At 66.0% G+C, this 230,686-nt stretch carries 217 protein-coding genes, 4 tRNA genes, 1 other RNA gene and 4 pseudogenes (2 of these 226 running past the window's edge); 123 read left to right on the top strand and 103 right to left on the bottom strand.

Features of this window, described 5'->3' with window-relative positions; translation table 11 throughout:
• On the top strand, positions 1-32 hold the end of the coding sequence (locus JOF56_RS04615) for a YlbL family protein (RefSeq protein WP_307854919.1). Its footprint begins 1,069 nt before the window's first position; only the last 32 of its 1,101 coding nucleotides appear in the window; the start codon falls outside the window, past its left edge; its stop codon occupies positions 30-32.
• A gap of 494 nt (positions 33-526) precedes the next feature.
• On the opposite strand, the gene JOF56_RS04610 is transcribed toward JOF56_RS04615, so the two are convergent.
• Positions 527-1,039, bottom strand: a complete 513-nt coding sequence (locus JOF56_RS04610; protein WP_209648001.1) for a PPA1309 family protein — start codon at positions 1,037-1,039, stop codon at positions 527-529.
• Between the two features lie 123 nt (positions 1,040-1,162).
• Between JOF56_RS04610 and JOF56_RS04605 the strand changes: the two genes are divergently transcribed.
• On the top strand, positions 1,163-4,183 hold the full coding sequence (locus JOF56_RS04605; protein ID WP_209634826.1) for a UPF0182 family protein: 3,021 nt from the start codon (positions 1,163-1,165) through the stop codon (positions 4,181-4,183).
• 154 nt (positions 4,184-4,337) lie between these two features.
• Positions 4,338-4,411 (top strand) — tRNA-Met (locus tag JOF56_RS04600).
• Positions 4,412-4,548: 137 nt separating this feature from the next.
• On the opposite strand, the gene JOF56_RS04595 is transcribed toward JOF56_RS04600, so the two are convergent.
• Complete coding sequence (locus tag JOF56_RS04595) at positions 4,549-5,490, bottom strand: GlxA family transcriptional regulator (RefSeq protein ID WP_209634823.1); 942 nt, start codon at positions 5,488-5,490, stop codon at positions 4,549-4,551.
• Between the two features lie 118 nt (positions 5,491-5,608).
• On the opposite strand from JOF56_RS04595, the gene JOF56_RS04590 reads away from it, so the two are divergent.
• The 8 genes from JOF56_RS04590 (at position 5,609) to JOF56_RS04555 (ending at position 12,419) form a co-directional block, all read left to right on the top strand.
• Positions 5,609-5,682 (top strand) — tRNA-Met (locus JOF56_RS04590).
• Between the two features lie 768 nt (positions 5,683-6,450).
• The gene (locus JOF56_RS04585) at positions 6,451-7,545 is read left to right on the top strand and encodes a hypothetical protein (RefSeq protein WP_209634820.1); all 1,095 of its coding nucleotides are present in this window, start codon (positions 6,451-6,453) and stop codon (positions 7,543-7,545) included.
• A 103-nt stretch (positions 7,546-7,648) separates the two neighbouring features.
• Entirely contained in the window at positions 7,649-8,149 is a 501-nt protein-coding gene (locus JOF56_RS04580) for a PadR family transcriptional regulator (RefSeq protein ID WP_209634817.1), read from the top strand.
• Between the two features lie 75 nt (positions 8,150-8,224).
• Positions 8,225-9,322 carry a peptide chain release factor 2 gene (gene prfB / locus JOF56_RS04575; RefSeq protein ID WP_209634815.1) on the top strand — a complete coding sequence of 366 codons (1,098 nt, stop codon included), beginning with the start codon at positions 8,225-8,227 and terminating at the stop codon, positions 9,320-9,322.
• 59 nt (positions 9,323-9,381) lie between these two features.
• The gene (gene ftsE, locus JOF56_RS04570) at positions 9,382-10,071 is read left to right on the top strand and encodes a cell division ATP-binding protein FtsE (RefSeq protein WP_209634812.1); all 690 of its coding nucleotides are present in this window, start codon (positions 9,382-9,384) and stop codon (positions 10,069-10,071) included.
• A 41-nt stretch (positions 10,072-10,112) separates the two neighbouring features.
• Positions 10,113-11,015: a permease-like cell division protein FtsX gene (ftsX, locus tag JOF56_RS04565; RefSeq protein ID WP_209634809.1), complete on the top strand. Its 903-nt coding sequence runs from the start codon at positions 10,113-10,115 to the stop codon at positions 11,013-11,015.
• Between the two features lie 31 nt (positions 11,016-11,046).
• Positions 11,047-11,529 (top strand): SsrA-binding protein SmpB, encoded by a 483-nt coding sequence (gene smpB / locus JOF56_RS04560; protein ID WP_209634806.1) that lies wholly within the window; start codon positions 11,047-11,049, stop codon positions 11,527-11,529.
• Entirely contained in the window at positions 11,526-12,419 is an 894-nt protein-coding gene (locus tag JOF56_RS04555) for an amidohydrolase family protein (RefSeq protein WP_307854918.1), read from the top strand. The genes smpB and JOF56_RS04555 overlap by 4 nt, the downstream gene beginning before the upstream one ends.
• On the opposite strand, the gene JOF56_RS04550 is transcribed toward JOF56_RS04555, so the two are convergent.
• The 3 genes from JOF56_RS04550 to JOF56_RS04540 form a co-directional block, all read right to left on the bottom strand.
• The gene (locus JOF56_RS04550; RefSeq protein ID WP_307854917.1) at positions 12,387-13,658 is read right to left on the bottom strand and encodes an acyltransferase family protein; all 1,272 of its coding nucleotides are present in this window, start codon (positions 13,656-13,658) and stop codon (positions 12,387-12,389) included. The genes JOF56_RS04555 and JOF56_RS04550 overlap by 33 nt on opposite strands.
• 109 nt (positions 13,659-13,767) lie before the next feature.
• Positions 13,768-14,412, bottom strand: a complete 645-nt coding sequence (locus tag JOF56_RS04545; protein WP_209634801.1) for a response regulator transcription factor — start codon at positions 14,410-14,412, stop codon at positions 13,768-13,770.
• Positions 14,400-15,686 carry a sensor histidine kinase gene (locus JOF56_RS04540; protein WP_209634798.1) on the bottom strand — a complete coding sequence of 429 codons (1,287 nt, stop codon included), beginning with the start codon at positions 15,684-15,686 and terminating at the stop codon, positions 14,400-14,402. The genes JOF56_RS04545 and JOF56_RS04540 overlap by 13 nt, the downstream gene beginning before the upstream one ends.
• Before the next feature lie 152 nt (positions 15,687-15,838).
• Between JOF56_RS04540 and ssrA the strand changes: the two genes are divergently transcribed.
• Positions 15,839-16,215: a transfer-messenger RNA gene (ssrA, locus tag JOF56_RS04535) on the top strand.
• Between the two features lie 362 nt (positions 16,216-16,577).
• Here the strand turns inward: ssrA and JOF56_RS04530 are convergent.
• From JOF56_RS04530 to JOF56_RS04520, 3 genes are read right to left on the bottom strand one after another with little or no spacing between them, the layout of a single operon-like run.
• Positions 16,578-17,621, bottom strand: a complete 1,044-nt coding sequence (locus JOF56_RS04530) for a hypothetical protein (RefSeq protein ID WP_209634796.1) — start codon at positions 17,619-17,621, stop codon at positions 16,578-16,580.
• A 3-nt stretch (positions 17,622-17,624) separates the two neighbouring features.
• The gene (locus tag JOF56_RS04525; protein ID WP_209634793.1) at positions 17,625-18,083 is read right to left on the bottom strand and encodes a hypothetical protein; all 459 of its coding nucleotides are present in this window, start codon (positions 18,081-18,083) and stop codon (positions 17,625-17,627) included.
• Positions 18,080-18,547, bottom strand: coding sequence for a hypothetical protein (locus JOF56_RS04520; RefSeq protein ID WP_209634790.1), 468 nt, complete (start codon positions 18,545-18,547; stop codon positions 18,080-18,082). The genes JOF56_RS04525 and JOF56_RS04520 overlap by 4 nt, the downstream gene beginning before the upstream one ends.
• Before the next feature lie 179 nt (positions 18,548-18,726).
• Here JOF56_RS04520 and JOF56_RS04515 point away from each other — a divergent pair, with 179 nt between their 5' ends.
• From JOF56_RS04515 to JOF56_RS04480, 8 genes are all read left to right on the top strand, one after another.
• On the top strand, positions 18,727-19,188 hold the full coding sequence (locus JOF56_RS04515) for a DUF4188 domain-containing protein (RefSeq protein ID WP_209634788.1): 462 nt from the start codon (positions 18,727-18,729) through the stop codon (positions 19,186-19,188).
• Between the two features lie 13 nt (positions 19,189-19,201).
• Positions 19,202-19,924, top strand: a complete 723-nt coding sequence (locus JOF56_RS04510; protein ID WP_209634785.1) for a maleylpyruvate isomerase family mycothiol-dependent enzyme — start codon at positions 19,202-19,204, stop codon at positions 19,922-19,924.
• Positions 19,925-20,020: 96 nt separating this feature from the next.
• Complete coding sequence (locus JOF56_RS04505) at positions 20,021-20,884, top strand: hypothetical protein (RefSeq protein ID WP_209634782.1); 864 nt, start codon at positions 20,021-20,023, stop codon at positions 20,882-20,884.
• A gap of 15 nt (positions 20,885-20,899) precedes the next feature.
• Complete coding sequence (locus JOF56_RS04500; RefSeq protein WP_209634779.1) at positions 20,900-22,681, top strand: carboxyl transferase domain-containing protein; 1,782 nt, start codon at positions 20,900-20,902, stop codon at positions 22,679-22,681.
• 36 nt (positions 22,682-22,717) lie between these two features.
• Complete coding sequence (locus tag JOF56_RS04495; RefSeq protein WP_209634777.1) at positions 22,718-23,644, top strand: SPFH domain-containing protein; 927 nt, start codon at positions 22,718-22,720, stop codon at positions 23,642-23,644.
• Between the two features lie 7 nt (positions 23,645-23,651).
• Positions 23,652-23,852: a type II toxin-antitoxin system antitoxin gene (locus tag JOF56_RS04490; RefSeq protein WP_209634774.1), complete on the top strand. Its 201-nt coding sequence runs from the start codon at positions 23,652-23,654 to the stop codon at positions 23,850-23,852.
• 199 nt (positions 23,853-24,051) lie between these two features.
• A complete protein-coding gene (locus JOF56_RS04485; protein WP_209634771.1) occupies positions 24,052-24,420 on the top strand; it encodes a hypothetical protein in 369 nt (122 codons plus the stop codon).
• A gap of 13 nt (positions 24,421-24,433) precedes the next feature.
• Positions 24,434-24,664: a hypothetical protein gene (locus tag JOF56_RS04480; protein WP_209634769.1), complete on the top strand. Its 231-nt coding sequence runs from the start codon at positions 24,434-24,436 to the stop codon at positions 24,662-24,664.
• Here the strand turns inward: JOF56_RS04480 and hrpB are convergent.
• Complete coding sequence (gene hrpB / locus JOF56_RS04475; RefSeq protein WP_209634766.1) at positions 24,630-26,954, bottom strand: ATP-dependent helicase HrpB; 2,325 nt, start codon at positions 26,952-26,954, stop codon at positions 24,630-24,632. The genes JOF56_RS04480 and hrpB overlap by 35 nt on opposite strands.
• A gap of 117 nt (positions 26,955-27,071) precedes the next feature.
• Between hrpB and JOF56_RS04470 the strand changes: the two genes are divergently transcribed.
• Both JOF56_RS04470 and JOF56_RS04465 read left to right on the top strand, forming a co-directional pair.
• Positions 27,072-27,545 carry a MauE/DoxX family redox-associated membrane protein gene (locus tag JOF56_RS04470; RefSeq protein ID WP_209647999.1) on the top strand — a complete coding sequence of 158 codons (474 nt, stop codon included), beginning with the start codon at positions 27,072-27,074 and terminating at the stop codon, positions 27,543-27,545.
• Between the two features lie 5 nt (positions 27,546-27,550).
• Positions 27,551-28,354, top strand: coding sequence for a DsbA family protein (locus JOF56_RS04465; RefSeq protein WP_209634763.1), 804 nt, complete (start codon positions 27,551-27,553; stop codon positions 28,352-28,354).
• Here JOF56_RS04465 and JOF56_RS04460 read toward each other — a convergent pair.
• Positions 28,340-29,647, bottom strand: coding sequence for a phenylacetate--CoA ligase family protein (locus JOF56_RS04460; RefSeq protein ID WP_307854916.1), 1,308 nt, complete (start codon positions 29,645-29,647; stop codon positions 28,340-28,342). The two genes, JOF56_RS04465 and JOF56_RS04460, sit on opposite strands and share 15 nt — an antisense overlap.
• Before the next feature lie 98 nt (positions 29,648-29,745).
• Between JOF56_RS04460 and JOF56_RS04455 the strand changes: the two genes are divergently transcribed.
• The 3 genes from JOF56_RS04455 (at position 29,746) to JOF56_RS04445 (ending at position 31,443) form a co-directional block, all read left to right on the top strand.
• Positions 29,746-29,818, top strand: a tRNA-Ala gene (locus tag JOF56_RS04455).
• A 561-nt stretch (positions 29,819-30,379) separates the two neighbouring features.
• Complete coding sequence (locus JOF56_RS57650; RefSeq protein WP_245378143.1) at positions 30,380-30,631, top strand: helix-turn-helix domain-containing protein; 252 nt, start codon at positions 30,380-30,382, stop codon at positions 30,629-30,631.
• Positions 30,632-30,819: 188 nt separating this feature from the next.
• On the top strand, positions 30,820-31,443 hold the full coding sequence (locus JOF56_RS04445; RefSeq protein WP_209634761.1) for a hypothetical protein: 624 nt from the start codon (positions 30,820-30,822) through the stop codon (positions 31,441-31,443).
• Between the two features lie 84 nt (positions 31,444-31,527).
• On the opposite strand, the gene JOF56_RS04440 is transcribed toward JOF56_RS04445, so the two are convergent.
• The 5 genes from JOF56_RS04440 to JOF56_RS04420 all read right to left on the bottom strand — a co-directional run bounded on the left by JOF56_RS04440 (position 31,528) and on the right by JOF56_RS04420 (position 39,533).
• Entirely contained in the window at positions 31,528-32,619 is a 1,092-nt protein-coding gene (locus tag JOF56_RS04440) for a PDDEXK family nuclease (RefSeq protein ID WP_209634758.1), read from the bottom strand.
• A 197-nt stretch (positions 32,620-32,816) separates the two neighbouring features.
• Positions 32,817-33,992, bottom strand: a complete 1,176-nt coding sequence (locus JOF56_RS04435) for a Wadjet anti-phage system protein JetD domain-containing protein (protein WP_209634755.1) — start codon at positions 33,990-33,992, stop codon at positions 32,817-32,819.
• Positions 33,992-37,393 carry an ATP-binding protein gene (locus JOF56_RS04430; protein ID WP_209634753.1) on the bottom strand — a complete coding sequence of 1,134 codons (3,402 nt, stop codon included), beginning with the start codon at positions 37,391-37,393 and terminating at the stop codon, positions 33,992-33,994. The genes JOF56_RS04435 and JOF56_RS04430 overlap by 1 nt, the downstream gene beginning before the upstream one ends.
• Positions 37,390-38,064: a DUF4194 domain-containing protein gene (locus JOF56_RS04425; RefSeq protein WP_209634750.1), complete on the bottom strand. Its 675-nt coding sequence runs from the start codon at positions 38,062-38,064 to the stop codon at positions 37,390-37,392. The genes JOF56_RS04430 and JOF56_RS04425 overlap by 4 nt, the downstream gene beginning before the upstream one ends.
• Positions 38,061-39,533 carry a DUF3375 family protein gene (locus JOF56_RS04420; protein ID WP_209634748.1) on the bottom strand — a complete coding sequence of 491 codons (1,473 nt, stop codon included), beginning with the start codon at positions 39,531-39,533 and terminating at the stop codon, positions 38,061-38,063. Before JOF56_RS04420 ends, JOF56_RS04425 begins: the two co-directional genes overlap by 4 nt.
• Positions 39,534-39,986: 453 nt before the next feature.
• On the opposite strand from JOF56_RS04420, the gene JOF56_RS04415 reads away from it, so the two are divergent.
• Positions 39,987-41,228: a recombinase family protein gene (locus JOF56_RS04415; protein ID WP_307854915.1), complete on the top strand. Its 1,242-nt coding sequence runs from the start codon at positions 39,987-39,989 to the stop codon at positions 41,226-41,228.
• Positions 41,229-41,532: 304 nt separating this feature from the next.
• On the top strand, positions 41,533-41,709 hold the full coding sequence (locus JOF56_RS57645; protein ID WP_245378140.1) for a helix-turn-helix domain-containing protein: 177 nt from the start codon (positions 41,533-41,535) through the stop codon (positions 41,707-41,709).
• 315 nt (positions 41,710-42,024) lie between these two features.
• Here JOF56_RS57645 and JOF56_RS04405 read toward each other — a convergent pair whose 3' ends face one another.
• The 4 genes and pseudogenes from JOF56_RS04405 to JOF56_RS04390 all read right to left on the bottom strand — a co-directional run bounded on the left by JOF56_RS04405 (position 42,025) and on the right by JOF56_RS04390 (position 47,536).
• Positions 42,025-44,286 carry a type I restriction-modification system subunit M/S gene (locus tag JOF56_RS04405; protein ID WP_209634746.1) on the bottom strand — a complete coding sequence of 754 codons (2,262 nt, stop codon included), beginning with the start codon at positions 44,284-44,286 and terminating at the stop codon, positions 42,025-42,027.
• A gap of 17 nt (positions 44,287-44,303) precedes the next feature.
• Positions 44,304-44,933: a hypothetical protein gene (locus JOF56_RS04400; protein WP_209634743.1), complete on the bottom strand. Its 630-nt coding sequence runs from the start codon at positions 44,931-44,933 to the stop codon at positions 44,304-44,306.
• A 730-nt stretch (positions 44,934-45,663) separates the two neighbouring features.
• A pseudogene (locus JOF56_RS59980) lies at positions 45,664-47,002 on the bottom strand (IS1380 family transposase); the annotation flags it as partial.
• A gap of 93 nt (positions 47,003-47,095) precedes the next feature.
• The gene (locus JOF56_RS04390) at positions 47,096-47,536 is read right to left on the bottom strand and encodes a hypothetical protein (protein WP_209634739.1); all 441 of its coding nucleotides are present in this window, start codon (positions 47,534-47,536) and stop codon (positions 47,096-47,098) included.
• 24 nt (positions 47,537-47,560) lie between these two features.
• Here JOF56_RS04390 and JOF56_RS04385 point away from each other — a divergent pair, with 24 nt between their 5' ends.
• Both JOF56_RS04385 and JOF56_RS04380 read left to right on the top strand, forming a co-directional pair.
• Positions 47,561-48,064 carry a hypothetical protein gene (locus tag JOF56_RS04385; protein ID WP_209634736.1) on the top strand — a complete coding sequence of 168 codons (504 nt, stop codon included), beginning with the start codon at positions 47,561-47,563 and terminating at the stop codon, positions 48,062-48,064.
• A gap of 44 nt (positions 48,065-48,108) precedes the next feature.
• Positions 48,109-48,855 carry a hypothetical protein gene (locus tag JOF56_RS04380; RefSeq protein WP_209634733.1) on the top strand — a complete coding sequence of 249 codons (747 nt, stop codon included), beginning with the start codon at positions 48,109-48,111 and terminating at the stop codon, positions 48,853-48,855.
• Here the strand turns inward: JOF56_RS04380 and JOF56_RS04375 are convergent.
• Both JOF56_RS04375 and JOF56_RS04370 read right to left on the bottom strand, forming a co-directional pair.
• Complete coding sequence (locus tag JOF56_RS04375; RefSeq protein ID WP_209634730.1) at positions 48,791-49,543, bottom strand: AMP-binding enzyme; 753 nt, start codon at positions 49,541-49,543, stop codon at positions 48,791-48,793. The two genes, JOF56_RS04380 and JOF56_RS04375, sit on opposite strands and share 65 nt — an antisense overlap.
• 132 nt (positions 49,544-49,675) lie before the next feature.
• Positions 49,676-50,500 carry a helix-turn-helix domain-containing protein gene (locus JOF56_RS04370; protein ID WP_209634727.1) on the bottom strand — a complete coding sequence of 275 codons (825 nt, stop codon included), beginning with the start codon at positions 50,498-50,500 and terminating at the stop codon, positions 49,676-49,678.
• Positions 50,501-50,579: 79 nt separating this feature from the next.
• On the opposite strand from JOF56_RS04370, the gene JOF56_RS04365 reads away from it, so the two are divergent.
• A complete protein-coding gene (locus tag JOF56_RS04365) occupies positions 50,580-51,611 on the top strand; it encodes a zinc-dependent alcohol dehydrogenase family protein (protein ID WP_209634725.1) in 1,032 nt (343 codons plus the stop codon).
• A gap of 2 nt (positions 51,612-51,613) precedes the next feature.
• The gene (locus JOF56_RS04360; protein ID WP_209634723.1) at positions 51,614-52,051 is read left to right on the top strand and encodes an OsmC family peroxiredoxin; all 438 of its coding nucleotides are present in this window, start codon (positions 51,614-51,616) and stop codon (positions 52,049-52,051) included.
• Here the strand turns inward: JOF56_RS04360 and JOF56_RS04355 are convergent.
• From JOF56_RS04355 to JOF56_RS04325, 7 genes are all read right to left on the bottom strand, one after another.
• A complete protein-coding gene (locus tag JOF56_RS04355; RefSeq protein ID WP_209634722.1) occupies positions 52,042-53,805 on the bottom strand; it encodes a recombinase family protein in 1,764 nt (587 codons plus the stop codon). The two genes, JOF56_RS04360 and JOF56_RS04355, sit on opposite strands and share 10 nt — an antisense overlap.
• A gap of 342 nt (positions 53,806-54,147) precedes the next feature.
• Complete coding sequence (locus tag JOF56_RS59395; protein WP_281065420.1) at positions 54,148-54,270, bottom strand: hypothetical protein; 123 nt, start codon at positions 54,268-54,270, stop codon at positions 54,148-54,150.
• Between the two features lie 581 nt (positions 54,271-54,851).
• Positions 54,852-55,874, bottom strand: a complete 1,023-nt coding sequence (locus JOF56_RS04345; protein WP_209634720.1) for a LysM peptidoglycan-binding domain-containing protein — start codon at positions 55,872-55,874, stop codon at positions 54,852-54,854.
• Between the two features lie 4 nt (positions 55,875-55,878).
• Complete coding sequence (locus JOF56_RS04340; protein ID WP_209634718.1) at positions 55,879-56,175, bottom strand: hypothetical protein; 297 nt, start codon at positions 56,173-56,175, stop codon at positions 55,879-55,881.
• Between the two features lie 53 nt (positions 56,176-56,228).
• Positions 56,229-58,487, bottom strand: coding sequence for a hypothetical protein (locus tag JOF56_RS04335; RefSeq protein ID WP_209634717.1), 2,259 nt, complete (start codon positions 58,485-58,487; stop codon positions 56,229-56,231).
• Positions 58,487-59,320: a hypothetical protein gene (locus JOF56_RS04330; protein WP_209634715.1), complete on the bottom strand. Its 834-nt coding sequence runs from the start codon at positions 59,318-59,320 to the stop codon at positions 58,487-58,489. Before JOF56_RS04330 ends, JOF56_RS04335 begins: the two co-directional genes overlap by 1 nt.
• Positions 59,321-59,324: 4 nt before the next feature.
• Complete coding sequence (locus JOF56_RS04325; RefSeq protein ID WP_209634713.1) at positions 59,325-62,255, bottom strand: phage tail protein; 2,931 nt, start codon at positions 62,253-62,255, stop codon at positions 59,325-59,327.
• A 248-nt stretch (positions 62,256-62,503) separates the two neighbouring features.
• Between JOF56_RS04325 and JOF56_RS04320 the strand changes: the two genes are divergently transcribed.
• On the top strand, positions 62,504-62,809 hold the full coding sequence (locus tag JOF56_RS04320) for a hypothetical protein (RefSeq protein ID WP_209634711.1): 306 nt from the start codon (positions 62,504-62,506) through the stop codon (positions 62,807-62,809).
• Between the two features lie 280 nt (positions 62,810-63,089).
• On the opposite strand, the gene JOF56_RS04315 is transcribed toward JOF56_RS04320, so the two are convergent.
• The 3 genes from JOF56_RS04315 to JOF56_RS04305 are packed head-to-tail and all read right to left on the bottom strand — an operon-like array spanning position 63,090 to position 64,416.
• The gene (locus JOF56_RS04315; protein ID WP_209634709.1) at positions 63,090-63,491 is read right to left on the bottom strand and encodes a hypothetical protein; all 402 of its coding nucleotides are present in this window, start codon (positions 63,489-63,491) and stop codon (positions 63,090-63,092) included.
• A 14-nt stretch (positions 63,492-63,505) separates the two neighbouring features.
• Positions 63,506-63,781 carry a hypothetical protein gene (locus JOF56_RS04310; RefSeq protein ID WP_209634708.1) on the bottom strand — a complete coding sequence of 92 codons (276 nt, stop codon included), beginning with the start codon at positions 63,779-63,781 and terminating at the stop codon, positions 63,506-63,508.
• The gene (locus tag JOF56_RS04305) at positions 63,778-64,416 is read right to left on the bottom strand and encodes a phage tail tube protein (protein WP_209634705.1); all 639 of its coding nucleotides are present in this window, start codon (positions 64,414-64,416) and stop codon (positions 63,778-63,780) included. The genes JOF56_RS04310 and JOF56_RS04305 overlap by 4 nt, the downstream gene beginning before the upstream one ends.
• A gap of 204 nt (positions 64,417-64,620) precedes the next feature.
• Here JOF56_RS04305 and JOF56_RS04300 point away from each other — a divergent pair, with 204 nt between their 5' ends.
• Positions 64,621-64,989, top strand: coding sequence for an STAS domain-containing protein (locus tag JOF56_RS04300; RefSeq protein ID WP_209634704.1), 369 nt, complete (start codon positions 64,621-64,623; stop codon positions 64,987-64,989).
• Positions 64,990-65,005: 16 nt separating this feature from the next.
• On the opposite strand, the gene JOF56_RS04295 is transcribed toward JOF56_RS04300, so the two are convergent.
• The 4 genes from JOF56_RS04295 to JOF56_RS04280 are packed head-to-tail and all read right to left on the bottom strand — an operon-like array spanning position 65,006 to position 66,459.
• A complete protein-coding gene (locus JOF56_RS04295) occupies positions 65,006-65,425 on the bottom strand; it encodes a hypothetical protein (RefSeq protein ID WP_209634701.1) in 420 nt (139 codons plus the stop codon).
• Positions 65,422-65,736 (bottom strand): hypothetical protein, encoded by a 315-nt coding sequence (locus tag JOF56_RS04290; RefSeq protein ID WP_209634698.1) that lies wholly within the window; start codon positions 65,734-65,736, stop codon positions 65,422-65,424. The genes JOF56_RS04295 and JOF56_RS04290 overlap by 4 nt, the downstream gene beginning before the upstream one ends.
• 4 nt (positions 65,737-65,740) lie before the next feature.
• Positions 65,741-66,070 carry a head-tail adaptor protein gene (locus JOF56_RS04285; protein ID WP_209634695.1) on the bottom strand — a complete coding sequence of 110 codons (330 nt, stop codon included), beginning with the start codon at positions 66,068-66,070 and terminating at the stop codon, positions 65,741-65,743.
• Positions 66,070-66,459 (bottom strand): hypothetical protein, encoded by a 390-nt coding sequence (locus JOF56_RS04280; RefSeq protein ID WP_209634692.1) that lies wholly within the window; start codon positions 66,457-66,459, stop codon positions 66,070-66,072. Before JOF56_RS04280 ends, JOF56_RS04285 begins: the two co-directional genes overlap by 1 nt.
• Before the next feature lie 192 nt (positions 66,460-66,651).
• Here JOF56_RS04280 and JOF56_RS04275 point away from each other — a divergent pair, with 192 nt between their 5' ends.
• On the top strand, positions 66,652-66,822 hold the full coding sequence (locus JOF56_RS04275; protein ID WP_209634690.1) for a hypothetical protein: 171 nt from the start codon (positions 66,652-66,654) through the stop codon (positions 66,820-66,822).
• A gap of 3 nt (positions 66,823-66,825) precedes the next feature.
• Here the strand turns inward: JOF56_RS04275 and JOF56_RS04270 are convergent, their stop codons facing one another.
• From JOF56_RS04270 to JOF56_RS04250, 5 genes are read right to left on the bottom strand one after another with little or no spacing between them, the layout of a single operon-like run.
• Positions 66,826-67,005 (bottom strand): hypothetical protein, encoded by a 180-nt coding sequence (locus JOF56_RS04270; RefSeq protein ID WP_209634688.1) that lies wholly within the window; start codon positions 67,003-67,005, stop codon positions 66,826-66,828.
• Positions 67,005-67,997, bottom strand: a complete 993-nt coding sequence (locus JOF56_RS04265; RefSeq protein WP_209634685.1) for an SU10 major capsid protein — start codon at positions 67,995-67,997, stop codon at positions 67,005-67,007. The genes JOF56_RS04270 and JOF56_RS04265 overlap by 1 nt, the downstream gene beginning before the upstream one ends.
• Positions 67,998-68,033: 36 nt before the next feature.
• Complete coding sequence (locus JOF56_RS04260; RefSeq protein WP_209634683.1) at positions 68,034-68,672, bottom strand: hypothetical protein; 639 nt, start codon at positions 68,670-68,672, stop codon at positions 68,034-68,036.
• 39 nt (positions 68,673-68,711) lie between these two features.
• A complete protein-coding gene (locus JOF56_RS04255) occupies positions 68,712-69,686 on the bottom strand; it encodes a VG15 protein (protein WP_209634680.1) in 975 nt (324 codons plus the stop codon).
• On the bottom strand, positions 69,683-71,209 hold the full coding sequence (locus JOF56_RS04250; RefSeq protein WP_307854914.1) for a phage portal protein: 1,527 nt from the start codon (positions 71,207-71,209) through the stop codon (positions 69,683-69,685). The genes JOF56_RS04255 and JOF56_RS04250 overlap by 4 nt, the downstream gene beginning before the upstream one ends.
• Before the next feature lie 67 nt (positions 71,210-71,276).
• On the opposite strand from JOF56_RS04250, the gene JOF56_RS04245 reads away from it, so the two are divergent.
• A complete protein-coding gene (locus JOF56_RS04245) occupies positions 71,277-71,951 on the top strand; it encodes a hypothetical protein (RefSeq protein ID WP_209634678.1) in 675 nt (224 codons plus the stop codon).
• Here the strand turns inward: JOF56_RS04245 and JOF56_RS04240 are convergent.
• The 4 genes from JOF56_RS04240 to JOF56_RS04225 form a co-directional block, all read right to left on the bottom strand.
• Positions 71,911-73,551: a terminase large subunit gene (locus JOF56_RS04240; protein WP_209634675.1), complete on the bottom strand. Its 1,641-nt coding sequence runs from the start codon at positions 73,549-73,551 to the stop codon at positions 71,911-71,913. The genes JOF56_RS04245 and JOF56_RS04240 overlap by 41 nt on opposite strands.
• A gap of 46 nt (positions 73,552-73,597) precedes the next feature.
• The gene (locus tag JOF56_RS04235) at positions 73,598-74,062 is read right to left on the bottom strand and encodes a phage terminase small subunit P27 family (protein WP_307854913.1); all 465 of its coding nucleotides are present in this window, start codon (positions 74,060-74,062) and stop codon (positions 73,598-73,600) included.
• A 620-nt stretch (positions 74,063-74,682) separates the two neighbouring features.
• A complete protein-coding gene (locus JOF56_RS04230; RefSeq protein ID WP_307854912.1) occupies positions 74,683-75,111 on the bottom strand; it encodes a hypothetical protein in 429 nt (142 codons plus the stop codon).
• The gene (locus tag JOF56_RS04225; protein ID WP_209634673.1) at positions 75,095-75,799 is read right to left on the bottom strand and encodes an adenine nucleotide alpha hydrolase family protein; all 705 of its coding nucleotides are present in this window, start codon (positions 75,797-75,799) and stop codon (positions 75,095-75,097) included. The genes JOF56_RS04230 and JOF56_RS04225 overlap by 17 nt, the downstream gene beginning before the upstream one ends.
• Positions 75,800-75,860: 61 nt before the next feature.
• On the opposite strand from JOF56_RS04225, the gene JOF56_RS04220 reads away from it, so the two are divergent.
• Positions 75,861-76,088 (top strand): hypothetical protein, encoded by a 228-nt coding sequence (locus tag JOF56_RS04220; protein ID WP_209634670.1) that lies wholly within the window; start codon positions 75,861-75,863, stop codon positions 76,086-76,088.
• A 634-nt stretch (positions 76,089-76,722) separates the two neighbouring features.
• On the opposite strand, the gene JOF56_RS04215 is transcribed toward JOF56_RS04220, so the two are convergent.
• From JOF56_RS04215 to JOF56_RS04160, 12 genes are all read right to left on the bottom strand, one after another.
• The gene (locus tag JOF56_RS04215) at positions 76,723-77,082 is read right to left on the bottom strand and encodes a hypothetical protein (protein ID WP_209634666.1); all 360 of its coding nucleotides are present in this window, start codon (positions 77,080-77,082) and stop codon (positions 76,723-76,725) included.
• Positions 77,083-77,085: 3 nt separating this feature from the next.
• Positions 77,086-78,204 carry a DUF932 domain-containing protein gene (locus JOF56_RS04210; protein ID WP_209634663.1) on the bottom strand — a complete coding sequence of 373 codons (1,119 nt, stop codon included), beginning with the start codon at positions 78,202-78,204 and terminating at the stop codon, positions 77,086-77,088.
• A 385-nt stretch (positions 78,205-78,589) separates the two neighbouring features.
• Positions 78,590-78,955, bottom strand: coding sequence for a hypothetical protein (locus JOF56_RS04205; protein ID WP_209634660.1), 366 nt, complete (start codon positions 78,953-78,955; stop codon positions 78,590-78,592).
• Entirely contained in the window at positions 78,952-79,200 is a 249-nt protein-coding gene (locus JOF56_RS04200) for a hypothetical protein (protein WP_209634658.1), read from the bottom strand. The genes JOF56_RS04205 and JOF56_RS04200 overlap by 4 nt, the downstream gene beginning before the upstream one ends.
• Positions 79,197-79,550 (bottom strand): hypothetical protein, encoded by a 354-nt coding sequence (locus JOF56_RS04195; RefSeq protein WP_209634655.1) that lies wholly within the window; start codon positions 79,548-79,550, stop codon positions 79,197-79,199. Before JOF56_RS04195 ends, JOF56_RS04200 begins: the two co-directional genes overlap by 4 nt.
• Before the next feature lie 180 nt (positions 79,551-79,730).
• Positions 79,731-80,042: a hypothetical protein gene (locus JOF56_RS04190; protein WP_209634653.1), complete on the bottom strand. Its 312-nt coding sequence runs from the start codon at positions 80,040-80,042 to the stop codon at positions 79,731-79,733.
• A gap of 454 nt (positions 80,043-80,496) precedes the next feature.
• On the bottom strand, positions 80,497-81,279 hold the full coding sequence (locus tag JOF56_RS04185; RefSeq protein ID WP_209634650.1) for a DUF7341 domain-containing protein: 783 nt from the start codon (positions 81,277-81,279) through the stop codon (positions 80,497-80,499).
• A complete protein-coding gene (locus JOF56_RS04180; RefSeq protein ID WP_209634649.1) occupies positions 81,276-81,833 on the bottom strand; it encodes a zinc finger domain-containing protein in 558 nt (185 codons plus the stop codon). Before JOF56_RS04180 ends, JOF56_RS04185 begins: the two co-directional genes overlap by 4 nt.
• Complete coding sequence (locus JOF56_RS04175) at positions 81,830-83,182, bottom strand: hypothetical protein (protein ID WP_209634646.1); 1,353 nt, start codon at positions 83,180-83,182, stop codon at positions 81,830-81,832. Before JOF56_RS04175 ends, JOF56_RS04180 begins: the two co-directional genes overlap by 4 nt.
• A gap of 16 nt (positions 83,183-83,198) precedes the next feature.
• Entirely contained in the window at positions 83,199-83,420 is a 222-nt protein-coding gene (locus JOF56_RS04170) for a hypothetical protein (RefSeq protein WP_209634643.1), read from the bottom strand.
• Complete coding sequence (locus JOF56_RS04165) at positions 83,417-83,902, bottom strand: hypothetical protein (RefSeq protein ID WP_209634641.1); 486 nt, start codon at positions 83,900-83,902, stop codon at positions 83,417-83,419. Before JOF56_RS04165 ends, JOF56_RS04170 begins: the two co-directional genes overlap by 4 nt.
• Positions 83,899-84,237: a hypothetical protein gene (locus JOF56_RS04160; RefSeq protein ID WP_209634638.1), complete on the bottom strand. Its 339-nt coding sequence runs from the start codon at positions 84,235-84,237 to the stop codon at positions 83,899-83,901. The genes JOF56_RS04165 and JOF56_RS04160 overlap by 4 nt, the downstream gene beginning before the upstream one ends.
• A gap of 480 nt (positions 84,238-84,717) precedes the next feature.
• On the opposite strand from JOF56_RS04160, the gene JOF56_RS04155 reads away from it, so the two are divergent.
• Together JOF56_RS04155 and JOF56_RS04150 are read left to right on the top strand one after the other, a co-directional pair.
• A complete protein-coding gene (locus JOF56_RS04155; RefSeq protein WP_209634635.1) occupies positions 84,718-85,125 on the top strand; it encodes a hypothetical protein in 408 nt (135 codons plus the stop codon).
• A 211-nt stretch (positions 85,126-85,336) separates the two neighbouring features.
• Positions 85,337-85,690, top strand: a complete 354-nt coding sequence (locus tag JOF56_RS04150; RefSeq protein ID WP_209634632.1) for a hypothetical protein — start codon at positions 85,337-85,339, stop codon at positions 85,688-85,690.
• Between the two features lie 127 nt (positions 85,691-85,817).
• Here JOF56_RS04150 and JOF56_RS04145 read toward each other — a convergent pair whose 3' ends face one another.
• Both JOF56_RS04145 and JOF56_RS04140 read right to left on the bottom strand, forming a co-directional pair.
• Positions 85,818-86,456 (bottom strand): 2'-5' RNA ligase family protein, encoded by a 639-nt coding sequence (locus tag JOF56_RS04145; protein WP_209634629.1) that lies wholly within the window; start codon positions 86,454-86,456, stop codon positions 85,818-85,820.
• A 17-nt stretch (positions 86,457-86,473) separates the two neighbouring features.
• Complete coding sequence (locus JOF56_RS04140) at positions 86,474-87,760, bottom strand: helix-turn-helix domain-containing protein (protein ID WP_209634626.1); 1,287 nt, start codon at positions 87,758-87,760, stop codon at positions 86,474-86,476.
• A gap of 1,160 nt (positions 87,761-88,920) precedes the next feature.
• On the opposite strand from JOF56_RS04140, the gene JOF56_RS04135 reads away from it, so the two are divergent.
• Genes JOF56_RS04135 through JOF56_RS60655 form a run of 3 tightly spaced genes read left to right on the top strand, consistent with a single transcriptional unit; the run spans position 88,921 to position 91,099 of the window.
• A complete protein-coding gene (locus JOF56_RS04135; RefSeq protein WP_209649129.1) occupies positions 88,921-89,079 on the top strand; it encodes a hypothetical protein in 159 nt (52 codons plus the stop codon).
• Positions 89,080-89,093: 14 nt separating this feature from the next.
• A complete protein-coding gene (locus JOF56_RS04130; protein ID WP_209634623.1) occupies positions 89,094-90,326 on the top strand; it encodes a JmjC domain-containing protein in 1,233 nt (410 codons plus the stop codon).
• Positions 90,248-91,099 (top strand): aldo/keto reductase, encoded by an 852-nt coding sequence (locus JOF56_RS60655; RefSeq protein ID WP_209634621.1) that lies wholly within the window; start codon positions 90,248-90,250, stop codon positions 91,097-91,099. Before JOF56_RS04130 ends, JOF56_RS60655 begins: the two co-directional genes overlap by 79 nt.
• Here the strand turns inward: JOF56_RS60655 and JOF56_RS04120 are convergent.
• Positions 91,092-91,946, bottom strand: a complete 855-nt coding sequence (locus JOF56_RS04120) for a phosphotransferase (RefSeq protein ID WP_209634619.1) — start codon at positions 91,944-91,946, stop codon at positions 91,092-91,094. The two genes, JOF56_RS60655 and JOF56_RS04120, sit on opposite strands and share 8 nt — an antisense overlap.
• Before the next feature lie 171 nt (positions 91,947-92,117).
• Between JOF56_RS04120 and JOF56_RS04115 the strand changes: the two genes are divergently transcribed.
• From JOF56_RS04115 to JOF56_RS04090, 6 genes are all read left to right on the top strand, one after another.
• On the top strand, positions 92,118-93,788 hold the full coding sequence (locus tag JOF56_RS04115; protein WP_209634616.1) for an Eco57I restriction-modification methylase domain-containing protein: 1,671 nt from the start codon (positions 92,118-92,120) through the stop codon (positions 93,786-93,788).
• Positions 93,785-94,495: a PaeR7I family type II restriction endonuclease gene (locus tag JOF56_RS04110; RefSeq protein WP_209634613.1), complete on the top strand. Its 711-nt coding sequence runs from the start codon at positions 93,785-93,787 to the stop codon at positions 94,493-94,495. Before JOF56_RS04115 ends, JOF56_RS04110 begins: the two co-directional genes overlap by 4 nt.
• An 839-nt stretch (positions 94,496-95,334) precedes the next feature.
• Positions 95,335-95,865 carry a hypothetical protein gene (locus JOF56_RS04105; protein ID WP_209634611.1) on the top strand — a complete coding sequence of 177 codons (531 nt, stop codon included), beginning with the start codon at positions 95,335-95,337 and terminating at the stop codon, positions 95,863-95,865.
• A gap of 1 nt (position 95,866) precedes the next feature.
• Complete coding sequence (locus JOF56_RS04100; RefSeq protein WP_209634608.1) at positions 95,867-96,958, top strand: hypothetical protein; 1,092 nt, start codon at positions 95,867-95,869, stop codon at positions 96,956-96,958.
• A complete protein-coding gene (locus JOF56_RS04095; protein ID WP_209634606.1) occupies positions 96,955-97,548 on the top strand; it encodes a DUF3558 family protein in 594 nt (197 codons plus the stop codon). The genes JOF56_RS04100 and JOF56_RS04095 overlap by 4 nt, the downstream gene beginning before the upstream one ends.
• A gap of 657 nt (positions 97,549-98,205) precedes the next feature.
• Positions 98,206-99,567 carry a hypothetical protein gene (locus tag JOF56_RS04090; RefSeq protein ID WP_209634603.1) on the top strand — a complete coding sequence of 454 codons (1,362 nt, stop codon included), beginning with the start codon at positions 98,206-98,208 and terminating at the stop codon, positions 99,565-99,567.
• Between the two features lie 328 nt (positions 99,568-99,895).
• Here JOF56_RS04090 and JOF56_RS59975 read toward each other — a convergent pair whose 3' ends face one another.
• Together JOF56_RS59975 and JOF56_RS04080 are read right to left on the bottom strand one after the other, a co-directional pair.
• On the bottom strand, positions 99,896-102,316 hold the full coding sequence (locus JOF56_RS59975) for a DEAD/DEAH box helicase (RefSeq protein WP_209634602.1): 2,421 nt from the start codon (positions 102,314-102,316) through the stop codon (positions 99,896-99,898).
• Positions 102,317-102,788: 472 nt separating this feature from the next.
• Complete coding sequence (locus tag JOF56_RS04080; protein WP_209634599.1) at positions 102,789-103,262, bottom strand: UPF0158 family protein; 474 nt, start codon at positions 103,260-103,262, stop codon at positions 102,789-102,791.
• A gap of 675 nt (positions 103,263-103,937) precedes the next feature.
• Between JOF56_RS04080 and JOF56_RS04075 the strand changes: the two genes are divergently transcribed.
• Positions 103,938-104,022, top strand: a tRNA-Ala gene (locus tag JOF56_RS04075).
• Positions 104,023-104,211: 189 nt separating this feature from the next.
• Here JOF56_RS04075 and JOF56_RS57635 read toward each other — a convergent pair.
• Both JOF56_RS57635 and JOF56_RS04070 read right to left on the bottom strand, forming a co-directional pair.
• Complete coding sequence (locus JOF56_RS57635) at positions 104,212-104,790, bottom strand: tyrosine-type recombinase/integrase (RefSeq protein ID WP_245378139.1); 579 nt, start codon at positions 104,788-104,790, stop codon at positions 104,212-104,214.
• Positions 104,787-105,518 carry a sigma-70 family RNA polymerase sigma factor gene (locus JOF56_RS04070; protein ID WP_245378138.1) on the bottom strand — a complete coding sequence of 244 codons (732 nt, stop codon included), beginning with the start codon at positions 105,516-105,518 and terminating at the stop codon, positions 104,787-104,789. The genes JOF56_RS57635 and JOF56_RS04070 overlap by 4 nt, the downstream gene beginning before the upstream one ends.
• 368 nt (positions 105,519-105,886) lie before the next feature.
• On the opposite strand from JOF56_RS04070, the gene JOF56_RS04065 reads away from it, so the two are divergent.
• Genes JOF56_RS04065 through JOF56_RS04050 form a run of 4 tightly spaced genes read left to right on the top strand, consistent with a single transcriptional unit; the run spans position 105,887 to position 109,443 of the window.
• A complete protein-coding gene (locus JOF56_RS04065) occupies positions 105,887-107,374 on the top strand; it encodes a phenylacetate--CoA ligase family protein (RefSeq protein ID WP_209634596.1) in 1,488 nt (495 codons plus the stop codon).
• Positions 107,371-107,865, top strand: a complete 495-nt coding sequence (locus JOF56_RS04060; protein ID WP_209634593.1) for a hypothetical protein — start codon at positions 107,371-107,373, stop codon at positions 107,863-107,865. Before JOF56_RS04065 ends, JOF56_RS04060 begins: the two co-directional genes overlap by 4 nt.
• Positions 107,862-109,073, top strand: coding sequence for a cytochrome P450 (locus JOF56_RS59970; protein ID WP_209634590.1), 1,212 nt, complete (start codon positions 107,862-107,864; stop codon positions 109,071-109,073). The genes JOF56_RS04060 and JOF56_RS59970 overlap by 4 nt, the downstream gene beginning before the upstream one ends.
• A gap of 25 nt (positions 109,074-109,098) precedes the next feature.
• A complete protein-coding gene (locus JOF56_RS04050) occupies positions 109,099-109,443 on the top strand; it encodes a VOC family protein (RefSeq protein ID WP_209634587.1) in 345 nt (114 codons plus the stop codon).
• 220 nt (positions 109,444-109,663) lie between these two features.
• Here the strand turns inward: JOF56_RS04050 and JOF56_RS04045 are convergent, their stop codons facing one another.
• A complete protein-coding gene (locus JOF56_RS04045) occupies positions 109,664-110,035 on the bottom strand; it encodes an acyl carrier protein (RefSeq protein ID WP_281065638.1) in 372 nt (123 codons plus the stop codon).
• A 625-nt stretch (positions 110,036-110,660) separates the two neighbouring features.
• Between JOF56_RS04045 and JOF56_RS04040 the strand changes: the two genes are divergently transcribed.
• Both JOF56_RS04040 and JOF56_RS04035 read left to right on the top strand, forming a co-directional pair.
• On the top strand, positions 110,661-111,353 hold the full coding sequence (locus JOF56_RS04040; RefSeq protein ID WP_307854911.1) for a response regulator transcription factor: 693 nt from the start codon (positions 110,661-110,663) through the stop codon (positions 111,351-111,353).
• Positions 111,350-112,798: a HAMP domain-containing sensor histidine kinase gene (locus JOF56_RS04035; RefSeq protein ID WP_209634581.1), complete on the top strand. Its 1,449-nt coding sequence runs from the start codon at positions 111,350-111,352 to the stop codon at positions 112,796-112,798. The genes JOF56_RS04040 and JOF56_RS04035 overlap by 4 nt, the downstream gene beginning before the upstream one ends.
• Positions 112,799-112,920: 122 nt before the next feature.
• Here the strand turns inward: JOF56_RS04035 and JOF56_RS04030 are convergent, their stop codons facing one another.
• Positions 112,921-115,008, bottom strand: a complete 2,088-nt coding sequence (locus tag JOF56_RS04030; RefSeq protein WP_209634578.1) for an MMPL family transporter — start codon at positions 115,006-115,008, stop codon at positions 112,921-112,923.
• A gap of 310 nt (positions 115,009-115,318) precedes the next feature.
• Between JOF56_RS04030 and JOF56_RS04025 the strand changes: the two genes are divergently transcribed.
• Positions 115,319-116,524: a monooxygenase gene (locus JOF56_RS04025; RefSeq protein ID WP_209634575.1), complete on the top strand. Its 1,206-nt coding sequence runs from the start codon at positions 115,319-115,321 to the stop codon at positions 116,522-116,524.
• A 78-nt stretch (positions 116,525-116,602) separates the two neighbouring features.
• The gene (locus JOF56_RS04020) at positions 116,603-117,004 is read left to right on the top strand and encodes a Rieske (2Fe-2S) protein (RefSeq protein WP_245378137.1); all 402 of its coding nucleotides are present in this window, start codon (positions 116,603-116,605) and stop codon (positions 117,002-117,004) included.
• A gap of 95 nt (positions 117,005-117,099) precedes the next feature.
• On the opposite strand, the gene JOF56_RS04015 is transcribed toward JOF56_RS04020, so the two are convergent.
• From JOF56_RS04015 to JOF56_RS04000, 4 genes and pseudogenes are all read right to left on the bottom strand, one after another.
• Positions 117,100-117,765 (bottom strand): response regulator, encoded by a 666-nt coding sequence (locus tag JOF56_RS04015; protein WP_209634572.1) that lies wholly within the window; start codon positions 117,763-117,765, stop codon positions 117,100-117,102.
• A gap of 225 nt (positions 117,766-117,990) precedes the next feature.
• Positions 117,991-118,224: pseudogene (locus JOF56_RS60650) on the bottom strand (ATP-binding protein); the annotation flags it as partial.
• A gap of 818 nt (positions 118,225-119,042) precedes the next feature.
• The gene (locus tag JOF56_RS04005; RefSeq protein ID WP_209634567.1) at positions 119,043-119,615 is read right to left on the bottom strand and encodes a TetR/AcrR family transcriptional regulator; all 573 of its coding nucleotides are present in this window, start codon (positions 119,613-119,615) and stop codon (positions 119,043-119,045) included.
• A gap of 343 nt (positions 119,616-119,958) precedes the next feature.
• The gene (locus JOF56_RS04000; RefSeq protein ID WP_209634564.1) at positions 119,959-120,807 is read right to left on the bottom strand and encodes an alpha/beta fold hydrolase; all 849 of its coding nucleotides are present in this window, start codon (positions 120,805-120,807) and stop codon (positions 119,959-119,961) included.
• Between the two features lie 191 nt (positions 120,808-120,998).
• On the opposite strand from JOF56_RS04000, the gene JOF56_RS03995 reads away from it, so the two are divergent.
• The 6 genes from JOF56_RS03995 to JOF56_RS03970 are packed head-to-tail and all read left to right on the top strand — an operon-like array spanning position 120,999 to position 126,210.
• On the top strand, positions 120,999-121,895 hold the full coding sequence (locus JOF56_RS03995) for a VOC family protein (RefSeq protein ID WP_209634561.1): 897 nt from the start codon (positions 120,999-121,001) through the stop codon (positions 121,893-121,895).
• Complete coding sequence (locus JOF56_RS03990) at positions 121,895-123,247, top strand: aromatic ring-hydroxylating dioxygenase subunit alpha (RefSeq protein WP_209634558.1); 1,353 nt, start codon at positions 121,895-121,897, stop codon at positions 123,245-123,247. Before JOF56_RS03995 ends, JOF56_RS03990 begins: the two co-directional genes overlap by 1 nt.
• Positions 123,244-123,822 (top strand): aromatic-ring-hydroxylating dioxygenase subunit beta, encoded by a 579-nt coding sequence (locus JOF56_RS03985; RefSeq protein ID WP_209634555.1) that lies wholly within the window; start codon positions 123,244-123,246, stop codon positions 123,820-123,822. The genes JOF56_RS03990 and JOF56_RS03985 overlap by 4 nt, the downstream gene beginning before the upstream one ends.
• A 5-nt stretch (positions 123,823-123,827) precedes the next feature.
• Positions 123,828-124,178, top strand: coding sequence for a bifunctional 3-phenylpropionate/cinnamic acid dioxygenase ferredoxin subunit (locus tag JOF56_RS03980; RefSeq protein WP_209634552.1), 351 nt, complete (start codon positions 123,828-123,830; stop codon positions 124,176-124,178).
• A 5-nt stretch (positions 124,179-124,183) separates the two neighbouring features.
• Positions 124,184-124,978: a 3-(cis-5,6-dihydroxycyclohexa-1,3-dien-1-yl)propanoate dehydrogenase gene (hcaB, locus tag JOF56_RS03975; protein ID WP_209634548.1), complete on the top strand. Its 795-nt coding sequence runs from the start codon at positions 124,184-124,186 to the stop codon at positions 124,976-124,978.
• A gap of 5 nt (positions 124,979-124,983) precedes the next feature.
• Positions 124,984-126,210: an NAD(P)/FAD-dependent oxidoreductase gene (locus JOF56_RS03970; protein ID WP_209634545.1), complete on the top strand. Its 1,227-nt coding sequence runs from the start codon at positions 124,984-124,986 to the stop codon at positions 126,208-126,210.
• On the opposite strand, the gene JOF56_RS03965 is transcribed toward JOF56_RS03970, so the two are convergent.
• Entirely contained in the window at positions 126,207-126,833 is a 627-nt protein-coding gene (locus JOF56_RS03965; protein WP_209634542.1) for a TetR/AcrR family transcriptional regulator, read from the bottom strand. The two genes, JOF56_RS03970 and JOF56_RS03965, sit on opposite strands and share 4 nt — an antisense overlap.
• The gene (locus JOF56_RS03960; RefSeq protein ID WP_209634540.1) at positions 126,830-127,558 is read right to left on the bottom strand and encodes an IclR family transcriptional regulator; all 729 of its coding nucleotides are present in this window, start codon (positions 127,556-127,558) and stop codon (positions 126,830-126,832) included. Before JOF56_RS03960 ends, JOF56_RS03965 begins: the two co-directional genes overlap by 4 nt.
• 161 nt (positions 127,559-127,719) lie before the next feature.
• Between JOF56_RS03960 and JOF56_RS03955 the strand changes: the two genes are divergently transcribed.
• From JOF56_RS03955 to JOF56_RS03935, 5 genes are all read left to right on the top strand, one after another.
• A complete protein-coding gene (locus JOF56_RS03955) occupies positions 127,720-128,550 on the top strand; it encodes a 2-keto-4-pentenoate hydratase (RefSeq protein WP_209634537.1) in 831 nt (276 codons plus the stop codon).
• Complete coding sequence (locus JOF56_RS03950) at positions 128,547-129,500, top strand: acetaldehyde dehydrogenase (acetylating) (protein ID WP_209634522.1); 954 nt, start codon at positions 128,547-128,549, stop codon at positions 129,498-129,500. The genes JOF56_RS03955 and JOF56_RS03950 overlap by 4 nt, the downstream gene beginning before the upstream one ends.
• The gene (gene dmpG, locus JOF56_RS03945; protein WP_209634520.1) at positions 129,497-130,546 is read left to right on the top strand and encodes a 4-hydroxy-2-oxovalerate aldolase; all 1,050 of its coding nucleotides are present in this window, start codon (positions 129,497-129,499) and stop codon (positions 130,544-130,546) included. Before JOF56_RS03950 ends, dmpG begins: the two co-directional genes overlap by 4 nt.
• Before the next feature lie 132 nt (positions 130,547-130,678).
• Positions 130,679-131,593: a zinc-binding dehydrogenase gene (locus JOF56_RS03940; RefSeq protein WP_209634517.1), complete on the top strand. Its 915-nt coding sequence runs from the start codon at positions 130,679-130,681 to the stop codon at positions 131,591-131,593.
• 44 nt (positions 131,594-131,637) lie between these two features.
• Positions 131,638-132,591 carry an NADP-dependent oxidoreductase gene (locus JOF56_RS03935; protein WP_245378136.1) on the top strand — a complete coding sequence of 318 codons (954 nt, stop codon included), beginning with the start codon at positions 131,638-131,640 and terminating at the stop codon, positions 132,589-132,591.
• Positions 132,592-132,594: 3 nt separating this feature from the next.
• On the opposite strand, the gene JOF56_RS03930 is transcribed toward JOF56_RS03935, so the two are convergent.
• Complete coding sequence (locus JOF56_RS03930; protein ID WP_209634514.1) at positions 132,595-132,744, bottom strand: alpha/beta hydrolase; 150 nt, start codon at positions 132,742-132,744, stop codon at positions 132,595-132,597.
• Between the two features lie 97 nt (positions 132,745-132,841).
• On the bottom strand, positions 132,842-134,008 hold the full coding sequence (locus JOF56_RS03925; RefSeq protein WP_209634511.1) for a flavin monoamine oxidase family protein: 1,167 nt from the start codon (positions 134,006-134,008) through the stop codon (positions 132,842-132,844).
• A 357-nt stretch (positions 134,009-134,365) separates the two neighbouring features.
• Between JOF56_RS03925 and JOF56_RS03920 the strand changes: the two genes are divergently transcribed.
• Positions 134,366-135,349, top strand: a complete 984-nt coding sequence (locus JOF56_RS03920) for an alpha/beta hydrolase (protein WP_245378135.1) — start codon at positions 134,366-134,368, stop codon at positions 135,347-135,349.
• 70 nt (positions 135,350-135,419) lie between these two features.
• Here the strand turns inward: JOF56_RS03920 and JOF56_RS03915 are convergent, their stop codons facing one another.
• On the bottom strand, positions 135,420-136,049 hold the full coding sequence (locus JOF56_RS03915; protein WP_209634493.1) for a TetR/AcrR family transcriptional regulator: 630 nt from the start codon (positions 136,047-136,049) through the stop codon (positions 135,420-135,422).
• Between the two features lie 100 nt (positions 136,050-136,149).
• Between JOF56_RS03915 and JOF56_RS03910 the strand changes: the two genes are divergently transcribed.
• The 6 genes from JOF56_RS03910 (at position 136,150) to JOF56_RS03885 (ending at position 141,303) form a co-directional block, all read left to right on the top strand.
• Positions 136,150-136,347, top strand: a complete 198-nt coding sequence (locus JOF56_RS03910; protein ID WP_209634491.1) for a ferredoxin — start codon at positions 136,150-136,152, stop codon at positions 136,345-136,347.
• Positions 136,348-136,436: 89 nt separating this feature from the next.
• Positions 136,437-137,642 (top strand): cytochrome P450, encoded by a 1,206-nt coding sequence (locus JOF56_RS03905; protein WP_209634489.1) that lies wholly within the window; start codon positions 136,437-136,439, stop codon positions 137,640-137,642.
• Positions 137,639-138,601 carry an SDR family NAD(P)-dependent oxidoreductase gene (locus tag JOF56_RS03900; RefSeq protein WP_209634486.1) on the top strand — a complete coding sequence of 321 codons (963 nt, stop codon included), beginning with the start codon at positions 137,639-137,641 and terminating at the stop codon, positions 138,599-138,601. Before JOF56_RS03905 ends, JOF56_RS03900 begins: the two co-directional genes overlap by 4 nt.
• Positions 138,602-138,765: 164 nt before the next feature.
• Positions 138,766-139,299, top strand: a complete 534-nt coding sequence (locus tag JOF56_RS59965) for an SDR family NAD(P)-dependent oxidoreductase (protein ID WP_307854910.1) — start codon at positions 138,766-138,768, stop codon at positions 139,297-139,299.
• A gap of 52 nt (positions 139,300-139,351) precedes the next feature.
• Positions 139,352-140,170 (top strand): alpha/beta hydrolase, encoded by an 819-nt coding sequence (locus tag JOF56_RS03890; protein ID WP_209634483.1) that lies wholly within the window; start codon positions 139,352-139,354, stop codon positions 140,168-140,170.
• 401 nt (positions 140,171-140,571) lie between these two features.
• Positions 140,572-141,303: a DUF6193 family natural product biosynthesis protein gene (locus JOF56_RS03885; RefSeq protein ID WP_209634480.1), complete on the top strand. Its 732-nt coding sequence runs from the start codon at positions 140,572-140,574 to the stop codon at positions 141,301-141,303.
• Here the strand turns inward: JOF56_RS03885 and JOF56_RS61100 are convergent.
• Positions 141,242-141,431 (bottom strand): annotated as a pseudogene (locus JOF56_RS61100) (ABC transporter ATP-binding protein); the annotation flags it as partial. The gene JOF56_RS03885 and the pseudogene JOF56_RS61100 sit on opposite strands and share 62 nt — an antisense overlap.
• A 190-nt stretch (positions 141,432-141,621) precedes the next feature.
• Between JOF56_RS61100 and JOF56_RS03880 the strand changes: the two are divergent.
• The gene (locus tag JOF56_RS03880; RefSeq protein WP_209634477.1) at positions 141,622-141,825 is read left to right on the top strand and encodes a hypothetical protein; all 204 of its coding nucleotides are present in this window, start codon (positions 141,622-141,624) and stop codon (positions 141,823-141,825) included.
• 47 nt (positions 141,826-141,872) lie between these two features.
• On the opposite strand, the gene JOF56_RS03875 is transcribed toward JOF56_RS03880, so the two are convergent.
• A complete protein-coding gene (locus JOF56_RS03875) occupies positions 141,873-142,361 on the bottom strand; it encodes a DEAD/DEAH box helicase family protein (RefSeq protein WP_372448362.1) in 489 nt (162 codons plus the stop codon).
• Between the two features lie 36 nt (positions 142,362-142,397).
• A pseudogene (locus JOF56_RS03870) lies at positions 142,398-142,996 on the bottom strand (TOTE conflict system archaeo-eukaryotic primase domain-containing protein); the annotation flags it as partial.
• A gap of 313 nt (positions 142,997-143,309) precedes the next feature.
• On the opposite strand from JOF56_RS03870, the gene JOF56_RS03865 reads away from it, so the two are divergent.
• The 7 genes from JOF56_RS03865 (at position 143,310) to JOF56_RS03835 (ending at position 150,919) form a co-directional block, all read left to right on the top strand.
• Positions 143,310-143,654 (top strand): hypothetical protein, encoded by a 345-nt coding sequence (locus JOF56_RS03865; protein WP_209634469.1) that lies wholly within the window; start codon positions 143,310-143,312, stop codon positions 143,652-143,654.
• A gap of 50 nt (positions 143,655-143,704) precedes the next feature.
• Positions 143,705-147,004: a DEAD/DEAH box helicase gene (locus JOF56_RS03860; RefSeq protein WP_307854909.1), complete on the top strand. Its 3,300-nt coding sequence runs from the start codon at positions 143,705-143,707 to the stop codon at positions 147,002-147,004.
• 62 nt (positions 147,005-147,066) lie between these two features.
• Positions 147,067-147,417 carry a DUF3558 family protein gene (locus tag JOF56_RS03855; protein ID WP_209634466.1) on the top strand — a complete coding sequence of 117 codons (351 nt, stop codon included), beginning with the start codon at positions 147,067-147,069 and terminating at the stop codon, positions 147,415-147,417.
• 958 nt (positions 147,418-148,375) lie between these two features.
• Positions 148,376-148,828 (top strand): TetR/AcrR family transcriptional regulator, encoded by a 453-nt coding sequence (locus JOF56_RS03850; RefSeq protein ID WP_307854908.1) that lies wholly within the window; start codon positions 148,376-148,378, stop codon positions 148,826-148,828.
• A gap of 1 nt (position 148,829) precedes the next feature.
• Positions 148,830-149,183, top strand: a complete 354-nt coding sequence (locus JOF56_RS03845) for a hypothetical protein (protein WP_209634460.1) — start codon at positions 148,830-148,832, stop codon at positions 149,181-149,183.
• Positions 149,180-150,238 (top strand): alpha/beta hydrolase family protein, encoded by a 1,059-nt coding sequence (locus tag JOF56_RS03840; protein ID WP_209634457.1) that lies wholly within the window; start codon positions 149,180-149,182, stop codon positions 150,236-150,238. The genes JOF56_RS03845 and JOF56_RS03840 overlap by 4 nt, the downstream gene beginning before the upstream one ends.
• Before the next feature lie 249 nt (positions 150,239-150,487).
• Entirely contained in the window at positions 150,488-150,919 is a 432-nt protein-coding gene (locus JOF56_RS03835) for a hypothetical protein (RefSeq protein ID WP_209634455.1), read from the top strand.
• A 122-nt stretch (positions 150,920-151,041) separates the two neighbouring features.
• Here the strand turns inward: JOF56_RS03835 and JOF56_RS03830 are convergent, their stop codons facing one another.
• Entirely contained in the window at positions 151,042-151,413 is a 372-nt protein-coding gene (locus JOF56_RS03830; RefSeq protein WP_209634452.1) for a winged helix-turn-helix transcriptional regulator, read from the bottom strand.
• Positions 151,414-151,454: 41 nt separating this feature from the next.
• On the opposite strand from JOF56_RS03830, the gene JOF56_RS03825 reads away from it, so the two are divergent.
• The 3 genes from JOF56_RS03825 (at position 151,455) to JOF56_RS03815 (ending at position 161,334) form a co-directional block, all read left to right on the top strand.
• Positions 151,455-151,829 carry an enoyl-CoA hydratase/isomerase family protein gene (locus JOF56_RS03825; RefSeq protein ID WP_245378134.1) on the top strand — a complete coding sequence of 125 codons (375 nt, stop codon included), beginning with the start codon at positions 151,455-151,457 and terminating at the stop codon, positions 151,827-151,829.
• Positions 151,830-152,191: 362 nt separating this feature from the next.
• On the top strand, positions 152,192-155,566 hold the full coding sequence (locus JOF56_RS03820; protein ID WP_209634449.1) for a LamG-like jellyroll fold domain-containing protein: 3,375 nt from the start codon (positions 152,192-152,194) through the stop codon (positions 155,564-155,566).
• Between the two features lie 53 nt (positions 155,567-155,619).
• Complete coding sequence (locus tag JOF56_RS03815) at positions 155,620-161,334, top strand: RHS repeat-associated core domain-containing protein (protein WP_307854907.1); 5,715 nt, start codon at positions 155,620-155,622, stop codon at positions 161,332-161,334.
• Between the two features lie 92 nt (positions 161,335-161,426).
• On the opposite strand, the gene JOF56_RS03810 is transcribed toward JOF56_RS03815, so the two are convergent.
• Positions 161,427-164,615, bottom strand: coding sequence for an AfsR/SARP family transcriptional regulator (locus tag JOF56_RS03810; protein ID WP_209634446.1), 3,189 nt, complete (start codon positions 164,613-164,615; stop codon positions 161,427-161,429).
• A gap of 208 nt (positions 164,616-164,823) precedes the next feature.
• On the opposite strand from JOF56_RS03810, the gene JOF56_RS03805 reads away from it, so the two are divergent.
• Positions 164,824-165,831 (top strand): RNA polymerase subunit sigma-70, encoded by a 1,008-nt coding sequence (locus tag JOF56_RS03805; protein ID WP_209634443.1) that lies wholly within the window; start codon positions 164,824-164,826, stop codon positions 165,829-165,831.
• 53 nt (positions 165,832-165,884) lie between these two features.
• Here JOF56_RS03805 and JOF56_RS03800 read toward each other — a convergent pair whose 3' ends face one another.
• Positions 165,885-167,492 (bottom strand): amidohydrolase, encoded by a 1,608-nt coding sequence (locus tag JOF56_RS03800; RefSeq protein ID WP_209634440.1) that lies wholly within the window; start codon positions 167,490-167,492, stop codon positions 165,885-165,887.
• On the bottom strand, positions 167,489-168,961 hold the full coding sequence (locus JOF56_RS03795; RefSeq protein ID WP_209634438.1) for an APC family permease: 1,473 nt from the start codon (positions 168,959-168,961) through the stop codon (positions 167,489-167,491). The genes JOF56_RS03800 and JOF56_RS03795 overlap by 4 nt, the downstream gene beginning before the upstream one ends.
• Before the next feature lie 128 nt (positions 168,962-169,089).
• On the opposite strand from JOF56_RS03795, the gene JOF56_RS03790 reads away from it, so the two are divergent.
• Positions 169,090-169,701 carry a TetR/AcrR family transcriptional regulator gene (locus JOF56_RS03790; protein ID WP_209634435.1) on the top strand — a complete coding sequence of 204 codons (612 nt, stop codon included), beginning with the start codon at positions 169,090-169,092 and terminating at the stop codon, positions 169,699-169,701.
• 194 nt (positions 169,702-169,895) lie between these two features.
• Complete coding sequence (locus JOF56_RS03785) at positions 169,896-173,135, top strand: SdrD B-like domain-containing protein (protein ID WP_209634432.1); 3,240 nt, start codon at positions 169,896-169,898, stop codon at positions 173,133-173,135.
• Positions 173,136-173,223: 88 nt separating this feature from the next.
• Here the strand turns inward: JOF56_RS03785 and JOF56_RS03780 are convergent, their stop codons facing one another.
• Together JOF56_RS03780 and JOF56_RS03775 are read right to left on the bottom strand one after the other, a co-directional pair.
• Entirely contained in the window at positions 173,224-174,117 is an 894-nt protein-coding gene (locus JOF56_RS03780) for a hypothetical protein (RefSeq protein WP_209634430.1), read from the bottom strand.
• Between the two features lie 36 nt (positions 174,118-174,153).
• Positions 174,154-175,347 carry an FAD-dependent oxidoreductase gene (locus JOF56_RS03775; protein WP_209634428.1) on the bottom strand — a complete coding sequence of 398 codons (1,194 nt, stop codon included), beginning with the start codon at positions 175,345-175,347 and terminating at the stop codon, positions 174,154-174,156.
• An 84-nt stretch (positions 175,348-175,431) separates the two neighbouring features.
• On the opposite strand from JOF56_RS03775, the gene JOF56_RS03770 reads away from it, so the two are divergent.
• Together JOF56_RS03770 and JOF56_RS03765 are read left to right on the top strand one after the other, a co-directional pair.
• A complete protein-coding gene (locus JOF56_RS03770; RefSeq protein ID WP_209634425.1) occupies positions 175,432-175,905 on the top strand; it encodes a MarR family winged helix-turn-helix transcriptional regulator in 474 nt (157 codons plus the stop codon).
• A 274-nt stretch (positions 175,906-176,179) separates the two neighbouring features.
• Positions 176,180-177,178, top strand: a complete 999-nt coding sequence (locus tag JOF56_RS03765) for a DUF8189 domain-containing protein (protein WP_209634423.1) — start codon at positions 176,180-176,182, stop codon at positions 177,176-177,178.
• A 210-nt stretch (positions 177,179-177,388) separates the two neighbouring features.
• Here the strand turns inward: JOF56_RS03765 and JOF56_RS03760 are convergent, their stop codons facing one another.
• Positions 177,389-178,006, bottom strand: a complete 618-nt coding sequence (locus JOF56_RS03760; protein ID WP_209634421.1) for an HAD family hydrolase — start codon at positions 178,004-178,006, stop codon at positions 177,389-177,391.
• A gap of 80 nt (positions 178,007-178,086) precedes the next feature.
• Here JOF56_RS03760 and JOF56_RS03755 point away from each other — a divergent pair, with 80 nt between their 5' ends.
• Positions 178,087-178,608 carry a pyridoxamine 5'-phosphate oxidase family protein gene (locus tag JOF56_RS03755; RefSeq protein WP_209634419.1) on the top strand — a complete coding sequence of 174 codons (522 nt, stop codon included), beginning with the start codon at positions 178,087-178,089 and terminating at the stop codon, positions 178,606-178,608.
• On the opposite strand, the gene JOF56_RS03750 is transcribed toward JOF56_RS03755, so the two are convergent.
• From JOF56_RS03750 to JOF56_RS03730, 5 genes are all read right to left on the bottom strand, one after another.
• Complete coding sequence (locus JOF56_RS03750; RefSeq protein ID WP_209634417.1) at positions 178,601-180,262, bottom strand: (2,3-dihydroxybenzoyl)adenylate synthase; 1,662 nt, start codon at positions 180,260-180,262, stop codon at positions 178,601-178,603. The genes JOF56_RS03755 and JOF56_RS03750 overlap by 8 nt on opposite strands.
• Complete coding sequence (locus tag JOF56_RS03745; protein ID WP_209634415.1) at positions 180,243-182,279, bottom strand: acetate--CoA ligase family protein; 2,037 nt, start codon at positions 182,277-182,279, stop codon at positions 180,243-180,245. Before JOF56_RS03745 ends, JOF56_RS03750 begins: the two co-directional genes overlap by 20 nt.
• Positions 182,276-183,835, bottom strand: coding sequence for an FAD-dependent monooxygenase (locus JOF56_RS03740; protein WP_209634413.1), 1,560 nt, complete (start codon positions 183,833-183,835; stop codon positions 182,276-182,278). The genes JOF56_RS03745 and JOF56_RS03740 overlap by 4 nt, the downstream gene beginning before the upstream one ends.
• A gap of 77 nt (positions 183,836-183,912) precedes the next feature.
• A complete protein-coding gene (locus JOF56_RS03735; RefSeq protein WP_209634411.1) occupies positions 183,913-185,229 on the bottom strand; it encodes an MFS transporter in 1,317 nt (438 codons plus the stop codon).
• 62 nt (positions 185,230-185,291) lie between these two features.
• A complete protein-coding gene (locus JOF56_RS03730) occupies positions 185,292-186,008 on the bottom strand; it encodes an alpha/beta fold hydrolase (protein WP_209634409.1) in 717 nt (238 codons plus the stop codon).
• Between the two features lie 139 nt (positions 186,009-186,147).
• On the opposite strand from JOF56_RS03730, the gene JOF56_RS03725 reads away from it, so the two are divergent.
• The 6 genes from JOF56_RS03725 to JOF56_RS03700 all read left to right on the top strand — a co-directional run bounded on the left by JOF56_RS03725 (position 186,148) and on the right by JOF56_RS03700 (position 191,531).
• Positions 186,148-186,972, top strand: a complete 825-nt coding sequence (locus JOF56_RS03725; RefSeq protein WP_209634407.1) for a PaaX family transcriptional regulator — start codon at positions 186,148-186,150, stop codon at positions 186,970-186,972.
• A 127-nt stretch (positions 186,973-187,099) separates the two neighbouring features.
• Entirely contained in the window at positions 187,100-188,602 is a 1,503-nt protein-coding gene (locus JOF56_RS03720; protein WP_209634405.1) for a carboxylesterase/lipase family protein, read from the top strand.
• Between the two features lie 50 nt (positions 188,603-188,652).
• Positions 188,653-189,006 carry a VOC family protein gene (locus JOF56_RS03715; RefSeq protein WP_209634403.1) on the top strand — a complete coding sequence of 118 codons (354 nt, stop codon included), beginning with the start codon at positions 188,653-188,655 and terminating at the stop codon, positions 189,004-189,006.
• A 63-nt stretch (positions 189,007-189,069) separates the two neighbouring features.
• Entirely contained in the window at positions 189,070-189,693 is a 624-nt protein-coding gene (locus JOF56_RS03710) for a maleylpyruvate isomerase family mycothiol-dependent enzyme (protein ID WP_209634400.1), read from the top strand.
• A gap of 37 nt (positions 189,694-189,730) precedes the next feature.
• On the top strand, positions 189,731-190,342 hold the full coding sequence (locus JOF56_RS03705; RefSeq protein WP_209634398.1) for an RNA polymerase sigma factor: 612 nt from the start codon (positions 189,731-189,733) through the stop codon (positions 190,340-190,342).
• The gene (locus JOF56_RS03700; RefSeq protein ID WP_209634396.1) at positions 190,335-191,531 is read left to right on the top strand and encodes a hypothetical protein; all 1,197 of its coding nucleotides are present in this window, start codon (positions 190,335-190,337) and stop codon (positions 191,529-191,531) included. The genes JOF56_RS03705 and JOF56_RS03700 overlap by 8 nt, the downstream gene beginning before the upstream one ends.
• Positions 191,532-191,534: 3 nt before the next feature.
• Here JOF56_RS03700 and JOF56_RS03695 read toward each other — a convergent pair whose 3' ends face one another.
• On the bottom strand, positions 191,535-192,692 hold the full coding sequence (locus tag JOF56_RS03695) for an FAD-dependent oxidoreductase (protein WP_307854906.1): 1,158 nt from the start codon (positions 192,690-192,692) through the stop codon (positions 191,535-191,537).
• Between the two features lie 89 nt (positions 192,693-192,781).
• Here JOF56_RS03695 and JOF56_RS03690 point away from each other — a divergent pair, with 89 nt between their 5' ends.
• Positions 192,782-193,396, top strand: a complete 615-nt coding sequence (locus JOF56_RS03690; RefSeq protein WP_209634394.1) for a TetR family transcriptional regulator — start codon at positions 192,782-192,784, stop codon at positions 193,394-193,396.
• 4 nt (positions 193,397-193,400) lie between these two features.
• The gene (locus JOF56_RS03685; protein WP_209634393.1) at positions 193,401-193,856 is read left to right on the top strand and encodes a hypothetical protein; all 456 of its coding nucleotides are present in this window, start codon (positions 193,401-193,403) and stop codon (positions 193,854-193,856) included.
• Here JOF56_RS03685 and JOF56_RS03680 read toward each other — a convergent pair whose 3' ends face one another.
• Both JOF56_RS03680 and JOF56_RS03675 read right to left on the bottom strand, forming a co-directional pair.
• Complete coding sequence (locus JOF56_RS03680) at positions 193,857-194,249, bottom strand: SMI1/KNR4 family protein (protein WP_209634391.1); 393 nt, start codon at positions 194,247-194,249, stop codon at positions 193,857-193,859. It lies immediately after the preceding gene.
• 63 nt (positions 194,250-194,312) lie between these two features.
• Complete coding sequence (locus tag JOF56_RS03675) at positions 194,313-194,570, bottom strand: hypothetical protein (protein WP_209634390.1); 258 nt, start codon at positions 194,568-194,570, stop codon at positions 194,313-194,315.
• A 147-nt stretch (positions 194,571-194,717) separates the two neighbouring features.
• Here JOF56_RS03675 and JOF56_RS03670 point away from each other — a divergent pair, with 147 nt between their 5' ends.
• Positions 194,718-195,569 (top strand): helix-turn-helix domain-containing protein, encoded by an 852-nt coding sequence (locus JOF56_RS03670; protein ID WP_209634388.1) that lies wholly within the window; start codon positions 194,718-194,720, stop codon positions 195,567-195,569.
• The gene (locus JOF56_RS03665) at positions 195,566-195,826 is read left to right on the top strand and encodes a DUF397 domain-containing protein (protein ID WP_209634386.1); all 261 of its coding nucleotides are present in this window, start codon (positions 195,566-195,568) and stop codon (positions 195,824-195,826) included. Before JOF56_RS03670 ends, JOF56_RS03665 begins: the two co-directional genes overlap by 4 nt.
• Before the next feature lie 53 nt (positions 195,827-195,879).
• On the opposite strand, the gene JOF56_RS03660 is transcribed toward JOF56_RS03665, so the two are convergent.
• On the bottom strand, positions 195,880-196,854 hold the full coding sequence (locus JOF56_RS03660; RefSeq protein ID WP_209647987.1) for a hypothetical protein: 975 nt from the start codon (positions 196,852-196,854) through the stop codon (positions 195,880-195,882).
• Between the two features lie 156 nt (positions 196,855-197,010).
• On the opposite strand from JOF56_RS03660, the gene JOF56_RS03655 reads away from it, so the two are divergent.
• Complete coding sequence (locus tag JOF56_RS03655; RefSeq protein ID WP_209634384.1) at positions 197,011-197,373, top strand: response regulator; 363 nt, start codon at positions 197,011-197,013, stop codon at positions 197,371-197,373.
• Here the strand turns inward: JOF56_RS03655 and JOF56_RS03650 are convergent.
• A complete protein-coding gene (locus JOF56_RS03650; RefSeq protein ID WP_209634382.1) occupies positions 197,351-198,016 on the bottom strand; it encodes a response regulator in 666 nt (221 codons plus the stop codon). The two genes, JOF56_RS03655 and JOF56_RS03650, sit on opposite strands and share 23 nt — an antisense overlap.
• 40 nt (positions 198,017-198,056) lie before the next feature.
• On the opposite strand from JOF56_RS03650, the gene JOF56_RS03645 reads away from it, so the two are divergent.
• Positions 198,057-199,448 (top strand): sensor histidine kinase, encoded by a 1,392-nt coding sequence (locus tag JOF56_RS03645; protein WP_209634380.1) that lies wholly within the window; start codon positions 198,057-198,059, stop codon positions 199,446-199,448.
• 1 nt (position 199,449) lies between these two features.
• Here JOF56_RS03645 and JOF56_RS03640 read toward each other — a convergent pair whose 3' ends face one another.
• Positions 199,450-200,250, bottom strand: a complete 801-nt coding sequence (locus JOF56_RS03640) for a class I SAM-dependent methyltransferase (protein ID WP_209634378.1) — start codon at positions 200,248-200,250, stop codon at positions 199,450-199,452.
• A 99-nt stretch (positions 200,251-200,349) separates the two neighbouring features.
• Between JOF56_RS03640 and JOF56_RS03635 the strand changes: the two genes are divergently transcribed.
• Positions 200,350-201,204, top strand: a complete 855-nt coding sequence (locus JOF56_RS03635; RefSeq protein ID WP_209634376.1) for a sigma-70 family RNA polymerase sigma factor — start codon at positions 200,350-200,352, stop codon at positions 201,202-201,204.
• A gap of 6 nt (positions 201,205-201,210) precedes the next feature.
• On the opposite strand, the gene JOF56_RS03630 is transcribed toward JOF56_RS03635, so the two are convergent.
• Positions 201,211-201,654, bottom strand: coding sequence for an Lrp/AsnC family transcriptional regulator (locus JOF56_RS03630; protein WP_209634374.1), 444 nt, complete (start codon positions 201,652-201,654; stop codon positions 201,211-201,213).
• Positions 201,655-201,801: 147 nt separating this feature from the next.
• On the opposite strand from JOF56_RS03630, the gene JOF56_RS03625 reads away from it, so the two are divergent.
• The 3 genes from JOF56_RS03625 (at position 201,802) to JOF56_RS03615 (ending at position 205,281) form a co-directional block, all read left to right on the top strand.
• The gene (locus JOF56_RS03625) at positions 201,802-202,977 is read left to right on the top strand and encodes a trans-sulfuration enzyme family protein (RefSeq protein WP_209634372.1); all 1,176 of its coding nucleotides are present in this window, start codon (positions 201,802-201,804) and stop codon (positions 202,975-202,977) included.
• Positions 202,974-204,263, top strand: coding sequence for an amidohydrolase family protein (locus JOF56_RS03620; RefSeq protein WP_209634370.1), 1,290 nt, complete (start codon positions 202,974-202,976; stop codon positions 204,261-204,263). The genes JOF56_RS03625 and JOF56_RS03620 overlap by 4 nt, the downstream gene beginning before the upstream one ends.
• Before the next feature lie 181 nt (positions 204,264-204,444).
• Positions 204,445-205,281: a hypothetical protein gene (locus JOF56_RS03615; protein ID WP_209634368.1), complete on the top strand. Its 837-nt coding sequence runs from the start codon at positions 204,445-204,447 to the stop codon at positions 205,279-205,281.
• Here the strand turns inward: JOF56_RS03615 and JOF56_RS03610 are convergent, their stop codons facing one another.
• The 4 genes from JOF56_RS03610 to JOF56_RS03595 form a co-directional block, all read right to left on the bottom strand.
• Complete coding sequence (locus tag JOF56_RS03610; RefSeq protein ID WP_209634366.1) at positions 205,282-206,445, bottom strand: hypothetical protein; 1,164 nt, start codon at positions 206,443-206,445, stop codon at positions 205,282-205,284. It lies immediately after the preceding gene.
• A gap of 264 nt (positions 206,446-206,709) precedes the next feature.
• Positions 206,710-208,305, bottom strand: a complete 1,596-nt coding sequence (locus JOF56_RS03605) for an ABC-F family ATP-binding cassette domain-containing protein (RefSeq protein ID WP_209634365.1) — start codon at positions 208,303-208,305, stop codon at positions 206,710-206,712.
• Positions 208,306-208,507: 202 nt separating this feature from the next.
• Complete coding sequence (locus JOF56_RS03600; RefSeq protein WP_209634363.1) at positions 208,508-209,332, bottom strand: hypothetical protein; 825 nt, start codon at positions 209,330-209,332, stop codon at positions 208,508-208,510.
• A 68-nt stretch (positions 209,333-209,400) separates the two neighbouring features.
• A complete protein-coding gene (locus JOF56_RS03595) occupies positions 209,401-210,537 on the bottom strand; it encodes a S1 family peptidase (protein ID WP_209634361.1) in 1,137 nt (378 codons plus the stop codon).
• Between the two features lie 203 nt (positions 210,538-210,740).
• On the opposite strand from JOF56_RS03595, the gene JOF56_RS03590 reads away from it, so the two are divergent.
• From JOF56_RS03590 to JOF56_RS03545, 10 genes are all read left to right on the top strand, one after another.
• Positions 210,741-211,229, top strand: a complete 489-nt coding sequence (locus JOF56_RS03590; protein ID WP_245378132.1) for a SigE family RNA polymerase sigma factor — start codon at positions 210,741-210,743, stop codon at positions 211,227-211,229.
• A complete protein-coding gene (locus JOF56_RS03585; protein ID WP_209634357.1) occupies positions 211,226-212,230 on the top strand; it encodes a hypothetical protein in 1,005 nt (334 codons plus the stop codon). The genes JOF56_RS03590 and JOF56_RS03585 overlap by 4 nt, the downstream gene beginning before the upstream one ends.
• 80 nt (positions 212,231-212,310) lie before the next feature.
• On the top strand, positions 212,311-212,517 hold the full coding sequence (locus JOF56_RS03580; protein ID WP_209634355.1) for a hypothetical protein: 207 nt from the start codon (positions 212,311-212,313) through the stop codon (positions 212,515-212,517).
• A complete protein-coding gene (locus tag JOF56_RS03575; RefSeq protein ID WP_209634354.1) occupies positions 212,514-212,726 on the top strand; it encodes a hypothetical protein in 213 nt (70 codons plus the stop codon). Before JOF56_RS03580 ends, JOF56_RS03575 begins: the two co-directional genes overlap by 4 nt.
• 92 nt (positions 212,727-212,818) lie before the next feature.
• Positions 212,819-213,205 (top strand): hypothetical protein, encoded by a 387-nt coding sequence (locus tag JOF56_RS03570; RefSeq protein WP_209634352.1) that lies wholly within the window; start codon positions 212,819-212,821, stop codon positions 213,203-213,205.
• Positions 213,198-213,878, top strand: coding sequence for a response regulator (locus JOF56_RS03565; protein ID WP_209634350.1), 681 nt, complete (start codon positions 213,198-213,200; stop codon positions 213,876-213,878). The genes JOF56_RS03570 and JOF56_RS03565 overlap by 8 nt, the downstream gene beginning before the upstream one ends.
• A gap of 77 nt (positions 213,879-213,955) precedes the next feature.
• Complete coding sequence (locus JOF56_RS03560) at positions 213,956-214,126, top strand: hypothetical protein (protein ID WP_209634348.1); 171 nt, start codon at positions 213,956-213,958, stop codon at positions 214,124-214,126.
• Positions 214,127-214,211: 85 nt separating this feature from the next.
• On the top strand, positions 214,212-215,684 hold the full coding sequence (locus tag JOF56_RS03555) for a hypothetical protein (protein ID WP_209634346.1): 1,473 nt from the start codon (positions 214,212-214,214) through the stop codon (positions 215,682-215,684).
• On the top strand, positions 215,681-215,965 hold the full coding sequence (locus JOF56_RS03550; protein ID WP_209634344.1) for a hypothetical protein: 285 nt from the start codon (positions 215,681-215,683) through the stop codon (positions 215,963-215,965). Before JOF56_RS03555 ends, JOF56_RS03550 begins: the two co-directional genes overlap by 4 nt.
• Before the next feature lie 268 nt (positions 215,966-216,233).
• On the top strand, positions 216,234-219,128 hold the full coding sequence (locus JOF56_RS03545; RefSeq protein ID WP_307854905.1) for a PQQ-dependent sugar dehydrogenase: 2,895 nt from the start codon (positions 216,234-216,236) through the stop codon (positions 219,126-219,128).
• Between the two features lie 42 nt (positions 219,129-219,170).
• Here JOF56_RS03545 and JOF56_RS03540 read toward each other — a convergent pair whose 3' ends face one another.
• Both JOF56_RS03540 and JOF56_RS03535 read right to left on the bottom strand, forming a co-directional pair.
• Positions 219,171-219,587 (bottom strand): universal stress protein, encoded by a 417-nt coding sequence (locus tag JOF56_RS03540; RefSeq protein ID WP_209634340.1) that lies wholly within the window; start codon positions 219,585-219,587, stop codon positions 219,171-219,173.
• Positions 219,588-219,591: 4 nt separating this feature from the next.
• Positions 219,592-220,836 (bottom strand): SLC13 family permease, encoded by a 1,245-nt coding sequence (locus JOF56_RS03535; protein ID WP_209634338.1) that lies wholly within the window; start codon positions 220,834-220,836, stop codon positions 219,592-219,594.
• 45 nt (positions 220,837-220,881) lie between these two features.
• Here JOF56_RS03535 and JOF56_RS03530 point away from each other — a divergent pair, with 45 nt between their 5' ends.
• Positions 220,882-221,760, top strand: a complete 879-nt coding sequence (locus tag JOF56_RS03530) for an NAD-dependent protein deacetylase (protein ID WP_209634336.1) — start codon at positions 220,882-220,884, stop codon at positions 221,758-221,760.
• A gap of 750 nt (positions 221,761-222,510) precedes the next feature.
• Positions 222,511-222,678 carry a hypothetical protein gene (locus tag JOF56_RS03525; RefSeq protein WP_209634334.1) on the top strand — a complete coding sequence of 56 codons (168 nt, stop codon included), beginning with the start codon at positions 222,511-222,513 and terminating at the stop codon, positions 222,676-222,678.
• A gap of 49 nt (positions 222,679-222,727) precedes the next feature.
• On the opposite strand, the gene JOF56_RS03520 is transcribed toward JOF56_RS03525, so the two are convergent.
• Positions 222,728-224,215, bottom strand: coding sequence for a hypothetical protein (locus JOF56_RS03520; protein WP_209634332.1), 1,488 nt, complete (start codon positions 224,213-224,215; stop codon positions 222,728-222,730).
• Positions 224,216-224,262: 47 nt separating this feature from the next.
• On the opposite strand from JOF56_RS03520, the gene JOF56_RS03515 reads away from it, so the two are divergent.
• From JOF56_RS03515 to JOF56_RS03500, 4 genes are all read left to right on the top strand, one after another.
• Positions 224,263-226,098: a GH36-type glycosyl hydrolase domain-containing protein gene (locus JOF56_RS03515; protein WP_209634330.1), complete on the top strand. Its 1,836-nt coding sequence runs from the start codon at positions 224,263-224,265 to the stop codon at positions 226,096-226,098.
• A 758-nt stretch (positions 226,099-226,856) separates the two neighbouring features.
• On the top strand, positions 226,857-228,887 hold the full coding sequence (locus tag JOF56_RS03510) for an acyltransferase family protein (protein ID WP_209634328.1): 2,031 nt from the start codon (positions 226,857-226,859) through the stop codon (positions 228,885-228,887).
• Between the two features lie 60 nt (positions 228,888-228,947).
• Positions 228,948-230,360 (top strand): S41 family peptidase, encoded by a 1,413-nt coding sequence (locus JOF56_RS03505; protein ID WP_209634326.1) that lies wholly within the window; start codon positions 228,948-228,950, stop codon positions 230,358-230,360.
• A gap of 35 nt (positions 230,361-230,395) precedes the next feature.
• Positions 230,396-230,686: the 5' portion of a response regulator transcription factor gene (locus JOF56_RS03500; protein ID WP_209634323.1), read on the top strand. It continues 363 nt past the right edge of the window; 291 of the gene's 654 nt are visible here — the first part of the coding sequence; the start codon lies at positions 230,396-230,398; its stop codon lies off the right edge, out of view.

Below are 230,686 nucleotides of genomic sequence, written 5' to 3'. Positions count from 1 at the left end.
GCAAGGCCGGCCGCCCAGTCCCCGGCTGCTGAACTCCCGGCTTTTCGCGGCCTGGCTGAGTCCCTGCTGTGGGTTGTGCTGGCCTTCGCCAGAAGTTCTTGTCAAGCGTTGAGATGGAACTTCACCCGCTCGTGCGAAGCCGGTGCGAACGGCCCACTCGCACCGGCTCACCCCTTGAAAACCCCTGCTCAGACCCCATTTCCGGTAGACTGGACCAGGGACGCCCCCCGGTGAGGGTGGGGGCTGTCTTCTTTTGTAAGGGGCGGGCTGGGCGGGGGCGGCTTTGCGTTTGGGGGTTTGGGGAAGGCTCTTCCTGGAGTGGGGCTGAGTCTTTTCCGGGGAGGGGCGGCTCACCTTTGGGAAGGGCTCTTTGGGGTGAGGTGGCTTTGTTCGGGGATCTCTGTTTTTGGGCGAGCTGTATCTGGGCTGGGAGCGGGGGCTTGGTGGCTGAGGGGATGGGGCTGATCAGCCAGCGTGCCGCCGAGTTTGAGGACTGGGACCGCGCACTCGAGGCGGGGCGCTGGGGTCAGGAGAAGGTGGCGTGGAGAGCTGCCGTGAGGTTGGGGGCCAGGTCTGGGCTGGTGACTAGGTCGTCGTGGTTGCGCAGGCGCATGACGCAGGCCTCGCCGCCGTTGCGGAGGACGGCTGCCACCAGGCGGGCTTCCTGGCGGTCGGGGTGCTCGGCCACCAGTTGACGGAGGTGTTCTTCGTCTTCTGCGTCGTCCACTTCCGCTTCGGCTTCGGGTGGGAGCACGACTATCTCCTGGACCAGGGCGCAGCCTTGGACCGCGTCCGGCCACATGATGCCGGCCAGGGCTTCGCCCAGGTCACCATCTGGCAACGAATCCTGGGCTATCGGGGTCAGGGTCGAGGCCGGGTCGAGCTGGTCGGCCAGTTCTGGCTGCATCTTCATCAGCTCGGCTGTGGCTACCAGGGCGAAGAGCTGCGGTGGCTGGTCCCAGCCCGCCGCGTCCACGAACTGCTCTACCTCTTTGGCCACGGCTGGCAGGTCATCTGTAGTGCTCGGCACGACCGACATGGTCGCACTCACCGATCCGGTGACGGGAACCGGAACACCGTCCGTAGAGTTGGACATCTAGGACAGCTGTCGAGCGCGTGGCTGTCTGCCAGAGAAAAGATCGCTATTCCAGGAGCGTGTCCAGTGGCCTCTCGGCCCTCGATCGGCTTGCCGAAGCTGTCTCGCCGCAGCCGCATCCTGCTGATCATCGCGGCGGTACTCGTCCTCGCCCTCATCCTCGGCAACCGGCTGATCGAAACTTATGTCGACTGGCTGTGGTTCGGGGAGGTCGGCTTCCGGTCGGTGTTCACCACCGAGGTGCTGACCAGGATCGGGTTGTTCTTCGCCGTCGCGATCTTCGTCGGCGGGTTGCTCGCGGTCAGCCTGACCATCGCGTATCGCACCCGGCCGGTCTTCGTGCCGGTGTCCGGGGCCGAGGATCCGCTAGCCAGATACCGCTCCACCGTTGTGCAGCGGATCCGCCTGTTCGGCATCGGCCTCCCGGTGGTCACCGGTGTGATCTCCGGCTGGGCCGCGCAGGGCGACTGGCAGAAGATCCAGCTGATGTTCAACGCCGTCCCGTTCGGCCAGACCGACCCCGAGTTCAACATCGACATCGGCTTCTACGCGTTCAAGCTGCCGTTCTACGAGTGGCTGATCAGCTGGTTCTACGTCGCGCTCGTTGTCGCTTTCATCGGTGCGGTCGTCACCCACTATGTCTTCGGCGGGATCCGGCTGGCCGGTCGCGGCGGGCAGCTGTCGGGCCCGGCCCGGGTGCATCTGTCCACCGTCGCCGGCGTGTTCGTGCTGGTTTACGCGGTCGACTACTTCTTCGACCGGTATGAGCTGCTGTTCTCCACCCGCAACGACACCTTCACCGGTGCCACGTACACCGACCTCAACGCGGTGATGCCAGCCAAGCTGATCCTGATGTCGATCGCGATCTTCTGTGCGATCGCGTTCTTCGTCGGCGCGTTCATGCGCAACCTGCAGCTGCCGGCGATCGCGCTGGTCCTGCTGGTGCTGTCCGGCCTGCTGGTCGGCGTCGCCTGGCCCGCCGTGCTGGACCAGTTCTCGGTCAAGCCGAACGCCAACGAGAAGGAGGCCAAGTCGATCGAACGCAACCTGATCGCCACAAAACAGGCGTTCGGGCTGACCGACGACAAGGTCACCATCGACGAGTACCGGGCGGGCACGGCCGACACCTCGGCCAGTGAGATCCGCAACGACACCGGCACTATCCCGAACGTCCGGCTGCTCGACCCGAGCATCCTGTCGCCCACGTTCACCCAGCGCGAGGCCCGCGCGAACTTCTACGGCTTCCCGGACAAGCTGGACGTCGACCGCTACAAGGTCGACGGCAAGGTCCAGGACTACGTCGTGGCGGTCCGCGAGATCAAGTCGTCCGGTCTGACCGAGCAGCAGAACTCGTGGATCAACCGGCACATGGTCTACACGCACGGCAACGGCTTCGTGGCCGCGCCGGCGAACACGATCGACCGTGCACCCGCGCCCGTGGGCACCACCAGCAGCCAACAGGGTGGCTATCCGGAGTTCACGGTCAGCGACCTGAACGCGATCGCCGCCAAGACGCCGATGGACATCCCGGTCACCGAGCCGCGGATCTACTACGGCGAGCTGGCCACCACGTACGCGATCGTCGGCGGCAAGCAGGGCGAGGCCCCAGGCGAGTACGACACCCCCAACGACAGCGAGTACCTGTACAAGGGTTCTGGCGGTGTGCCGATCGACGGCCTGCTCAACCGGCTGGTGTTCGCCGCGCACGAGGGCGAGCGGAACATCCTGTTCAACACCGGTATCGGTGAAGGCTCGAAGATCATGTACAACCGTGATCCGCGCGACCGCGTCACCAAGGCGGCGCCGTGGCTGACCGTGGACACGGACCCGTACCCCGCGGTCGTCAACGGCCGGATCCTCTGGATCGTCGACGGCTACACGACGCTCGACAACTACCCGTACTCGCAGTCCACGTCGCTCGGCCAGGTCACCACCGACTCGCTCGCCGGTGTCCCGCGTCAGCAGGACCGCAAGATCGGCTACATCCGTAACTCGGTCAAGGCGACAGTCGACGCGTACGACGGCACAGTGACGCTGTACGGCATCGACGAACAGGACCCAGTGCTCAAGGCGTGGTCCGGCGTGTTCCCTGGGACCGTGAAGCCGAACTCGGCTGTGCCCGAGCAGTTGCGGGAGCACTTCCGCTACCCCGAAGACCTGTTCAAGGTGCAGCGTGACCTGCTGGCGAAGTACCACGTCAAGTCGCCGCAGGAGTTCTTCAGCACCCTGAGCTTCTGGGACGTGCCGGCCGACCCGACCAAGGAAGGCGGCGAGACCGGCAGCGCCGCCAAGCAGCCGCCGTACTACGTCCTGGCTCAGGCACCTGGGCAGACGCGTCCCACATTCCAGGTGACCAGTGCCTTGACGGCCTTCCGGCAGCAGTTCCTGGCCGCATGGGTGTCCGTGTCCTCCGAACCACAGGACTACGGCAAGTTCAGAGTCCTGCGACTACCCACCGAAGGCGATACGACACCGGGTCCCAACCAGGTCCAGAACCAGATGCGGACCACGGACAAGTTCACCCAAGAGAGAACGCTGTTCCAGAACACCGGCGTCGACGTGAGATACGGAAACCTGCTGACCCTCCCGGTCGGCGGTGGACTGATCTACGTCGAACCGATCTACCTCCAGCAGAAGGACGTCAACGCGTTCCCGCAGCTGGCGCGCGTGCTGGTGGCGTACAAGAACCGCGTCGGATTCGCTGCGACCCTGTCCGAGGCTCTGGACCAGGTCTTCGGCGCGGGCAGCGGCCAGTCCACGACCCAGCCGGGTGAAGGCCCGGGGAACACGACACCGACAAGTCCGACTAGTCCCACAAGTCCGACAAGTCCGCCGCCCAGTGGTGGCGGAGGCGGTGCGTCCCCTGCGCTGAACCAGGCCATCACCGACATCCAGACTGCGATCGGCAAGCTCAAGACGGCGCAGCAGAGCGGCAACCTCGGCGACCTCGGCAAGGCGATCGAAGACCTCGACGCCGCCACCAAGAGGTACGACCAGGCCAAAGCCGCGGCCGGAGCGTCCTCGCCGTCATCACCACCGCCCAGCGGCCCACCCTCCTCACCCACCCCGGGACAAGGCGGCGGCTGACCAGGCATAGCCGGACAACCCGCCGGGCCACCCCGACACAGCGTCGGAGGTGGCCCGGCGGCATTTTCAGGGACCCGAAAGTGACCCAGGACACCAGAGGGCCACCCGATTTGCTAACCCCGGCAACCACCCAGTAAAGTAAAAGACACAACGACGCGGGGTGGAGCAGCTCGGTAGCTCGCTGGGCTCATAACCCAGAGGTCGCAGGTTCAAATCCTGTCCCCGCTACGCAGCGTGGCAGCCCCTTGTTTGCAGAATGCGCAAACGGGGGGCTGTTTCGCATTATATTTGGGGGCCGAGCCCCCCAAACCCCCCACGGTGCGGTTGGGTGCTGAACCAGCGCTGGGCGCTTTGGGGTTGGGGGGCTAGAAGCGGCGGCGGTATTCGGCGGGGGAGATTCCTAGGGTTCTTATGAAGGCGCGGCGCATTGTTTCCGGGGTTCCGTAGCCGCAGTCTTTGGCTACTCGGCCTATGCCTGCGTCTGTGTCTTCCAGACGGCGGCGGGCTTCTTCCAGGCGGACGCGGTCGACGTAGCGTCCGGGGGTCATTCCTGTTTCTGCTGTGAAGACCCGGGCGAACTGTCGTGGGGACAGGTTTGCGCGTTCTGCCAGGGCTTCTACGGACAACTTCGCGGTTGGGTGCTCAGTTATCCATTGCTGTACTTCGCGTAGGGGACGGCGTTCAGCGGACTGGGCGGTCAGTTGTGCGCTGAATTGCGTCTGGTTTCCAGGTCGGCGTAGGAACATCACCAGGTGGCGGGCGATCGCCAGGGCGGCGTCCCGGCCGAGATCTTCTTCGACCAGGGCGAGTGTCAAGTCGATTCCGCTGGTTACGCCTGCGGAGGTGGCTACTTTGCCGTCTCGGACGAAGATGGGTTCTGGATCTACGGTCACTTCTGGGAAGGTTCTGGCGAGCGTTCCGCAGACCGACCAGTGGGTTGTGGCTTTGCGGCCGTTGAGGAGTCCTGCTTCGGCCAGGAGGAAGGCTCCGCTGCAGACCGAGACGATGCGTTCGGCCGCCTCGGCTTTCTGGCGGAGCCACTCGACGATCTCCGGCTGGCCGTCCTTTGTGCCCGCGCCGCCCGGGACGACGATCGTGTGGGGGCGTGGTGCGTCCCAGAGGCCGACGTCCGGCGTGATCCGCAGGCCGGAGGCACTTCGGATCACGCCACCCCCGACGGACGCCGTGAGCACCTTGTAGGCGTCCCGGTGCAGGTAGCGGCCGGCGCCGGTGAAGACCTCCAAGGGCCCGGTCACGTCGAGGCTCTGGATCCCGTCGAACAGGGGGATGAGCACGACCTTCGCCATACCTCCATCGTGGTCCTGACCTGCGACGACCGCAATGACGGGAAACCCACTTTTTCTGCCATGGACCCCGGTGAAAACGGCTCGACAGCGCGGTGTAGAGTTCTCCACATAACAACGACGCGGGGTGGAGCAGCTCGGTAGCTCGCTGGGCTCATAACCCAGAGGTCGCAGGTTCAAATCCTGTCCCCGCTACATAGTTGAGGCAGCCCCTGTTCGCGGAAATCGTGGACAGGGGCTGTTTCGCATTGTGGGAGGGTCGAACCCCCACGGTGCGGTTGGGTGCTGAACCAGTGGTGGGTGCTTGGGCTTCGCTCTGATGTTGATCATTGGGGGGTGGCTGGGTGGGAGAGTTCGTTGTAGAGGGTTGGGGCTGTGGCCTGCTTTTTCCTTGTAAGACCGGGCTTGCGGTGGTTCCACTTTGAGCGGTGGTGTGCAGTGTGGCCGGTGTGAGTAGAGCGGGTGGATGACGGGCACTGTCGTGCCGGTGCCGGTATGTGCTTGCAGGACTGGACGTTGGACGCGTTGCGGCAGGAAACCGTTGGCAGTCATGCGTCGGGGCCGCGGTGTCAGTGTCACGCGTGACACTCAGGTGAGCTGAACCGGATCATCCACGGCGAGGCTCAAAGCCCGCCGTGGTACGCGAATGTGGACTTCTTCGGCGCGCGGTGCAAGTACGTTCCGTTCTCAGGCAGCTCCCGGCGATAGGCCAGTCGGTTGAAACCGTCCTTGGGTCCCGTACGCGTAGTGAAGTGGTCCCCGGGATTTTCGGATGTCCACAGTGGAAACTGGCCTCGCCACGGCGGGTAATCGCATGACCGCGTTCCGCAACGCGGTTACTGGATCATCTGCCAGTCCTGGGAATGGCCGGTAATAGCTGGTGAACGACCGTTGGCCGTCCATCGGGGGCGCCTCGGCGCGCCGACCGTGTTCGGTTCGTGGTCGAGCTGGCACACTGGGCACATGGAGCTCGTGCCGCCCTCACCGGAGATGGAGGCCTTGTTTTCCCGGCAGGAGGCTGAATACGAGCGCCTGGTCCGGGCAAGCTCGTTGCCCTTGCTCGGGATGGCCGAACCCGCACCACAGCCGCGCTTACTCGGTGAGGCGGAGATCAACGACGGGATCGTGGAAAGTATCGGGCTCGCGTACGGCGACCTGATGCGGCCAAGCGGACCGCTCGTGCAGGTGCACACAGCGCGCTGGCTGGACGCTCGCAACCCTCCGGACCTGCGGTGGTTTCTGGAGAACGCGCTGGACAGCATGGATGACAACGGCCCGGTCGCGGGAGATCCCGTCCCGGCGCACGTGATTGTGAACGGAACGCCACGGCCGGCCTCGCTGCTGCGCACCAGGCGCAAGATGTGGGCAGCCCGTTGCTGGCACCAGGACTCCGATGTGATCGTCGTCGCCCGGGAGTGGGAGCTGGCGGCCACGCATCTGGTGGCAGTGCCCAATCTCGAGACTTTCCTTCGCGGACGTAGGGAATATCTGCGGGATCTGCGCGCCAACCCGCCGACAATGCCGATCATGGACCGGCCTTTCGACGTCGCCACAGCGCATCGCTCGCTGATCGACGCGACGCTCTCGCGCAGTCTTCAGCTGGAAGCCGCTGCGCGCGAAGGACGTCCGCCCCGGCTGCGCGGCAACGCCCGTAAGCACGGGGAACTCTGGGAAGCGGCCGTCCGGGCGCAGATGCATCTGGCCGATCAGTCCAGACAGGACGCCAACGAGGTTGTCACCATTCTGGTTAACCAGTTGGGCCGTTTGCAGGAGAAGGCACCCTGGTTCACAGACAAGCGGCTGCGCGACGCCGCGGTGACCGAGACTCTCTTGTACTGGACAGGGATGCGCCTTGAGCTGTTGAGCCGTCCGGCCCAAGAGATCTGGCGGACCGTTTGGGCGTCTCAACGCGGCTGGATGCCCGATCCGTTCGCCCATCAGGAAAGAACTTCTCGGGAACATGATGATTCGTTGCGGCGCTGGCACGCGGAGCTGATGACCGGTCAGGACGAATGGCTTCGTGCCTGGTCGGAGTGGGTGCGAAAGAAGCAGTACTGAGCCAATCGGGTGTACTTGCGACATCCGGGTGACCGATTAGCCATTGTGGACAGAACGCATGCCCATTGTGGACAGCGAGAGAAATTCATGGCACGGTGGGTAGGTGTCTGAATTGAACGCAACAGCCGCGGCTCTGCTCGGCTTGCTCCATGACGGCCCGAAGACGGGTGGCCAGCTGGTCGCGGTGGCCCGTGAGCGCTTTGGCGCGTTCTTCAGCGTCACGCGCAGCCAGGTCTACCGCGAGCTTCCCGCGCTGGCCGACGCCGGCCTTGTCCGCCTTGGCAAGCAAGGTCCCCGTTCCAGCCAGCAGTACCTGATCACGGCCGCAGGCAAGAAGGCCTTCAAGACCTGGCTTGCCTCCGAGCCTGGTCCAGACCATCTGCGCAGCCCGCTGATCCTGCGCCTCGTGCACGCCAGCAACCTGACCGCGAAGCAGCGCACCGCGTTGGTCGACACCGCTCGGCAGGCGTACAACGCCGAGCTGGAAGAGGCCCGCAACTCGGTCAAGAGCACTGACGACAACTACGCGAAGGCGATCGGCGAGTTCGCAGTGGCCCGTGCCAGGGCGGCACTGAAACTGCTCGACGCTGTCCCGAAAGACTGAACAAATGCGCCGGTCGGCTCATTACAGGCCGACCGGCAACGCACTGGCACGCGGTCTGACGTAACCTTCTTGGCCGTGAACCCGGACGTCGCAGCAGACCTGAACGAACTCTCCGCCACGTTGTCGAGCATCGAGGCGGTGACGGATCTCGATTCGCTGCGCGCCCAGGTGGCCGAGTTGGAAGAGCAGGCCGCGCGCCCCGACCTGTGGGACGACCCGGAGAAGGGGCAGCTGGTGACCAGCCAGCTCTCCCACAAGCAGGGTGAGCTGCGCCGGGTCTCCGAGCTGCGCCAGCGCATGGACGACCTCAGCGTGCTCTACGAGCTGGCTGAGGACGAGGGCGACGAGAGCAGCTTGGCCGAGGCGGACGCCGAGCGCAACCAGTTGCGTTCCGACATCGGCTCCCTTGAGGTTCGCACGTTGCTGTCCGGCGAGTACGACGAGCGTGACGCTCTGGTCACAATCCGTTCGGAAGCCGGCGGCGTGGACGCGGCGGACTTCGCCGAGATGCTCCTGCGCATGTACACGCGGTGGGCTGAGCGGCACAACTACACCATCGACGTGTACGACACCTCTTACGCGGAAGAAGCGGGCATCAAGTCCGCGACCTTCAAGGTCACCGCGCCCTACGCGTACGGCACGCTCTCCGTGGAGCAGGGCACCCACCGTCTCGTGCGTATCTCGCCGTTCGACAACCAGGGCCGCAGGCAGACGTCATTCGCCGGTGTCGAGGTCGTCCCCGTCGTCGAGCAGTCCGACCACGTCGATATCGACGAGAAAGAACTGCGTATCGACGTCTACCGCTCGTCCGGCCCTGGTGGCCAGGGTGTGAACACGACCGACTCCGCGGTACGCATCACGCACATACCGACAGGAATCGTCGTCTCGTGTCAGAACGAACGCTCCCAGTTGCAGAACAAGGCCTCCGCGATGGTCGTCCTGCAGGCCAAACTGCTCGAGCGCCAGCGCCAGGAGGAGCAGGCCAAGATGGACGAGCTCAAGGGCGACGGCGGCTCCAGCTGGGGAAACCAGATGCGCTCGTACGTTCTGCACCCGTATCAGATGGTCAAGGACCTGCGTACCGAGTACGAAGTGGGGAATCCCTCCGCTGTGCTCGACGGTGACATCGACGGCTTCCTGGAGGCCGGAATTCGGTGGCGGCGTACTAACTGAGAGTCGTTAGCATCCCCAATGCAACAGCCGGATAACGGTCGTGGGTAGACTCGCCGACCGTGATCCGGCTTGAACATGTTTCCAAGAACTACAAGACGTCGACGCGTCCCGCGCTGGACGACGTCTCGGTGGACATGGACAAGGGGGAGTTCATCTTCCTGATCGGCCCGTCCGGGTCGGGAAAGTCCACATTCCTGAGGCTGCTGCTCCGTGAGGAAGTGCCGTCCAAGGGCAAGGTGTATGTCAACAACTTCGACATCACCAGGATGGCGCGACGCCGGGTGCCCCGGCTGCGCCAGTCCATCGGCTGTGTGTTCCAGGACTTCCGGCTGCTGGTGAACAAGACCGTGGCGGAGAACGTCGCCTTCGCCCTCGAGGTGATCGGCAAGCCCTCGCACACCATCAAGAAGGTGGTGCCCGAGGTGCTTGAGCTGGTCGGCCTGGAAGGCAAGGCGGGCCGGATGCCGCACGAGCTCTCTGGTGGTGAGCAGCAGCGTGTGGCGATCGCGCGAGCGTTCGTCAACCGGCCGCTGGTCCTGCTGGCCGACGAACCGACCGGAAACCTGGACCCCGACACCAGCCAGGACATCATGCTGCTGCTGGAGCGGATCAACCGCACCGGCACGACCGTCCTGATGGCCACCCACGACCATTCCATCGTGGACTCGATGCGCCGCAGAGTCGTCGAGCTTGCTTTTGGCAGGGTCATCCGTGACGACGCCCGAGGCGTCTACGGCGTAGGCCGCTAAGCCCAGAAGTAAATCCCCCGAGCCCCGAGGAACCCGCCCCGATGCGTTTCAGTTTCGTGTTGACCGAAGTCCTGACCGGACTGCGGCGCAACGTCACGATGACCGTCGCGATGATCCTGACCACCGCGATCTCACTCGGCCTGCTGGGGGGCGGCCTGCTGGTGGTCCGCATGATCGACAACATGCGCGCCAACTACGGCGACAAGGTCGAGGTGAACGTCTTCCTCAACAAGGACGTCAGCCTCGCCGACACCGACTGCAAGGCACAGCCGTGTGCCGGTGTGTTCGCCAACCTCCAGGGCGACTCGAACGTCGAGGAAGTCACGTTCGAGAACCAGGAGCAGGCCTACCAGCGCTTCCAGCGCATCTTCGAGGGCCAGCCGGAGCTGTTGCAGCTGACCAAGAAGGAGACGCTGCCCGCGACCCTGCACGTCCGCCTCAAGGAGCCCAGCCGGGCCGACGTGCTCGTGCAGAGCTACACGGGCAAGCCCGGTGTGGACCGCGTCGAGGACCAGGGTGTGTTCCTGGAACGGTTCTTCGGTGTCCTGAACGGAGTCCAGGCGGCCACGTTCGTCGTCGCCGGCATCCAGGCCATCGCGGCGGTGCTGCTGATGGCCAACACCATCCAGGTCTCCGCGTTCACCAGGCGGACGGAAGTCGGCATCATGCGCCTGGTCGGCGCGACCCGCTGGTACACCCAGCTGCCGTTCCTCCTGGAGGCGGTGGTCGCCGGCCTGGTCGGTGCGGCGCTGGCCATCGGCGGCCTGGTCGGCAGCAAGCTGCTGTTCCTGGACAAGGTGCTGGCCGAACCCATCCAGGCCGGGGTCATCCCGGCGATCCAGGGCGTGGACATCGTGGCGATCTCGCCGTGGCTCGTGCTGACGGCGATCTTGGTCGCCGCGGTCACCGGGTACGCCACGCTGCGGCTCTACGTGCGCACTTAACCAGTGGCGGCGTGACGTAAAGTTCATTGTCATGGCGAAAGAACGTGGTCAGAAGGTGATCGCGTCGAACCGGAAGGCGCGGCACGACTACGAGATCCTGGACACCTATGAGTGCGGGGTCGTACTGGTCGGCACCGAGGTGAAGAGTCTCCGGATCGGCCGTGCCTCCCTGGTCGACGCGTTCGCGACGGTGGACGACGGCGAGGTGTGGCTGCGCGGGCTGCACATCGCCGAGTACGAGATGGGCACGTGGACCAACCACGAGCCCCGCCGTCGCCGCAAGCTGCTGCTGCACAAGGACGAGATCCTCAAGCTGATCGGCAAGACCAAGGAGAGCGGCCTGAGCCTGGTGCCGCTGTCGATGTACTTCAAGGACGGCAAGGTCAAGGTCGAGCTGGCGCTGGCCAAGGGCAAGAAGGCCTACGACAAGCGCCAGGCGCTGGCCAAACGCGACGCCCAACGGGAGATCGCCAAGACCGTCGGCCGGGCCCGCAAGCGGGGCGGCGGCTGGTGATCGATGCTGAGGTCCGGTCTTTCGTGACCGGCCTCGGCCTGCCCGGCCTGGTCGATATCCACGTCCACTTCATGCCGGAGTCCGTGCTGCGCAAGGTTTGGGCGTACTTCGACAACGCGCGCGCGAACTACGGTGTCGACTGGCCGATCCAGTATCGGTTCGATGAGGACGAACGGCTGCGTTTGCTGCGGTCATTCGGCGTAGTCCGGTTCGCGCCCCTGGCATATCCGCACAAGCCAGGGATGGCGGAGTGGCTCAACGAGTGGATCCGGGAATTCGCGGCCCGTGTTCCGGACGCCGTGCCGACGGCGACGTTGTTTCCCGAGCCCGGTGTCACCGGTTATGTGGAAAAAGCGCTGGATGCGGGCACTCGATGCGTGAAGGCGCACGTCCAGATCGGTGGCTACGACCCCCGGACGTCTGAATTGGACGAAGCCTGGGGCCTGATCGTCGAGGCGGGCGTACCGGCGGTTGTGCATTGTGGACACGGGCCGCTGAGGGGCAGCTTCACCGGGCTTGGCCTGTTCGAGCAGGTGCTCCGGCGTCATCCGCGGCTGACGCTGGTGCTCGCGCACGCCGGGATGCCTGAGTACGTCGAGGCGTTCGACCTGGTCCGGCGCTATCCGAACGTGTATCTGGACACGACCATGGTGGGTGTGCGGTTCGGGGCGCCCCTGCCTGCGGACTTCGTTCACGGACTGGCCGAATTCCCGGACCGGGTCGCGCTCGGCACGGACTTCCCGAACATCCCGTACGAGTACGCCCATCAGCTGGAAGTCATCGCGGGGTGGGCGGAGGACCCGCGGCTCGGCCCGGACTTCCTCAAGGCCGTGCTGCACGACACCCCCGCCCGCCTGCTACGACTGCCCGACGACGCTGATGGCCGGTAGCCGGTAGCGAACGGCCAGAAGTCCACTCAGGACAACCGCGCCCCAGATCGCCGCACCGGTGGAGACCAGGGCCGTACCGGGGGCGAACCCGGTCGCCGCGATTCCCAGCGTGCCTGCCGCGATCAGTGCCGTACCGGCCACCACCTGCGGCATCGGCGGCTGCACCAGCAGCGGGCTCGGTGCGTTGGCCTCAACCCTGCCGAAGGCCCTGAGCAGTCCGTACAGCACGGCTGCCGACGAGCCGATCCACAGCGGCAGCACGGCGAACCACGCGAAACTGCCCGGGTCCGGTGTCGTGTAGCCGAAGCCGACCGTCCACACGCCTGCCACCGCGACCATCGCCGACATGTGCCAGAGGTAGAGGCTCATCGACCGGGCACCGACCCACGTCAGGGCCCGCGCGGCCGCCGGACGGGCGACCAGGGACCGGATCAGCGGCCGGGCCAGCAACACCACGCCGATCTGCCCGAGGCCCAACGCGATCAGGCACGCGGTGGGCGGGCCGGCGTTCGACACCGGCGCTCCCGGCATCCCGACCATGCTCAGCGGATACGGCCCGAACGTGACCATCAGCGCGGTCAGCCCGAAGCCACCGAACGCCATCGCGGCGGCACCGCGCATCGACGGCGGGGTGTTGGCGTAGTGGAAGCCAAGCTGGTGCACCGCGAGCCAGACGAACACGGCGTTGAGGAAACCGGCCATCCCGAAGCCTGCGAACCTGATCACGTCGACCAGCAACGCAGCTCCTGCGAGCGCCGCGAACACGCGCAGCCCGTACCGCTCCTGTGCCTTGATCATCAACGGCGTCGCCAGAATCGCGGCGAGATACACGGCCATGAACCACAGCAGTTGCCCGACAACCGCGCTGCCGATGTTCAACGGCTGCTGCGGCACCCCCAGCGTGATCAGCAGATGCGGCAGTACAAGCCACACGGCGATCAACGGCAGCATCGGGATCGCCAGCCGATGCACCCGGCTTGACAGCCAGTCCCGGTCCGGACCGCCCCGGCCGCGATGTGCCCGCAGCGACAACAGGTTCGCCGCGCCACCGGCGAAGAACACCAACGGCATCACCTGGCCGACCCACGTCAGCACCCACCAACCCGGTGTGGCGTAAGCATTCCCGGTGGTGAGCTCGGTGCCGGTCCAACCGAGGACCGGCACCAGCCAGTGCTGGAACACCACCAGGACGATCGCGAGAACCCTGACCACGTCAAGGAAAGGATCTCTCTTGGACACCGCTGCCCCCATGTCGCCGCTGGAATCTCTTGCTGGACAAGAGTTTTCCGCCTCAGCGACGAAAGGACACTGGTGTCGTCTCCCATCTGCGCGCGGGGGTTTTCCCTACCTAACGACGTTCCAGATACGCCAGCACGGCCCGTACCCTGCGGTGTTCCTCCTGGCTGGGCTCCAGGCCGAGCTTGGCGAAGATGTTGCCGACGTGCTTTTCCACCGCTCCGTCGGAGACAGTCAGCGACTTCGCGATGGCCGCGTTGGACAGGCCCTGTGCCATCAGGCCGAGGACCTCGCGCTCGCGGGGCGTCAGCGAGTCGATGGGGTTGCGCCGGCCGCGTGCCATGAGCTGCGAGATCACCTCCTGGTCGATGCACGTCCCGCCGCGCGCGACCCGGTGGACCGCGTCGACGAACTCGGCGACGTCGGCCACCCGCTCCTTGAGCAGATAGCCGACACCGCCCGCACCTGCCGAGATCAGCTCGACCGCGTAGCGCTCTTCGACGTACTGCGACAGTACGAGCACCGGCAGGTCAGGCGTGCGTTCCCGGGCCCGCAGTGCGGCCCGGAGTCCTTCGTCGGTGAACGTCGGCGGCATCCGGACGTCCACAATGGCCAGATCCGGCTTGTGCTCGGCGAGGACATCGAGCAGGCTCTCGCCGTCCTCGACGGCGGCCACGGTCTCGATGCCCTCGTCTGCGAGCAGCCGCTGGATACCGGCCCGCAGTAGTACTGAATCCTCTGCGATCACCACTCGCACGGCAGGTCCGCACGGATCACTGTTGGCCCGCCTACCGGGCTGACGACGGTTAGCACGCCGTCAATAGTGGCAGCCCGGTCGGCCAGTCCGGCCAAGCCACCCCCGCTTCGTATCTGTGCACCTCCCATGCCGTCATCGGTGATCTCGACAATCACATGGTCACGTTCGCGGTAGACCCGTACGCCCGCCTGCGTGGCGCCGGAGTACTTCGCGATGTTGGTCAGCGACTCGGCGACCGTGAAGTACGCGGTGCTCTCCACAGCCGCGGGCGGACGGTTCGTGCTCGACAGACCGTCCTCGACGGTGACGTCCACAGGTATGGGCGCCTTCGCGGCCAACGAGCTCAACGCGGCGTCCAGTCCACGGTCACCCAGCACGGCCGGGTAGATACCGCGCGCAAGGTCGCGCAGCTCAGCGACAGCCTTCTTGGCGTCCGAGTGCGCTTCGTCAATCAGCGCCATCGCGGCCTCAGGGTCCCGGTTCATCTTGTTCTTCGCCCGGCCCAGACCCATCGCCACGGCCACCAACCGCTGCTGCGCGCCGTCATGCAGATCCCGCTCGATACGCCGGCGCTCCGCCTCCGCAGCGTCCACGCCCCGCGCCCGGCTCGCCTGCAGATGCGCGGCCTCAGCCGCCAGCATCGACGTCTTGCTCGGACCGAGCAACGACCGCGCCATCAGCCCGCGGACCTTGCCCACCCACTTGGTGGCCACATACGCCAGGCAAAGCAGCATGAACCCGACCACCGCCGGGATCAACGTGTCGTCGAACGAGTCGACCACATACATCGGCCCGCGGATGTCACCAATGATCATGAAGCCGCCGTCGACGAACCGATACCAGAACGGCAGCGTCGCGAACCCCAGCCCGACCGCCCAGAACACCGTGAACAGCACGAACGACACCAGCGAGATCGGCCACACAATGGCCGAGTACAAGAAGTCCCGCCACGTCGCCGGGTCGGTGAACCGGCCCTTGAACCACCCGACCGGGCCCCGCGGCAGCGGCCGGTACGGATTCGCGATGTAAAACCCCAGCGTGGCGTGCACCAACCGGCGCTCCACGCGGGCAAACCCCCGGCACAAGACCATGGCAAGGGTCAGGATCGGGAACCCCACCCACACCACAGCGGTCCCGAACCCGGCGAGCAGCAGAGCCAGGGGCAGCCAGAACGCGAACGTGGCTGTGAAGAAGCCGACGAACAGATACACGTTCGCCCCCACGGCCCCCGGCTGGTGCCGACGGCCATCCACCTGCTGCACCTCGGTCGTCATAGCCGTAAGCATCCCTCGTCCAGGCCCTGCGGCGCGATGGAGCAGACCAGCATCCCCGAGGTGGGGCTGGCCCTACCCCGCCAGGCGGATAACCGGAATGAACGACCGGCCGCCACGCGTTATGCTTACCGGAGTACCAGTCAACAACCCACGGGGGTGAACGGTTTCGACTCTGGACGTTGAGTCAGGGGAAGCGTGCAGGTGCAGGCGAGAGACCACCTCAAGCGTCGCCGCAAAAAATCAAGCGCCAAGACTAACATCAGTCAGCGCGAAGTCGCCCTCGCTGCCTAAGCGAGAGTGACTTCTTGTCGGCCCGGGAGCGCCTTCGGCCCGGTTGCCGGCATCATCTAGAAGGCTCACCGCCGGACCCGGTCGCGGAGTTCGGTCAGGGAAGCAAACAGCGACTGGGCCCGTCACACCGGCAAGTTCACGTGACCGGTGGGGCCAAGCAGAGACAGGGTGAACTGCGCACGGAGAAGTCCTGATGAAGCGGCAGAGGACCCGGGTTCGATTCCCGGCACCTCCACTCGGGGCGGCCCTGCTCGGCGGCTTTGCCGCCTCGCCGGGTCGCTCCGGATTATTTTGGGGGGCCGAGCCCCCAAACCCCCTACGGTGCGTGCTCCTGCTGAACCAGCGCTGGGCGCGCTGCGCTGTGACTAGCGACCTTGTCGGCGGCTGCGCCGCCTCGCCGGGGTGCTTCGGATTATTTTGGGGTCGACTCCCTGTAATGCGGTTGGTTGCTGAACCAGTGCTGGGTGGGCTGATCGGCGTCTCAAGGCTTTCGGTTGCCCGTCCTGTGGCTTGAGTGGTCGCTCGTTTTTCGGTGTGGGTGTTGTGTTCTTGCTGGTGGGGACTGGTGTGGGTTGGTTTGGTCATTGGTTTGGAAGTTGGTTAGGGGGTCCATTTTATTTGGCCGGTGGGGGTTATTGTTACTAGTTCGCCGGTTGGGGTGTAGGTGGCTGAGGCTACTTGGTCTTGGGTGCTGATTGTGGTGCCGTTGGGGTCTATGAGTTCGAGTTTGCCTTGGGTTGCTATGGCGAAGTTGGTGCCTGTGGGGTTTGCTGCTATTGAGGCTTCTCCGGGGAGGTCCTTGGACCAGGTTTGTTTGCCTTGCAGGTCTATGCCTCGGATTTTTGTTCTGTGTTGCTGGGTTTGGCTTACTTCGCGCTGCAGGACCAGGCCGCCTGTGGTGCCCAGGGCGCATTCGCCGGCTCCGCCCAGGTCGGTTTGGATTGAGATGCGTTTTCCTCCGGTGAGGAGTGCGGGTTCTTTGCCGACGAGGGCGATTACCTGGTTGGGGCCCTCGCCTGCGACACAGGCGCCCCAAGATTGGTCTGCCGGTGCTGTGTCGTCGGTCAGTTGCCAGCCGTTCTGGGTGTGGCGGAATCGCAGTACGGACTCTGCTATTGCCACAGCCTCGGTGCGCTGGGGGTTGGCTGACCAGGCCACGCCTGGGTTGGGGACCGGTATGCGCTGGTCGGTGCCGTCCGGGCGGATGACTCGCAGCCACCAGCCCTTGTCGGGGGAGCCTTCGACCAGGACTGCGTCGGTGGGGTTCTGGTAGGCCAGGATTCGGCGGGTGGCCGTGGCCGAGATCGACATCGGGGTGTTGCGGCCCGCTGTGATCTGCCATGGCTGAGGGTCCGGGCTTGTGGGGTCGGCTCCGCCGGAGAAGACCGCGTCGGGGCACTGGGCCGCGCACGACACGTCCGCGCCTACCTGCAGAGCCTGTTGGTCGGTCCAGGTTCGTGTGCCGGACCGGTCGAAGCCGAGAAGCGATGCCCCGGCGTTGTCCAGGACGATGGCTCCGCTCGAGCTCGCCTGGATCAACGTGAACAGAGTGGTGTCCTTGGTGGGCTGACCGGTGCCGGCCGCCGAACACGCGGCGACCAGCACCAGCCCACCGGCCGCGATCGCGGCCAGCGTTTTCCTCATCGTTCAGACACTCGGGGTACGGCCCGTGCAGCGTGGGTCGCTGTCGTTGGGCCGGTCGAAGATGAACTGGTACGAGGCGTACATGCTCTTGCTTCGCGCGACCTTGACACTGTTGGGAATCGTGTGGCTGTCCCGGCCCGGCCCGATGTTGTCCTGCGACGGCCACTCGTAGTGGACCGGGTCGCCGGTCCCGCCGGAGTTGACCGACCTGATCTTCGCGTTGACGTTGCTGCGGTTGCCCAGCCGGGAGCCACCGGCGAGCAGCTCCCAGTGGAACTTGTCCGGATAGTCGTAGCTGCCGCTCGCGTGGTACTCGAGCCAGAAGTTGGCGACGTAGCCGCTCGCGGAGCAGCTCCGGCTACCTGTGGTGGAGGCGTTCGCCTGCACGACGGGCAGCGTGACACCGGCGCCGATGATCGCCGCGATCACCGCGGCCCTCTTGAGGTTCTGCATGGCGGTCACACACTGTCCGTGCGTCCGGTGCAGGACGGGTCGCTGCCGCCTGGCTTGTCGAAGATGAACTGGTACGAGGCGTACATGCTCTTGTTGCGGGCGACCTTGACACTGTTGGGGATGAAGTGGGTTTCGAAGCCCGGCCCGATGTTGTCGGCCGACGGCCACTCGTAATGCACGGGGTCGCCGGTCCCGCCGGAGTTGACCGACTTGACCTTCGCGTTGACGTTGCTGCGGTTACCCAGCTGTCCGCCGTTGCGCACGCGCAGCTCCCAGCGGAAGTAGTCCGGGTAGTCGTAGCTGCCGCTCGTGTGGTAGTTCAACCAGAAGTTCGCGGTGTACCTGCCCGAGTCGCAGTTGCCGCCAGTCTCCCCAGCGCTCGCCTGCGCGGCGGGCAGCACCACCACCGCGCCCGCGGCGATGGCAGCGACCGCGACGGCCTTGCGCGCCGAGATCGAAAGCTTGTTGCTCATGGTCCTCTTCCGTTTCCCTGACCTCCGGCTTTCGCCGGCTACCGCGGAACCTAAGAGCCGCCAGTTCCAAAAAGCTTCGTTTTCGCTTCCATGGCAACGGGTGTACGCGCGCCCACAGAGCGTACCCGCGAGTGGGATCACTCACTTGCCCAGAAAGTAGATAGTGTTACTATCGGAGAGTGGCACTATCCAAAATTACGAGGACGACGCACCGGCGGGATGGCGAGCTGGTGGTGTTCCTGATCGGGATGACGATCAACAAGTGGTGGCGGCCGGATCTGTGGTTGCCTGCCTTTCTGGCGATGCGGCCGATGCTGGTCGAGCTGACCAAGGAGCCGCGCTGGGGCTTGCTTGGCTACCGGCTGACGTTCGAACGTCGCGGACCCACATTGATCCAGTACTGGAGCTCGCTGGACAAGCTCTATGCCTACGCCAGTGACAAGGACGCGGTGCATCGCCCAGCCTGGGCGAAGTTCAACCGGAGTGCTGGCAAGGCCAGTGGGGCCGCGGGTGTCTGGCACGAGACGTACCTGGTGGACAAGGCGGAGTCGGTCTATGTCGGCACGCCCACCATGGGGCTGGCCAAGTTCACCCAAGAGGTGCCGGTCACGCGTAACAGCGCGCGGGAACGGATCGGCTGACTACGGTAAGAACATGCACGTCGACCGACTGCGTGAACAGACCAAGGCGTTCGCCGACGCCGTGGCCGGCCTGGACCCGGATGTGCAGGTGCCGAGCTGTCCAGAGTGGTCGGTGCGGGTGCTCGTCGGGCACATCGGGCAGGCGCATCGCTGGGCCGCGGAGATCATCCGGACCGGTGCGCCGGCTGGGTTTCCGGACCCGCGGGAGGCGCGGCCGGGGCCCGACTGGCGGCGGTGGCTCAGCGATGGCGTCGAGGAAATGGCTGATGCCTTGGCGAAAGCGGGCGACGGGCCGGTGTGGACGTTCGTCGGCCCACAGCCTACGTCGTTCTGGCTTCGTCGAATGGTGAACGACACGGCTGTGCACTACGTCGACGTCGCGATCACGGCAGGCAAGGGGTATGAACTTGCCGAAGATCTTGCTGTGGATGCGATCGAGGAAGGCCTTGAGCTGCTGGCTCTCCCGGGTGCCGAGCAGATGAAGCCCGCCCTGGCAGAGCTTCGGGGCGACGGCCAGACGTTGCGGATCATTCCGGAGGGACGATCGGGCTGGCTGATCACCCGTACGCCGCAAGGCATCGCGTGCAGCCGCGCGAGCGCCGATGCCGATGTCACGATGAGCGGTACAGCGCAGGACATCGTCCTTGTTTCCTACGGACGGCTGACGCTTGGCGATGTCACGGTGACCGGGAACCGGGACCTGATCGTGCACTGGCTGGAGCACGCGAAGCTCTGAGCCGAAGAGGCCATGCGGGTGCATCTGCTGCAGCCGTAAGGGTTTCACCCGCTGGACAACGTTGACAGAGAATATACGGCTGCTTACGTTCGGTATGTGGTGACACCGGATTGGCCTGCCGCGGGCCCTTTCCACGTCGCGCTGCGGGAGGCGATCGCCGCGAGCGGGCTCGCGCTCGACCGGATCCGCTACCGGCTGCGGCTGCGGGACGTGTCGATCAGTGTGCCGACCCTGAGCAACTGGCAGTCCGGACGCCGTCGTCCGGAACGCGCCGAATCGCTGCGTGCGCTCGCCGAACTGGAAGCGGTGCTGGACTTGCCGCCTGCGGCGTTGCGTTCGTTGCTGGGCCCGCCTCGGCCGCGGGGCCGGGCGGCGCATCCCAAAGGCCCGGACGCGATCATCAAGGCGTGGGGCAAACCCATCGAGCACTTGCTCAAAGGCATCGACACGTCGTCCGACGGCAGGCTGACGCGGCTGAGCCACCACGACCGCATCCAGGTCGGCCGGGACGGCCGGCTGGCCGAGGTTGCCAATCGCCTGGTGCTGCGGGCCAGCCATGACGGCGCCGACCGGTGGATCCTGGTGTGGGACGCGGGCCGTGCCCGGCGGCTGCCCGAAGTGGTCGCGGGCCAGCATTGCCGGCTGCGCAAACTGAATGTGGACCGGAACACCGGGTTGATGGTGGGTGAGCTGGTGTTCGACGCCGCGCTGTCGCGTGGCGAGACGATCATCCTGGAGTACCAGGTCGTCAACACCGCTGAGCCGGGCCGGTTCTTCCGCAAACTGCATCGCACAACGCGGGATTACGTGCTGGAGGCCCGGTTCGACCCGCGGGCGTTGCCCATGCGCTGTGCCCGGATCGAGTCGAAGTCCTACGACCTGACGCCCAGTCCAACCGGCTCGGTTCACCTGGTCGAGTTCAACGCGACCGGAACGATCGGCATCCGCTGGGAGATGTGATGTTTGATCTCCACCATGGATACCGTCGTCGCGCCGATGCAGGGCACCGTTGCCGTCGTCTCGGTCAAGCCGGGTGACCACGTCAACGCCGGTCAGCAGCTGGTCGTTCTCGAGTCGATGAAGATGGAGCACGTCGTCGCGGCCTCGGTCGCGGGACGGGTCACCAGCGTCATGGTGTCGGCGGGCGAGACCGTGAAACGGGATCAGCCGCTCGTGTCGATCCAGCCGGGCATGGCGGTCGCGCCCGAATCGGCTCCCGTCGAGAGCGTCAGTTCCGGGATTCGGGCGGATTTGGCTGAGGTACTCGATCGTCGGGCCGCCGGGCTGGACGCCAACCGGCCTGAGGCGGTGGAACGCCGGCACAGCCAGGGGCGTCGCACCGCGCGGGAGAATGTCGAAGACCTCTGTGATCCAGGGACTTTTGTCGAGTACGGCGGCTTGGTCGTTGCGGCACAACGGCAACGGCGATCTTTCGAGGAACTTGTCGCCAAGACTCCGGCAGACGGAATGGTCGCCGGGGTCGCGGACATCAACGGCTCGCCCAGTGTTGTCGTGGCCTACGACGCGACAGTGCTCGCCGGGACGCAAGGCGCCTACAACCACGCCAAGAAAGACCGGATGTTCGAGCTGGCCGCACACCGGAGGTTGCCGGTGGTGCTGTTCGCCGAAGGCGGTGGCGGGCGGCCTGGCGATACCGACATCCCGACCGTCGCCGCGCTTGACGTACCCGCGTTTTCGTTGTTCGCCAGGCTTTCTGGGCTCGTTCCGTTGGTCGGAGTGGTCTCCGGCCGCTGTTTCGCCGGCAATGCGGCTCTGCTCGGGTGTTGCGACGTGATCATCGCGACCGCGGACGCCACGATCGGCATGGGTGGCCCGGCGATGATCGAGGGCGGCGGGCTCGGTGTGGTCGCGCCGGAAGACGTGGGGCCGCTTTCGGTGCAGGTCCCCAACGGTGTGGTCGACATCGCTGTGGCCGACGAGGCCGAAGCCGTGCGCGTCGCCAAGCAGTACCTCTCCTACTTCCAGGGGCCTGCGGACTGGTCTGCCGTGGATCAGGACAAGCTGCGCAACGCTGTGCCGGAGAACAGAGTCCGGGCCTACGACGTCCGGGCCGTGATCGGCCTGCTCGCCGACACAGGCTCGGTGCTGGAGCTCCGGCCGCGGTTCGGCGAAGGGATCATCACCGCGCTGGTCCGGATCGAGGGCCGCCCGATGGGCCTGATCGCCAACAACCCGGCGCACCTCGGCGGCGCGATCGACCGGGATGCCGCGGACAAGGCGGCGCGGTTCCTCCAGTTGTGCGATGGCCATGGCCTGCCGGTCGTCTCCCTGTGCGACACGCCAGGTTTCATGGTCGGCCCGGAGTCCGAGCAGACCGCGACCGTGCGGCACTTCAGCCGGTTGTTCGTGACCGGCGCGAACCTCACGGTGCCGATCTGCGCGATCGTGCTGCGCAAGGCGTACGGGCTCGGCGCGATGGCGATGTTCGGCGGCGGCGCGAAAGTCCCGTACGCCACCGTTTGCTGGCCTACCGCCGAGTTCGGGGCGATGGGTCTGGAGGGTGCGGTCCGGCTCGGCTTCCGGCGTGAGCTCGAGGCGATCGCGGATCCGGTGCGGCGCAAGGAAACTTTCGACCGGATGGTGCAACTCGCCTACGAGAAGGGCAAGGCGTTGAACGCCGCGTCGATGTTCGAGGTGGACGACGTCATCGACCCGGCGGACACGCGCCGGTGGATCACCACCGCACTGCCGGTGACCGTCGAGCGGGGTAGCCGGCCGAACATCGACACCTGGTGAGTGGAAAAACTGATATCAGTTTGCTAGATTCGCGATATGACAACTGACGCGAGCGTGGACATGCCCGTGCCCCGGGTGCGAGAACAGGGCGCAGTGGAACGAGCCGGACTGCCGATCGCGATCGGCGCGGTGGCGGGGGAGTTGCTCAGCGCGGGCCTGCTGGTCTGGGGCGTGATGCAGGCCGTGGAGGGCAGCCGGGCCGCCGGTGTGGCGATGATCATCGTGGCCGCCCTGCTGATCGCGGGCTTTACCGTGATCTCGGTGGGCATCACCGTCATCGCGCCTGGTGAGGCCCGGGTCCTGCAGTTCTTCGGCCGTTACGTGGGAACTGTGCGGACCTCCGGCCTGCGCTGGGTCAACCCGTTCACCACCAGGGCCAAGGTCTCCACCAGGATCCGCAACCACGAGACCTCGGTGATGAAGGTCAACGAACTGGACGGCAACCCGATCGAGATCGCGGCCGTGGTCGTCTGGCAGGTCCAGGACACCGCGCGGGCGATGTTCGAGGTCGACAACTTCGTGCAGTTCGTCGGCATCCAGACCGAGACCGCGATCCGGCACATCGCCAACAGCTACCCGTACGACTCGCATGGAACGGATGCGCTTTCGTTGCGGGACAACGCCGACGAGATCACCGAGAAGCTCTCGGCGGAGATCGCGGCACGGGTCGAGTCGGCCGGTGTGCGGGTGATCGAATCCCGGTTGACCCACCTGGCGTACGCGCCTGAGATCGCGCAGGCGATGCTGCGCAGGCAACAGGCGGGTGCAGTGGTCGCGGCGCGGCAACTGGTCGTGGAGGGTGCCGTGGGCATGGTCGAGCTGGCGCTCGAACGCCTGGCCGAGCGGGACGTCGTCGATCTGGACGAGGAACGCAAGGCTGCCATGGTCAGTAACCTTCTCGTTGTCCTGTGCGGTGATCGCGACACGCAGCCAGTCGTGAACACCGGCTCGCTCTACCAATGAGGTTCATGTGCCGGAACGCAAAAGCGTCCTGTTGCGACTGGACCCCGCGGTACACGACGCATTGGCCCGGTGGGCGGGCGACGAGCTGCGCAGTACCAACGCGCAGATCGAATTCCTGCTCCGCCGGGCCCTGATCGAAGCAGGCCGGATGCCCGGCGAGGCGGCCAGGCAACGCAGGCAAGGGCGGCCTCGCAAGGACGATTCGTGACATTTGCTACTTTGCGCAACATGTGGCCCGGTCCGCTTGGGCCGGTCGGGCGGATTCTGACTTTCCGTAACCTGCCCGAAATCGGTATACCAGCAAGCCGCTACCTCTCGACACCGTACGTGACCAGGGATTTTCCTCCTTTTGCCACGTGAATCCGGACACGGTGTCTGCCACAGTTGATGCTGGGAGGTGGTGCGCTGTGTCACCGTCGTCTAGCGACCGTGCGCGCGTCCGCGCACTGTTGCAACCAGGGGAACGGATCAGTTACCTGTTTCCGGCGTCGATGGTCGGCGGGCCGTACAGCTCGTCGCACTTTCTCTTCGCCGTCACCGACACATCGATCACCGTGCTGGACACCGGGCTGGATGGCCGCACGAGGCCGAACGCGGTATGGCGCCGATATCCGCGGCGTACCAAGCTTGGCCCGGTCGACTTGTCGGTGATACCGGAATTCCAGCTCGGCGGTCGCGTCTACGAGGTGGACGAGGAGTACGTGGCCGAGATCCACGCGGCGGACGCCGAATGGTCGGCCGACGCCATGCCGCCGGATCCGCTACCGCACTTGTGAGTAAATTGGGTGCGTGGAGCAAGAGCAGGCGAAAGGCGAGCTGGTCGACGACCTGATGGCCGCCGACGACCGGGTTTCCGGTGTTCGCAAGGCGGAGCTGCCGAGGTTGCGGGCCTTCTGGCACGCGGCGACCCGTGGCCGGTACTGGCCGGCGACCCTGGTCGTGGTGCTGGCCGTGGTCGGATTGCTGATCTATTTCGCGGTCGGGCTCATCGCGGGTTTCTTCGTCGGGGTCGTGGAGTAGCGCTTGCCGGATCGGCGGGCCAGTCGTGTTTCGGGTAGCGGCCGCGTAGCTCGGCGCGGACCTGCGGATACCCGTTCGCCCAGAACGATTCCAGGTCGTCGGTGACCGCGGTGGGGCGACCGGCCGGTGACAGCAGGTGCAACAGCAGGGTGACCTGGCCGTCGGCGATGACCGGCGCCTGCCGCCAGCCGAAGATCTCCTGGAGCCGTACGGCGAGCACAGGCCGATCGCCGGAGTAGTCCACGGCGATCCGGGAACCGGAGGGTACTTCGACCCGTTCCGGCGCGAGTTCGTCCAGCCGGGTCGCGGCCGGCCACGGCAGCATCGCTCGCAACGGGTTGATCTTCTTGAGCTCCCTGCGGTTGCGGGCGGGTGTCAGGTCCAAAGTAGACGTAATAGCGTCCCGGTCGACCGCGGGCCATGGATCGCCCAAGGCGCGGTGCAGCAAAGCCAGCCGGGCGGCCAGCTTCGGGTCCCAGTCGAGCAGCTCCAGGCCCTCGGCGCGGATTCCGGCGCGCAGTGCGGCCTGGACGTCCTCGGGATCCGGGTCGGCCAACGGCTTCTCGGACAGGACGATCGCCCCGAGCTTGCGTACCCGGCGGGCGGTGATGTCACCGGTCCAGATCACTTCGTCCACTGTGGATGGTGGAGTGATCTCGGTGGCAAGGTTCTCCTCCGCGGCGGCGGCCAGCCTGATCCGGCCGTGCTTCTCGCCGGGCCTGCGGTCCGCGATCGCGATGGCCAGCCACTCGTGATCGCCCAGCCCGCTTGCGGGCGGGAGTTCCACGGCGGTCCCGTTGGCCATCAGGTAGACCTGCGAGCCCGACGACCGGCGCCTGGCCAGCCGTTCCGGGTGGGCGAGGGCGACCACTCGAGCGGGATCGGACTGGCCCGTCGCGTGCGGGACCAGTGCTGCCAGGCGTTTTGCCTCGCGCTGCCAGCGAGGGTTGCCTCTTGCCTTACGCAGTGCGGTATCCAGGTCGACGCTCTCAGCGAGCGCGTCGTCGTCCAGCAAGGCGACGACGTCCGCGGCCTGCTTGCCACCGTCGAGCAGAGCCCTGGCCAGCCGGGGATGCAGGCCGATGTCGGCGAGCTTGCGGCCGCGGTCGGTCGGGATCGAGTCGTCGTTCAACGCGCTGAGGGCATGCAGGACGGTCTGGCCAGCCTGCAAAGCGCCTTCCGGCGGTGAGTCCCACCAGCTCAGCGCGGAGCCGTCCGGCGTTCCCCAGCAGGCCAGCTCCAACGCCAGCCGGGTCAGGTCGGCGACGCGGATCTCGGGTTCCGGATAACGCGGCAGGGTCGCGTGTTCGTGCTCTGCCCAGCAGCGATAGACATGCCCAGGCGCCTCCCGGCTCGCCCGGCCGGCCCGCTGCTCGGCGACCGCGACCGACACCCGGACCGTCGCCAGACCAGGCAGACCACGGCGATGGTCGACCCGCGGCACGCGTGACAGGCCGGAATCGACGACCGCCCGCACTCCGGGAACTGTGAGGCTCGACTCGGCTACAGCGGTCGCGAGCACGACTCGTTGCGCCGAGCCCGGCTGGAGTGCTTTGTCTTGCACCTGAGTGGAAAGCCGGCCATGGAGTGTGACGACGTTCACGCCGTCGAGCATCGCGGTGACCCGGTTGATCTCTGCCGCGCCAGGCAGGAACACGAGTACGTCACCGTCCGTTTCGGACAGTGCCCGGCGGGTCGCTCTTGCCACGCATGCTTCGATTCGTTCACCGCGCGCAGGTGGGACGTAGGCGACGTCGGTCGGGAACGTCCTGGCCTCGGCCCGGATGACCGGTGCGTTGTCCAGCAGTTCGGCCAGGCGCTCGGTCGCGACTGTGGCGGATGTCGCCAGCAGCTTCAGATCCGGGCGTAGCGCCCTCGCGTCGGTGAGCAGGGCGAGCAGCAGATCGGCGTCCAGATGGCGCTCGTGACACTCGTCCAGCAGCACGGTGTCCACGCCGGACAGTTCCGGATCGTGCTGGATCCGCCGCACGAGCAGGCCGGACGTGACCACCTCGATCCGGGTGTCCTTCGAGGTTTTGCGGTCGCCACGGACCGCGTAGCCCACCGTGCGGCCGACGGGCTCGCCCAGCAACGAGGCCATACGCGCGGCAGCGGCACGAGCCGCCAGACGACGGGGTTCCGCCACGACGATCCGGCCGTCGAGGGCCAGTGGGACCACAGTGGTCTTGCCCGTTCCGGGCGGGGCCACCAGGATGGCCGTGCCGTGTTCCCGCAGCTTGCCGGTCAGGTCCGGCAGTACGGCGACAATGGGCAGGTCAGGCAGTTTCATTCGATCGTGTCACGTCGATTCGGTCACGGCGGGAACTGGGCCGGGGCGGTCGCGTTGCTCAGGCTGCACTCAGTTTGCCCGGGTATCTTCAGCAACGTGGTTCGACCGTCTCCTCGGGTGCTGGACGGCGTAGGCACGGTAGCGCGGCTAGGGCTCGCGGCTGTGTGGTTCGTGTCAGGCGGGATCAAGGCCGCCGACCTGAACCAGGCCTACATCGCAGTGCACGCATACGACGTACTGCCGGGCGGCGTTGTGAGCGTCGTCGCTGCCGCCGTGCCGTTCGTCGAGCTCGCGCTGGGCCTGCTGTTGCTGCTCGGTCTGGGTACGCGGCTGACCGCGGCGCTGTCGGCGATCGTCCTGCTGGCGTTCATCGTGGCGATCTCGCAGGCCTGGGCCCGTGGGCTGACCATCGACTGCGGCTGCTTCGGCGGTGGCGGCCAGGTCGCGGCCGGGCAGACGGCGTATCCACAGGAGATAGCGCGGGACATCGGTTTTCTCGTGCTCGCTGGATGGTTGCTGGTGCGGCCGCACAGCTGGCTGTCGATGGACGGCTGGCTGACCAGGCGCCCGGCTGTAGTCGGAGAGGACTGAAGGACGTGGGAGGAGCCGAGCGCAACGCGCGCAAGCGGCGGCAGGAGCAAGCCGCCCAGCGCGCGGTGGCGGCGGCGCGCAAGTCGAAGAGCGACCGCAACAAGGCCCTGATCACCGTCGCGGTGGTCGTGGTGATCGCGGCCGCGGTGCTGACAGGCGTGCTGATCACCAAAAGCCAGAAGAACCAGACCGAAGGCACGCAGATCGCGGCGAAGACCGTCGCCGCGGACTACCCGGCGGTCCGGGACGGCGCGACGGTCGTGGTGGGCAAGGACACCGCGAAGGTGACCCTGGACGTCTACGAGGACTTCCTGTGCCCGGCGTGCCGCCAGTTCGAGCAGACCTACGCGGCGCCGATCGAGCAGAAGATCCAGGACGGCACCGTCAAAGTCCGCTACCACATGCTGAACATGCTCAACAACCGCTCGGACCCGCCCGGCTACTCGCTGGACTCGGCCAACGCCGGACTGTGCGCGGCCGACGCGGGCAAGTTCCCGGCGTTCCACGCCAGCCTCTTCGGCTCCCAGCCGGAAGAAGGCGCGCGCGGGTACGACAAGAGCCAGCTGACCAAGCTGGGGGAGGACGTCGGCATCACGTCGCCCACCTTCTCCTCCTGTGTGGCGAATGGCACGTACAACCAGGCTGTCGACGAGGCCTACCAGCAGGTCGCCAAGACGGACTACCTGCAGCAGGACTACAACGGCCAGCGCGGCTTCGGCACGCCGACCCTCGCCGTGGGCCAGAAGGTCATCGACACCAGCGACCCGAACTGGCTCAACAACCTGGTCGGCGCGTCACAGACCGGCTAGCGGCGGCTCGCCTTCGGTCCACCTGGCCAGGCGGCGTGCCTTGCCCACCTCGGTGCGGGGCACGCTGCCAGGCCGCAGGACCTTGACCATGCACGTGATGCCCAGCCGTTCCCGCAACGCATGCACCAGGTCGTCCTGCAGGCCCGGATCGGCCTCACTGAAAGGCTCGACCGCGATCCGCAACTCACTGCGCCGGGGGTCCCGGCGGTCCTCGACCACCAGGTAATGCGGGCTGACCCGTTCGTCCTGCAGGAGAACAGCCTCGATCTCGGTGGGGAAGACGTTCACGCCGCGGATGACCAGCATGTCGTCCGTACGGCCCTTGAGTTTGCTCATCCTGCGCAGAGTCCGCGGTTTCCCAGGCACCGGCCCGGCGAGCGAGGCCACATCGCCTGTGCGGTACCGAATCAACGGCATCCCGGTCTTGGTGAGAGTCGTGAACACAAGCTCGCCTGGGGTCCCGTCCGGCACCGGATCGCCGTCCGGCCCGATCGCCTCGACGAGGAAATGATCCTCGGCGACGTTCAACATCCCTTCGGAGTCAAGGGATTCACACGCGACACCGGGCCCGATGATCTCCGACAGGCCGTAGATGTCCAGAGCCCGGATGCCGAGCAGCCCCTCGATCTGGGCGCGCATCTGCTCAGTCCACGGCTCAGCCCCGAAAACACCGGCCTTCAACGAGGTCTCCTGCCCCTTCAGGGCCTCACCGAGATGGATCGCGTAACTGGGCGTGCAGGTCAGAATGTCGGGTTTGAGATCCTGAATGAGCCGGATCTGCCGCTCGGTCATGCCACCGGAGACCGGGATGACGGTGACGCCCAGCCACATCCCGCCGTGATGGACCCCAAGCCCCCCAGTGAAAAGCCCATACCCATAACCATTGTGGACAGTGCTCGCCTTCGTGGCGCCCGCCCCACCCAACGCCCTCGCCATCACCCGCGCCCAAACCTCGACATCCGAAGCGGTGTACGGAATAAGAGTCGGCCGCCCACCCGTCCCCGAACTGCCATGCACGCAGACAATGTCCCGCGACGCCTGTAGGCCGAACGGATAGTTGTCCCAGATATCGGCCTTGTTGATCGTCGGCAGCCGGGAAAGGTCACCCAGTGTGACGTCCATCCCGCTTGTGACGCCGGCCGCCCGCAATCGCTCCGCCTGCAGATTGCCCGTCGCCAGCACCCGGTCCACAAGCTGCCTCAGCCGCCGCTCCTGCACCCGGACCCGCAGCTGGGGAGCAACCCCCTCGGCATCCGGCTCCACCAGTGCCACCACGCCATCATCGCTGATCACCCCCGAGGTCTAGCACCCCGCAGCCCACAAAGCGACCCCCCGTTTTCCCGGGTCACACGGGGTGATGTACGGTATCCCAGCACTCGAAAGAGCGCGGCGGGGCTGTAGCGCAGTTGGTAGCGCACCACACTGGCAGTGTGGGGGTCAGGGGTTCGAATCCCCTCAGCTCCACAGTTGTTGAATTTTCAGAAATCAGCCTCTGACCTGGGTAAACAGGTTCGGAGGCTGATCTTGGTTCTCGGTCCTAAATGGATGGTCGGCGACAGATCTGGAGCAGATCTGGAGCACGATGATCAACGTCACGAAATAGGGTCACCTGTCTGCTCCAGGATGTCGACTTCGTTCGTGTAGATCTTTGTGTGGGCCAGTGCCCACGGGCGGCTCCGATCGGTGGTGTCGGGGTTCAATGGGCGGTGTACTCGTCGCGTCGATGACGTTAGGCCGCTGTTTGACCGGTCGCAGCGATGGCGGTGGTCGCGGAACGGAGCGAGTCGGATTCTACTGTGGGCGTTGATTTGGCCCTGTTTTAGTAAGTCCTCACAGGCGGACCTTGGGGGAACTTACTACAACACAAAACCCCAGGTAGAAGCCCTGGAGAAGCTACTCCACAAGCTGCCCGACCCCACCACGCCCACTCCTCCACCCGTCAAACGAAGTAAACCGGGCCGTATACGACATCTCCAACCTGACCAGGTCTCGAAGCTGATCGCTGCCTACCAAGCCGGAGCGACGGTGTACGAACTGAGCGACCAGTTCGAAATCGACAGGAAGACGGTCAGCCGGACACTACGACGGCACAACACACCGATGCGTCGAACCGGCCTGCGGCCCGACCAAGTAGACGAGGCCACTCAACTCTACGAGGACGGCTGGTCCACAGCCCAGATCGCCGAGCGCATGAACACCAACCATAGGACGGTACAACGCCGACTCAGCGAACACGGCGTCACGATGCGCGGCACGCACGAGCCATCTCGATCTTGAACCGGACCAACTAAGTGGAGGTAGCTCCGTTGATCCATTCGGCAGCCCTCCAAGCAGCGATGCTCAGCACGGTAGGAAGGTCAACTCAGGGCCAGCAGATCTGAAAGACCTCGGACCAAAGGCATCCCTGGTCTCCGACTGTAGGTTCGTCGAGCAATGCTGTCGGTCCCTACCGATAGCGTCGGATCATGGGGTACTTCAAGGGGCGGTCAATCGGTCGGTATCAGGCACAATGCTCACCAACCTTCTGCGTCGCGGAAAGCGGGGCCGGAACATCGAGCGTTGAGCGCGACCTCTTTACGCTGCTGCGGCAGGTGTTCAGCCGAGGCGAGCAACCGTACGAAGTCAGCGGGCGAAAGTCGGACATGGGATTTCATCTGGAATCCGGCCTGACCATCGTGGTCGAGTACGACGGCGCCTACTGGCACACCGGTCACGAAGACAGAGACTGGCGAAAGTCCGAGATGATCATGGCCGAGCCGGGACACCGAGTCATCCGGCTCCGAGAAGAACCCCTGGAGCTACTGCACGACCTTGACCTGCATGTACCGAAGCGCGCCGACGGTCCGCGCTGCGCCACCCTTGCGATTCCGCACCTGGCGCATACGTTCTACGAGGAGCTCATGGACGTCGGCCTTGAACAGACACTCGGTCACCTGACCATGGTCAACAAGCCACGACCGGATGACCTCACCTGCAAAGTCTGTCAAGACTACGTGGAGTACGTAGAACACAGTTTTCCGCACAGCCTTCCACCCATCTACTGGCCGCATCCGCGGCGTCTCACTCGGCGGGGGAGGCGACGCACGTAGCCGGGAACACGTTCTATGCCCGCCCCGATAGCCAGTAGACGGCTTGCGCTGCGATCTCGGCTCAAGTTATGGCATCCTGATCGTTCAGCCACGACGCTGCGGCTGAAACAGCAGCCGGACGAGGCGACCGTCCTGGAACACCGCAATCGAGGACAACAAGTCGGCCTTGACGTCACGGGCGCGCAGCGCCGCCGCGCCATCGTCACGAAGAAGCCAATCCTCCAGTAGTGCCGGTAGGGCGAAACGGAGCTGGAAGGCGCGAGAGCCGTCAGCAGGCACGATCACCCAATCGCCGGTGACCTCGCGCCGCGTGGCGAACTCGATGTTCACCCTGACATCGGGTCCGTGACGTGCGACGTAGGCGGAAAGAGCTGCAGGATCGTCGGGACTCAAGGCCAGCACGAACGGAGCGGCGGGGAAACCCAAGAGCAGAGTCCCGCTCGCTCGTTCGACGAGGTTTGCCGCGATACGGGCAAGTGGTTCGGCAGGCAGTTGTTGTGGCTCGCGCTGTGCCGCGTTCAGCTCCGACGCTCGACGCACAGGCGTGCGGAGATCAATCGCGGAATCCAGGCCTTCCGGCTCGTCTGCAGTCCAGGTACCAAGCGCCAGCCTGAGCGCGGTGCGGACCTGCCCGCTGGGAAACGGCGCCACGCGGACTTCTTGAGCCAGTTCGTGCAACCGGTGGGCAGTGCGGTTCGCAGCGTCCAGGAACGCGGTGAACGCAGGACTCGACAGATCCACCAGGGAAATCTGCTGGGCGAGGGCATACTGCTGTGCTGGTCTGCTGAATCCGCTGGCGGAGAACAAGGTGTATCGGTAGTGGTAGCGCCGCATCGGTATCGGGCGGGCACCGACCGCCGCTGTCGCGTACTGCTCGTTGACGTCGTGTACAACGCCGTGCGCGTTGCGGACGTCCCGAAGATTTGCCTTGCCCTCGCGATACTTTGCCTCAACGAAGATCCGCAACGGTAGCGAGAACGGCACAGGTAACGTGAGCTCACCGAGCACATCGGCTTGGTGATCCGCGCCACGGCCACGCACCAGCAGCCCGTGTGCGCCACGCCTCAACGCCTCGGGGTCCTGCTGTTCGGAAACCAACAGGCGATAGCCGTTGGCGTACAGGAGCCGCGCCAGCACCTCCTCCAGGACGTAGCCGCGGAGCGACTCGAGACTCACCAACGCGGTCCTCCCACTGGCAGATCGATACGTGCTGCCGTCCCGGCTTCCCAAGGCGCACGGTGACCTTCGCGGGAGACAAAGTGCGATGTTAGGCCACTCGTAGCTCGTCCAGGGCCGGAAGCGCTTCAATGATCTTCACGGACTCGAGGCTGACCGTCACACGATCCGGGCGGTGACGGTGCTCATGGGCACGGTCACCGGCTCAGTCCTCTTAGGACCTTGTCGAAGATGTGGTTGACATAGTTCCAAGGTATCCGTTCCTGTTCCAGGCGGAGTTGACCGCCTTCATCGGTGAGTGCGGCGAGAGTTTCGCGCTCTGCGATGGTGAGGGTTGAGTCGGGTGGATCGATGCGCCCAGTGGGGTCTATGACGGCAAGTTCGATGTGCTGGCTGAGGGTGTCGCGGTCCATCAGGACGGAGGTGATGCCAGGAAGGCGGGTTCTGGCTCGGGAGAGCAATGTGAAGCCGGCTCGGTCAAGATCGCCCCAGTACCAGGCCTGGGCGGATGTGATCCACGGTATGGCGGCAAGCGCGTCCAGGAAGTTGCCGAGCGAGTGAATGACGACGACACCCGGCCAGTCGGGGACCGGAAGGGCTGACTGTTTGTTCTCGACGATGAGGACGTGCCGTGGGCGCAGCCAAAGGCCCGCGATCTCCGCCAGCGGTGCTCGAATGTGCCGAAGGCCGCCCAAGGATCGCTGGTCTTCCGGGTCGGTCAGGATGATGTCGATGCTGGTGGGGAGGAGCCTCAGACCAAGGGCGTCGAGATCGCGGACATCGAGGTCGTCATCGTCGGGTTCGCTCAGCTGTGGTAGGCCCAGCAGTGCCAGGACGAGGGATCGGTTCCGCGCGAGCCATTTGGTGTGCAAACCGGGGACGGGCACTTGGCGTATGGTCAGTCCTGACTTCGGGTTCTTGGTGAACCATTGGGTAACGCGGATGAGCAGCCTGAAGTCGTAGTCGTCGAGAGCGGCGATCTGGGCGAGGTAGGGCTTCAGCTGTTCCTGGGGTACGACGAGCACGGAGATGCTGGAGTAGCGCTGTGTCGCCGTGTACCAACGTTTCGCGAGATCAGGGATCAGGGCAACCAGAGAATCGACGCTGTGTAGATCCACGTGCGTATAGATCTGTTGAGTACCAATCAGGGTGCGACGAGTCGCCGTGCGCATGTGGACAGTGGCGTGGTCGTGCGCCCATTCCCGCCAGGTGCGTAGCCATGTCGCGACAGCGGCCGCATCGTGGGCGATCGTGTGGGCGGTGGGCGGAGCGAGGGAAAAAGACAGCGCGCCAGGCGGTATGACAAGCCAGTCACGCCAGTTGTTGTCGTAGCGGGTTCTGATTTGATCGAGGATGTCATCGGGGGTTCGCATCAGCGGGCCACTTTGTCCTCGACCTGGAGGGCTTCCTCAATGGTCATGGGGAAAATCCGCACCCCGTTGTGGTTGTTCGGGTCGGTGTTGATGTAGGCGACGGTGTCGACGTGGTCCTCGAAGGCGGTCGCCTTTTCGCGTGGGGCGCCAACGATGAGTTGGAAGCCGAGCGCGCGAAGCGCGGCAAGCGCGCGGCCGGTGTAGTCGCTGTCCGCTTTCACGAAGCCCTCATCGAGGACGATCGAGGCGTAGATTGGCGGCGCGTCGCTGCCCTCACCGAAGCGGTAGCGTAGTGCGGCCCCGAGGATGAACGCGATCAACTCTTGCCCCTCGCCGCCGCTCATTCCGGAAACGCCTTCATGGAGAATCTCGGCGCCGTCGACCCGGGTCTCGATGGCGCGGAACTCAACGTGCTCACGGGCGTCGAACACCCGCCGGCGCCAGGCCTCACCGGTGCGGGAGCGGTCTTCGAGGTGGGCAAGGCCACGGCGGAGCCGGAGGAAATCCTTCTCGATCTGGTCGGCATCGCGTACGACGTTTTGCAGGAGGGTGTTGCTGGTGTAACGGGCGACGATGTTCTTGAACTCCGTGAGGTCAGCGCTTGGCCGGTCGACCGTTTCGATGCTCAGCGAGGATCCTTCCCGGAATGGGACGTCATGGAGCACGGAGTTGATCGGGTTCAGGCCGCGCCGGATCTGCCGTCCGTCCTCGTCGATCTGCACCAGCAGGGCATGCAGCTGCTTGTTCAAGTCCTGATCGACTTTCTCGAGCCATTTCTGTTTGGCCCTGGGCAGGTCGTCGGTGACCAACTGCTCGTGGATGGCCAGCAGCGCAGGAAGGCTGTCGATCGTCTCGTCGATCTCGCGGGCGGTGCGCTCGTCGATGTTCCGGTACGCCTTGATCGTCGCCAGCACCGACGTCTCATACGCCTGGCGATCTTTCACGTGCTGTTCTATCTGATGGCCGAGGTCGTTTTTCGCAGTACGGCGGCTGTGTCTGACTGCTGATGGGCTGGCATCAGTTGGTGCGGCAAATGGAAGGCCGGCGAGGGTGGCGCGTTCTTCGTCGGTCAGCCGCGGCTGGCTGTCGATGATCCTGGTCGCGTCGTCCTGGGTGTCGACCAGGCCTGCCCACTCGCCGTCGAGTTCTTTCTGTTTGTCCTTGATCTTTTCGGCAGCTGCGGCAGTCTTGGCAGCCTTGACACGTGCGTCGTCGAGTTGCTTGCGCAACTGACGAGCTTCCGGGGTGTCGGAGCGGGTGAGCTGGTCCTCGAGATCGTCCACCCGCTCTTGCACGGGCGCCAGGTCAATGCTCGACCAGGTAATTTCGACCTGCAGTGCCTCAAGCCGGTTGATGCTGTCCCGGCAGGCGTCCCGAGCTGCGCTCGCTGTCTCGGCCTTTTGTTCGACTGATGGATGCTCGCGCTGCAGAGATTCGACATCGCCGGCCAGGTCGGCGCGCAGTTGCTGGTTGTCCCAGCCAATCCAGCCATAGGGACTCTTGCGGTCGTTCTTGACAAACCGTCCGCGAGCACCGGTGCGCATTCCGGCGCGAGTGACGGCTCCGCGTGCTTCGGAAGGTTGCGGCCTGGAAAGGTCTGTGTCGCTTTCGACGCACCAGTAGGAATAGTGCTCGATGAGCTCGCTCAAAAGCCAGTCGCGATAAGGCGAATCGGCGATGTCAAGCAATGCCGGAACGGTGTTGTCGATGGGGTATGCCGTTGCTCGGACGACCGGAACGCGCGCGAGAGTTATGGCCTGGCCCATGTCGTTGTTGTTGACGTAGCCGCGTACCGCGGACAGGTCGTTCTCATCAACGGCGAGATGGGTCGCCAGCCCTCGCAACACGCTGAGCACCGCTCGCTCCCAGCCGCGATGTTCCGGCTTGATCTGGATCAGTTCGCCAACGTATGGGAGCCGTTCGATGGGAACTCCGGCCCCGCGGGCGATTCGGACACGGAGTTCGTCGGCGTCTGGTGGGATATTGCTGCGTCGCCGCTTGAGTTGTTCGATCTCCGTAGTCAGGGATTTGATGCGCCGCCGGAGGTTGGCCAAGTCCGCCTGAGTCTCGTGCGCGTCCTGATTGAGTTTACCCAGTCGACTGCGCATTTCATGGACGATCTGCGCCATGCTCTCTCGCAATAGCGTCAGATCCCCTTGGGACGTCGGCAGGTTCAGTCGAAACTCCTTGAGACGGGTAGTGAACTTCGCGCGATGCTGCTCGATCTGGCTGAGCTTCGTGTTCGCCATCTCTAGCTGGATCGTGAGCGTCTGAGTCCGATCACCCCCAGCGGCCTTCAAGGTGTCCAGGATGTCGTCGAACGCGTCCTGCGCCCTTTTGTCGAGGAGTTCTGCCGCCTGGAGTTTCTCGTCGAGTTCGGCGTGCGCGAGCCTGTTGTCGTCGATCTTGGTCGAAGCCCAGTCGTAGATTCTTCCCGCGTGCCAGACACACAGCCGGGACGGTTGGCCTGGCGTGGGCTCCGCGAGCAGGCGCTGCTTGAGGACGTAGTCACTGCCCGCGGCCCAGTATCGCTCCGCCAAACTCGGAAGGTTGTTGAGGGTGTTCAGGCGTTTGCGGGCGTACTCGAACTCGTTGTAGAGCTTGGCTGCCTCTCGGTAGGCCTCCAGTGCGGTGTCCCACCGAGCCATGGCGAGCGGCTCGGTCAGCACGAACTCCTTGAAGAGCGCGTTGATGTTGAAGATGCCTTTCGACGCCTGAGCCCGGCGCAGCAGGTGCATGGCCAGCCGCTGCGATTCGTCGGTGCGGCCCATGGACATGGCGGTGCGCATTTTGGCATGGATACGCCCCTGCGAAGAATCGACGAGGTCACCACGAGCAGTGTCGATGAGACGTTCGAGCGAGGTCTTCGACAGCGGTGACGCGCCAACCCGCACCCCGGTGAGCCCGTCGAGGCAGGCCAGATCGAAGCCGTCAAGCACGAAGCCGTACATCGTGCTGGCGCCGATCGCCTCGGTTCCGTCCGTATCCGGCGCCACCCACGCAAGACGGAAAGCCGTTACCCGCCCGCCAGTCTCGTCAGCCCATGTGATCGCCGTGCCGCTGACGAAACCCGGCACTCCTGGCGGCCTCAGGTAGGTCGTCATGCCGGACCGCTTGTTCTCGTCTCGCCTGTGGTCGGTGTGCCCTCGGGCGTAGCTGTAGACAGTGCGCTCCCGCTTCCCGCGCTTGTCATCCCTGGCTGCCTGATTGAACTCCTGCGGGTTCGGCATGATCACCGAAGCCATCGCGTCGAGCAGCGTTGACTTGCCGCGGCCGGAGGGACCCAAGATCGCCGTGCCGACCCTGCCAACGTGCATCACCTGCAATCCTGAATACCCACCCCAATTCAGGATCTGGACCTTCTCGATGCGGAACTGCCCTCGGTCGCCGTCACTCGTCATGCCTGTTCCTCCGGCTCAAGAGGGCCGTCGTCGGCATCGTGTGCCGGCGAACTGGCTGTGTCCATCCCGCGCAGATAGGCGGCCTCGAGCCGGGTGAGCTCGTCGACTCCGACCAACGGGATCAACACTGGGGACACCGTGAACAGGTAGCTGGCGTCCTGATCGACGGACAGCAGCTTCAGATCACTGAGTGCGCCGATCGCCGCGTTTACTCGGCGCTCGAACTTCGCTCGGTCACCGTCGCCTTCCTCCCGATACGCGCGGAGAAACTCCTCTATCTGGGAACGATTGACCACCGCAGGGCCGTCGGTGGCGGCATATGCGCACTCCTGCCGAAGGAACACCAAAAGGAACGAGGCGTCCCGAGACAACGGCTTCTCTCGCCGCAGGACCTTCGGTGCGTCCTCATCGAGACCCTGCCGTTTGAACGCGACCTCCAAGTCCCGGTCGATCACCAACTCCAGGAACAGGTCGGCGAGCCGTTCAGTGATCTCTTGCTCGTATGCCAGGAGCGAATCCCACGTCGGCCGGTTTTGTGCCCGCGACACGAACCGGGACCTCAGCAGGACTACCAGCGCGCGCTTGGCGTCTTGGGGCAGCCCGGGGGCTTCGCCGTCGCGTTCCCCAAAGGCATCGACATCCTGGTCGACGTCTCCCCAGTCCGGGCTCACGAGCCCTCCTCAAGATCGATGAGACGATCGAAAACCAGATGGGGAAACACGACACGCAATGCCTGCTCGCGGTTGCCAGTGATGGTCGCATGCTCGCCGATGCTGACATTCACCTGACCGTGGGTGATCGCGAGGTCAAGCAGAGTCACGAGAGCGCCCAACCGCTGGAACTCCGCCGGCGTCGCCTCGTAGACCTCTGCCCCGGTGACGACCGGCCGGTCCCTCAGCAAGGTGTTGATGGTTCGTGACACCGCACGACGGCTCGTACCCGCCGCCAAGCGCAGCGCCGCCCTGTCCGTCTCCGGGAGGGCAACCGCCTGCGGAGCAACAACAACCGTTACCTGCTGCGGACCGAGGTCTCGCCACAGTTGGGTCTGCGAGATGTCCGTGATCGCATACGGTCCTATTCGTAAGATATCGGTGTCCAGGGTACGAGCACCGGGATCGCGTGCCACCCAAGCCGCACCAGTGTGCAGTGCGCGATCAGCCAGGCTCAGCAGTCGACGATGGCGACCATGGGCCGAACGAGTGAGAAATCGACGCAACGAGGCCGTCCACCGCACGTAGCTTTTCTGCACGCGCAGCTCAGCCGCGAGCAGCGTGGCGAACATTGTTTCCAGTTGCTCGCGCTGCGTTGGCGTCATGTGGTCCCTGGCGAAATCCTGCTCGAGAATCTGATCAACATCGTCACGGATCTCATGTGCCTGCCGCGTCGACATCAACATCTGGGAAAATCCGAGGTAAGCCGTGCCCTCGGGCGTCCTGGCGAGCAGGTCGTTCTCGTGAAGATACTCCTCAACCAGTTCCGCCTTCGTCGGCCCGTCCCTCATCGCATGCTGCGCGACGCTCTGATGCCGGTCCTCGATCAGCGTGTGCAGTTGCTGGAAGTCCGCCGGCAACGAGCGGGTCATGGCAAGGATCTCGCGCAGTTGCTGACGCATTTCTTCCATGGTTGCCAGCCGCACTCGACCGGTGGCGATCTCCTCGCGCAGGCGCTGCAGTTCCTCGATTTGCTTATCGATCCGGCGCACATGCACCTCACGGTCCGGACTCGTCATGTCCGCGAGCAGACGGACCGCATGGGCGATGCTGCCCAACCGCGCCCCGGAAACACTGCTCTCGCCCTCAACAATCTCCCGCACGATCCGCAGCGCCCGCAAGGCATGCGGCGACAACCGGTAACGAAGACGCCCCGACTCCGTCTCAGTTTCCAGCCAACGCGACTCAACCCACTTCCGGCAGTGCTCCGCCGGCGAACGATCACCCTGCCAATCCGGAATTTGATCAAGAGCCTCAGCGACGCGCTCGTGGAACCACTCCGCCGAGACCGAGCCATCAACATGCTCAAGATGTTCGGCGAACAGCGGAAGAACCCAGTCACGGCTGTAGGCGTTCAGCAACTTCAGCGTCGCATTGCCCAGCAGCGCACCCTTTATCTCCTCCGGAGTCACACCAGTCGACGCCACCACCTTGTCTCCTAGCTCCAGACCACGAGCCGACCCTTATGTTCATCTAGTAACCACGACAAGCAAGCACGTTACGTTCCGGCACCGACATTCCCCCAGTTTTGGATGATCCACCCTTGATCGACTTCTGAGGATCCGTGCCGATATGCCCGCACACCTTCGAGATCCTGGCACCAAAGTCACCCGATAGAGTGAATTTGGGTGTCGAATGGATGCCTCCAGTCGCCCTGAGCATGGTGCGTTGTTCGACTCGCCGCCATGAGCGGTGCTGCCACGTCCGTGACGCCTAGCAAAGGATCCAGTCCGCGGTGGATCGCCTCTGGCAAGGCGGGCGGTGATCCATCTACGGGTGTCGTCGGTACGGCAGGTCGGACGGGACTACGACCCGGAAGGATCTCAATCCCGGCACAACGCGACGCCTGTCGACGCAAGGCCGATCAACTCGGGTTAGCGATCGTGGAGGAGTACGTCGAACCTGGCCGGTCGGCGACGGAGATGTCCAAGCGCGCCGCATTTCAGCGACTGCTCGCCCGCATCCGCAACAGCGGCGACATCGACCATGTGATCGTGTACAAGCTGTCCAGGCTGGCCCGTAACCGGGTCGACGACGCGATTGTCATGGCCGACCTGCGGCAGCACGGCGTCACGCTCATCTCAGCCACCGAGTCGGTCGACGACACCCCGGTCGGCCAACTAATGCACGGCATCCTCGCCACGTTCAACGAGTACCAATCCCGCGAATCCGGCGCCGACATCGCCTACAAAATGGGCCAGAAAGCCCGCAACGGCGGCACCATCGGCCGTGCCCGCCTCGGCTACCTCAACCACATCGACCGCACCGACGGGCGCGAGATCCGTACCGTCATCGTCGATCCCGAACGCGCGCCCCTGGTACGGCTCGGCTTCGAACTGTTCGCCGCCGGGAACCTCACCATCGAGCAACTGTCGGACAAGCTCTGCCAGCGAGGGCTACGCACTCGGCCGACCACGCGATATCCACCGCAGCGAGTATCGGTCAGCAAGCTATCCCGGATGCTGCGCGACCGCTACTACCTCGGCTACGTCGCCTACAGCGGCGAGGAGTTCCCCGGCCGCCACGAGCCACTCATCGACCAGGTGCTCTTCGAGCGCGTCCAAGTCGTACTCAAGGCACGCACCGCCACAACCGAACGACGACGCGTACACCACCACTATCTAAAAGGGATATTGCACTGTGGACACTGCCACCAGACAGGGACCACTGGACGGATGATCATCCAGCACACAGTCACCCGTCGCGGCGACGAATACACCTACTTCTTCTGCCGTAACCGGCAACAAGGCATCTGCCCGGCTCCGTACATCAACGTCACCGTCGCCGAGAAAGCCGTCGAGCGCTACTACACCGCTATCAGCCAACAGCGGATCACCGTCGCCCTGGCGACGTTGACCGCAGGCGTTACCGGCGACCACAACCCCAGTTGGACCCGTAACGGGGTCCAGGACTATCAGACCTGCACCGCTGACTACTCAACCACACACTCTTCCAGCGACTCTGCGTCGCTGAGGACCACATCACCGACCACGAACTGTGGACGACAACGCCCGTCTAAACACCAGCCTGTCGGGCCCAAACATCCTTACGGGACTACAACCCAAGAACAGGCCCCGACCAGCAAGGACCCTCCCGCTCATGCCGCAAGCGAGAGGATCACTTGACGTACAAAACCGCAGGTCAGGGGCCAAAAATTGAACCCTCTGTGGACCTTGGGGAACTTACTGCAACACAAAACCCCAGGTAGAAGCCCTGGAAGCCCTGCTCCGGAAGCTGTCCGACCCCACGACACCCGCTCTACCGCCCGTTGACCGGCCGAAACCAGGCCCGGCACGGCAACTCGACACCGACCAGACCCAAGCGCTGATCCAGGGCCACCTAACAAGCGCTACAACCTACGAGCTGGGTGCCCGGTTCGGCATCGACCGGCGAACGGTCAGTAACATCCTCCACCGGCACGGCGTGCAGATGCGCCGACGCGGCCTCTCCCCTGACGAAGTCGACGACGCGATCCACCTCTACAAGCTTGGCTGGTCACTGGCACGGGTCGGCGCACACCTCAACGTCGACCACACCACAGTGCTGACCAAACGCTGTGAACGCGGCATCCCCACCCGCGACTCACATGGTCGACCGCGATCTTGAACGGATCGGTCGCCGAACCAAGCCGGAGCCACGCAGTTCAACCACACCCTGGCCTGCCATGCATCGGCCAGGGCATGGGCGCGATGAACTTGACAGTGTGTTCGTTCGAGCTGGGCTTCCCAGCATCGACGCCGGCCCCGTGCCACACTGCCCAACGAGGTCAGTGCCTCGGATGTGCTGCGCAGACGATTCCAGACCCAGCCGCGACTTGCCGAAGAAACTGATTACGTAGCAGCCGAAACTGACTGCTGGGTACAACGCGGGCTGGAGATCGACAACCTTATCGACAAAGGCAAGCTTCGCGACGCCTGTGAATCACGGTGCTTGGCGTGGGTCGGTCATGGAGTCACTTATGACCGCGCCGGTGAGCGGGAAGACGACATCTCGTAGGCGCAGCGCCGCTGAGACTGCTCGTTGATGCTGCTCGATATGGATGTCGACAGCGTCGATTGCGGCAGCGATCTCTCGTTGCACAGCGATCGGCGGCAGCGGAATCACTAGTTTGCGCATGGTGCTCGCGCTGATGTTCGGGATCGCGGTGCCGTGGGAGTTGCCTTTGACCCACCCCTGGGTCTCGGGGGAGTTCAGGTAGTGCACGAGGTACGTGGGATCGACGTCATTGACCGATGGCAGTAGGCGCATGCGCATGCAGCTGGGCCCTAGGAGCCACCCGGTCTCTGCCTCCCGGACCAGTCCGTGCCGGCCGAGCGTCCCTGATCGTGCGCACACGACATCTCCTGCCTGGAGCAGGTACTTCGCGAACCTGGCAGCGGTCTCGGGGTTCACGGTGTCCAGGTCCTCATGACTGAGGTAGCCGAGTTTGATGTTGCGCGGCAACACCAACCGTGTCCACGTCTCAATGAAGCGGCCACGTTCGCGGTCCATAGTGCCCGGCCCTGCCTGGACGTCGCATACGTCGCCGAGGGCAGCGTTCCGCTTCCTCTCAGAAGTCGCGTCGTGTAGTGCGGCAACGCGCATGCTGATGTCGCTTCGTATCGCGTCCGCACGGCTCGTCAGCTCGTCCAATTCTCGTTGCAGGGACGCGAACGTGGCTGACGCTGTGGCGGCGGGCGAAGTGGTTCCCGCGCCCACGTACCGCTGGGGCTCGAGGTTGTAGTCCTTCTGCTGGATCTCGGCGATGCCGACTGATCGACAGAACCCTCCGGAGTCGTCGTGCTTCCACAAGCCACCGAAGTCGCGCCAGTCACGGTAGGTCTGGACGATCCTGGTCTGGAGTTGGGGGTGCAGGACACGGCGTCCGTCCCTGTTGGTCTCACCGCGACCGGGCGTGGCGTCGATGAAGAGGATCTCCGCCCTTTTCAGCTCGCCGGATTCAGGTCGTTGGAGCAGCCAGAGCGACACTGAGATCCCGGTGTTGGCGAACAGGCCTGCGGGCAAGGCGATGATGCCGGCGATCACGCCCGCGTCGACCATCGCTCGCCTGATCTGGGCGTTCGCTCCACCGGTGAACGATGCCCCGTTCGGCATAAGCACACCCGCGCGCCCACCGGGCTGCAGACTCATCACCGCGAGCTGGAGCCACGCGAAGTTGGCGTCACTTCTCGGCGGCACGCCGAAGAGCCATGAGTCCACTCTGGCCTCGTCCGGTATCGGTAGGTTGAAAGGTGGATTGGCGAGGACGATGTCGAACTGGCTGTCGGTGAACGCCCCGTTCCTCACCTCAGGACCACCGATTCGCACGTCTGCCTTGCCGCCGTGCAAGGCGATGTTGAACATCGACATGCGCTGCGACCGCTCGTTCAGCGCCTGACCAGACACCGACGCCGCTCCCCGTTGTGCGGCGGCCACCAGCAGTTCGCCGGACCCGCACGCCGGGTCGTACACCGTGCTCGATTCACGGGGGTCGAGGACTTCTATCATGAAGTGCACCAGCGAACGAGGGGTGAAGTGTCCACCCCGTCGTCCGAAATCCCGGTGGAAGCTGTTGAGCAGCGCGTCGAAGAGCGTCGCTGGACCGGCAGCTTCCAGATCGATCTGGTCGAACAGATCAATCACCTGCAACCACTGCCGCCCGTCGAGGTGTCCCCGTCCGTCTGGGACCAACAGGGGAGTGCCCAGGTCGTCTACCGGCGCGGAACGCAGCAGCCGGCTCACGTCGTCCCAGTGCCTTTGTGCGGTGACTTCCCGCCACACTGCCGGGGAAGTGGAGCGGAGATAGAGAAGGCTCATCACGAAATCGGCCGCCGACGCCTGGTCCAGGTCGCCGCGGAGCAGATCCATGATCTGCCACAGCTGAGCGGGCGTGTCCGGGTGGCCCTCTGGGTGCACCTGAGGTGTCGTCGACCGCACAGGTGGGGCGGGCGCTCCACCGTTGCGTCTGAACCTGTCTCCGTAAGTGGTGCCGGGAGGCTCGTCGGACCGGAGTCCGTTACGGGCGATCTTTCTTTGGTCAAGCCAGCGCGCGACCTCGGTGGCTGAGAACAGCTCCTGGCCGGCTACCAGGACAGGACTGGGGAAGTCGGTGTGGCGCTTGCGCCAATTGCTGGCCGCGCTCACGCCGACTCCCGCCAGTTCCGCGATGCCGGAGAGGGGCAGACCCTGGCCACGTTCGGTCACGGGTGCATCATCACCGATCAACGGAGCCAGAGCACGTGCGGGACCTGATCGATCTCGCGCATCGCCGGGCTCAGGTCAGCGGACAAGTAGCTGTACAGCCGGTAGAGGGCGGCATGATCAGCGCTCAGGTCGCGCCCACGGAGAGGTGCGTAATGCATCACGCGGTTGCGAAGATCCCGTATGTTCTCGAGTTCGGTGTGAAGACCATCCCGGCGTCCCCTGTAGTGAGGGAACGCGCGGTGCAGGGTCGGGACCCAGAGTGCGCGGTCATACGTCTCGCTGACCAGCGAGACCCAGAAACCGAGGGTCAGCTTCGCCACGACCTGGTTGGCGCTCGGGGGTGACCCCGGAATGACGGCCTTTTCCTGGGCCTTCTTGACCAAGTTCTGGCTGTTGCCGGTGAGCGGAGCCACTGCCCACCAGTCATCGCGACCGAACTGAAGAGCGAGTTCGCTGTGCGATGCATTACGCAAGGTGACCTCGGCGAAGTGCAACAACGGGTAGAACGCCCCGCAGACGCGGACAGTCCACACATACAAGCGGAACGCGGCGGTCACGTCATCACCGCACGCCTCCAGGTATTTGCCAAAGCGCGCATCGGAGAGCGCCTTGGGGATCCAAGCGTTCGGGTCATTGGTAGCAGTCATCTCGATCCCCCATGAATGCGCAGCACGGCAGCCCAAAGCCGTGATAAGGTGTTTGAGTAGGCCCCAGGTTCGCCTCTGCTCATGCACGCCGCCTGGGGCATTGTACTTTTACGGCGCTCGATCCAGAGTTGCCGACGGTTTAAGTGCGTTGACCCAACGGTAGTGGGGCGCCCTCTCACAGTCAAGTACTTATGCATACGCGAAACTGTGAACTCGACTCTGTACGTTGCGGTACATGAGAGCGGGTCGGCTGGCCAGTCAGCCTGGCCGACCTCGCCGCAAGGTAATTCATTGCAGCTCAAGGAGCTATGAGGGTGTCTCGGAGGCTGGCGTGCGCGGCCGCGTGACAGCGAGACGGGCGATCGGATTGAGATCCGAATGCCTCGACACCTGTACCGGGCAGGTCGAAGTGTGAAGTACTCGCGGTTCCGGCGCGTAGCTGAGTCGACCGTGCGAACCGACACCGCGATCATCAGCATCGACCTGTGGGTGATGTGCCGGATCGCTTCCGGGGAGGCTATGGGTGCGTTGTTTGATCAGCAGGACAGTTGAGCGGCACCTAGCCTCGATCTTTCGCGTCTGTGAGTATGTGATCTCTGCCCACTGTTGTTGATCTTGATTCGTGGTGGATTGTTGTGTGGGCAGGGGGTTTCTCCGGCGTTGCGGGTGTCGCCGGTGCTCCAGGGCCTTGGTCGTCGGGGCAGGGACAGCGTTTGTGTCTGCGCGAGGGCGGCCAGTCGGTGGGGATCTTGAGGGTGAGTCGTCGGCCGGTGCGGGTCAGGCGTGCGGCGACGCTGAAGATGCGTAGCCGCAGGTGTTTGGGTTCGGCGATGCGGTGCTGCCCGGTCAACGCGAGGCGTTGGGTCCAGGCGATCAGGTCGGAGGCCAGGGCGCAGATGTCCAGCCAGACCTGGTTGTGGGCGGTGTCGTGGAAGGGGAGGTTGCGCAGGCCGGTGTCTTTCGCGTTGCGGATGCGGTCTTCGACCCGGGCGTGGCGGCGGTGGCGCAGTTCCAGATCGGCCAGTTGCCGGTAAGGGCCGCCGGGGGCGGTGTTGGTGAGGAATCCGGTGACGCGGTTGCCGTCGATGTCGGTGAACCGCAGTTGGGCGCCGGGGTGTGGGCGTTCTTTGCGCAGGATCAGCCGGGTTCCCTCGGGCCAGGCCGACAGGTCGACCAGGCCGGTGGCCTCGGCCACCCAGGCTCCGTCGCGGGGGTTGCGCTCGGCGTTGTAGGCCTGGTGTCCAGGTCTTTTTCCGGATGGTGCGCAGCACATAGTGGATATCGAAATGGCTCAGATTGGCGCCGACGGAGAATTCCATCCCGCCAGCGGCGATGTGGTGGGTGAAGGCGTGGGTGGCGCCGGCGGCGTCGCTGCGCACCAGGATCTTCACCCGCCCCGCCTCGTCAGGTTTCCGCAGGCCGGCGGGCAGTTGAGCGAGGGCGTCATCCAGGACGGTGATGTGGTCCGTGGCGGTGTTCGAGCCGGCGTTCCCGCGGCGCAGCAGGCCCGCGAGGGGTTCCCCGGTGCCGCCCTCGCCGTGATCGCAGAACACCAGTAGCGGGTGGTGGCCGAAGGTTTTCTTCCAGGTTTTCGCTGCGTCCTGTTTCTCGGAGTGGGCGGTGATCAGGGTGGCGTCCGGGTCCAGCACGATCCATCCATGCTGGGTCGGTGGTCCGGTGCGCTGCCAGACCCACCCTCGCGCCGTGGCCCGGGCGGTGCGGATCGCGGTAAGCCCGTCCGGGCCTGCGGTGGCCAGCCGGTCGATCGCACGCGACACGGTCGGATCGGACGCCACCGCCCCGAACACGCCGGGCTGGCTACGCAGCACCGCGATATCCGCGGCGCAGTCCCCGCCCAGCGCGACCGTGACCGCCAGATCGGTCACGATCTTCGCGGGATGATGCACCGAGTTGGGCAACCGCCACGGCTTCAGCGCTGCGGCCAGTGCCCGTTCCAGGCCGGTGACCCGCGCGGTCTGCGTGAGCAGCGACCCACCGGCCGAGGAGATCAACGACTCGCCACCGGCAATGACACGCAGCCACGGCCGCCACTGGGTAACCTCGGTCAGGTCGGTGAAGTCGTTGGGAGACAAGACTTTGCGTTGCACCGCCGAGAAGAAGATCTCGGCGGGTAGCGGGACGCGTTGCCGCGCCCTCGCCCCCTAAGAACCGGCCGTGCCCGCTTTCCAGGCAACCGGCTCAAGCAAGCCCCAAAGGCTCACAGACAGACAGACAGACAGAAGTGCTGCGCCCTTGCCGTCGCCGGTGAACTGGCGCTGGCAGTGGGCGTGTACGAGACGGTCTGCGACACGTTCGTCCGGCGTGCCAGCACCCCACACGGTGACCGCGTGTTTGCGGATCGCCTTGCGAGTGGCGGTAAGCCATTGTTCCCACTCCTGTGGGCTTTGTGGCTCATGGTCGGCGTGCAACAACAGCCCTCGGCATATCGAGCATCGGCCCTGCTGTGTCTTCAGCAAGCGCAGCATGGTCTTGCCCACCGGGGGCGTGCCGCGGCGACGCCGCGTGGCCCAGTAGTCGGCCAGGGACGGATCATCCGGAGACGCCGTTCCGCCACCATCCGGTGCCGGACGATCACGGTCCAAGCGAACTTGCGAAGGTAGTAGCCGGTGTTCTGGCTACCGAACACCCACGAGTCCTGCCTGGCGGGATTGAACTTGCCGAAGTACCGGGCGGTCACCCAGCGGGTCGGCTTGTTCGCGGCCGTGTTCTGCGGTCCGCGGCCCGCGATGCTCGTTGTTCCCCAACGGGTCGACGACTGGTGGGTCCGGGACATCAGTGCCGTACTCGGCTGGGGTGACGTGGAGGTACATAGCGGGATCGCCGGTGACGGCCGTGTGTCCGGGGCGATCCTGGCTCGGCCGGACCTGTTGGAACGCCTCACATCCCGGGGACTGCCCGTGCTGCCGTGGGGTCGGACGGCGGCGTTCGAACCGATCGCCCCGTCACCCGGCGGTGTGGTGGAGGCCATCAGACGGTATGAGTCCAAAAGGCATGCGCACGCGTTGTTCCGTGCGCTGGCTTCCGATCACCCGGGAATCGTCGTCCTGCACAACGGCAGGGCGGCTCACGTCGCGCGCTCGCCCGGGAGTTGGCCGGAGGGGCGCGGGTAGTACTGAAGAGGGAATACGGCGTCGGCGGGTCCGGCACGCTGATCGTGTCCGCCGAGACGGAAGGGCTCCGAGCCCTGACACGGCGATCGGTCGGCGACGTGCTGCTGGAGGAATACGTCGAGGGATCAGGCTCGTACCGCAATCCCACCTTCGACGCCGTCATCGGCTCCGATGGCGAGGTTCATCCGGTCGGTGTCGGGCTGATGGATGTCGACGAAACCAGCTACCGCGGAGTCACTGTCGGCCTCGATGTCCTGCCCGAGCCGCTCACCGGCACGGCTGTCGGGTTCGGGGTCGCGGTGGGCCGGGTCTTGGCCCAGGAGGGTTATCGGGGTTGGTACGACGTTGATTTCGTCACTGACCGGTCAGGCCGTCTCGCTCCTGTTGAGATCAACCTGCGGCTCACCGGGCCGGCTGTCGCGTTCCATCTTCAGGCTGCTCTTGATCGCCTGCGCGGAGGACGTCACTTCGTCCGCACGTTCGACCGGTTGCCGCTGGGTGCACGGCTGCCGGCGGGGGCTCTGCGTGAACACGTCGCCCGTACTGCCGAGAGGTGCCGGGTGCTCGGTGCGACCCTGCTGGTCACCATCCCGACAGCGGCATTCGATCCCGTCCCTTATCTGGGCGTGGCGATCGCGGCCCGTACCAGGCGGACCCTTGAGGAGGCGAAGACGATCGTCCGCAGTGCGAACGCGGCCCTTGGCGACATGTTCGGCGATCTGGAGGTCAGTCTGCGCGCCGCTCGCGGACCGCGAAGACGACGAGCACGACCGCGGCGATCATCAACGTGATGTTGAACCCGTAGACGAGAGCGGCCTGACGCTCCCAGTCGGTCTTGGCGGCGAGCCGGTAGAAGTTGTCCTGCGGCCACCAGGCGGCCAGCAGCCAGACCACCGACAGGTGGGCGAGCGTGGCCAGCCATCGCGGCCGCCCCATCCGGAGCAACCGCCTGCGGCCGAGGAACAGGAAAGTGATTCCCACGCCGAAGGACAGCCATTCGGCCGCGTAGAGCCCGATGAACAGCCCGGCCCACGGCTGGGGCACCACCGACAGATCAGTGGAACCCGGCCATAAGGTGTCGGTCGTCAGGAATGCCACCGCTGCGATGATCACCGCCAGGACCAGCATGCCCACCCCGAGTGGCCCATCGCCGGCGTCGGACAGCGGCTGCTTGCCGCCAGCCGCCTTTCCCGGCAGCACCGGGAGCGGAAGACCTTTGCGGTCCACCTCACCAGAACTGGTGCGGGGCAAGGAGTCCACCGGTATCACGGCCTGTGGGATGCGGTTGGGTCGCAGCCGGGGCGCGGACAGGGACGCCCGGATCTCCGCTGGATCGGTTCGGCCGGTGGTGACAACGTACGCGACGAGCGTGTTCTTCCGCGGTCCGGTATGGATCCTGGTGACCACGCACTCCCGCACCTTCGGATGCCTGCGAAGTTCCGCCTCGACATCGTCATAGCCCGTACCAGATCTCTCCAAGCGATGAAAAGGCGTCAACCCACCAGATGCTACGGGGCATCGCTCCGCTGCCGCACGCGAATGGCAAGCCCCACAAGGCTCAGGTGGGGCTGACGGCCCGGATCGCCCGCGTCTGAGACGGCAGCATTGGCTCTACTCCGGTCTTGTCGGAGCAGAGTCATGCTGCGGGCCGGGGCGGGTGACCGCCAGCTCGCGGAGCAAGGCCGCGCTGTCTTCGTTGGCAGGGAGGAAGGTTTCCAGGGCGAGATCGGACGCGCCGACGTCCAGCGGGGCGCCGAGTGTGGCGATGACGGTGTGCAGACTGACCATGCCGAGGCGGGTTTTGAGCTCGAAGCTGGCCATGACGCCGTCGCCGGTCCACCGGGGCGGCTGGCCGGACGCGTCGGCGAGGTGTCCTTCGGCCTCGAGCACGAGGTCGAGGAGCGTGTCGTCGGCGTCCTCGTCGGCCTTCCGGCGCAACCGGGTGATCAGCGACCGGCTGCACGCTGGCGTGGCGGTGGAGATCCGTGGCAGGCCCTGGGGGTGCGTGGACAGCCGCAGAATGTTGACCGGCGACGTCAGCAGTCCGGGATCGACGCCGTCCCACAACAACTCGGCGGCGGCGTTGGCCACCACGAGATCCCAGCGGGCGTCGACCACGATCGCCGGGTGCGGGTCGTGCGCGGCGAGCAGCGTGTCGAGCGCCTGCCGCAGCGGGCGCATCGCCCGGTCTCGGGAGCCGGTCCCGCCCTGTGGCGGCGCGTAGCCGCCCGCGAGCAGCAGCCGATCGCGCTCACGCAGGGGCATTTCCAGTGCGTCGGCGAGATGCACGAGCAGTTGCCGGCTGGGACGGGCCCGTCCGTTCTCCACGAAGCTGAGGTGCTTGGTGGAGACGCCGGTCGCGGTGGCGAGTTTCAGCTGGCTCATGCCACGGCGTTGCCGCCAAAACCGGAGCACCTCACCCACGCCAGCTCCCATGGAGCCAGCGTATGGCTCAGGCGGCGCTGCACCCAAGAGGTAATGGGCAGGAGCACCTGCGGAGGGCGAAGGTCGGTTCATGCGCAGTTACCGGCTCGACGCGAGTGCCGGCCTCGACGGCCTCCACCTCGACGTCTCCGAACTCCCCGTTCCCGGGCCCGGCGAGGTCCTCGTCGAGGTGCGGGCGGCCTCGCTCAGCTACCGCGAGGCGATGATCCTGGAAGGCAGGTACGTGCTCCCGGTCCGGGACGGCGGGATCCCGCTCGCCGAGGGCGTCGGCGTCGTCCGCGCGACCGGACCGGACGTCGCCGGTCCCCCGGTGGGGGCACGGGTCGTCGTCGCGGCGTTCCCGCGCTGGCAGGACGGGCCGTTCTCCCTCGACGTCATCGACCAGATCGGTGGCTCGCTCGACGGGATGCTCGCCGAGCACGTCGTGGTGCCCGCCACCGCGCTCGTCGAGATCCCGGATGACCTGACCGACGCCGAGGCGGCCACCCTGCCGGTCGCCGGCCTCACCGCGTGGAACGCGCTCACCGGCGGACGCGGGATACGTCCTGGGGACACCGTGCTGACCCTCGGGACGGGCGGGGTGTCGCTGTTCGCTGTCCAGCTGGCAACGGCGTTAGGCGCGCGGGTGATCGCCACGACCGGAAACGACGCACGGGTGAGCCTGCTGCGCGAGCTCGGGGCGGACATGGTGCTGAACTACCGCGAGACGACAGATTGGCCGGCCGCGGTCCGCGCGGCCACCGGCGGGCGCGGGGCCGATCTCGTCGTCGAGGTAGCGGGCACCCTGGAGTCCTCGCTGGCCGCCGTCGCGCTCGGCGGGGAGATCGCGGTGGTCGGCTTCGTCGGCGGGCGCCGGGCTGCGTCGCTCGACCCGTATGCGGTCTTCACTGCGGGCGCGACGCTCCGGCCGGTCGCGGTCGGCAGCCGGGCCCAGCTCGTCGCGCTCGTGACAGCGGTGAGCACCCACCGGATCTGGCCGGTCGTCGGCCGGGTCTTTCCCTTCCACGACGCACCCGAGGCGTTCCGCCACTACCTCGGTGGTACCGCCCTTGGGAAGGTCGTCATCACTCTCGAACCGACGCACGACAACGGAAGGAGATAGCGATGGCAGCACGCACCGGGAGCGCGATCTGGACCGGCGACCTGCAGGACGGGAGCGGTCGGGTGGTCGTCGATCCCCAGCGTTGGGAAGCCGGCTACAGCTTCCGCTCCCGCTTCACCGACGACGCCGTGGGCAGCACGAACCCCGAGGAACTGCTCGCCGCCGCACACGCCGGCTGTTTCTCGATGTCGCTGACGCACGTGCTGACGCAGGCTGGCCGCGTTCCCCGCAGCGTCGCCACCAGCGCCCGCGTGCGTCTGCGCCCCGTCGACGGGGCGCCGACCATAGACCTCGTCGAGCTCGACACCATGGTTGACGTGGACAGCGTCGACGCGGACGCCCTCCAGAAGCACGCCGAGGCGGCCGAGGCAGGCTGCGCGGTCTCCCGCGCCCTGACGGGTGTGGCAGAGATCAGGGTGACGGCGCGGCGCTACCCCTGAGCCTGGAGGATCGGACACCCGTTGTGGTGGAGCAAACCTGGAGCACCGACACGCGCCGAACGGCGTCCAAACTGCATCCAACGGTGGTGAACGGAACCGGGTTGTGCTGGGGTGTCCCGGTTTCTGCTGATAAGAGTCCTTTTTGGACCTGACTGGCAGTGTGGGGGCAGGGGTTCGAATCCCCTCAGCTCCACCAAAGTAGTCATTGTGCGAACACTGGGGCTGGACTCGGCTATGCCGGGTTCGGCCCCTTCTTCATGGTCGGGCTGAGGGATACGGAAGACGGGAACGATCCTGTCTGGCGCGAGGATCTTGATGCCTGCTACCAGGGTCTCGATGACGGCCTTGCGTTGGTTGTTGTTGCCTGCTCTGAAGATGCTGTTGATGTGGCTGTGGACCTCGTCCAGAGTGGACCGGTCTGGCATGACGGGCTGGTTGTCCAGTTCGTCGCGTAGGTGGTCTCTTCGCCAGCGGAGCTGTTTGTGGCGTTCGTTGAGCTTGTTGACCCGTCCGGCTAGCTGGTCCTCGTCGAGCTTGCCGTTCTCGAACGCGTCGAGGTAGCGGTCAATGGCGGCTTGGGTCTTGAACAGGTCGGCCTGGACGGCGGCGAGTTCGGCTGTCTTGGTGTCGTTGTCGCAGTCGTACTGTGCCTGGGCGGCTTTCACTGCCTCGGTGATCAGCCGGTATTGGCTTTGGTAGAAGCTGACCACGGCGTCGAGAACGGCCTGGTCCAGGGAGTCGGCGTTGAGGCGTGGGTAGGAGCACTTGTCGACGCCGTGCCGGGCTCTGGTGAAGCAGGTGTAGTACCGGTACGTCTTGGTCTTGCCGGTGGCGCGAGTGCCCAGCATGGCCTTGCCACAGTTCGGGCATTGCATGAGCCCGGTGGCGATGTAGTCCGAGTCACTGGCGGCGCGGTGGGCGTAGCTTTCGCCGCGTTGTTCCAGGATGCGCTGGGCTTCCTCGAACACGTCGAGTCTGACGATTGCCGGATGGGCGTCCTCGACGAGGATGCCACGGAACTCATTTTCACCGATGTAGACGCGGTTGCAGAGTTTGCGGAGGATCTGTTCGCCGTACCAGATTCCTCCGGCGGTGTTGCGGTAGCCGCGTTCGTTGAGGATGTAGGCGATTGCTTTCGCGCCGAGCCGATCTCGGGTGTAGAGGTCGAACATGAGCTGAACGACCACCGCTTCGTTGTCGTGAGGCACAAGCTTCTGCGTCGACTTGTCGACCAGGTACCCGAAGGGGCGCTTTCCGCCTTTCCATCGTCCCTTCTCCGCAGCCTTCATCATGCCGCCGAGAACACGTTCGACGATGAGGTCTCGCTCGAACTGGGCGAACATGCTGAGCATTTGCAGCAGCATGCGGCCCATGGGGGTTGCGGTGTCGAATGGCTCGGTCGCCGACCGGAACACCACGCCGACGGAGTCCAGCTCGTCCAGGAGGGTGACAGCGTCGCGCAGGTTGCGGGAGAACCGGTCGACCTTGTAGACAAGCAGCACATCGATGAGGCCCGCGCGGGCTGCCTTCATCGCTCGTTGCAGGCCGGTTCTCTTGTCGACCGTGGCGCCGGACGCATTGTCCTCAAACCGTTTGACAATGCGCCAGCGTTCCTGTGAGCCTACGTAGGCTTCGAGGCGGGTTTCCTGCATTTCGAGCGAGTAGGGCTGGTTTTCTTCATCGGTGGAGCGGCGGACGTAGATCCCGACACGGATTTCGTCGACCGGATCAAGAGGCGCCGCTGCCTTTACCATCTTCTTTCTGACACGACTTGCCAAATTTAGCCCCCAGGTTGTAACCCCGGGTTCAGTGGCGCGGAATGTGCGCACCATTGAACCCGGGGAGTTTGGAATAGGGTCATGGGCTCATTCTAGCAACCTCTGGATACTATTCCTCTCGGTCTTTGTGCTGTTGGTTGTGTCGGTGTTCGTCCCATTTCGAAATGAGTGTGGCGATGGTCGTGATGGCCTGGGCGTGTTGTTGGGCGGTGAGCGGCTGGGTTTCGATGTGGTCCACGATGACGTGTCGGGTGTTGCGTCCAGCCGAGTTGGTGGGCAGGGTCGGGCCTCCTCCGAACGATCCGACGCAGAGGCCGGTCAGTTGGTGTTGTGGTCGGCGGCCGAGGCTGCGGTGAGGGTGTGGCCCTCGCGGTCGTGGGGGTCAATGACCGGGGTGACTTTCGGCTCGGTGCTGACGACGATGCCGAAGGAGGCGAGCAAGGCTAAGACGGCCGTGATGATGCCGGTGATGGCGTCGCCCTGGCCGCCGGTGAGCAGGCCCGGAACCGGCGAGGCCGGACACCAGTGCGGTGAGGCCGCCGATGATGGAGGCGGCGGTGCGCAGTGGTCGGGGACGGGGTGTGGTCATGGTGTAGGTCTTCTTCCTGGGTGGGAGCGCGTCGAGGTAGGTGTAGAGCCGGACGAAGGCCCTCGCGCCGGCGCTGGCGAGCCAGCCGACGAGCACTAGGGCGTAGAACCACAGCGCCGCCTGTGCAGCGGCGGGGTCGGTCGCGGGCATGAGTGGCCAATGCGGTGTGCGGTGGCGATACTGGGCGTGTGGCGCGACGCTCGACGAGACCGGCCGTGGTGGCGGGTGTGGTGTGTGCGAGTGTCTCTGCTTGGTCGCAGGTGCTCGCTGGCTTTGATTTCCCGCTGTGGCTTCAGCTCGTATTCACGGCCGTGACAGGTGCGACGGCCGGTGTGGTTGCGATAGGGGCGTCTCGGGGCACTGGGCCTCTTCAAAAAAGCTGGCAACAAAGTTGCAACTTTGTGTTCTATGGTTGGGTCAGAGAGGCCCGCAGCTAGGGCAGGTGCAGGACTTGTCCAGGAAAGATCTTGTTGGCATTGGGGATGTTGTTGATCTGCTGGAGGATGCGCCAGGTGGTGCCGTGTCGAGCGGCGATGCCGGAGAGGGTGTCGCCACGCACGACGGTGTAGGTCCGGGCAGCTGGTGGCGCGTCGCCTCGGATCTTGAGGACCTGGCCGGGGAAGATGCGGTTGGCGTCGGGGATGCCGTTGATGCGCTGCAATTCCTGCCAGGTGGTGCCGAACCTCTGCGCGATGCCGGACAGGGTGTCACCGGCTACGACGGTGTAGGTGTCGCCGCCCGGTGCGGGCGGGGGTGGTGGTGCGTTGGTTCCGCCGAGGGTGAGTGTGTCGAGGGTGTAGGTGCCGATGGTGGCGTTGCGGTCGACATTGCCGGGGATGCCAGGCACGCGGCCGGTGCTGGTGTGCTGGTGCAGCGCGAGGCGGGGGTGTGTCCATCCGGGGTTGCCGGGGTCGCCGTTGTAGCGGGCGATCCAGAGGTACACGTTGTCGTCGGCCCACTGGTCGGGGTGAAGGACATTGCGGTACCAGTCGAGGTTGGCGTAGACGAGGATCTTGGACTGTCCCGTGGCGATGCGGTAGCGGCGGATGAACGCGCGCACGAACGCGTCGGCGTTGCCGCGTAGTTCCGCGGCTTCCATGTCGAGCATCGGCGCCAGTGACCCGGCGTCGAGCAGGCCGTGACGCTTGAGGTTGTCGGTGAACCGGTCGGCCTGCGCGTCCACATCGAGATTGCGGGCAAAGTGGTAACCGCCAGGCCGGATGCCCGCTGCGCGTGCTCCGGCGATGTGGCCGCCGGCCGCCGGGTCGACCATGATCGTGGACTCAGTGAGCTTGATGGATGCGTAGGTGATGTTGTTGCCGCGTACCGCGTTCCAGTCGTTGACGCGGTTCCAGTGGGATACGTCGATGCCGTAGTCGGTCAGGGTCTTGTCCTTTCTTGGGCATGCCGAGGACCGGTCACGGCGTGATGGCGCCGGGCCGGTCGGGGCGTGCATGGGGTTAGAGGCGGCGGCGGGCTGCTGCCGCGTCGTCTTGGGCTGCGCGGCGTAGGTCGCGCTCGTGGTCGAGCTCGGTTTCCAGCTCTGCCAAACGGTCTTCCAGTGTGGACAGTCGAGTGCGCAGGCTGGTGAGATCTTCCTTGTGTGCCTTGCGGAGGGCGGTGAGTTCGGCGGCGTGCTCGTTGTCGCGTTGCCGCATTGCGCGCTGGTAGGTGGTGCGGTCGCGGTGGTTGGCGATGAGCAGGTAGCCGATGACCACGACCAGTGTTCCGAGAATCCCGAATCCGGTCACGTCCATGCAGGGAGTCACCTCCTCACGATTCGCTCGATGGGACCGCGAGAATCGAGACGTCACCCGGACAGGCGGCGGGCGCGGATGGTGAGGGTGTCGGCCAGGCCGCTGGTGTCAGACAAGGTGCGTCGGATGCCGATGACGGAGCCTTGGATGGGTCCGCCGAGGCCGTCGGGGTCGTGCAGGGTGACTAGGTCGGCGAGTTGGGTGCGGGGGTCGCCGGTGACGGGGATGTCGTCGAGTACCGGGACGGGGTTGGCGAGGTCGGCCAGCAGCAGCGCGGAGACGGTGTCGGCGGTGTCGATGCGTTGCCGGAATGGGTTGTCCGGCAACGTCAGCACACGGCTGCCCCAGGTTGTGGCCGAGGCCGGGTTGGTGCGGGAGTGTTGGATCGGTGGGATCTCGATGCTGTCGATGCCCGCGACGCGCAGCGCGGGTCGGGTACCGGTCGCGAACATGATGGGGAGGGTGCTGGTGTTGCGGATACGCAGGTAGAAGCTGTATTCGTCGTCTTCGTGTTCCACGGTGATGAACACGCCGGATGGGATGTAGGACCCGGCGGTGGAAATGGGGCAGAACCCGCTGGCTGGTGCGGTGTCGGTCCAGTTCGCGATGGGCACATTGGTCAGGGTGGCGTAGGAGGTTTTGACCCGGTGCGGCATCGTGACCAGGACCCTGACGGTGGTGTTCTCCGCGACGATGTATTCGTCGGGGGCGGTGGTCTGCCACACGGTGACGGGGCTGCTGACCTCCAGGCGCGGAGTGATCGCGGCGGTGATCTGGTTGCGGACACTGTCGATACTGGTCGACACCCGCAGGTCGGCCAGTGAGACCGCAGCGGTGAGCGTGCGCCCGACAGCAGCGGTATCCGTCGCTGTTTGTGCGGATGTCCTGGTGCGGAAGAAGAACCGACCGATCTCGTTGAACCCGACCAGGCCGTATTCGGCGGCGACGGCTTGCCGGATGATGTCCCAGGAGTCGGCGTTGTGCACGTCGGGCAGGCCGGTCAGCCAGTTCAGGCCGGTGTCCAGGTCGGCCTGGGATGTGTGCACGGCGCCCCAGTTCGCGGGCGGGCCGGTGGGTGGCCCGGTGCTGATCTGCAGGCACTGCACGGGAAGCGACAGTGCGACTTTGACTTCGGCGCGGGGATTGGCGTCGAAGCTGACCAGCGCGTTGCCTTGTGCGGTCTGGATCGGTGTGGTGACGCCGTCGAGTTGCCAGGCGTAGGTGATGATCCGGCTCTGCTGGTTGACCCACAGCCACAACCCGACCGAATGCCACGCGGCGGGACCGGTGATGCTCGGGCCGCTAAAGGAGCCTTGCACGCTGGTGGTGGTGTAGATCCGGCCCAGGAGTTGCCCGGTGGGGCTGATGGCGATCTCGACCGAGTGCCCGGCTCCGGTGGCGAACCGGGACCTTACGGTGAGCAGGCTTCCATTCGAGCGCGCATGAAAGGTGTTGCTGCCACCGGCTTTGACCAGGAGTTCGAGCGTGTGCGGGGTGCGCATGTCGTAGCCGGACACGGCAGAGTTGTAGGTGGCCTCCGCGTAGAGGTCCGGTCCGCCGTTGGCGGCCAGCCCGTAGCGGCCGGGAACAAACAACGGGGTGTCGGGCGCGACGAACGACTCGGCCGCCAACTGGGCGTTGTTGCCGATGTCGGGGGCGAGTGAACCGTGTCCTGTCACAGCCCAGATCGTGGTCGGGCGTGGTGGCGGGCTGAAGTAGATGCCGTTGCGCCGCAAGCAAAAGTCCACGAGCCATTGGGTGTTGGTATAGGCGTGATATCTGGTCGTGTAGCTGTAGTAGGTATCGACGCGTTCGGCGTACAACGGCAACGTGACCGGGGCGCGCAGCTGTTCGGCCGGGTCGAGTGCTTCCAGCTCCACGGTGCGGGTCGCCGAGGTGACGTCCAGGCGCCGGACGGTGCCGGTGAACTGCCGCAGCATCCGTTCCCCGGCTGGCGTGGTGAGCCCGAGGTCACAGCGGACCGGGACGTCCACGATGGGTTTGCCGAACAGCGGGCTGTCGGCCCGGATCGGCGAGAGCATGCGGGCGACGTCGCGCGGGTCGTCCGGGCGGTGTCCGGAGACGCGGGCGGTGAGTTTCGCGGTGGCGTAGCCCTCGATCAGCGTGGTCTCTGGCGGGAGGTCCCCGGTCAACGCGCGTTCGACACTGATCTCATCCACCACAGTGGACAGGTCAGTGAGGGGGTGGTCGAAGGACTGGTCACGGTCCCAGTCAGCCAGCAACCGCACTCGCGGTGCGCGTTCGGGCGCCTCGACGGCGGCGGCCAGGTCGAGATCGTCGGGGGCCTGCATTAGACCTCCAGCAGGGTCGCGGTGGTGGCATACGAGCCAGGCACGGGATAAGCGACGCGCAGGGATTCCACGATCACCACGGCGGTCCCGCCGCCCGGCCGCCACGGGGACGGCATGCTTCCGGGCTGGATCTGCCACGCGCCCGTGGTGATCACGGTGGACGTGTCGGCTGGCGCGGTGATCGCGACGCGACACGCGGCCACCCCAGATGCCGGCGTCACCACCAGACTGGCCCGAGTTCCCGCCGTGCCGGGCAGGATCGGCGGACTGTCTATGACGGACACGGGGATGCCGCTGGGATTCTGGGTGGTGACGGTCAGCCGGACCGGCCGCGCACCGGCCACGAACACCGAGAACGTGACCGGCAACAGATCAGGCACGGGGACATGCCCACTCGCTTCCAACCGTCCACCTTCAGCGGGCACGCTCCAGGAGATCCCGCCATCCACCGGAGCACCTGCCCGGATACTGGGCGACCAGGCCAGGGTTCCGGCAGTGGCAGTGAACCCGTCGGTGCTGTGGTGCGCCGACCCCGCCGAGGCAGCCTGGACGCCCAACTGGTTGACCCGTTGCGGGTCGACCAGCCACACCGGACCGGTGATCAACCCGAGGTGCAGGGCATCGAGGTAGGCGTGGGTGTCCGGATCGAGGTAGGGCCAGGTCAATGACCAGGTCCGTTTGATCCCCAGCCGATCCACCGTCGGTCGCCCCGACAGCGAGCGGTGGACGGTGCCGAACCGGGTGCTGGTGGCTTCCGGTCCGGCACCCAGGGATGGGGAGGGCAAGGCCCGCAACGCCCCGATGGGGCCGAGCCAGAACACTGACACAGACATCACCTCACCTTCGGGCGTTGCGGGCGTTGACGGTGTTGACCAGCCGGGCCACTCCGGCGCCGTCAACCTGCAGGCGGGCGCCGTCCAACGCGGCCAGGACCCCGGCGGTGACCGCGTCGGCCAGCAGGGCCGGATCGGTTCCCGGACCCGTGATCGCGCCTGGCGTGCCTGGTTGCGGCCCGGTGGTGCCGAAGCCGGAACTGGTGGCGGGCTGGGCGGTGTCTGGCAGGGTGGTGGTGAGGTTGGTCAGGTAGTCGCGGATCGCGGGTTCCTCGTCCCGCAGACCCGTGAGCAGACCGCGCATGATCAACCGGCCGTTGGGGGCCAGCAGGACGCGGTCGCGGGCGGGTGGGCCTTTCCAGTCGGTGATCCAGTCGGTCAGCTCGCCGAGCTTGTCTCGCACCCAGCGGAACCCGGCGGTGATGCCGTCGACCAGGCCCCGGATGATGTTCTTTCCGGCTTCCAGCAACAGCGAGCCGAGATCACCGAGGGCACCCAGGATCCTTCCCGGGATACCGGCGAAGAACCCGACCAGGCCGCCGATGGCGTCGGCGGCTCCTTGGAGGATGCCGCCGAAGATCCCGGACACGAAGTCCTTGATTCCGGTCCAGACGCGTGACCAGTCGCCGGAGATCACGCCCATGACGATGTCGATGACGCCTTTGATCGCCTGCATGGCGCCGCCGATGATCTTGCCGATACCGGTGAACACGTCGGTGACCACGGTCAGCAGGTCACCGATGATCGGGATCAGGAACTCTGCCAACTGGATGATGAACGGCGCGACCGCCGTCACCAGCGACGCGAACGTGCCCGCCACGCCTGTGATCACCGGGGCCAACGCCACAACCAGCCCCGTCAACGGGGGCAGCAGCGTGGAGATCAGTTCCAGCAGCGGCGGCAACAACGGCAACAACGCCGCCACCACGGACAGGAACGCTTCCGCCAGGGGCGGGATGATCGGGACCAGGCTGGTGATCGCCTGCGCCAGGATCTGCCCCAGCAGGGCGCCGACCTGCGCGAGGACCGGCGCGGCAGCCGAGAGCGCCTGGGAGACCACCCCAGCCAGCTGGGTGATCACCTGGACGATCACCGGCAGGACCGGCAACAAGGGCTGTAGCGCGGCCAGGAACACCTGACTGAACACCTGCGCCAACTGGCCGAGGACCGGCAGCACGGCCGAGAGGGCTTGCAGAAAGGCCCCGCCCAGTTGGGTGATGATCGGTGTCAGCGCGGTCAGCAACTGCGCCAAGATCGGGCCGACCGTGCGGAACGCCTCGGCCAGCAACTGACCAAACTGGACAATCAGCGGCGCGGCAGCCTTCGCCAGTTCCTGCAACGCCGGGGCCACGGCGCGGATCGCCTCGCCGATCGCGCCACCAAGTAGCCCGGCAACCTCCGACAGCGCGGGCGCCAACGCCTGCACGATGGGCGCCAGCGCTTGCACCGCGGGCACGAGAACAGCCGCGAATCCTTGCGCCACCGAGCCGAGGACCGGGGCCAGGGCGGCGATGATCTGCCCCAACGGGGCGATGGCGGGCGCCAGCGATCCCAGCGCCTGGCCGAGCATCGGGCCGAGCTGGGCGATCGCCGGAGCGATCGAGTTGACCAGCAGCGGCCCGAGCTCGGCGAAGACCGGGCGCAGGCCTTCGCCGATCGCCCGCAGCCCGCCGAAGATCTGCTGGAGCGCGCCCAGCCCCTCGGCGGACCGCAGGAACGCCAGGACGCTTCCGGTGACCGCGCTGAGCGTGGACAGCAGGGACGCGCCGCCGGCGTCGGCGGCGGCGAACACGGTCGTGACGATCCGGGCGAGGTTGCCCAGGATCGTGAACAGCTCGCCCAGCGCTGAGAGCCCTTGGGAGATCCATTCCTTCAGTTGCCCGGTTTCCCGCGCGTGGGCGATGAACGCGGCGAACCGCTGCGCGCTTTCGCCGATGCTGGCGGCGAACCCGGGCAGGAACCCTGACCCGACGGCCGCGATGTCCCGTAACGCGCGCAGGAAGGGCTGGACCGCTTGGGACAGCGAGCCCATCGAAGTCGCAGAATTGTCCAGAATGGTCCGCAGGTCCGCGACGGTCTGGGATTCGCGGGCGAACGCCCCAAACCCTTGGGCACCGGCGTTGAGGCTCTCGGCCATCTCGCCCAGCCCGGTGCGCAACACCGGCAGGTAGAGCGCGCCGAGGTCCCGGACTTGCGTGCCCAGACCAGCGAACAGCCGCTGCTGCACATCCAGCCGCAGCTCGCTCCAGGCAGGCGCCAGCGAGCGCACCGCGAGCGCGGTGTCTCGCGCTGCGGGCGCGAGTTTCCCGATGGCTTCGGCGAACTTCGCCGGGTCTGATTCCTTGAGGGCCTCGGAGAAGCCCCGCATGCCGAGTTTCGCTGTGTTGATCGCCACGGCCGCCGCGATGCCCGCAGCAGGGATCAGCAACAGCGACCCAGACGCGGTGACCGCCGCACTGCCGACCGCACTCAACGCTGCGACGGCCTGCCCGATACCGGCGGCCAAGACCGCGTACTTCAGCGTCGCGGCGCCCACCGTGGCCGCCATGCGGGTAAACCCGAGCGCGGCCGTACCGGTCGCACCCGACACCGCGCCGAGCACGCCCGCGATCTGGGAGAACGCCGAGCGGTCAGCGTTGACCTTGACGTCCACCGACTTGCCAGACAGGCGCCGCAACAGCCGCTGAAACTGGGTTTCCGCAGGAATCGCGTCCAACTCGGCCAACAGCCGGATCGCGGTCTGGTCACCCTCCCGCGCCGCCACCCGCAACTGCTCACGCAGCAGCGCGGTCTGGACCTGCGCAGTCAACGAGATCGCGGGCGCCGTGCGTTCGGAGTCGCGGATCTGGTCACGTAGATGACGGCCAAGCCCTTGCAGGCTCGGCATGATCTTCAAGTACGCGTGACCGACGGTGGTGGTGATGGCGACCACCATCCGTGTAAACCTTTATTGACTACGGCATAGCCAGAAGATCTGTCCTTTATGGATTAGTCATGGCCGTGAAGGGTGAGTAGCTGCTAGGGATCTTCTCCAGCGATCTGTTGCGGCAGACCGGACAGCGCATGCTCCATTCGATGGAAAGCCGTACAAGTAAGGCTTCACGGCGTTAGGTGTTCTCTATCTTCTTGCGAGGCGGCAGGTTCGGTCTGCCGGGGAAACCAGTTCCTTACGAGAGGATTTGGATGAACAGGCTCAAGCTCCTTGCCTTCGCGGTGCTTGCCGCACTCGGGCTTCTCGCTTCGCTGAACTCGGTCGCGACGGCCGACGTGGCGACAACGAAGACCAGTACAGCAGACGTTTCCGTGCAAGTAGTAAGGACGCTGTGCTACGCCAACGACGTCGACGTGCGTTACGTCCCTGGCGGCTCACCCACCGGACGACTCGTGTACCGCTACCAGACGGTCAACGTCGTCGACTACCGCGACGGGGTCTGGTGGCAGATCAACTCTCCGTATTCCGGGTACGTTCTCGCGCAGTACTTCTGCTGATCCGGTCGTTCGGCAGCGAATCCGCTTAGAGCCGAACGGAATTCTGATCGCGGCGGCGCAACTTCTACAGTCCTGATGAGGGATGCCTGAGCCGTGGCCACGCATATTCGCACGTCGCGCAGCGGCTACAAGGTAAGCGACGTCCTTGCGGTCCTACTGAACGGGACCGCAACCAAGGTGCCGCCGTTCTCAGTCGCAACATCGTGCATAGAGCCCGGCCGAACAGGCGGCCGGGCTCGCGGCTTAACGGTCGAACGTGATCTACAGCAGCGGTACATGCCTAGAACTCTTGGCCGTTGTGCATCATCCGTGCCATCTCGCGAAGGCTCTTGGTTTCTGGCCCCGGAGGATCACCCCCGCTCACGGCAGGCCGGTCACTGTGGCCGGTCAGCGCGTCGAGCGGACTGGCCAGCTGCTGTTCGGTCGGGTTGTGCCCGAACGCGGCGGCCACGGTCGCCCACAACAGGGTCACCCGCCGTTCCAGCGCGACGAGGAGGTAGTCCGTGCGTGGCCAGCCGGCCTGCGGCCCGGCCGTGCGCCATACCGCCGCGTCGTCGGGCAGGTGCTCGACCAGGGCGCAGACCCGCCGGAAGGACAATCGGCCCCGGTAGAGGTCGAGCAGATCCACCCCGTAGGCGAGGAAATCGACTTCCAGCGCGGCGGCCGTGGTCTCGTCGCCCACCAGGCGGGCGACCGTTAGGGATTTCCCCGGCCCAGCTCCTTCATCACCTGTGCGGAGAAGTCCTCGGCGTCGGCCGCCGTGGCGGCCGAGGTCCGGAATGTCGCGTACTGTTCGGCGCCGAGGATGAGCTTGAGCGCGGTCAGGTGCTTGCCGTCCTCCTCGGCTTCCAGGGCTTCCAGCGGCATCGCGGCGGGGGTGGGCAGTGTGAACCGCTTGCCCCGCCACATCACCGCTGGACCATGTGCGGTGGCGGGTTTGCGGGTTGCTTCGGCGCGTTGGCTGGTGCTCACTCGGGTTTCTCCTTTGCAGTTCGGGTGTCGTCTGCCGTGAGCGCGGGCGGGGTGGCCAGCACGGCGGGGTCGTCGGTAAGCCACACGCCCAGCATGGTGGACCCGCCGACGGGCGCGAGTGCCGCGAAGGTCATGCCCCACCGGTTTTCCTGGGCGCGGGACCACTGGGCGTCCTCGGTTTCCGAGACTTCCGCGCGGGGCAGGTAGAGCCGGTGGTGGTAGATCTCGGTGTCGCTGATGAAGTCCGTCCAGTCCACGCACAACGCGCGGACGTCGCTGCGGGGGACGCTGGAGATCTCGGCGCGGTACTTCTTGCTGCCCTGTGCGGTTTCGGTGAAGGTCATGCCGCCGAAATAGACGCCCAGCACAGCCGCTTTGGACTCCTGGAACGTCGAGGCCACGGTCAACTCTTGACCTTGGTAGATGTAGCGCGCCGGAGTGAGTTGCTGCCAATGCTCGGTGCCTTGCTTGTCCACCGACCGTCGCACGGTCACGCCGTCCGACGTGGACAGTCCAAGGCCGGTCCATGCGGCCGGTAGTGGGGTGGTGGCGTCTGTGGGTTCCGGGGTGCCTGCTTTGGCCAGGGAGATTTCGCCGGTTCCGGCGACACGCACAAGGGCACTGTTGAGTGCCATAAGACTGATGACCTCCAAAGGGGTGCATTCGGGAGGTCAGACCCCTGCGAGGAGGCATGAACCTCCCAGCGCGGACTAGGCAACGATCACAACACGCGCCGCTGCGGCCACGGCCAGGCGCGCGATAGTGTGATTCCCGCAGTGACCGCGGGCGGCAAATGTTCCGATCCCGGCCGTGACCATCGCGGTAATGGTCGGGGGTGAATGCGGGAAAGGGCTGCCGTGGACGACGCGGGAACAGAACTGAGATGGACCGTGGAACCGGGTGACACGGTCACGGTGGTGCACGTCCTCGGTGATATCGATCTCTCTACCGAACACGAGTTCGCCAAGGCTGTGCGGGACGGGCTGGACAGGCCGTCACCGGTCGTGGTGTTCGATCTGGCCGGGATTGCCTTTATGGGATCTGTCGGGCTGCGGGTGCTGATCGACGCCCATCACGAAGCGCACGAGGCCGGACGCGTGGTGCGGATTGTCGACGGGTCCGCGTTCGTGCGGCGCATCATGGAGGTGACCGGGCTCGGCGAGGTGCTCTCGGTACACCACACGCTGGACGAGGCCCGGTCCGCGTAGGTGGCGGCCGGTCGGCTCACGCGTACCGGGGAGGTGTCCGGGCGAGTACCGCAACCGTGGCGGTTGCCAGCGGTTTGTCCGTGTAGGGGTCGGTAGCGCTGATCGGCCCGGTGACGGGCTCGGCGGTCCACGGCTGGGATAGGGCTGGGTGACAGAGCAGGCCCAGGGCAAGCCCGGCGAGGGCTTTGCTGCTGTGCGGGGTGCGGTGCCAGCAGGTCAGCCGAATAACCACCCGCTGTACAGCGGGCCAGGCCCAGGTATGCCCGTCCTCGGCGACCAGCAGCCACGGCAGGGACGGCGGACCGCCGTTCACGCCGCGTCCGGTCTCGGTCGACACCTTCACCCCAGCGGCGACCGATTCGGGACGCCCGGACAGCAGCCGCCGCAACGCGCGCACCACCAGCTCGGTCACGTCGACCGGGACCGCCACGCTCACGGGTCGGCCTCGTCCAGGCCGTGCACGTCCAACCCGGCCGCTGTGGCGGCGCGCTTGAGCACCCCGTGGTGGGCCTCCATGCCGACCCCAGCCGGATGACGGATCGCGACCGTGGAACCGGCCCGGTTACGGCCGGGATCGCTGAACGCCTCGATCGGCAGGAGGTCGCCGGAGGTCACCCGGTGGCCTTGGGCGCGGGCAGCTTCGGCGACCTGTTCGGCGAGCTGGTGTACCGCTTCGGTGATCTCGGGCGAGGACAGGATCTCGGCGACCCCGGCCCGGTCGATCTCGACCCCGTCGAATGCTGACATGTCGTTATCCCTCCACGGTGGTCAGTGTGGCTTCGTAGTGGACGTGTCCGAACCGGGGCGACCAGCGCGCCGGTTCGCCGTTGACCTCCAGGACACGGCCGTTCCACTCGACCCGCTCCCGCGCACTGATGGGCTGGACGGTGAACAGCCGCCAGGACGTGGTGACCGGTACTCGACCGGGCTGCGGGTCTTCGGTCGAGGCGGCGGGTTGCAGCAGGCCCCACAGGGTGCGGCGGGGCGCGGCCGGGCCGTAGTCCAGGGCCGGGGTGGGGTTGTCGTACTCGTCGGTCTGTTCGGCCGGAGTGATCACGATCAGCCGGTGCGGCAACTGCATCAGCCATCACCTCCAGCCGGTGGTGTTGGTGGGACGGTCCAGATCGAGAACGCGCCCCGAGGCTCCGGAGGAGGCGCGCGGAGCAGATCCAGTTCGTCGTCCGTGAGGTACAGCCCGCCGCCCTCGTGCGCGGCCGTGCGGGAGTGACCGCCGATCGTCTCGGACTTGTTGCCATCCGCTGGGGACGCCAACGCCCGCAACACGGCCGTGCAGATCACGCCCACCGCCGTAGCCGGCGGCGGCTGCGGCAGATCCGGCACCTTCGAAAACGCGATCGCTGACGCATCCAAGATCAACACCGTGGCGCGGGCACGTTCGGCCTCGGTCAAGGGCTGTGGAGCACGGTCTTGGACATCGCTGACAGTCGCCAACGGGGCTGGTGAGGACATGTGACACCCCACGCGACCTGTCGGCTAAGCTCATGTCAGGATGCACGGATTGGCGTTAGAACGCCGACCGATGTTGGTGCCCGGAACGCCAACCCCTACTAGAGCATCACCATTTGCTTGGCGACAACTGAACACCACACAACGAACCAGATCGACGAGACCGGGACCGTCGGCGATGAATGGCGGTTGTGAATGGAGTTCTTGTCAGTGCTGGCGATACCGGCGGTTGCTGCTGTTCTCGGGGTCGTGGTGTGCTTCATTGTGGCGATGCCGGTCTGTCTCTACATCGCCAAGAAGCGCGGAGCCGAGGGGCTGCGGGCGTTCTCCGAGGTGATCCGTGCGTTCTGGGGCAAGAAGCGGTGACGGCTACTCGGCGTTGGCATCCTTGGCCGGACGGCCGCCTGCGGCGCGCACCCCCATATCCGATGGAAGCGCCTTCAACGCGTCGATGGTCGGCTTCGCGGTCACCTCCGCCTCACCATCCACAAAGGTCACGTCGAGGTCATGGACGACGAGTTGGGGGTAGCGGGTGCTGGTGAACTTCATCAGGCACCCCCGGTGGCGGTGGTGGTCAGTCCGGTGATCTTGCCGTGGGCGACTTCCGGGCCGTACTCCAGCGAGATTTCCCCGTAGATCTGGGCTTTGTCGGATGCGCCGGTTTTGCCGAGGGGTTCGGAGAACAGGAATCCGCGTCCGGGGGTTTCCAGCAGGACTGGGGCGCATTGGTCGAGGCTGGCGACCTGGACGGTGTCGGCGGGCATGTAGCGGTTGAGCATGATGCCCAGCCGTCCGAAGTCGGTTTCGATGGTGGTGACGGTGACGCCTGCGATGTTGCGGGATTCCTCGCGGTAGTTCTTCTTGGTGATGAACTCGTTGGTGAGCACGCGTTTCTGCCAGGCGTTGCACATCAGCGCGGCGGTCTCTGAGATCTGGATGCCGCCGTTCTCCCAGACCTTCTGCAACAGGTCGAGGACCATTCTCTCGGTCAGCGGCGCGGGTTGGGCGTTGGTGATGACGTTGGTCTTGGTGGCCTCGATGATGCCCTTGGTCTTGCGCACGGTGGAGTTGTCGGTGGGTTCCTGCATCTTGCCGACCAGGAAACCGACCTCGACGTCCCGGGCGATCTGTACCAGGGACTGTCGGGTCTGCCAGTCCATCTCGTTGCCGACCGCATTCGCGCCGCCGATGCTGGCAGCGTTGGGGTTGGGCGACCCGGTTCCGGCGAACATGGTCTGGGTGGCTTGGCGGGTGTAGGTGACGCCGACGGTTTCCTGGTGGATTTCCAGGACGTTGCGGTCCTGGCCCCGCACCCGGGATTCGGCGTTGGGGGCGTCGGCGCCTTCGGGGCGTTGGCGGTTGGGGTCGGGTGGGCGCAGGTCGTAGACGCTCCAGGTGTGCACGATCCCGTTGGCGCGTTTGCCGCCGGTGAGGCCGCCGATGGCGGACAGGAACGGGGTGTCGGTGGGGGTGAGGGCGAACAGTTCGCCGACGAAGTTGGGGCTGTTGTAGGTGTTGGCGATCGCGGCCACACCAGGCATAGGGACTCCTAACAGGACAAGGGAAACAGGGACGGGTTAGCGCTGTTGGCTGGCTTGCTGCGCCAGGCGCTGGTTCTTCAAGGAGATCGCGGTGGCCCAGTCGCCGTTCTTCTCGGCCTCGGCGATCTGTGTATCGATCCCAGCTGGGCCGTTGGTGCGGGCGCCCTGGGACAGGTCCGGCGCGGGTCGTCGCACACCCGGGGTGTCGGTGCGGGCCAGATGTGGACGTGCCAGCAGCACCGCCGCCAGGTCCGTAGTGATCGCTGCGGTGTCGATGACACCGTCGGGGGTGACGTATTTGTCGCGGTCGTCGAGGTAGCGCGGGGCGTCGGTCGGGTCGGCCCAGCCGGCCGCGGCTGCGCGGATCTCGGCGTCCACCGCCAGGCGCCGCAGCGTGGTGACCTGCTGTTCGGCGGCCTCGGCCCTGGCGACCGCTTTCTCGGTGTCCGACAGTTGCGCGGCCTGGTGGTCGTCGTACTTCGCGGCTTTGTCGGCGTGGTCGCGGGCGGTCTGCTCGGCGGTGGTCAGCCGGGTCTGGGTCTGCTCGTAGAGCGCTTTGTAGTCCACCGCAGACGGTTCACCGGTCGGCGCCGGATCGGCAGGCGGCGGGGTTGGCTGCTCGGGTGGCACGGTTGAGGACTGCGAGTGTGGGGCGGGAATCTGTTCGTCGGACACGGGTAACTGAAACCCCTTTCGTGGAGTGGGAGTGGCGGGTCAGCGCAGGTAGCCGAACCGGCGCAACAGCTCCGCCAGCTCGGTTTCGTCGCGTGCGGTGTTAACCAGTTGGGCTGCGGTCGGCCGGGCGGTGCGGGTGGAGCGGTAGCGGTCGCCGGGTGGGCGGGCCAGCTGACCCATCTGTCGGCCTGCGCCGCGCACGGTGGTGGAGTCGCGGGTGTACTCGTGTCCGCCCGCGACATACAGCGCACCCGGGCGGCGGGCGTTGACCACGCGGGAGATGTCCGCTCCGGCCCGGATCGCCGCCGCATCGTCCGCGCCGAACGCTTTGTTCTGTTGCGCGCGGGTCATCGCGGCGAACAGGGCACGAGGGTTGTTGTCCCGGTGGGACTCCCACTGTGTGCGGGTGACTGGTCGCATGCCGCAGTCACACTGCGGATGCCGGTCAAACCCGGTCGTGTACCGGTACAAGCGACCGGCCAGCAGGATGCACCGCCCGCAGGCCGGGAGGTGCACGGTCCGCTCGTAGCCCACGATCCGTGGGTCGGCCACTGAGGCGGCGGTGACTGCCAGCCGGGACGTGTCGCTGATCTCTGTGGTGGCGTATTTCAGGAGGCGGGATAGGCCCATCGTGCGGGCCTCGCTGGCGGGCACACCCACAGCGAGGGCACGGCGGTAGTGGCCGAAGGCGAGATCGAACAGCGCGGCCAGCGGCAGGCCGTTCGCCGCGTAGCCGGCGAATGCCCGAGCCACCACCACGGCCGCGACCGGGGCAGCTAGCAGGCCAGCGGCCAGCAGGACTGCCGCTACATACACCGGAGCCAGCGACGCTGTCTCCACCTGGGCTTGCTCCACTGCCGCGACCGTCTGGGGGCGGACCTGCTCGGTCCACGATCCCACCGGGTCGGCTGGGTCGAGTTCGGCCCACGCGGCTTGGGTCTGGTTGGCGGCCTGGCGCACCAGCTGCTGGTGCGCCAGGTAGAACTCGGCTTCCGCCTGGCCGGGGGCGGTCACGCGATCGAGCGCCCAGCGAGGGCGGGTTCACGGAACTGCACCCTCAGCGGACGCCCCGCCTGCCCGCGTTGGCGGGGCGCATCGTCGGTTGCGGGCTCAGTCGGGACGGGCTCGGGCGGGTCGGTGGGTTTCGGGCCATATTCGGCGGCCAGGTCACCGCCCGCGACCCGCGCGTAGGCTTCCTGGTCCTCGGCTTCCATGTCCCGGATCTGCGCATCCGAGTACCCCAACGCCCGGCGAGATGCCCGGCGCGGCAACAGCTTGTCCGCGCTGTAGAGCTTCACCACCCCATCGGCCTGAGCGGCAAATGTAGGCGTCGCGGCGTCCACCCACTGGGTTTCCACCCGTAACGCCTCATCCGGCACCCGACCGTCACGGACGTGCACAATTCGCTGTGCCACCTGGTTCCAACTGTCGCCGAAGGACCGCTGGCGGCGTTCTGCGCGTTTGATGTGGCGGGCCTCGGAGGAGCGGATGCCTTCCGCGCTGGCCGGGTTCTCCGTGGCATAGCCCAGAAAGTGCGGTGGTAGACCGGAGATCGAGGCCACCAGGCGGGCTAGGGCGTTGAGGGTGTTGTGGAAGTTCGACAGATCCGCTTCCGGGAACTGCCCGACCGCAACCCCGTCCTCTTTGGGCGACTTCGAGGATGCCCACAGCACACCCGCGACCGCTTCCCACGGCGTCAGCGCCCGGCCCTGTGCATCAACGAAGTCGTCCTTGTCGAACCCCAACGCGTACCGGCGCGGCATCGCGTGGAACTCCGCGGACACCATCATGTCGGTGGCGACTTTGTTCGCCGCGTCCGACAACGGCAGCACACTCGCCAGCTCGGACCGCCCCAGACGGGGAGGTGAGCTGCGGCGTCGGCGGATGCGCGGCCGGTTGATCAAGGGTACGACCGGGACCACGCCCATGCCGTGTTCGTCGCGGTCGGTCTCCTCCCACACCGCGCCGCCGTTGTCCGAGCTGTACCAGATCGTCTCGTCCGGTAGGTACAACGTGGCCCAGGCTTCCGAGAGGTCGCCGTCGCCGTCTTCGGCGTACTGCCGCTTGAGCGCTGCACGTACCTCACGGGTGCGCGGGTCGATATCCACGTGCACGTCGAACGGGGACTCGACCGTCACCAGCGGCATCGACGGCCGCTTCTCGTTGGTGCCAACGATGGCGAACGATCGACCGAGTACGAGCGCATCGATGTGGGCTTGTTCGGAGTGCAGGCCGAGCCGGTTGGCCTGCCAGATCTGCCACAACTCCCGGTCGGCCGCCTGCTCACCACCCAACCGGAACCCGGTGATGTCCAGCCGCTCGTCCAGGCTGTCCACTACCAACTCTGGCCAGTTGATCACTACCTGGCGGACGCGGTTGTCCAAGCGCCGCAACAACTCCGGATGCATGTAGGACAGCGGCTGTTCGCCTTCGTAGTAAGCGTCCAGCAGTTCCAGGTGCGGCAACTGCGCGTCGTGTTGGCGAGTGATGCGAGTGATCCACTGGGCTGGTGAGAGGTCGAGCGAGCTAAGCGCCACGAGTGCTCACCCCCGAGAACGGCAGTCAATCTCACGATGGCGCGTCCCGCGCCTCTACGGTGCTGACATGCAGTCAGGTCAAGTGTCCGTCTGGGTTCCGGTTGTTGTTGCGCTTCTGGCAGGCGTATTCGGTGTGGTCGGCGTCGTCATTGGTCAAATACTTAATGCTCGTCGCGAACGGACGCGAGAGGATGTCCGTTGGGAACGCGACCGTGAACAGCGAGAATTGGATCGCGTACACGACTACCGCAAGCACTGGCTGGACCAGCGAATCACGTTCTACAGCGAGCTTCTCGCTGAATGCGAAGCGTGGATGGAGTACATCACGCGCTTTCGTCGTCGACCCAAAGGAACCGTTGAACCGCAGTCAGATGATTTGGAGAAGCTGAAAGCCTTTGAGCTCAAACTGCGTCAACAGGAAGCGAAGTCCAAGCTCATAGGGTCTGATCTGATGGAACTGGCTATCATGAATTTCACGGTTTCGGTATATATGGCAAATGCCTACTTCTTGGAGCCAGAGATGCCTAATGAAGATCTCAACAAGTGGATCGATCTTGCGAGAGACCAGCTAAAGGAAGTCGTTCGGGTCTTCCGGCGTGACGTCGGCCTGGCTGTAGTGGATGGTGACGGGCAGCCAGATTCGTATAGGCGCCTTCCTCGTCAGATCAAACGAAGAGAAGGAAGTTCGAGCAGAAAGATGGCTAGCCCATCACCACCATCCGAGAAGACTTCTTCACCTTAGACCCGCGCAATCGCCATCCAGAGAACGCCATGGAGGCCGTGGGGACAGCGTCGATGCGCTTGCTGGTCTTGCGGCGTTCCGGCTTGTCGGGCCGAATTAGGTCCGGCTCGCCGGGCGGATGGCGGACTTCGACGGAGTCGAAGCAGAACTCGGCGACGGGATTGCCGTGGTGTGACCAGGCGCGGGAGCGGGTGAGGGTCATGAGTTCGGTCATGCCGTGGGTCATGCCTTTGTAGGTCTGCGGGACCGGGTACATCGATACGCCGGTTCGGCGTTCGAGGCGTTGCCGGACGGGTTCGCCGGACCATTCGTCATACGAGATGTCCGCAACGCGCAGCAGGCCGGTGTCGGTGGTGATGTCGTCCTCGATCACCTCGTAGTCGATGACTTCGCCGTCGGTGACGGTGATCCAGCCTTGCTCGGCCCACCGGGACACGCGGTTGTCGGTGCGTTCGTCCAGGAACGCGACTCCGGCTTCGGGTAGCCAGAACCGCCACAGTGCGGATGCGTGTCCGTCGATTCCGTCGGGCACGATCAGGCACCACGCGGTCAGGTCCAGTTTGGACGCCAGGTCGAGCCCGCCCCACGCCGGACGGCGAACCAACTGGTCCCGCAACCGCTCCGGCGCATTGGCGGTGGTGCCGGTGCAGGCGAGGTAGAGGTGCATTGGCATCCACCGTGTGACCTGCGAAACCCACTGGTTGAGCCGGTACTGGCGGAACGCGTTCTCTTTCGCCGGGTCGTTGCGGGCTTCCAGGGCTTCTTCCCGTAGTGCGGCCAGGGAGAGGAAGTCGCCGAGGGCGGGGTTGGAGTGGTACCAGTTCGCTTCGTCCCACGGGTCGGCGTCCTCGGGCAGGTTGCGCAGGTAGACGAACCGGTGTGGCGCCCGGTCGGGGTCGTCGGTGATTTTGACGCACTCGTCATGCTCGGCTTTGGCGAAGCTGGACGGGTCGTCGCCCGCGGTGGTGGCCGCCAGTAGCAACGGTTCGAGGCGGGTGCCCATGCCGGTGCGCATGGCGTTCCAGAAGTCCCCGTTGGGCTGGGTCAACACCTCGTCGAAGATCACGCACGACGGGTTGGAACCGAGGTTGCCCAGCGCGTCGGACGGCACAACTTGGTAGACGCTGTTGGTCTTCTCGTCCACGATCCGCGCGGCATGCTCGATCACCCGCAGCCGGCGGGCCAGCACCGGCGACAGCGCGACCATTCGGGCCGCGACCTTGAACACGAGCTTGGCCTGATCGAGGTCGCGGGCGCAACCGTAGACCTCCGCAGACTCCACCCCGTCGCCGCACAGCATGTACAGCGCGACGAACGCCAGGATCTCGGACTTGCCGTTCTTCCTGGCCAGCTCGATCCAGCCGATGCGGAACCGGCGCACATAGCACTCGGCCTCATCGTCCCAACGGACCTCGCCGAACAGCGGCCGGACGATGTCCTCGCGCTGCCACTTCGAGAGGATGAACGGTTTGCGTGCCCACCGGTCTTTGGTGTGGACACAGATCTCTTGGCAGAACGCCACCGCGTGATCGGCCCGCGGGGCACAGAAGTGGGTACCGCGCTTGCGGCACACCCGGCCGTCGAACGTCCGCCCACACACTGGCAGGGAGGGTTGTTTCGGCGGCCGGGTCGAGCGCCGGGAGGTCTTAGGAGAGGAGCCGTTCCGCGCCGCCGGTCGCGCCATCGGCCACCTCGGTCTTGATCCCCTGGCGGTCCGACGGCGTGAGCCCGAAACGCGCGGCGAACTGAAGGAACGTCCGCTCGGCCTCGGCCTGCACTTGAAGCGCGGGGTTCTTCATCAACCCCGACCCGCCCTGCACCAGCAGCGCCGAGCCGTTCACTAACTGGGTCGCCGACTTGTACCGGGCCAGGGCCTCACACACCACCAGGAACGCGTCCACGTCCCATGCGGTCAGCACTCCGCGCTCGATCAGGCCGGGCGCCAAACGGTCCCAGATCGACTGCGCGGCATCGGATGCCCAGTCGGGGCAAGCGATGTCCTGAGTTGGTGGGACCGGCTCGGTGTCGTTGATCCGGTCGTTGCGGTCGCCGTGCAGGATGCGCAGGCTGGTCGGTTTGGGCGCGGGTCCGCGTTTGCCCACGTCGACCACCCCCGGACGTGTACTCGAACGCCGCTGAGTGAGTGGTGGTGGACGCGGTGTTAGCATGCCTGCGTTGAGAGATGCTGTTTCTCACCGTGTGTCCGAGGGAACCGCCAAGGTCTCGGACGAGGTCCCGCACCCTACATCTCGGGGCTTCGGCGGTGCGTTGCGCAGGGATGGTGTCTCGGACTGAACTTCGCAGTACCGGGTTGACCGCACACAGTCCGGTGAAGGTAAGGACTCAACACAGCGCATATCGACGTGATCGCCGTGGCGGCGCAGCCGGGCGGATGACGAGCCGAGGTATGCCGTGATGTGGGTGTCGATCGCCGTTCTGGTTACCGTAGTGGTCTGTGTTGGCTTGTTCGTGTGGCTGATCAAGGACGGCCCCTTCCGGCGTGTGAAGGTCCGGGCCAAGGCTTGGAAGCTGTTGGATGTCGAGGTCGAGTTGGATCGGAACGAGCCGGATCCCCAGTAGCGGACCACGTTTCACAGTCTTCGCGCCCTGACATGCGGTCGTGCTCGGGTCAGCTGCCCGAGCTGCGGCCACGGCCGGAACTCGCGGACCGGCGGCTGAACGCCCGGCGGACGCCCGCGACCAGCCGGCCGAAACGCTGGCGCATAGTCGATCACTCCTTCCTTGTGTCGGTGCTGGGCATGGGGATGTCCAGCACGCGGGCGACGGCGTAGCCGTCGAGGTACTTGTCACCGACCGCCATCAAACCGGCCGCCTTCAGGAACGCTTCCTTGTCCTCGCGGGACTTGAAGCACAGGACGAACCAGTACTCGGAGTCGGTGGCCAGCCGGAACCGTTCGTCTTCCCGCTTGGTGCGGTCCCGGAACCCCTGCTGCACCGCGTCCAACTCAGCGGCCGAGTCGGTCGCCAGGTCGCCGGTGTACTCAACATCGGCCAGCGGGTCCGGTTCGGGTTCGGCGTTGAGCTGGGCCAGCAACTCCGCTTGCGAGGTCGGCCCGCTCATCACGGCGGCGGCCTGCAGCTGTGCCAGCAGGTCGTTGTTCGGGTCTGTGTCGCTGGCCGGGTCATCCGGTGAGGCCACGGCGGAACACCTCCAAGTCGGCGAGCGGGAACCAGTCCAAGATCCGCTGATAGTCGGCGGGGGCGTGCTGGCGGATCGGGTCGAGGAACCGGAAATCGATGCCGTCGAAGGACCGGCCGAACCACTCGTATTCCGGTGGCAACGGGCAGTTATGCCGCTTCAACGAGTCGCGCACGTCGGCGATGCGCCAGTCCCACACGATGGAGACCTTCTTGAGGTGTTCGCGAATGGGGCCGTGGGTGACCATCGCCATCCGCCGGTTCGGGGAGTCCGCGGCTCGGACTCCGTCGGCGTTCCACGCCTCTGGCATGTCGAGGTCTTCGCGCAGTGCGTCGGCCAGTTCTTCGTAGGTGGGTTCGGGGAACTGGGCGGCTTCGATGATCGCGAGCCGTTCGGGCGGTTGGAACAGGAACGCGTTGAGCCACCGGTACAGCGTCGGGTGCGGCAGGTTGATGATCGGCGTGTGGAAGAAGTCCTCGTAGAACTTCAGGGAGTCCTCGACGAACTTCAAGTCGGGCACGAGGTACAGGTGGTACGGGATGACCTCGATGCCTGCCTCTTGCATCGCCAACCACGCGGCCAGGCTGTCCTTGCCCCGGGAGAAGCCGAGCAAAACCGGTTTCCCCTCGGCGGCCAGCTGGGCGCGGATCTCGGCGGAGGGTGTGATCCCGTCAATGGTGATCGGCACGGCGCACCTCCCGCCGTGCTCGAACCGAGTTCGGATGATCGAACCTGGTTAGGATCAGGGTATGTCCGATCCGATCGCTGAGATGGAGCAGGAACGCGCGGCCGTGCTGGCCGAGCTGGGCCAGGCCGCCGAGCAGGCCGCCGCGTGGGAGGCGGAGCGGAATCGGTTGGCGGTCAAGGCAAAGGCTCTCGGCGCGAGCAACATCATCATCGGTGAGGTGATGGGCTACAGCGATGTCGGGGCGGCCAAGCTGATCCAGCGGGAACGCGGCACAGCCAGCGTGGAGTGAGCGCTTGCGGAAACTTGGCGGGACCTGTCCGGGCCTCACCGGCTTGTGCCTGTTGGAGCGGCTGAGGGGTCCCTCCCCTGGGGTGCGTGGCAGTCCGGTCGGCCGGTCCGCTTCGGCTGGCGTTGGTGCCTGCATGGCCTTGGCCTTGAGAGCGGCGGTCACGGTGTGTTCCATCCTCCCTGTGTCCTGGGGTCCCGGGCGGTCACCCGGGCATGACACGGGGCACACAGGCCACGGCCATGGGCAGGGTCATCAGGGTCAAGCTCTTGTGCCACAAGCTGTTTACGGGTGAGCGGCCAATGGTCGGCTACAGTGGACGGTTGGTTACACGGCATGCCGGAGTGGTCCGGGCAGTCGGTGAGGTCACAGCGGCAGGTCCGGTCACTGGCACGGGACAGGACACCGGGTCGGAAACGCGTGCGGTGCGGGCCGGTGTAGCCACGCTGGGCGCTCGTACCGTGCGCGAGTCGGGCACGGGAGCGGCATTCACGGCAGTGGCCACCGGTCGGTGTGAGGTTTTCGCACCCTGGGCGGGTGCAGGGGCGGGCGGCACGGGCAGGCATCGCGACACCACCCTGGGCGGGCATGGGCAGTGCCCCCACACCCGGGGTGTGGGGGCACTGATGAGAGAGGGTCACCGGCGGTTGGCTGTCCACTGTGCGGGCAGCTTGCCTGGGTGGGTGATGATCCACCGGTCCAGCCCGGCTACCAGTTCCACCAGCTTGCCCCGCTGCTCGCGGAAAGCCGTCTCACAGGACCGGATCTCTTCCAGAACTTCGGCAGGGTCGGTCACCATGGCGGCTACTCCGAAGTGGAACGGGGCTTCCAACGGGTAGTTGTCCGGCATGGTCCACTGATCGGGCAGAAAGCCACCCCGGGTGAGCCACTGGTCCAGGCTGTCCACCAGGTCCACTAGTTGGCGGGTCGGTGCGGTCCCCTGCTGGTAGTCGGCAATGATGGCCCGGATTTCGGCCAGTGCGGCTGTCGGGTCCATGGTTCAGGCCACCTGAAACAGGGTGAATGCCTGCTCTTTGGTGTCCAGGGACTTGCCAAACAGGGCCCTCTCGGCACGGATACGGGCGGCATTGTCGGTGTCCCGGACCGGGGCGAAGTGGTCCAGGTACTCTACTACGGTTTGGTAGCCCGACCAGTGCGTGCCCTTGGCCCGCTTGCCTTTGATGTTCTCATTGGTCTCACCCTTGAAGATGGACATCAGGGTGGAGGTCAGCTGGTCGTCGCGTTCCTTGACGCCGTTGTTGGCGTCCTCGTCCGGCTTGGGCCAGATCTCCCGGCACAGCTTCTCGAACTCCCGGATGGCCAGATCCTCATTGATCATCTTCTCGGCCTGCTCGGCAAAGGCATCCCGGTAGTCAAAGGAGATCTTGAGGGCTTGCCGGGCCTCATAGATCCTTTGCGGAGCATTCGGGGAGTGGCGGACGGTCCAGCGGGACCGGAAGTTGCCCAGTGCGGCGGCTTGGGTGTTGGCACAGACCACCCGGACCGGAGTAACCAGGAACTCACTGGACTTACCGGGCCGGAAGTAGTTCAGCCCGGCCAGGTTCAGCTCCACCGCGTCCACACCACCCACCAGGATGCCTTTGGGCATACGGGCGGTAATGAAGGTGTCCAGGCCACCCTTGATAGATCCAGCAGTGTCCACAATGGCCCCGGACTCATCCAGGATGGCTTGCAGGGTCGCCCCCATCTCCTCATTGGAGATCGGGGTGTAGTCCAGGCCACCCACACTCAGCACCTCAGGCATGCCAGTCATGGGATGGTCACGGACCACCGCCCGGTGAAACGGAACCTCGACCGGGATGGACGTGTCGTGCTCATCCACGATCCGGTCGCTGTCCTCGCCGTCGTGATCCCCGGTGACACACAGGTCATCATGGATCTCACCCAGCGGGCGGGCACACTCGGAGCACTTGCCATTCGGCACGGCGGCCACCAGGGGCTCCATCCGGACATTCCAGTTGTCCAGCTTGCCCAGCTTCAAAGCTTCGGTCACGGTCATCGGGCCGGATGCCACGGTGCCCAGACGGTGCCAGCCGGGGGTATTGGCGGACACAAAAGCGGCTGTGCCATCGGCAAAGATTTCAATCTCATGAGCCATGAGAACAGTTCCCTACATGCGGCACAGACCCTCTCGGGAGCTGTGCGGTTGGTTTTGTCGGCACCCATGACATTACCGGGTTTCGGGTGTCGGTCAACCAAATAGGGAAACTGGGGAGAAAGTGAGTACGAATGGCTTAGCGTGGCATTTCTGAAGGCCTGACGATCAATCGTAAACATGAAGAAGGGGTCTGCGGTGCACCGCAGACCCCTTCCTGTCCCTCGATTATTGTTTGCCGACAAAACCGTGGGAACGGCTCTTATCCTGCCGTACCTCGTCGGCCTGTGTCGAGGGCTGATCGGACGCAGCGTCATTGTCGCGTGCGTGCGGGCATGGAAGACCCGACGGCGGCCGGGTAGCGCGACCGCCGCCGGGCCGGTCGGGGCTAGCGGCCTGTGACGGCCCGCCAGATCGCTTGGAACTCGCGTTCGTCGCGGTGGTGACGGATGCCGAAGTACCACTCGCGAATGCGGGCGCGGCCGGCATCGGTGAGCTGGTAGGCGATCAGCTCCTCCTCGGGGGCGACCACCAAACCCATCCCGATCACGCGGTCGACCGCGTCGGGAAGGGCAAGGTCGCGCAGACACCACTCCTGATTCATGCCGGTGGCCAGCAGCCATAGCACGCGGTATACCGCCACGTCGTTACACAGTGCCGCGATCAGTTCGAAGCGCACTGATTCCACCGCGTCGTCACCATGCTGATCAGGTGCCAGATGATGGCGGCCTGTCGGGTCGCCGCGTTCGTTCACGCTGCTTCCCCAGCCTGGGTGGTGTCGCTGGACGCCGGGTTATCCGACTCGGTGGGCAGGGGCGGGCAGCCGCCGACGCGCTGGCCGGAGATCGGCGAGCCAACCCATTCGGCCGGTGGATGTATTACGGCCCAGCTGCCTGACTCGCCGCGGAAGAGGTACCCGCGCCGAGGCGGCACGATCTGCCCGCAGATGTCACACGGCGCCGCGATCTTGTTGAGCCGTGGCGTTTTGCGGCGGTTCACCAGCTCATCACCTCGCGCCACAGTGACTGGAACCACGGGTCCCGCGCGTAGGGGGCGATCTTCTCTTTCCAGTGCCACCACACGTAGAGGCCGTCGCGGGTCAATGCGGGGCGTGCTCCGGCGATCCAGCCGTGACGCCGGGCTTGTGCGATGGCGTCTTCGGTGGTCCGGTCGTTGATCAATGCCTTGCCGAGGTCGAGGTAGGTCAGGTACAGCACGCGCATCACGTCGCGGTCGCGCGACAGTTCGGCGTGCAGGGCCTTCATTTGCTCCTCGCGCTGCTCGAACGCGTTGGCGTATCGGTCAAACGCCTCTTCGGGCGAGAGCGCGGATGGACTAGCATCAGACACGTCGGGTGTCCTTTCGGAGTTGAGTTTTGGGACCTGCTCCGTAGGGCACCGGGCCGCCGCCCTGGGGCTGTGTCAGCAGCCGCCAGGGCTTCTTCCTGCCCAGTGCGAACCACTTCTTTCGGCCTGGTGTCCGGGCAGGCAGAGCCCACCCACCCGGACACCGGCCAGCCATAAGGGAAGCTAGAGACCGGGATAGCGGCACAAGTGCCGGTGAGGGGTCACGGTCACGGGGTCTCTGAACCCCATGTGGGCGGCAAATCGGGGTGTCAGCAGATGCACCTGACAGAGCCTGAACCGGACCCATTGCGGGTTTCGAATGTCGATCCAGCTGAACTGCTCGACAAAGTCGGAGAACAGTTCACACAGTCTCACAATCTCAGCCGGATCGGGGTTTTCCCCGACTGCCCCGACGACCTTCAGCGACACGTGGTCACTGGGATAGATGGTGAAGTAGTAATGATAGTCGGCCATGCCCTTCAGGTGTTCGATCATCACCTGGCATAGCTCCGGCATTGTGGACACGTCACTGGTCTCGAAACACATGGAGCCAAAGAATCTGGTGTCTGGAGATGCGGTGATTCTGACGGCACACCCGTCACGTCTACGCATAGGGTGGGAACCTTTCAATGATGTCCGGTCCGGATGTGTCAGCATCCGGGCCGGATATGTTCTTGCATCACTAATGGTTCCCTATTTCGGATTGTCATTCAAGTGATCCGGTGGTTTTAATGGTCACATTCCATCATTCTCTTTCGTGTCCCTATTCGAGTAGTTGGGACAATTTCGCGCAGGCCGTCGGCGACGCGAGAATGAGGAATGGAAACACGATATGGGGAGGGGTGGGTGGCCGTCGCCTGCCCGCCGCTCCCATGACGAAGCCCCGCGAACCAAGGGGGAGGGGTTCGCGGGGCTTCGAAGGCTTATGCTGATTCTAGGCACACGTGTGCTAAGCCCGACCAGTATGCGTGTCAGGTGATCGCGGCGTCAACCGAGAATCGCCGTCACGGGATGTGTCGCCAGTCACAGCGAGCGTGTCCTGGGTGAGTTGCCGGTCGAGGGTGGCGGCCAGCTGTGCCCAGATCTCCAGGCCCCAGATCTGCCCGCAGTTCGCACACACGGCTTCGATCCGGTCAGGATCGATCGCCAGGGCGGGGCGGCGGACGAAGTCGCTTTCCTCGTCCGACCAGACCAGCACAGTATCCACGTCACACACCGGGCATGCCTTGCCACGCAACACAAACCGAGGCGGCGGGTTGAGCAGCAGCCGGGCTTGCGTAACCCAGCGGGCCGCGCGGTCGGCCGCCCACACTACGTACTCGGGATAGGAGTGCTGCCAATCCGCAGCATGCGCTACCCAGGCGCGGACCTGATCGGGGATCGTCTCGAACGCCTCGTGATCGTGCGAGCGGCAGCAGGCGCGGACTTCTGTGGCGATCTCGGCCAGCAATGCCAACGCGTTGAGCGAGGCTGGCGGTTTCGATCCGCCGCCGTAGCCGCCGGTGTTCTCCATGCCGGGCATGACCGCTTCGTCGACTTGGTCGAGCAGGCATAGCACCTCGGCGATCTCCTCGGTCCCGTCCTCACGGCGGATGCGTTCCTGGCCTGGCTGCACCAGTTGGTCGACCGCGACCTCCCACGCCAGGCGGGCGTGGGAGGCTTCGTCCGGGCTGGGGACAACGTTGGGGACAACCGGCTCGTCGCTGTGGATGGTGGTGTCGGTGTAGGTCATCGGGTCGTCTCCGAGGTTTGTCCGGCCGTGAGCCGGGAGGGATGCATCAGGGTTTTCCGATCGCGCGGTTCGTGGTGCCCGGCGCGGTTGCGCGACAGCGGCCCGCACAACTCACCGGGCGCGGCGTGGCAGAACGGGCACCGCCACATACGAGCGGCGTCCACAGTGGAGTCACGGTGCCAGCCCATCGCCGCGTAGACGGCCTGGATGCCGCGCCACCCGGCCTTGCGGTGCCGGTCGCGTTGGGCTTGCCGTTGCCAGCCCGGCAAGCTGGTCACCGTGGCCGTCGGAGTCCCCGTGCCCGGAGACTCCATGGCAGTGCGGGTGGTGCGGTCGCGGGCGTTGTCGATCGACCCGGCGATGACCGACGGCGTGGCCGTGCGCGCCATGGGTCCCATGGCGAGGACCGCGGCTTCGCACTCACCCAAGCTGTAGCCCTGCAAGCGATCCAGCCACGCGCCCACGATCGCGTCCGGTGGCGGTCCAGCGTCGGGCGGGCGCACTCCGCGCAACAGGACGATCACCTCGTCCCGGCTGATCGACGGCGCGGTCATGACCCGCTGCCCGCGACCGCGAGGGCCAGGGCGCGTTGTCCGGCCTCGCGCATCAGCTCGCCGAGTTCGGCCGGCGTGGTGTGGGCGGGCAGCTCGGCGCGCACGGCCTCGCCGATCACCGACCGGTCATCCGCGCTGATCTTGTCGGCCCGGACGCGTTCGAACATGGCCACTGTGGCCAGGTCCTGGGTCAATGCGGCTGGGCTGGTGTGGGTCAGGTGGGCGCGCATGTGCTCGGCCACCAGCTCGGGCAGCATCGTCGTCGCGAGCGTCTTGGAAGCCCAGATTCGCAATCCGGCGGCGATGATCGCTGGTTCGAGGCCCTCGGCCAGCAGGCCGATCACCTCACCGCGCAACCGGTCCAGCACCCGGCGCGGCTGCTCAGGGGTGTGTACCAGGACCAGCCGCTCTGCCTCGGCCCGGCGCGCCTGGCGGACCGACCCGCTACCGGTGTCGGGATCGTGCCCTGGCTCGTCGTGGTGATCGGTGGGCGTGCCGTCGAGGTGCGCGGCGGGTAGTGGGGCTTGCTCGCGTGCGGACGCGCTTACGCGTGTGTGCACGGGCGCAGGCGCGGGGACACCCACTTTCTCGAAACCCAAGGTAGGACAAGCAACTACCTTCTCCCTCTCCCAACTCCCTTCTCCCTGAGCCTGCCCGGAAGGATCGCGCGAAGGGTGCCCGACAGGGTCGACCGAAGGGTCCTCGCAAGGGTTCTCAGCAGGGGGCACGCCCATATCGAGCGGAGCCGGTTCGGTTGCGGGCGCGTCGACACGGCCGGGCTCAACGGCCTCCGGCTTGGCCGGGGCTTCAGGCTCGGGGGTCGGGATGGTCGGCGGTGGCGTGGCCCGCCGGGCGCGGCGGTCGGCGAAGGCGGCTTTCACCGCCGTGGGCTGCTCGCGTAGTCCTGCCTCCAGCGCGACCGCCGCGACTGCGGGTGCCTGCCCGGTCACCTCCACGGGCAGGCGGCGCAGCTCGACCGCCAGCGCGGCCCGCAGGATCGGCGACTCGATGTCGAATGCGGCCCGCAGCGCCGCCGCGAGTACCTGGGGCTGCTTGTACAACTCGTCATTACGGATGAAGGTCCGGATCAGCACCTCTTCGGTGTCCTGGTCGACCACCACGAACCGCTTGTTGTCCAGTTCGGACAGTGCGGCGCGCAGCTGGTCCAACGGCACGCCAGGGTGAGCCCGTGCCCACCGCTTCACCGATAGGTCCAGCAGACCGGCATAGGTCAGCCGCTTCTGCGACAACAGTTGCAGGTACAGCAGCTTCGCCATGGGCGATAAGGCTTTCCAGTCCTCGTCATCGGTCCAGATGTGCACGTACAGACGGGCGTGGTCACGCGCCACGAGAATCCCCCCAAGATCACGGTTGAACAGCAGGAAGGGCCAGCCGCGCCCGAATCCGCGCGGCGGTGTAGGTGGTCATGCCGGTCCGCGACGCGACCTCACGGTCAGCCAAACCGGCACCATGCAGCCACGCGACGACCAGCTCACGAGCTGTGGTGGACACCTCTTCGGCGAGCAGGTCCCCGCGTAGGCATCGGCGGGCGGCTTGGATGTCGGCGTGACTGGCCGACCGGATCACGCGCTCTCGGCCGGCGAGACTGCACCGGCCGAGCGGGATAGCAGATCGCGCAGGGCGACGACGTCCAGCGCGTAGACCGGCTGGAGCTTGCCAACATTGCGCTTGGTGGTGTTGTCACACCGCACATACCGGCCGGTGCCAACGAGAATCCCTAGCCGTATCAGCACGTTCACCGTGGCGCCGCTCATCGACTGCACCCGCACCCAGGTGGGGACCAGTGGGCGCCAGCGGTTGGCGGTGGTCTCGTAGAACGGATCGGCCAGCGCGGAGCTGATGATCGCCTCAGCGATCGCCGCAATGTGCGCGGTGTTGCGCGGGTCGACAACCAGCAGCGCGGTGATATCGCTGAGGGTGCCGCTATAGTCCAGCGGCAGCGTCACCGCCAGCCGGGTGACCTCGTCGGCGATCGCGGCCGGATCGTCCGGAACCAGACGCGCAGCGCCATCCGTTCCGGACGACCGGCCGTGTCTGGCCACCGTCATGGCGTGAGCACCCGGAAACTGCGGATCGGGATGATGTCCTCGCACTCACGCGCGACGTCCGGATGCCGTTCCCGGACCAGCTTCTCGCTCAGGATGATGCGCTCGGAGGACTTGTAGGACACCACGCGGCGGCCATCGAGCGTGCCGTATTCGTTGTCGCCCAACCAGTCTTCGATGATCGCCCGCATGTTCTTGGCGACTTGAGCTGCGCGAGCCTCCTCGGCGCGAGCGGCGAGCAGGGCATCCCAAACGGGTTTCAAGCTGGTCAGATCAACGTCGGTCGGACGGGCTGTGGCAGTTTTCGCGGCTGTGGCGTCGGTGGTCGTGGATGTCATGGGGTGCCGCCTCCTTGACGGCAGACTGGACCGCAGGTGTGCAACGACAGGCAGCGGCGGCCGGTCACCCACATGCGGGTGTCCGGCCCTGGATATGCCTGCCAGCCAGGCCGAGAGCAGAGCCGCGTGTATGCCAAAGAAGTGCGCGCAGGAACGGAACACGGTCACCCCCACTGTTTGCGCTAACAACGCCCCCCGGCGCCGTCGTGTCCACCGTGCAGGAGATCAACATCGTGTGTCAAGTAATTCAAACAAGCTACGCTGGTGTAGGAAGTATTTCCAACGAAAGGAGGGCGTGCCCGTCCAGGCAGAGTCACTACAGTGTCCCTCGCGGACACCCCGCGACCAGGCAACACAACGGTCGCCGGGGGACGACATCGATCGGTCGGTCCCAACACGCGAAGCTACCAGGGGGAAACTGGCCTCGCGGGACAACCCGACCGGTCAACACCACAGGCCGATGCACCGCGAGGGGAATGAATGCCCACCAATCCACCCGCCCGTAAGCACGTCGCCGCGCTTGTTGAGAAGTACGGCGCTGGCCGCAGCGTGCGCCAGATCGAAGCCGACAACAACCTCAAACAAGGCGCGCTATCGCACTACGTCAACCCCAACCATGAGGCGACCACGCTGCGGCTCGACGTCCTGCAACGGTTCGAGAAGGCGCTGGGTGCGCCGTTGGAAGAGGTCAGCGCGGCGTTCGCCCGCGACTACGAGATCCCGCTGAGCGGTCCTCAGCTTGATCCCGACGAAGTCGAACTGCTTGATGACTACCGCGCCGTCCCTCCCGAGTTTCGTGCCTGCCTACGCAAGATGGTCGCGGTAGCGCGAACCGAACTCGCCGACACGCCTACCAAGGATGTGGCCTTGCATAGGCCACGCCGATAAGCCGCCAGCACCTGCACGAGTGGTCCTGTTATGTGTAACGTCTGTCCTGCAAGATCGAAGAGATAGTTGACGGCTGAAGGAAACTCGGCCGCGCCGATCAACCGTTGCGCTCGCCGTGCCGGGGGGCACGCAACACCACGCAGCGCAACCGCACACGCAACCTCCTCACGCGGGGACACGTCATGAGGAGGTCGCAACAGGGAGGAGAGACGTGTCCTTACACCCACCCATAGTCAAGGTCGTCCCCCATCTCGACGCACCTTGGAAGATCATCACTGACAAGCACAGCTACAAGAGTTTGCTTGTCCGACAAGGGACTCCCATCAGTGAGCACCTCGTCAACATGATCAACGACATCTACAACGAGCGACGTCACCGCGATCAGCTGCGCCGACTGATCGAGGCAGACAATCCACGCTGGCAGCCTGCACCACGTCCGCGTGCCGAGCTGGCCGGGCTCGAGCTCGTGGAACTCAAGGAGATGTTCGCAGGACGCTCCTGGTCGGGCATCTATCGGATGACCCGCTACTCCATCCGGCTCGACGGATCACCGCAAGAGAACTAAGCCGGTCTTGACCCGTGCCCGGGACTCCACGACCAATGAGCCGTGGAGCCGCCCGGTCGCGCAATCACTTCAGAGCTTGAGTCCTGCCCACCACGCAGAAACGGCGCCATCTCGTCGTTCAGCCCGCTTACTCTGGCAAGGCAGAGTCCGAGACTTCGGCCGCTTGGAGCCGCGCTGTGCCGACAGGTTCCCAGTGCCAGAGTCGTTCTGGCCCCCATTGGATGACGAGCGTCAGAGCGTCGATACGCACCCGACATTCCTGCACGGTTTTGCCGAGCGCGGCAACAATCGGCGCTGTCGGCTGCTCAGCAGTGCTGTAGCCGACGGTCATGTGCGGAACCCATGAGGGCGAGGGGCCTTCGAATGACCCTGTACGCCCAGTGGCGATCTGCGTCGCTCTCTGGGCTGCCACGAGGATTGGCTGGAGCGTCTCGGCGGGGTGCACGCGCAGCATGATGGCTTCGGGATGGTAAAGGATCTTGTCCAGTGTGACGGGGATGGGAGCTACCTGGCCGAGCAGTTGTCTGGCTTCCGACAGCATGCCAGCCATCTGCTCACGGGTTATTTCGTCTGTCGAGCCCACAACCAGCGTGGTCATGTGGAGCCACTCAGGCGGCGTCAGGTGGAATCCCGTAAAGCTGGCAAGGACTTCCTGTACTTGCATCGCCGCAGCGCGCGCCTCCGGATAGGCGTGTAGCAAGACGTGCCAGTACACCGTGCCGCGGTCTATGGTTGCCCCCGGACGATTCGCCCAGCGATCCCGCATACGGTCAGGGAAGGGGCTCATCTCGCTCCTGTGGACTGATCATCCAGCAGCGCGGACGCGTTGAAGTCACGGATATCCGTTCGAAGTTCGGCGGCGGCCTTGCTGCCTTTGAGCTGCGGCTGGCAGAGTTGCTGGTCGAGTCTGTCCATATACGCGGTGACAGTCGAAACTCGCAGATCAGGAGCCAAGGAGAAAACCGGTCGAACTTGCTCGATCGCCCCGTCGAGCGCCCCCTGGGCCAGACGAGCAATACCAGCACCGACCCTGATCTGCGCCCAGTTGGCCGGCACCACCGGCTCACCCGATGTCCAACCGTCGTCTGCTCTTGCAGCAGCGCGGAGCGCGCCATCAGCGTCGCCGGTATGCATGGCGACTGAGAGCGCGAAGATGGCTTGGCGTCCGGTCGGAAATGACCACGCGGATAGGCCGGAGTCAGCTAGAACTTGCTCAGCTGCTGCATCGGCACGGTTGAGTGCTTCCCGCGCCCTGCTGACATCTCCCAGAAGCGCAGCCGCGTTGGCCTCCTGGCTCGCCAGCTGAATACGGATCGGCGCCATAGGGCTGCACTCGTATCCGAGCCTGGCGATGTCGGCCGATTCGTCCAGGCGTTCGGCCCATCTGAACGTCTTTGCGAGGGCGCTTCGTGCGATTGCCTGACTACTGCCCGCTTCATGGGCGAACAGAAGTGCCGCTCTGCCATACCGCTGCGCCAACTGGTTTCGTTTCAGGTCGTCGAGCAGTAGGCAGACATGCGCCAAGAGGTCCGACTCGATCCGAAAAAGCTCCCGCTGTTGACTTAGGCGCTGCTTGCCGCCGATGAGACTTCGTGCATGGCGATGGAGCTGAAACACCTGCTTCAGGACACGCCGTGCTGGCACCTGCGTATGTGATTCGGCCAGCGACACGGTGGCACGAGCGAGCTGCTCAATGGCTTCGTCAGACGTGTGCGAGTAGAGAATTTCCGTCGTCAGACTGTCGATATCTTCGACCGAAGGCGCAGTTGCGTCGCCAACAAGCGCAGGTATCTGCTGACTCGCACCATCGGGCGCTTCACCAGGCTCGGCCTGCTTGCTCGTGCTGGCGTTCAGAATATCTGTGAATCGTGCCTGTACCTCGTCAGACACCTGGCTGAGTGCGGTATCCATGATCGCTTGGGTCTCGAGCAACAAAGTGATGGTTGCCCCGCGACTTTCCCATTTGGTCACAGCTCGAGCGTCGACACCGAGATGCGCGGCAAAGTTCCGGACGCTCAGCCGCATGGCCTGGCGGAGCGCCTTGGTTTCAGCACCGGTCCAGGTCGCCACGATCGCCACTCTGCATCACGATCCCCTCGGTCGCAAACGCTGCACTGAGCGTAGTACCACGCCAGTTCCGCGCTGGTTCGTTCCCCACGACCGCCGAGTAAACCAAGCTCATGACCAGCACTGAACATGCACGATTCGCGAGGAAGGCGACGATCATGCATCGCGTCGGAGGACAGGGCACGACGAGTGGGGTGCGGCTGTGGCCGTCTCCTTCGACGCAGTCCGCGGCTGGGGACGACGCCTCCCCCGTGGAGTCCTCGGCCGTTCAAAAGGGGAGCGGGCCGTCAACTCCCCGCAATCAGACGGCCCGCTCCCCGCTGTCACCGGCGGCCGAGTTTTACGCGAAAGCACTGGGCTGGCCGGTGATGATCGCGGGCGACGGTGTTGCCGTTGAGTGCGGACGCAGTCTCGACGTCATCGAAATACCAGCGCGGTACGGGCCGCGCGTAAGACAACTACTGCACGAGAAGTCCATGCACGCGCCGATCATCGCTACGTTGGCCGGCGATCAGTTGGAACCGATTACCTGGGCGTTCATCTGTCAGGTGAAACCACCGCATGGCCAGCACGTAGTAGTCACCCAGTTGGCGATGCACGGTGTTGTGCACACTGGCGGGGGGACCTTTCCGTTGCCGCCCAGCGCAACTTGCAACGGTCGCTGGCTCCAATGGATCTACCCGGCGCCCTCGCAAACACCGACCAGGCCACTGCCCCCATGGGCAGTTGTCGCGGCCTGTGCACTCACGGCAACACGCAAACCGAAACGGTTGTAGTCGAGCGCTTGCCACGGCGGATACGCAAGCAGCGCCCTCGGCAGCCGGACGGCGGGCCATACCTCCAGCCCCCGCCGTCCGGCGCGGCTGGTCCGGAAACGCTTCCCCGCAGACCGGACCAGCCGCACCCAAGAGACTGAAGGGATACGGGAGGAGCCCCGGCGCCAGCTGGTGCGCCTTCTGACGTGAAGCACGGTTGTGGCTGAGTGGCATTGGTGGCGCTCTGGGTGGGACGGCCGAGTTCACGCCTGGCAACTCCCTATGGAACAGACCATGTTCCTTCGGGCGAGCTGCGGAGCCGTGACCACGGTCGGACGGATCGTTTGCGACAACTCAGGCCCGATATGCGGGCCATGTTCCGTTGAATCAGAATCAGGGAGGTACAACGTGATTATTGAAAACGACCCGTTGGTGGTCGCCGTGGAGCAGTTGTCGGTGGTGCGCGGGCGGATGGACGCTGTGCACTCGGACGGCGCTCAGGATGCAGGTGGAGACGGTCACGGCGACGCGGGTGGCGACGGCTTGAACATCCCCGAGTCATCCTGACGAGGGAAACTGTCATGGAGCACTATCTTGTCCAATCAATCGAGAAAGCATTGGGCTGGATGGGATCTAACGGGCTTGGTGCGTCTTTTGCCCGCGGCAGCATGCCCGATCCTGACTTGTGCCCTCGGCTGCTGACACCGCATGCGCTGTTGGACGTGATCATGCGGCGCAGCATCGCGCCCCCGCAGTTCCGTTGTTTCCAAGATGGCATCGAGATGCACCCCGATGGCTACCTCACGCAGGTGACCACACGAAGAGGACAAACGCTCCCGGCGGCCAACATGGACCGCCTCGGGCGGCTTCTCGAATCCGGCTGCACAGTGGTCTTGGACGCGTTGGACTCGTTTGACTCCACAATGGAGATTGCTTGCCGTGCGCTGCAGTGGTGGTCACGTGAGGTCGTGCAGGTCAACACCTATTTGACGACCAAGGATGCCCCGGGGTTCTCCCTGCACTGGGACGATCACGACGTGGTGATTGTCCAGCTCGCTGGCGAGAAGTCCTGGGAGGTACGTGGGCGTTCCCGCCCTGTGCCTATGTACCGCGATGCTGAGCACAACCAGGAACCGTGCGAGGAAGTTGTTTGGTCAGGGACAATGCGTGCCGGGGACGTCATGCACATCCCGCGCGGTTTCTGGCATCGGGCCTCTCGTGCGGATCGAGGTGACGGGCATAGCTTGCACGCCACCTTCGGATTCGTGAAGCGCACGGGTGTCGATTGGCTGACGTGGGTGGCTGACCACAGCCGGGAGCGTGAACTGTTCCGTCACGACCTCGATCGCTTCGGTGATGGCGCAGAGAAGGTGGAGCAGGAAGACACTCTGGTGACCAACGTGTCGCAGCTGCTGACTGATTACCCGGTCCAGGAGTTTCTCGTGCGGCGTGAGGCCGAACGGCCACCACCTCGGCACGTGGCGACCCGTGGGGTATTCGGCGAGCCCTCGGCAGTTGTTTGTGTGGCGGACTTTCCGCCACGGATGGAGCGTAACGAGTCGACGGTCGACGTGTACGCCGCCGGGAAGAAGATCACCTTCTCGGCGCGGGCCGAGCCGGCGTTGCGGGTGCTGCTATCCGGACATCCGGTCAACCTGGCGACGTTGACCGATGTGGCCAACGTGACCAATGTGGACGCTGTGGCCCTGGCTGAACCGCTGTTGGAGGAGGGCTTGTGTGCCGAGATGACCGAGGCGTTGTCCTCGGGCTATACCGGTCTCATCCCGACAGGGACCTACTCGAACACGCGCTGAGCCTTGGTGTATGTGGCATTGATACCGCGTACAACTACGGCGGTTTTACCTCCCATCAACAGCTCGCACATGTCGCCTCAGACCTTCTGGGACAGCTCACCCTGTCGACGAAGGTCGGCTTCTTCCCTGGACGTGATCAAGCAGGGAAGGCAGTGCACTCGTTGGAACCTAACCAGTTGCGCGAGGCTGTCGAGCGGTCGGCCGATCAACTCGGTCGGCCTCCAGACGTGGTGTTCCTCCACAACCCAGAGCGATCGCTCAGCGAGCTATCAGAACGCGCAGGCGGCGACTGTATGGTCGCCGCCTGCGCGGTGCTCGCCGATGCGGTGGCAACAGGTTCGTGTGGTCAGTGGGGTATCTCTTCGTGGGACCCGCGCCCGGTTGTGATGGCCGTCGATGCAGCCACAGGTGACATCAAACCAGACGTCCTTCTCCTGCGTGCTGGACTCACTGTCCCTGCTCCGATCCTCGTCGCGAGTGAGGAGCTGAGCCGACGAGTTCGTATCCCACCGGGACACCGGTGGGGGATGAGCCCATTCGGCGGCAGTGCTAGGGACGCTGTGTGGTCCACGGCAAACCTGGACTCGTTCTTGGCGCAGGGACAACAGCCTACCGCCAAACAAGCAGCTTTCCGGCTTGCTTACGAGTTGCCTCCAGTCGCTCGTGTCGCGGTGGGCACAAGCAAAGCGGACCACTTGGCGGAACTCGTAACAGCCACCACCCTTGCGGTAAGAGAAACCTCGATCGAACGCTACCGGCAGCTGATCAGCTAACCCGAAGGTCTGCGACCAGCTTGGTGGCTGCGTCGAGGACAGGTTGGAACAAAGGGCTTTCACGGGCGCTGGAATCGTTAAGGATCTTGCAGGAGTGAAAGAGCGCCATCAGCTTTCCTGATCGCGACTCCAGATCCTTCCGGCGCTCGTGAAAGACCCGCTCGGCCAGCGCAGGGACAGCCAAAGAGGTGACCCACAATGTCGCCGCATCCAGTCCTCGCGGCGCGAGCCCATGGTCCTCCCAGTCCAAGATCCAGCAGTCAGGGCCGGTTATATTGGCCCAGTTGAGATCAGCGTGCGCTGGTACCCATTCCTCATCCGTGATGGTGCTGTCGACCTGGTTCGGAAACGCCTGCTTGATCACCCGATTCACCAGCGCCTGTGTGATCGTCTCCGTGTCAGGGGTGGCTACCCGGGTGGTCCGCTGTCTCATCAGGTTGTCGAGCGACGAATTGAACGTCGTCCACCAGGCGTCTGGCAGGTCAGGGGCTTCGCGCAACGAACCGCGAGACCTGATGGGACTTGCGGTGACGAATTCGACCTCATCCGCGCGCCACATCACTGCGGCATCCTCAACCGTGTCCCGCCAACTCGCGGCCGAATGCCACGCAGGCTTGGCTATCCCGTGCAGCAGTTCGGCCGCTTCCATCCCATTGGCCAGTTGTCCCTGAGCGATGATCTTGGCCAGCGGCCGAACCTCGATCCGAACCCACGTTCCCCGGCTTGTACGCGCCCCGATTGAGCGGCGCTTGTCCACACGGGTCGTAAGGTTTAGCTGCACATCTAAAGCGCTGGACACGCGCTCAATGACACCGGATGCATCGGACTTCCGAAGGTCGAGACGCATACGGGGCAGCGTACCGGCGAGCCCAAGGTGAGTTCTCGCAGGCCAAAGTCTCTAACCTGCGGAAATTCGTCTATGGGTCTTATGTGCTTCAGTGGCAACGGTCCGACGCGGGCAACAATCTTGGGGCGTGTCCACGTAGGGACCGTCAGTGCCGGTCCCTAAGCTGTGCCTGTGACACTTGTAGCCCCCGGCACCCAGAACTATGGCGAGGTGTTCACCCGTCGATGGGTGGTCGAGGTACTGCTCGATTTGACCGGGTACACCGCCGACCGCGATCTTGGTTCGCTGCACCTGGTGGAGCCGTCGTGCGGCTCGGGGGCGTTCCTTGGTCCCGTTGTCGAGCGCCTCATTGGAAGCGCCCAGGCCCACGAACGTGACCTCGCGTCGCTTGGTGATGCGATCCGGGCATACGACCTCCAAACCGAGCATGTGGAGGTGTCCCGCGCGCTCTGCCGTGACCTCCTGATCACAAACGGTGTACCCGTGCCCACCGCAGAAGCGCTGGCTGAGGAGTGGATTAACCACGCCGACTTCCTACTTCCCGAGGTGGACGACAGTGCCGCTGACGTTGTGATCGGGAACCCGCCGTACATCCGTTATGACGACCTCTCGGATGACCTTGCGGCGCGGTACCGCAGCACGTGGCCGACGATGCGCGGCCGGGGTGACATCTTTGTCGGGTTCATCGAACGGTCGCTGCGGCTGCTGAAGCCCGGTGGCAAGGTCGGCTTCATCTGCGCCGACCGATGGATGCGGAACCAGTACGGGGCTGACCTGCGAGAGTTGGTGGCTCGCGACTACGCCGTTGAGCACATCTGGACGATGCATGACGTGGACGCGTTCGAACTATCGGTATCGGCGTACCCAGCGATCACGGTGCTCGGCAACCACACTCAGGCGTCAGCCGTGGTTGCTGACACGACCAGCGAGTTTGGGGCTGCCAGCGCGCTCGCTCTCGCAAAGGCTGTCCAGGACGAGGGCTTCGAGGAGTTCTCCGACGTCGGAGTGAAGGCTCACCGGCTTCCGCACTGGTTCGACGGCGGTGAACTGTGGCCCACTGGCTCTCCGGCACGGCTGGCGCTGATCGAATACCTCAACGACCAGTTCGATCCTCTGCACGACCCGAACACCCAGACGAAGGTCTCCATCGGGATCGCGACCGGCGCGGACAAGGTGTACGTCACCAAGGACCCCACCGTCGTGGAGGCAGACCGTGTTCTCCCCCTAGCAATGCGCCGCGATCTCATGTCCGGCACGTTCGAGTGGCAAGGCAACTACCTGATAAATCCGTGGGCCGATGACGGGTCGCTTGTGTCGCTCGCCGACTACCCCCGGATGGCGGCGTATTTGTCCAACCATCCGGGCCTGCGTGAGCGGTTCGTGGCGAAGAAGGATCCGGCGTCCTGGTACCGCACGATCGACAAGGTGCAGTCCAGCCTCACCGGCAAGCCGAAGCTGCTCCTCCAGGACATGAAGACGACCATCCACCCCGTGTTGGAGACGGGCGGCCACTACCCGCACCACAACTTGTACTACGTCATCTCTGACACCTGGGATATGGAGGTCCTCGGTGGCATCCTGCTGTCCCGGATCGCCCAGGCGTTCATCGAGGCGTACTGCGTGCGAATGCGCGGAGGCACCCTCCGGTTCCAGGCCCAGTACCTCAAGCGCATCCGGGTACCCAAGCCCGACGAGATCGATGCGGACACCGCGGACGCCCTGCGAGTCGCGTTCCGGACCCGTGACACTGACGCAGCAACACAGGCAGCGGCTGCTGCCTACGGCATAGATCTGAAGGAATACGACCTGGTGCCTTCTGGGGGCGGGGAGGACGCGACGTGACGGCGAGCTACGAGGACTACAACGCAGCAGTCAAGGCATTCTGGACGGGCCGTGATCTTCAGACAGAGAAGCAGATTGCGTCAGGGAAGATCGACGCGGGCACTCGCGGGTCGGCGACTGGTGGGAAGCATCTCGAACCCCTGCAAGGGGTGATCGCGGGCGAGTTCGCTCCGCTTACTCGCATCGGCGCCACTGTGAGGCAGAGCGGCGTCCTTCCGCTTCCTGGTTACTACAGGCGCGCGAAGGAATGGGACATCGTGGTGACCTACAACGACATCCTGGTAGCAGCCATCGAGTGCAAGTCCCAAGTTGGCTCGTTCGCTAACAACTTCAACAACCGGACCGAGGAAGCGATCGGTAGCGCGGTTGACCTATGGCGCGCATACGAAGCCGGACTTGTTGGGACGATCAAGCCATGGCTCGGCTTCGTCTTCGTGGTCGAGAATGCTCCCAAATCAACGTCGGTGGTCCGCGACAGAGGCAAGCCGCTGTACCCAACTGACCCAGCCTTCGACAACTCCTCGTACACAACCCGTTATGAACTGCTGTTCCAGCGCCTCGTCCGCGAACGCCTCTACGACGCTGCATGCCTCATCAGCTCCGTCAAGGGCGACGGTATCTACGACGAACCGCAGCCGGAGGTGTCCACACGCAACCTAACAGCAGCGATCGCGGGACGAGTCGCGTACATCGAAGGGCTCGCGTAGGCGGCTTCGGTGGGGCCACTCCACTGGCGTCAGCGCGGGCGCGTTGCGCTTTGACACTAGTGCGTCTTCGTACCGACCGGCTTGATGACCAGCTCAGGCCCCTGAGCAGTGACTTCGGGGTTCTTATGCTGACACGTTAGGTCCACAGTTGAGCATCGCCCTTCGATCGTGGCGTATTGCCTGGTCGGAGGGCTTTCTTGATGCGGTCGATGATCGCGACCCGGTGGACTCGGTGCTCATCTCGGTGCACCGATATGGAGGAATTCGGGAGAACATTCGCCTCCTGATTTCTTGCACTCAAGCGCCGTTGAGTAGCGGGGAGCTGCGGTCGAGTCTTCTTGGTGGTGCGTCGTCGGGTGGTGCGCTGCGCGGGAGCCGTGGGTGCAGTGGTGGGTCGGCGGTTGTCGGTCGGGCGGCGCTTGTGTTGGGCTTGTGGCTGGTGGGCTTGGTGCCAGCGTTGTTCGGGGCTGCGGAGGAGGCGGTTTTCGATTTCGGGTGCGACGTGGCTGTAGACCTCGGCCAGTCGGTTGGCGAGGTGGGTTACCGAGGCGTCGGGCTTGGGCGATTTCGGGAATGTTGTCGGCGATGAGCCACGTCCTGTGGCTGTGGCGTAGGCCGTGGAAGCTCAGTTCCGGCCGGACAGGTGCAGGCCGACTCGGAGGTCGCCATCGACGGCAGGCCGGAACACGCGTCGCTCGAAGGTGCTGCGGCGCAGATGGCGGCCCGGACACACCAGCCGTCTCAGACTTGATACACGTCTGAAGAAGCCTGCGACCAAAGATCGCCAGGATGGGAGCCGGATGCCTCGTCGGGGAGCGAGGTTCTGGGGAAGATCATTTGTGCGAAGAAGAGCCGATCGGGCTATCTTCACCGGCTGCCTTGCCTGCGTTCCGACGTTTCCCAGCGCACTGTTCTCGCCTGTGTCATGCTGCGATCGCAGGCGCGGCGTTACGACAAAGGTTGCATCCGTCAGGGGGATTCAAACATTGGGTGATCCATCCAAGGAATACGCGGTCAACCCGGAAGCGATGCGACATGGCATCGAAATCTGGCTTGACCCGGTGATCAAACGGCTCGGTGAGATCAACACGTCGTTCGAGACAGCACAGGACAACGCGACCAAAGGCGAGTCGATGGCTGAGGGCTGGGTGGCTGGCCAGGGGCACGGCGATGTACGCGAGTCGGCTCGGTCGTTCTTCAACCAAGTCACCGCGTCCCTGGAGTTCCTGCGCATCGACCAGGGCCAGGTCATCAATTCGCTGAACACCTACAAAGACATGATGCTCAAGCACATCGCCTGGGCGGAACGGACCGACGGCGGGCACGCACAGAAGTTCAACAACATCGCCAAAAACATGGGATGGAGCTGACGTGACGCTGCCTCCTGGCCGCCAGCCGATTCCCGCTCCTGGCATCAACGCGGCCACTGACCCCGAGCTGGCCGAATCCGCCGCTGAGCTGAACGCCTGGGTCGACTATCTGTCACACCCGGAGACCAACAACGGTCCGCGCATCTACCGGCCTGTCAAGGCCACGAACGTCTCCGGGCAGACACTGGTCGACGTACCCGTCGCGCACCCGTACGACATGGAGAATGACCCGGACTATCGAGTGGTGTCCGCGTTGGACGGTTTTGCCACGGTGTCCGACGAGTTGTTTCGAGCGGCGCAGGGCGTCTCTGGTGTCAACGAGGTGATGATCAATGAGGCGTACGCGGCGCTTACCCAGGGGTGCTTCACTTTCCCGCCACCGGCAGGCCACTCGGCGGCGCCCGCACCGACGGACCGCGGTCCGTCATCCGGCCCGGTCCGCGATCCCGGGATGTACGCCGAGCTGAGCCAGGTCCGGACGGACTGGATGGCGATGCGCCACGACTGGGTCGGGTGGGAGTTCCTGGACGCGCAGTTGTTCGAGGACGACCTGATTCGTTTTCAGGTGTATCTGGAGAACGGGTTTCTTCGTGTCGCCGAGGCCCTGGTGAAGTATCGAGCGATTCACCAGCAGGCCGGCAAGGACATCGCCAAGCAGATGGACGGGGTCACTGAGCGGTTCAGCAAGTACCAGCAGTCGGCCGATTTCAGCATCGACCTGAAGTCGTTGATTCTCACCGGCATCGTCGAGGTCGGGTGCGCGATCCTCAGTGGCGGGCTGTCCGCCGCGTTCAAGGTCAAGAGCCTAGGCGAGGCGGCCATCCAGGTGATCGGTGACGGCGGGAAGACCGCCAAGTACGAAGATCACCAGATTGACGACAACCCGCTTATCTTCGACACCGTCAAGCAGTACGTGGCGGCGGTGAATCAGATCGAAAGCCGGGCGGCACGGGCGATCAAAGAGCTGTGGTTGGACCTCCATACGCGGCTCGCTGAACTGGAGAATGGTCGTCGATACACCAACCTGAACACGGGGGTGTCCTCGGACTCGGCGCCTCAGTTCATGGACTACGCGAAAAACTGGCGGATATGAAACTTCGCAACGTAAGCGCACTGGCCGCAGCGATCGGGTTGCTTGCGGCATGTAGCCCGTCACCCGCGCCGAGCCCGCCGACCGCCACGACCAGCGCCAACACCACGACGACGTCGAGCGTTCCCGCGCCGCTGGCCCCGTTCGCGGCGGCTCCATGCACCCTTCTCACTGACGCACAGCGCACTGCCCTGGGCAACAATGGCTTCGTAGTCCGCCCTGGCAAGGTCAAGACCAGCGCCCAAGTACCGGCCTGCGAGTTCGGCGACCTGAATCATCGGGAAACCGGAACCTTGTGGGTCACCGCCTTCGTCGTGACGGACTCGGGGTTGGCGAAGCTGGCCACCGATCACACCCAGGGTTTCTCCCCCGAGTACTGGAAGCCGGACACGCTGGCGGGCCACCCGGTGATCTACTACACCCGCCAGAGTTCCCCGGAGTTCTGCGACGTCGCGATCGGTATCACGGACACCACCTATGTCGGGGTCGACGTGATCCAGTTCAACCTGATGGCGCCGCGGGAACAGGGCTCGTGCAAGGCGGCAACAGCGGTCGCGGAGCAGATGCTGGCCACGATCACCGGTGGGAAGTAGACGCCGCGCGCTCACAGTCACCGCGTGGACACGAGCATTGCCCAGTCGCAGTTGGGATCCCGGGTCTTTCCAAATTGTATCCGTTGCTGTGGACCAAATCTGGTATTGAGAACGAGCGTGGCGGGCGGTGGGCTTCAGAGACGTTGGTGCGTTTCTCACGCTGCTATACGTGGAGAAATCTGGAGAGTCCATAGGACCTGAACTGCATGCAACTGCTCTCAATTGCAACGAACGGATCCGTGTTTTCCTGCGGATTCTGAAAAGATACTGGTCAGCGCTCTTATCCGAACACTGGCAGTGTGGGGGTCAGGGGTTCGAATCCCCTCAGCTCCACTCCCTTATGAAACCCGTCTGAACTGGCTGTTGCTGCTGGTCAGGCGGATCTTCTGCATTCTGCGGTTGATCTCCTCTTGATCGTGTGGTGGTGACCCTGTTTGTGGTTCTGGAGCAGTCTGCTCCAGGTCGGTGGCCGTTGTGTGGGTTGGTGGTGTGTCCCTCATGCCGTTGGTGTGGGGTTAGCGCATTGTGGTCATGCCGCGAGTGGTCCGGAGAGCGGGTGAGGTGCCGGCTGGGGTGCTGGACCTGATGGTTCATGGGGTGATTGCGCCGGGAAGCAGGTTGAGACTCGTTACTGTCGACGACGAAGGGGCTCGGGTTGTGAGCGCGGTTGTCTTCGTCGTTGATCCGCAGAAGGTCGCACAACGACCCGCCCACGTTCGGACGCAGGAGCGCACGACCAAGCCGAACGAGCTGCTCGCGGACAACGCCCTGTTCGAACAGTTCATCGCGGACCTCGTCAGCCTGCGTGCCAGCCTGGTCACCAATCCACCACGAGTGGCTTCTGCGGCGCGTACGTCCGGTCGCTCCTCTTCCGAAACTGCTGGAGAAGCCGAGACCTGGCGTTCCTACGTGGACAGATGTAGTGGCCGTCTCGGACTGCCGTTGGTCAATTTCGCATTGGGACGCCACCTCGACGGGGAAGCAAGTGCTCCCGACTCCACGGCTGTGTGGTCGGAGAATCTCTCTGGCAACGACGAGGAACCCGGTCTCGAGGACGACACTGCCGAGGAACTTGTAGATCAGCCTGCGGACCACCCCGAGAACGACCAACTTCAGGAAGATCCCGGACGCCCGGACACCGCCGCGGTACGACGGCTTCGTCGGTGGGCGAAGGAACTTGTCGAAGTCGTCGGCGGTCTTGGTCCCATCGAGTGGCTGCTCGCCACCCGCCTGCTGCTCACGATCGTGGCCATCGGAGCCTGGCGATCCCATGAGCTCGAATGGTTTCCCAACCTCGCGAAGACGCTTACCACACTGGGGCGAAGTGACGATCCGCCGGCTGAGGTCGAACCGCAGACGGGGAGCCTGGTCGCCGTCGGCTTGGCTTTGTTGCGGATGCATGCGCCGCGGCACGAGCAGACTGATGAAGCGCTGCGGTACCGGGAGTCAGCCGAGTCGGTCGCACACCTCTTGCCTGCCGCAGAGCTGGAGTTGGTAGCCGAGTACTCGGCCGGACTGACGACGCGATTCGGAGGACTGGTTGACACCGAATCCGTTCTGGTGCTTGCCGATGAGATCGTGCAGGCCGATCCGGTGGCGGACGCGCTACGGGCTCTTCACGAGCAAGGTCGGGAAGCACATGTGGACAGTCCACACCTTCTGCACGTGACCGGTAATCCCAGCAATCCGGCCATTGCGGCCCTCGATGCCATTGCGGCTGTGGTCAGCGACAACACCGTCGGAGCGTGGGCCAGCAACAGCAAGGGATGCTGGACTCTGTTGGTGTGGCGCAAGCCAGACGTCTACCGAGTAGAGCGGGACAAGAGTGGACTGGTGTTGTGGCGGCAGTACCGCCTCGATCGACGCCTCTCTCTGGCGGCGCTCGCCCGTGCTCGTGACTTCAACCTCGCGCAGAAAGTACCTCGTCGTGCACTGGTACAACCAATCCCCGACGCCGTAGAACTGATTCGTATGCTGGGGCTCGATCCGACAACGCCACCCGTCTGTCCGGTGGCGTGAGCTCCAGCACCGTGACACGCATTGCTGAGCTGGGTACGGGAGTACATCGCTTCGGCTGATCCTCTGGAGTCCCTATCAACGATGTCGTCCCCGCCCGAGATCCGCAATGAGGACTTGGTGCGATCACGGGTATGAGTGAACGCACACTGCACCTTCTTTAGTGTCCAAACGGGATTATTGCGACAGGGCAGAAGGGGTTTGGCTGAATTCAAGATCGATGCTGTGCACTCCGTGCTCTGTACTGGTTATCGTGGCTCGCCATTCGACAGACCCTGCTGAAGCTCGGCTGTAGGACACGTGACCCAATGGCTGGTTCGAGTCATTGCTGTTATGTTCGTTTACGGGGGTCGGGGAAGCCGAGGCTGAGGTAGCCTGGGGCGCGCTTGGAAAGGGAGGAAGCGAGTACGCCGGTGGCGGTGTCGTGGTAGTCGTGTACTTCGGCGGTGGTCTTTCCTGGATAGGGGCGGAGGATTCGTCCGACGTATTGCACGAGGCGCCCTTTGAAGGCGACTGGGGCGGCGAGGAAGAGTGTGTCCAGGGCTGGGCAGTCGAATCCTTCGCCGACGAAAGGCCCGGTGGCCACCACCAATAGCGGTGGTCCGTCTGTTGACGGTCTCAGGCGGGACAGGGCGTCGCGTCTGGCCTTCGCGGGCATGCCGCCGCGGAGGACAATGGGATCGAGCCCGCGTTGCTGAAGTTCTTCGGTGAATCGCTCGACGTGGGCTGTCCACTGGGTGAGTACCAGGCAGTGCCTTCCTTGTTGTAGCGCAGCGGTCACGTCGGCGATCACTTGGTGGACACGGGCGTCGTTGGCGACGAGGTCACGGTAGATGGCGGCCATCCCACCGGGGATCGATGGATCGGCGTCGCCTGTGTAGCGGTAATCGGTGTCGTGCACGTGTAGCACGGGTGCCGGTCGTGGTGTTGCTTCTGGGTGATCGAGGTTGAGCTGTGGTGCGTGGTCGTTGTGAGTGTCTTGTGTGGAGCTCTTGATGGTGTGCCGGATTGGGCCGAGTTGGAGTGCGATGAGGTCGTCGAGTTTGTCGCGTCGGTAGGGTGTTGCGGTCAGGCCGAGCCATCGGCGTGCTGGGATCTGTTTGACGGCGTGTTCGAATGCCGCTGCGGGAATATGGTGGCATTCGTCGGCGACCACCAGTCCGTAGCCGTTGGTGAGTGATTCGATGTCGTCCTTGCGGGCCAGGGTTTGCAGCATCGCGACGTCGACGATGCCGCGGGTTTTTGTCCGGCCGCCTCCGAGTTGGCCTGCTTTGATTCCGAGTAGCTCGCTGATTTGCGTGCGCCATTGGTCGGCGAGGGCCTTGCGGTCGACGAGTATGAGTGTCGACGTCGCGTGCTCCGCGATCAATGCGCAGGCGATCACTGTTTTGCCTGCCCCGGGTGGAGCTACGAGTACGCCGAGGTCGTGACCGCGGAGGGCGTCTGTGGCGTCCTGTTGCGTGCGGGTCAGTGTGGCCGTGAACGTGAATTCCTGGGGTGTGCCGGATGTCCGTTTGTCGGTGACCTCGAGGTGGCTGCCTGCTTGTTCGACCAGTGAGGCGACTGTGTCTGCTAGGCCGCGTGGCAGGATGAGGGCGCCATCGACTGTTTCGTCGTAGCTACGCAAGAAACGTGGGGTGTCCCAGGTCGACATGCGCAGGCGTTGGCGCTCGTAGAATGCCGGGTTTGACATCGACGCGGCGTGTTTCAACGTGGCGTGCAGGGCCGGGGTCAGCTCGCTGGATTCGACGCGGATCCCCGCCGCTACGTGGGAACGCACCACTGGGTGCGGCGTGGCCTGGATCTTGGTTGATACCGGTTTGTCGAGTCGTTCGACATTGGCGCCTACGGCAATCTGTCCTGCGCGGCGTGCTGTCCGGTTGACTTCGCGTGGGCTCATCCTGCCGAGCGTGGACAGGAAGGCCCATTGATCGTCGTATGGTTCCATTGTGGACAGATTGAGGAACACGGTTACCCCACCCCGTCGGGCTTTGCCATGTAGCGGTGCAGCGATCAGGTTTCCCATCCCGCCTGACGGCAGCACATCCTGCGACGGAAACAGCCGGTCGTAGCTGGCTAGGTCCATGTGCCCGCGGATAGCCATCGCTTCCCGCAGCAACGCGGTGCCGAGACGACGAGCAGCCTCGGCGGGCACTGGTGCCGTGAAGAACACCCACGCGTGTGCGCCGACCCCTGAGCGCGAGACTTCCAACGCGGCCGGAACCGACCATGTTCTCGCGGCTTTCAGGAAGGCCAGTGCGTCGAGCATGGCCATTTGTCCATCGAAGTCGGCAGCCAGCCAACTACATAGATCGCCATCGAGCAGCGGATACAATCCGATGTGTGTTTCACCGGACAAGTGGGCTCGGAGAACCTCCCTGGTGAGTGGCAAGTAGTCGCGCTGTTCGTGCCGGGTGCCTTTGCGCCACCCACCACGTACGGCCGGCAGCCAACCGGCCTTACCGGTACGTGCGTTTTCCCAGCGAACGGCGTAAATGTCGGTGCGGGCAGCGAACAATGCCCTGAAGAAGTCGACTTTCGCCTCGGGTGGTGACTGCCGGTCGATCGGGCCGGGTGGGGCATCGAAGAAACCCGTCTGGGTTGGGCCGGGTGGTGCCGCCTGCTTTGGTGTCAACTCCAGGAGGCGCAACAACCGTGCGTTTTCCGTCTGCAGGCGCGCGGTCAGTGCACGAAGGCTGGCCACTTCCTCGGCAAGTCCTGCCGCGTCCGTCAGTCGAAGATCGTTGTCCACATTTCACACCGTAGAACGTGATGCGGCCAAAGCACCTGTTGGTCCGCGAACGACCGCGGGATTTACGATTGTTCCGTGCAGACGCGACGTCACAGGATGCGGAAGCAACAGCGCCGTGAGTCGGCACGAGCGTGGATCCAGTCTGGTGCGAACGTCACTGTGAAGGCCTACAGCAGGCGTTACGGCGTTGACAGGTACACGGCTTATGACGATCTGACTCCATCGGCTTTCCCCTTGGGCAATCAGCGGAGCAGTGGGCGCGGCGACCGGTACCGGTCGCGCCAAGCGACACAGATGAGCGGGTTGAAATCGGCGACGGCATGTTGGACGACATGTGGACTGTGATGGACGGACGGAAGTTCTTTGTCGTGGGCTACACGCCAGGTGGTGTGCCGTACGGGGTGTACGAGGATGAGATTGAGGAGTGACGGGGCCGACGAGCGGGGTCGGTGTCGCCGATCAGTCCGGCCGTCTAGGGAAGGTCCGGGTCGGGGTGTTCGGTGAGGTACTGGCTGGCCGCGTCGTTCTCGATGAGCGAGTTGTCGGCCAGCCACTCGACCGCGCGGCGGCGGGCTCGGGAGTCGCGGAACGCGTACCAGGCCGGCAGTAGGTTCGGGAATTCCTCGTGTAGCTCGTCTTTGAATCGGCGGAAGGCGCCTCTTCTTCCCTCGATCGCGCGCGTGAGTCGTCGCCTGGCGCGCTCGTCGTCGACGAGTTCGGCGAAGTCGGCCATGTCCTGGTACCAGATGTACGACGGGAGCGGGTCAATGGGGAGTTCGTCCAGTTCGTCGAGGTCGACGAGTGTCTCGCCGTCGATGCCGGTGTCCGAGGACCAGAACGCGACTTCTCCGGTGTCCGGGTTGATCAGCCATCGGTGTTCGTAGTCGGTCTGGTCCGACAGCGCGAACGCGATCTCGTCCAGATCGAGTTGGTACAGATCCAGCACGTGAACGACGGTAGTCCCTGGCGGAGCCCAGGTCACATGGTTGGTCCTGACCATGGCGTTGAGCCGGGTCGCCGGTAGGGAACAGGTTGGTCTGGGTGGCACTGTCGGTGCGTGACTTCTGGCCCAGGCGCGGATGGCGGCGCCGGGATCGCTGGTGTCCAGTGCTTGCGCGCGTTCGGCGTCGCCCTGTCCGATCAGTTGTTCCAATGCCGCCTTGCGTGGCGCTTTGTGGCTCCACCGCAGAGCCGCGTCCACCACTATCGTGCCTGTTCCGGAGCCAGTTCGTTCGCGGCGTGTACCGCTCCCGTTACCACGGCCGCGCCGTCTCGGACCGGCAGCGCACGCGCACGGGCCAGCACGTCCGCTGGCGTGGCGCGGTCGCGTATGAGGACGTGTTGGGCGGCCCAGGTCCGTAACGGCGGCCACACATGGCGTTCGACGGTCACCGGTGTGCCCAGGTCGGCATCGATCTTCCGCTGTCGCCGCCGGGCGTTGAGGTCGAACTAGGCGATCGGCAGCACCCCATTGGTGGGGGGACGAGGCGTCGAGCGGTGAGTTACAGAGCTTCGGGCGTTTCTCACACTGCTGTACGTGGAGAAAACTTGGAGAGTTCAAAGGGGTCTGAACTGTACTCAACTACTCTCAATTTCAGCGAATAGAATCGTGTTTTTCTGCGGATTCTGTAAAGCTACTGGTCAGCGGTCTTACCCGAACGACGCTGGCAGTGTGGGGGTCAGGGGTTCGAATCCCCTCAGCTCCACTCCCTTTTAGAACCCGTCTGAACTGGCTGTTGATGCTGGTCAGGCGGGTTCTTTGTGTTTTGTGGATGATCTTCTCTTGATCGTGTTGTGGTGGCCCTGTTTGTGGTTCTGGAGCAGTCTGCTCCAGGTCGGTGGCCGTTGTGTGGGTTGGTGGGGTGTCCGTTGGTGTGGGGGTCAGCGCGTTGTGGTCATGCCGCGAGTGGTCCGGAGAGGCGTCGGTTTGCGGGTTCTGACGGGGCCGGATGGGCCCGGACATTGAGGGTGGCGGTGTGCCAGCGGTGTTGGAGGTCGTTGAGGAGTCGGAGTTCGACTTCGGTGGCGACGTGGGAGTAGACCTCGGTGACGCGGTTGGTGAGGTGGTGGCCGAGGCGTCGTGCTTGGGCGATTTCGGGTGCCCCGCCGGCGATGAGCCAGGTTTTGTGGCTGTGCCGTAGTCCGTGGAAGGTCAGTCCCGGTCTGATGGGGACGGTCCGGATACGTCTGTGTGGCATGGTTTCGTTGCCGTTGACCGCGGGTTGGCGGACGCGGCGGATGAAGGTGCTGCGCCACAACCATTTTCCGGTCTTGGTTGTGAAGATGAACTCGTTGTCGTGCCGCTGGAGATGCTGGCGGAGCAATCCGATGAGGAATGGCGGCAGGGTGATGACCCGGGCGGAGGACGCGGTTTTGGGTGCGCCGAGCCAGCGGCTGTGGGCGCTTTCGTGCAGAGTGCCGGTGCGTAGGTCGATGGTGACCGCGGCGAACAGGACGGGCCGGCCGCCGATCATCGCCCACTTGGCCGCGCTGGGCTCGAACAGCCCGCGCAGGAAACCTCGCCACCCGGCACCGCACCGGTGATCGGCTCAGGCAGCGAGAAGACCACACCGCCACCGTCACCCACGTGGATCGCGTCGTCGGTCAGCATCCGCACCAGTGAGTCGGTCCTGCCGCTGAGTGCCGCGGCGACGAACTCCTCGACGATCTTGCGGGCCGCGGTCGCGTCGACCTGCACCCGGCGCCGGTCGGTGGCCAGGTGTTGCTTGGCGCGCCGGTAGACCTGCTGGCAGTTGGCCTCGGTGAGCTCAAGCACCTCGGCGATCTCGCTGTGCGAGTAACCGAACGCCTCGCGCAGCACGTATGCGACGCGTTCTTTGGCCGAGAGCCGCTCCATCAGCGTGAGCATCGCGATCGAGACCGATTCACGCTGCTCGACGGTGTCGGACGGACCGAGCATCCGGTCCCCGGCGAAGACCGGCTCGGGCAGCCACTGGCCCACGTAGGTCTCCCGCCTGGCCCGCGTCGAGGTGAGCTGGTTGAGGCAGATGTTGGTGAGCACCTTCGTCAGCCATGCCTCGGGCGTCTCGATGAGCTCCCGGTCGGCGGACTGCCAGCGCAGGAACGTGTCCTGCACCACGTCCTCGGCATCGTTCGCCGACCCCAACAGGCGGTACGCGATTGCCTCCAACCGCGCCCTGGACCCCTCGAACACCGCGACCGCGTGTGCACCCACCAGCATGGTCCGAAGTTAACCATCCGCGCCGGTGAGGCTGATCGAATTGTTTCTGATGGTGGCGCGGGGGCGCAGCGGATACTGGTTCTCTTTGGGGGTTTCGGAGACGCCGCCAGGGGCGATTTGCGCCCCCGACGTCCAGTCGCGACGATGTCCAAACGGGCAAGTCTGGCTAGGCAAACGGGCACTTCGAGTCGTTTGCCGGTCTCTCCTGGCACGCCGTGGCCGCGGCTGCCGATAGAGTTCCGGTCCTCACAAGTGGAATTGTTCACCTTTGACGTTCCGCAGTGCTCGACAATGGTGTGAACAAAGCTGAATGTCTTGAGAAATCGACAATGGACTGCACGTTTCCGTCGATAATAAATGGAGTTCGCTTGCTGTTCAGAGACGGGGAAGTACGCGCCGGCTACGCAGATTTCGTGGACCGTCAGATCGCTGCCGTCCGCCGTGCCCACGCCGGCGAAGAGGATCTTCCCGCCTTACACGCGGACAAACTCATTCGAACGCTTGTCGCCGCTGCGGATTCCCGGCAGTTCGGGAGTGTGCTCGCCGGTTGGCGCGACGAGGAGACTGTCGTGCGGGCGCGAGCGGACGAGCCGGAAGCCTTTGTCGAGAAGATGTTGGCCGAGCTCGCTGTCCTCAGCCGGGCGGAGTTCCGGTCCGACTCACGTGCGGTGTTCACCCGCCCGATGGGTGAGTTCCTGCACTACTACGAATCCTCGGGAACCACTGGCGACCCGGTAGCCGCGCCCAGGGCAGTGGACGACCTCGCCGTGAACACGATCAACATCGGCGAGATGTGGGGGCGGGTGCTCACCCCGACGGACTCCGCACTGATCCTGATCAACGGCCCCTTCGCGCCGGCCGGGTACCAGTTCGAAAAGGTGATGGAGTACCTGGGCGTGCTCTCGGTTCGCTTATGGGTCGACAACGTCACCGGCGACTACACCCGCATCCTGCGGCTGGTGCGTGAACTCTCGATCAGCACATATGTGGGTTCTCCTTCGCGTCTGCTGGAGATGCTGCATTTCGCGTACCGGCACGGAGAGCCCTTGCCCCGATTCCGCCGGCTGCTGCTCATGGCAGAGCAGGCCGGCCCGTCGCTGCTGCGGCATTTGGAGCGGCTGACCGGAGCGAAAGCCTTCGTTGGCAGCTTTGGCTCGTCGGAGACGGGCACGACGGCGGCCACCTGTGAGCAGGGCAGGTTGCACCTCCAGGTGCAGAGCTACCTGTTCGAGCTGGCCGACTCCCGGGGGATCCGGCCGCTCGACGGCGGTCAGGACGACGGCGAACTGGTGGTCACCTGTCTCGACCTGCGCGCACGTCCCCTGCTGCGCTACCAGACCGGTGACCTGGTCGAGGTGAGCGGAACCCCCTGCCCGTGCGGGATGGCGCTTCCGGTGGTGCGGACGCTGGGGCGCGCACACGACGTCATGCGCCTCGGCGGCGACGGCGTCCGCCAGGAGGACGTGGAATCGGTGTTGTGGGCCGAAAACAGGTCCGACGTGGGGGACTTCACCGTCCTGAACTACATGCTCGTACTTCGTGGCCCCGATGTCGTATGCCTGCTCACCACCGATCGCGAACCGGAGGCGCCCGGCCTCGACGCGGTACGACGGCGTCTGGCCACCCTGTTCGACGGCCACAACCTTTCCGTACGAACAGTCCCGTCGCTGCCGCCACTGGCTTCCCTCGGTTCGTACCTCGGCTGGAAACTCTCACGACTGGTCGATCTGGACGACCCCGCGATGACCGACCGGCTTCCTCCGCCCATCGCGGAGGTCGTCCGCGTTTCGCTCGCCGAGATCGAAGCCACCACCGGTTTGCGCCCCGCGTCCCACCTGACAGAAGGAGTCCGATGAGCTCTCCCGATCCCGAACCCGCCATGACGGATGCGGAGAAAGCCCAGTTCGTCCTCGGCGTCTACTTCCGGACTCAGGCGGCGATCGAGAAGTACCTCGGCGCCGACGGGCTGCCCGCGTGGACCGACAGGGTGGCCACCATCAACTCCTCGGCCATGCTCAAACGCATCGAAGACCCGGCCGACCGCGCGCGTGATCTGCTGACCGGGCTGGCCACCATGCTCGACGTCTACGGCTCCGACACGGTCCGGACCGACGAGCCGCACAGCACGTCACTCGCCGTCCGCCGCTGCGGCATTTATGACTATCGCGAGCGCGCGCAGGCACAGGGAGTCGAGCTGACCCTGCGGCGCCCGTGTGAATACTGCGTCGATCTGCATCACCGGACGGCGGACAAGCTCGGCGTCGCGGTCGAGCACGAGTTGGGCGAGCGCAGCTGCCACTGGACCGTGCAGGTGCCCGAAGCCGAACCCGGGAAGGACCTCCCGTGACCGCGGCCGACACCCTGCCGCTGCCGTACCGGCGTGCAGCGGGATGCCCATTCGACCCGGATCCCGAATTCGCCGAGCTCCGCACTACGCGGCCGGTGTCCCGGGTGTCGATCAACGGCGGCGACGAGGTCTGGCTCATCACCCGGTTCGACGACGCACGCCAAGTGCTCGGCGACGCCCGGTTCAGCAGTGAGCTGACTCCGCTGGGGATCGTGCTGCCGAAGCCGGAGGACCGGACGTTGGCCGACGAGCTGCGATCGCAGCAGCCGGGGACGTTCATCGAGTGCGACCCGCCGGAGCACACCCGGCTCCGGCACATGATCGCGGGCGAGTTCACCGAACAGCGCATCCGCGCCCTGCGGCCGAGATTCACCGAAATCGTCGAGGAGCGGCTCGACGCGATGGCCGCCGCCGGACCGCCGGTCGACCTGGTCGACTTGTTCGCCCTCCCCGTGCCCTCGATGCTCATCTGCGAACTGCTTGGCCTTGACGCGGACGGCTTCGACTTCGCCGCCCTCACCAAGATCATGACCGACGTCATGTCCAGCCTCGAGACCCTGATCCCGGCTCGGGACGCCCTGCGCGCCGGGATGCGCGCTCATGTGGCGGCAACCAGGGCCGACCCCGGCGACAACCTGCTGGGGAGAGTGATTCGGCGGTATGGCGCGAAGGTGACCGACGAAGAGCTCGTGGGGATCGGCAACCTGCTGCTGGTCGCCGGCCACGAGACCACTGCCAACATGCTCGGTATCGGCACGTTGGCCCTGCTGCGCAACCCGGTGCAGCTCGCACGACTCCGCGATGATCCGGCGATCGTTCAGTCCGCAGTGGACGAACTGGTCCGGTACGTGTGTATCCCGCACCACGGTGAGATACGCACGGCCACCGCCGACGTGCTGGTGAACGGGACGCTGATCCGCCGTGGCGAGCAGGTGCTCGTGTCGCTGCCTTCGGCGAACCGCGACCCGGACAGGTTCGTCCGGCCGGACGAGCTGGACTTCGACCGGCCGCCACGGACCCACCTCGCCTATGGATACGGCATCCATCACTGCGTGGGCCTGCCTCTTGCCAGGATGGAGATGCACGTGGCGTTTCCCGCCCTGCTGAAGAGGTTCCCGTCGCTGAAGCTGGCGATCGGCTTCGACGAGGTGTCCTACCGCCGGTCCAACGTGACCTATGGCGTCCATTCGCTGCCGGTCACCTGGTAGCGCGCTCACGATGACAGGAGCAACAGTGCCGAACATCGCGAAGGTATTGGCGAGGGTCGTGGTGGACGACCTGGACAAGGCCATACCGCTCTACCAAGCGCTTTCCGGCGCCGAGCAGGTGCAGAAGTTCGGTCACGGGCCTGTGAAACTGGCCAGTGTCGGCCCTTTCCTGTTGCTGGAGGCGGAGGGTGCTGAGGGCTACACCAATCGGGCCGCGACCATCCTCGTGTTCGATGTCGCACCTGTTGTCCGGGAGATCGAGCTGGCCGGCGGGGAGATCATCGAAGGGCCGTCGGCCGGACCCAACGGGGAACGGCTGGTGGCCAGGCATCCGGACGGTTCCGTCTTCGAATACATCCAGCTGCGATGACGCGGGTGGCGGAGCCGGGCCGTCGGCTTCGACGTGTCGAACGTCGGCACATCGTTCGACAGGATGTTCGGGACATGAACCTGCTGGCTGGCCGAGGCTGACAGATCCGTGCCCGCGACAGCGTCTGGTGCTGTGGGAGACAGGATCGCTGCGACACTTACGCACGCCACCGGTCGAAGGGGCTGCCACGCTCACCTCTTTTCCTTGGGGCAGAACTCATTCACTCGTGCCGACGTGCGGGGATGCCAGTAACTGGCCGCTTTCGCGAGTGGTGGCCGGGGTGAAGGCTTGACGTGGCCGCCGGCTGGAAAAGTCCACACAGGACGTACTGGAGATTGCCGGCCGGGCGCGGTGGCTCCGCCCGCGCAGTCGCGACGGCGGGCGTGGATGTGGACCACGACAACTCGGCGAGGCTTCGGATCGTGGGGTGCAGATACACGTCCCGCATCAAAAGCGGTGCGAGACCGGCATTCTCCCGCACCCGGGCGCAGAATCCCGCCAGCAGCAACGAGTCCGCGCCGTAGTCGTCGAAGAAGTGCGCCGTCACCGAGATCCGGTCCACTCGCAGTGCCTCGGCGAGGGCGTTGGCCAGGACATGTTCGGTGCGGTCGCCGGTGCCACATATTCTTGCTCGCCGGCAAGGATTCGCGGACCGGCTGGCGCCGGGAAGCTGCTGGTCAGCGGTCTTACCCGAACGACGCTGACAGTGTGGGGGTCAGGGGTTCGAATCCCCTCAGCTCCACAACCCTTCAAGGCCTATTTGATCAAGGTGTTTCGCCTGGTCAGGTGGGTATTGGACGGAAATCTTTGGTATCGCCTGTGACGTTCGCGGATACCGGCATGGGGTAGATGTGTGGTCAGGGTGTCGGGTTCGGGTCCGTGGCGAGGGTTTTGGCGCGTTGGTGGGCGAGGCGGTTGTCGGTCGAACTCGGCGAAATCCTCGTCGGACTCGGGTTGGTGACATCCGGGTGGGTGCGGCTGCATGTCGTTCCCATCGGCGTGGGAGGTCTTCCACGAGGTGGCGGGCCAGTCGAAGTTGGGTGTGGGCGGCGATCATCAGCCAGGTGCCCACAGAGCACCCGGACCTTGAAACTCAAGCTTGGGCATCCGTAAGAGCACGGCCCGCGGGCACCACAGCGGCGACGCTTTAATCCTGGCTTCAGGTTGATCGGGGAGAATGAGCGGCAAAAGCGTCGACTGGAAGGGGGCGGGCCGGCGTGCGGATCATGATCGCGGATGACGAGGCGGCCATCCGTGAGTCGCTGGAGCGGGTGCTCCAGGTCGAGGGTTACGACACCAGCACCGTCGCCAACGGTCTCGCCGTGCTCGACGGGGTCGGCGGGCCCGACGGTGACACGCTGGATCTGCTGATCCTCGACGTGATGATGCCCCGCCTCGGCGGGGTGGAGACTTGCCGGCGGTTGCGGGCCGCGGGCCGGGATCTGCCGGTGCTGATGCTGACCGCTCGTGACCAGGTCTCCGACCGGGTCGCGGGGCTGGACGCGGGCGCCGACGACTACCTGCCCAAGCCGTTCGCCACCGAGGAGTTGCTGGCCCGGGTGCGGGCCCTGCTGCGGCGGCGGGCGCCGGCCGACGAGGACTCGCAGATCCTGTCGTTCGCCGACGTCCGGCTCGATCCTGACAGGTTCGAGGCGTGGCGTGGCGGGCGGCCGCTGCGCCTGACCCGGACCGAGTTCTCCTTGCTGCAGGTCCTGGTGAGTAACGCGACCCGGGTCTTGACCCGCGACGTGCTGTTCGAGGCGATCTGGGGCTACGACATGAGCACCACCGCCAACAACCTCCAGGTATACGTGAGTTACCTGCGCCGCAAGATGGAGGCCGAGGGTGAGCCGCGATTGATCTACACGCGGCGCGGCCTGGGATACACGTTGCGGGAGACTCCTCCGTGAGCAGGCCCGCCGGCCGGGAACCGCGCCGGCTGACCCGATGGTGGCGCCGGCGGTCCCTGCGGACCAGGATGACGGTGATCGCGGCGACGGCCATCGCGGTCAGCTTGTTCGTGGCCTTCCAGGTGTCCATCGAGCTACTGGCCTGGGAGCTGCAGGACACCGCCGATGATCAGCTACGCGCCGACTCCCGCGTCCTGGCGACGAACGCGCAGCGCGCCGGTCTGGCGCAGCTCCAGCTACCGCCGTATCCCGGATCCGGTCGGCTGGTGCGGGTCATCCTGCCCGACGGCTCGACCCGGACACCGGCCGGCCAACCCGCGCTGCCCCCCGTCAGCGAGCCCGCCGGGCGCGTGGCGCAGGGCGCGTCGGCCGACCTGATGGAGTCGAAGGACAGCGACGAGGACGGCTACGCCATCTACACGCTGCGGGCGGGCGACGGCGCGGTCCAGGTGGCCCGCGCCACCGACGACAGCCCGATCAACGAGTTCGGGTTCGGCATGCTGCTGATCGGGCTGCTCTGCGTAGTCGGCGGCGCCCTTGTCGGGCGGGCCGTGGCGCGGACCGGGCTGGCACCGATCGACCGGCTGACCGCCGCCGCGGTACGTGTCGCGCACACCCGGGATCTCGACGCCGACATCCCGGATGAGGGCGGCGGGGAGATCCGGCGGCTGATCCAGTCGATCAACGACATGCTCGCCGCGCTCCGGGACTCCCGGCAGGCCCAGCGGCTGCTCGCCGAGGACGCCGCCCACGAGCTCAAGACCCCGCTCACCAGCCTGCGCCTCAACGCCGAGCTGCTGATCCGGCTCGATCGGCGCGGCACCCTGGACAGCGCACTGCCGGCGGAGAGCCGGACACGGCTGCTCCACGATCTCGGCGCCCAGGTGGCCGAGTTGAGCACCCTTGCCGCCGAGCTGACCGACCTGGCGCGTGGTGACGTCAGCGACGAGAGCACCGAGCTGCTCGACTTCGCCGACGTGGTGGTGGCCGCCGCGACCCGGGCGCGTTCCCGGATGCCCGACATCGAGATCGCGCTCGACGTGACCTCCGTGTGGGTGAGCGGGCGTCCCGCTGCGCTCCAGCGGGCGGTGCTCAACCTCATCGACAACGCTGGCAAGTGGTCCCCCGCGGACCAGCCGGTCCAGGTCCGGCTCCGTGCCGAGGGCGCGTCGGCGGTGCTCGAGGTCGACGACGCCGGGCCGGGCATCGACGCCGCCGACGTACCGCGGGTGTTCGACCGGTTCTACCGTGCCGACAGCGCCCGGGCGTTGCCGGGATCCGGTCTGGGGCTGTCGATCGTGCAGCGGGTCGTCGACGCCCACGGCGGCCGGGCCACCGTCGCCCGGTCCGCACGCGGTGGCGCGCTGCTTCGGGTCGACCTTGCCGCGGCCCCGCCCACCCCGATCGCGTGGTTCAGTGCCGGGGAGGACACCGCGATGCGCTGACCCGCCCCGGCGGCACGGCGCAGGACAAGGGACGGCGCAGGACAAGGGACGGCGGCCTTCGGGCCCATGAAAAAGATCCGGGACGGGCCTGGGGCCCGTCCCGGATCTCGTCTGTGCCGCGCTCACCGCTGCAGCGCAAGCTCCTCATCATCGTCCACGAGCGGCCGTTGACCGTCCGGCAGCCCCACCGGTCGGGACAGCCGGCTCGGCCACCACATCCGCCGGCCGATCAGCAAGGTGAGGGCGGGCACCAGGATCGACCGCACCAGCAGGGCGTCGAGCAGCACGCCGAAGGCGACCAGGAACCCGACCTCGACCAGCATCACCATCGGAAGCGTGGCGAGGACCGCGAACGTGGCCGCCAGGACCAGGCCTGCCGAGGTGATGACGCCACCGGTGGCCGAGAGGGCTTTGAGCATGCCCTCTCTGGTGCCCAGACGCACGGTCTCCTCCCGGGCCCGGCTGGCCAGGAAGATGTTGTAGTCGACGCCGAGCGCCACCAGGAACAGGAACGCCAGCAGTGGCACCGAATTGTCGATACCCTTGAACCCGAGGATCGTTTCGAAGACGAACACGCTGCCGCCGAAGGCCGCCGCGAATGAGACGATCACGGTGGCCATCAGGATCAGCGGAGCCACGATCGCCCGGAGCAGTAGTCCGAGGACGAGCAGGACGACGATGAGCACCAGCGGGATCACCAGCTTCTCGTCGCGGCTGGTGGTCACCTCGGTGTCGAGGTTCTCCGCGCTCGGCCCGCCGACCATCGCCTCCGCCCCGCTCACCGCGTGCACGGCAGTGCGCACCCGCTTGATCGTGTCGTACTCCGCGACGGTGTCCGGCGCGTCCTTCGGGAACACGGAGATGTCGGCCCAGCCACCGCTGGTCTGACCCGGGACGGCCTCTGCCACACCGGGAGTGCCCTTGACGATGTCGAGCACCCGCTCCTGGTACGCCGGCCTCGTCATGATCGTCATCGGCTGGCCGCCGAGCTCCGGGAAGTGCTGGCGGAGAACGGTGAAGCCGGTGACCGACTCCGGCGCGGACAGGAACTGGTCCTGCACCCGCAGGGCGCTGGTGTTGCCCGCCAGGCCGATGGTGAGAACGCCCAGGACTCCGAGCGAGCTGAGCGTCGCCACCCACCGGCGACGGCTGATGGCGGCGCCGAGCCGTGCCCACAGCCCTGGCTTCTCCGCCACGGCCGTCACGGCCGTGCTGAACCGCGGGATGGCCGGCCAGAAGATCCGCCTGCCGAGCAGCACCAGTATCGCCGGGAACAGCGTCAGCATGGCCACAAGCGCGCACACGATACCGGCCACGCCGATCGGGCCCAACCCGCTGGTGCTGTTCAGGTCCGCGACGAGCAGGCAGAGCAGGCCGGCGATCACGGTGGCCGCGGACGCGACGATGGCCGGCGCCGCGCCGCGTAGCGCGTGGACCATCGCGACCCGGACGTTCTCGTGGTGGTGCAATGCTTCCCGATATCGGGAGATGAGCAACAGCGCGTAGTCCGTGCCGACGCCGAATACCAGGATTGTCAGCAGCGCCGAGTTCTGGCTGTTGACCACGATGCCGAAGCCTTTGACGAGCAGGTAGACAGTCGCCATCGCGGTCACTGCGGCCGCGCCCACGGCGACGAGCGGGATGAGCCACAACACCGGGCTGCGGTAGGTGAAGATGAGCAGGAGCGTGACGACGAGGACAGTGGTGAGGAGGACCGTCAGGTCGATGCCGTCGTAGATGGCGTCCATGTCGCCCTCGATTGCGGCCGGGCCGGTCACGTCGAGTTCCAGGCCGGCGGGGCGGTCCTTTGTGGCGTCACGCAACGGGCCGACGATGGCCTCCGGTGCGCCGTAGGTCTCGCTCACGTCGAGGGTGAACATCATCGCCTTGCCGTCGGTCGAGGGTCTCGTCTGCGGGCCCTCGTCGTCCTCGCCGGCCGGGGCCACCACCTTCGGCGGGTACCGCTTGGCAAGGGTGTTGTAGTGGCGCTCGATCGTGGCGCGGTCAGCGTCGGTCACGCCGCCGGCGCGGTGGTACACGAAGACGAACGTGTTGTCGCCCCCGCCAGGGCGACTGTCCTCCAGCACCGCGACCTTGGTGGACTCGGCGCCGGCGGGCAGGGTGTTCGCGGCCTTGTCGGTGGTGACCGAACTCAGATTCCCGCTCAGCGGCCCCATGACCACCGCCAGCGCCACCCACAAGCCAATCATCAACCACGGCACCCACCGGCCTGCCAACCGTCCGGGCGGCGCTTCCCCAGACGGCGCTGCGTTGACTGCCATCACTGGCCTCCTACATACGTGTTACATCGCTTGTCGGACGGCTACTTCGTATCGAGCGAATCTGAGACGATGGTTAATGCGCTGCTCAGGCCGGTGCTCGGGCGGCAGCGACAACCAGACCAGGGTTCGTACCGGCCTATCAGGACAGAGCAGAGTAGTACCGGCGTACCGCCTGCCTCCCGGGAATGACGACCGCAGTACGACGAAACAGGACGGAATCGGGCCTAGCGTTCAGGTTATGACGAAACTTGATAGTCCACTTCGGAGGTTCGGGGCGGCCGCCATGGTGCTGGCGACGGCGTTCGCTGTCGTCGCCTGCGGGTCGAACGCCGGCAACAGTGCGGCGCCCGCAGCGGCCGGCTCGCACAACTCGCATGCGGGCGGGCCATCGGCTCCCCCGCAGCCGCTGCGCGCCGGCGAGCGGTTCGTCGACCTGAAGATGGCCGAGGCCTACACGCCCGCGCCGCCGGAGGGCGGCGGCACGGACGAGTACCGGTGCCAGGTGATCGATCCGGGCCTGACCAAGGCGGCGTTCCTGACCGGGACCCAGGTCACGCCGGAGAACGTCGCCCTCGCGCACCACGCCATCGTGTACGCGGTGCCGCCGGGCGGCGTTGCCGCGGTGCGCGAGCAGGACGCGAAGACCCCCGGCCTCGGCTGGCAGTGTTTCGGCGGGACCGGCGTGGCCGGCGCCGAAGTGGAAGAGGGGGAAGCGGCGTGGGTGGACACCTGGGCGCCGGGCGCCTCGGAGACGCTGTTCACCCAGGACGTCGGCTTCAAGCTGGAGCCGGGCAGCCTGATCGTCCTCCAGATGCACTACAACCTGCTCGCGACCGACGGCAAGCCGGCCGGGTCGGACCGCTCGGCGGTGCGGCTGCGGCTGACGGACGGCACGCCGCAGACCCGGGAATTCGAGACGTTGCCGCTCGACGCGCCGACCGACCTGCCCTGCGCCGCCGACGAGTCGGGTCCGCTCTGTGACCGGGCGACCTCGATCGCGGATGTGACGAAGCGGTTCGGGCCGGAGGTCGGCGGCACCGCGGACGAGCAGCTGGAGGAGTGCGGCCAGAGCGCGCCGAAGCCCGGTGACACCCAGACCTGCGACCACAAGGTGGAGGCGCCGATGACGCTGTTCGCCGGGTTCGGCCACATGCACCTGCTCGGGCGGGCCATCAAGGTCGAACTCAACCCGGGCACGCCGAACGCCAAGGTCGTGCTGGACGTGCCGCAGTTCGACTTCGACAGCCAGCGGCTGGTGAAGCTGCCGTCGCCGGTGGAGATCGGTCCGGGGGACACGCTGCGGGTGACGTGTACGCACGACGCGGGGCTGCGCAAACTGCTGCCGCAGCTGAGCAAGCTGCCGCCGCGCTACGTGGTGTGGGGCGACGGCACCAGCGACGAGATGTGCACGGGCATCATGACGGTCTCCCCCCGCAAGTCCTGACGAAGCGTCGATCGTGTGTGAGCTCACTGAGGTCAACAAGCCGAAAACCACCACTGTTTGCGCCCAGGAGGCATCGTCTTGCCAGATCCAACACGCCGCATGGTTGTCTGCGGCCTGCTAGCCGGTCTGGTCGCACCGGTTTCCCTGGCCGCCTGCTCGTCCAAGACACCCGCCGCCAACTCCGGTGGCACGCCGTTGGCCAAGCTGGCCGACGTCCCGGTCGGCAGCGGGGCGATCGTGGACGGACCGTCAGGCAAAGTCCTGATCGTCCGGCCATCGGAGAACGAGGTCAAAGGGCTCGACCCGGTCTGCCCGCACGCGGGTGTGACGGTCTCGAAACCGGCGGGCGGCACCATCACATGCCCCGGCCACGGCAGCGTCTTCGACGCCTCGACCGGCGATAGGAAGAAGGGACCGGCGACCACCGGCCTGACCCCGATCCCGGTGAAGATCAGCGGCGACTCAGTCGTGACCGCCTAGAAAGGTGTCGGCGGCCCGCCGGAACTCGGCGGGCCGTTCGAGCGGTGCGGCTGGGAACTACGGTCGCGTCCCCGACGGACGCGCGAGATGAAGCGCTAAATCGGCCGGGTGAGTCTCAGGTCGTAGGCGAGGATGACGGCCTGGATCCGGTCCCGTGCGCCGATCTTGGCGAGGACCCGCCCGACGTGGGTCTTCACCGTCGACTCCGACAGCGTGAACCGTTGCGCGATCTCGCCGTTGGTGAGGCCCTGGCCGATGGCGACGAGGATCTCGCGCTCGCGGCCGGTCAGGGAGTCCAGCCGGGGATCCTCCCGCACGGGCCCGCAGAGGTCATCGCCGAGCCGGTCGGCGAACGCGTCGAGCAGCCGCCGAGTCAGCGCCGGCGCGATCACCGCGTCCCCGGCGGCGACGGCCCGGATGCCGGCGAGCAGCTCCTCCGGGCGGGTGTCCTTCAGCAGGAAACCGCTCGCCCCGGCCCGCAGCGCGGCGAGCGCGTACCGGTCCACGTCGAACGTCGTCAGCACCAGGATCCGCGAACGCCCACCGGCGGCGACGATGCGCCGGGTGGCCTCGATCCCGTCGACGCCCGGCATGCGGGTGTCCATCAGCACCACGTCGGGATGCAGCTCGGTGGTCCACCGAACGGCCTCGGCGCCGTTCTCGGCCTCACCGACGATCTTGGTGTCGGGGGTGCTCTCCAGCAGCATGCGAAACCCGAAGCGCTGCAGCGGCTGGGCGTCCACTACGAGCACAGAGATCATGAATGGCTGCCTTTCAGGGTCGCGTAGACGGTCCAGCCGCCGTCCGATGCGGGGCCGGCGCTGACCGTGCCGCCGTAGAGCGCGGCGCGTTCGGCCATGCCGGCGAGGCCGAGACCCGCGTCGCCCGGCGATGCCTACTTCATACCGAGCGAACCTGAAACGACTGTTAAAACGGCGCTCAAGCCGGTTGGCCGCCGGCGCGGGTTCGTCGTCGGGCGGGCCGCTGTCGTGCACGACGATGTGGACCTGGCAGGAGTCGGCCGCCAGGCTCAGGTCGACGGTGGTGCGCGGGCCAGCGTGCTTGAGGGCGTTGGTCAGGGCCTCCTGCACGATGCGGAAGGTGGCCAGTTGCACGCCGAGGTCTGGGATCCCTGCGAAGGCATGCAGCCTGATCTGGTCGAGGTAGAAGGATTCTTCGGCGGCGTCTTCTTCCCCGATATCCGCTGCGAACCGTTGCATCTGCAGGTCTGGTTGCTCGACCGGGTAGTGAGCGTCTCTGGCTCTGACTACCTGGTAGGCCCGCAGCCGCTCGACTTCCTCAGGTTCGGCGACCTCGACCGCGTACGCTCGCAGCTTCCTTCCGCGAAGTTCGGTCCCGATGCCTTTCACTGCGCTCAACAGCAGTGAATGGAACCGGTTTGTGCTGGCGTTCCTTGGTTTCTGCTGGTGAGAGTCCTTTTGGGCCGATGGCAGTGTGGGGGTCAGGGGTTCGAATCCCCTCAGCTCCACTTCCCTGATCGAGCCCTTCGAATCCAGTGTCAAGCCTGGCTCCGGCGGGATCGAGCCAGGTGTCACGACGGCGGTCGGTGTCCAGGTCGTGGGCGTAGTCTTCGGCGGCTTTCCTGGTGTGGAAGCCGGATTCTGAGCCGTACGTGCCGTCATCGCGCGGGTAGCGGACGCGCCACGAGTGTTTGCCGGTCTGCTCGATCCAGGCCATCACTGTCTCCCGAGAAGAGCTTCTGTCGTGTGTGGACAGATCTGTGATGCGCTTGCCGAACGGACTCCGCAAGTTGATCACGAGCGCAAGCCCTGTACCGACACTCCGGCAGTTGGCGGTGACACCGCGGGCTTCCCGTCAATCCTAATTGGACAATTTCGAGATGTTATTGGTGTATAACGACTCTGATGTTGTGCACGCCAGCCGATGAATCCCTCGGCGTCCTCCTGGCGCCGTGGAGGACGTGGCTGCCGCGGCGGAAGATGATCTTGTGTCAGTCGGTGACTACTGGGCGGCGTTGGAACTGCCCTGATTCCCTGAATCGGGTGGTTCGCCACTGTCACACATGAAGCCCACTGAGAAACCGGTCGATGAACCGCTGGCTTTCTGCTTCGGTGTCCTTCGCCCAGCGAACCACTCCGTCGTGCGCTTTCAACAAGACCAGGATGTCCTCCGCGGTGACGTCGCCGCGCAGGTCCCCACTGGCCTTGGCCGCGTCGAGCAGCTGTCGCAGGTTCTCGCCGGCTGCCTGACGTGAGCTGTTGACCGGACTGTCCGGCGGGAACTCGTAGAGAAAGACCGCCGTGAAAGCCCGATCCTCCAGTTGCATGCTCGTCAGGTGCGTGATGTGCTCGACGAGCCCGTCCCAGGGGCGGGGATTCTCCAGTGCGGCACGAGCTGAGTCGTCGCATCCGGTCAGCCGGTCCGAGAACACGGCGGCCAGGAGATCTTCCCGCGTCGGAAACCGCCGGTACAGCGTCGCGGTCCCGAGCCCCGCACGACGTGCGATCTCGATCATCGGGGCCTCCGCGCCCAGTTCCCTGAAGGCCGTTCGGGCAGCGTCCAGCATGCGGTCGCGGTTGCGCTCTGCGTCCGATCGCAGCCCTCGTGGCTTCTGGCTCGTGTGGCTCATGTCACCAGCCTCCGACATGTGGGCAGTCATGCCCACTTCCGTTTACGGTGATAAGTGGGCAGCTTAGCCCACTTGTCTGTCCACCCCCGGCCCGCAGGGGTCGAAGACGGACCTTCCTCTGTTCGGGCACCCGAAGGACGTGCAGCATTGACCACGATCCGAGGACCACGGACTGCGGTTCGCCGACGTGCCGCCCAACAAAAGGCTGGCCGTCGTGGGCACACTTTCGGCGGTTGTCGCGAGGCGCGCTCGCCGCGACCCACTTGTCCAGCAGGAACCGGTGCCTGTGGTCGGGGCATGATCCTGCCGGGCCGGGCGTTGACCGCCCGGCCCGAAAGGGGGTTCACGCGTCGATGAAGGCGGAGACCAGTCGGTTGAACTCCGCGGCGTGCTCGATCTGGGCCCAGTGACCACACCGGTTGAACAGCACCATCCGGCTGTCCTGGATCCGGGTTACCAGCTGCAGGCTGTTCTCGAAGTGGACGACCCGGTCGTCGCGCCCGTGCATGATCAGTGTGGGTGCGGTGATGGCCCCCAGCCGCCCGGCGAGCTCCCAGTACGGGGGCATCTTGGGCGGGCCGCTGTACTGCGCGTTCCAGCTGTCGAGGTGATCGGGTCGCGCCAATGCGGCGGCCGAGCGGGCCGCGGCAAGCTCGTCGGTGGCCGTCTTCTGGTCGAAGCACATCACCTGGACCAGCCGCTTCATGTTCTCCGGTGTCGGTTCCCGGTAGGCGTGCATCAGGATCTTGAGCCCCTCAGTGAGTCCTCCGCCGGGCGAGAACACCCCCGGGATGGGTGCGGGCGTGCCCATGGTCACCAGGTGCGAGACCCGTTCGGGATGCAGGATCGCGGCCGACACGGACGTCACCCCGCCCATCGAGTTGCCGACGAGCGCTGCCTTGTCGATCCCGAGTTTGTCCAGCAGATCGACCAATGCCTTCACGTGGTCGCGGCCGGTTTCCTCGGTCTGGGTGTCGCTTTCGCCCCATCCCGGCATGTCGACCGCGATAACGCGGAACTTCGCCGCCAACGGGCCGATGTTCGGGGAGAAGTTGGTCAGCCCGGTGGCTCCGGGCCCGCTGCCGTGCAGCAGCACGACGGGGTGACCCGTGCCGGCCTCGACATAGTGGATCCGGAAGTTCGGGACGTCGACGAATCGGTCGACGGGCTGGACGGTGCCGGTGTCAGTCATGTCCTCCTTCTACGGCCGGCCGAACCGGGCGGGGCGCGGGTGTTCCAGACACCGGAACCTTGATTCCCGGCGAACCGGCGCGGAGAAATGCGTTCCGGCGGCCGGAACGGAACACCGGCGTGAGGTCACCGGGGGCACATGCTCATCGGCACCGGCGAGTTCGCCGTTGAACCGTCCCCAATGGAGGACCCATGAGCAAGATCGCCGCACTCGGCTACCTGGTGGTGCGCGGGCCGCTCGAGCAGTGGAAAGAGTTCGGCACGAAGGTCCTCGGCGCCCAGCTCGTCGAGGGGGCCGACGACTCGACGGCCCTGTTCCGCACCGACGACAAGGCGTTCCGCCTGGTCGTCCAGGACGGGGAGCCCGGAATCGACGCGCTGGTGGCGCTCGGTTTCGCCGTCGCCGACTCCGCGGCGCTCGACCAGCTCGTTGCCAACCTGACCGAGAAGGGGATCGAGGTCACCGAGGACGCCGAGCTCGCCGCCGCCCGCCGGGTGCAGCGCCTGGTCAAGTTCAAGGACTTCGACGGCAACCTCATCGAGGCGCACGTCGGTCAGTCGACCAGCAACGCGCCGTTCGTGTCCCCGCGCGGTGTCCGGTTCGTCTGTGGCGACCTCGGCCTCGGCCACGTGTTCATGAGTTCGACGGACGCGCCGAAGGCCGCCGCCTTCTACCAGGACCTGCTCGGGTTCCGGCTCAGCGACACGATCGCCCTCGGCGAGGAGAACGCCATCTTCCTGCACTGCAACCCCCGCCACCACACCGCGGCGTTCGCGACGTTCCCCGGCGCGCCCGCCGCTCTGGGGCACCTGATGGTCGAGGTCGGCTCACTGGAGGACGTGGGCCGGGCTCTTGACCTTGTGCGGAGCGGTCCGTTCCCGGTCACGATGACCATCGGCGAGCACACCAACGACCGGATGACCTCCTTCTACCTCAATACGCCGTCGGGCTTCGCGATCGAGTACGGGTTCAACGGCCTGCTGGTCGACGACGCGACCTGGAAGGTCGGCCACTACGAGGCGCCGAGCATCTGGGGCCACCACTTCGCCGGGGCGCCGGAGCCGGCCGCTGCGGGAGGCGATGCCTGATGGCGACGCCGGTCTCCGGACTGGTCGACCCCGACCGCGGGTACGTCAACCCCGCGATCTACGCCGACCAGGCCATCTACGAGCAGGAGCTGGAGCTGGTTTTCGGCCGCAGCTGGTTGTTCCTGGCCCATGGCTCGCAGTTGCCCAACCGAGGCGACTTCGTCCAGACCTACATGGGCGAGGACCCGGTCCTGGTGGTCCGGCAACGGGACGGGTCGGTCAAGGCGTTTCTCAACCAGTGCCGCCACCGCGGCATGCGGATCTGCCGCAGCGACGAGGGCACCAGCAAGACGTTCACCTGCACCTACCACGGGTGGGCCTACGACCTCGAGGGCAATCTCATCAATGTCCCGTTGGAGGATCGCGCCTACCGCAACGAGATCGACAAGAGCAAGTGGGGTGCGCTCAAGGTTCCACGGGTCGCCGAGTACAAGGGTTTCTATTTCGGCACCTGGTCTGAGGAGGCACCGGAGTTCGAGGAGTACCTCGGTGACATGGCGTACTACTTCGACGCCGTCGTCGGTCGCTGGGACAACGGTCTCGAGTTCGTCGGTGGGACATCGAAGTGGGTCATCGACTGCAACTGGAAGTTCGCCAGTGAGCAGTTCGCCAGCGACATCTACCACGCCCAGAGCTCGCATGCTTCGGCGTTGATGGCGCTCGTGGACAATCCGGCGTACTGGGCTGGGATCAGCTACCAGTCGCAGACGCCGGGCCGTCAGTTCGGCGGCAACGGTCACGGTGCCGGAAGCTTCTGGTCCGAGGCGTTGGGTGGGCCGGATCCCACGTACGGGACCGGGGATTACGCCGCGTGGGTGGCGGCGAACAAGGATGAGGTGTTCCGCAACGTCGGCGAGGACCGGGCGCTCAGGGTCGCTGGGCACAACACGATCTTTCCGAACTTCTCCTGGCTGGGCAGCCCCGCCACGATGCGCGTCTGGCATCCGCGTGGCCCGGGCCAGATCGAGGTCTGGGCGTGGACCTACGTGCCCAAGGACGCGCCTGAGGAGGTCAAGGCCGACATCCGTCTCGGTACTCAGCGGACCTTCAGTCCGGCCGGGTCGTTCGAGACCGACGACGGCGAGAACTGGACGGAGATCCAGCAGGTGCTGCGGGGCTGGAAGGCCCGGCACAACACGTTCAACGCCCAGATGGGTCTCGGGCACGAGGAGCGTGACGTCCACGGGCAGCCGGGTGAGACCAACGACGCCTTCAGCGAGACCGCGGCCCGGGGCTTCTACCGGCGATGGGCGGACCTGATGAGCGGACTGTCGTGGTCGGAGATTGCCGAGCTCGACGCCGAACGTCAGGCCACCGCCACCGCCGTTCCCCAGGAGGTGCGGGAAGTATGACCACCGTCGAGGGGCAGTTGAACCCGTATGTCGGCACGGGCTCGGCGTACCGGCGCGTTGACGTCGAGACCCAGCACGAGGTCGAGCAGTTCCTCTTTGCGGAGGCGCAGTTGCTCGACGAGCACCGCTACGTCGAGTGGATCGAGCTGTTCACTGAGGACGTCCACTATTGGGCGCCCACGCGGATGACACGAACCCATCGTGAACGCGACCGGGAGATCTCCGACGAGAACCAGGCGGCGTACATCGACGACACCCTCTACTACCTCAAGGGCCGTGTCCGCCGCCTCACCTCGGGGATCTCGTGGTCGGAGGAACCGCCGTCGCGCACGCGTCGCCTGATCACCAACGTGCGGGTCACGCCCGGCGACGCGGGCGAATTGGCGGTGACGTCGAACTTCTACGTCTACCGCAGCCGGCTCGAGCGGCATGAGGACTGGTTCGTCGGCGAGCGCTTCGACGTGTTGCGGCGAGCCGACATCGACGCCACGGGCTACCCGTTCGTCATCGCGGGTCGCAAGATCGTTCTGGAGCAGGCGACCTTGCTCGTCCCCAGCCTCTCCATCCTGCTATGAGCGCCATGACGATCGATGACATCGAGGGCCGCACGTGGCGACGGGCCTGCGCACTCGACGCGGTGCCCGAGGACGAAGGTCTCCGGCTCGGCACCCTGCCGCCGGTCGCCGTGTTCGTCCAGGACGAGGAGGTCTTCTGCCTCGACGACACCTGCACGCACGACACATATTCCCTCGCCGAGGGATGGGTGGAGGACGGTGCCGTCGAGTGCACTCTGCACCTGGCGAAGTTCGACCTCCGCACCGGAATGCCGCTCCGTCCACCGGCCTCTGTCCCGGTCGCCGTCCATCCCGTCAAGGTCGTAGACGGCGACGTCTACGTCGCGCTCCCGAACGCGTACCTGACCAAGGAGTGAAAACCATGAGCTGGCTGGATGGGCATTCGGCGGTCGTCACCGGCGCCGGATCCGGGCTCGGACGCGCGATCGTAGAGCGCTTCGTCGACGAAGGTGCCAGGGTGGTCGCCTTCGACAAGTCCCAGCAAAAGCTGGAGGAACTGAAGGACAAGCTCGGCGACGCGGTGGAGATCGTCGCCGGTGACGTCCGGAGCAGTTCCGACAACGAGCGTGCGTGCGCCCTGGCCGTCACGTCGTTCGGCAAACTCGACACCTTCGTCGGCAACGCGGGCCTGTGGGACTTCAACCGTTCGCTGCCGGACACCCCTGTCGAACAGTTGGAGTCCGGCTTTGACGAGTTGTTCGGTGTGAACGTCAAGGGCTACCTCCTCGGCGTCAAGGCGGCATTGTCGGCGCTGCGCGAATCCCGTGGTTCGGTCGTGCTCACGCTGTCCAATGCGGCGTTCTTCCCTGCCGGGGGCGGTCCGTTGTACGTCGCCTCCAAGCACGCCGGTGTTGGCCTGGTCAAGCAATTGGCCTACGAACTGGCGCCCGACGTGCGGGTCAACGCCGTCGCGCCGGGCGGAATGGACACCGATCTGCGCGGCCCGGCGGCTTTGGGGCTCTCGGACACCGCGATCGGCGAGGCTATTCCGATCAACGACCTCATGGCGCAAGGGTCCGCTTTGCGCTTCGCACCCCAACCAGCGGACTACGTCGGCGCCTACCTGCTCCTCGCTGCGAAGTCCCAGTCCGCCACGGTCACCGGATCGGTATTCGACATCAGCAGCTTCGGCATCCTGCCGCGTTACGCCGGTTGAAAGACATGAGCAGAACGCTGCACCACGTCATCATCGGCGGCAGCGCGGCCGGAGTGGCGGCCGCGTTCTCGATGCGTGCCTCGGGATTCGAGGGCCGGATCACCATCGTCGACGCGGGCACGGATGAGCCGTACGAGCGCCCACCCCTGTCAAAAACGTTCGAGGACCTCGGCACTCCGCGTCCCATCGTTCCGTCGGAGTCCTATGTAGACCATGGCATCGACCTGGTTCTCGGGGTGCGGGCCACGGTGCTCGACGAGCAGCGTCATCGGGTGCGCCTCGACAACGGCGAGGACCTCTTCGCCGACGCCGTCCTGCTGGCCACCGGGGTCTCCCCTCGGCGGCTCGGCATTGCCGGTGAGGATCTCGGCAACGTCCTCGGGCTCCGTGACATCCACGACGCCCGGGCGATGTCGGACCGGCTCGACGCCGGCGGGCATCTGGTGATCATCGGCGGCGGGTTCATCGGGCTCGAGGCAGCAGCCGTCGCACGCCGTCGCGGACTCGACGTCACGGTGGTGGAGGCGATGCCGATGCCTCTCATCGGCGTGCTCGGGACCGGCCTCGCCGCGATCATCATGCAGCGGATGCACACGAGCGAGGGCGTGCGCATCCTCACCGGCCGCACCGCTATGGAATTCCGGGGCGGCCCCGAAGTCGAGGAAGTGCTACTCGACGATGGGACCCGTTTGGAAGCCGCGACGGTGCTGGTCGGATGCGGTGTGGCCCCCAACGACCGGCTGGCCCGCGAGGCCGGCGTCCACACCGATGCAGGCATCGTGACCGACGACCATGGACGGACCAGCAACCGGTGGATCTGGGCAGCCGGTGACGTCGCGAACTACGTCAGTCCCTACACCGGCCGCCGTCAGCGGATCGAGCACTGGGACGTCGCGCAGCGCCACGGCACCGCGGTCGGCGCCAACATGGCCGGCCTGCAGGTGATCAACACCGAGACGCCCTACTTCTGGTCCGACCAGTACGGGAAGCGACTGCAGATGTACGGCCGTGCCGAGGCAGGGGATCGGCTCGTCATGCGCTCGACGCCGTCGGGCGACGGTTTCCTGGCGTTCTGGCTGCGCGGAGACCGCCTCGTCGCTTCTGCGGGAATCGATCAGCCCAAGGAGCTTCGTGCCACCAAGCCACTGATCGAGAATCGCGTTCCGGTGCGTGCTGCTCAATTGGCCGACCCGGCCGTGTCGCTGCGCAGGCTCGGCAGGACGCGGGTTTAGCCCGGTTTCGCACCGAGGATCAGGTCGTGGAGGATCGGATAGAAGTCCTCCATCTGCCGGCGGTACGCCGCCTGGTCGTCCCCTGCGATCATGATCGCGGCCCGGCTGTAGGTCACGGCGACCCGCGCCATCCGGTGTGCGAGGTCGTCGGCGTCCGGCCGACCGGCCATGCGCGTGAAGGCTATGAGTGTCGTCGCGAGATGCTGCTCCGTGGCCCGTGTGTCCGTCTCCACGACACGGCGTATCTCGGCGTCGTCACGACTCAGGCGCACCAGTTCGAGGGTGAGGGTGAAGTACGGGTAGTCGTCGACGACCGCTTGCACAGCGCCGTCCCAGAATGCCGCGAGCCCCTCTTCGGCTGTCTGCGCAGTTTCGACGGCTTGCGCCAGGCCGTCGAGGAAGCGCGTCTGAAAGCGCTGGTAGACGGCGGCCAGCAGGCCGGCCTTGCTGCCGAAATGGTGGTAGAGCGAGCCGACCGGCAGGCCGGACTCGCGACAGGTCCGCGAGATCGATGCCTTGTCGTATCCCACAGTTGTCATCAACCGCTCGGCAGCCGCCAGGATCGCCTCACGGGAGCTCATCATCACTTCGGCCGAATCGTCGGCGGCGCGGTCGCGAGTCATGAAACCAAAGACGGGACGCTCGCAACCACACGCGAAAGCGCGCACGCGGTCTCGCGCAGAGCATTGAGGAAGATCTGGCCGTCACCGTCGTTGGCAGCGAAGGCAACGGAGATCGCGGCCGGCGCACGCTCGCCGACCAGTATCGGGACAGCCACGCAAGCCAGGCCACGGGCTGACTCCTCCCGGTCGCTCGCGAAGCCGTCGCGCCGGACACTTTCCAGGCGTAGAGCCAGGGAAGGGCCGACCCGGTGCTGGTCCTCGTTGAAGGCGAGCAATGCCTTGCCGACACCGGTTCGATGGGCCGGAAGGCGGCCGCCGACGAGCGCCGGAGTATGCGGTGAGACCAGGCTGGGCAGCTTCTCAAGGTAGATCGCGTCACCGTCGCGGATCACCGCCAGATGCACAGTTTGCCGAGTCACCCGCCGCAACCGCTCAAGATGGGGGAGCGACAGCTCACGCAATCTCACCTCCGCGGACATCGATCCGACGGTGAACATCCGGAGCCCCACCGTATAGCCGCCGTCGACCTGCTCGACAGCCTGCACCTTCAGCAGCATCAACAGGATCCGGTGAACCGTCGACTTCGGCAGGCCGCTACGGCGTGAGATCTCGCTGAGCGTGAGCACCCGGCGGCCATGGCTGAAGGCGTCGAGCACGTCGAAAGCCTTCCAAAGGACAGACGGGGCGTTGTCCAGTGTTGTCATGAACGCCACTTTCACCAGCACGATCCTCACGGTAGAGCGCTGCTCTAGAGCGGCGTTCTAGAGACGAGGTTACTCCGCCGGAACAGATCGTTCAACACGTGGTTCGACCGATCCCGCCTGCTCTGTTCCAGTGGACGGCACAACTGTTAGAGCTCTGCGCCGTGGCCCTCGACGCTGGGGGCATGACCCGTGCAAATGCGTCCGTCGCCGGTTTGGCGGCAGTCCGCGACGCCGCTCACCGTCTGCAGGTGGCTGCCGAGACCGGGATCGCCTGCGCTCCCGTCCGGGATCTCATCGGTGATGATCCAGCCTTGGCCTACGCCGTCCAGGCCGTCGGGATCGCCCGGCATGTGTCGAGAGGTGCCCGGATAACAGGGCGCAAGGTCGGCCTCACCTCCGAGGCTGTCCAGCGACAGCTTGGCGTCGACCAGCCCGACTTCGGTGTGCTGCTGGACAGCATGGCGGTCGCGGCCGACGCAACGGTCCCAATCGGCCTGTTGCAGCCCAGAGTCGAGGCCGAACTCGCCTTCGTCCTCAAGGACGACCTGCTCGAACCCGGCCTCAGCGCTGCGGACGTCCGCACCGCGATCGCGTACGCGACCGCCGCCATCGAGATCGTCGACAGCCGGATCTCGGACTGGGACATCACCTTCACCGACACCGTCGCGGACAACGGCTCGTCGGGACGCTACGTCCTCGCGGACGACCGGCTGGAGATCGACTCGTTCGCCCCTCGGGACGTCGGCATGTCCATGAGCATCGACGGGGTTGTCGTGTCCACCGGCACCGGTGCGGCCTGTCTTGGCGATCCCCTTGAGGCGCTTGCCTGGCTGGCCAGAACCGCCGTCAGGCTCGGCGATCCCCTGTTGGCGGGTCAGGTCGTCCTCTCCGGCGCACTGGGACCGATGGTCGCCGTCAAGCCAGGCGCCCAGGTGCGGGCGGATCTGACTCTGGACGGAGCCCCGCTCTCATCCGTCGCGATCGCATTCGCCGACACTGAGGAGAAACCGTGACTACGAGCCGCGTAGCCGTCATCGGCCCAGGCAACATCGGCACCGACTTGATGATCAAGGTCATGCGTCTGTCATCGACGCTCGAGATGGCCGCCATGGTCGGTATCGATCCCAGCTCCGACGGCCTCGCGCGCGCCGCCCGCATGGGTGTGCCGACCACAGCCAAAGGCGTCGACGGGCTCATCAACATGCCCGGGTTCGACGAGATCTCCGTCGTGTTCGACGCGACCTCGGCCGGTGCGCACAAGGCCAACGCCGCCAAACTCGCGCCGCACGGCAAGGTGATGGTCGACCTCACGCCCGCTGCCATCGGCCCTTACGTCGTTCCAGCCGTCAACCTCGATGAACACCTGGACCGCGACGGAGCCGTCACCAACATCAACATGGTCACCTGCGGCGGGCAGGCGACGATCCCGATCGTCGCCGCGATCTCCCGTGTCGTGCCGGTCGCCTACGGCGAGATCGTCGCCTCCATCGCCTCGAAATCCGCCGGCCCCGGCACGCGCGCCAACATCGACGAGTTCACCGAGACGACCGCGAAGGCAATCGAGGTCGTCGGCGGTGCTGCCAGGGGAAAAGCGGTCATCATCCTGAATCCGGCCGAACCGCCTCTCATCATGCGTGACACCGTTCTGACCCTGGTTGACAGTCCCGACGAGAGTGTCCATCAGCGGATCCACGACGCCATTGCCGCGATGGTCGCCGACGTCGCCGCATACGTGCCCGGATACCGGCTCAAACAGGATGTACAGATCACGCCGATTCCTCGTGACCAGCCCGTCCACACCCTCACAGACCGTCTCGTGACGCACCAGGTCTCGGTTTTCCTCGAGGTCGAAGGCGCTGCGCACTACCTGCCTGCCTACGCGGGCAACCTGGACATCATGACCTCCGCCGCGCTGCGCGCCGGCGAGGCGATCGCCGCCGAGATCGAGGAGGCGGTGGCATGAAGCTCTTCATCCAAGATGTAACGCTGCGTGACGGCATGCACGCCATTCGGCATCGGATCGAACCCGAGACCGTGCAGCACATCGTCGCCGCACTCGACGCCGCCGGCGTAGACGGCATCGAGGTCGCCCACGGCGACGGTCTGGCCGGCGGATCCCTGAACTACGGCCCCGGTTCGCACACCGACTGGGAGTGGATCGAAGCCGCGGCCGCCGTGATCACCAGGGCCCGGCTCACCACGCTTCTCCTGCCGGGAATCGGCACGATCGAGGAGCTCAAGCACGCCTCGCGCCTCGGAGTCCGCTCGGTCCGCATCGCCACCCACTGCACCGAGGCCGACGTCGCGGCCCAGCACATCTCGACCGCCCGTGAGCTCGGCATGGACGTCTCGGGCTTTCTGATGATGTCCCACATGGCCGACGCCGCCACTCTCGCCTCCCAGGCCAAGCTGATGGAGTCCTACGGCGCGAACTGTGTCTACGTCACCGACTCCGGTGGCCGCCTCATGATGGACGGCGTTCGGGAACGCATCCGCGCGTACCGCGACGTCCTCGATTCGTCCACAGAGATCGGAATCCACGCGCACGAGAACCTGTCGCTGTCCGTGGCGAACTCAGTGGTGGCGGTCGAGGAAGGCGTGACACGCGTCGACGCATCGCTCGCCGGGCAGGGCGCCGGAGCGGGCAACTGCCCGATCGAGCCGTTCATCGCCGTGGCCAATCTCAACGGGTGGGATCACCGGTGTGATCTCTTCGCCCTCCAAGACGCCGCGGAGGACATCGTGCGCCCGCTCCAGGACCGGCCGGTACGAGTCGACCGCGAGACGCTGACCCTCGGCTACGCAGGCGTGTACTCCAGCTTCCTGCGCCACGCGGAAGCCGCCGCCGAACGCTACGGCATCGACGTACGCACGATCCTTGTCGAGGTCGGTGCTCGTGGCCTGGTCGGCGGCCAGGAGGACATGATCACCGACATCGCGCTGACCCTGCGGTCGTCACGCGCCGCCCTCACGACCGCCGGCGACTGGCGTTTCGTCGGCCCGGACTGAAGTGGGCGGTGGTGCCCACTTGTGTTACGGTCTCTAAGTGGGCATCGCCGCCCACTTCTCGTTGAGGCTGCCGTCCGGGCTCCAGCGTGCATACCTCCACGGACGGGGGAGAGGGCGATCAGAGTGCGTGCGTTGATCACGACGACAGGCGGCACGGTGGAGTTCGCCGACGTGCCGGAGCCTGTCCGCAGTGGCAGTGAGCTTCTGGTGGAGGTGTCGGCATCGACCGTGAGCAGGGGAGACCTGCACTCGGTTCGGTTGGCGCCGCCTGGGAGGGCGGTGGGGCTGGACGTGGTCGGGGTCGTCGCCGAGCCGGCCGTGGACGGTTCCGGGCCGTCGGTGGGCACGCGGGTGATGGGCTACGCCGCTACTCGTCCCGGGGGCTGGGCGGAGCGGGCCGTGGTCGACAGCTCGCTGGTCGCGCCGATTCCCGACTCGCTGTCCGACGATGTGGCGGCGGCGTTGCCCAACAGCGGACTTGCCGCGCTCGCGGGTCTGGAAGCGGGCGGTTTCCTGCTGGGGTCCCGGGTGCTGGTGACCGGCGCGACGGGCGGTGTCGGCCTGCTCGCGGTGCAGTTGGCGCATCTTGCGGGCGCGGAGGTCACCGGGTTGGTCAGTTCACCGGAACGACGTGAGCAACTACGTGCCTTCGACTGGCTGACCACGGTGACGGCCGAGGAAGCCGAAGGACCATTTGATCTGATCGTGGACTTGGTGGGTGGCGATGTGCTCAGCCGGGCGATGTCGCTGGTGGCCGAGCGCGGGGTGGTGGCGTCGCTCGCGCAGACCGCATCCGAGACCGCGAGCGTGCCGTTCTTCTGGTTCGCGCAGCACCGCGGGGCGAAGCTCGTGAGCGTCTACAACAGCGACGGGCTACGTGAGGCCGCTCGCGGTGTGCGGCAGCTGGAGTTGCTGGCGCGCCTGGCCGAGACCAAACGCCTCGACCCTCAGGTCACCGGCTCCGCTTCCTGGGAGCAGGCGGCCGACCTGCTGGCGGCCCTGGGCCGTCGCGAGCTGACGGGCAGGACGACCCTGCGCATCTCGTAGTGGACAGTTCGTGCCCGCAAGCCAATGACCGCAAGGAAGAAGTCATGACCACGCACTCCATGTACGCCGTCCGCCAGCTCGGTTACGGCGGCTCCGAGGTCCTCCGGATCGCAACCGTGGAACGGCCTGTGCCCGGACCTGGTCAGGTACTGGTCCGTGTCCGGGCGGCCGGCGTCAATCCCGCGGACTGGAAGACACGCGCCGGACTCGCCGGCCACCATTCCCACCAGCCGCCGTTCACGCCTGGCATGGACGTGGCAGGTGTGGTGGAGGCCGTGGGCGGCGACGTGACGGACTTCAAGCCTGGTGATGCGGTGTATGGCATGGTCTTCCCGCCGAATGGTGCGCAAGCGCAGTACACCGTCACCCCGGCCGGCATGCTGGCCCGTGTACCGTCCGAAGTAGACATTGTACAGGCGGGGGCTTTGGCAACAGCAGGCCTGACGGCCTGGCAGGCGCTGGTGACCACAGCCCAGGTAGCGCCCGGGCAGCGGGTGCTGGTGCATGCGGCGGCCGGGGGTGTCGGGCACCTGGCCGTGCAGATCGCGAAGGCACGCGGCGCACACGTGATCGGCACAGCACGCGCTGGGAAACATGCCTTCTTGCGGGAGTTGGGCGCCGACGAGCTGATCGACTACACGAGGGTCGACTTCACCGAGGCGATCAGCGACCGAGTGGACATCGTCCTGGACCCACTGGGGGACGACTACGCCCCTCGCTCGCTGACCATCCTGGCACCGAGCGGCATCTTCATCGATCTGCGTCAGCCCAATCCAGGCCGCGCGGAGGTACGCGCGACGGCCGGCAAGTTGGGTGTCCGCTTCGCGGACGTCATCGTCAGTCCAAACACGACGGATCTGACGCAGCTCGCCGCGCTCGCTGCCCGCGGACAGCTGCGGGTGGCCGTTGAGGAGACGCTGCCGCTCGCGAACGTTGCCAAGGCGCAGGAACTCAGCGAGTCAGGACGGGTGCAAGGGAAGATCGTCCTGATTCCCTGAGGTTCATGCCGTGGGAAGAGTCTGCAGAAAGCTCAGCAGGGCCGCGTTGACCTCGGTCGGGCGTTCCTGCTGGATCCAGTCACCACAATCCGGGATGTCGAGCACATCGCGGAGGTGAGGTGCGCGCGGACTGCGTTCGATCCTGGCACGCATGGCATGCCCAGCGTGCTGACTGCCAATCCCAGGGGTGATTCCGGTCCGGCAACGGGCGGTTCCGGCGTTCGAACCGATGCGACCGGGATACTCCGTGTCATGCGACGGGAAGGCGTTGGAGCAGTTCGGTAGCTGCCTTCCGGCCGCTGTCGTAGGACAGGTCGATCTGGGGCGTGACGACGCCGGCCCAGAACAGCTTGTCGTTGACCGGACGGTAGATCTCGTCCTCGCCGGGGACGTCGAGCGGGTAGGCGCCGCGGGCGAACGGGTCGTTGACCCAGTCGTGCTCGATGACCTTGCTGTACATCAGATTCGGCTCGCCCGCGGCTGCCCGCACCACTTCCAGCACCTGTTTGTGGCGGGCCTCGGCGGGCAGGGCCAGCAGTTCCCGTGCCGCGTCGCCTTCTGACCATCCGGTGACGACCTGCCCGGTGAACCCGGGCACCGATGTCGAGGAGTTCCAGAGAGTGTCTGGATTGCCGGGAAGGCGCACGACATTGTCCGCGTTCAACGGCAGCACCGGCTTGGGGAACTCCAGCAGCACCTTGCACGCGGAGTGATAGCGGACCGCCGCCATCGCCGCGACCTTCGCCTCGGGCAGTGCGGGCGAGAACGTCACGTCGCCACTGCGCAGCACACCAAGCGGGAGCGCAACGACTGCGGCCCGTGCCTGGAACGTCACGGCGGTTCCGGCCTGGTCTGCCCGTACCACAACGCCGTCCCCGCCATACTCGATCTGGCGGATCACCGTGTTCAACTGGATGGTCAAGCCGCCCGTGAGTGGGCGCAGGATCTGGTCGTAGCCGCCGATGACCCGGAAGTCCCCGGCCGGCTCGGGTGGGATCTGCTCCCATGGGTCGCCGGGGTCGCGGCGGGTGATGGCGATCTTCATCTCGTGTGTCGCCAGTCCCTGGCCGCGGATCAGCGGCCACGTACTGATGTCGGCGCCGTGCACCAGTTCGGCGCCGCGCTCGACCGGGATACTCGCGGCGCCGCGATCAGTCCACATGCGACCGCCGATCCGGTCTCTTGCCTCGAGCACGACGACGTTCTTGCCGCGGTCGGCGAGGTCGCGAGCGGCAGCCAGGCCGGCCATCCCGGCGCCGAGCACAATCGCGTCAAGAGGGGCGACTGTGCCGGGTGAAGGAGCAGCGTTTGCCGCGCCTGATCTGATCGTCACCGGGACGGCCACCGCCGTCGCCGTGACAGCGGCCGTACCGATCAACATCTGGCGTCTGGTGAACCTGGGCCCATCCGTCCCCATGCCTACTCCGTCCGCTGTGACAATGCCTGTCACCATCCATGTTGGACGAGCAAGAGCCAGCCGTGCACCCGTCAGGTAGCCGGGACTACCCCGCCATCAGGATGGTTTCCTGTGTCTGGTGGCCAAGAACGATTCGCCGTGTGCTCAGGCGCCCGCGGATACCACCGGCGCCGAGCCGGGAGTCGAACTCGTTGTGGCGCCGGTTCTTGCGTATGCAGGCGTTCACCATGTCACGTTGAGGCGGACTTATGTGTTCTTCGTGCTCGAGGTTGCCACCCGGTACGTCCATATCCTTGGTATGACAGCGAATCCTGACGGGCTGTGGACCAGTCACAAGCGTGCGTTCATCACCATTCCTTGTCACGACCTCACGCGATCCGGCGTTCGCTCGGCGAGAAGAAGATCAACTATTACGGTGTCTCTTACGGCACGTTGATGGGCCAGCAGTATGCCGAGCGGTACGGCGACAAGATCCGGGCGATGGTCATCGACAGCAACATGGACCACAGCTTGGGCATGCGGGGCTTCGCGGTGACTGAGGCGCAGACCGCGGAGAGCTCGTTCACCGAGTGGGTCAAGTGGTGTGATCGCACGGTTTCCTGTGCACTGCATGGCAAGGACGTCACCAAGGTGTGGGACGGCTTGCTGGCCAAGGCCGACCGCGGTGAGGTGACGAACCCCGGCGACCCCACGCGCAAATTCACCGCACGCGACATCATCGGCGATGCGTTCGGCGCGTTCTACGGTCCGGACTGGAAGGCACACGCGCAAGCCGTGGCCGAGCTGGACAGCCAGCGGCCGGCGCCGCGGTTGCAGGCGTTCGCCGACGAGGAGGTCAATGAGGTGTATCAGGCGGCGTTCTGCTCCGACTGGAGCCTGCCGGTGCGCGACTTCGCCGAATACAAGGCGTTGGAGGCCACGGAGAACGCCATCACGCCGCACATGCGCGGCGGCGCGATCGGGCACGCCGCGATCACCGGTTGCATCGGGCTGCCGGAGAAGGTGAACAACCCGCAGCACCGGCTGAACATCAAGAACGCACCGAAGATCCTGATGCTCAACGCACTGTACGACCCGGCGACCCCGTACTCGTGGGCCGTCGACGCGCACCATCAGTCCCGCGACAAGACCGTGCTTCTGACCTACGAAGGCTGGGGACACGGCGTGTACGGTCGTAGTGAGTGCACCAAGGTTGCTGTGGACGTATACCTGGCGACGCTGAAGACACCGCAGGTCAAGCGTTGCGCGGCCGTGGAACCGTCGGCGACGGTGGCTTTGGGCGCGGGCAAGGACAAGCTGCCTGCTGGGCCAAAACCGGGCATCCCTGGCTGGATCCGCTAGATCGGCCAGGCCGGCACGCTTGCCGCAGCCGGATCGCGGTCGCCATGCCCGCGATGCCGCTGTGTAGGGATCAGAGTGACCAGTCGCCCGTCCGTGCCCCCTTTAGAAGGGTGACCGGCGGGTGCAGGGGGTTCGCCGCGGCGGGCGCCAAGCCGTCAAGGACGAGTCCGAGGTAACGTCGCCAGCCGTCGGCGCCGGGATCCATGGTCCACAGTGTGCTGGTCAGCATGGCCATGAGGCGGGGCAGGTCGTCGGGGACGAGGTCGGCGCGCAGCAGGCCGGCGTCCTGTGCGCGTTGGGCGAGCGTGGTCAGGGATTCGTAGAACGGGGTGTAGACCTCCGAGGTCAGGGTGCCGGCGGCGCGTGCGGCGGCCAGGGTGTTCAACTCGCGGGCTGCCAGGCTCATGGCGGCTTCGATCAGGTGGCGAAGTCCGTGCAGTGGGTCGTCGTCGGCGAGTGCCTGGTCGGCGGCGGGGGCGAGGTCTTCGGTGATGGCCTGGTCGAGGGCGGCTCGGACCAGGTCGGCCTTGTTGGGGAAATGGTTGTAGAGCGTCCTGGTGCTCACGTCGGCGCGGCGGGCGATCTCGTCGAGTTGCGCGTCCGGGCCTAGGCCGGCGAAGACCGTGCGCGCGGTGCGCAGGATGCGTTCGACGTTGCGTGCCGCGTCAGCACGCAACGGGCGCTCGGAATCGGTGACCACTGCGACAGGGTAGCAACCTGCAGTCGACTGCAAGTTGTGCTACCTTCGGCCGCGAGGGGAATTTGCAGTCAACTGCAGATTGTGTCGCGGAGGAGATCCGATGAAAGTGGGCGTTGCGACCGGCAAGTGTGTTGCCGCAGGTCAGTGCGTGTTGCTCGCGCCGGAGGTGTTCGACCAGCGCGAGGAGGACGGTGTCGTCGTCCTGCTGGACGAAACGCCCGGACCGGAGCACCACGAAGCCGTCCGTGAGTCGGCGATGGTGTGCCCGGCCGCGGCCATCCATCTGGCCGAGTCCTGAAGGAATCGGATTTCGCGCGCGTGGCGCGCCCTCATCGCGACCCGGGCCCCATGGGCGGCCGCTATCCCCACTGCCGCAAAGGAGTTTTCATGACCGCGACCGAACTGCCGATCTTCCCCGCGGATCGCGACAGCCGCTGTCCGTTCGATCCGGCGCCCGGCTACCGGGACTGGCGCGAGACAGGTGGCCTGCGCAAGGTGAACTGGCAAGGCCACGAGGTGTGGGCGGTGAGCCGGTACGAGGACATCAAGCTCGCCATGACCGATCCGCAGGTCAGTGCGGAGGTCGCCGCGCAGCAGGGCAGCGGCGAACACCACGGCGACACCATGCCGAAGGTGTTTCCGAGGATGGACGACCCGGAGCACGCCGTGCTGCGGCGGATGCTGACCAAGGACTTCACGGTCAAGCGGGTCAACGCGCTGCGCCCGGAGATCGAGAAGATGGCGAACGAGTTCATCGACACGATGGTGGCGAGCGGCAGCCCGGCCGATCTGGTGCAGGCCTACGCGCTGCCCATCCCGTCGCTGGTGATCTCGCTGCTGCTCGGTGTGCCGTACTCCGATCACCAGTTCTTCCAGGAGATCACCGGTGTGCTGATGAGCCGGACCGCCACCGAGCAGGAGAAGCAGCAGGCCAATGGGAAGATCTTCGGATACCTGTACGAACTGGTGGCCCGCAAGCAAAGCGAGCCGGACGACGCGCTGATCAGCCGTCTCATCCGCGAGTACCTGCCGACCGGCGAGCTGACTCGCGAGACCATCGCGATGAACAGCTTCATCCTGCTGTCCGCGGGCCACGAGACGACCGCCAACATGATCGGCCTCGGTACCCTTGCCCTGCTGGAGAACCCGGGCACCCTGGCCCGTCTTCGCGACACCGACGACCCCAGGGTGATTTCGAACGCGGTCGAGGAACTGTTGCGGTACTTGACGATCGTGCACAGTCTCGTCGCCCGGGTGGCCAAAGAGGACATCGAGATCGGCGGCACCCTCGTCCGTGCGGGGGAAGGGCTGATCATGAACCTGCCCGCTGCCAACCGTGACCCGGCCTTCCTCGACGATCCCGACTCTCTCGACGTCGACCGCAACTCGCGCGGGCACATGGCTTTCGGCTACGGCGTCCATCAGTGTCTGGGGCAGACCCTGGCGCGTGCGGAACTGGAGATCGCGCTTCCCACGTTGCTGCGTCGTCTGCCGGGCCTGCGGCTCGCCGTGCCGATCGAGCAGATCCGGTTCCGCAACGACATGAGTATCTACGGCGTTCACGAGCTGCCCGTCACCTGGGGGCAGCCATGACAGAACTTCGATTCGACGGCCAGGTCGCCATCGTTACGGGCGCCGGCAACGGCCTCGGCCGCCACCATGCCTTGCTGCTGGCGTCCCGTGGGGCGCGGGTGGTGGTCAACGATCTCGGCGGCTCGGTCACTGGTGACGGCGCCGACGCCGGGCCGGCTGAGGCCGTTGCTCGTGAGATCCGTGACCAGGGCGGCGAAGCCGTGGCGGACACCCACAGCGTCGCCACCCGCGAAGGCGGCGAGGTGATCGTCCGCACCGCGCTGAAGACCTACGGGCAGATCGACATCCTCGTCAACAACGCCGGCATCGTCCGCGACGTCCCCTTGAGCGATATGACTCCCGATGACCTCGACCCGATGATCGACGTACACCTCAAGGGCGCGTTCTACGTCACCGTCCCGGCATGGCGCGTCATGCGAGAACAGGGCTACGGCCGCGTCGTCAACACCACCTCCTCCGCCGGCATCCTCGGCAGCACACACAAAAGCCACTACGGCGCGGCCAAGACCGGCCTGATCGGCTTCACCCGGGTCCTCGCCGTGGAAGGCGCCGCACACAACATCAGGGTCAACGCGATCGCCCCGATCGCGGCCACCCGGATGCTCGCGGTGACCATGGCCGAGGGCGACAATGGCCGGCGACTCGATCCCGCCGACCTGGCCATGATGCACGCCGTCACCAGTAAGCTCGACCCTGCGCTCGTCGCCCCCGTGGTCGCGTTCCTGGCTCACGAGGACTGCCCGGTCACCGGCGAGATCTACACCGCGGGCGCCGGGCAGGTCGCCAGGTTCTTCACCGGCAGAACCAAGGGCTACTACCGCCCCGACTTGTCTATCGAGGATGTTCGGGACCACCTCGCCGAAATCCGCGACGAAACCGGATACACCGTGCCGGAAGACTCCGGCGGGGAAATCGCCCAGCTCCTCCAGGCGATCGCAGCCAGCCCGAAACCCGCCTGACAGCGCGATCCGGTGAGCAGGCGCCGAAGCGGCCCACCAGAACACCGACTTTCTTCTCGCGAACTGGGCCTGAAGGTTCACCACACCCATGTTCAATCCTGAAGCCGTTCCGCAGTCGCTCGGACCGTACCTGCTGGTCGGGCTTTTCTGATCATCTTCTTCGAGTGCGTGCTGCTCGGCGTCATCCTGCCCGGCAACCCATTCCTGTTCCCATAGGTCTGTTCGCCGCGACCGGGGTCATCGACGCCGATCTGTGGCTGGTGTGCACGCTGATCACGGTCGCCGCGATCCTCGGCAACATCGGCGGCTACCGGATCGGCGCGAAAATAGGATCGGCACTGTTCAACGGACCGAGCTCCAAGCTGTTCGAGAGGGACCAGGCGTCGAAGAACGGCGTGGCCGGCCTGACGCTGCCAGCGGTGCGCGACCTCGCATCCCGGGGCGTTCGGGTGAGGACCATCGCGCCTGGCATCTTCGACACGCCCATGCTGGGCCTCGTGGAGGCCAGCGCGGACGTCCGCGCGGCAGCCGGCGCGAACGTGCCGTTCCTGAACTGTCTCGGTCGCCGGAACGAGTTCGCGCGTCTGTCATCGACATCATCGAAAATAGCTACCTCAACGGCGAGGTCTTTCACCTGGACGGCTCACTACGACTGGAGTCGTAATGAATGTCAATGTATTCCACCCCGATCTCCGTAGGCTCGCACGATGGCTTCCGCGCGGTGCGGTCAGTGCTCGACGACTTCGTCTGATGAGGACAGTTGACCGGCTTCGTGGACTGCGACGCGCCAAGGATGTCACCGTGGAGGCGGTCGGCCCGATCTCTGTCCGGATATACAAGCCGACATCAGGTGTGACCGCACCATCGCCCGCGCTGCTGTGGATCCACGGCGGCGGATACGTGATGGGCACGGCGGCCCTTGACGACTTCATATGCCGCCATTTCGTTCATGAGCTCGGCATCATCGTCGCTTCGGTCGACTATCGCCTCGCGCCGGAGTATCCGTTCCCGACACCGCTGCACGACTGCCATGACGCGCTCACCTGGCTCGCCGATCGACCGGATGTCGACGCGACACGTATCGTCATCGGCGGGGCGAGCGCGGGTGGGGGACTCGCCGCCGCATTGGCCCTGCTCGCCCGCGACCGTGCGGAAGTGCGGCCCGTCTTCCAGTTGTTGACCTATCCAATGCTCGACGACCGCACTGTCATGCGTATCGACATCGACGAAACCCACTTCCGCGGCTGGGATAACACGAGCAATCGCTTCGGCTGGCAGTCCTACTTGAGTACCGCCCCGGGATCAGCCGGCATCAGCGCGCTCGCCGCACCGGCTCGGCACGAGGATCTGTCCGGGCTACCACCGGCCTGGATGGGAACCGCATCACTGGATCTGTTCTACGAGGAAGACATCGCCTACGCCAACCGCCTGACAGCCACAGGCGTCCACTGTGAGCAACTCGTGGTCGACGGCGCCTTCCACGGCTTCGACCTCGTTTCCCGGAATGCCGGAATCTCCCAGGAATTCCGCGCCGCGCAGACAAAAGCGCTCGCGAATGCCCTGACCTGAACCGGCACGGCCACGGAGGACGACCGATGCCCAACACTGTCGCCGTACTCACAGCCGGGCCGGAATGGCCGGGCGCGCGTTGGTGGTGGCGACGCGGTCGGGCATGCGGCCGTTGACGGTGACCTTGGCGCCGGCCCGGCCGCGATGGGTCCAGCCTGGCCGGATCAGCCGGCGACCGCGAGTGCGGTCGCTGAGGCACGCCGCCCGCAGTCGGTCCAGCCTGGTCAGCGGCTATGGAACGGACCGTCCGGCTTGACCGCGTCTGCCACATCGGCGGTCGTCGTGGCCAGCCGGACCGAGGGGTATGCCTTGCGAGTGCTGGTTTTGCCGGAGATCAGTAGCGCGTCTTGGTCGTGCAGCTCCTCGTTGCGGTGCGTCGCGCCATGGGTAACTTGGGTGGCATGGGGGAATCGCCGTATCAGGATCTGGTCGATGCAGGCGGTCTGCGGGCCGTGATCGAGGTCGCCTGTCTTGGCTGCGAGATCACGGTGAGAGACGCTCCTGGCGCCTTCGGCGGTTACGTGGTCGAGGCGAGCAAGGGCGACCGCGCTGTGACAGTCTTCCCGCATCGGGACAAGCGTCTGTTCCGCGTTCGGCACAAGCTGCGGACGGCCTATCTGAGCTGGGTGGCCACGGCTGACCTGACTGGCGTCACCGGCTTGGCCGCGTCCTGGCTCGGCGGCGCAACCCCGCAGGAGCTGGCGGACGTGTGGCCGTTTGCCGACTTCGTCGATGTCGCCACGGCATATGAGAGCGGTGACCGGATTGAGTTCATGTGGCAGCAGTTCCGTGCGCACCCGAGGCACGACCTCGGTGAGTTCATCGACGCGGCGATGACGGAGCCGCAGCTGCGGCGGATGTACCCGTTCATGTCGATGTACTGGATGTCGTTCCGGCCGACTGCGGATGAGTACCGTGTGCCTGGCCCGTGGGTGCGGGCGGTCGGCGACGGTCGGTTCACGATCGTTGAGGATCGACGCGTTGAACCCGACATCACCTTCGATGCCGGCGAGGCGGTCCGGGTGTGTCTGACCGAGATGGACCGTCTCGGCGTGCCGTCGTCCGAGGAGCTCAGCGCTCGGGAGCGTTCGTCTCCGTCGGGGTTGCGTTGGCTGGACGGATCCAGCGGGTGACGCCGATCTCCTGCAGGAACCGGTCGTCGTGGCTGACGACGACAAACGCGCCCCCGGTAGGCGTTCAGCGCGCTGGTCAGCTGGTCGACGCTGGCCTGGCCGAGGTTGTTGGCGGGCTCGTCGGGCAGCTCTCAATCCGAGGATCGTTGCGAGCAGGCTTCACCCGAACTGACACGATTTCGTATTTCTTGAACCGCTGACTCGGCTCAAGATCACGATCCGTCCGGGAGTGACCGTCGCGACTTCATCTTGGCCATCGCCGACATCTGGCAAATGGGAGCGCTCGGACGGGCGTGATGAGCCTTCGCATGGTTTGCGGTGGAATCGACGCAAGACGGTCAGCTGTCCGTCGCCGCGCGGATCGCCTTGGCCTTCTTCTCGGTGAAGACGCCGCTGTCGAGGAGGGAGAGGACGCCGCCGCTCGAACCCCAGTTGCCCTCGTCGACGGCCCGGAAGTTGACCCACCAGGCCGGTGCCGCGGCGTCGGTCGGTGATCACCAGACCGTATCCGTTGGTCAGTGATTCGATGTCGTCCTTGCATGCCAGGGTTTGCAGTATGGCGACGTCGATCACGCCGCGGGTTTTCTTGCGTCCGCCGCCGAGTTGGCCTGCTTTGATTCCGAGTAGCGCGCTGATTTGCGTCCGTCATTGGTCGCGAGGGCCTTGCGGTCGACGAGTATGAGTGTCGAGGTCGCGTGCCCGGCGATCAGCGCGCAGGCGATGACCGTCTTGCCCGCACCGGGCGGAGCGACGAGTACGCCGAGGTCGTGACCGCGGAAGGCGTCTGCGGCGTCCTGCTGCGTGCGGGTCAGCGTAGCCGTGAACGTGAACTCCTGGGATGCGCCGGACGTCCGTTTGTCAAGTGTCTCGAGGCGGCTGCCGGCTTGCTCGACCAATGAGGCGACCGTGTCGGCTAGGCCGCGCGGCAGGGAATGCACGATCGGGGGTGGCGCGGCCTGGATCCTGGTCGATACAGCTTTGTCGATTCGGTCCACGCCGGCACCTACGGCGATCTTCCCGGCCCGGCGTGCGATCCGGGTGACTTCGGCTGGGCTCATCCGGCCGAGTGTGGACAGGAAAGCCCACTGATCATCGTACGGTTCCATTGTGGACAGATTGAAAAATACGGTTACGCCGTCCCGCCGGGCTTTGCCGTGCAGCGGCGCCGCGATCGGATTCCCCACGCCGCCTGACGGCAGCACATCCTGGGACGGAAACAGCGGTCGTAGCTGGCCAGGTCCATGTGGCCGCGGACGGCCATTGCCTCCCGCAGCAATGCGGTGCCGAGCCGGCGGGCGGCCTCAGCCGGCACGGGTGCCGCGAAGAACACCCATACGTGCGCGCCGACCCCCGACCGCGATACTTCCAATGCTGCGGGTGCCGACCATGTCCTCGCGGCCTTCAGGAAGGCCAGCGCATCGAGCATGGCGGCCTGTCCGTCGAAGTCGACAGCCAGCCAGCTGCACAGATCGCCATCCAGCAGCGGATACAACCCCACGTGCGACTCACCGGACAGGTGAGCCCGAAGAACCTCCCTGGTGAGTGGCAGGTAGTTCCGCTGTTCATGACGCGTGCCTTTACGCCACCCGCCACGCACTGCGGGCAGCCAACCGGCTTTGCCCGTGTGCGCGTTCTCCCACCGGACGGCGTAGATGTCCGTGCGAGCAGCGAACAGCGTCCCGAAGAAGTCCACCTTCACTTCGGGTGGTGACCGCCGGTCGATCGGGCCGGGTGGGGCGTCGAAGAAACCCGTCTGTGTTGGGCCGGGCGGGGTCGCCTGTTTTGGTGTCAACTCCAGCAGACGCAACAACCGTGCGTTCTCCGCCTGCAGGCGCACGGTCAGTGCGCGAAGGCCGGCCACTTCCTCGGCAAGTCCTGCCGCGTCCGCTGGCCGAAGATCGTTGTCCACATCTCACACCGTAGAATGCGCTGCAGACAAGCACGCGCTGGTTCCGCACACGATCTGCGGGATTTAGGATTTTTCCGTGCAGACGCGACGTCACCGGATGCGGAAGCAGCAGCGCCGTGAGTCGGCGCGAGCGTGGATTCAGTCGGGCGCGAACGTTACCGTGAAGGCCTATTGCAGGCGTTATGGCGTTGACAGGTATACGGCTTATGACGATCTGACCGCAGTCGGTTTTCCTCTTGGTCCATCGGCGGAGCAGTGGGCGCGCCGTCCGGCACCGGTTCCGTCAAGCGATACGGATGAGCCGGTTGAAGGCGGCGACGATATGTGGACTGTGCTGGACGGACGGAAGTTCTTTGTCGCGGGCTACACGTCGGGTGGTGTGCCGTACGGGGTGTTCGAGGACGAGATCGAGTGGTTGGGGGAGAAACCGGATCTGAGGTGACGTCGGCATGGCGAGTGGGGACTGTCGGTGCTGATGGCTATCTTGGCGGTGTGCATTCAGTTGTCTTGCATGACGTTGACGCTTCGAGTCTCAAGGCTGCGGTCGGCACTGCCTCCTACGCGAGGGGTGCCCGGTACGCGCAGCAGCATGCGGTAATCAAGATGCGCTGGGATTCGGCCGACTGTGCGCTCGATGGGACTGTGCACGGCAGCAGTGGCAACTTCTACGTGACGACAGCGTATTTCGCGCCTTTCGACGGGGCGAGCATGAAGTTCGAGCAGGGGCAATGCGACTGCCCTGTCGGATTCAACTGCAAGCACGTCGTGGCGCTGGTGTTGACGGCGATGGGTGCTGGGCAGACACGGACTGCACCGGATCCGCGTCCACGAACCCCGGCGTGGGAACAGTCGTTGGGGTCGCTGCTCGATTCCGGGCCGGGTGATCCGGTGAACCGGTCGGGTGAGGTGCCGCTGGCCATCGAGTTGACGTTGTCGGCTGGTGCGACTACGCCGAGGTTGGCGGCCCGCGTGGTTAGGCCGGGCCGGAACGGCTGGGCGAGTGGTGGGTTGAGCTGGACCAAACTGGCTACCTCCTACCACTTTCACGACTATCTCGCCTCGCATGTGCGATTGCTCCAAGAGATGTACGCGGTCTACAAGTCGAGGGACGGCCGCTCGGGTTATTACTCGTACAACGAGGAGAAGACGATCGACCTGGCCGCGTTCGGCAGTCGCCGGCTGTGGCCGATGCTGGACGAGGCCGAGGCGGCGGGCCTGATCCTGGTGCACGGCAAAAAGCGCCTGGGACGGGTGGAGAAATATCGGTCCGCGGAGTTCGTCCTCGACGCGACCCGTAGAGACAAGACCGGATCACTCGTTGTCGCCCCGTTGATCAAGGTCGACGGGACCCCCGTGGATGCCGTGCCGTTGCAGTTCATCGGCAAGGAAGAAGCGCATGGTGTCGTCTACATCAGCCGTGTGGAAGCCGAGGCGACCACCGTGCCCGGCGACTGGCACCTCAAGTTGGCCCGGATGGTCAAGTCCGTGCCGCAGCAACTGCGGAACATGGCGCTGGCGAAGCGGCACCTGGAGATCCCCGCCACTGGGCAATCGCGTTTTCGCGACGACTATTATCCGCGACTTCGGCAGATGGCCACGGTGATTTCGTCCGACGAGTCATTTGCGCCGCCCGTGATATCAGATCCCGTTCTGGTGCTGCGCGCGTCCTACGGCGATGGTCATGACCTCGAAGTCGACTGGGAATGGGCCTACCAGGTCGGCGATTCACGTTTCCGGGCACCGTTGTACTCGGTTCCGTCCCGCGCCGAATACCGCGATCTGGAGCAGGAGAAGGCCATTCTGGCCGGCCTTGACCTCCCGCTCGATCAGTTCGAGCCATTGCGAGCCGATACTGATCCGCAACCCGCTCTCGCCCCGCACGCCAAGTTCGGCGGCATCGACACCATGCGGTTCACCACCGAGGTGTTGCCGCTGGTCGCGGACCACCCAGGGGTCGCCGTGGAAGTCAGCGGCGAGTCGCTGGACTATCGCGAGGTGGGCGACTCGCTGCGGATCGGCGTGTCGACCGAGGAGATAGCGGGCGAAACTGACTGGTTCGACCTCGGCGTCACCATCACCGTCGAGGGTCGGCAGCTTGCGTTCATGGAGGTGTTCGTAGCGCTGAGCACGGGCCAATCGCACATGCTGCTCGCTGACGGCGCGTACTTCTCCTTGGAGAAACCGGAACTGCGGATGCTGCGCTCGTTGATCATGGAGGCGCGGGCGTTGCAGGACTCGCCGGACGGCCCGCTGCGGATCAGCCGGTTTCAGGTCGGGCTGTGGGACGAGCTGGCTGCGTTGGGAGTCGTCAACCGTCAGGCGCGGGCATGGCAGCGGCAGGTACAGCGACTGCGGTCGATCGACTCCATCGACGCGACGCAGGCACCCCAGGCGCTCATTGCGCGGCTGCGTCCGTATCAGTTGGCAGGGTTCCGCTGGCTGGCATTCCTGTGGGAGTTCCGGCTCGGCGGGATTCTCGCCGACGACATGGGCCTCGGCAAGACACTGCAGTCATTGGCGTTGATCTGCCATGCCAAGCAGGCCGATCCCAAGGTCTCGCCGTTCCTCGTCGTCGCACCGACAAGTGTCGTGTCGAACTGGGCGACCGAGTCCGGACGCTTCGCGCCGGAGCTGAACGTGGTGTCGATCTCTGACACGATGCGGCGCCGCGACCAGGCTTTCGACGAGATCGTCGCGGATGCCGACGTGGTGATCACGTCGTACACGCTGTTCCGGCTCGACTTCGACGCCTACTCCCGGCCGGAGTGGGCCGGACTGATTCTGGACGAAGCCCAGTTCGTGAAGAACCACCAGTCCAAGACCTACCAGTGCGCCCGCCGGCTGCCGGTGCCGTTCAAACTCGCGATCACCGGCACACCGATGGAGAACAACTTGATGGAGCTGTGGTCGCTGCTGTCGATCACAGCACCTGGCCTGTTCCCGAACCCCACCCGCTTCCAGAACGACTATGCCCGCCCGATCGAGAAGAAAGGCGACGCCGAGCTGCTCGCGCGGTTGCGACGGCGAGTTAAGCCGCTGGTCAGGCGTCGCACCAAGGAACAGGTAGCTGCGGACCTGCCCGCCAAGCAAGAGCAGGTCATCGAGGTGGAGCTGCATCCGCGGCACCGGAAGCTGTACCAGACCCATCTGCAACGAGAACGGCAGAAGGTTCTCGGGCTGGTGGACGACCTGAACCGCAACCGGTTCACGATCCTGCGCTCGCTGACCCTCCTGCGCCAGTTGAGCCTGCACGCCGGGCTCATCGACGAGAAGCACCGGAACCTTCCCTGCGCGAAGGTCGATGCCTTGTCCGAGCAGCTTTGTGACGTGGTTGACGGCGGGCACCGGGCGCTGGTCTTCAGTCAGTTCACCGGTTTCCTCGACGTGGTACGCGCCCGGCTGGACGCGGAGCACATCGAGTACTGCTATCTGGACGGTTCGACACGCAACCGGGCCACGGTGCTCAAGCGCTTCAAGGGTGGGACTGCTCCGGTGTTCCTGATCAGCCTCAAAGCCGGTGGGTTCGGCCTGAACTTGACGGAGGCGGACTACTGCTTCCTGCTCGACCCGTGGTGGAATCCCGCGACCGAGGCGCAGGCGGTGGACAGAACTCACCGTATCGGGCAGACCCGCAACGTCATGGTGTACCGCCTCATCGCCAAGGACACCATCGAGGAGAAGGTGATGGCACTGAAGGCGAAGAAGGCAGAGTTGTTTTCCAGTGTCATGGACGACGGAAATATTTTCGGCGCCAGCTTGGACGCCGACGATATTCGTGGACTGTTCGCCTGACGGATTCTTATGGCAGGTTCGCCAATTGCTGGGCACCGGTCTGCACGCCATACGGAACGTGGATGACGGGACTTTGGCTGGCAGTGTGGGAGGACCACCGGGAAACCGGAACCTTGTGGGTCACCGCCTTCGTCGTGACGGACATGGGGCTGGCGAAGCTGACCACCGACCACTCCCAGGGTTTCTCCCCCGAGTACTGGAAGCCGGACACGATGTCGGGCCGCCCAGTGATCTACTACACCCGCCAAAGTTCCCCGGAGTTCTGCGACGTCGCCATTGGCATCACCGACACGAGCTACGTCGGGATCGATGTGATCAAGTACAACGCCGAACCACCGCGGGAGCAGGGCTCATGCAAGGCGACAACAGCGGTCGCGGAGCAGGTGCTGGCCACGATCACCGGCGGGAAGTAGACGCCGCGCGGTTACAGTCACCGCGTGGACACGGGCATCGCCCGGCGGTGAGCTACAGAGACGTTGGTGCGTTTCTCACACTGCTATATGTGGAGAAAACCTGGAGAGTTCATGTGACCTGAATTGCGCTCAACTGCTCTCAATTATAGTGAATGGAACCTGGTTTTCCTGCGGATTTGCGAAGATGCTGGTCAGCGCTCTTACTTGAACTACGTTGGCAGTGTGGGGATCAGGGGTTCGAATCCCCTCAGCTCCACAACGTCTGTGAACAGCGGGTTTGCTGATCAAGCGTGTCAGCATGCGAACCCGCTGTGCACGTTGGGCCGATGAGGTTGGCTCATCCCGAATTACCGTCGCGCGCCACGGGGCATGAGTGCGTCACAGATAACGGCCAATTTTAAACTTGTCAATTGCGGTCCTCAGATGCGTGACCGCGTGCTGCCAGGCTGGGGCGATCATAACGGGTTGCCGCGAACCTGCCGCCGATGAGGCGCGGGGAACCGCACCATTCCGAACCAGTCAGATATGGACCATTGTGCTAGGTAGTCAGTCAATACTGCGGGCGGAGTCGACAAGTCGTGGTCCCAGCGCAGTCACTTCCGGGTTCTTATGCTGACACGTTAGGTCCACTCGTCTCGGGCGATCTGTGTTCGCGGAATGCGCGAACCGGGTCGCCTCGAATTATTTCTGGGCCGAGCCCTCATACCCCCACGGTTGCGGCCTTCTTCTGAACCAGCGCTGGGCGCGTTGCGCTTGGACCAGCGCGGCTGGTCGGGAGTTTGCGATCTTGCACCTCTTGTCGTGGTGCGTGGGAGGTCGGACCAGCTTGGATTCGCACGGTTGTCTTGTTTGGTCTGGATGTCGGGATTTTTAGGAACGGTCGTTCTTGACTGATCGTTCCTAAAAACGCTAGCGTGATCGTATGGGACGACGAAGGGCTTTCGATGTTGATGAGGCCGTGGAGGCGGCCGCGGATCTGTTTGCCCGTCGTGCCTATGACGGTGTCTCGATCGATGACCTGGTTACTCGGCTTGGGGTGCACCGCAACAGCCTCTATGGCGTTTTCGGCAGTAAACGTGGGCTGTACCTGGCGGCGTTGCGGCGTCATATCGAACGGGATGTTCGTCCGCAGTTGACTCGTATGGCTCAGGCGGAACATGCGCCCGCGTGGGACCTGTTGTTGGTCGCTGCGGTTGATCGGGCGTCCGAGGACCCCGAGGTTGCCGACTTGGTGTTGTCGGTCTTCGCCGAACTTGACGAAGTGACGTGTGACCCCCGCGTCACTGAGGCGCTGCTGGGGAAGTGGCTGCGCGGACGGCCGGGAATCGGGCACCGCCGGGCAAATGCGCCCGAAGGTGGTGGCCTCATCATCAATGACGCGCCGGAGACGGCGCCGCGCAAGGAGATGTGACATGGCGACGATCAGTGTGCAGGGCAAGGACCTTGTGGTGGTGATGGAGGGACTGGACAAGGTGTGGGCCTTGAAGAGCAAGTTGACCATCCCGCTGGCGCATGTGCGGGGCGCCACATTGGACCCGGGAATCCTCGGTGAGCCCAAGGGAATTCGGGCGCCAGGCACGCACCTGCCCGGGGTGATCACTGCGGGGACCTTCCGTCAGGACGGCGAAAAGGTCTTCTGGGCGGTGCGTGACGCGCTCAAGGCCGTGGTGATCGAGTTGGCCGACGAGAGTTATTCCCGGCTGGTGGTCGAAGTCGACGACCCGCGCGCGGTGGTGGCCATGGTCGAGCAGGCGGTGAGCCGATGATCGCCAACGTTGTGGTCGCGCTCGCGGCGGTGGTCTCCACGGCTGCAGGCGTTACGGCTGCGCTGCCGTCCTCCGCCGCGGCGGTCGGGCAGGGCGCCGGCGGTCACCACGGCTCTGCGGCCTGGTTGCCTGCACGCGACGAGCAGGTGTCCTTCGTTGTCGAAGGCACGACTACATACGGAACGCTGCACGTGCCGGCACGGCGCCGCGGTGAACGCCTGGCAGCGGCTCTTCTGCTGCCGGGTAGCGGACCCACGGACCGGGACGGCAACCAGCCCCCGGCGCTCACGCCGAACACCCTTCGTGATCTTGCCGGTGTGCTGGACCGCGATCGGGTTGTGACGCTTCGGTTCGACAAGTACGCAACCGGTCTTACGGGACTTGGGGCGTGGGCCGGACGTGTTCAGGAGATCGACTATCCGGCGTTCGTCCGGCAGGCCGAGGCAGCCGGCGACTACCTGCGACGCCGTGCTGAAGTGGCCTGGAGTCGAGTAGCGGTCGTCGGCCACAGCGAGGGGGCTATGACGGCATTGGTGCTCGCGGCGAACGCTCCCTTCTATCGGCGTGCCGCTGCCCTGGTCATGCTGCAGCCTCAGGCGATGCGGTTTCTGGACGTGCTGGCCATGCAGTTGCACGATCAGGTCAAGCAACTCGTCGCTGCCGGTGGCCTGTCCGAAAAGGAGGGTGACACCGTCGACCGGGCGATCGACGTCGCCGTTGCGGACCTGCGCGGCGGACGCCCGGTCGACACGAGCGCCATGCCAACGCCGTTCGCCACGTTCTTCCAGTCACTGGCAGGGCCGAACCGACGGTTCGTGACAAGTGACGACGCGGTCAATCCGCCGGATGTCGCACGCCGATTGCCACCGATGCCTGTGCTTCTGACGTGCGGCACGCTGGACACCCAGGTGCCGTGCCACACCGCTGATCAGCTCACATCAGTTGTGGGCCAACGCCACCGTGTGGTCCTCCCTGGTGTCGGTCACACCATGAAGACCGCCGACGGGACTTTGTCGCCGGAGCTGATTCGCCAGCTCAGCCTCTTGCGGTGGTAACGGAGACCGGCTGAGTCAGTTGAGATCGTCGCGGTGCTGCGGAGAGACCAAAATGGACATTGAAATGAGCGTGTGACAACGGATGTTCCGCTTGTCGGAGTTGGTTGCCTCATGGGAGGAGGCAAGTTTCTGTCACGGATCCAGAGGTTCTGGTGCAACCGGCTGTGTCGTAACGCGTCTTTGCTTGTGGAGATCAGGGATCACGAGGGGATGAACGTTATGCGTGTCAGGTCGTTGAAGGTGGTCACGGTGGGTCTCGCTGTCGCGGGGGGTGCGTTGTTGTCGGCGTGTTCCGGTCAGGACACGGCTGCTCCGACTGAGACGGTGAATGCCGCGCCGAAAAACCAAACCCAGCAGTTGCATGCCAATGGTGGAGCGAAAACCAAGTCCGACAAGGACGTCAACTGCAGTACGAAGGGTGGCAAGGTGGGACCGCAACATGTCGATCTCATCGCGGTCCAGACCGACGCGGGTGTTGTGGGGTGTACCGAGGCGTTCAACGTGATCACCGAGTATTTCGCCAAAGCTCCGCACGGCGAAGGGCCTGGTCGCCGGGTGCTTGACATCCAGGGTAGCTGGAGTTGCGCGAAGGCCCCCGAGCCGGAGGGTAGCAAAGGCGTTGTGTACTGCGGAGAGCAGGGACCCGACGGTCGCGCCATCGAGACCGCGCCGGCCAAGTAGGCCGCGTCGCCGACAAGGTCAACTGGAACGTGAGGCTCGCATGTGGACGATGGTGATACACCGCCGCCACCCCTTCCCGAACGATCGCCTCCAACTCGTCGGGGAAGAAGAATGCATCCGTACTACGATCGTTCGTCATAGCCCTGCTGGCACTTCTGGATCTCGTCTGCGTGGGCGGTCGTCCAGTCGTACAAGTGGCCGAAGGGCTCGCGCAGGGACTCGCCGAGCGAGGTCAGGGAGTACTCGACCCCGACCGGCGAGGTCGGCAGCACGCGCCGTTCGATCATCCCGTTGCGTTCCAGGCGGCGCAGTGTCTGGGTCAGCACCCGCTGCGTCACGCCTTCGAGGCGGCGCTTGATGTCGTTGAACCGGCGGGGCCTGTCGAGGACGGCCATGATCATCATCGACCACTTGTCGGCGATCTGGTCGAGGATCGGGCGGCTGGGGCAGTCGGCCCGGTAGACGATGCCGGTGTCCGTGCCGGGAGTGGCCATCTCGTATCCTCCACGATCCTTACGATGCCGAAAGTGCGTTCTTGACGCCGGTCGCCGGCCGGATCGGCCGCAACCGCGCTTTGGAGGCGGTGCTCGGCGCCGGCCTGTACGACTCGCAGACCGCCGAACGCTACGGCTGGGTCAACCGGGCAGTCCCCGCCGATGAACTCGACGACGTGGTCGACCGCCTGGCCCGCAACATCGCCGCACTGCCCGAAGGCGTGGTCGCCGCGACCAAACACGCCATCGTCCCGGACGATCTGGCCGAGGGCTACCGGCGAGAACACGACGCCTGGGCCGGTCAGATCGCCCGGCCCGCGGCCGAACGACTGATCCTAGGCGGACTGGCCCACGGCGCCCAGACCCGCGACGGCGAACGCGATCTGGAGAGCCTGCTCCGCAGGCTGGCCGGCTGATCAACGGGCCGTCCGGAGTCCGTGGAACATACCCGGTCCAATGGGGACGCCTTGGGTGGTGAAGACGAAACCTCTCCCCGCTGGGACCTTGCGCCGGCCGCCGGGGTTCATGGACACTTTCCCCCAGGTGTCACGCGATGCGGGGAATCGCTCACCGTCGGTTTCGTTAGACAGGTCGTGAAGCCGGCCTGATGCTGGCTTGATGCCCGGTTGATGCCACTGTTCCGCATGATTCCGCCTGTCTGTCCATTGGGGACTGGGGGAGGAATCATGGTGCGACTGCGTCGTGTGGTGGTAGGCGGTACAGTCGCCGCCCTGATGGGTTCGATGCTGACGCTGCTGGGGGGGGCAGCGGTCAGCTGGTGGCGCCGCGTCCGGCGCCGGTTTCGGAAGCGCCGGACGCGGACGCGGCGATGGTGGCCGCGAGGCTGCAGGGGACGCGGGTGGAAGTCGTCGACGAGCGGACCCCGACCCGGGCGGTGTACGCGAATCCTGGAGGCACGCTCACATCCGAGCTGACGGCCGTGCCGGTGCGAGTGCAGAAGGGCGGCAAGTGGGTCGGCGTCGACACCAGCCTCGGCAAGCAGCCCGATGGCATGGTCGCGCCCAAGGCCGCCGACGGCGACCTGACCCTGTCCCCGGGTGGGGACGGCGCGCTCGCGAGCCTGCGGCGCGACGGGAAGACGCTGGCGCTGTCCTGGCCCGGCACGCTGCCCGCGCCCGAGCTGTCCGGCTCGCAGGTCACCTACCGTGACGTCTTTCCGGGCGTGGACCTGGTGATGATCGCCGAGCGGGCCGGTTTCCGCCAGCACCTCGTGGTGCGCGACGCCGAGGCGGCACGCGCCCCCGAGCTCAAAGCGATCCGGCTGCCGGTCAAGGCCGATGGCATCACCCTGACCGCCGGGAAGGACGGCGCGCTGCGCGCCGTCGACGCCACCGGGGCCGAGGTGTTCGGCGCGCCGCCGTCGACCATGTGGGACTCCGCCGGGCGTACCGCGCCGATCGGGGTGTCCGTCGTGGACGGTGCGCTGCTGCTGACGCCGGACGCGAGCTTTCTCGCCGACCCGTCGGTGAAGTACCCGGTGACGGTGGACCCGACGCTCACCACGATCCAGAAGTGGGGCTGGGCGAACGTGTTGTCCGGCAACCCGAACACGTCGTACTGGTGGACCAGCGGCGACGGCAACGCGCAGGTCGGGCAGTGCCCGAAGGACTTGCCGGACACTTGGTGCAACGGGATCGGTAAGGGACAGGCCTACTTCCAGTACGACACCTCGGGCATGGGCGGCCGGACGCTGATCAGCGCGACGTTCACCTCGGTCGTCATCTCCAGCCCCGACTGTTCGGACCGGGAACAGGTCGTCTACCGCGCCAATGGCGGCATCTGGAACGGGATGACCTGGAACAACCAGCCGTGGGGCGGGTGGAACCGCACGAGGTCGGTGCCCGGTGTGCACAGTGGGACCTGTGGCACGGGCTGGAAGGAGGTCGGGTGGGACATCCCGGTCGACCTGATCGACACCGGCGGCCACACCCCGCTGTTCCTCAAGGCCAAGAACCCGGGTGACCAGTACGCGTGGCGCAAGTACGACCCGGCGCAGACGGTCCTGAAGATCCACTGGAACCGCACGCCGAACGTGCCCGGCGGGCTCACCACCGACCCCCCGCTGCCCGCGCTGCACCGGTCCTACCCGACGGCGACACCGGCGCAACTCCCGGTGGCCGATGCCGGGCACTGGAAGTTCGATGAGAACACCGGCACCACGGCGGCCGACAGCAGCGGCCGTGGCAACACCGCGACGCTGAACGCGGGCGCGACCTGGCATGCCGGGCGTGCCTCGACCACCGGCTGGTTCGACGGCAAGACCGGTGCCGCGGAGACGTCCGGCCCGGTCGTCGACACGGCGGAGAGCTTCTCGGTCTCGGCGTGGGTCTACAACCTCGACAACACCCGCTACACCACGGTGTTCGGCCAGGACGGGGACCAGCTCAGCTCGTTCTACGTCCAGTACGACCCGACCGCCAAGAAGTGGGCGGCCGTGGTCCCGGTCGGCGGCGAGATGAAGTACGTGCTGTCCACCGAAGCCGGGTACATCGACGGTTGGGTGCACCTCGCGCTCGTCTACAACCAGCCGCTGGGTCAGGTGAAGCTCTACGTCAACGGCGGGCTCTCCGGGGTGATGACCGGAATCACCGTGCCTGCCGCGAACGGGAAGTTCGCCATCGGCCGATGCCGCTGGAACGGCACCAACCAGTGCTTCTTCAAGGGCGGCGTCGACGATGTCCGGGCATACGACGGTCAGGCGCTGTCGGACGCCCAGGTCCAGAAGGTGCACGACGACGTCCCGGCCGCGGCACGCGGGACCTGGCGCTTCGACGACGGCACGCTGAAGGACACGTCGTGGATCAACAACCCGGCCACGCTGACCGGCACCGCGAGTTACCCGGCGGGTCGGTCCGGCGAGTCGTTGCTGCTCGACGGCGCGTCTGCGGTCACCACGGGGAACATCGGAGCCGTCATGCGGGACAGCTTCACCGTTGCCGCGTGGGCGAAGCTGCACCGCGGCGACAAGGTGGCGACGGTGCTCGGCCAGGACGGCGCGCGGCACAGCGGGCTGGTGCTGCAATACCGCCCGGAGGTCGGCCGGTGGATCTTCGGCGCCGCGACCTCTGACGACGCCGACGCGGACAACCGTCCGCTGGTGTACGCGAACTCCCTTGTGGCGCCGACGCTCAACGAGTGGACACACCTGACCGGCGTCTACGACTACCCGGCACGGCAGCTTCGGTTGTACGTCAACGGGGAACTCGTCGGCACCAAGGACAACGTGCTGCTGTGGACCGCGTGGGGTGGTTTCACCATCGGCCGGGCCAAGGAGAAAGGCGTACCGGCCGGGTTCTTCACCGGCGCGATCGACGAGGTGTACACCGACGAGGGCGTCGTACCCGACGCGGAGATCCGCGCCCGCGCAGGGTGGGCGCCGCCCGCGGGCGGTCAGCTCGGCCGGTTCGTGGCCCCCGGCGACCACCGGACTGTCGCGGCGACCACCGGGATGTGGGACCGGTTCAGCTCGATCCCAGCGGGGTACCGGTTCGAGACCCCGCTGGGCATGCTGCTGCCCGCGGGTATCGCCGGGACGCACCCGATGTTCAGCTGCCTGCGCAACGACATCGACACGTTCACCTCGATCGACCCGGGGTGTGAGGGTGCGACGAAGCTGGGCGAGCTGGGAGCGAGCTACATCGACCAGCCTGCCGGGGTCACGACGATGCCGCTCTACCGGTGTGTGTTCAACGGCCAGCTGTTCGACTCGAACTCCACGACATGCGAGGGCCAGACGGTGGACGGCCTGCTCGGGTACCTCCCGGCGTACGCGCCGCTGGTCCGGTACCTGCTGCCGCGGGCGGGCGAGCACTCGGCGGACGCGGGCGGACCACCGCCGGGCTACCGGTTCGAGGGCACGCTCGGCTTGGTGGCGCGCACGAACGAACCGGGGACGACGAAGCTGCAGTCCTGTGTGGACGGCTCGGAACGATTCGTGTCGACCGATGCGGCCTGCGGCGGCAAGACCGTCGAGACCACGGTCGGCTACGTCTGGACTCAGCCGCCCGCCGGACGACCGAACGCCCAGCTGTTCCAGTGCGCGCAGACGAACGGGGACCTGTTCGTGTCGAAGGATTCCGCCTGCGAGGGCCAGACTGTCCGCGGCTCGCTGGGCTACGTGCTCACCAGCTGAAAACCATGGGGAGAGTTGTGCGTAGAAAAACCAGACGTGGCTTGACCTTAGTGGTGGCCACGCAACTTATGGGGTGCATGCTCCTGGCCGTCGCCGCACCCGCGGCGTGGGCCGGGGAACCGTCGACGAAGCTCGACAGCGTCTCGTCCGTGCCGGTGTCCAGCCCGGCCTGGTGGAGCATCGAGTCCGATCAGGCATCGGCGCACGCGCTGTCGGGCAACCAGCCGGCCAAGCCCGCGCAGGAGGGCGCGGGCACGGCGACAGCGACGTCGCTCTCGCCGTCGGCCAGTTGGGCGGTGTCGCCGCACACCGGCGACTTCACCTGGTCGTACCCGTTGCGGGTGCCACCGGCGGCGGGCGGGCTGGCACCGAGCCTTGCGCTGTCGTACCGGTCGTCCGCAGTGGACGGTCGCACGACGGTGACCAATAACCAGCCGTCGTGGATCGGCGACGGCTGGGCGTTGTCCTCGGGGTTCGTCGAGCGGACATACGGGGGGTGTTCGACGGACACCGAGGGCGACGTGAAGCCGCCACAGGTGGGGGACTTGTGCTGGCGCAGTGACAACGCCACGGCGTCCTACGGCAGCGCGGGCGGGATGCTGATCCGGGACGACGCGACCGGGAAGTGGCGGCCGCGCAGCGACGACGGGTCGCGCATCGAGCGGTCGACGGGCGCGGGCAACGGCGACAACGACGGTGAGTCCTGGAAGATCACGACCGTCGACGGGACCCAGTACTTCTTCGGGTCGGACGCGGGGTCGACCTGGACAGTGCCGGTCTTCGGCGACGACTCCGGCGAGCCGTGCCACGGCGGTTCGTTCGACGCGTCGTCGTGCACGCAGGCGTACCGGTGGAACCTGAGCCGCGTGGTGGACCGCAACGGCAACGAAATGCGGTTCTACTACACGACCGAGACGAACTCCTACGGCTTCAACGGCAAGAACAACCCGGTCTCCTACGCCCGTGGCGGGTATCTGGACCACATCGACTACGGCCTTCGCGACGGTGTCACGCAGCCGTCCGGGCGGGTCGTGTTCACGACGGTCGACCGGTGCGTGCCGGGCAGTGACTGCCGGCCGGAGAAGCGGGACAACTGGCCGGATGTGCCGTGGGAGGCCAAGTGCGACACGGCCACCTGCGCGGACAGCCACTCGCCGTCGTTCTGGACCATCAAACGGCTCGCGTCGGTCACGACGAAGGTGTGGCGTGGCACGGAGTTCGGCGACGTCGACAAGTGGGAGCTGGACCAGCAGTACCCCGATCCCGGTGACGGCGAGAAGGCCGCGTTGTGGCTCAAGGGGATCAAGCACACCGGCGTGGCAGGCGGGACGGCGGAGATGCCGTCGGTGACCTTCCAGGGCACGCCGATGTACAACCGGGTGGAGATGCCGCAGGACGGTGCTTCGCCGTTGATGCGTTACCGCGTCACGGGGATCGTGTCCGAGACCGGTGGGATCACGTCGATCAGGTACGAGTCCGAGTGCAAGCCGGGCAACATGCCCGCCAACGCCGAAAGCAACACCAAGCGGTGTTTCCCGGTGCGGTGGGCCAAGAAGAACTTCGCCGAGCGGACCGACTACTTCCACAAGTATGTGGTCACGTCGGTGACGCGAAGCGACCGGCTGACCGTGGCCGGCGTGCCGACGTCGACCTTCCCCGAGGAGGTCACCCGGTACGAGTACCTCGACGGCGCGGCCTGGCACTGGGACACCTCGGAGTTCACCAAGGACGACAAGCGGACGTGGAACGAGTTCCGCGGCTTCGGCCGGGTGCGGGTGCGCAACGGCACGGCGGACGATCCGGCGGGCCCGATGACCATGTCCGAGCAGCGGTTCTACCGCGGCATGGACGGCGACCACCTGCCTGTGGGGGCGCGGCAGGTGTCGGTGTCCGACTCCGAGGGCGGCGCGCGGACCGACTCGGACTGGCTGGCGGGCTTCGGTTTCGAGAACGCGACGTTCGACCGGGAGGGACCCTCGGACCAGCCGGATCCGGCGCGGGTGAACAAGACGATCACCGAGCCTTCGGTGCAGGGGCCGACGGCGACGCGAGGTGCGTTCAAGGCGTACCTGGTGGGCACCGGAGTCTCGACGGGATACACCGCGGTGGGATCCGGCTGGCGCAAGACGCGGACCGAGACCACTTACGACGACCTAGGCCTGCTCACCAAGGTGAACGACCTCGGCGACCCCGGCACGGCCGCCGACGACCGATGCGCGCACACCGAGTACGCGCGCAACACGGACGCCTGGCTGATGAACCTGGCCGGACACGTGTGGGTGGACTCCGTCCACTGTGGAGCCGCAGCGGAGTATCCACGGGATGCGTTGTCGGACAACAAGACGACCTACGACGCACGCGGCAACGTGGTGAAGACCGAGATCGCGAAGGAACGTCCGGCGGCAGGCCCGGTGTATCTCACGGCCGGGACTTCGGTCTACGACGCGCACGGGCGGGTCAAGTCGAGTGCGGATGCCCTCGGGCGCACCACGAAGACGGCGTACACACCGGAGGTCGGCGGCCCGGTCACCAAGACCGTGGTCACCAGCCCCGGCACCGACGCCGTGCCCGCCGGACTGGTGACGACCACGACGTTCGATCCGGCGTGGGGACTGCCCACTCAGTCCAGTGATCCCAACTCGCGGAAGACGGAGACGCAGTACGACGCGCTCGGCCGGGTGACCGCGGTGTGGACGCCGACCTGGACCAAGGCCGACCACCCGGACGTGCCGAACGTCCGGACCACTTACCTCGTGCGTGGTGACCAGCCGACGGTGATCACAACGACGAGGATCGGCCCGACCGGCGCCGAGGTTGCGGGGAACACCGTCTACGACGGGCTGCTTCGACCGCGGCAGGTGCAGGCGCCGGCCATCGGTGGCGGACGGTTGATCACCGACACGCGCTACGACTCTCAGGGGCGCGAGTGGAAGACCACTCAGCCGTACTACAACGACAAGGCGGTGGACACCGGACTGTGGATCGCGTCCGATGCGGACATCCCGGGACACACCCGGACGCACTATGACGGAGCGGGGCGCGCCGACGCGGCGATCCTGTTCGCAGGGGCGTTCGAGAAGCGGCGGAGCACCACGGCGTACTTCGGTGACCACGTGGACGTCACGCCGCCCGCCGGCGGAACTCCGACTTCGACGTACACCGACGTGCGGGGGCAGACCGTCGAGTTGCGGCAGCACCACGACGGTGGCTTCGACGCGACGAAGTACACCTTCGACAAGGCGGGACGCGCTGAGACGATGACCGATCCCTCGGGAGCGGTCTGGCGGTTCGGGTACGACTTCCTCGGTCGCCAGGTCAGCAGCGACGACCCGGACAGCGGCCTGCTCACCAAAACCTACGACGATGCCGGGCAGGTCCTCACCTCGCGGGACGCGCGGGGTGCGGTGCTGGCCTACTCCTACGACGCACTCGGGCGCAAGACCGCGAAGTACGCCGGTGCTGTCGGCGGGACGAAGCTGTCGGAGTGGACATACGACACGGTGACGAAGGGCAAGGGGCAGCCCGCCTCGTCGACCGCATTCGTGGACGGGAAGGCCTATACCGGGAAGGTGCTCAGCTACGACCCGGCGTACCGGCCCACCGGAACCTCGTTGATCATCCCGGCTGCGGAGGGACTGCTTGCGGGAACGTACAACTCCTACATGGGCTACAACCCGGACGGGAGTCTGTCCAGTCAGTCCTACCCGGCGGCTGGTGAGCTGCCTGACGAATCCGTGAGCTTCGGCTACAACGAGCTCGGGCCGCTCACGACGAGCTGGGGCGGCTACGACGGCACGACTGTCGAACTGGTGTCGGCGACCGACTTCACCCGCTACGGCGAGCTGGCGCGGTTGACGCTGGGGGCCGGCACGAAGAGGGTCTGGCTGTCGCAGTACTACGACCAGAACGACCGGCGGCTCACAAGGTCCATTGTGGACGCTGAGGCCCCGTCGCCGATGCAGTCCGACGTGCGGTACAGCTACGATCCCGCGGGAAACATCACGTCCATCGCGGACACGTTCAACGGCGACGTCCAGTGCTTCCGCACCGACGGTCTGCGACGGGTCACCGAGGCGTGGACACCCGCGTCGGCGTGTGACGCGAATCCGTCAGTGGCAGGTCTGCGCGGCCCGGCGCCGTACTGGCAGTCGTTCACCTACGACAAGGCGGGCAACCGGGCTACCGAGACACAACATGCCGCCACGGGCGACGTCGTCCGGACCTACACCGGTCAGGTCCCTGGGCACGCTCACGCGCTGGGTTCTGTCAGCGCACCGAACGGTGTCACCTCGTACGCCTACACCGCCGCCGGGCAACTCGCGTCGCGGACTTCGGGTGGCGTCGCGGAGACGTTCACCTGGAACGAGGCAGGCAAGCTCGCGTCGGTGGCGAAGGGTTCCCAGACCACATCGTTCGTCTACGACTCGTCTGGCGGCAGGCTGATCCGTCGTGACCCGACCGGGACGACGCTGTACCTGGGCAACCAGGAGCTGCGCCTCCCAGCGGCCGGTGGCAACCCGACGGTCACGCGCTACTACGCCCACGGCGGCCGGACGATCGCCATGCGTCAGGCCCGTGGCCCGTTGACATGGCTGGCATCCGACCACCAGAGCACGGCGCAGACGGCGGTGGATTCCGGCACCTTGGCGGTCACCAAGCGGCGGCAGCTGCCGTTCGGCGGTCCGCGTGGCGGGGCTTCGGCATTCCCGGGCGAACGTGGGTTCGTCGGCGGTACCCAGGACGCGAGCACCGGACTGACCCACTTGGGAGCGCGGGAGTACGACCCGGACACCGGCCGGTTCATCTCGGTGGACCCGGTGCTGGACTCGGGGGATTCACAGCAGATGAACGGGTACACCTACAGCGGCAACAGCCCGATCACCAAGAGCGACCCCTCCGGTCTGCTCGCGATCGGACTCGACGACATGGGCTGTCCCCTTCAGACCGGCTGCGGCGGTGGAAAGAACAACACCCCGCCTGCCCAGCAACCGAACGGGACATTCCCGCAGCCGGGGACGGTGCCGGCCTTCGAGAAGCAGATTCCGGCGGGGGCCAGTCCCGAGCGCAAGATCGCCTGGATCAACCGATACCGCGCCGAGCAGCGAGTGGCGCAGGACTGCTCCGGTCCCGGCTCCGCCTTCCTCGGCGAGAAAACTCTGACCCAGATCGGGTGGTGCAATGACGCTCGAGCTGAATACACAAAGGCGAGCACGGACTATGACAACCTGGTTCGCAAGGAGAACAAGAAGTCTTTGCTCGCCATGATGAAAGCCCTTGACCGCGAGGTGGACGAGCGCCTGAAGCGGGGTCAGTTGCCCTTCCGCGGGGACCATGGCGGGATCACGCTGTCGGTCTGCGGTGGTGTCGAGGCCTACATGGGTGCCGGTGTGTCCGGGGAGTTCTGCCTGGCCAGGGACCAGAAAGGCTATGGCTGGTCAGCGTCGGGGAAGATAGGAATGTCACCGAAGGTCAGCGTCGGCCGGGAGTTGTCGGTCAAGGTCAGCGAGGGAACCATCGACGACCTGGGCGGCCGGGGACGGTGGGTCGCCGCCGGTCCGTTCGAGGTCGGTGAGAGTTCGGACGGGAAACTGTCCATTTCGGCTACCGTAGCTGACAAGGGCGTGGACATCGGCAAGCCGCCGCTGGGGGACCTCGACCCGGCTGCGGGAACGGAATGGGCAGTATCCGCGTACTTCGTCGATCACAAGCCTTTCAACGGTCTGCACAGTCTCACCAGTCTCCACATCATGCTGACTGCGGGAAGGTGATGAGGAGTTCCGGCATCCGCTGACTCCACATGCGCGCTGTGACGGCCTGTCCATTGCGAAATCCGCAATGGACAGGCCGTTTTGTCACGTCCTTACGCGTCCTGCGCGACACCCAGGTCGGTGAAGATCTCCAGGGCCGCCGCAGTCAGCTCGGCGGCCTTGGCGGTTTCCCCGTACGACTCCCGGATCGCAGCAGCCACCCGCAATGCGCGAGCCTCGTTGAGGCGCTGGCCGTCCTCACGCGCGATCTTCAGGGCTTGGCCGATATCCCGGGTCGCGGCTGGGCGGTCGCCCAGCGCCAGGTGGGCGGCCGCCAGCTCGGTGAGCGCGGCGCATTCGAGTACCCGCATCCCGGTTTCGTTCATCTTGGCCAGCGCGAGTTCGGTGTGCGTCACCGCGTCCGACGGGTGGCCGATGGCTCGGTGCGCCGCCGCGAGTCCGATGAGGATGGACGCTTCGCCGTAGCGGAAGTTGATTTTCCGGGACAGTTCCAGTGCCACCGCGTATCCCTCGATGCTCTCGGGGATACGGCCACGCCGCCGCGCGACCGTCGCGAGGATCTCCAGCGCGCCCGCCTCGTGCCGGCGCTCGCCGAGTTCGCGACCCTGTTCGAGGGCTTGGCGGGCCTGTTTCTCCGCGTCGTCGTAGCGGCCGAGGTCGCAGTAGGTCTCGGCCAGGCACACCAGCGCCGAGGTGAAACCGTGCCGCATGCCGCACTGGTCGGCCAGGCGCCTGCTTTCCTCGTGGCACTCGGCGGATTCGCGCATCCGGCCAGCGGTCCAGTGGGCCAGACCGAGACCGTTGAGCGAGAGCAGCCGGATGTGCTGGTTGCCGATTCGCGCGCTCAACTCGGCCGCCTTGGTGTGACACGCGATCGCGGCTTCGACGCGGCCGAGCGAGAGCAGCGAGACGCCGACGTAGTTGATCTCTCGTGCCTCGGTGCTCTGGTCACCGGCCTGCCGGGCGATGGCCAGGGCGCGTTCGTGGTGACGCGTCGCTTCGTGCGGCTTGCCGAGCTGGGAACACACCCGGCCGAGGCCGTGGCGCGCCTCCGCCTCGGCCGCCGGGTCCATTGCGGTGACGCTGCCTTCGAGGGCTTCTTCGTAGTGGGCCATCGCGGCGTCGTAGTCGCTGAGGTTGTACGCGACCATCCCGCGCAGCACGAACACGGCGACCTCGGCGCGGCGGTCACCGGCATCGCGCGCCGCGCCCAGCGCCGCGTTCGCCACCGCGAGCCCGTCCGCTGCGAGACCGCGTCCGGCGAAGTAGCCGCGCAGGGCGTCGGCCAGCAGCGCGCTGTAGTGCCGCAGCCCGGGGGAGCTCGCCGCGCGTTCTGCGGCGGCGACCAGGTTGGGACGTTCCTCGTCGAGCCAGCGCATCGCCGGCTCGTCGTCGTCGAACGTCATCGGTGGCTCGTCCGCACCGGGCAGGAGCCGCTGGAACAGCGGGAACAACCGGTGCGTGGCCGCGGACGCGATGCCGAGGTAGTGGTCGAACAGCCGAGTCTCGGCCGCGGCCAGCTCATCGGGTGTCTCGTCGGCCCGCGCGCGGTCGGCGGCGTATTCGCGGACCAGGTCGTGGAACTGGAATCGGGTGGGGCTGCGCCGGGTCAGCAGGCCCGCCGCGACCAGCCGGTCCAGACAACGGCGGGTCTGCTCCGCCGCGCCGGTCAACGCCGCGGCTGCGGCCAGGTCGAAGTCCGGGCCCGGCACGCTGCCCAGCAGCCGGAACATGCGTCGCGCCGGCTCGTCGAGCGCCTGGTACGACAGCTGGAAGGTGGCCCGGACGGCGACGTCCGGATCGCCTTCGATGGCCAGCTCCGCCAGCGGGTCGGCGCGCAGTGCGGCCACGTAGTCGCTCACGGAGGGGTACTTGCCGCTGACCAGGTTCGCCGCCGCGATCCGTAGTGCCAGCGGCAGGTGCCCGCACAGGTCGGCGAGCCGGTCCACGGCCGTGGGCTCGGCATCGACCAGGTCCGTGCCGAGCAGGCCGGTGAGCAGCACCCGGGTGTCCGAAGTGGTCAGCACGTCCAGAGCGAGCACTCGCGCGTCGTTGAGCACGGTCAGCCCGCGCAGGTCACCGCGGCTGGTCACCAGCGCCGCGCAGCCGGGGTTCGGCGGCAGCAGCGGGCGGACCTGGTCGGCGTCGGCCGCGTTGTCCAGCACCACCAGCACCCGTCGCCCGGCGAGCATCGTCCGGTACAGCACGACCTGCTCGTCCAGTGTCATCGGCACGTGTGTGGCGGACACCCCGAGCGCGCGCAGGCACAGCGTCATCGCCTGGGTCTTGGACATCGGCGACGTCGAGGCGTACCCGCGCAGGTCGACGAACAGCTGGCCGTCCGGGAACCGCTCGGCCACCCGATGTGCCCAGTGCACGGCCAGTGCGGTCTTGCCGATCCCGCCGGGACCGGCGATCACCAGGGTCCGCTGCCCGAGCAGCGCGTCCAGATTCGCCAGGTCCGACGTCCGCCCGGAGAAGCTGGGCAGGTCCGCGGGCAACTGGCAGACGGCCGGGAGCGGCTCGGTGAGGGGAATCTCCTCCTGCGGGGTCAGGATGGCGCGGTGTGCCGCGCGTAGCCGCGGGCCGGGGTCGACGCCGAGTTCGTCGGTGAACATCCGGTGCACGTCGCGGTACGTTTCCAGCGCGTCCGCCTGCCGCTCGCTGCGGTGCAGCGCGAGGATGTACAACGCCCAGAACGACTCCTGCCAGGGGTTTTCCCTGGTCACGGTGCCGAGTTCACCGATGATCTCGCGATGTCTGCCCAGTTGCAGGCTGACTTCCAGGTAGCGCTCCCTGACGCGCAGCAGTTCCTCGGCCAGCGGTACGGCTTGTTCGCGTTGCAGCGACTCGGACGGCACGTCCGCCAGTGGGGCGCCGCGCCAGCAGGCCAGCGCCTTGGCCAGCAGTGTTCGCTCAGCCTCCGGCTCGGCGGTGCGCGCCTGTTCGGCGAGTGCGCGGAAGCGCAGCAGGTCCAGTTGCCTGGGGGCCAGCCGCAGCAGGTACCCGTCAGGCCGGGTCTCGATCACGGCCTCACCCAGCGCCCGCCGCAGCCGTTGCGCGTAGAGCTGGGTGCTCTTGCGCGCGGTCGGCGGCTGCTCGTCGCCCCACAGCTCCTCGGCGAGCCGGTCGACTGGGACCACCACGTTCGGGCGAAGCAGTAGCCCCGCCAGCATGATCCGCAGCTTCGGCCCGTTCACCGGCACCGGTGTGCCCCCGCGCGTCACCTCGAGCGGGCCGAGGATCCCGAATGCCAGATCAGACGTCTCGGATGTCGCCAACTCTCCCCCCTTCAGGCGGACACGTCTTCCCCCGCTGCCCGCCGCCGAGAGGGTAACCCGCTCGGTACCAGGTCACAGACCTGGGAATTCCGGCAGATGAGGATCACTTGAGGCGGCGGCCCGGTGTCAGCGACTTCACCGATCAGAAATCCTGCGCCGCGTCGTCAGTTCTGGTAGCCCTCTCGTACCGGTGGAAGGATTGATGACCATGACCGACGCCAGACCGCTGGGCGCCGACGAGGCCACGTTCATCGCGGCGGTCCGCTCAGACGACACAGCGCGGTTCGCGCTCCTCACCGAACGCCACCGGCGTGAGCTGCAGGTGCACTGCTACCGGATGCTCGCGAACTACGAGGACGCCCAGGACATGACGCAGGAGACGTTCCTGCGGGCGTGGCACAAGCGGGAGTCGTTCAAGGGCCACGCCGCGCTGCGGACCTGGCTGTACCGGATCGCGACGAACGCCTGCCTCGACTTGCTGGACAAGCGCAACGACCGCACACCCGTACCGTCCGGGCTGCCGGACTCCGGCTCCGAGATGCTGTACCTGCAGCCCTACCCCGACCGGATGCTCCCCGAGGACCCGCAGGAATCGGTGGTGGCCCGCGAGACGATCGAGCTGGCGTTCATCGTCGCCGTGCAGCACCTGCCGCCGCGACAGCGGGCGGTGCTCATCCTGCGCGACGTCCTGGGCTGGCCGGCGTCGACGGCCGCCGACGCCCTCGATCTGACCGTCGCATCGGTGACCAGCGCACTGCAGCGGGCGCGCGTGACGATGCGCGAGCAGTTGCCCGACCGTCGCCTTGACTGGCGCGGCACCGCCACCCACGAGCTGTCGAATGACGAGCGCGGCGTGGTGAAGTCCTACATCGACGCCCATGAGCGCAACGACCTCGACGGGCTGATGTCCCTGCTGCGCGACGACCTGCGCTTCGCGATGCTGCCCGATCCGGGCACCGTGACCATCGGGGCCAAGGACGCGGTGGACGGCTGGGTCTCCGGCGGGCTCTTCCAGCGCGGCCACGACGACTGGCGCGGTATCACCACGACGGTCAACCGCATGCCTGCCGCCGTGCTGTACCTGCGCACCCCCGACGACCCGGAGTACCGGCTGTTCGCCATCGCGGTCCTGCACGTCGTCGACGGGAAGATCGCCGAGCTCACCGGATTCGACGCCACCGGCAAACCATGGCTGGGCCTGCCCCCGGCACTGTGATCACACGGCAACCAGCCCTGGTGCCGGCGTACTGAGTTGTTGCTGGTGTGTCCTTACGTTGAGGGCGTGGTGCCACGATGGACGATCGTGCCGTCGACGATGGTCATCGCGATCGGTGCGTCGGCCAGTTCGTCGGGAGCGGTGCCCAACGGGTCGAGTGTGAAGGCTGTCAGGTCGGCTCGCGTGCCGACCGTGATTCCGCCGGTCCGGCCGGCGGCCGCGGCAGCGAGAGAGGTGTAGCCCTCCAATGCCATGAGTGGGGTCAGGCCCTGGTTTGGCTGCACGGGCGGGATGTCCGGTTCACCCGCGGGACGGCGTAGCTGTGCGGCGGCGAGGATACGGCGCGGGTCGAAGGGGGCGATCGGCCAGTCGGAGCCCAGGACGACCGGAACGCCGGCGTCGCGCAGGTCGCGGCAGCGCCAGCCGCGGTTGGCGCGTTCGGCGCCGAGGCGGGAGGACCAGTTGTCGGTGTGGTCGGCCCGGGTGAAATGGCTGTGGGTCGGTTGCATGCTGGCGACGACTTTCTGCCGCCGGAATCGGGAGATCAGCTCGGTCGGCAACGTCTCGATGTGCTCGATGCGGTGTGGTGCCGTCGTGGGGCCGTCGAGTTCGTTGAGGCTGTCGAGGGCGTGCCGCACGGCAGCGTCGCCGATGGCGTGGGTCGCGGTGGGGACGCCGGCAGCGGCGAGGGTGTGCATGGCTTTCGTGAAGTCGGCGGGGTCGGTCCAGAAGCTGTCGGTCGATTCGCCATGGGTGTCGGGGTCTTCCAGCCATGCGGTGCCATTGTCGATGGTGCCGTCGATGAAGAACTTCACGCCGCCGATCTCCCAACGGCGGCCGCCTCGTCCTTGGAGGGCGATCAGCCCGGCCAGTCCGTCCGCGTCGATGCCGGGTTCGCACCAGGGGGCGAACCGCAGCCGCAACGGGAGGTCGCCGAGTCCTTCGGCGGCAGCCACGACTTCGGCACTGTCGCCGAGCAGGTCCATGACGTGGCCGCCGGTGAGCCCGGTGGCGGCCATGTCGCCGAGCAGCGCGCGCAGCCGGGCCGCCCGCACCGCGACTGGTTCCCGGGGGATGTGCTCGGTGACCAGGTCCATGGCGGCGGCTTCCAGCAGCAGGCCGGTCGGTTGTCCGGTGTCGTCGCAGACCACGCTCGATCGCTGGGCGAACCGCCGGGGACCGTCGACTCCGGCGAGTCGCAGCGCGGCCGGGGTGGCCAGCGCGGAGTGGGCGTCGAACAGCCGCACGAAGGCCGGTCGGCCCCCGACCGCGGTCTCGATGGGGGCGCCGGTGACCGGCTGGCCGCCGAAGACGTTGGGGTCCAGGCCCCACGCCTGGACCCATTCGTCCGGTGCCCGGCCGGCCGCCGCGGCCGCCAGCAGTTGCCTCACCTCGTCGATGCTGCGGGCGGAGGACAGGTCGACGTCGGCGGTGAGCTGCAGGCCCATCACAGGATGCAGGTGTCCGTCGATCAATCCGGGGGTCACCGTCGCATCGCCGAGGTCGACGATGTCGGTCCCGGGACCGCGCCAGTCGCGGACATCCCGGCGATCACCGACGGCGGTGACGATGCCGCCGGTGATCGCGATCGCCTCGACCGGCCGGTCGTCGCCGGTCAGGGTGTGCACCGTGTCGGCGCAGACGACGAGGTCCGGCTTCACGCGGGGATCCCTTCGGGGGTGGACTGGATTTCGCCGCCGTCGGCTTCGCCGATGCGCGCGTAGGTGTCGGGCCGCCGCTTGCGCAACCAGACGGCTACCGCGCCGCCGATGAGCAGTGTCACCGGCACGATGCTGACGAGCACCACGTTCACGGTGGTCGAAGCGGCGGTCAGCAGGCCGACGCTGTCGACGAGGATGTAGGTGGCGACCGCCAGGAGCACGGAGGAGACGATCCCGGCGGTCACTGCCACCGGTGTGCTCGCGGCCTTGTTGCGCCGCAGGAAGTACACGACGGTGGCGATCGCGGTCAGGGTCTGCAGCACCAGGACGCCCACCACGCCCGGGGTGTTCACCCACAGCAGCAGTTTCGTGTACGGGTCGGCCCCGGCGATCGCGAACACCGCGATCACGACGACCGCGAGCACGCTCTGCACGATGCTCGCGCGGTAGGGCGAGCTGTACCGGGGGTGGACCTTCCCGATCCACGCAGGCAGGAGCCCGTCCTGGGCGAGGGCGTGGGTGTAGCGGGTGATCGCGTTGTGGAAGGCGAGTTGCCCGGCGTAGACGCTGCTGATCACAAGCAGGTGCATGACGGTGGCGGCCCAGGGTCCGACGTAGGTGCCGATCGCGGTGAAGAACAGGCCTCCGATGTCCCCGGCGGCCGCGTCCACGACCTGGCCGCTGCCGAAGGCCTGGATGACCGACCACACGATGAAGCAGTAGAAGACGGCCATGAAGCCCACCGCGATGTAGGTGGCACGGGGGACCGTGCGCTCGGGGTCGCGTGCCTCCCGGCGGTACAGCACAGTGGACTCGAAGCCCATGAAGGCCGCGAAGCTGAAGGCGAGCACGCCACCCATGGCAGGGCTGAACACGGCGCTGGGAGTGAAGGACTTCGTGTCGAGGCCGGACGCGCCGCCGTGCGTGAGGACGCCGATCGCCATCAGCAGGAGGATGCCCGATTCGAGGACGAGCAGCACACCGAGCACCTTCGCGCCGACGTCGATCCCCAGCCAGGCGACGACGAGTACCAGCGCGACGGCGACGAACGCGATGACCGGCCACGGCACGTCCAGCCCGAAGACGTCGGCCAGCGTGGCCTTGGCCTGCGCGGCCAGCAGTCCGTACACCCCGATCTGCAAGGTGTTGTAGGACATGAGCGCGAGCACCGCGGCGGCGAGTCCCCAGCCCTTGCCGAGGCCCTTGGCGATGTAGGCGTAGAAGGCGCCGGCGCTGCCCACGTGCCGGGTCATCCGGGTGAACGCCACGGCGAACACGGTCAGCACGATCCCGGCGGCCAGGTATCCGGCCGGTGCGCCGATCCCGCCGACCATGATGGCCAGCGGCGCGACGCCGGCCATGACAGTCAGTGGGGCGGCCGCCGCCACGACCATGAAGACGAGACTTCCCGTGCCCAGGACACCGCGCTTGAGGGAATCGGGCTCGCGGTCAGGAAAAGATCCGGCCATGGTGGCGTCCTCTCGGGCCTGCGATGCTTAACCGAACGAAATTCGTTTAAGCATGCGCCAGCGAGAGAGGGTCGTCAAGGATTTCGTGTATGAATACGGTCTGCGGCGACGGATATCGTGGAGGATTTGTGGTTAGACGACGAAAACGGTTGCTTGATACCGAGACGATCCTCGATGCCGCCTTGGCGTGCGTCGACAACACCGGCCGGTTGGCGATGGCCGAGCTGGCCACGCGGCTCGGTGTGAGCACGTCTTCGATCTACCACCACTTCAGCGGGCGGACGGCGATCATCGAGGCGCTGCGTGAACGGATGGCCACGGCGATCGACCCGCCCCCGCTGGACGGGAGCGACTGGAGCGAGCAGGTCGGCCAGTGGATGCGCGGCTACCGGCGTGCGCTGGCCGAACACCCCAGCCTGATCCCGCTGCTGAACGAGCAGACGATGACCGCGGGTTCGGTCCTCCACGGCTACGAACGCATCGCGATCCTCCTGCGCGGCGCGGGCGTCCCCATGCGTGACGTCGTCCTCTGGATCAGCGTCCTCGACTGTTACGCGCTGGGAGCGGCACTCGATCTCGCGGCGCCGGACGACGTGTGGCGTCCCGAACGGGACGACCTGCCCACACTCGTTGACGCGATCACCGCCGCGCCACGGGGACGCGACCGCGCCGACGAAGCGTTCGACGTCGGCCTGGACGCCTTGGTGACGGGCCTGCGCCGTCGGTTGGGCGCCGATTGATCCACAATGGACGCTCTGCGTCCTGCTGAGCAAGCCCGTCGGTGAACCAGCCCGGTTATCTGGCAACTGTCAACGGTCCTGGTGACAAGGGGCCGCTGGTAATCTTGTCGATCACACTGGACGTCTGGGGCGGCATGGGGGTTCTCGCGCCCGTCGGGGTGCCGTAAGCACAGACTTGACATTGGGGAGTGTCGTTGTCTGGAAGATCAATGCGCCGATTCGCCGCGCGACTCGGCGCGTTTTCCGTGGCCCTTGTCCTCTACAGCGGCCTGGCTGTGGGAACCGCCGCCGCGGACGAACCAACCACCACCGAACCCACGCCACCGACCACCACGTCGGCCGAACCTCCACCGTCGGCCTCGCAAACCCCACCACCAAGGGAAACCACCCCACCTCCGCCGCCCTCTCCCGATCCGGCCCCGCCCTCGAGCACCAAGCCGGAACCGGCCACGACGACCACTCCATCGGCTGACCCGTCCGTGGCCCCCGTCCCGGCGCCGCCGTCGAGCCGTTCGGCCGGCCCGGCGCCGGCCGGCGATGGCCTCGCCGACCTCAAGGTCTCGGCCGCTTTCGCCAAAACGACCTACAAAGCCGGCGACCTGGCCACCGTGCGGGTCACCGTCGAGAACACGGGTTCTGTTGCCGCGGAAGGGGTTCGTGCGTCGGGTGGCGGCGACCTGGATGTCTCGGGCGCCTGGGGTCCACTGGGGACGAAGCCCGGCGCCCGCATCGAACCGCACACCAGCCGGACGGCCGAGCTGACCGGCCGCATTCTCCAGGGCGGCAAGGGAAAGGTGACGTTCTCGGCCAAGGTCACCGCGGACACCGGCGACGCCAACCCGGCCGACAACGCCACCTTCATCGAGATCCCGCTGACCCAGGCGACCGGTGTCTTCGCCGGCGCGATCATCGCCGACAAGGACAACAACGGCACGATCGATCCGGGTGAGGGACTCGGCGGGGTGACGATCAACGTCTCCGGCCAGCAGGGAACGTGGACGAAGACAAGCGATGCCCAGGGCCGGTTCGAGTTTCTCGACCTGCCGGTGGGCGACTACTGGATCGACTACCGAAACGTGTCGTACCCATGGGTCGTCCCCGGCCTTTCCGGATCCGGATTCGACTACCTGGCGATCGACGATTCCGGCAAATACGCGAACGTCACGATCACGGCCATCCGCAGCCTGTTCGACACCTTGCGCGTGAGCATGAAGCTGGACAAGTCCAACTACGCCCCTGAAGACACCGCGAAGGTCACGGTGACCCTGCGCAATTCGAGTGCGCGCCCGCTTGCTGGCGTCGTCGCCCAGTGCTCGCATGGGGAGGACGGGCCGGACCTGACCGGAACCGGCCCCGGATGGGGCGATCTGGCTGCCGGTACGCAGGGCGTGACGGTTCCGGCGAACGGGGTCAAGACCGTCGAGGTCACCGAGGCGGTGCCGGTCGCGTCGCCACGGCACGGGTACGTCTCCGTGTCGTGCTCGTTCGGACCGGCCAACTATCCGTTACAGGCAAGGGTTTCCGGCAGCGCGAGGGCCACCGTGCTGGGCGTCCGCGCGACCGGCGTGGGTCTGGTGGCCGAGGACCTGAACGACAACTTCCGAGTGGATCCGGGTGAGGAGCGGTCCGGGGTGACGGTCAAGGTCGCCGACCAGGACACCGGTGTGATCCTCGGCGAGGCCCGCACGGACGACAGCGGCCGGTTCGCTGTGGAGAACCTGCAGGCCGGTGCGTACGAGTTGCGGATTGCCGATCCGTGGAAGTGGAAGAACTTCACCGCGGTGCTCTCCGTCGTAGCGGACCCCTCGCAGCGCGTGCAGGAGTTCTTCGTCGAACCCCGGCAAGGGCAGGAAGGCAAGTTCGCCAACGTGCGGGTGACCGCGGAGTTCGACAAGCAGGCGTACGAGTCCGGCGATCTGGTGCACGTCAAGCTGACCGTCGCCAACGTCGGCGAGGCGGACGCCGATGAGGTGCGGATCCACCACAACAGTTGGTCGAACCCGGCCGCGCTCGTGGTGAACGAGGACACCCTGGGCGATCTCGGCGCCTTCGGCCGAGGGGCACACATCGCGGCGGGAGCGACCAGGGTGCTCGATGTCACCGGAACCGTCCGGGCTCCGGAGAGTGGCGTCGTCACCTGGTCGGCCGAGGCGGCCCTGAAGGGCTACGACAGCTACTACCAGAACAACTTCTTCGACATCAGCGCGCCGGTCACGATCACCACCGGTGACTACGCCGGCCGGATCTACGCCGACGCGAACGGCAACGGGAAGTTCGACGAAGGCGAGGGCCTGGGCGGCATCGTGGTCCGCATCTCGGGCGGTGTACCGCCCAAGTCATTCGACCAGGCCACGAAACCCGACGGCAGCTTCGCGTTCCCGGGGCTGAACACCGGGCAGTACTACGTCTGGTTCGAGGACCCGGCGCGCAGATGGGTGCCGCTTGGTGAGAGCGGAACCGGGCTCGACGTCGTCCAGCTCGACAAGTCCGGTCACACAGCGCTCATCAAGGCGGTACGGCCGCTGTCCGACACGTTGGTGCCGGCTCTCGCGTTCACCAAGGACAGCTATGAGGAAGGGGAGATCGCCCACCTGACCGTCACGCTGGAGAACAAGGGCACCGTGGATCTCCTTGGCGTCAAGGCGATCTGCACGTCCGAGGCTCCCAATGGCCTGACCGGTGGTCCCGGCTGGGGCGAACTGGACAAGGCTGCCGGAGGGGTGACAGTCCCGGCCGGGACGACCCGGGTCTTCGACGTGTCCGAGAAGGTGCCGGTGGGCAGCCGCGAATCCGGTGACGTGTTCGCCTCCTGCGGCTTCGGCGCGCAGGGGCATACGGAGGCCGGGTACCCGCGGGTCTTTGTGCGGGCCCGGGTTCCGGGTGTGACCGGCAGCGGCTCGGGGCGGCTCGTGCGGCCGTTGGAGGGCGACGAATCGGAGTTCCCGCAGCCCGGTGACCCGATCACGGACACCAAGGTGGTGCTGCTCGACGGCTTCACCCACCTGCCGGTGGCCAAGACCCGGACCGATTCCGACGGCAAGTTCTCGTTCAGCGATCTGCCCGCGGGCCAGTACGAACTGGTGGTGGTCGGACCATGGAAGTTCTTCGACGAGTTCAGGCGGTCCTTCTACGTCTCGGGATGGGGTTCCAACAATGGAGACATCCTGATGGTGCCCGGCCCGCAGCAGGAGGATCCGTTCCCGGACACCCAGCAACCGGTGCCCGGCTCACCGGTGCGTGGTGAGCCGATGCCTGGCCCAGCAGTGCCTGGCGAGCTGGAGAGGCCCATTGCTCCGCAGTCGTACGGATCCGTGATAGCGGCTGGGCTGGCCTCGACCGGGGTGAGCGTGGCAGGCCTGGCGGTGCTGAGCCTGGCGCTCTTGCTGATCGGGTACGGCATGGTGGGTGCCGGCCGAAGGAGGCGGGCAAGCTAGCACCGAAGCAGTGACGTGAACGCGGTGGCCGGGATGATCAGCATCCCGGCCACCGCGTTCTTGGAGTCACGCCTCGCCGGGACACCGGTCAGACGATCGTGACCAGCTCGAATTTGCCTTCCGCGGCGAGCATTCTGCCGGTCCGGAAGTCCGGGTACCAGGTGACCAGTGCGTACAGGCCAGGCTGCAGTGCGGTCTGGATGATCGTCGTGTGATTCGGGCTTAGGGCGGGCAGACCGACTGGGCCACCGGTGAACGGCACGTCGACGTCCCATTCTTCTTTGTCGGCGGCGGCGAAGAACTGCCGCATCTGTTCCTGGGTGGTGCCGGGGCGTACTGGCATGAAGACGGCCTCGGACAGTTGGGGCGTTGCGTTGATCATCCGCAGTGGCTGTCCGCGCCGTAGCTGGGTTGGCATCCAATATGCCGCTTTGCCGTTGGCGAGGGTGAAGACGGCGGTGGCGTGGGCCAGAGGAGGGGGTGCAGGGCTGTACCTGTTGGTGATGGTCAATGTGTGCAGGCGCGCGGCGGCCTGCGGTACGCCGCCTTCGCGGAAGTCCTGGTAGTTGACGAGGTAGTACGTGCCTGGCCGGAGCTGTGCGGTGAACGACACCGGCTGACCTGGCAGCACTGCCGCCCCGCCGAGCACCTCCACTCGCTGTTGAAGGCCTCGGCCGCCCGCGATCGACTCGGATCTGGTGTCGGACAGTCCCATCTTTGCGTAGGGGAGCGCGTCGTCGAGTGTTGCCGTGGGACGCAGCGTCCACAGCGCGAACAGCCCACCTTGTGGGTGTGAACTGCTTACCGTGAAGGTGACCTGGCCGGCGGAGTTGCTGTCACGCATGGTGAAGCCCGCTGACGTGCCGACGACTTCGATGACGTTGCCGGCCTGTTCCCGTGCGACTGCCGGTTGGGCCATCCCCGCTGTCAACAGCGCGCCCGCTGTGACCACGGCCGTGATTCTCTTGGTGAATAAGGACATGGGCTGTTCCTCTGTGCTATGTGGACCATTGCCGCCTCAGGCGGCTATGCGGTGGTTCCAGTCGATGTGGTGGTCGTACATCCATGCGTGCGATTTGGGGCTGGCGAACAGCTTCAGCGCGACCGGCATCATCAGGTCGCGGAAGACCCGGGCGACGGGACCGGCGGTCTTGCTGTTGGACAGGGTCTTCGAGTACGCCACGACCTTCTCGACGCGAGGGCGGCGCAGCCGCTCGTACGTGGTGTACGCGGTGGTGGTGTCGGGTGCGTCGCGTAGGCACTGGGCGAGCACGACGGCGTCCTCCATCGCCATCGAGGCGCCTTGGCCTGCGGACGGGGAGGTGGCGTGCACCGCGTCGCCGATCAATGCGACCGGCCCGCTGTGCCAGATCGGGCTGGTCGGGATGTCGTACACCGGGTAGGCGCCGACCTCACCGACGAGGTTGTTCAGGATGTGCCGGACGACCGGCATGTCGTCGGCGAACTGGTCGAGCATGTGCTGCCGCCACTGCCCAGGTGTCACCCCAGCCAGCTCCTGCCGGTTCGGCTCGTCGGGCCGGTGCAGGTTCGCGAACCAGTAGGTCTCGCCGGACTCGCGGACCAGGTAGCCGAAGAAGGCCCGCTTGCCGAAGACGAAGTGCTGGGTGTTGGTGGTCGGCTCCAGCCCGGTGCCGCGGCTGAACCCGCCGACGCTGAGCAGCCCGGTGAAACGCGGTGCTGGTGCGTGGGGATCAAGCAGTCGCCGGGTACGGGAGTGGATGCCGTCCGCCCCGATGAGCAGGTCACCGGTGACCTCGGTGCCGTCGGTGAACCGCGCGGTCACGCCGCCGGTCACGTTCCGGTAGGAGTCGAGACGCTTGCCGAACTCGATGGCGATACCGGCGTCGCGGACCGTCGCGCGCAGCTGCTTCTGCAGCTCGCCGCGCCGGACGCAGACGCTCACCGTGCCATCTGGCAGTGTGGTTCCGTTGGCGACCTCGCCGAGCCGCTTTCCGGTGCCGCTCCACATGATCATGCGTGGGATCGGGAATCCGTCCGCGCGGCGGGCGATGTCGACGTCGAGGGCGCGCAGCGCGTCGAGACCGTTGGAGGCGGTGTTCAGGAACAACCCTACGTAGTCGTCCGGCTCGTCGTACGCCTCGTAGATCACCGGCTCAATGCCGGCTCGCCGCAATGCGATGGCCGTGGTCAGGCCGCCGACACCGGCTCCGATGATCAATGCCCTGGTCATTGTGCCCTCCACCGCTAACTGCTAGTCTGCTGACGCTCGGTTATTTAGTTCGTCCGAACGAAATGTATGGGGATGGGGGCGTGAGTGTCAAGTGACGCGGATCGGCGTGGCGAGTTACTCGCCGCGCTGCACCATGCCGGCCGCGAGAACAGCAACGCCGCGGTGATGTTCCACGCCGCCATCGGCGCTCGGATGGGGCTGGGGATGACCGAGGAGAAGACTCTCGACCTGTTGGAGCGGGAAGGTCCGTTGACCGCGGGAGAACTCACCGCGCACACGGGGCTTGCGCCCGCGTCGGTGAGCGGGCTGATCGACCGCTTGGAGCGCAAGGGATTTGTCCGCCGGGTGCGCGACCGCGAGGACGGCCGCCGGGTGATCGTCGAGATCAACCAGGAACACGTGGCGAGCTTCGGTGTGCTGTTCAACACCTTCGTCGCCGGGCTGGAGGCGCTGTACGCCGGTTACACCGATGAGCAGCTCGCGCTGATTCTCGACTTCCTGCGCCGGTCGGCCGCTGTCCAGCGGGACGCCACCGGTGAGCTGACCGGTCAGGCCTGACCGGCTCGCGCAACTGTCTTATGTGGACGATCCAGTACGCGGCTGCCGTGTTTCGACTGTGTGGCAGCCTTTTCAGCCTTTTGGCCGCTGTGCTGGGCGCCGGTCGGTGGCTGACGACCGGTGTGCGAGTAGGGCATTCTTACTGGTGGTGCTGTTGATGCCAAGGGTGCACGTCGTGCACTCCAGCACCGGTACTTCCTCGTCACTGTCCGCGGGCTACCGGTGTTTCGCGTCCCGCTGAGAGTGAACTCCTCGCGTGCGTGAAGGGAGAGAAGTGGCCAGAGTTGCCCATCCCATCATCCTTTGCCTGAGTGTCGTCCTGCTGACCGCGTTCGGCGGCCCGGCCCAGTCGAGCCCGGCCGATGCCCGGCCGGCGTCCCAGGTGAACGCCTTCCTGTCCGCGCCGGCGGCGTCGCGGACGTCCGGCCTCGGCGGCCGGATCGACGTGTTCCAGGTCTCCTGCGCCGGTACCCTGCAACAGAATTTCCAGACCGCCGGTGGCCCGTGGGTCGGCTGGCGCGATCTGGGCGCGCCGCCCAAGACCAGCCTGACCGACAGCCCGAGCGCCAGCTGGACCAGCACCGGCAGTCGGCTGGACGTCTTTGTCATCGGCCTCGACGGCCGGCTCTACCAGCGGACCTGGACTGTGGGCTCCGGGTGGAGCGTCTGGGTCGATCTCGGTGGCGCACTGGCGATCCCGGGCTATCCGACCGCGTCGTGGACCATGGACGGCGGCCGGATCGACGTCTTCGCCATCGACGTCAACCGCAAACTCGTCCAGCTGACGTGGACCAAGGCGAACGGCTGGTCGCCCTGGACCGATCTGCACAGTCCGCCCGTCATGTCCGGTGGTTCGCCTAGTGCCACCTGGACCGCCGACGGCAGCCGGCTGGATGTCTTCGTCACCTCGACCAATCAGCATGTCCACCAGATGTTCTGGACCCCGTCCGGGTGGAGCACCTGGGTGGACCTCGGCGGAACCCTGGGAACCAACCCGTCCGCGTCATGGACCGCGCCCGGTACCCGGCTTGACGTCTTCGGGGTCGACCCACACGGCCGGCTGAACCAGCTGACCTGGACCAGTGACGCCGGATGGGGCAAGTGGGCCACCCGGCCGCCGCCTCAGGACGGGGCGGGCAGCTCACCGAGTGCCACATGGGGCTTCAACGGCCAGCGGCTCGACGTTTTTGTCATCGCCCGGCTCGACGAGAAGGTGTACCGGCAGTACTGGACTGCCACCACCGGATGGACCCCTTGGATCTCAGTGGACTGATGCTCCCTCCAGCGGGATCGGCAAGGTCCTGGACCGAGTTCTGCACAGCCAGGACCTTGTCGGCTATCTCGCTGGTGTCATCGAATGGATATCTGGTGCGGGAGCACGGCGTCGCTGGGCGATGACTGCCACGACGGCGCCGAGCAGAGCCAAAGTCATGTCCTTGTGGGGATCCCAGATATCGTGCTGCCGTGGACGCGGGGCGTTGTTCTAGCGTTGCTGAACTGGTACCGGCGGCGGGATCAGTGCATCGTCGGACCATGGGGGACGGATGGTTTCGACGCCTGCCGCGCGGGCGGCTTTGAGGTCGGTGTCCGTGCTGCCGACGAACAGGCATGACCGCATTGGGATGGCGCAGTGGTGGATCGCCGCGGTGATCAGGTCAGGGGCCGGTGGGAGGCCTGAGCTGTCCGGGCCGGTGCGTCCGGTGAGGTGCCGCACGTGGTCCAGCAGTCCGTGCAGCACCAGGAATGTGCGGACTGCCGTGATCGACAGGCTGGTGACCACGGTGATCTGGGTTCCTACGGCGGCCATCTTGGCAAAGGCCTTGTGGACGCCAGCAGTGGCCGGCGCGGTGGACAGCACCTCGAGTTCGATCCGGCACAGCTGCGCGTGTACCGCTTGTTCGGTGGCTGGGCCGATCGTTGCCGCGTGGGCGATTACGACGAACGGGTCGTCGGTTCGTGCGACCTTCCGTGGCAGCCCGCCTTCAGCCACCATCACCCGCAGCCGGTCGGCAGCCGATGGCGGGGGCGGCAGCTCGGCGATCGGTCCGTCGAGTGCCACCAGCACGTGATCGCGTTCTGTCAGCAGTCTCCCGTCACGCATGATGACCTCCTCAAACCCATGGTAGGGAAATTCTTCGGCCGAGGTTGTCGATGTGCGGCCGCCTTGTTCGACGCTGGGGTATGACTGAGCCGATTTCGATCAAGAACCTTGACCGGCACGGGTCCGCGGAGCTGCCGTGGAGTCGTGCGCGTGACGTTCTCGTCACTGACACGCCCACGGCTGACCTGACGTTTTTCGTGGGGACTGTGCGGCCCGACGGGCGGCCGCATTCGGCCGGCGTCGGGGCCGTGTGGGTGGACGACGCGCTGTACTTCAAGAGCGGGCCGAACACTCGCAGGGCGCGCAACCTGGCCGAGAATCCGGCATGCAGCGTGTCGGTTCGCTTGCGGGGCATCGACTTGACGCTGGAAGGCGAGGCACACCGCGTCACCGACTCCTCGACTTTGGAGCGTGTGGCAGCTGTCTACCGGACCGGCGGGTGGCCGGCCTCGGTGGAGGGCGACGCGCTTACGGCCCCGTACAGCGCGCCCAGCGCGGGGCCCGCGCCTTGGTACCTGTACCGCCTCACGCTGCGCAGGGCCATCGGTGTGGCTTCCGCGGAGCCACACGGCGCCACCCGCTGGGACTTTGCGACTACGTGAGTGCCATCCGTTCGGCGATGTCGGCCCGCAGCGCCTTCTTGTCGATCTTGCCCACCTTGGTGGTGAGCAGCGCGTCGACGATCACCAGGCGCTCCGGCAGTTTGAACCGGGCCACGCCGAGAAGTTCCATGGCAGAGCGGATTTCCTCCAGTGTGATGGCGGTGCCTGGCCGTGGCACCACGTACAGGCAGACGCGTTCGCCGAGGACGGGGTCGGGCATCGCGACCGCGGCGACCTGGGCCACCGCGGGCAACTGGTAGACAAGGTTCTCGACTTCCTCGGCGGAGATCTTCTCACCGCCACGGTTGATCATGTCCTTGTCGCGTCCCTCGACGATGAGGTTGCCGTCCGGGGTCCGGCGGCAGATGTCGCCGGACCGGTACCAGCCGTCCGTGGTGAAGGCCCGCGCGTTCTGCTCGGCCGCCTTGTAGTAACCCCTTGGGGTGTAAGGGCCGCGGGTGAGCAGTGAGCCGGGTTGCCCGTCCGGGACGTCGTTTCCGAGTTCGTCGATCAGGCGTACCTCGTCGTCCAGGCACATCGGCCTGCCCTGGGTGGTGCAGATGACGTCGTCGGTGTCGTCGAGGCGCGTGAAGTTCAGCAATCCTTCGGCCATCCCGAACACCTGCTGCAATGTACTGCCGAGAACGGGTTTGACGCGCCGGGCGAGTTCGTTGGCCAGACGGGCGCCGCCGACCTGCAGCACGCGCAGCGTGGCGACGTCGGCCGAACCGTGTTCCGCGGCGTGGTCGAGCCATCGGCCTGCGACCGCGGGCACGACGGCCGTGTGCGTAACACCTTCGGCGGCGATGGTCGCGAAAGCCTTTGCGGGTTCGGGTGATGGCAGTGTGACGACTCGTCCGCCTGCCAGCAGCGTGCCGAGGATTCCTGGACAGGCGAGCGGGAAGTTGTGGCCCGCGGGCAGACTGACGAGGTACACGGTGTCCGCGTCCACGCCTGCCATTTCGCTGCTACGCCGCGCGTTGTAGACGTAGTCGTCGTGTGTGCGTGCGATCAGTTTGGGCAGACCGGTTGTGCCACCGGACAGCAGGAACACGGCGACGTCACAGCTGTTGATCCGGACGGCGTCAAGCCGGGCGCGATCTGCTGCCGGGTTGGTGCTGGGACCACAGATCGTCCGGAGGTCGACGCTGCCGGGCGAGATCTCGTCCCCGGCCACCAGCACGTGCCAGGGGCCGACGGTCCGCAGGTCGTGGGCTAGTTGCTGGTGGTCGAAGTCGCGCATCCGGTCCGGCACCGCGATCGCGGTGGCCTCGGCGTGCCGGGTGAGATAGCTGAGCTCGATGCGGCGGTGTGCGGGCAGAGCCATCACCGGGACGATGCCCGCGCGCAGGCAGGCCAGGGTGAGCACAACGAATTCCCAGCCGTTGCCTAACTGCACAACGATCCGGTCGCCTTGGCACATACCGAGATCGAACAGCCGGGCGGCGGCGGAGTCCGCACGATTGGCGAGTTCGCGGTGGGAGAGCCGGAGCCCGGCGACGGGATCGACCAGCGCCGGAGCGTCGGGCTGGTGGTCGGCGACATCGCGGAGCAGGGACCCGAGCGTGTCTCCGGCCCAGTAGCCCGCGGCGACGTAACGCCGTGCGTCGGAATCGGGCCATGCAACGGTGTTTTCACTGATGGGGGTGGGCATCGCTGGCCTCCCTGGAGAGAACGACGGCATCGAGGGCGACGAGGCCCGACACGGTGAGGCGCAAGGGGTTGATCTCGATCTCGGCGAGATCCGGATTGGCGGCGAGCAGGTCACCGAGCGCCGCGGCGAGAAGGCCGAGTCGCCCGGCGTTGAGGACAGGGCCACCACGCCACCCGTCGAGCAGAGCACGGCCAGCCAGTTCCTCGGGCATTTCGGCGGCTGTCGCGGCTGACAGCGGTGCCAGCCGGATCGCGACATCGGCAAGTGCCTCCGCCGCGGTACCACCAAGTCCGAAAAGGACCGTTGGGCCGAATATCGGGTCCCGGTGGGCACCGAGGACAAGATCGACACCAGGAGGCGCCATCTCCTCGACGAGGTAACGCGCCGAGCCGATGGAAGCAAGCGCTTTGTCGAGGTCCTCCGGTGTGCCGACGCCGAGGTGGACGCCCCCGATGTCGGTCTTGTGCAGGACAGTGGCGTCGAGGATCTTCACCGCGACCGGCCCGCCCAAGGCAGCAAGAGCTTGGTGTGCCTCAGCTCGGTCAGCACAGGCGCGACGCGCGGGTGTACGGATTCCAATGCGCTCCAGGAGCGTCTTGGCTTGATCCTCGTCAAGGGGGCCACGGATACCGGTAGGCACCAGCCGCTGTTCGGTGTCAAAACGGCGTGTTCGAGCACGAGCATCCTCGCGGAGGGCGGCGATACCGGCGGCGACACCACGTGGCTCGGATGCGACAGCAATGCCCGCTGCCAGCAGCGCTTCGCGGCAACGCGCCGTCTCAGCTCCGGTCCCGCCCAAGCCCATCACAACGGGCACGCCGGGGTTGGTCAGGGCAGCAGGCAAGTCGGCCGCGTCGGGTTCGTGCAGTGCATAGCCTGCGATGAGGTCGACTTCGGGATCGTCGGCCACAACCCGGAACACATCACCGAGCGTCGGTCCGGGACGGCCAGTGTCGACCGGATTGCGCTGGAAAGTCAGTGGCGGCAGCAACTCGGCGAGTTTGTCCTGAGTGGACGCGTGAAGCTCGGGTATCCGCGTCCCACGGCCGCGAAGGTCATCCAGGATCAGCAGTCCTGGCCCAGCTTGCGCGGTCACGACACCGATCGCGGGGTCCCGGTTGGGCTTGAGACGCTGCACGGCGAGGGCACCGACGGCATCGACGAGATCACGTTCGTTGTCGACCAGGACCGCTCCCGCCTGGGCGAGCGCGGCACGAGTGGTACGCCATGACGTGGCCAGCGCGCCGGTATGCGACGCGGCGAAGGCGCCGATGTCGTGTTTCCCAACCACCAAAGCGACAACAGGGCGGCGAGCACTGAGCCGGGCGACCGACTCGACCAAGCGGGGTCCGTCCGCGACGGACTCGATGTGCAGTGCAACCGCGCTCGTCGCCGGGTCGTCAGCCAAGTAGTCAAGGACATCAGGGGCGCCGACATCGATCGCGTTGCCCAGCCCGACCGCCAGGCTGACACCATGCCCAGCTTGGGTGAGCAGGAACGACAATGCGTGATTCACCCCGCCGCTTGCGGCGACCACAGCGATCTTGCCTGCACGCACGTCAGCCGCGCCGGGGACGAAGCTTGCCGTCAGCTTCGCGTTCGGCACAAGGAAACCGCTGGTATTGGGGCCAAGCACGCGCACGCCGGTCCCGGCCGCGACAGCCACCAGCTGCTCCTGGTATTCGATACCAGAGCCGCCTGCCTCCGCGAACCCACCGCCGCATACCACCGCAGCGCGTACGCCCGCGTCAGCCGCTTCCGTCAGTACGTCCGCACACACCGCAGCGGGGACGCAGAGCATCACCAGATCCACAGGCCCGTCTTGGGCGGCGGCGCGTACAGAGCGATGCATGCTGTCGTCGCGTGCGTTGACCAGCGCGAGATGCCCTCCATGATCTGCGAACCCGCGCAAGGAACGGACCATGGCCGCACCCAGCTTCTGCTGGTTACGGGAAGCGCCGATGACAGCGATCCCACGCGGCGCGAACAGGCTGCCTAGGCCGAGTGTCCCGGTCATGTGGGCACCCCCACAAGATCAGCTCGTCCGGACAGCACCGTGGTCATCGCCCGGTCTTGGTCTGTATCCGGGTCGACGAGCAAGGCGGGCAACTTGTGGTGCATGCGGGCCTGCTCGCACACCAGCATGCGGGTCAACGCCGTGCCGCCGTGCACGGCGACCAGCACCGGGGCTGAATTGCCGAGGTCCGCGAGTTCGGACAGTCTGGCGAAGGTATCGGGCAGTTCTGCCTCGGTCTCGGGTGCGGTCACGAGCGCACCCCACGTGCCTTGCGGGTAATCGAGCAGTGGCAACGACCCTGCCACGAAAGCAGGCGCGAACGACACTGTCACGAGCCGGCCTGGTGTCCGCCATCCTTCTGCGGTGAAAGGGGTTTCGAGCGGTTCGGTGCCGTACTGGTCGATCCAGCCCTGGTGGCTCGCGGCCACGAACGCCGGATCACGCCTGGCCAGGCGGGAATCGCTGATGGAGCGGGACAGGAAGTGATAGGCGAACTGCCATGGCTCGAACTCGTCGTGATACCGGCCGAAGTGCTCCCACCAGGCCAGACTGGGCCGTGCCGAGTTCTGGATCCTGCGGACCGACGGCTGGGCCGCGTTCTCGTAGGCGGCGAGAGCTGTGCCGAGATCGGCTGGCGACTCGGCAATCGCGCGGGACAACGCGACCGCGTCCTCCATCGCCATCTTGGTGCCCGAACCCACGGAGAAGTGTGCTGTGTGCACCGCATCTCCCAGGAACGCCACTGGCGGAGTGGAATTCATGGTGTGCCACCGGCGGGTGCGCCGGGTACGGAAGTTGCCCCAGCGGGAGTTGTTGACCAGCAACTGTTTCCCGTCGATCTGGTCGGCGAAGAGCTTCTCCAGGTAGGCCTTGGAGACCATGTCGCTGAAGCCGGGCGGCTGCGTGAGGTCGAACTCGTCGAGCCCGGCCCGGCGCCAGGACGCTTCGTCAGTCTCCACGATGAAGGTGGAGACCTCGTCGGAGATCGGGTAACCGTGCACCGCGAAGACCCCGTCCGGGCCGCGCTCGTGCACGAAGGTCAAGCCGTCGAACAGGTAGTCGGTGCCGAACCAGATGAACTTCGCTGTCGCGGTCTCGACCTGGGCGCCGAGATCCTGCTCCAGCTGTTCGCGGATCTTCGAGCCGGTGCCGTCCGCGGCCACGACCAGGTCGTAGCCGGCGAGTTCGTCGAGGGTCACCTCGGCGGAGAACCTCAGCTCCGCACCGGCATCGCGGGCGCGTGCCTGCATCAGCGCCAGCAGAGTTCGCCGCACGATCGCGGCCATTCCGTTGCCGCCGCAACGGATCCGTTCACCCTTGAGCCGGATCTCGATGGCGTCCCAGTGTTTGCCGTGCTCGGTGAGCGCCTCGCGCAGCACCGGGTCGGCCTCGTGGATCCCGTCGAGGGTCCGGTCGGAGAACACCACGCCGAAGCCGAACGTGTCGTCGGCGCGGTTGCGTTCGAACACGGTGACCTCGATCGACGGATCGGCCCGCCGGATCAGCGTGGCGAAGAACAGCCCGCCCGGGCCGCCCCCCGCGACGGCGACACGCATGGTTTCAGCCTTCCTTGTCGGCACGATCGGGTAAGACTACGACAGATCCCTGACGGTCGTCCATGTGGTGAAATGCTTTACCCGACTGGCTGTGCGGCGGGCCGGGAGTCGTCGCCGGCCGGCTGAGGCGAAGCTGCCGCGCGTCGCCGCGGGATCATGACGATCAGCACCGCACCAAGAAGTGCGGGAACGGCGAAACCGTAGAAGTTCCACTCGAAACCGGCGCCTGACGCCAGGACCCAACCACCGAACAGCGGCCCGACGATCGCACCCGCACGGCCGACACCGAGGGCCCAACCGAGCGCGGTGGCACGTACCGCGGCCGGGTAGTGCACCGCGACATAGCCGTTCACGAGAATCTGCGTACCCACGCTGCCCAGTCCCGCGGCAGCGACCGCGATGTAGAGCACGGCGCCGTCGGCACGCAGGCTGAGCACGATCAGGCAGGCGGTGGCGACGAGAAATGCCGCAGCGGTAACCGGTTTGGAGCCGACGCGGTCGGCGAGCACTGCCGCGAGGACGCCGCCGACGATCGCGCCGACGTTGAGAATGAGCAGGAACGTCAACGCGGAGCCGAGCGGGTATCCGGCCTTGCGCATGATCTGTGGCAGCCACGTGTTGAGGCCGTAGACCAGAAGCAGTCCGCAGAAGCTCGCGAGTCCGAACAGGATGGTTGCTCGCCAGGTGTCTCGCCGGAAGAGCGTGCTGGGGCCCAGGCGTTCTGCGCTTGCTTCGCTTTGTGGTTCGAGGCCGTAGCGAAGAGTCAGGGCCTCGGCTTCCTCGTGCCGTCCGCGTGTCCGCAGGTAGGCGGCCGACTCCGGCAGCAGCCATATGGCCAAGGGCAGCACGATCAGCAGCGGTGCCGCGCCAATGGCGAACAGCGGTCGCCATCCGTGATCCGCGGCGAGAATGAGCGCCATAACCGCGGCGAGAACACCGCCGACCGAGTACCCGACGAACATCGCCGCGTTGTATAGCTGCCGACGACGCCGCGGGGCGTACTCGACGGTCAGGGAGATCGCGGAGGGAATGACGCCGCCCAGGCCGAGGCCTGCCACAAAGCGGAGTATGCCCAGCATCGTGGGGTTGGGCGCCAGTGCGCAGAGCACCATCATCACCGAGAACCAGGTGATGCCGATGAGCATGATTCGCCGTCGGCCCAGGACATCGGTGATGGCGCCCGCACCTAACGCGCCGACGAGCATGCCTGCGAGGGCGTAGCTGCCGATGGCACCTGCCTGCTCAGTCCCGATGTTCCAGCCGGGCTCGGCGAGCAGGCTCGGTACCGCGGAGCCGTACACGATCAGGTCGTATCCGTCGAAGACGATGGTCAGGAAGCACAAGGCGACCACGGTGAGCCCGGATCGTCTGCTTGTACGGGCTGGGGATGTCATGGTTCACCAACTCCTTCAGCGCAACGATTCGTCGACGCTCGTCGTATGGACGCAATCTCAGGTCACGCTTTGAGGAAGGCCTCCGCGAGCGCGGCGGGCTGCGTGAAACAGGCTTCGTGACTGCCCGCGACCGGCTGGGCGGGTACTCCGAGGCGGTCGGCGAACCGGTTCCAGCCGTATTCGCCGGGTGGCAACGCGACGTCCTGCTCACCGAGCACGTAAGCCGTGGGAACGCCGTGCTCGGTGACTTCGACCGTCTCGGTGAAGTACTGCATCGGCTGGGGGACAAGCAGTTCGTGTAACAACTGAGCGACCGGTCCGGATGCGTCGGCGATGAATCCCTGCTGCCACACCTCGAACGGCAGGAGTACCGAATTGGTGCCGGAAGCCTCCGCCTGCGCCGTGAACAACCCCTGGTACTCGGGCGGCACCTCGTCGAACAGCGACCGGCCGGCCGCGGGCACGAACGCGCTCCAATAGATCAGTTTGCGCAGGCGGCCGGCCAGCCGGGGCGCCGCCGCAGTGATCGGGTACCCGCCCCAGCTGTGCCCGACCAGGGTGACGTCCCGCAGATCGCGATCTTCCACCGTGCGCACCACGGCATCGACGACGTCGCTGAGCGTGTGTTCGCGAGGGTCGTCTCCATCCGCCAGGCCGGGCAACGTGGGCGTCAGTACCTGGTGTCCTTCGGCGCGGAGGCGCTGGGCTACCGGCCGCCACGCCCATCCGCCATGCCAGGCGCCTGTGATCAGGACAAAGGTCTCGCCGGTCTCGGCCATCGCGGAACTCCTCACTGCACTGTGACTGGTGTCACCCGCCCGTATGGATGGCAAATTATGAGACAATTTGCGGACGGACGTCAAGAAGATGAAACATGAAGGTGTGTCGATAGACTGGTTCGGATTGCGAGGAGGCCAGATGCGAGCGCGATCGCTGGTGTTCGATCTGTTCGGTGACTACCTGCGGTATCGCGGTGGCGCCGCGCGTTTGCGTGCCCTGGTCACGCTGCTCGAGTGCTTCGACATCCCCGAGGCGACCACCCGTGTCTCGATGACACGGCTGCGCAAGGAAGGGTGGCTCGAAGCCGAACGCCAGGGCCGGGAGACGCTGTACTCGCTGACCGAAACGGCGTGGCAGATGCTCGACGAAGGCCGGACGCGCATCTTCGGCCGGGCCACCGGTCCCTGGGACGGCCGCTGGCACATGGTGATCTACCAGGTGCCCGAGACCAATCGGGCGATCCGGGAACAGCTGCGCAAGAAGCTCGCCTGGCTGGGGTTCGGGCCGCTGTCGCCGGCCGTCTGGCTGAGCCCGCACGACCGGGCCGGGCAGGTGCTCGCCGCCTTCGCCGATGATCCGACCGTCAAGCTGGACGTCTTCCACTCGTCGTCGGCCGGTATGGAAGCCGACCGTGACATCGCGGGCCGTGCCTGGGATCTGATCGAACTCAACCACGGATACACGCAGTGGCTTGGGATCTACCAACCCCGCCTGGACGCCTATCGCGCCGGTGAACTACAGGGTGAACGTGCGCTCGTCGAACGCGCGACCCTCGTGCACGACTACCGCAAGTTCCCGTTCCGCGATCCGGACCTGCCGCACGAACTGCTTCCCGCTGGGTGGCAGGGACGCGTCGCGCACGAGGTTTTCCTTGAGGCCCACAGCCTGCTCCGCAGCCCGGCGGAAGCCTATGTGGACAGTGTTATCGAAGCCGCTGCGGTGCAGGCTTCCGAGGCCAGTTGAGCTGATGCACATCTGGGACGGCCGTCCGGGGACGGTGCCAATTGGGTAAATGGGTGGCGCGTTTTGCCGGTGGGCGTGGATGATCCGGCGCGCACTTGGTTCGGCCATGCCCAGAGAGGAAGCCCTGATGACTGTTGCTCCCGAAGTTCGTGTGGTGTCAGGGGAATTGCGGGGCAGCTGGGATTCAGGTGTGGCGGTCTTCCGCGGCATTCCGTTCGCGGAGCCGCCAGTTGGCGCGTTGCGTTTCGCCGCGCCGCAACCGGTACAGAGCTGGGACGGAGTGCGTGAGGCCGTGGCGTACGGCCCGCCGCCACCGCAGGCCGGATTCTTTGGCATGGACCAGTTGTCCCAGGACTCGCCGGAAGAGGACTGGCTGACGATCAACGTCTGGTCGCCCGCATTCGGCTCAGGCGCGGATCTGCCGGTCATGGTGTGGATCCAGGGTGGTGGCTTCATGGTCGGCATGTCGAGTCTTCCCGAGTACGACGGCGCCCGCCTCGCGCAGGATGGCGTCGTGGTGGTGACGTTCAACTACCGCGTAGGCATCGAGGGTTTCGCACAGTTCGAGGGAGCGCCTGCCAACCGTGGCCTGCTCGACCAGGTCGCTGCTCTGGAGTGGGTGCGCGACAACATCCGGGCCTTCGGCGGCGACCCCGGCCAGGTCACGGTCTTCGGCGAGTCGGCGGGCGGCGGATCGGTCGCCGCACTGCTGGCCATGCCGCGTGCGGCCGGGCTTTTCCACCGGGCGATCGCGCAAAGCGTGACAGGCCCGGTCTTCTCGCCGGAGCTCGCTGCCGACATCGCTACCGTGTGCGCCACCGAGGTGGGACTGCGACCCACGGTCGCTGATATGTCCACTGTGGAACCGATGCGGCTGTCCGCCGCGGGTGACGCGGTCACCGCCAAGATCGCCCAGTGGACGGAACGCTGGGGTCTGGCCGCGCACCGACCGATCCCGTTCGGGCCCGTCGTGGACGGGGATGTCCTGCCCCGCACCCCTTGGCAGGCCCTGGCCGATGGCGCGGCCCGGGACATCGAGCTCATCGTCGGTCACACACGCGACGAGCAGCGTCTGTTCAACCTGATCGAGGGCACGCTCGGGCAGGTGACACCGGACCAGGCGGAGACCGCCCTGGCGATGCTCGCGCCGGAGGGTGCGCAGAAGTTCCGCGCGGCCTTCCCGGACGCCGGGTCGGACGAGCTGTACGAAGTGGTCAACTCGGACTGGCTGTTCCGGATGCCGTCGCTGCACCTCGCCGAGGCACAGGTCGCAGGCGGTGGCCGTGTCCACCTCTTCGAGCTGACCTGGACTGCCCCGGGTATGGGCGGCGCGCTTGGCGCCTGCCATGGCCTCGACGTGCCGCTTGTCTTCGGCAACTTGACTCGCGGCCAGCCCGCCATGCTGATCGGTGAGGACATCACCGAGGCAGAGGCACTGTCCAGGCGCATGCGAACCGCATGGACGGCGTTTGCCACGCACGGCGACCCAGGCTGGCCCGCGTACGACACCGAGCAACGCCTCACGCAGCTCTTCGACACCGAACCGGCAGTTGCCGTCTATCCGGAAGAGGCATCCCGCTTGCTCTGGCAGAACTACACCTTTTCGCCGTTACCGCTGCTCGGCCGGTAGAACTTCCGATTGTCCCAGCGGCCGGGAGCCGAGGCTGCGATGGTGTACTGATGATTAGGAGAATCGTTCCTTACGCCGACGGAGACGACCTCGCCGCTTCCCGTGACTTCTACGCCGAGGTGTTCGGGTTCGAGGTGGCGATGGAGCAACCGGTCCTGTGCCTGCAGTCCCCGGACAGTCCCGAGGCGCAGGTGATCATTCCGCCGCGCGGGATGGAGAACCCTCCACCCCGCTTCGGGATCGACGTCGGCGATCCGGCGAGGGTCGACGCGGTGCACGCCGATGCCGTGCGTCGCGGTCTGCGGATCGTCTACCCGATCAGAAACGAGCCGTGGGGCGTACGCCGCTTCTTCATGGAGGATCCCAGCGGGACGGTGATCAACGTGCTCGCGCACCTGCGTTGATGAGTTTTCGCGGTGGCGGGAGTCTCTCTTGGCGGGCAATGCCGTCAACACAAGGAGAGAACCGTGAAGAGCGATGTGTGGCCGATGGTGCATGTGGAGCGTGCGGCGCTGATCGACGACCTGTCGCGCCTCGATGACGAACAGTGGGAGACGCCATCGCTGTGTGACGGGTGGACTGTGCACGACGTGGTCGCCCACATGGTCAACACGGCTCTGACCACGCGGCTCAGTTTCGTGGCCGGTTTGATCCTGGCGCGGTTTGATTTCGACCGGCAGAACGCGCGGGGTGTGGAGCGGACGCGCGGTGCTTCACCGCAAGAGACGTTGGAGCGGTTTCGTCAGGTGGCGTCGCGGACGTCGACTCCTCCGGCGAACCTCGACACCAGGCTGGTCGAGGAGGTCGTGCACGGTGAGGACATCCGGCGGCCGTTGGGGCTTACTCGCTCCTACCAGCAGGAAGCTGTTGTCCGAGCGCTTCGCCTGCAGGCTCGTACGCCCGCGTCCTTCGGTGGAGCCAAGGAACTGGTCGCCGGTGTCCGGCTGATGGCGACCGATGCCGACCTGTCGATCGGAGACGGCCCGGAAGTGACCGGACCTGCGTTGTCCCTGCTCCTGGCCATCTCCGGGCGACGGGTGGCGCTTGATGAGCTTGCCGGGCCGGGTGCCGTCACGCTGGCGACTGTGTGACCGTGAAGGTGAGGGGCGCCTTCTGTCAATACGAGGTATGAGGACAACCGACCGTGGGTTCACGGATGAGGACGGTCCGCCGCTGGGCAGCGAGCACCCGGACCTGACCGGGCCGGACCCGGCCAGGCTGTTCGGCTGGCTGTTCGACCAGCATTCGCTTGTGCTGCACCGGTACCTGGCCCGGCGGGTGGGGCAGGCCGCGGCCGAGGACCTGCTCAGCGAGACCTTCCTGATCGCGCTGAACCGGCGGCACAGCTACGACCCGGCCAGGGCCGCAGTGCGGTCCTGGCTGTTCGGCATCGCCACCAATCTGGTCCGCCAGCATGTGCGTGAGGAGGTCCGCACCCTGGAGATCACCGCACGGGCGGCCGGTGCGGATGTGACGTTCGACGCCGGTCACGAAAGTCTGGTGGCCGCCCGGGTGGACGCGCAGGCCGAGACCCGGCGGCTGGCCGCTGTGCTGGCCGAACTGTCATCCGGAGACCGTGACGTGCTGCTGCTGGTCTCCTGGGCCGGGCTGGACACCAAGGAGGTCGCCGAAGCGCTGGACATCCCGGTCGGCACCGTCCATTCCCGTCTGCACCGGGTCCGCAAGCGGTTGCGAGTAGACGCCTCAACTTCGTCCACAAAGGAGGGTGGTCATGCCTGACGAGAACGTGCGCCACATGTGGTCCGACCAGAAACTCGACGAGGTCCTGACCGCCCTGCACGCAGATGTACCCGCTGCCGCTGATGCCCGGGAAAGGGCGCGCGCCAAGCTGATGCTCGCCGCGAATGCCGGCACGACACCAGAGAAGGTTCAGATGGCCACGCCCACGACACCCACTGTTCGCACCCGGCGGGCGATGCCGTTGGCCGCGGCGGCGGCAGCTATTGCCGTGGTCACCGTCGGCACGATCCTGATCGTCAACGCCGCGTCCCAGCAGTCCTCGCCCGCCACGCTCCTGCCGACGCCGTCCAGCACCACGATGGCCAGGCCGCCGGCCACGACCGGCAGCCAGCACGCTCCCTTGCCGCCGGCGCCCGGCCAGCCGAAGAACACCTTGGGAGGCTTGGCATCCCGGGTGCCGGACGCACCACTGGCGGCCGGTCAGTTCCGGTACGTCAACAGGCAGCTCTGGTCACGTGTCCGAACCGAGGGGCGCAGCCGTACCTCCTTCGCCTTCATCGCAGAGGCACACGCCGAAGTCTGGATTCCAGCCGATCAGCACCAGCAGTGGCTGTGGCGGGCCGAGACAACAAAGAACCGGCAATGGGTCCTGGGCACCGAGCAGGCAGCTCGCGCCGACGAAGCCCCGATAGATCGCACCAAGCTCCTGATGCCGAACGGTGAGGAACGGGCCCGCTGTGGCGACTTCTCGTCCGTACGTGAAGAAGGCAAAGAGGCGTGTGAGGGGGATACGGTAGGCACCGTGCCGACCATGAACGGACGGTTGCGCCCGCCCACCGAACCGCGGGCACTCTACGAATGGCTGGTCCAGAACACCGCCACGCACGCCGACCCGCCGTTGGAGTTCTTCCGCACAGCTGCCAACCTTCTCGACGCCCGTTATTCAGCCGAGGTGCGCCGCGCCACGCTACAAGCGTTGAGCTACCACCCGTACCTCACGGTCGGTGACGCCACCACCAAGGACGGCCGCGCGGCGATCTCGGTCAGCATCGACTTCGCCGAAGGCCAATTGCGGGAACAGGTGCTGCTGGACTCCACGAACGGCGACGTGATCGGCAGACGGACAGCCGCACTCAAGGATGTCGACGGAGCCAAGGCGGGCGACATCATCCTTGACGAGACCTACCGTCAGGCTGTGGTCGGCAAGATGGGGGACAAGCCTGCCTGATCGCTACTGGTTCGCGCGCTGGATGGAACGCTGGATCAGCGTGCGGATCCCGGGAAGCTGAATGGCCCGCATGACCAGGTCGCGCGCCCAGACATGAGCTTGGCTGGGTGGCGCGAACTGGGCGGTTCCCTTGCGGGCCAAGGCTTGCCGTTTGAGTACTTCGGGGCGTAGCCGCGTCTCCCAGTCGGTCAGGGCTGCGGAGACGTTGCTGCCGTGTTCTTCCAGGACGGCGCCGAGTTCGTCGGCTCCGTTGAGTGCGAGGGCGGCGCCGTAGCCGGCGAACAGCGTGACGCACCAGGCAGCGTCGCCGAGCAACACGACTCGCCCGTTGCGCCAGGTGTCCATCACGACCTGACTGACCGAATCGAAGTAGGCGTCGGCCGTCACTTGGCGAAGTGCGTCGGGCACGGCTCCGCCCAGATCTCCGAAGGCCGCGTTGAGAGCTTTCGCAGATCCCTTCGCCAGTTCGGCCGCCGGATCATCGCTGCGGTAGGTGAAGAACGCGGAGGATCGTCCCGGCCCCAGATTGATCACCGCCGCGGTGCGGCCTGGGCCGATGAACGTGGTGCTGGCTCCGTCCGGGATGTCGCGCGGCACCCGGCTGAGGGGAAATGCGCCGACCAGGTGTCGCAGATCCACCTTGAAATCGGTGCCAGGACTGAACATGAGCTCACGAACACCGGAGTGCAGGCCGTCGGCGCCGACGAGAAGATCGGCACGCTCGGACGAGCCGTCACTCAGGTCGACCTGAACCTCATCACCGTTCTGGCCGACGGCCTGCACGGTGGTGCCGAAGCGGATCGTGACGATGTCCCGCACTTGCTCGTACAGCACGGATTCCAGATCGCCGCGGAACACAGTCATCGCCCGTTTGCCGACCGCGGCCTGCACGACAGCGGCAGGCACCTTGAACTTCTCCCGGCCGTCGGCCTTGGTGAGGATCGAGGTGAACACCCCCAGATCCCGTTCGGTCAACCCGGGCAACAGGCCTAAGCGTTCCGCGGCCTCGTAACCGGGTCCGATCAGGTTCACCATGTAGCCGCTGCTGCGGCGGGCGGGGGCGCGCTCGACCACGAGCACATCCCAACCCGCCCGGTGAAGTCGCAGCGCGGTGGCCAAGCCGGCGATACCAGCGCCCGAGACGATCACCCTCTGTGTCACTACCGCTCCTCGGCATAAGTATGAGCATGTGTTCAAACCAAGTATGAACACATGCTCATTATCGGTGCAAGTCCCGTAGACTCAGACGCGTGCCCAGAGGCGTCGCCATCCCGGAGATCAGGCAGCAACTGTTCGCCGCGGCCGAATGCGTGATCATCCGCGACGGCCCCGCCAAACTCAGCGGCCGAGCCGTCACAACCGAAGCCGGCGTCGCAACCGGCCTGCTGTACGGCCACTTCACCGACTTCGACGAATTCCTCGCCGCCTACGCAATCGACCGAGCCTTCCTGATATCAGCCCAGGCCGCTGCTCTACCAGAACGAGCCGGCACAGACACCGTCGCTGGCAACCTGTGCGATGCCGTCCTCTCGATACCGCTGACACCCGTCCTGGTCTCAGCCCGGCTCCTCGTCACACGCCCCGAACTGCGAGGCCGCATCCACGCCGTCCTCGGCGACAAAACCACAGGCCTCGACGCGATCGAGAACGCCGCCGCCACATACCTCGCCGAGGAACAACGACTCGGCCGGATCGCCGCGACCGCCGACCCCGAAACGCTGGCCCTCGCGCTCGTCGGCGTACTCCACCACCTCGTGCTCGGTGCTGATACCGAATCCGATGTGCACGCACGCATCCAGCGGACGATCACAGCACTGATCAGGGACCTGTCAGCCGTAACGCACAGCCCGGGGAAGCCGACCTAGGGGCATGAGAATCGCTGTGGCCGCAATCGTTTCACTGTTACTGGCCGGTTGCTCGTCCACAGTGGCCGGTTCCGCCTCGCAAGGAATCGACATCCCGGCGACCGTGACGACCACTACAACCACTGTGACGACAGCACGCCCGGCCACCACCGCGCGGGCCGTGCCCACATCGATCGACCCGGCCGCGGATCAGCAGTACTGCGAGCAGACGATCACCGGTGCGCTGGGCAAGCCGATGGAGGTCGTGGTGGTCGAGACCCCGGCCGGTCGGGTCGACTGCGACCAGGCCGGCGCCGTCCTGGTCGACTACTACGCCAAGCGACCTGACCCGAAACCGGGCTCGGATGCGCTGGAGGTGGCCGGATTCTCGTGCAACCAGGTATCGGAACCCGATATCCCCCAGGTGATCTGCACCGACGGTGATTCCCTGATCTTCTCGATGTGGCGGCAGGGCGGCTGATCAGTCCAGGCGCGGAATGTACTGCGATCTCAGTACGCCAGATGTCAGCACACGCATGACGACTCGACGGCCCTCGGCCGCGAGGCTGGCGTCGTGGCAACGTTCCTCTACCGCCTTGGCCGGCTCGCCTTTGGGCGACGCTGGCAGACACTGCTGATCTGGCTCGCCATCCTCGCCGGTGTCGTCATCGCCTCCAGTGCTGCCGGCGAGTTGGCCGACGAGCAGGAAATCACGGAAGGCAGGCGGGAACGGCACTGTCATCCACTGTTCGAACTCCTCGACATCAGCCTCGGACATCGGGCTGTTGCGGTACTCGTGCTCGTCGGCGCCGAAGCCCTTGAGGCCTTCGTCCTTGGCCCGCAACCGCGCGAGCCTGGCCACAATGTCTGCCATGTCCGCAGTCGCATTCTGCCTGTGAACTTCACCGGAGTGCTCACCAGGATGATCATCCGCTGACTACGGAACCGGGTCGGAATCGATCGGTTCCTCGTTCATCTCGATTGCGGCGTGTAGTCGTCGGGCGCCTTCGTCGGCGAGGTCGCGCAGTCGTTCCAGGCTTTGGACGTCGTAGAAATCGAGCGTGATCCGCTCGTTGCCGAACAGGATCGAGACGGCTTGGTCGTTCGGCTTTCGCATGTGCAGGGACATTGCCACTTCGTCGGTTACGCCGCCGCTTGTGTACAAGATCATGTCGCCTGGTGCCGGTCGGATCATGTCTTCCTCCTTGTGGGGCAGAGCTGGGCGTGTCTGTCGAGCTTGGCGCTCGCGAGCGCTTACAATAGCTCCAGTATGACCTGACTTGTAGGAATCACGTCAAGTCCGTTGACACGTTCGTGTTACTCAGGCCGTAGGGAGTTCGCTATGCCCGTGTCCACGTCTGTCGCCGTGTTGCGGCGCCGAGTCGCCATCGCGCTGCGTCAGCACCGCGAGAACGCCGGGCTGACGCAGAAGGAGGCCGGAAGGCGGACCGGGATCGCGGCCAATCGGCTCAATCACTTCGAAGGGATGCGCAGCCTGCCGCCGGACGCGGAACTGGTCCGATTGCTGGAGCTTTATGAGGCGACCGAGGAAACTGTGGAACTGCTCACCATACTTCCGTTGGCACGTAAGCGAACGCCCAGCGAGGCCGCTTCCGCCGATCCCGATCAGTTCAACCTCTACATTGGACTGGAAGCTGGCGCCACGCAGATCGAGTCATACGACGCGCTCGTGTTGATGGGGCTGGTACAGACCGCTGAGTATGCAGAGGCCTTTCTGCGCGGCGCTGTCCAACGCTTCCCTGAGGCCGAAGTCCGGCGCCGGTTGCGATTGCGGTTGCGACGCCAGGAGTTGCTCACAGCGGAGTCGCCGACACACCTGTGGCTTGTGGTGCCCCAACGGGTGCTAGAGGTGCCGGTCGGTGGGGCGGAAGTCATGCGTGGCCAGCTTGCTTATCTACTGGATCTAGCGAAGCTTCCCAACGTCGAACTGCAGGTCATCCCACGGGATGCCGTTGCGTACTCGGCGCTTCAAGGCGCGTTCACGATGATGTCGTTTCCTATCCCGGGAGACGCTGGCCTGGTATATGTCGAGACGCGGGTGCGCGGCCTGTTCTTCGAACAGCCAGACGAGCTTCAGGAGTACCGGCAGGTGATGAACCACCTCCGGGTCTTGGCTGAGCCGCCGAAGGAGTCCCGCCGGCTGATCGACCGGATCAGGAAGGAAATCCGATGACTACTAGCGACTTCAGCGGGGCGAAGTGGCGGAAGGCCAGCAGCTCCGCTAGCACAGGCGATTGCGTCGAGTTAGCGACATGGCGGAAGTCCAGCCGCTCCACCGATACGGGCCAATGCATCGAGCTGGTGCACACCGAGATTGTGTTCCGTCTCCGGGATTCTAAGAACGCCAACGGTCCGATGCTCACGCTGACCGCTGAGCAGGGGTTCGCGTTTCTCGGTGCGGTCAAGGACGGCCGAATCCCCCAGTCGTAGCAGCGAAAATGGGGCCACGACACCTGTCGCGGCCCCACTTCGATCTGTCGGATTCAGCTGCGGCAGCGGGTGATGGCGCTGCAGCCGCGGGTCCACGGGTTCGCCGCACCCGGCTCGGTCTTCGGCTGGTTCAGGCGTCGGCGCTTGAGTTCATCGTGTGAGCTTGTGCCGACGTGGTCGCGCGGGTTGGAGCTGCTGCCGCCTGCGCCTGGGCGAGTGCCGTTGCCTGGGGCGGGGAAGATGATGCGGCTTGGGCTTCCGGGGTGGTAGTTGGGGTTCTGCTGGGCCTGCTGGCCTGCCCGCTCCGGAACGCGGTGCCAGTCGCTGGGCTGGTTACGGAAATCGGGGAACGTGGCAACCCCGTTGCTGTTGTAGACCACGCGCACGGTCGTTTCGTAGACCTGCACGCGGATGATCGCGCTGGCCGGAATGCGGCCCTGGTAGGCCCATTCGCGCTGACCGGCGTAACGCTGCAGGTCCGGGTGGTCGGCAAAGAGGTCGCCGACGTGGTAGGCGTTGCCTGCGGCCCGCGCGTCGATTTCGTAGATGTAGGTCTGTGCGGTCACGTACCCGGACCTGCCTGTCGAGCAGCCTGGGCGCGAGGAGTCGACGAAGTAGGTCCAGACCGACGAGAACGGGTTCGTCGGCCGGGCGGCCCGGCCCCGGCAGGCGTTCGCCACTGTCACCAGGTTGTTCGCGCCCTGGCTCGCGGCGAAGGTCAATGACTGGCCCTGGTCCTCGGATGTCGAGATGTAGGCGCTTTGCATGGCACCACTTCCGCCTCGGACGTGGCGGACCAGGCTGGTGTCGGAGCCGCGCCCGCTGAAACCGTTCCGGAAGATCTCGCTCGGCGGGCGGGAGTCGCCCCGGTACAACGTGCTCACGGTGGGCCTGCGCGGCGGCGGTGGGTCTGACGTGGCGGCGTTGGCCATGAGCGGCAGGAGCATGGACGAGCCGATGCCCGCCAGAATCGTCATCGCGCCGGTCAGCACCACTCGGCGGAACCCGGTCCGTCGTCGTGATTCCATGGGATTCTTCCTCCGGATCACGGGCCGCGCCGTCCGCGACCCATGCCAAGGAGCATGCGGGCTGACCTGCCGTCTTATCGTCGATGCCAGCACCCATCCTCGAATACCGGCTAGCAGGCATGCGCGCGACGGGCATTGCCTGAAACGATCGCCAGCGTGTTGCACTGTCTGCTTGTCGATGACAACCCGGGCTTTCTGGCCACGGCTCGTCGCCTGCTGGAACGCCAGGGGATCACTGTCGTCGGCGTGGCCTCCAGCAGTGCGGAGGCGTTGCAACGGGTCGAGGAACTACGTCCGGACCTGGTGCTGGTCGATATCGGCCTCGGCCGGGAAAGTGGCTTCGAGCTGGTCGGAAAGCTCCGGACACGCGCGATCCTCGTCTCCACTGAGGACGAAGAGGACTATCGCGACCTGATCGCCGCCAGCCCGGCCGTCGGGTTCCTGCCCAAGGCGTCGCTGTCCGCCCGCGCCATCCACGACCTGCTCGCGGCACCAACTAGCGAGCCTCGAGAAACGTGACCACGGCGAGCACCCTTCGGTGATCGTCATCCGTCTCCGGCAGGCTCAACTTGGCCAGGATGCTGCGCACGTGCTTCTCCACGGTTCCCTCGGCGATCCAGATCCGGCGGGCGATCCCGGCGTTGGACCGGCCCTCGGCCATCAGCGCCAGCACTTCCCGTTCCCGGCTGCTCAGCACGGCCAGCGGATCGTCCCGGCGCTGGGCCGACACCAGTTCCTGAACCAGCGCGGGATCCACCACCGAGCCGCCTTTGGCGATCCGCTCAAGCGTGTCGAGGAATTCCGCCACGTCGGCGATCCGGCTTTTGAGCAGGTACCCGATCCCACGGCCGCCGGCCAGCAGCTCCATCGCGTGCTCGACCTCGGCGTGCGCCGACAGCACCAGGATGCCGGTCCCGGGCAGCTCCTCGCGGATCACCCGGGCCGCGTCCAGCCCTTCTGAGGTGTGTGTCGGGGGCATACGGATGTCGACGACCACCAGGTCAGGGCGGTGTTCCCGGACCAGGGGAAGCAGTCCGGCGGCGTCGCCGGACTGGCCCACGACCTGGAAGCCCGACCGGTCGAGCAGGCTGGCCAGTCCTTCGCGGAGCAGCACGTCATCTTCCGCCAGGACCACGCGTGTACCGTCCGTCACATTAGGCATTATCGACTAACGTGTTACTCCGTGCGGACGAGAGGTTGACGTGAGGGGCGGGCTGACCATTCGCCTGGCCGCTGCAAGTGCCCTGCTCGCGGTGGTCGAAGGGGCCGCGTTCATGGTCCTGCTCTCCTCCACGGCCGAGCTGCGCGACCTGCAGCACCAGACCCGCAAGTACCAGGACGTGCTGGTCGCCGGCAATCAGCTGGGCCGGCACGTGATCAATCTGCAGACCCGCCTGGACGGTTTCGTCATCACCGGGCAGGAGAGCGCACTGCGGCTGTGGCAGCGCGACCGGGCCGCCATCGCCGACCAGCTCGGCAGTCTGGACCGGTTGCTGATGGAGGCCCCTGAGCTGCACGCCCGGAGCGACGGGGTCACCCACGCCATTCGGTCCTATCTGGACTACTCCGGTGCGCTGATCGATCTCGTCCGGCGGAATCCCGCCGACGCTCGCGCTGTCACGGTTGCCGAGGAACTCAGGCGCCTGATCGAGGCCATCGGCACTGAGGTCGACCGTTTCGTCGCGATCGAAGGCGGCCACATCGACCAACGCCTGGACGACACCGCAGCAACAGACCGGCTTGCCACCACGGCCGCCGCGGTGGGTCTGGCCGGATCGCTGCTGCTGATCGTGGCGTTCGCCGTCTACCTGACCGCGACCATCGCCCGGCCGGTTCGCCGGGCCGCGGCCATGGCCGGGCAGATCGCCGACGGTGACCTCGACGCCCGGCTGCCCGAGCATGGGCCCGGCGAGATCGGCATGCTTCAGCGCAGCTTCAACACCATGGCCCGCGCGTTGCGGCACAGCCGCAGCGAGCTGGCCAAATCCCGCGTTCGTATCGTGGCCGCTGCCGACCAGGAACGCCGCCGGATCGAACGCAATCTGCACGACGGCATCCAGCAACGACTGGTCACGCTGGTCCTGGAGGTACGAGCCGTCGAGGCCGAACTTCCCCCGGATTCGGCCGCGCAACTGGCCGAAGTCGCCAACGGCCTGATGGCGACCCTGGACGAGCTGCGCGAACTGTCCCGTGGAATCCACCCGGCGGTCCTGTCCGAAGGCGGTTTGGTCCCTGCACTCAAAGCCCTCACCCGCCGCTCGACCATCCCCGCCGAACTCTCCTCAGACGTTCCCATCCGGCTACCCGAGCCTGTCGAGGTGGCCGCCTACTACCTCGTCTGTGAAGCCCTCGCCAACATCGCCAAGCACGCCAACGCCTCAACCGCATACATAGACGCGCGCCTGCAAGATGACCGTCTACGTGTGACAGTCAGCGACGACGGCATCGGCGGCGCCACAACGAGATCAGGCTCAGGCCTCGTCGGCCTCACCGACCGGGTCGAAGCCCTGGGCGGCACACTCTCGATCACCAGCCCACCGGGCCAGGGCACCACCCTGGTCGCCGACCTGCCCCTCAAGCCCGCTGACGAGTAGTTCACGGCCGCCAGATGTCGAGGGCCGTCTCCAGCATCTGTTCGCTGAATGTCCCATTAGGACTGGCTTCGTGCAGAAGCTGCCTGAGCTCGGCTTCGAAATCCGCACGCTTGTCGCCGAACAGGTGGGGCGTGGAACTGGAGAGTGAGTAGACCTTGGCGACCACTTCGTCAGTCGTCCGGGCGACAACACGACCGGGCACTTCGATCCGCTGAGGCCCGGAGAACCCGGCTGCCCGATAGATCTCCGACTCGCCGCCGACAGTGCCCTGCGGAAGGTGCCCTTTACCCGCTCGGCGCACTGGTCCGAGATATTTCCGCACCAGCTCGGCCATTGCCTTGTTCGGAGGCGAGTCCGCACCCTCGACCCCTTCGTGAGTCACCGCGTGCACATGAACGCACGCTCCACCGGCCTCCAACATCCCGCGTACGGTCGCGGCAACCCGAGCCCGGTCCATCCAATGAAATGACTGGGCGAACGTGACCACCCGGAAAACCCCAAGCGACGCAGGCAAATCCTCGGCCCGAATGTGCACCCAACGCGTATTGGCCCGCTCACCGGAAAGCCGGATGGCCTCGTCGATCATGCCCTGATCGGCGTCGACCCCCACCGCCTCGGCGAAGAAACCGGCCAGCAGCAGAGTCAGCGACCCGGGCCCACACCCCACGTCGAGAAGCCGTCCCGACCCGTCCAGCCCCAGCTCAGTGGCAAGTGCGTCAGCGAGTTCCGGCGGATACGGGACACGTCCTTTCGAGTAATAGGCGGCACTCCCGGCATACAGCGACGGGTCCCAGCTCCACATACCCTGAGCCTAGTTCCGGACCTGTGTCACATCCTCGTGGCCCCGCGGGTCAGGGTGGCAGGCGCGAAGGAAAGGGACACCGTGGACGAGCGTGAATGGATGACTGAGCGATTCGAGGAGCACCGGTCGCACCTGCGGGCGGTGGCCTATCGGATGCTCGGCTCGGTGACCGAGGCCGACGACGCCCTGCAGGACGCCTGGATACGGATCAATCGCGCGGACACCAGTGACGTCGAGAACCTCGGCGGGTGGCTGACCACGGTGGTGGCGCGGGTGTGCCTCAACATGCTGCGCTCCCGGCAGTCACGCCGCGAGGAGCCGTATGACGTGCATGTTCCTGAGCAGGCGAGCGACGCTGATCCCGAGCGGGACGCGGTGCTGGCGGACTCGGTCGGGCTCGCCCTGCTGGTCGTGCTGGAGACGTTGACGCCTGCCGAGCGGCTTGCGTTCGTGCTGCATGACATGTTCGCCGTGCCGTTCGACGAGATCGCCCCGATGATCGATCGGACCCCGGCCGCGGCCCGGCAGCTCGCGAGTCGCGCCCGCCGCCGGGTGAAGGGCGGCCAGCAGGTGCCTGAACCCGATCTGGCACGTCAGCGTGAGGTCGTCGGCGCGTACCTGGCGGCTTCCCGCGACGGCGATTTCGACGCGCTGGTCGAGCTACTCCACCCGGAGGTGGTGCTCCACGCCGACGCGACAGTGCTCAACGCCAGCGGACCGATCGTGGTCAGGGGCGTGGACGTGGTTGCCCGGCGCGCCACCACCGCCGCGCAGTTGGCCCACGTCAGCGACATGGCCTTGGTCGACGGCGGGATCGGCATCGTGACGGCGTTCAGCAACCGGCTGTCGGTCGCGCTGACCTTCACGATCGCCGAGGGCAAGATCACCGGGATCGACGTGATCGGCGACCCGAACCGGCTGGCCGAGTTGGAGATCGGAGTTCTCAGCGACTGACCGGGATCAAGTACCGCTGGGGTGCAGCGTTTTCATCGCGACGTAGCTGTTGGCAATCGCCACGCCTGGCAGGCCGGCGAGCCGGTTGGCGTGGAAGTCCTCGTAGGCGGGCAGATCGGCGACTTCGACCTGGAGCAGGTAGTCGAAGTTGCCGGTGACGTGGTGGGTGACGACCACTTCGGACAGTTGGACGATGGCGCGTTCGAAGGCGACGACGTCCGCGCGGGCGTGCCGAGCCAACCGGACGCCGACGATCACGCGTAGTCCGCGGCCGGCTGCGGCGGGGTCGATCACCGCCCGGTAGCCGCGGATCACGCCGGTCTCCTCAAGCCGCCGGACACGCCGCAAACACGGTGACGGCGACAGGCCGACCTGCTCGGCCAGGTCGGCGTTGCTGATCCTGCCGTCCTTCTCCAGCGCGGCCAGGATCGCGCGATCCACTTCGTCCATAGTGGCAGATTATTGCTCGATCTAATCGAAGACGGCAATATGGTGCCCGGATCTGCACGCTATTTGCTGCCAACATTGCCGCGATCGGTGCTGGTTGACGTGCTGATCAGCCACGCTGGTCCTGTCACATCAGACGGGAGGACCGCCATGGCCGGCATCAGCACAGTTGCCGTTCACGCTGATCGCAACGTTCACCCCAGCCGCGCTGTGGCGCCACCCATCTACCAGACGGCGACGTTCTGGGCTGAGGACGCGGACCAGTTCGCGCAGGTGGCGGCCGAGTCGCGCGGCAAGGACTTCTACACCCGCTACGGCAACCCGAACCATGCGCAGGTCGCCGCGGTGGTCGCGGAACTCGAGGGCACCGAGACCGCGATGGTCACTGCGTCCGGGATGGCGGCGCTCACCACGTCTGTGCTGGGCCTGGTGTCCGCCGGTGACCACGTCATCGGGCAGCAGGCGACTTACGGCGGAACGGCGTCAGTGTTGCTGAACCTGTTGCCACGGCTGGGAATCTCCACCACGGTAGTGGACCAGACCGACCCGGGCGCGTTCGAGAAGGCGCTGACGCCGAAGACCCGGCTGATCCTGATGGAGTCGCCGAGCAACCCGCTGCTGCAGGTCACCGATCTGAGTGCGGTCGCGGCCCTGGCGAAGGCGAATAACGTGATCACGTTGGCGGACAACACCTTCGCCACCCCGGTGAACTCACGGCCGGCGGATCTCGGCATCGACGTGGTCTGGCACAGTGCGACCAAGTACCTCAACGGCCATACGGACGTGTCCGCCGGAGTGCTGGCCGGACCGGCCGAGATCCTCGACCGGATCTGGGACACCGGCGTACTCACGGGTGCGACGCTGGGGCCGTTCGACGCGTGGTTGTTGTTGCGCGGCATGCGAACCCTGCCGTTGCGGGTGGAACGGCACAACGCCAACGGGTTGGCGCTCGCGCAGGCGTTGGAGGACCACCCGGCGATCGCGAAGGTGCACTATCCCGGCCTGACCTCCCACCCGCAGCATGAGTTGGCGTGCAAGCAGATGAGCGGCTTCGGCGGTGTGCTCGCGCTGGAGCTGAACGGCGGTTTCGAGGCGGCCGACGCGTTCCTCGGACACCTGAGGTATTCGCGGCGCTCGGCGAGTCTGGGCGGGGTCGAGTCGCTGGCTGTGCACCCCGCGTCGATGTGGCGCGGAATGCTCAGCGACCAGCAGATCGCCGAGTCCGGGGTGCCGCTCGGCCTGGTCCGGCTGGCAGCAGGCACCGAAGACACGCTGGATCTGGTCGGCGACGTGCTGGCGGCGGCGGAACTGGAGCTCACGCGATGAGGACCCTGATCACCGGCGGCACCGTGATCACCATGGACCCGGCGACCGGCGATCTCGCCCAAGGCGACGTGCTGATCACCGACGGAGTGATCACCGAGGTCGCCGAACGGATCGACGCGCCGGACGCCGAGATCATCGACGCGACCGGCCGGGTCGTCATGCCCGGCTTCGTCGATACCCACCGGCACACCTGGCAGACCGCGTTCCGCGGCGTCGGCGCGGACTGGACGTTCATGCAGTACCTGGTGGCAATGCACGACACCGTCAAGCCGCACAACCGGCCCGAGGACGTATACCTGGGCAACCTGCTCGGCCGGTTGGACGCGTTGAACTCCGGCATCACCACGATGCTGGACTGGTTCCATTGCGCGCTGACCCCCGAGCACACCGACGCCGCCGTTGCGGCGTTGCGGGACGTGCCGGGGCGCTCGGTCTTCGGTTTCGGCGCGGGATTCCGGACGTCCGACCCGATCGACGCCGAGGTCCGGCGCGTGCGGTCCGGTCTGACGGGCGACGGGCTGGTCACCATGGCTCTGGCATTGCGCGGTCCGGAAATGACCGCGATGGAGACCGTCGCCGAGGACATGCAGCTGGCGGCCGAGCTCGGGCTACGCACCACCGTGCACATCGAGACCGACGGCCGCCCGATCGCCGAATTGCTCGAACACGGTCTTCTGCGGGACACCACGACGTTCGTGCACGCCAACGGAATCAGCGACGACCAGCTGCGCATGCTCGCCGACGCGGGCAGCTCGGTCTCGGTCAGCCCGGACGTCGAGCTGAAGATGGGCATCGGCTGGCCGGTGACCGGGCGGGTGCTGGCCGCCGGCCTCCGCCCGACGCTGTCCATCGACGACTGCCCGGCGGTGGGCGGCGACATGTTCTCCACCATGCGCACCGCGTTCGCGGTCCAGCGTGGGCTGGACGGCGGGCTCAGTGCGCGCGATGTCCTGGAGTTCGCGACCGTCGACGGCGCCAACGCGTGCGGACTCGGCTCGTGCACCGGCAGCCTCACGCCAGGCAAGGACGCCGACGTAATCCTGGTGCGCGCCGACGACCTGAGCGTGTTTCCCTTCAACAACCCGGCGGGCACGATCGTCGCTGCCGGTCACCCCGGCCTGATCGAGACCGTGCTGGTGGCCGGGCGCGTAGTCAAACGCGACGGCGTCATCGTCGGCATGGACGTGCCCACACTCAAGGCCCGGCTACTGGAGTCGCGTGACCGGATTGCCGCAGATGCCGGTATCGCGCTCGACGGCACATGGCGCCCAACGCCGGGCGAGTAGGAGATACAGCGATCTCGCCCGCTGTCTATTGTGGACTTATTGTCGGAAATTGTGTTACAGAAGACAAAGTTCGGTGTTCGCGGAACTGCTCGTACCCGATCGGCCTATGCGATTGCCCCGGTATGGCAAGGAAACCCGGATAGAATTCCGGTTTCGTTGAGGTAGGGGAGTGGAGTACGGGATGCTGGAGAGCACGGACCGGACAGAGAAACGCACCTTGGCCGCCGACAGGTTCAATCTCGTGGGTGAGGACCATGCCGAGAGCAAGCCGCGCAGGGACTTGGAGAGACAGTTCTGCGAGGCGAAGACCAACAGCAAGAACTACTGGACCGAGGCGGCGTTCCTCGATCCGCATGAGGAGGGTCAGACTGCTCCCGAGGGTGACTCGTCAGCCGACCTGATGGAGTATCGCGCCATGCACGGCGTGGGCCTGCTGCTCGTCCAGTTCGAGAAACTCGGGGATGAGGCGGTCACCGTGTCGACGACGCCGTCGGTTTCGGCGGTTTCGGCGGTCGGCGTGTTCGCGGAGAAGGTCAAGCTGATCGTGCCATTGCGTGACCGAATCGATCGCAGCTGGCGGGAATCGACCCCGGAGGTGACCCAGGCCGTGCGGACGGTCTGCGACAACGTCGTTCGGGTATGCCAGGTGTACCTTGACGCGGTCCAAGGCACATCGTCGCCAGGACTGCAACTTCAGGCCACCCGGAAATTCGCCAACGACCGTTCGGCAATCCGTGACCTGTTGCCGAACCTGGCGAAACTCGCCGGGGCGAACCTGAAAGGCGAACACGAACGCGACGCCCGCCAGTTGGAGAGCTACATGCGCCTGCAGCGTTCCAGGTTCATGGGCTTCGGAGCCAACCAGGCGAGCGGGGCGAGGACACGCGGGGTTTGGAAGGTCGGTAACGGTCACATCGACGACCTCGTGAGCGGCCGGGCGAACGTCGGCACGAGGTTCCTCAACATCGTCTCTCAGCAGGACTTCAACGACGAACTCAAAGCCTGGCTGAAGAAGTGATCAGCTGGGCACCCGGTGCAGGGTGAAGGCCGCTGCCTGTCCGCCGTTCCATTGCTTCGAGGCGACGTCGGCAGGCAGCTCGACCGATCCGGAGTTCTCCTCCTGCGGATTGGGGTTGTAGTAGTCGAAACCGGTGTGCCGGTTGGAGATGAACCGCGACAGCTGGATGTAGAGCTGATACTGCCGGCCGGTGTCGTTGTCGCGTAGGTAGACCCATTCCCAGGTGCCGCTGGAGGCGCGGTACCTCGCGACGATCCCGGCGCCGCCCGGCTTGATCTGCAGACCGGTGTGCGGGGTGATCTCGCCGCCGTGCGCACCGGTGACCTCCAGGATGTGCGGAGTCAGGTTGAACACGACCATATCCACATCGTGCGAGCCGATCAGACTGCCGACGCGTGAGGTGAACTCGTCGAATGCCTGATCGGCCGCCCGCAGAATCGGGTCTGTCCAGCTGAACGCGTCGCGCATCGCGGCGGACACCGCATCGCCGCCCAGCCCCGACCCGACGAGGATCCGCAGCGCTGCGGCGGCCCCAAGACCGAACGGGCCGCCCAGTACCAGCGCGATGCCGAACGCGGAAAGTGCGTACGGCACAACGTTCACGCGGACCCACTCGGCGAACTTGGCCGCGGTGTTGAGCGCTCCCGCGAGTACGCTCGCCAGATTGCCGGAGATCCAGTCGAGCAGCAGCGTGCCGATCCCGGCCAGCTTTCCCGGCGCGTCAAGCAGTCGCACGTTGATCGAGAAGCCGGTGTCGAGCGACTCTTGCATGAAGGTGAAACGCAGTGTGCCACCGAGGTGGAAGGTTCCGGCCGAGGCGTCCACCTCGATCTTGAGATCCGCCTTGACCGCGAAGTCCGGGATGTCGATGCATGGCACAGTCACCTGGTCGAACAGTGTGAATCCGCCCAGTGTCACGTTACGCATCCCGAAGTCGCAGCTGAAAGCCAGCCGGAACAACGACTTCTCGCGGCTGGCGAAGATCTCCAGATGCTGGTCCGTCCAGGCACCTTCGCCGCTCTGCCCGGCTTTCAGGTTCGTCAGCAAGGTCAGCCCGTCGTCGTTGGCCTTGCAGTGGACATCGGCATGAGCGATGTCCAGCAACGAGATCGCGGCCGACGCGTACAGGTAGTCCTTGTGCTCGTTCTCGATGTGCGACGACACGGTGAAGACCGGTCCTGCCGTCAGGTGCCTTGGGCATCTCGATATCCGCGGCCGGCGGTGCGAGCCCGCCCGCCGGATAGCCGGAGATCACATCGCCCCCGGCTATCGGCTCTGTCGCGGTCTCCACTTCGTAGGCGATGAAACGGAAATCGGTGTACGGCACAGCGATCAACCCCGTTCCGCTCGGTGTCGGCGGAACAACCTTCGGAGGGGATCTTTTCGCTGTTACGGACGCCTGTCCACAATCACCCGTTAGTGGAATGCTCAGCTCTCGGTCAGTTTGCCGTCGGCCAGGTTCAGCCGGCGGCGCACGCCGATCTCGTCCAGGAACCGGTCGTCGTGACTGACCACGACGAACGCGCCCCGGTAGGCGTTGAGTGCACTGGTGAGCTGCTCGACGCTGGTGAGATCCAGGTTGTTGGTGGGTTCGTCGAGCAGAAGCAGTTGCGGGGCAGGCTCGGCGCACAGCATGCACACCAGTGTTGCCCGCAGCAGTTCGCCGCCGGACAAAGTGCTGACCGGCTGGTGTGCCCGTGATCCGCGGAAAAGGAAGCGTGCCAACAGGTTCATCATGTCCGGTTCGGGCATGTGCGGGGCGGCCGAACGCAGGTTCTCTGTGGTGGTGCGGTCGGCATCGAGCAGGTCAAGGCGCTGGGACAGCAGTGCGACACGTCCGTCGGCCCGGTTCATCAAGCCGCTGTCCGGCTTCTGATCGCCGCTGATGATCCGTAGGAGCGTCGACTTGCCGGTGCCGTTGGCCCCGGTGAGGGCGATTCGTTCGGGGCCGCGGATCGCGAGGGTCAGGCCTTCGTCTTGGAACAGTCCGCGGACCTGCATCCGTTCACCGTGGAACATGGTGCGGCCGGCCGGGACTGTGGTGTCCGGCAAGGACAATGTCATTGTCTGCTCGTCGCGTACGGCTCGCCCTGCTTCGTCCACTTTGGCCTCGACAGAGCCGAGCCGTTGGGAATGCAGGTCATTCGCCTTGCCCGCGGACTCCTGGGCCTTCCGCTTCACTCTGCCCAGCGCGATCCTGGGGATGTCGCTGTTGGTTCGTGCGCCGGTGCTTGCGCGACGGGCGGCACGTTCGCGGGCTTGCTGCAGTTCCCGCTTCTCGCGCTTGAGTTCCTGTTCGGCGTTGCGGAGGTTCTTCTCCGCGACATCCCGCGCTGCCCGCTTCGTGGTCTCGTACTCGGTGAAGGTCCCGCCGAAGAAGGTCAGCTGTCCCTGGTCGAGCTCCGCGATCCGATCCATCCGGTCGAGCAACGCCCGGTCGTGGCTGACCAGCAGCAGACAACCTTTCCATCCGCCGAGCACGTCATACAGCCGATGCCGGGCGTCGCGGTCGAGATTGTTGGTCGGCTCGTCGAGCAGCAGCACATCGGGCTGTTTCAACAGTTGGGCGGCCAGTCCGAGGGAGACGATCTGGCCGCCGCTGAGTGTGCTCAACGGCCCTTCCAGGGTGACGTCGCCCAGGCCGAGCCGGTCGAGTTCGGCGCGGGCCCGTTCCTCGATGTCCCAGTCGGAACCGACCACGGTGAAGTGTTCCTCGCTGGCGTCGCCGCCCTCGATCGCGGCCAGCGCACGAACAATCGGTGCGATCTCCAGCACTTCGGCGACGGTCAGATCCCCGGTCAACGGCAGTGTCTGCGGCAGGTAACCGAGCACACCGTCGACGGACACGCTTCCGCTCAGCGGCTGGTGTTCACCGGCGATCAGCTTGAGCAGCGTGCTTTTGCCGGCGCCGTTGGGCGCGACCAGGCCGGTGCGGCCGGTCCCGATGGTGCAGGTGAGGTCCTCGAAGACAGGTGTGCCGTCGGACCAGGCAAAGGACAGGTTCGAGCAAATGATCTTGGACATCGGAGCTCTCATGAGGTACGGGCGCGCACAGCCGCCCGAAGATGGCTGAGTGAGGACATGACCAGCCGCGGTGTCACCTTGAGACGGTGCTCACCGCTGGTCCGGGCTCCGATCTACCCGGAGACGTCGTCCTCGGCCACGATCACGCAAGCGCTCCTTCCAACCTCGGTACCGACTGTAGCAACAATGACTACCGAACGACTTAGGGCGAGGTCAGCCAGCATCGGAACAAGTAGTTGCCTGGCTCATGGGTGCTCAGATCGACCCGGTAGTCGCCGGGCGGGATCTCGGTCAGAGGGAGCATCCCGCCCCGGATCTCCTTGACTCCGGCCACGCCGGCCCGCAGTTGCAGGACTTGCATCCGGCCGGACGGCAGCTGTAACCGGATCGGCTTACGCAACTGGGCCGGTCCGAGCCCCGGCGGCGGGCCGTCCCACAGCTCCAGCCGCAGAACCGGGCGCCCGCTACCGTGCCTGATCTGGACCAGGGCACTGTCGGCAGCAAGCCAGTCCGCCCCCACTGGTGGTACCTCGTGGATGCCTGCGGCAGCGTCGACAATCCCGAACCGGTCGTAACCATCGTTGATCTGGCAGCCCGCCGACCGAACCAGCCCCGCGGTCGGCCACAACAGCCAGAACTGGACCAGATAGCGCTCATCGGCCGGTTCCTGTCGCCAGCCGAAGATCCTTGCCGCGTAGAGACCGGGCCGCAGGTCCAGATTCGTCTCCTGCCCGCCTGCGGTGATCTGGTCGATAGTGATCTTTCCGGTCGGCAACTGCAGGAAGACGGTGTGCACCACGTCGTGGCCGTCCGGTACCGGCGGCTCGCCGTCCCAGTGCTCCAACCGCAGCGGCCGGGTCCCCGGCAGGTCGTTCATCACCCCGATCATCACCGACGCCTGCCCCACGCCCAGCCAGCCCGCGCCCGGCACCGGCGGGCTTTCCCCGAACCCGGCCGCGGCCTCCCCGATGCCGAACATCCGGTAGTCCGGGTAGACGTCAAAATCCTGCGCGGTGAGCAGTCGCATCGGCCCGTTGTACCAAGAGAACGGCCCGGCGGGAGGACTTTCCCGCCGGGCCGCGCAAAAGAGATGGCTCACGAGGTGGTGAGAGTGACCCCGTAGTAGTTCGCCGCGTCCACGACGGGCTGGTAGAAGGAGTAGGACCCGGTCGCGTTGGCGCCCTGGTTGTAACCGCAATCGACGCCGACCGGACCACCGGAGGTCATGCCCTGCGCGGTGTTGCCGGAGATGTAGGCGCCGCCGCTGTCGCCGCCTTCGGTGCACACCGTGGCGCGGGCCAGGCCGGTCGTGGTCACGGACTCACCGGAGTACCGCACCGACTGGTTGTAGTGCGTGATCTTGCCGCAGGTCCAGCCGGTTGTGTTGCCCGCCTTGCAGATCGAGGTGCCGACCGGCGCCTTGGACAGGCCACGGATCGCGACCGTGGTGCCCATCCGGGTGTCCACATAGGCCCTTGGGGTGTCCTCGGGGTCGATGGTCATGATGCCCATGTCCACCGACGGGAACCGGGTGCCCGCGCCCTTGCCGATGTGGGTGCCGTTGGCGTCCAGGATGTCAGGGTTGCCCACGACACAGTGCCCGGCCGTCAGCAGAACCTTGGCGCCGTTGCGCGTACCGGTGAAACCGAGCGAGCAGTTGGTGCCGGGCACCAGGTCCATGATCCGGCCCGGGACCACGTCGGCCTGTGGGGTGATCCTGGCCGCGCCGCGCGAGACGACCACACCGTCCACTGCGGACAGCCTGTGCACCAGTGCGTCGCTCGCGCCGGGCTCGACGGTCACCACGACCTGATCGCGTTCCAGATCCGGCCCCCACGACTGGACCTGGGTCAGATCAGCCCCGATTGTCCGTTCCACCTGGGCGGACAGCCGGTTGAGGGCCCGTTCGCCGCGAACCGCGGACCGCGGCGTGAGACCCACTGACGCGACGCGGTCCGGCGAGGACGTGGTCACGACCAAAGCGCCGTCGCGGTTGAAGTAGGCACCGTCGGTGGCGACACCGGAAGCCTGCAGGGCGGCGAGTTTCCCGCTCAGCCGTTCCTGCTGGTTCAGCCGGGCGGCGGCCTGGCTCGGGGTGGTGCCCAACTCCACGGCGAGCGCGTCGATCATCGCCGGGTCGTACTGGGTCACAGCGCCGGCGGCCGGCGCCAGAAAGACAGTACTGACCGCGGCGCCCGCGGTCAGCAAGGCGCCGAGAATACGCGTGTTCATTTGTTCCAGCCTTCATTCGCAGGGGAGCAGAATGCTGTTGAAAAACACCGGGAATTGCCCTCGTCGCTGAATCCCGGACGGCAGCGACGGTAACCCGGCTGATCAACACCGGAATACCTGCGAAAGTAGGAAGCGATCCGGCACAGCACATCGGCCCTCCGGCGGCGTGTAACCAGTGGATGGTCACGGAGGGAGGAGCTGGGTTGACGTTCGACAAGTTCGTCGAATCCCGGTCACCAGCGTTGTTGCGCTACGCGACGGTGCTGACCGGTGACCCGCACATGGCTGAGGACGTGGTGCAGGAGGTGCTGATCCGCGCGCACCGCAAGTGGAGCCGGATCAGCTCGCTGGATCTGCCGGAGACCTACGTGCGGCGGATGATCACCAACCAGTTTCTGTCGTGGCGGCGGCGCAAGTCGTCGGGCGACATGTCGTTCGCGCCGGGCGAGATGCCCGGTCTGGAGCCGGTACTGGCCGATCCCACCAGTCAGTACGACGACCGGGCCGAACTGTCGGCCCGGATCGGCGAGTTGCCGCGGGCCCAGCAGGCAGTGCTGGTCCTGCGCTACTTCTGCGACCTGCCGGACAACGAGATCGCGGACGTGATGGGGTGCCGCTCCAGCACTGTCCGTGCCTACGCCTCCCGTGCTCTTGCCACGCTGCGGACCACGACCGTGAAGGGAGTCCGATGACCCTCGAAGAGTCGATCAAAGACGTGTTCCAGCAGCGTGCGGAGCTGACCCCGGACCATCACCGCCTAGTGAACGCCGTAATGGCCGCGACGGCTGCACGCCGCCGGCCATCGAGAGGAGTATTCGCTTTGCTCTCAGCAAGTGTGATGAGTCTGGTCGCCGCCGCGGTCTCCGTGCCGCTCTTGGTGACGGGCGCCCCGCAGCCGGTACAGCCACCAGCTTCGACGGTCGTCACTGCCCCCGCGTCCACTGTCCCCGGTACGAACCCGGTCATGCGTTATCGGGCGACCTGGTTGCCTGATGGCATGGTCGAGAACCTGCGGTCGCTCGAGTACGGGCCCGAGGGGATGACCAGGCAGTGGTCCAGTTCGCAGAACCCGACCGCCATCGCCGCATTGCGGGTGGCCAACGGCACCGCACTGAGCAACCCCGGTACCCCGCCGCCTGGGCGGACCTACCCGGTGGTCGAGCAGGTGGACGTCAACGGCAAGCAGGGCAACCTGGTCAAACTGAATGCCGACGACGGTTTCGTCGAGTGGCTCGCGGAGCCGGACAAGGTGGTCCGGGCAGGCGTCTCGCGCCTGCCGGACGCCTACGCCGCAGCGCTGCGGATGGCTCGTTCGGTGCAGCCGGACACCACCGACTTCACCCCGGACGTCCAGTTCGGCTGGATGCCGGGCAGTTGTCGGCCGACCCTCTACAGTGCCATGGGCGGATCCGACGGGGCGTATCTGACCCTGGATTCGTGGGGCCCTGGTTGCACCGGGCTCAAGGTGGAGATCGAGCCGCAGGAACGGGACACCTCTGGTCAGCTCGAGCAGGTGACCGTTCGCGGCAAGCAGGGCTACTACCAGAGCCACGGTGGCGACTGGGGGGACATCGGCGTCCAGCTCACCGACAAGTACTGGCTGTACCTCAACACCCAGGGGACGAAGGCCGACCTGATCCGGATCGTGGACGAGCTGACGATCAGCGATCTGCGGTTGCCCTGGCTCGGCTAGGCATCTGGGGCCAACTGGCTCGGGTGACCCGTTGACACGCCGCTAGGCTTTGATCAAACGGGCACTCTTCCTGGGGAAATATGAAGCGCCGCAACATAGTCGCGACCTTGCTCGCGGTCGGACTGGCGCTCGGCACGGCGGTCGGTGCTCCGGCCGCCGTTGCCGCGCAATGCCGGTACGTCGCACAGGACCTGCCGTTGCCAAGCGGTATGAGTAGTGCCGAAGCTGTTGCCGCGACCGAGGACAACTCGATGATTCTCGGCCAGGGCAACAACCTCTCGGGGTGAACAGCCACGGCACCCTGTTCGGTGGGTTCGGCACGGGCTCGTGGGTGCCTGGGCTGTGGCGCAACGGCGAGTGGACAGCCATCCAGGCCGACAAACAACCCGCGACGTATCCGTTCGGCGACGTCACCGACGACGAGGTGCTGATCGGCAACTACCGCGTCGGCAGTGATCAACGCGCGGCCCGCTGGTTCTGCGCCCAACAGGGCTAGCCTGACTTCATGGATCAACCATGCGATCCGCATGGTTGATCCATGACAACGCGACGGTGCCGCTTGTACGGCGGCGGCCACATTCTTGGTACATGAACAAAACGACAGTGATCCGATTCTCATGGCACTACGCCGAAATGGTCGTCGCGATGCTCGCGGGAATGTTCCTGCTGGCTCCGGTGAGTGAGTTCATCTTCACCCAGGCAGGGTGGGCGACGGCATACGAGCGGCCCGATGTCGCCGCTCTGGTGATGGCGACGAACATGACCATCGGTATGTCGCTGTGGATGCGGTTACGCAAACACGGCTGGCCCGAGATCGCCGATATGGCCTTGGCCATGTACATCCCGTTCCTGCTGCTGTTCGTGCCGTTCTGGACCGGCCTGATCTCCGGTCACGTGGTGATGACGGCAGGCCACATCCTCATGTTCCCGGCGATGTTCCTGGCCATGCTGCGCCGCAGGAACTGCTATGTATAGCCTCACATGGGGAACCCGGGCGGGGCACACGTTTACGGCCTGCCGAGTCGCCGCCGTCGACAGTCACCGCGGTTCCGGTCATGTAGGGGAAGTCGTCGGTGCGGCCGCCAACGGCCAGGACGCCGTCCGGCTCGCCGCCCGGGTACACCCGGACGTCGTGCTGATGGATCTGAGGATGCCGGGCATCGACGGGATCGCCGCGACAGCAAGGATCCTGGCCGAACGCCCGGCCACCCGGATCGTCGCCCTCACGACGTTCGACGACGACGATCACCTGTATCCGGCTCTTGCCGCGGGTGCGTGCGGATTCCTCGTAAAGGACGCCGCCCCCGAAGACCTGCTGGACGGCATCCGCCGGGCCGTCGCCGGTGACAGCCCGTTCAGCCCGGCTGTGCTGCGCAGGCTCGTCAGCCACGCCGTTCAGTCCAGAACGGACAGGACGAACGCAGCGCCGCCGCCACTCGACGTCACCACCCGTGAACAGGAAGTCCTCGACCTTGTTGCTGTCGGCCTGTCCAACGCCGAGATCGCCGCGCGCCTGCATGTCGGCGTGACGACGGTGAAAAGCCACATTGCCAGCCTGCTGGCCAAGACCGGCTGCCCGAACCGGATCCGCCTGGCAGTCCTCGCCGCGCAGATCGGTTCGGGTGTATCCGCTAGGCCGAATGGGTGAGAGTTGGTGATGCCTTCGGGTTCTGGGGCGACATAGCAGTATTCAGCCCTGCGAAGGCCTAGCTCGAGGAGACAGTCGTGCAGGAGTCGTTTGATCCTGCGTTGAACGCGCAGGTCGTGCAGGAGGACGACGGCCGGGTCCGGGGTATCCGGTATCAGGACGAGTACGCGGAGTCCGATCAAGACAGTCCGCTGACCTCGTCGCGGAGATCACCTTCGCGATGCCGGCCGGCAGCCGGGAAGTCCTGACCTGGAAGGCGTTGTTCGAACCGGAGACCCGGTCCGTGCTCTACCTGCGTGCGATGGTGAGTGACCTCGCGGCCATGTGTTCACTGTGGACCCGCCGACGAAAACCGCTGACACCGCGCTCAATTCCACATCGGACAACACGACTCTCAACCCGCACCGGGACACTGTCACGCTGATGAACCTCGACCCGCCGTCGAACGGCACGCAGGTCCTGCGCGGCAGCTTCGGTGAACTGCGGGAGGTCGAGGGCGAGATCATCGCGGCGCCGGTGAACCCGGCGGGCACGAACTTCCACTTCGACTCCCGGACGAACGATTTCGCCGCGGTCAGCGCCTATTTCCACGTCGACCGGATCTTCCGGACCATCGCGGATCTCGGCTTCACGGTGACCGGCCCGGCCGGATACTTCCGCAACACCGTTTTCCCGGTCGGTATCGACCACCGGTGCCTGTTGGGCGACGAGATCAACGCGCACTGTTCCGGCGATGGCGCGGGCGGGATCGGCCACGTCGGTTACGGCGTCATGGACCAGACCGACACGGTCCACCCGCTGGGCCGGGCGTGTGATCCTCGCGTGCACTGGCACGAACTGTGCGGCCACGGGATCCTCTACGAGTACGTCGACCACCCGAACTTCGGGTTCGCCCACAGCGCGGGCGACAGTCTGGCCGCTATCTACTCCGACCCCGACTCCAGGCTCTGGGGAGTCGACGGAACCCTGCTGGGCAAACCGGGAGATCTGCGGTTCGCATACGCCCCCTGGCATCCGACACTGACCCGGCGCTACGCCCGCGAGTTCGCCGACGCGCTGATGGCGGTCGACCAGCTCAACTGGACCTCGGCCGGTGTCTTCGGCGGCGCGTACTCGAAGGTGATCCGCTGGTCGTTCGAGAAGCAGGGCGAGTACCAGAACCCGTTGGTGGTCAACGGCGGCCCGACGGACAAGAAGGTCGTCACGCCCGGACTCCCGCCGGACCAGGACGTCTACATCGACGACGGCCGTGCGGGGGAGTACCAGTATCAGCCGGTTCACTGGCACACCACGACAATCTGGAACCGCCGGGCCGCCGACGGCGGCACCACGCATGAGGAACCCGCGCTCGGCCAGACCAACTTCGTATATGTGAAGGTGCGCAACCGCGGCACGCAGACGGCGAACAACGTCGTTGTCCACGGCTACCACACGAAACCCGGTGCAGGGCTGTTGTGGCCGACCGACTTCGAACCGTTCGACACGCCGAAGCTGAGCGCGGGAAGCCTGGCCGCAAACAGCGCACAGGAGACGGTCGTCGGGCCGTTCGAGTGGACGCCGAACATCAACGCCCACGGCCACGACTGCCTGCTCATGATCGCCGGCGCCACCGGTGACGGGTCCAATGTGGAGAGTTTCACCGCCGGTGAGGTCATCCCGGAGTGGCGGCTGGTTCCCAACGACAACAACATCGGTCAGCGCAACGTCAACCCGGTCCCCGGTGGCGGTGGTGCCAAAGCGTTGCTCAGGGCGTTCGAGGGGGTCGGTTTCTGGTCCGCAACCCGAACCCGAAACGGGCGAAGATGACCTTCACCGTGCACCTGCCGAAGTTCCTGGCCAGCGCCGGCTGGAGACTCGAGCTGGCAGGCGTCCGTCCGGATGGGATGGACCTGCGGCCGGGGACTCGGCGTCAGGAGATCCGGATCCGGCTGCGTGAAGGCCAGGAGTTCGACCTCGCCGCGGTGAACGAGTCCGCGCGGGCCGGGGACATCGACATCCGGATCGACGTCAAAGCGGGCGGGAACCTCGTCGGCGGGATGACCTACCGGCTCGATCCGGATCTCGACTGGCCGTTCAACGCCCGCTGAGATCACCGTTGACCTACTCCGAGTAGAATTCACCACCGGGAGTGGTCTAGGCGACATACCCCGACGCGGTCATTTGCTTACATAAAGTTGCAATCTTCGCCCATTCGGCTGAAACGTCCCATGGTCCTGAGACGATCAACAGAGAGTTGAGCCGGCCCTTGGGGGGTCCGGGCGGTCACGGGGCAAGGGGATTATGCGACTACGCCACTTGATTCAAGCTGCGACGACGACGGCCCTGGTGGCAGGCGCCGTCGTCGCCCTTCCAGCGGTGACGGCGAACGCGGCGCCGAGCCTGAAACCAGGCTTCGTGCTGCGGGACACGCAGACCGGTTTCACACCAGGGTTCCAGGGCGACCTGCTCACCGACTTCACGTTCCTGCCGGACGAGAGCATGCTCGTGGCCGGCAAGTACGGCAAGGTCAACTGGGTGCCCAAGACCGGCGCGCCACGGCAGATCGCGAACCTGCCGTCGGTCACCGACCAGGACATGGGCCTGCAGGGCATCACGGTCGCGCCCGACTACGCCAACAGCCGGACGGTCTACACGACACGGACCGTGCCCGCGTCGGGCTCGGGTGCCGGCGATTTCGGCGTGCTGAGGCTGAGCCGATGGTCGGTCACTGTGGACAGTTCCGGCAAGCCGACCGGTCTGGTGGACGAGCGGACCGTGCTGCAGACGTCGGCCGACTCCAACGCACACGGCATCAGCACGGTGATCGCCGACGAGGACGGCACGCTGTGGGTCAGCGTCGGCGATTCGGCGGACTACGCCAGTGAGTCGTGGGACCTTCTGGCCTTCCGGGCACTCGACCTCAACGACCCGCACGGCAAGGTGCTGCACATCAAGCCGGACGGCACCGGCGTGTCGTCCAATCCGTACTACCAGGCTGCGAATCCCAACTCGGTGCGCAGCAAGGTGTACGCGAGCGGGTTCCGCAGCCCGTTCCGCTTCAGCCTCGACCCGGCCACCAACCAGCCGATCCTCGGTGACGTCGGATGGGACACGTTCGAGGAGATCAACCGGGTCGCGCCCGGCAACTCGTACGGCTGGCCCTGCTGGGAAGGCGAGCAGCCCACGCGGATCTACAAGGAACAGGCCCAGTGCGCGGGTGTGTCGGGTGTTCCGCCGATGTGGACGTACCCGCGATCCGAGGGCAGCAGCGTCATCGGCGGCGTGATCTACCAGGGCAAGAACTACCCGGCTGAGTACCAGGGCCGCTACTTCTTCGCCGACTACACCTCCAGCAACCTCTGGACCATGGCGGTCGACGCGGAGGGTGCGGTGCCCGAGCAGTTCGGGACCGACGCCGGTGCGATCGTGAAATTCGGTGCCACCCCGGTCGGCGGCGACATCGTGTGGGCCGACATCGAGACGTCCACCGTCCGCCGCCTGGTGTACGCGCCCGGGAACAACCCGCCGGTCGCGGAGGTCTCGGCCACCAACGACCCGGCCACCCGCAAGGTCACGTTCAACGCCGAGAAGACCTGGGACCCCAACGGCGACGAACTGGTCTACAACTGGGAGTTCGGCGACGGCACGTCCGGCACCGGCAAGGTCGTGGAGCACGTGTACCCGGCCGGCACCAGCTTCACCGCCAAGCTGATCGCCACCGACCCGCAGAACGCCTCGGGCACGAAAACGATCACGGTCTATCCGGGCAACAACGCGCCGGTGGTGCAGTTGCAGCGCTCCGATCCGCAGCAGCGGTACGCGGTCGGTGACGTGATCTCCGCGACCGCGACGGCGACCGACGTGGAAGACGGCAACGTCGAGGTCTCGTGGAACGTCAACACCCTGCACTGCCGGGGCGTCGGCAACTGCCACAACCACCCTGGGGCGCGCCAGACCGGGCCGAACTTCCGGCTGCCGTTCGAAGGCCACTCAGGCGACACCCAGCTGCAGATCACGGTGACCGCCACCGACAGCAAGGGCGCGCAGTCGAGCCAGACGGTGACCGCCCTGCCCAAGCAGCGCCGGATCACCATCGAGAGCAACGCCCCGGCCGAGTTCGAGCTCGGTGACGAACGCGGCGCCACTGCCTTGTTCACCGTCGGGATGAACGTGACGATCACCGCCCCGGAGACCGCGGCGGACAACGCGTCGACCTTCGGCGGCTGGTCGGACAACGCGCCACGGCAGCGCACCCAGAGGATGCCGGACGCGGACCTGACGTTCCGGGCCTCTTACCTCTCACCGATCGAACGCCGCTACAACACCGACGCCGCGGCACGCCAGATCCTTGGCGCCCCGGTCGAGGCCGAGCAGGGCGACGGCGATGTCCGGTGGCGGGTGTATCAGGGCGGCCGGCTGTACTGGTCGCACGCCACCGGCGTGCACCTGGTGATGGGCGAGATCCTCGCCAAGTACCTGGCCGTGGGTGGTCACCAGGCCTTCGGCCTGCCGACCACGGACGAGCTCATCCCGCAGGACACCCGGGGCCGCTACAACCTGTTCGAGGGCGGCCGGTCGATCTACTGGACCAGCACGACCGGCGCACACCCGGTCTTCGGCGCGATCTACGAGAAGTGGGACGCCAGGGGTGCGGAGATGTTCAACGGCTTCCCCACCACCGACGAGCTGCCGACAACGGGGAACGTCGGCCGGTTCAACGCCTTCGAGCGTGGCTACATCTACTGGAGCAACGCGACCGGCGCCAACGAGGTGCACGGCATGATCTACGACCGCTGGGCGTCGCTCGGCTGGGAGCGTTCGGCGGTCGGCTACCCGACCACGGACGAGACCGAGACGCCGGACCGGATCGGCCGCTTCAACCACTTCCAGTTCGGCTCGATCTACTGGCACCCGGACCTGGGCGCGTGGGAGATCCGCGGCATGATCAGGGACAAGTGGGCCGCGATGGGCTGGGAGACCTCGGTACTGGGCTACCCGATCACCAACGAGACCGAGACGCCGGACCGGATCGGCCGCTTCAACCACTTCCAGAAGAGTGGTGGCTCGATCTACTGGCACCCGAGCCTCGGTGCGTTCGCCGTCTACGGCCTGATCAGGCAGCGCTGGGCCAACCTCGGGTGGGAGACGAGCTACCTGGGCTACCCGAAGAGCGACGAGTACGAGTGGAACGGCATGCGCCGCTCGGACTTCCAGAACGGGTACATCACCTACAACCCCGCCACCAATGAGCTCATCGACCGGCGATACTGAGTAATCGAGGAATGCCCCCGGTTCCTTCGCCGGGGGCATTTTTCATGGCCGGACCAGCAGGACCGGGCAGGGCGCGTGGTCGACGACAAAGCGGGTGGCCGGTCCGAGACTCTTCGGGCCTGGGTGGTCGTTGTCCCGGGAGACGATCAGCAGGTCCGCGCCTTGGGCGGCGTCGATGACCTCGCGTTCGATCCGTCCGGCTCGCTCCAGACGCGTACAGGGCCGGTCCAGGCGCTGGGCGGCGGCGTCGAGCAGGGGACCAGCGGCGGCCATCGACTCCAGCCGAATGCCGGGGTCACGGTGCGGGTCGGCACGACCCAGCAGGCCCGCGAACGCACCATGTGCGGCGCCGGAGACGTCCGTGACGTGCAGCAGAGCTATATCGCCCGACGCGTGTGTGCGGGCAGCGTCCACACAGGCGGGCCACGTGCCTTCGACGATCCATACGACGACGGCCATGTCGTCAACCTCCGATCACGTGCAGCGACCCCCACAGTGCCAGCACGGCGACCACCAGGCTGACCGGCACGGCGAGCAGCCCGAGTCTGGTGAACTCGCCGAGGTCCACATCAGTGTCATGTTGCCGCAGGATGCGTCGCCACAGCAGCGTGGCCAGGGAACCCGCGTACGTCAGGTTGGGGCCGATGTTCACCCCGAGCAACACGGCGAGCACGGCTCCAGGGCCGCCAGCGGCGACGAGAGGGAGCAGTACGAGTACCGCAGGCAGGTTGTTGATCAGGTTCGCGAGCACAGCCGCCACTGCGGCGATCCCGAGCAGCGCCAGCAGGCCGGTTCCGCTGGGAATCAGCGTGCCGAGGGCGTCGCCGAGTCCGTTGTCGACCACCGCACGCACCACAATCCCCAGGGCCAGCACAAAAACGAGGAACGGGATCGCGGTCGCACGGACCAGATCGAGAACCGTCGTCCGCCGCTGCACCAACGCGCGGACGCCAAGCACCAACGCGCCCGCCAAGGCGGCCCACGCGGGATCCACCCCGACCGCCGAGGTCATGACAAACCCGACGAGTGTCGCGGCCAGCGTGACCACGGTGAAGACCGGCACCTTGGGCGGCTCGGCCGGGGTGCGCAACTCGGCACCGGCAGCCAGGTCACGCCTGAAAAACCACCTGAACACGGCGTACTCGGCGGCGATCGCGGCCAGCCACGGCAGCGCCATCAACGCCGCGAACCGGACAAAACTCAGCCCGCTCGCCGCGAACGCGAGCAGGTTGGTCAGATTGGACACCGGCAGCAGCAGCGACGCCGTGTTCGACAGGTGAGTGCACGCGTACACGTGCGGTTTGGGGCGTGCTCCCATCCGCGCCGCGGTGGTGAACACGACGGGCGTGAGCAGGACGATCGTCGCGTCCAGGCTCAGCACAGCCGTGATCACCGACGCGATCCCGAACACCCCGGCCAGCAGCCGTTGCGGCGCGGCAGCGCGCGCCAGCCAGGCACCGCACGCCTGGAAAAGCCCGTCGATGTCGCACAGATGAGCCAGCACCAGCACGGCCGCGAGAAACCCGATCACCGGACCGAGCTGCTCGGCTTCGGCCCGGGCGTGATCCAGCGAGATCGCGCCGATCCCGATCACCAGGGCGGCGGCCGGGACCGCGACAACCGCCTCCGGCCAGCCCCACGGCCGGATCACCGCGCAGGCCAGCACGGCCAGCAGCAGGACAACGGGCAGTACCTCGGTGATAGTCATCTTGAGCTCATCGAACCAGGTCACGGGCCACGTAGACTCATCGGTGTGCGGATCAGGCCGACATTGAGCTGGACGGCCAGTGGCCCGGTCACCGAGCCCGCGACCAGCCTGGACGAAGTGATCGAAGCAGTCGCAGGCCGGAACGTGGTCGTGCTGAGCGGAGCAGGACTGTCCACTGAATCGGGCATACCCGACTATCGGGGCGCCACCGGCAGTCTGCGCAGACACACCCCGATGACGTACGACGAGTTCGTCTCCAGTGTGGACGGACGGCGCCGCTACTGGGCGCGCAGCCATCTCGGCTGGCGCACGATCGCCCGTGCGGACCCGAATGCCGGCCACCACGCCGTGGCGGCGTTGCGTGCCAACGGATTCCTGTCCGGAGTGATCACGCAGAACGTCGACGGGCTGCATCAGGCAGCGGGCACACCGCAAGTGGTGGAGCTGCACGGCAGCCTGGATCGCGTGATCTGCCTGGCCTGCAAGCGGACCACCCCCAGAATCGAGCTGGACCGCAGGCTCACGGCGGCGAACCCGGCGTTCGAGGGCACGGCGACCAGGATCAACCCGGACGGTGACGTGGAACTCGCCGACTCGCTCGTAGCCGGGTTCAACCTCGTGGACTGCCTGGACTGCGACCGGGGAGTGCTCAAGCCGGACGTGGTCTTCTTCGGCGAGAACGTGCCCAGGCCCCGCGTCGACGAGTGCTACCGGCTGATCGACGAGGCGAACGCCCTGCTGGTGCTCGGATCGTCGCTGACAGTCATGTCAGGCCTGAGATTCGTGCGGCACGTCGGGAAAACCGGGAAACCGGTCTACATCGTCAACCAGGGCCAGACCCGAGGCGACCAGTACGCGGCCGTCCGGGTCGACCTGCCATTGGGCCCCGCGCTCACGCAACTCGTCGCCGCGGTGGGGCTTTAGCGGGGCAAGAAAGTGCGCGTGGTGAGCGAACTCGTTGCCGTGGTCATGGCAATGACTGGGTGAGAGCAACGAGTTCGAGGAGCGACCATGACTATCGGTACACAGACGATGGGTAACGGTGGTGACGGCCGAATTGGCCCGGGTTTCGCAGCAGGAAGCCGATGCGGAGACCATTCGGGAGTCACTGGCCGACCCTCGGCGGTTCGGGGAGATCTACGACCGCCATGCCGCTGCGGTGCACAGGTATTTGTCCCGGCGGATCGGCACGATGCTCGCCGACGATCTCGCTGCGGAGACGTTCCTGGTGGCAATGGCGAGCAGACCCTGGTGCAGACCTGGGAGTCGGCGGACGGGACCCGGGCGGGCGAGGTCCGGATCAGCACACCGGCACAGTCCGGTCCAGGGCAAAGATCCAGGGAAATCCACTGTGGACTCAATCCCGCCCTGCCTCGACGGCGACAGCCTCACCAACGCTCCCTACCTGAAGCTCGCGACTCTGCCCACCGATCCGGCTGCCCTGCTCGCGATCCTCAACGAGGATCCTCAGGTACGCATCGAACTCGGCTTGCCGACCGACGCCAGGGGGGAACAAGGTCAGCCGCGAGGTCGCGGTCTGGGGACTCATCCGGAACATCGTCGAAAAGGCACCCGCTGCCCAGCAGGCCGCGCTGTACCGTGCGGCGGCATCACTGAACGGTCTGGTCACAATCGACTCCGCGACCGACGCGCTTGGGAAGAAGCGGTGTCGTGGTGGGTATCCACGACCCCCGCGTCGGCCTTGTCGAATTGCTCTTCGACAGGACAACCCACCGCTTCCTTGGTGAGCCCATCGCCGGCCCGGTCGACCAGCACAAGTTGTCCTTCAACGCCGCGGTCCAGCGCACCGCGGTCGTCGACAAGGTAGGCCGGCTCCCTTGATCGGGTCTTGATTGCCGCCGCGTCAACTGGTTGACGCGGCGGCAATCCGTCAGCTGCTCTCGGGTGGGAGGTCGTGTGAGCAGGTCGGCGTGCCCGCGGCCCGTGCCTGACGGTAGGCGATGTACGGGCCCGCGATCTGTTCGCGAGGAACGTTTGCAAGAGCCAGGACTGTGTCCCCCGCGGCCAGAACCTGCTTACGCATCCGGGCAAAGTCGATGGCGTCCCGGCCGAACGACGGCGCCCACAACGACCAAGGCCCGGAGATCACGGCCATGCTGGGAATCAGATGGCTCTGGAAATGGGTACCCAGCCCACCGAACGAACACTGCGGTGGCACCCGGGCCGGATCGGGCGGGTCGATTCCCGGCAGCACAGCAACCCGGTCCAAGCCATGCCGGGTGACAGCCGCGGTCGCGGCCTCCGCGAGCTTCGTGGTGCCCGCGAACCAGCCGGTGAATTCGGCCGAACCGGAGGCCTGCAGCACTCGTCCCGGACCGTTTTCCCTTGGCACAGGGAGATATTCACGGGTACCCAGGTGTTCGAGGGCGAACGCGTACGCGACCGTGCCCGAGTCGTACTGGTCGTCCAGCTCGCGGGCGTGGAACTCGGTCCCTTCGGCGGGCCGGTGCAGATGCCCGGTGGCGAAGACGAATTCGACGGTCCGCGGCCGGCAGCTCAAGGGCAGCTTGGCGAAATAGCGGGCCAGCGCGAGCATTCCCGCGTTGCCGTTCTCCTGAACCCAGGTGTTGCCGTCGGTGTTCGTGTCGAACACGATCCGTTCTTCGCTCTGACCCGCAAGAGTGGCGATCAGTGATCGTGTGCTCGCCTGGTCTGTGTGCGCCAGAACCGAAATACTCGCCTTCGATCCCACAAGTTGCTTGAGCCGTACGGCTTCGTCGACACCGACGAAGACTCCGGGAACGCCGTAATGCGTTCCGGTGTGCGGGTCGTAGTAGCCCTTTACCTGTTCACGCGGGAAATCGAACGCGATGATGATTCCCGCGGCGCCTGCTTTGCCCGCGTCGATGAGATCCTTGTTGAGCAGCGGCTCGGCCGTGTAACCGCGGTCCACAGCCGGGAAGTCGCGTAGTACGACCTTTCCGGCCGAGTTGGCGGCGGTGATCGGTTCAGCCGAGGGCAGATACACCAATTGGCCGTCACTGCCCAAGGTCGGCAGGGTGTAAGGGATCGCACCGGCTACCTTGATCCGTTGATGTGCGGCAAAAAGGTGACCCGCGGCGGTGAGATCACCGGCCAACGGCTGCCACCGCCGGATCTGGAAACTCCGCGACGAGACTCGGATACCCGGAACTCGTTCGACATTGCGCTCCAGCCAGTTGATCAGGCCGCGGTGCGCGGCACTCGCAGTGGTCCGCAGCCCGAACCCGGCGATGGTCGCGTTCATCCGCTGTAGCTCGGCCTGGCTGGCGAACGCGTTCTCGTCGACCACAGTCGGGCATTCGGCCGGTGCGGCCTGGGCAATCGGCGTAATGCAGTTCAGCAGGAGTACGGCCAGGGCGAAAACGGTGCGTCGCATGATCTCGTCTCCTTGGTACGCCGAGAATCACCCGTATCTTGCTTGATGTGAGCCGGTTTGGGGAATGGACAACAGTTGACGGCCTGCCCGCGTTCCAGTGCGGGGCGGTGGAGATCGCCTGGGACCCGATGCTCGACCCGCCGTCGACCACACATTGGGTGCACCTGGGCAACCGCCGCATCACCCTGGTCGCCGGCACCGACGGCCTCAGCAGCATCTGGGACGAGCACACAGCGTGTCTGTGGCTCGCTTCCCACACTGGCATCAGTCGCCTGAACGATCAGCCTTTGACGGGCCCACCCCTGTTCGGCCCCACTTACTCCCGAGTGTCCGGCCCTGGCGTCGTGCGCACGGTCCTGTGCCCAGAAGGCGAGTCTCCATGGGTTCTGATCCGTGTGGACGTCCAGACCGCGGAGCCGGTCACGCTGAGCGAAGAGTGGGAGGTCAGTCCACGGCTGGTCAATCTGGAGTTCCCCGCCCCATGGGACACAGAGCCCTTGGAGACTCCGCAGGTAATGCTCGAACACCTCGGCGGCTCGCTTGTGTCGGCTACCTCGGGCCCGCTGAAGACAGAGGTTCCTCTCCCGCCTGGATCACACACCGTGTGGTTCCGTTTCGGCCTCGACGACGGCCCGGCAGATCCCTCGATCTATGCCGCAAGCCTCGCCTCCCTCCAGGAGCGCCTCCCAGCCTGGCCCGCAGAACTCCAATGGCACGTGGCTTTGCTCACCGGAGGAGCCTGCGCCGACGGAGTCTTGGGCGGCCACACCCTCAACCAGGGCTCGGCCTACTCATTCCGGCACGGATTCAATGGGGCGGCCCGTGACCCCCTTCAGCATGCGCTCCCACTCGTCTACATCGAACCGGACTTGGCGTTGTCCGTGCTCCGCAACACATGCGCATGGGGCAGCCCCGACGGCGACCTGCCTTACGCCCTGGATGGCCGCAAACAACCGTGGACTTCCCTGTTCCGCCCTTCAGACCAGAACCTATGGGCCCTATGGCTGGCCGCCGAGTACGCCTCAGCAACCAACGACTACGAGTCCTTCACCGTGCCAGTCCCATATCACCCGATCCATAACGCCGAACCGGTTCCATTGCAGGAGAACCTCCGTCGCCAGTTCCGCTTCTTCGTCGACGAAATAGGCCTGGGGGAGGGCGGACACGTCCGAATCCTCAACGCCGACTGGAACGACCTCGCGATAACAGAGTCCGGAGTAGACCGTGACGTGATGATCTCGCGCGGTTCCTCGGTGTTGAACTCGGCAATGGCAGCCTGGGTCCTCCCGGTCTACGCCACCCTCGCCTCCCGCCTGGGCGACGAGACAACCGCCTCCGAGGCCCGTTCCCTCGCCTCCGACCTCCGCACCCGCGTCGCCGCCGAATGGAACGGCCGCTGGTTCCGCCGCGCCCACGCCCCAGGCAACGTAGTGGGAGACGACACCCTCTGGCTCGAAGTCCAACCGTGGGCAATCCTCAGCGGCGCAGCAACCCCAACCCAATCCCGCGCCCTACTCGGCACAATCGACGAACTCTGCCGCACAGACTCACCCCTGGGAGCCAGAGTCCGGCCCCCGAACGGCCCAATCTGGTTCTCCATAAACATGACCCTCATCTGGGCAGCGGCAAAGTACGACCCAGACCTGGCCTGGAACGAATGGCAACGCATGACCCTGGCAGCACACACAGCGGCCTACCCAGAAATCTGGTCAGGCACCCTCTCCGGCCCAGACGCCTATCTGCCGCCCGAAGACCCCCGTCCCGGCCAAACATGGGCCATGCCAGACCTCGGTGTAGCCATGCAGGCCCACCCAATCGCCAACCTCCACAGCCACTCCCAACCCCTGCTCGCCTACCTCCGCCTCCAAGGCCTCGAACCATGACCGCACGCACCCAAATACGCCACCAGCCCCGAAGAGCCGCGGCAGACCCCAAACAAGCCCAGCACCGACTACCGAACTGAAGGTCCGACGGGCCCGATCCGTGGCGCCGGTCGGAAAGCTGGCGCGGTTGCTGGAGTGCGGCGAGTAACCCAAGCCCGGCGCGCCGCAACGAAACCCAACCTCAAACCAAAAGCCGCCTCTCAGTGAAAAGCGTCAACAAAGAGAGCGCCGGCGAACGAAAGCCAGCGGTGTCCTGGGCTCGTGTGGTCACCCTTGGGCAAGCCGACCGAGGGGGAGGGCACGAACCGCCCTTCCGTCCTCATCCGAGGGAGGTTTGCCCGCCCGGCAGGGCACAATCTCTCAACAGAAAAGGACCCACAATCACCAGCGCCCAATCAAAACTGGGAAAATCGCCAACCCCAGAGCATCCCCCACCCCATCCCGGGGGGCGGCCCTGCTCCAGTCTATCGGGGTGGGGAGGGGAAAACACGGGGCGGAGTCGCCTGTGGACAACCAGATTTGCGACTGGCGCCATTCGTACGAAGGCCTATCCGCCGACCAGGGCATTCAGCATGATCAACTTTGGACGGAAGGGCGTCTGAATCGGACTCTTCACCCGGTCGAAGCAGCGCAAGTCACACGCCCGGGACAGTAACGGCGGCTGTGGCGGCTGACACCGGCCATGTAATCTCCGGCGAGAAGAACCTGACCCGCGGGGGCGTCTGGTTTTCCTACGGCGCGGGTCGAAGGGAACTGGGATGACGGCGACTGCTGCGCCGGTGATGCCTGCGGTTGTCGTCCCGGCGGAGAAACGGCCGCAACGGCGGGACATTCAGGGGCTGCGTGCGTTGGCGGTCGGCCTTGTGGTCGTCTACCACCTGAGACCGGAGTGGTTACCGGGCGGGTTTGTCGGTGTCGACGTTTTCTTTGTCATCTCCGGGTTCTTGATCATCGGGACGCTGACCGGTGAGCTGGGACGGACCGGCCGCATTGGACTGAAGGACTTCTACGCCCGCCGGATCCGCCGTCTGTTGCCCGCCGCGACTGTGGTGTTGCTGGCGACGGTCGCGGCCACGGTGCTTCTCATGCCGTTCTCGCGGTGGCCGGACGTCATGCGCGAAATTCTGAGTTCTGCATTCAATGTTCAGAATTGGGCACTCGCTGTTCTGTCCGGCGACTACGGCCACGCCACCGCCAACGTCTCCCCAGTGCAGCACTTCTGGTCGTTGAGCGTCGAAGAGCAGTTCTACCTGATCATCCCGCTCGTCCTGCTCGCCGGCCGCAAGATCAGGTACGCCTTCGTCACAGTAGTCCTGGCATCGTTCGCCTTCTCGGTTGTCTACAGCTACATGCAGCACGGCGAGGCGTACTTCATCACGCCGACGCGCATGTGGGAGCTAGGCCTGGGCGGCCTGGCCGCGATCCACAGAATCGACTTCGGAAAAGCGACAAGGCTGATCCTGGGCTGGGCAGGCTTCGCCGCGGTGATCGTCAGCGCGTTCGTGCTGACCACAAGTATGGCCTTCCCGGGTTACATCGCTTTGCTGCCAACGCTGGGCACAGTCACGTTGCTGACAGCCGGAGCAACGACCGAACCGGCCCGATACGAAACGGCGTTCCTGTTAGGACGGCAACCACTCCGTTACATCGGCGACATCTCGTACAGCCTTTACCTGTGGCACTGGCCGGTCATCGTTGTGATCCTGGACGTCACAGGCGACGACAAGCTGACCAATGACAACGTTTTTCTCGCGATCGGGCTCAGTCTGCTCCTGGCGGCCCTGTCGAAGCACCTGATCGAGGACCCGTTCCGCAAACGCCGGAAGTTCGCGTACACACTCGGTGCGACGCTCGTTGCCATCACTGTGACCGCCGCGATGATTCCCGGCTTGATCGCGCAAGCCCGTCTGGACGCGCTCAAGCGGCAGTCCGCGTTGGTCGACAACTATCCCGGAGCCCTGGCGCTCGATCCTGTCAACCCGAAGCCGGTGCCGCCAGGGGTTGCATTGGTCCCGGACCCGGCCGTCGCCGACAAGGACGGCCCGTTCGCCGAGCACGATAGCTGTAACAGCTACGACATCACGAAAGAACCGCCGTCCGACCCGGCGTGTTCTTTCGGTGATCCGGCTGCGCCCAAGCTGATGGTGCTGGTCGGCGATTCACACGCCGCCCAGTACAGCTCCGCACTGATCGACTTCGTCAAGAAGAACACCACCTGGCGGCTGAAGGTCATGGTACGCAACGGATGCCCGTTCAGTGCCACGCCGCCGCACAACGGAGCCGTTCTCCTGCGGGAATGCTCGGACCAGAACCAGAAGGAACTGGCCGCGATCCTGCAGATGAAGCCCAACTTGGTCGTCACCGCAGCGATGTCGCAGGCTTCGTACAAAAAGGACCTCAAGTGGACCTGGGAGTCGCCCCAACAACTCGTTGAGGGCTACCGCGTCCTGCTGCAGCAACTGTCCGCCGCGCAGATCCCGGTGGCGGTCATCCGCGAAGTACCGCGCCCGGCGACACCCACTCCTCGCTGTCTGCAACGCGATCGGAATGGATGCGACACTGAGAGGTTCGTTGCACTGGGCGACAACCGCGACCCATTGGTCGAGGCATCCCAAGGACTGACCGGAATCCAGACGATCGATCTCACGGATTCGCTGTGCACAGCGGACATCTGCCCGGCGGTCGTCGGAAATGTCGTCGTGTACCGGGACAATCACCTGACCAACTCCTACGTCCGGACGCTGGCGCCAGTGCTGACGACCAAACTCGGCCTGCGTGAAGGGCCGTAAAGACGCTGTTAACGAAGTCGTTCGCACCGTGGAAACGTGCTCGCCGACAAGGTGGGCGGCGTGAACAGGAAATCGTTCGCGGTCGCGGCCTTACTCGTCACGTCCGCATTCGCAGGGGTAACCAATGTCAGCGCCGCGGCGCCCGAGTCCGGTGACGCGGCCGGAGCACGTCCACCGGCGTGCACCACGCCACCGCCTCAGCCGCCGCCGATCAAGCCGACGACCGTCACCACGATCGGCCAGGCGTACTACTGCATCTTCGACAACTACTTCAGCGGTCCCGTACTGGACAGCCGTCAGCTGTTGGTACCGGCATTCGCCGCACTGACCCAGGAGTTGCAACGCAGGGGACTCGACCAGGCGAACGCCACCCTGCCCGCGCTGAAAGGCCACAAGGACGCGGACTGGGCCGCGTTCAGCCGTGTCTACACGCAGATCGCGGCCAAACTCCCGGATGACGCCGCCCGGCAGGCGGCCGCCGCGGCCACCCTCAAGGCGATGGTGGCCAGCCTGAACGACAACCACGCGCGCTGGCAGCCACTGCCTCAGCCGGGGGAGCAACGCAACATCCCGACCGGTATCCGGGTGTCCGGGCAGCGGCCGGACGGATTCGATCCGGCGGTCACCGGGCCGATCTTCGTCATCGACATCGCGCCTGGCGGGGGTGCCGCGAACGCCGGTATGAAGCTGGGCGACGAGATCATCGCGGTCAAGGATGTCCCCGTGATCGTGGACGGCGTGCTCAACCAAGCCGTGTCCCGGTGGATGCTGGAGGGGCCGGAGGGCAAGCCGGTGAAGATGACCATCCGCAGGCCGTCGACCAACGAGACCTTCACCGCCGATGTCACACCGGTCCGATTCCAACTGCCACCGCGTGGTGTCACGTCGAATCTGCTGCCCGGCGACGTGGGGTACGTCAAGATGCCCGGTTTCGCCGGTGGTTTCGCCGACGCGGTACTCAAAGCGATCGCCGACATGCGTAAGGACAGGACGTTGCGTGGGGTTGTCCTGGACCTGCGCGGCAACGGCGGCGGTTCGCCGACGGAGGTCAGCAGATTGCTCGGCGGCTGGACACGCAGCAAGGCCACGAGTTACTGGTGCGATGTGAAGGACAAGTGCGAGCCGAACAAGGCCGACGACACGGTTGAGCTGGTGAACCTGCCGTTGATTGTGCTCACCGACCGCAGTTGCGCGTCGGCGTGTGACTCCTTCAGCAGCGCGGTGAAGGACCTCAAGCTCGGTGCAATCGTCGGCACACGCACCGCGGGTGCGGTCTCCGGCCCCGGCAGCGGGTTCCTGCTCAACGACGCGAGCATCATCGGCCTGCCCAAGGTGCACGAGATCGGGGCGAACAAAGAGGTCATCAACACCGTCGGGGTCGCTCCGGACCATGTGGCCCCGCTGACGTCCGACGCCTTGTCCGCAGGTCGTGACCCGGGTATCGAGAAGGCGCTGTCCCTGCTGACCCGTTAACGCCGCCGTTACGGCTGGTCCGGTCGACTGCCGGCATGCGAGTTCTGGTGGCAGAGGACGAGCGGGATCTGGCCGATCTGGTGGGGATGGGGCTGCGCCGGCACGCCATGGCGGTCGATGTCGTCTACGACGGGGCCGCAGCGGCGGAACGGCTTGCGGTGCACGACTACGACGTGCTTGTGCTGGACCGGGACCTGCCCGGGGTCCACGGCGACGAGATCTGCCGTGACCTCGTGCAGGCCCGTTCCCCCACCCGCATCCTGATGCTGACAGCAGCCGCGTCGGTGTCCCAGCGAGTCGCCGGATTGTCCCTCGGCGCCGACGAC

It is taken from the genome of Kibdelosporangium banguiense, from assembly GCF_017876405.1.
In the GTDB taxonomy this organism is placed as follows: Bacteria; Actinomycetota; Actinomycetes; order Mycobacteriales; family Pseudonocardiaceae; genus Kibdelosporangium; species Kibdelosporangium banguiense.
Note: the sequence above shows the minus strand (reverse complement) of the source record. Positions and strands in the feature narration are given on the sequence as shown.

Excerpts from the sequence above, each read along its gene's own strand:
- JOF56_RS04495 (WP_209634777.1), top strand. The coding sequence starts at position 22,718 with ATGACAACTGACGCGAGCGTGGACATGCCCGTGCCCCGGGTGCGAGAA.
- JOF56_RS03615 (WP_209634368.1), top strand. The coding sequence starts at position 204,445 with ATGCTGGAGAGCACGGACCGGACAGAGAAACGCACCTTGGCCGCCGAC.
- JOF56_RS04325 (WP_209634713.1), bottom strand. The coding sequence starts at position 62,255 with ATGGTGGTCGCCATCACCACCACCGTCGGTCACGCGTACTTGAAGATC.
- JOF56_RS04265 (WP_209634685.1), bottom strand. The coding sequence starts at position 67,997 with ATGCCTGGTGTGGCCGCGATCGCCAACACCTACAACAGCCCCAACTTC.
- JOF56_RS03715 (WP_209634403.1), top strand. The coding sequence starts at position 188,653 with ATGATTAGGAGAATCGTTCCTTACGCCGACGGAGACGACCTCGCCGCT.
- JOF56_RS04430 (WP_209634753.1), bottom strand. The coding sequence starts at position 37,393 with ATGACGAGTGACGGCGACCGAGGGCAGTTCCGCATCGAGAAGGTCCAG.
- JOF56_RS04435 (WP_209634755.1), bottom strand. The coding sequence starts at position 33,992 with ATGCGAACCCCCGATGACATCCTCGATCAAATCAGAACCCGCTACGAC.
- JOF56_RS03570 (WP_209634352.1), top strand. The coding sequence starts at position 212,819 with ATGAACAAAACGACAGTGATCCGATTCTCATGGCACTACGCCGAAATG.
- JOF56_RS04585 (WP_209634820.1), top strand. The coding sequence starts at position 6,451 with ATGGAGCTCGTGCCGCCCTCACCGGAGATGGAGGCCTTGTTTTCCCGG.
- JOF56_RS04280 (WP_209634692.1), bottom strand. The coding sequence starts at position 66,459 with ATGTCCTCACCAGCCCCGTTGGCGACTGTCAGCGATGTCCAAGACCGT.
- JOF56_RS04360 (WP_209634723.1), top strand. The coding sequence starts at position 51,614 with ATGGCAGCACGCACCGGGAGCGCGATCTGGACCGGCGACCTGCAGGAC.
- JOF56_RS04005 (WP_209634567.1), bottom strand. The coding sequence starts at position 119,615 with ATGAGCCACACGAGCCAGAAGCCACGAGGGCTGCGATCGGACGCAGAG.
- JOF56_RS04145 (WP_209634629.1), bottom strand. The coding sequence starts at position 86,456 with ATGCGGGATCGCTGGGCGAATCGTCCGGGGGCAACCATAGACCGCGGC.
- JOF56_RS04060 (WP_209634593.1), top strand. The coding sequence starts at position 107,371 with ATGAGCTCTCCCGATCCCGAACCCGCCATGACGGATGCGGAGAAAGCC.
- JOF56_RS03970 (WP_209634545.1), top strand. The coding sequence starts at position 124,984 with ATGAGCAGAACGCTGCACCACGTCATCATCGGCGGCAGCGCGGCCGGA.
- JOF56_RS03550 (WP_209634344.1), top strand. The coding sequence starts at position 215,681 with ATGACCTTCACCGTGCACCTGCCGAAGTTCCTGGCCAGCGCCGGCTGG.
- JOF56_RS04160 (WP_209634638.1), bottom strand. The coding sequence starts at position 84,237 with ATGACATCCACGACCACCGACGCCACAGCCGCGAAAACTGCCACAGCC.
- JOF56_RS04400 (WP_209634743.1), bottom strand. The coding sequence starts at position 44,933 with ATGACTGCTACCAATGACCCGAACGCTTGGATCCCCAAGGCGCTCTCC.
- JOF56_RS03745 (WP_209634415.1), bottom strand. The coding sequence starts at position 182,279 with ATGACCGGGACACTCGGCCTAGGCAGCCTGTTCGCGCCGCGTGGGATC.
- JOF56_RS03670 (WP_209634388.1), top strand. The coding sequence starts at position 194,718 with ATGCCCGTGTCCACGTCTGTCGCCGTGTTGCGGCGCCGAGTCGCCATC.
- JOF56_RS03605 (WP_209634365.1), bottom strand. The coding sequence starts at position 208,305 with ATGTCCAAGATCATTTGCTCGAACCTGTCCTTTGCCTGGTCCGACGGC.
- JOF56_RS03990 (WP_209634558.1), top strand. The coding sequence starts at position 121,895 with ATGGCGACGCCGGTCTCCGGACTGGTCGACCCCGACCGCGGGTACGTC.
- JOF56_RS03535 (WP_209634338.1), bottom strand. The coding sequence starts at position 220,836 with ATGACTATCACCGAGGTACTGCCCGTTGTCCTGCTGCTGGCCGTGCTG.
- JOF56_RS04025 (WP_209634575.1), top strand. The coding sequence starts at position 115,319 with ATGACGAAACTTGATAGTCCACTTCGGAGGTTCGGGGCGGCCGCCATG.
- JOF56_RS04370 (WP_209634727.1), bottom strand. The coding sequence starts at position 50,500 with ATGGGAGCTGGCGTGGGTGAGGTGCTCCGGTTTTGGCGGCAACGCCGT.
- JOF56_RS03650 (WP_209634382.1), bottom strand. The coding sequence starts at position 198,016 with ATGCCTAATGTGACGGACGGTACACGCGTGGTCCTGGCGGAAGATGAC.
- JOF56_RS03760 (WP_209634421.1), bottom strand. The coding sequence starts at position 178,006 with ATGCGTGACGGGAGACTGCTGACAGAACGCGATCACGTGCTGGTGGCA.
- JOF56_RS03730 (WP_209634409.1), bottom strand. The coding sequence starts at position 186,008 with ATGGCCGAGACCGGCGAGACCTTTGTCCTGATCACAGGCGCCTGGCAT.
- JOF56_RS04340 (WP_209634718.1), bottom strand. The coding sequence starts at position 56,175 with ATGGACGTGACCGGATTCGGGATTCTCGGAACACTGGTCGTGGTCATC.
- JOF56_RS04275 (WP_209634690.1), top strand. The coding sequence starts at position 66,652 with ATGGAGTTCTTGTCAGTGCTGGCGATACCGGCGGTTGCTGCTGTTCTC.
- JOF56_RS03875 (WP_372448362.1), bottom strand. The coding sequence starts at position 142,361 with ATGAGCCCAGCCGAAGTCACCCGGATCGCACGCCGGGCCGGGAAGATC.
- JOF56_RS03725 (WP_209634407.1), top strand. The coding sequence starts at position 186,148 with ATGCGAGCGCGATCGCTGGTGTTCGATCTGTTCGGTGACTACCTGCGG.
- JOF56_RS03635 (WP_209634376.1), top strand. The coding sequence starts at position 200,350 with ATGACTGAGCGATTCGAGGAGCACCGGTCGCACCTGCGGGCGGTGGCC.
- JOF56_RS03640 (WP_209634378.1), bottom strand. The coding sequence starts at position 200,250 with ATGTGGAGCTGGGACCCGTCGCTGTATGCCGGGAGTGCCGCCTATTAC.
- JOF56_RS57635 (WP_245378139.1), bottom strand. The coding sequence starts at position 104,790 with ATGATCGGCGGCCGGCCCGTCCTGTTCGCCGCGGTCACCATCGACCTA.
- JOF56_RS04530 (WP_209634796.1), bottom strand. The coding sequence starts at position 17,621 with ATGAGGAAAACGCTGGCCGCGATCGCGGCCGGTGGGCTGGTGCTGGTC.
- JOF56_RS04215 (WP_209634666.1), bottom strand. The coding sequence starts at position 77,082 with ATGGACCCGACAGCCGCACTGGCCGAAATCCGGGCCATCATTGCCGAC.
- JOF56_RS03980 (WP_209634552.1), top strand. The coding sequence starts at position 123,828 with ATGACGATCGATGACATCGAGGGCCGCACGTGGCGACGGGCCTGCGCA.
- JOF56_RS03955 (WP_209634537.1), top strand. The coding sequence starts at position 127,720 with ATGACCCGTGCAAATGCGTCCGTCGCCGGTTTGGCGGCAGTCCGCGAC.
- JOF56_RS03735 (WP_209634411.1), bottom strand. The coding sequence starts at position 185,229 with ATGACATCCCCAGCCCGTACAAGCAGACGATCCGGGCTCACCGTGGTC.
- JOF56_RS04320 (WP_209634711.1), top strand. The coding sequence starts at position 62,504 with ATGAACAGGCTCAAGCTCCTTGCCTTCGCGGTGCTTGCCGCACTCGGG.
- JOF56_RS04520 (WP_209634790.1), bottom strand. The coding sequence starts at position 18,547 with ATGAGCAACAAGCTTTCGATCTCGGCGCGCAAGGCCGTCGCGGTCGCT.
- JOF56_RS03705 (WP_209634398.1), top strand. The coding sequence starts at position 189,731 with ATGAGGACAACCGACCGTGGGTTCACGGATGAGGACGGTCCGCCGCTG.
- JOF56_RS04165 (WP_209634641.1), bottom strand. The coding sequence starts at position 83,902 with ATGACGGTGGCCAGACACGGCCGGTCGTCCGGAACGGATGGCGCTGCG.
- JOF56_RS03805 (WP_209634443.1), top strand. The coding sequence starts at position 164,824 with ATGACCGACGCCAGACCGCTGGGCGCCGACGAGGCCACGTTCATCGCG.
- JOF56_RS04290 (WP_209634698.1), bottom strand. The coding sequence starts at position 65,736 with ATGTCAGCATTCGACGGGGTCGAGATCGACCGGGCCGGGGTCGCCGAG.
- JOF56_RS04300 (WP_209634704.1), top strand. The coding sequence starts at position 64,621 with ATGCGGGAAAGGGCTGCCGTGGACGACGCGGGAACAGAACTGAGATGG.
- JOF56_RS04185 (WP_209634650.1), bottom strand. The coding sequence starts at position 81,279 with ATGACCTACACCGACACCACCATCCACAGCGACGAGCCGGTTGTCCCC.
- JOF56_RS03865 (WP_209634469.1), top strand. The coding sequence starts at position 143,310 with ATGCGGAAGCAGCAGCGCCGTGAGTCGGCGCGAGCGTGGATTCAGTCG.
- JOF56_RS04130 (WP_209634623.1), top strand. The coding sequence starts at position 89,094 with ATGGAGCACTATCTTGTCCAATCAATCGAGAAAGCATTGGGCTGGATG.
- JOF56_RS03620 (WP_209634370.1), top strand. The coding sequence starts at position 202,974 with ATGAGGACCCTGATCACCGGCGGCACCGTGATCACCATGGACCCGGCG.
- JOF56_RS04070 (WP_245378138.1), bottom strand. The coding sequence starts at position 105,518 with ATGCTGGTGGGTGCACACGCGGTCGCGGTGTTCGAGGGGTCCAGGGCG.
- JOF56_RS03540 (WP_209634340.1), bottom strand. The coding sequence starts at position 219,587 with ATGGCCGTCGTCGTATGGATCGTCGAAGGCACGTGGCCCGCCTGTGTG.
- JOF56_RS03935 (WP_245378136.1), top strand. The coding sequence starts at position 131,638 with ATGACCACGCACTCCATGTACGCCGTCCGCCAGCTCGGTTACGGCGGC.
- JOF56_RS04365 (WP_209634725.1), top strand. The coding sequence starts at position 50,580 with ATGCGCAGTTACCGGCTCGACGCGAGTGCCGGCCTCGACGGCCTCCAC.
- JOF56_RS04335 (WP_209634717.1), bottom strand. The coding sequence starts at position 58,487 with ATGCAGGCCCCCGACGATCTCGACCTGGCCGCCGCCGTCGAGGCGCCC.
- smpB (WP_209634806.1), top strand. The coding sequence starts at position 11,047 with ATGGCGAAAGAACGTGGTCAGAAGGTGATCGCGTCGAACCGGAAGGCG.
- JOF56_RS03600 (WP_209634363.1), bottom strand. The coding sequence starts at position 209,332 with ATGCGACTGCTCACCGCGCAGGATTTTGACGTCTACCCGGACTACCGG.
- JOF56_RS03675 (WP_209634390.1), bottom strand. The coding sequence starts at position 194,570 with ATGATCCGACCGGCACCAGGCGACATGATCTTGTACACAAGCGGCGGC.
- JOF56_RS03750 (WP_209634417.1), bottom strand. The coding sequence starts at position 180,262 with ATGCCCACCCCCATCAGTGAAAACACCGTTGCATGGCCCGATTCCGAC.
- JOF56_RS03630 (WP_209634374.1), bottom strand. The coding sequence starts at position 201,654 with ATGGACGAAGTGGATCGCGCGATCCTGGCCGCGCTGGAGAAGGACGGC.
- JOF56_RS04445 (WP_209634761.1), top strand. The coding sequence starts at position 30,820 with ATGGGGTACTTCAAGGGGCGGTCAATCGGTCGGTATCAGGCACAATGC.
- JOF56_RS04540 (WP_209634798.1), bottom strand. The coding sequence starts at position 15,686 with ATGACGACCGAGGTGCAGCAGGTGGATGGCCGTCGGCACCAGCCGGGG.
- JOF56_RS04355 (WP_209634722.1), bottom strand. The coding sequence starts at position 53,805 with ATGGTAAAGGCAGCGGCGCCTCTTGATCCGGTCGACGAAATCCGTGTC.
- JOF56_RS04155 (WP_209634635.1), top strand. The coding sequence starts at position 84,718 with ATGCCCACCAATCCACCCGCCCGTAAGCACGTCGCCGCGCTTGTTGAG.
- JOF56_RS04030 (WP_209634578.1), bottom strand. The coding sequence starts at position 115,008 with ATGATTGGCTTGTGGGTGGCGCTGGCGGTGGTCATGGGGCCGCTGAGC.
- JOF56_RS04305 (WP_209634705.1), bottom strand. The coding sequence starts at position 64,416 with ATGGCACTCAACAGTGCCCTTGTGCGTGTCGCCGGAACCGGCGAAATC.
- JOF56_RS04210 (WP_209634663.1), bottom strand. The coding sequence starts at position 78,204 with ATGGCTCATGAGATTGAAATCTTTGCCGATGGCACAGCCGCTTTTGTG.
- JOF56_RS03890 (WP_209634483.1), top strand. The coding sequence starts at position 139,352 with ATGAGGACAGTTGACCGGCTTCGTGGACTGCGACGCGCCAAGGATGTC.
- JOF56_RS03720 (WP_209634405.1), top strand. The coding sequence starts at position 187,100 with ATGACTGTTGCTCCCGAAGTTCGTGTGGTGTCAGGGGAATTGCGGGGC.
- JOF56_RS04285 (WP_209634695.1), bottom strand. The coding sequence starts at position 66,070 with ATGCAGTTGCCGCACCGGCTGATCGTGATCACTCCGGCCGAACAGACC.
- JOF56_RS04220 (WP_209634670.1), top strand. The coding sequence starts at position 75,861 with ATGTCCGATCCGATCGCTGAGATGGAGCAGGAACGCGCGGCCGTGCTG.
- JOF56_RS04345 (WP_209634720.1), bottom strand. The coding sequence starts at position 55,874 with ATGCACGCCCCGACCGGCCCGGCGCCATCACGCCGTGACCGGTCCTCG.
- JOF56_RS03680 (WP_209634391.1), bottom strand. The coding sequence starts at position 194,249 with ATGGCAGACATTGTGGCCAGGCTCGCGCGGTTGCGGGCCAAGGACGAA.
- JOF56_RS03520 (WP_209634332.1), bottom strand. The coding sequence starts at position 224,215 with ATGCGACGCACCGTTTTCGCCCTGGCCGTACTCCTGCTGAACTGCATT.
- JOF56_RS04180 (WP_209634649.1), bottom strand. The coding sequence starts at position 81,833 with ATGACCGCGCCGTCGATCAGCCGGGACGAGGTGATCGTCCTGTTGCGC.
- hrpB (WP_209634766.1), bottom strand. The coding sequence starts at position 26,954 with ATGAAACTGCCTGACCTGCCCATTGTCGCCGTACTGCCGGACCTGACC.
- JOF56_RS03965 (WP_209634542.1), bottom strand. The coding sequence starts at position 126,833 with ATGACTCGCGACCGCGCCGCCGACGATTCGGCCGAAGTGATGATGAGC.
- JOF56_RS04190 (WP_209634653.1), bottom strand. The coding sequence starts at position 80,042 with ATGATCGAACACCTGAAGGGCATGGCCGACTATCATTACTACTTCACC.
- JOF56_RS04510 (WP_209634785.1), top strand. The coding sequence starts at position 19,202 with ATGCACGTCGACCGACTGCGTGAACAGACCAAGGCGTTCGCCGACGCC.
- JOF56_RS03740 (WP_209634413.1), bottom strand. The coding sequence starts at position 183,835 with ATGCGTGTCGCCGTCGCGGGGGGCGGCCCGGGCGGGCTGTTCTTCGCC.
- JOF56_RS03660 (WP_209647987.1), bottom strand. The coding sequence starts at position 196,854 with ATGGAATCACGACGACGGACCGGGTTCCGCCGAGTGGTGCTGACCGGC.
- JOF56_RS03985 (WP_209634555.1), top strand. The coding sequence starts at position 123,244 with ATGACCACCGTCGAGGGGCAGTTGAACCCGTATGTCGGCACGGGCTCG.
- JOF56_RS03665 (WP_209634386.1), top strand. The coding sequence starts at position 195,566 with ATGACTACTAGCGACTTCAGCGGGGCGAAGTGGCGGAAGGCCAGCAGC.
- JOF56_RS03885 (WP_209634480.1), top strand. The coding sequence starts at position 140,572 with ATGGGGGAATCGCCGTATCAGGATCTGGTCGATGCAGGCGGTCTGCGG.
- JOF56_RS04000 (WP_209634564.1), bottom strand. The coding sequence starts at position 120,807 with ATGACTGACACCGGCACCGTCCAGCCCGTCGACCGATTCGTCGACGTC.
- JOF56_RS04330 (WP_209634715.1), bottom strand. The coding sequence starts at position 59,320 with ATGTCTGTGTCAGTGTTCTGGCTCGGCCCCATCGGGGCGTTGCGGGCC.
- JOF56_RS03585 (WP_209634357.1), top strand. The coding sequence starts at position 211,226 with ATGACCCTCGAAGAGTCGATCAAAGACGTGTTCCAGCAGCGTGCGGAG.
- JOF56_RS04270 (WP_209634688.1), bottom strand. The coding sequence starts at position 67,005 with ATGAAGTTCACCAGCACCCGCTACCCCCAACTCGTCGTCCATGACCTC.
- JOF56_RS03930 (WP_209634514.1), bottom strand. The coding sequence starts at position 132,744 with ATGCGTGCCAGGATCGAACGCAGTCCGCGCGCACCTCACCTCCGCGAT.
- hcaB (WP_209634548.1), top strand. The coding sequence starts at position 124,184 with ATGAGCTGGCTGGATGGGCATTCGGCGGTCGTCACCGGCGCCGGATCC.
- JOF56_RS03995 (WP_209634561.1), top strand. The coding sequence starts at position 120,999 with ATGAGCAAGATCGCCGCACTCGGCTACCTGGTGGTGCGCGGGCCGCTC.
- dmpG (WP_209634520.1), top strand. The coding sequence starts at position 129,497 with ATGAAGCTCTTCATCCAAGATGTAACGCTGCGTGACGGCATGCACGCC.
- JOF56_RS03685 (WP_209634393.1), top strand. The coding sequence starts at position 193,401 with ATGAGAATCGCTGTGGCCGCAATCGTTTCACTGTTACTGGCCGGTTGC.
- JOF56_RS03910 (WP_209634491.1), top strand. The coding sequence starts at position 136,150 with ATGAAAGTGGGCGTTGCGACCGGCAAGTGTGTTGCCGCAGGTCAGTGC.
- JOF56_RS03580 (WP_209634355.1), top strand. The coding sequence starts at position 212,311 with ATGAAGCGCCGCAACATAGTCGCGACCTTGCTCGCGGTCGGACTGGCG.
- JOF56_RS03905 (WP_209634489.1), top strand. The coding sequence starts at position 136,437 with ATGACCGCGACCGAACTGCCGATCTTCCCCGCGGATCGCGACAGCCGC.
- JOF56_RS57645 (WP_245378140.1), top strand. The coding sequence starts at position 41,533 with ATGCGCCGACGCGGCCTCTCCCCTGACGAAGTCGACGACGCGATCCAC.
- JOF56_RS03780 (WP_209634430.1), bottom strand. The coding sequence starts at position 174,117 with ATGTCCTTATTCACCAAGAGAATCACGGCCGTGGTCACAGCGGGCGCG.
- JOF56_RS03595 (WP_209634361.1), bottom strand. The coding sequence starts at position 210,537 with ATGAACACGCGTATTCTCGGCGCCTTGCTGACCGCGGGCGCCGCGGTC.
- JOF56_RS04120 (WP_209634619.1), bottom strand. The coding sequence starts at position 91,946 with ATGCGTCTCGACCTTCGGAAGTCCGATGCATCCGGTGTCATTGAGCGC.
- JOF56_RS03900 (WP_209634486.1), top strand. The coding sequence starts at position 137,639 with ATGACAGAACTTCGATTCGACGGCCAGGTCGCCATCGTTACGGGCGCC.
- JOF56_RS04595 (WP_209634823.1), bottom strand. The coding sequence starts at position 5,490 with ATGGCGAAGGTCGTGCTCATCCCCCTGTTCGACGGGATCCAGAGCCTC.
- JOF56_RS03840 (WP_209634457.1), top strand. The coding sequence starts at position 149,180 with ATGATCGCCAACGTTGTGGTCGCGCTCGCGGCGGTGGTCTCCACGGCT.
- JOF56_RS03700 (WP_209634396.1), top strand. The coding sequence starts at position 190,335 with ATGCCTGACGAGAACGTGCGCCACATGTGGTCCGACCAGAAACTCGAC.
- JOF56_RS04095 (WP_209634606.1), top strand. The coding sequence starts at position 96,955 with ATGAAACTTCGCAACGTAAGCGCACTGGCCGCAGCGATCGGGTTGCTT.
- JOF56_RS04610 (WP_209648001.1), bottom strand. The coding sequence starts at position 1,039 with ATGTCGGTCGTGCCGAGCACTACAGATGACCTGCCAGCCGTGGCCAAA.
- JOF56_RS04245 (WP_209634678.1), top strand. The coding sequence starts at position 71,277 with ATGCAGTCAGGTCAAGTGTCCGTCTGGGTTCCGGTTGTTGTTGCGCTT.
- JOF56_RS03510 (WP_209634328.1), top strand. The coding sequence starts at position 226,857 with ATGACGGCGACTGCTGCGCCGGTGATGCCTGCGGTTGTCGTCCCGGCG.
- JOF56_RS03795 (WP_209634438.1), bottom strand. The coding sequence starts at position 168,961 with ATGGCCGGATCTTTTCCTGACCGCGAGCCCGATTCCCTCAAGCGCGGT.
- JOF56_RS04500 (WP_209634779.1), top strand. The coding sequence starts at position 20,900 with ATGGATACCGTCGTCGCGCCGATGCAGGGCACCGTTGCCGTCGTCTCG.
- JOF56_RS03925 (WP_209634511.1), bottom strand. The coding sequence starts at position 134,008 with ATGGGGACGGATGGGCCCAGGTTCACCAGACGCCAGATGTTGATCGGT.
- JOF56_RS03830 (WP_209634452.1), bottom strand. The coding sequence starts at position 151,413 with ATGGCCACTCCCGGCACGGACACCGGCATCGTCTACCGGGCCGACTGC.
- JOF56_RS03855 (WP_209634466.1), top strand. The coding sequence starts at position 147,067 with ATGACGGGACTTTGGCTGGCAGTGTGGGAGGACCACCGGGAAACCGGA.
- JOF56_RS03755 (WP_209634419.1), top strand. The coding sequence starts at position 178,087 with ATGACTGAGCCGATTTCGATCAAGAACCTTGACCGGCACGGGTCCGCG.
- ftsX (WP_209634809.1), top strand. The coding sequence starts at position 10,113 with ATGCGTTTCAGTTTCGTGTTGACCGAAGTCCTGACCGGACTGCGGCGC.
- JOF56_RS04015 (WP_209634572.1), bottom strand. The coding sequence starts at position 117,765 with ATGATCTCTGTGCTCGTAGTGGACGCCCAGCCGCTGCAGCGCTTCGGG.
- JOF56_RS03625 (WP_209634372.1), top strand. The coding sequence starts at position 201,802 with ATGGCCGGCATCAGCACAGTTGCCGTTCACGCTGATCGCAACGTTCAC.
- JOF56_RS03775 (WP_209634428.1), bottom strand. The coding sequence starts at position 175,347 with ATGACCAGGGCATTGATCATCGGAGCCGGTGTCGGCGGCCTGACCACG.
- JOF56_RS03845 (WP_209634460.1), top strand. The coding sequence starts at position 148,830 with ATGGCGACGATCAGTGTGCAGGGCAAGGACCTTGTGGTGGTGATGGAG.
- JOF56_RS03565 (WP_209634350.1), top strand. The coding sequence starts at position 213,198 with ATGTATAGCCTCACATGGGGAACCCGGGCGGGGCACACGTTTACGGCC.